Origin of the sequence: Pectobacterium sp. F1-1 (genome assembly GCF_025643735.1) — a bacterium.
GTDB lineage: Bacteria > Pseudomonadota > Gammaproteobacteria > Enterobacterales > Enterobacteriaceae > Pectobacterium > Pectobacterium colocasium.
Genome location: NZ_CP104733.1, coordinates 346,028 through 576,713 on the forward strand (window position 1 = coordinate 346,028; position 230,686 = coordinate 576,713).

192 protein-coding genes, 1 tRNA gene, 2 other RNA genes, 11 pseudogenes and 1 CRISPR repeat array (2 of these 207 cut by a window edge) are annotated in these 230,686 nt (G+C 53.3%); of the genes and pseudogenes, 109 read left to right on the forward strand and 97 right to left on the reverse strand.

Features of this window, described 5'->3' with window-relative positions; all coding sequences use genetic code 11:
* The 4 genes in view from dolP to NAL19_RS01590 are tightly spaced (at most 40 nt apart) and all read right to left on the reverse strand, a layout consistent with a single transcriptional unit that may run on beyond the window.
* On the reverse strand, window positions 1–229 hold the 5' portion of the coding sequence (gene dolP / locus NAL19_RS01575) for a division/outer membrane stress-associated lipid-binding lipoprotein (protein ID WP_263058563.1). Its footprint begins 344 nt before the window's first position; the window shows 229 of its 573 coding nt (coding positions 1–229); the start codon lies at window positions 227–229; its stop codon lies beyond the left edge, outside the window.
* Window positions 230–240: 11 nt separating this feature from the next.
* Window positions 241–831, reverse strand: coding sequence for a DnaA initiator-associating protein DiaA (gene diaA / locus NAL19_RS01580; protein WP_012773024.1), 591 nt, complete (start codon window positions 829–831; stop codon window positions 241–243).
* A 40-nt stretch (window positions 832–871) separates the two neighbouring features.
* Window positions 872–1,228 carry a YraN family protein gene (locus NAL19_RS01585; RefSeq protein ID WP_225088074.1) on the reverse strand — a complete coding sequence of 119 codons (357 nt, stop codon included), beginning with the start codon at window positions 1,226–1,228 and terminating at the stop codon, window positions 872–874.
* Complete coding sequence (locus NAL19_RS01590; protein ID WP_263058564.1) at window positions 1,225–3,237, reverse strand: penicillin-binding protein activator; 2,013 nt, start codon at window positions 3,235–3,237, stop codon at window positions 1,225–1,227. Before NAL19_RS01590 ends, NAL19_RS01585 begins: the two co-directional genes overlap by 4 nt.
* 61 nt (window positions 3,238–3,298) lie before the next feature.
* On the opposite strand from NAL19_RS01590, the gene rsmI reads away from it, so the two are divergent.
* The 5 genes from rsmI to ygiD all read left to right on the forward strand — a co-directional run bounded on the left by rsmI (window position 3,299) and on the right by ygiD (window position 6,585).
* Complete coding sequence (rsmI, locus tag NAL19_RS01595; RefSeq protein ID WP_263058565.1) at window positions 3,299–4,186, forward strand: 16S rRNA (cytidine(1402)-2'-O)-methyltransferase; 888 nt, start codon at window positions 3,299–3,301, stop codon at window positions 4,184–4,186.
* A 25-nt stretch (window positions 4,187–4,211) separates the two neighbouring features.
* Window positions 4,212–4,590: RNase P RNA component class A (gene rnpB, locus NAL19_RS01600), an RNA gene on the forward strand.
* A 501-nt stretch (window positions 4,591–5,091) separates the two neighbouring features.
* Complete coding sequence (locus tag NAL19_RS01605) at window positions 5,092–5,346, forward strand: type II toxin-antitoxin system Phd/YefM family antitoxin (protein WP_180743904.1); 255 nt, start codon at window positions 5,092–5,094, stop codon at window positions 5,344–5,346.
* On the forward strand, window positions 5,336–5,572 hold the full coding sequence (locus NAL19_RS01610; protein WP_263058566.1) for a type II toxin-antitoxin system RelE family toxin: 237 nt from the start codon (window positions 5,336–5,338) through the stop codon (window positions 5,570–5,572). The genes NAL19_RS01605 and NAL19_RS01610 overlap by 11 nt, the downstream gene beginning before the upstream one ends.
* A 227-nt stretch (window positions 5,573–5,799) precedes the next feature.
* The gene (gene ygiD / locus NAL19_RS01615) at window positions 5,800–6,585 is read left to right on the forward strand and encodes a 4,5-DOPA dioxygenase extradiol (protein WP_263058567.1); all 786 of its coding nucleotides are present in this window, start codon (window positions 5,800–5,802) and stop codon (window positions 6,583–6,585) included.
* 69 nt (window positions 6,586–6,654) lie between these two features.
* Here the strand turns inward: ygiD and NAL19_RS01620 are convergent, their stop codons facing one another.
* From NAL19_RS01620 to tolC, 3 genes are all read right to left on the reverse strand, one after another.
* Window positions 6,655–7,815: a glutathionylspermidine synthase family protein gene (locus tag NAL19_RS01620; protein ID WP_263058568.1), complete on the reverse strand. Its 1,161-nt coding sequence runs from the start codon at window positions 7,813–7,815 to the stop codon at window positions 6,655–6,657.
* Window positions 7,816–7,825: 10 nt separating this feature from the next.
* On the reverse strand, window positions 7,826–8,500 hold the full coding sequence (locus NAL19_RS01625) for a DUF1190 family protein (RefSeq protein ID WP_263058569.1): 675 nt from the start codon (window positions 8,498–8,500) through the stop codon (window positions 7,826–7,828).
* 268 nt (window positions 8,501–8,768) lie between these two features.
* Window positions 8,769–10,160, reverse strand: coding sequence for an outer membrane channel protein TolC (gene tolC, locus NAL19_RS01630; protein ID WP_263058570.1), 1,392 nt, complete (start codon window positions 10,158–10,160; stop codon window positions 8,769–8,771).
* A 337-nt stretch (window positions 10,161–10,497) separates the two neighbouring features.
* On the opposite strand from tolC, the gene nudF reads away from it, so the two are divergent.
* The 5 genes from nudF (at window position 10,498) to parE (ending at window position 15,070) form a co-directional block, all read left to right on the forward strand.
* Entirely contained in the window at window positions 10,498–11,130 is a 633-nt protein-coding gene (gene nudF, locus NAL19_RS01635) for an ADP-ribose diphosphatase (protein ID WP_225086605.1), read from the forward strand.
* A gap of 4 nt (window positions 11,131–11,134) precedes the next feature.
* Window positions 11,135–11,566, forward strand: coding sequence for a DUF1249 family protein (locus NAL19_RS01640; RefSeq protein ID WP_010280219.1), 432 nt, complete (start codon window positions 11,135–11,137; stop codon window positions 11,564–11,566).
* A 107-nt stretch (window positions 11,567–11,673) separates the two neighbouring features.
* The gene (gene cpdA, locus NAL19_RS01645; RefSeq protein WP_263058571.1) at window positions 11,674–12,501 is read left to right on the forward strand and encodes a 3',5'-cyclic-AMP phosphodiesterase; all 828 of its coding nucleotides are present in this window, start codon (window positions 11,674–11,676) and stop codon (window positions 12,499–12,501) included.
* Window positions 12,501–13,082, forward strand: a complete 582-nt coding sequence (yqiA, locus tag NAL19_RS01650; RefSeq protein ID WP_225086607.1) for an esterase YqiA — start codon at window positions 12,501–12,503, stop codon at window positions 13,080–13,082. Before cpdA ends, yqiA begins: the two co-directional genes overlap by 1 nt.
* Before the next feature lie 92 nt (window positions 13,083–13,174).
* Window positions 13,175–15,070, forward strand: coding sequence for a DNA topoisomerase IV subunit B (gene parE, locus NAL19_RS01655; RefSeq protein ID WP_263058572.1), 1,896 nt, complete (start codon window positions 13,175–13,177; stop codon window positions 15,068–15,070).
* 165 nt (window positions 15,071–15,235) lie between these two features.
* Here parE and NAL19_RS01660 read toward each other — a convergent pair.
* Window positions 15,236–16,385, reverse strand: a pseudogene (locus NAL19_RS01660) (IS3 family transposase).
* A gap of 61 nt (window positions 16,386–16,446) precedes the next feature.
* Window positions 16,447–16,839 (reverse strand): annotated as a pseudogene (locus NAL19_RS01665) (S-type pyocin domain-containing protein); the annotation flags it as partial.
* A gap of 78 nt (window positions 16,840–16,917) precedes the next feature.
* Here NAL19_RS01665 and NAL19_RS01670 point away from each other — a divergent pair.
* From NAL19_RS01670 to NAL19_RS01695, 5 genes are all read left to right on the forward strand, one after another.
* The gene (locus NAL19_RS01670; protein ID WP_225086609.1) at window positions 16,918–17,250 is read left to right on the forward strand and encodes a hypothetical protein; all 333 of its coding nucleotides are present in this window, start codon (window positions 16,918–16,920) and stop codon (window positions 17,248–17,250) included.
* A 431-nt stretch (window positions 17,251–17,681) separates the two neighbouring features.
* Window positions 17,682–19,952, forward strand: a complete 2,271-nt coding sequence (gene parC, locus NAL19_RS01680) for a DNA topoisomerase IV subunit A (protein WP_263058573.1) — start codon at window positions 17,682–17,684, stop codon at window positions 19,950–19,952.
* Window positions 19,953–20,102: 150 nt separating this feature from the next.
* Window positions 20,103–20,840 (forward strand): 1-acylglycerol-3-phosphate O-acyltransferase, encoded by a 738-nt coding sequence (locus NAL19_RS01685; RefSeq protein ID WP_225086611.1) that lies wholly within the window; start codon window positions 20,103–20,105, stop codon window positions 20,838–20,840.
* A gap of 101 nt (window positions 20,841–20,941) precedes the next feature.
* On the forward strand, window positions 20,942–22,357 hold the full coding sequence (ftsP, locus tag NAL19_RS01690; protein WP_225086612.1) for a cell division protein FtsP: 1,416 nt from the start codon (window positions 20,942–20,944) through the stop codon (window positions 22,355–22,357).
* Window positions 22,358–22,700: 343 nt separating this feature from the next.
* Window positions 22,701–23,438, forward strand: coding sequence for a GntR family transcriptional regulator (locus NAL19_RS01695; protein ID WP_263058574.1), 738 nt, complete (start codon window positions 22,701–22,703; stop codon window positions 23,436–23,438).
* A 79-nt stretch (window positions 23,439–23,517) separates the two neighbouring features.
* Here the strand turns inward: NAL19_RS01695 and dkgA are convergent, their stop codons facing one another.
* The 3 genes from dkgA to NAL19_RS01710 all read right to left on the reverse strand — a co-directional run bounded on the left by dkgA (window position 23,518) and on the right by NAL19_RS01710 (window position 26,651).
* The gene (gene dkgA / locus NAL19_RS01700) at window positions 23,518–24,345 is read right to left on the reverse strand and encodes a 2,5-didehydrogluconate reductase DkgA (protein ID WP_225086614.1); all 828 of its coding nucleotides are present in this window, start codon (window positions 24,343–24,345) and stop codon (window positions 23,518–23,520) included.
* Between the two features lie 398 nt (window positions 24,346–24,743).
* Entirely contained in the window at window positions 24,744–25,907 is a 1,164-nt protein-coding gene (yqhD, locus tag NAL19_RS01705; RefSeq protein ID WP_263058575.1) for an alcohol dehydrogenase, read from the reverse strand.
* A 3-nt stretch (window positions 25,908–25,910) separates the two neighbouring features.
* Window positions 25,911–26,651: an NADPH-dependent oxidoreductase gene (locus NAL19_RS01710; RefSeq protein WP_263058576.1), complete on the reverse strand. Its 741-nt coding sequence runs from the start codon at window positions 26,649–26,651 to the stop codon at window positions 25,911–25,913.
* Between the two features lie 211 nt (window positions 26,652–26,862).
* Between NAL19_RS01710 and NAL19_RS01715 the strand changes: the two genes are divergently transcribed.
* Complete coding sequence (locus NAL19_RS01715; RefSeq protein ID WP_263058577.1) at window positions 26,863–27,870, forward strand: AraC family transcriptional regulator; 1,008 nt, start codon at window positions 26,863–26,865, stop codon at window positions 27,868–27,870.
* A 28-nt stretch (window positions 27,871–27,898) separates the two neighbouring features.
* On the opposite strand, the gene NAL19_RS01720 is transcribed toward NAL19_RS01715, so the two are convergent.
* From NAL19_RS01720 to NAL19_RS01740, 5 genes are all read right to left on the reverse strand, one after another.
* Window positions 27,899–28,558, reverse strand: a complete 660-nt coding sequence (locus tag NAL19_RS01720; protein WP_225086618.1) for a DedA family protein — start codon at window positions 28,556–28,558, stop codon at window positions 27,899–27,901.
* Between the two features lie 338 nt (window positions 28,559–28,896).
* The gene (metC, locus tag NAL19_RS01725) at window positions 28,897–30,087 is read right to left on the reverse strand and encodes a cystathionine beta-lyase (RefSeq protein WP_263058578.1); all 1,191 of its coding nucleotides are present in this window, start codon (window positions 30,085–30,087) and stop codon (window positions 28,897–28,899) included.
* 270 nt (window positions 30,088–30,357) lie between these two features.
* Window positions 30,358–31,650: a TRAP transporter large permease gene (locus tag NAL19_RS01730; protein WP_263058579.1), complete on the reverse strand. Its 1,293-nt coding sequence runs from the start codon at window positions 31,648–31,650 to the stop codon at window positions 30,358–30,360.
* Window positions 31,651–31,665: 15 nt separating this feature from the next.
* Window positions 31,666–32,172, reverse strand: a complete 507-nt coding sequence (locus NAL19_RS01735) for a TRAP transporter small permease (RefSeq protein ID WP_225086621.1) — start codon at window positions 32,170–32,172, stop codon at window positions 31,666–31,668.
* A gap of 196 nt (window positions 32,173–32,368) precedes the next feature.
* Window positions 32,369–33,346 carry a TRAP transporter substrate-binding protein gene (locus tag NAL19_RS01740; protein WP_263058580.1) on the reverse strand — a complete coding sequence of 326 codons (978 nt, stop codon included), beginning with the start codon at window positions 33,344–33,346 and terminating at the stop codon, window positions 32,369–32,371.
* Between the two features lie 717 nt (window positions 33,347–34,063).
* Here NAL19_RS01740 and exbB point away from each other — a divergent pair.
* Both exbB and exbD read left to right on the forward strand, forming a co-directional pair.
* A complete protein-coding gene (exbB, locus tag NAL19_RS01745; RefSeq protein WP_263058581.1) occupies window positions 34,064–35,068 on the forward strand; it encodes a tol-pal system-associated acyl-CoA thioesterase in 1,005 nt (334 codons plus the stop codon).
* Between the two features lie 3 nt (window positions 35,069–35,071).
* Window positions 35,072–35,494 (forward strand): TonB system transport protein ExbD, encoded by a 423-nt coding sequence (exbD, locus tag NAL19_RS01750; protein WP_225086624.1) that lies wholly within the window; start codon window positions 35,072–35,074, stop codon window positions 35,492–35,494.
* Between the two features lie 122 nt (window positions 35,495–35,616).
* On the opposite strand, the gene NAL19_RS01755 is transcribed toward exbD, so the two are convergent.
* The 5 genes and pseudogenes from NAL19_RS01755 to NAL19_RS01775 form a co-directional block, all read right to left on the reverse strand.
* Entirely contained in the window at window positions 35,617–36,636 is a 1,020-nt protein-coding gene (locus NAL19_RS01755) for a substrate-binding domain-containing protein (RefSeq protein ID WP_263058582.1), read from the reverse strand.
* A gap of 30 nt (window positions 36,637–36,666) precedes the next feature.
* Window positions 36,667–38,076: a glycoside hydrolase family 32 protein gene (locus NAL19_RS01760; RefSeq protein WP_263058583.1), complete on the reverse strand. Its 1,410-nt coding sequence runs from the start codon at window positions 38,074–38,076 to the stop codon at window positions 36,667–36,669.
* Window positions 38,076–39,446 carry a sucrose-specific PTS transporter subunit IIBC gene (locus NAL19_RS01765; RefSeq protein WP_225086627.1) on the reverse strand — a complete coding sequence of 457 codons (1,371 nt, stop codon included), beginning with the start codon at window positions 39,444–39,446 and terminating at the stop codon, window positions 38,076–38,078. Before NAL19_RS01765 ends, NAL19_RS01760 begins: the two co-directional genes overlap by 1 nt.
* Window positions 39,447–39,516: 70 nt before the next feature.
* Window positions 39,517–40,522, reverse strand: a pseudogene (locus tag NAL19_RS01770) (carbohydrate porin).
* Window positions 40,523–40,720: 198 nt separating this feature from the next.
* Window positions 40,721–41,644, reverse strand: a complete 924-nt coding sequence (locus tag NAL19_RS01775) for an aminoimidazole riboside kinase (RefSeq protein WP_263058584.1) — start codon at window positions 41,642–41,644, stop codon at window positions 40,721–40,723.
* A gap of 294 nt (window positions 41,645–41,938) precedes the next feature.
* Between NAL19_RS01775 and NAL19_RS01780 the strand changes: the two genes are divergently transcribed.
* The 11 genes from NAL19_RS01780 (at window position 41,939) to NAL19_RS01830 (ending at window position 56,471) form a co-directional block, all read left to right on the forward strand.
* A complete protein-coding gene (locus NAL19_RS01780; RefSeq protein WP_263058585.1) occupies window positions 41,939–42,178 on the forward strand; it encodes a hypothetical protein in 240 nt (79 codons plus the stop codon).
* 59 nt (window positions 42,179–42,237) lie between these two features.
* Window positions 42,238–42,669 (forward strand): polymer-forming cytoskeletal protein, encoded by a 432-nt coding sequence (locus tag NAL19_RS01785; RefSeq protein WP_263058586.1) that lies wholly within the window; start codon window positions 42,238–42,240, stop codon window positions 42,667–42,669.
* Window positions 42,670–42,705: 36 nt separating this feature from the next.
* A complete protein-coding gene (gene cas3, locus NAL19_RS01790) occupies window positions 42,706–45,423 on the forward strand; it encodes a CRISPR-associated helicase Cas3' (protein ID WP_263058587.1) in 2,718 nt (905 codons plus the stop codon).
* Window positions 45,424–46,416: 993 nt separating this feature from the next.
* Window positions 46,417–47,988 carry a type I-E CRISPR-associated protein Cse1/CasA gene (gene casA / locus NAL19_RS01795; RefSeq protein ID WP_263058588.1) on the forward strand — a complete coding sequence of 524 codons (1,572 nt, stop codon included), beginning with the start codon at window positions 46,417–46,419 and terminating at the stop codon, window positions 47,986–47,988.
* The gene (gene casB, locus NAL19_RS01800; RefSeq protein ID WP_263058589.1) at window positions 47,972–48,610 is read left to right on the forward strand and encodes a type I-E CRISPR-associated protein Cse2/CasB; all 639 of its coding nucleotides are present in this window, start codon (window positions 47,972–47,974) and stop codon (window positions 48,608–48,610) included. The genes casA and casB overlap by 17 nt, the downstream gene beginning before the upstream one ends.
* A 3-nt stretch (window positions 48,611–48,613) precedes the next feature.
* Window positions 48,614–49,681, forward strand: a complete 1,068-nt coding sequence (cas7e, locus tag NAL19_RS01805; RefSeq protein ID WP_263058590.1) for a type I-E CRISPR-associated protein Cas7/Cse4/CasC — start codon at window positions 48,614–48,616, stop codon at window positions 49,679–49,681.
* 9 nt (window positions 49,682–49,690) lie between these two features.
* Entirely contained in the window at window positions 49,691–50,425 is a 735-nt protein-coding gene (gene cas5e, locus NAL19_RS01810; protein ID WP_263058591.1) for a type I-E CRISPR-associated protein Cas5/CasD, read from the forward strand.
* The gene (gene cas6e / locus NAL19_RS01815; RefSeq protein ID WP_263059646.1) at window positions 50,425–51,072 is read left to right on the forward strand and encodes a type I-E CRISPR-associated protein Cas6/Cse3/CasE; all 648 of its coding nucleotides are present in this window, start codon (window positions 50,425–50,427) and stop codon (window positions 51,070–51,072) included. Before cas5e ends, cas6e begins: the two co-directional genes overlap by 1 nt.
* 27 nt (window positions 51,073–51,099) lie before the next feature.
* Entirely contained in the window at window positions 51,100–52,017 is a 918-nt protein-coding gene (gene cas1e, locus NAL19_RS01820; RefSeq protein ID WP_225086637.1) for a type I-E CRISPR-associated endonuclease Cas1e, read from the forward strand.
* The gene (cas2e, locus tag NAL19_RS01825) at window positions 52,018–52,311 is read left to right on the forward strand and encodes a type I-E CRISPR-associated endoribonuclease Cas2e (RefSeq protein WP_014698581.1); all 294 of its coding nucleotides are present in this window, start codon (window positions 52,018–52,020) and stop codon (window positions 52,309–52,311) included. It abuts the gene before it with no gap.
* A gap of 84 nt (window positions 52,312–52,395) precedes the next feature.
* A CRISPR array of direct repeats spans window positions 52,396–55,847; the repeat unit is 29 nt; unit sequence GTGTTCCCCGCGCCAGCGGGGATAAACCG.
* Window positions 55,848–56,012: 165 nt separating this feature from the next.
* Window positions 56,013–56,471, forward strand: a complete 459-nt coding sequence (locus NAL19_RS01830; protein ID WP_225086638.1) for a hypothetical protein — start codon at window positions 56,013–56,015, stop codon at window positions 56,469–56,471.
* 82 nt (window positions 56,472–56,553) lie between these two features.
* On the opposite strand, the gene NAL19_RS01835 is transcribed toward NAL19_RS01830, so the two are convergent.
* On the reverse strand, window positions 56,554–57,906 hold the full coding sequence (locus NAL19_RS01835) for a pyridoxal phosphate-dependent decarboxylase family protein (protein WP_263058592.1): 1,353 nt from the start codon (window positions 57,904–57,906) through the stop codon (window positions 56,554–56,556).
* Window positions 57,907–58,172: 266 nt separating this feature from the next.
* Between NAL19_RS01835 and NAL19_RS01840 the strand changes: the two genes are divergently transcribed.
* From NAL19_RS01840 to NAL19_RS01850, 3 genes are read left to right on the forward strand one after another with little or no spacing between them, the layout of a single operon-like run.
* Window positions 58,173–58,619, forward strand: a complete 447-nt coding sequence (locus NAL19_RS01840; protein ID WP_263058593.1) for a winged helix-turn-helix transcriptional regulator — start codon at window positions 58,173–58,175, stop codon at window positions 58,617–58,619.
* A gap of 9 nt (window positions 58,620–58,628) precedes the next feature.
* A complete protein-coding gene (locus tag NAL19_RS01845) occupies window positions 58,629–59,087 on the forward strand; it encodes a YhbP family protein (RefSeq protein ID WP_263058594.1) in 459 nt (152 codons plus the stop codon).
* Window positions 59,088–59,143: 56 nt separating this feature from the next.
* Window positions 59,144–59,797, forward strand: a complete 654-nt coding sequence (locus NAL19_RS01850; protein ID WP_263058595.1) for a hypothetical protein — start codon at window positions 59,144–59,146, stop codon at window positions 59,795–59,797.
* 11 nt (window positions 59,798–59,808) lie between these two features.
* Here NAL19_RS01850 and nrdG read toward each other — a convergent pair whose 3' ends face one another.
* The 10 genes from nrdG to NAL19_RS01900 form a co-directional block, all read right to left on the reverse strand.
* Window positions 59,809–60,273 carry an anaerobic ribonucleoside-triphosphate reductase-activating protein gene (gene nrdG, locus NAL19_RS01855; protein ID WP_263058596.1) on the reverse strand — a complete coding sequence of 155 codons (465 nt, stop codon included), beginning with the start codon at window positions 60,271–60,273 and terminating at the stop codon, window positions 59,809–59,811.
* An 81-nt stretch (window positions 60,274–60,354) separates the two neighbouring features.
* On the reverse strand, window positions 60,355–62,493 hold the full coding sequence (gene nrdD, locus NAL19_RS01860) for an anaerobic ribonucleoside-triphosphate reductase (RefSeq protein ID WP_263058597.1): 2,139 nt from the start codon (window positions 62,491–62,493) through the stop codon (window positions 60,355–60,357).
* 401 nt (window positions 62,494–62,894) lie between these two features.
* Window positions 62,895–63,632: a proteasome-type protease gene (locus tag NAL19_RS01865; protein ID WP_225086645.1), complete on the reverse strand. Its 738-nt coding sequence runs from the start codon at window positions 63,630–63,632 to the stop codon at window positions 62,895–62,897.
* Between the two features lie 23 nt (window positions 63,633–63,655).
* The gene (locus NAL19_RS01870) at window positions 63,656–64,477 is read right to left on the reverse strand and encodes a transglutaminase domain-containing protein (RefSeq protein WP_225086646.1); all 822 of its coding nucleotides are present in this window, start codon (window positions 64,475–64,477) and stop codon (window positions 63,656–63,658) included.
* Window positions 64,474–65,403, reverse strand: a complete 930-nt coding sequence (locus NAL19_RS01875; RefSeq protein WP_225086647.1) for an alpha-E domain-containing protein — start codon at window positions 65,401–65,403, stop codon at window positions 64,474–64,476. The genes NAL19_RS01870 and NAL19_RS01875 overlap by 4 nt, the downstream gene beginning before the upstream one ends.
* Complete coding sequence (locus tag NAL19_RS01880; protein WP_225086648.1) at window positions 65,397–66,836, reverse strand: circularly permuted type 2 ATP-grasp protein; 1,440 nt, start codon at window positions 66,834–66,836, stop codon at window positions 65,397–65,399. The genes NAL19_RS01875 and NAL19_RS01880 overlap by 7 nt, the downstream gene beginning before the upstream one ends.
* A 221-nt stretch (window positions 66,837–67,057) precedes the next feature.
* The gene (gene ridA, locus NAL19_RS01885) at window positions 67,058–67,444 is read right to left on the reverse strand and encodes a 2-iminobutanoate/2-iminopropanoate deaminase (protein ID WP_224556680.1); all 387 of its coding nucleotides are present in this window, start codon (window positions 67,442–67,444) and stop codon (window positions 67,058–67,060) included.
* 220 nt (window positions 67,445–67,664) lie between these two features.
* A complete protein-coding gene (gene pyrI / locus NAL19_RS01890; protein WP_225086649.1) occupies window positions 67,665–68,129 on the reverse strand; it encodes an aspartate carbamoyltransferase regulatory subunit in 465 nt (154 codons plus the stop codon).
* A 15-nt stretch (window positions 68,130–68,144) separates the two neighbouring features.
* A complete protein-coding gene (gene pyrB / locus NAL19_RS01895; protein ID WP_263058598.1) occupies window positions 68,145–69,080 on the reverse strand; it encodes an aspartate carbamoyltransferase in 936 nt (311 codons plus the stop codon).
* A 281-nt stretch (window positions 69,081–69,361) separates the two neighbouring features.
* Window positions 69,362–70,384 (reverse strand): IS110 family transposase, encoded by a 1,023-nt coding sequence (locus NAL19_RS01900; RefSeq protein ID WP_263058599.1) that lies wholly within the window; start codon window positions 70,382–70,384, stop codon window positions 69,362–69,364.
* Window positions 70,385–71,032: 648 nt separating this feature from the next.
* Between NAL19_RS01900 and NAL19_RS01905 the strand changes: the two genes are divergently transcribed.
* On the forward strand, window positions 71,033–71,500 hold the full coding sequence (locus tag NAL19_RS01905) for a YhcH/YjgK/YiaL family protein (RefSeq protein WP_225086651.1): 468 nt from the start codon (window positions 71,033–71,035) through the stop codon (window positions 71,498–71,500).
* Between the two features lie 187 nt (window positions 71,501–71,687).
* Here NAL19_RS01905 and NAL19_RS01910 read toward each other — a convergent pair.
* A pseudogene (locus tag NAL19_RS01910) lies at window positions 71,688–73,153 on the reverse strand (MFS transporter).
* Between the two features lie 117 nt (window positions 73,154–73,270).
* Between NAL19_RS01910 and NAL19_RS01915 the strand changes: the two are divergent.
* Window positions 73,271–74,315, forward strand: a pseudogene (locus tag NAL19_RS01915) (helix-turn-helix domain-containing protein).
* A 76-nt stretch (window positions 74,316–74,391) separates the two neighbouring features.
* Here NAL19_RS01915 and argF read toward each other — a convergent pair.
* A complete protein-coding gene (argF, locus tag NAL19_RS01920; RefSeq protein WP_263058600.1) occupies window positions 74,392–75,399 on the reverse strand; it encodes an ornithine carbamoyltransferase in 1,008 nt (335 codons plus the stop codon).
* The gene (gene argL, locus NAL19_RS21750; protein ID WP_411561413.1) at window positions 75,383–75,475 is read right to left on the reverse strand and encodes a putative translational regulatory protein ArgL; all 93 of its coding nucleotides are present in this window, start codon (window positions 75,473–75,475) and stop codon (window positions 75,383–75,385) included. The genes argF and argL overlap by 17 nt, the downstream gene beginning before the upstream one ends.
* Window positions 75,476–75,560: 85 nt before the next feature.
* On the opposite strand from argL, the gene rraB reads away from it, so the two are divergent.
* Window positions 75,561–75,986 (forward strand): ribonuclease E inhibitor RraB, encoded by a 426-nt coding sequence (gene rraB, locus NAL19_RS01925; RefSeq protein WP_263058601.1) that lies wholly within the window; start codon window positions 75,561–75,563, stop codon window positions 75,984–75,986.
* A gap of 108 nt (window positions 75,987–76,094) precedes the next feature.
* On the opposite strand, the gene NAL19_RS01930 is transcribed toward rraB, so the two are convergent.
* Window positions 76,095–76,598, reverse strand: a complete 504-nt coding sequence (locus tag NAL19_RS01930; RefSeq protein WP_263058602.1) for a GNAT family N-acetyltransferase — start codon at window positions 76,596–76,598, stop codon at window positions 76,095–76,097.
* A 421-nt stretch (window positions 76,599–77,019) separates the two neighbouring features.
* Here NAL19_RS01930 and NAL19_RS01935 point away from each other — a divergent pair, with 421 nt between their 5' ends.
* The 7 genes from NAL19_RS01935 to NAL19_RS01965 all read left to right on the forward strand — a co-directional run bounded on the left by NAL19_RS01935 (window position 77,020) and on the right by NAL19_RS01965 (window position 91,859).
* Window positions 77,020–78,201 carry a YjgN family protein gene (locus NAL19_RS01935; RefSeq protein WP_263058603.1) on the forward strand — a complete coding sequence of 394 codons (1,182 nt, stop codon included), beginning with the start codon at window positions 77,020–77,022 and terminating at the stop codon, window positions 78,199–78,201.
* Window positions 78,202–78,217: 16 nt separating this feature from the next.
* Window positions 78,218–79,255 carry a M48 family metallopeptidase gene (locus tag NAL19_RS01940; protein ID WP_263058604.1) on the forward strand — a complete coding sequence of 346 codons (1,038 nt, stop codon included), beginning with the start codon at window positions 78,218–78,220 and terminating at the stop codon, window positions 79,253–79,255.
* A gap of 342 nt (window positions 79,256–79,597) precedes the next feature.
* Entirely contained in the window at window positions 79,598–80,677 is a 1,080-nt protein-coding gene (locus NAL19_RS01945; protein WP_263058605.1) for an alpha/beta fold hydrolase, read from the forward strand.
* 201 nt (window positions 80,678–80,878) lie between these two features.
* Window positions 80,879–82,498: a methyl-accepting chemotaxis protein gene (locus tag NAL19_RS01950; RefSeq protein ID WP_263058606.1), complete on the forward strand. Its 1,620-nt coding sequence runs from the start codon at window positions 80,879–80,881 to the stop codon at window positions 82,496–82,498.
* Window positions 82,499–82,877: 379 nt separating this feature from the next.
* Entirely contained in the window at window positions 82,878–84,530 is a 1,653-nt protein-coding gene (locus tag NAL19_RS01955) for a ShlB/FhaC/HecB family hemolysin secretion/activation protein (RefSeq protein WP_263058607.1), read from the forward strand.
* A 71-nt stretch (window positions 84,531–84,601) separates the two neighbouring features.
* Window positions 84,602–91,585 carry a hemagglutinin repeat-containing protein gene (locus NAL19_RS01960; RefSeq protein ID WP_263058608.1) on the forward strand — a complete coding sequence of 2,328 codons (6,984 nt, stop codon included), beginning with the start codon at window positions 84,602–84,604 and terminating at the stop codon, window positions 91,583–91,585.
* A gap of 4 nt (window positions 91,586–91,589) precedes the next feature.
* Window positions 91,590–91,859 (forward strand): hypothetical protein, encoded by a 270-nt coding sequence (locus NAL19_RS01965; protein ID WP_225086662.1) that lies wholly within the window; start codon window positions 91,590–91,592, stop codon window positions 91,857–91,859.
* Window positions 91,860–91,918: 59 nt separating this feature from the next.
* Here NAL19_RS01965 and NAL19_RS01970 read toward each other — a convergent pair whose 3' ends face one another.
* Window positions 91,919–92,143, reverse strand: coding sequence for a type I toxin-antitoxin system SymE family toxin (locus NAL19_RS01970; RefSeq protein ID WP_263058609.1), 225 nt, complete (start codon window positions 92,141–92,143; stop codon window positions 91,919–91,921).
* Here NAL19_RS01970 and NAL19_RS01975 point away from each other — a divergent pair.
* Window positions 92,124–93,758, forward strand: coding sequence for a DNA/RNA non-specific endonuclease (locus NAL19_RS01975; RefSeq protein WP_263058610.1), 1,635 nt, complete (start codon window positions 92,124–92,126; stop codon window positions 93,756–93,758). The genes NAL19_RS01970 and NAL19_RS01975 overlap by 20 nt on opposite strands.
* On the forward strand, window positions 93,758–94,087 hold the full coding sequence (locus NAL19_RS01980) for a hypothetical protein (protein ID WP_263058611.1): 330 nt from the start codon (window positions 93,758–93,760) through the stop codon (window positions 94,085–94,087). Before NAL19_RS01975 ends, NAL19_RS01980 begins: the two co-directional genes overlap by 1 nt.
* Before the next feature lie 47 nt (window positions 94,088–94,134).
* Here the strand turns inward: NAL19_RS01980 and NAL19_RS01985 are convergent, their stop codons facing one another.
* Window positions 94,135–94,359, reverse strand: coding sequence for a type I toxin-antitoxin system SymE family toxin (locus tag NAL19_RS01985; protein WP_263058612.1), 225 nt, complete (start codon window positions 94,357–94,359; stop codon window positions 94,135–94,137).
* Window positions 94,360–94,438: 79 nt separating this feature from the next.
* Window positions 94,439–94,783, reverse strand: a complete 345-nt coding sequence (locus NAL19_RS01990; RefSeq protein WP_225084767.1) for a helix-turn-helix domain-containing protein — start codon at window positions 94,781–94,783, stop codon at window positions 94,439–94,441.
* Between the two features lie 133 nt (window positions 94,784–94,916).
* Between NAL19_RS01990 and NAL19_RS01995 the strand changes: the two are divergent.
* The 3 genes and pseudogenes from NAL19_RS01995 (at window position 94,917) to NAL19_RS02005 (ending at window position 100,892) form a co-directional block, all read left to right on the forward strand.
* Window positions 94,917–98,176: pseudogene (locus NAL19_RS01995) on the forward strand (CHC2 zinc finger domain-containing protein).
* Window positions 98,163–99,272 (forward strand): site-specific tyrosine recombinase XerC, encoded by a 1,110-nt coding sequence (xerC, locus tag NAL19_RS02000; RefSeq protein WP_263058613.1) that lies wholly within the window; start codon window positions 98,163–98,165, stop codon window positions 99,270–99,272. The pseudogene NAL19_RS01995 and the gene xerC (NAL19_RS02000) overlap by 14 nt, the downstream one beginning before the upstream one ends.
* A gap of 1,005 nt (window positions 99,273–100,277) precedes the next feature.
* A complete protein-coding gene (locus tag NAL19_RS02005; protein WP_263058614.1) occupies window positions 100,278–100,892 on the forward strand; it encodes a hypothetical protein in 615 nt (204 codons plus the stop codon).
* Window positions 100,893–101,172: 280 nt separating this feature from the next.
* On the opposite strand, the gene NAL19_RS21645 is transcribed toward NAL19_RS02005, so the two are convergent.
* Entirely contained in the window at window positions 101,173–101,307 is a 135-nt protein-coding gene (locus NAL19_RS21645; protein ID WP_317630317.1) for a SymE family type I addiction module toxin, read from the reverse strand.
* 61 nt (window positions 101,308–101,368) lie between these two features.
* Here NAL19_RS21645 and NAL19_RS02015 point away from each other — a divergent pair, with 61 nt between their 5' ends.
* Together NAL19_RS02015 and NAL19_RS02020 are read left to right on the forward strand one after the other, a co-directional pair.
* Window positions 101,369–102,763: a VENN motif pre-toxin domain-containing protein gene (locus NAL19_RS02015; RefSeq protein ID WP_263058615.1), complete on the forward strand. Its 1,395-nt coding sequence runs from the start codon at window positions 101,369–101,371 to the stop codon at window positions 102,761–102,763.
* Window positions 102,760–103,014, forward strand: a complete 255-nt coding sequence (locus tag NAL19_RS02020; RefSeq protein WP_263058616.1) for a hypothetical protein — start codon at window positions 102,760–102,762, stop codon at window positions 103,012–103,014. Before NAL19_RS02015 ends, NAL19_RS02020 begins: the two co-directional genes overlap by 4 nt.
* A gap of 41 nt (window positions 103,015–103,055) precedes the next feature.
* Here NAL19_RS02020 and NAL19_RS02025 read toward each other — a convergent pair whose 3' ends face one another.
* A complete protein-coding gene (locus NAL19_RS02025) occupies window positions 103,056–103,292 on the reverse strand; it encodes a type I toxin-antitoxin system SymE family toxin (RefSeq protein WP_263058617.1) in 237 nt (78 codons plus the stop codon).
* On the opposite strand from NAL19_RS02025, the gene NAL19_RS02030 reads away from it, so the two are divergent.
* Window positions 103,254–104,732, forward strand: coding sequence for a VENN motif pre-toxin domain-containing protein (locus NAL19_RS02030; protein ID WP_263058618.1), 1,479 nt, complete (start codon window positions 103,254–103,256; stop codon window positions 104,730–104,732). The genes NAL19_RS02025 and NAL19_RS02030 overlap by 39 nt on opposite strands.
* A 116-nt stretch (window positions 104,733–104,848) precedes the next feature.
* The gene (locus tag NAL19_RS02035) at window positions 104,849–105,142 is read left to right on the forward strand and encodes a hypothetical protein (protein WP_130621517.1); all 294 of its coding nucleotides are present in this window, start codon (window positions 104,849–104,851) and stop codon (window positions 105,140–105,142) included.
* 65 nt (window positions 105,143–105,207) lie between these two features.
* Here NAL19_RS02035 and NAL19_RS02040 read toward each other — a convergent pair whose 3' ends face one another.
* On the reverse strand, window positions 105,208–105,432 hold the full coding sequence (locus NAL19_RS02040; RefSeq protein WP_263058619.1) for a type I toxin-antitoxin system SymE family toxin: 225 nt from the start codon (window positions 105,430–105,432) through the stop codon (window positions 105,208–105,210).
* Between the two features lie 79 nt (window positions 105,433–105,511).
* On the reverse strand, window positions 105,512–105,856 hold the full coding sequence (locus NAL19_RS02045) for a helix-turn-helix domain-containing protein (RefSeq protein ID WP_225084767.1): 345 nt from the start codon (window positions 105,854–105,856) through the stop codon (window positions 105,512–105,514).
* A gap of 133 nt (window positions 105,857–105,989) precedes the next feature.
* Between NAL19_RS02045 and NAL19_RS02050 the strand changes: the two genes are divergently transcribed.
* From NAL19_RS02050 to NAL19_RS02065, 4 genes and pseudogenes are all read left to right on the forward strand, one after another.
* Window positions 105,990–109,250, forward strand: a complete 3,261-nt coding sequence (locus NAL19_RS02050; RefSeq protein WP_263058620.1) for a CHC2 zinc finger domain-containing protein — start codon at window positions 105,990–105,992, stop codon at window positions 109,248–109,250.
* A complete protein-coding gene (gene xerC, locus NAL19_RS02055; RefSeq protein WP_263058621.1) occupies window positions 109,237–110,346 on the forward strand; it encodes a site-specific tyrosine recombinase XerC in 1,110 nt (369 codons plus the stop codon). The genes NAL19_RS02050 and xerC (NAL19_RS02055) overlap by 14 nt, the downstream gene beginning before the upstream one ends.
* A gap of 915 nt (window positions 110,347–111,261) precedes the next feature.
* Window positions 111,262–112,191: pseudogene (locus tag NAL19_RS02060) on the forward strand (DUF6862 domain-containing protein); the annotation flags it as partial.
* On the forward strand, window positions 112,181–112,561 hold the full coding sequence (locus tag NAL19_RS02065; RefSeq protein WP_225086665.1) for a DUF6911 family protein: 381 nt from the start codon (window positions 112,181–112,183) through the stop codon (window positions 112,559–112,561). The pseudogene NAL19_RS02060 and the gene NAL19_RS02065, both read left to right, overlap by 11 nt.
* Window positions 112,562–112,605: 44 nt before the next feature.
* Here NAL19_RS02065 and NAL19_RS21650 read toward each other — a convergent pair whose 3' ends face one another.
* On the reverse strand, window positions 112,606–112,743 hold the full coding sequence (locus NAL19_RS21650; RefSeq protein ID WP_317630301.1) for a SymE family type I addiction module toxin: 138 nt from the start codon (window positions 112,741–112,743) through the stop codon (window positions 112,606–112,608).
* A 61-nt stretch (window positions 112,744–112,804) separates the two neighbouring features.
* Here NAL19_RS21650 and NAL19_RS02075 point away from each other — a divergent pair, with 61 nt between their 5' ends.
* The 5 genes from NAL19_RS02075 (at window position 112,805) to NAL19_RS02095 (ending at window position 115,147) form a co-directional block, all read left to right on the forward strand.
* On the forward strand, window positions 112,805–113,959 hold the full coding sequence (locus tag NAL19_RS02075) for a VENN motif pre-toxin domain-containing protein (RefSeq protein WP_263058624.1): 1,155 nt from the start codon (window positions 112,805–112,807) through the stop codon (window positions 113,957–113,959).
* Window positions 113,960–113,994: 35 nt separating this feature from the next.
* Window positions 113,995–114,192 carry a hemagglutinin gene (locus NAL19_RS02080; protein ID WP_263058625.1) on the forward strand — a complete coding sequence of 66 codons (198 nt, stop codon included), beginning with the start codon at window positions 113,995–113,997 and terminating at the stop codon, window positions 114,190–114,192.
* On the forward strand, window positions 114,179–114,451 hold the full coding sequence (locus NAL19_RS02085) for a hypothetical protein (protein ID WP_263058626.1): 273 nt from the start codon (window positions 114,179–114,181) through the stop codon (window positions 114,449–114,451). Before NAL19_RS02080 ends, NAL19_RS02085 begins: the two co-directional genes overlap by 14 nt.
* A 55-nt stretch (window positions 114,452–114,506) precedes the next feature.
* Window positions 114,507–114,653, forward strand: a complete 147-nt coding sequence (locus NAL19_RS02090) for a hypothetical protein (RefSeq protein ID WP_159440267.1) — start codon at window positions 114,507–114,509, stop codon at window positions 114,651–114,653.
* A gap of 257 nt (window positions 114,654–114,910) precedes the next feature.
* Window positions 114,911–115,147, forward strand: a complete 237-nt coding sequence (locus tag NAL19_RS02095; RefSeq protein WP_225086672.1) for an immunity protein — start codon at window positions 114,911–114,913, stop codon at window positions 115,145–115,147.
* A gap of 274 nt (window positions 115,148–115,421) precedes the next feature.
* On the opposite strand, the gene NAL19_RS02100 is transcribed toward NAL19_RS02095, so the two are convergent.
* The 5 genes from NAL19_RS02100 to pepA all read right to left on the reverse strand — a co-directional run bounded on the left by NAL19_RS02100 (window position 115,422) and on the right by pepA (window position 122,498).
* Window positions 115,422–116,630, reverse strand: coding sequence for an IS256 family transposase (locus tag NAL19_RS02100; RefSeq protein ID WP_263058627.1), 1,209 nt, complete (start codon window positions 116,628–116,630; stop codon window positions 115,422–115,424).
* A gap of 107 nt (window positions 116,631–116,737) precedes the next feature.
* Window positions 116,738–117,388: a DUF421 domain-containing protein gene (locus tag NAL19_RS02105; protein WP_225086673.1), complete on the reverse strand. Its 651-nt coding sequence runs from the start codon at window positions 117,386–117,388 to the stop codon at window positions 116,738–116,740.
* A 181-nt stretch (window positions 117,389–117,569) separates the two neighbouring features.
* Window positions 117,570–120,425 (reverse strand): valine--tRNA ligase, encoded by a 2,856-nt coding sequence (locus tag NAL19_RS02110; protein WP_263058628.1) that lies wholly within the window; start codon window positions 120,423–120,425, stop codon window positions 117,570–117,572.
* A gap of 12 nt (window positions 120,426–120,437) precedes the next feature.
* On the reverse strand, window positions 120,438–120,887 hold the full coding sequence (locus NAL19_RS02115; protein ID WP_225086675.1) for a DNA polymerase III subunit chi: 450 nt from the start codon (window positions 120,885–120,887) through the stop codon (window positions 120,438–120,440).
* A 99-nt stretch (window positions 120,888–120,986) separates the two neighbouring features.
* Complete coding sequence (gene pepA / locus NAL19_RS02120; protein ID WP_010284628.1) at window positions 120,987–122,498, reverse strand: leucyl aminopeptidase; 1,512 nt, start codon at window positions 122,496–122,498, stop codon at window positions 120,987–120,989.
* A 283-nt stretch (window positions 122,499–122,781) separates the two neighbouring features.
* On the opposite strand from pepA, the gene lptF reads away from it, so the two are divergent.
* The 12 genes and pseudogenes from lptF (at window position 122,782) to NAL19_RS02180 (ending at window position 134,159) form a co-directional block, all read left to right on the forward strand.
* Complete coding sequence (gene lptF / locus NAL19_RS02125; RefSeq protein WP_225086677.1) at window positions 122,782–123,897, forward strand: LPS export ABC transporter permease LptF; 1,116 nt, start codon at window positions 122,782–122,784, stop codon at window positions 123,895–123,897.
* Window positions 123,897–124,973 (forward strand): LPS export ABC transporter permease LptG, encoded by a 1,077-nt coding sequence (gene lptG, locus NAL19_RS02130; RefSeq protein ID WP_263058629.1) that lies wholly within the window; start codon window positions 123,897–123,899, stop codon window positions 124,971–124,973. The genes lptF and lptG overlap by 1 nt, the downstream gene beginning before the upstream one ends.
* Before the next feature lie 256 nt (window positions 124,974–125,229).
* Window positions 125,230–125,314, forward strand: a tRNA-Leu gene (locus NAL19_RS02135).
* A 220-nt stretch (window positions 125,315–125,534) separates the two neighbouring features.
* A pseudogene (locus tag NAL19_RS02140) lies at window positions 125,535–126,496 on the forward strand (tyrosine-type recombinase/integrase).
* Between the two features lie 18 nt (window positions 126,497–126,514).
* Window positions 126,515–126,676, forward strand: a complete 162-nt coding sequence (locus NAL19_RS02145; RefSeq protein ID WP_263058630.1) for a CopG family transcriptional regulator — start codon at window positions 126,515–126,517, stop codon at window positions 126,674–126,676.
* Window positions 126,677–126,983: 307 nt separating this feature from the next.
* Entirely contained in the window at window positions 126,984–127,289 is a 306-nt protein-coding gene (locus NAL19_RS02150) for a helix-turn-helix domain-containing protein (RefSeq protein WP_225086687.1), read from the forward strand.
* A 4-nt stretch (window positions 127,290–127,293) separates the two neighbouring features.
* The gene (locus NAL19_RS02155; RefSeq protein ID WP_263058631.1) at window positions 127,294–128,628 is read left to right on the forward strand and encodes a type II toxin-antitoxin system HipA family toxin; all 1,335 of its coding nucleotides are present in this window, start codon (window positions 127,294–127,296) and stop codon (window positions 128,626–128,628) included.
* A 215-nt stretch (window positions 128,629–128,843) separates the two neighbouring features.
* A protein-coding gene (locus NAL19_RS02160) for an IS5 family transposase (protein ID WP_263058632.1) occupies window positions 128,844–129,652 on the forward strand; the annotation gives its coding sequence in 2 pieces (ribosomal slippage) (window positions 128,844–129,194 and window positions 129,197–129,652; 807 coding nt in all).
* A gap of 592 nt (window positions 129,653–130,244) precedes the next feature.
* Window positions 130,245–130,877, forward strand: a complete 633-nt coding sequence (locus NAL19_RS02165) for a LysE family translocator (protein ID WP_225086695.1) — start codon at window positions 130,245–130,247, stop codon at window positions 130,875–130,877.
* Between the two features lie 239 nt (window positions 130,878–131,116).
* A complete protein-coding gene (locus tag NAL19_RS02170) occupies window positions 131,117–131,545 on the forward strand; it encodes a GNAT family N-acetyltransferase (RefSeq protein WP_225086696.1) in 429 nt (142 codons plus the stop codon).
* Window positions 131,546–131,635: 90 nt separating this feature from the next.
* Entirely contained in the window at window positions 131,636–132,757 is a 1,122-nt protein-coding gene (locus NAL19_RS02175; protein WP_263058633.1) for a cupin domain-containing protein, read from the forward strand.
* Window positions 132,758–133,022: 265 nt separating this feature from the next.
* Window positions 133,023–134,159 carry a lipase family protein gene (locus tag NAL19_RS02180; RefSeq protein ID WP_263058634.1) on the forward strand — a complete coding sequence of 379 codons (1,137 nt, stop codon included), beginning with the start codon at window positions 133,023–133,025 and terminating at the stop codon, window positions 134,157–134,159.
* A gap of 44 nt (window positions 134,160–134,203) precedes the next feature.
* Here the strand turns inward: NAL19_RS02180 and NAL19_RS02185 are convergent, their stop codons facing one another.
* The 11 genes from NAL19_RS02185 to rtcR all read right to left on the reverse strand — a co-directional run bounded on the left by NAL19_RS02185 (window position 134,204) and on the right by rtcR (window position 146,156).
* Window positions 134,204–135,397 carry an ABC transporter permease gene (locus NAL19_RS02185; protein WP_263058635.1) on the reverse strand — a complete coding sequence of 398 codons (1,194 nt, stop codon included), beginning with the start codon at window positions 135,395–135,397 and terminating at the stop codon, window positions 134,204–134,206.
* Entirely contained in the window at window positions 135,391–136,509 is a 1,119-nt protein-coding gene (locus tag NAL19_RS02190; protein WP_263058636.1) for an ABC transporter permease, read from the reverse strand. Before NAL19_RS02190 ends, NAL19_RS02185 begins: the two co-directional genes overlap by 7 nt.
* On the reverse strand, window positions 136,509–137,510 hold the full coding sequence (locus tag NAL19_RS02195) for an HlyD family secretion protein (RefSeq protein ID WP_263058637.1): 1,002 nt from the start codon (window positions 137,508–137,510) through the stop codon (window positions 136,509–136,511). Before NAL19_RS02195 ends, NAL19_RS02190 begins: the two co-directional genes overlap by 1 nt.
* Window positions 137,507–138,928, reverse strand: a complete 1,422-nt coding sequence (locus NAL19_RS02200; RefSeq protein ID WP_263058638.1) for a TolC family protein — start codon at window positions 138,926–138,928, stop codon at window positions 137,507–137,509. Before NAL19_RS02200 ends, NAL19_RS02195 begins: the two co-directional genes overlap by 4 nt.
* A 327-nt stretch (window positions 138,929–139,255) precedes the next feature.
* Window positions 139,256–140,695: an aspartate ammonia-lyase gene (gene aspA / locus NAL19_RS02205; protein WP_225086703.1), complete on the reverse strand. Its 1,440-nt coding sequence runs from the start codon at window positions 140,693–140,695 to the stop codon at window positions 139,256–139,258.
* A gap of 251 nt (window positions 140,696–140,946) precedes the next feature.
* Window positions 140,947–141,942: a LysR family transcriptional regulator gene (locus NAL19_RS02210; RefSeq protein WP_180743139.1), complete on the reverse strand. Its 996-nt coding sequence runs from the start codon at window positions 141,940–141,942 to the stop codon at window positions 140,947–140,949.
* A gap of 593 nt (window positions 141,943–142,535) precedes the next feature.
* The gene (locus tag NAL19_RS02215) at window positions 142,536–142,871 is read right to left on the reverse strand and encodes a hypothetical protein (RefSeq protein WP_263058639.1); all 336 of its coding nucleotides are present in this window, start codon (window positions 142,869–142,871) and stop codon (window positions 142,536–142,538) included.
* A 503-nt stretch (window positions 142,872–143,374) separates the two neighbouring features.
* Window positions 143,375–143,692, reverse strand: a complete 318-nt coding sequence (locus NAL19_RS02220; protein WP_005971176.1) for a helix-turn-helix domain-containing protein — start codon at window positions 143,690–143,692, stop codon at window positions 143,375–143,377.
* A 103-nt stretch (window positions 143,693–143,795) separates the two neighbouring features.
* On the reverse strand, window positions 143,796–144,140 hold the full coding sequence (locus tag NAL19_RS02225) for a type II toxin-antitoxin system RelE/ParE family toxin (protein WP_225086705.1): 345 nt from the start codon (window positions 144,138–144,140) through the stop codon (window positions 143,796–143,798).
* Between the two features lie 14 nt (window positions 144,141–144,154).
* Window positions 144,155–144,424 carry a hypothetical protein gene (locus NAL19_RS02230; protein WP_039462890.1) on the reverse strand — a complete coding sequence of 90 codons (270 nt, stop codon included), beginning with the start codon at window positions 144,422–144,424 and terminating at the stop codon, window positions 144,155–144,157.
* Between the two features lie 160 nt (window positions 144,425–144,584).
* Window positions 144,585–146,156, reverse strand: a complete 1,572-nt coding sequence (gene rtcR / locus NAL19_RS02235) for an RNA repair transcriptional activator RtcR (protein WP_263058640.1) — start codon at window positions 146,154–146,156, stop codon at window positions 144,585–144,587.
* A 190-nt stretch (window positions 146,157–146,346) separates the two neighbouring features.
* Here rtcR and NAL19_RS02240 point away from each other — a divergent pair, with 190 nt between their 5' ends.
* The 4 genes from NAL19_RS02240 (at window position 146,347) to NAL19_RS02255 (ending at window position 149,608) form a co-directional block, all read left to right on the forward strand.
* A complete protein-coding gene (locus NAL19_RS02240; RefSeq protein WP_411561414.1) occupies window positions 146,347–147,582 on the forward strand; it encodes an RtcB family protein in 1,236 nt (411 codons plus the stop codon).
* Window positions 147,583–147,598: 16 nt separating this feature from the next.
* Window positions 147,599–148,942, forward strand: a complete 1,344-nt coding sequence (locus tag NAL19_RS02245) for a HEAT repeat domain-containing protein (protein ID WP_263058641.1) — start codon at window positions 147,599–147,601, stop codon at window positions 148,940–148,942.
* Window positions 148,943–149,021: 79 nt separating this feature from the next.
* Window positions 149,022–149,306, forward strand: a complete 285-nt coding sequence (locus NAL19_RS02250) for a damage-inducible protein J (RefSeq protein ID WP_225086709.1) — start codon at window positions 149,022–149,024, stop codon at window positions 149,304–149,306.
* The gene (locus NAL19_RS02255; RefSeq protein ID WP_263058642.1) at window positions 149,303–149,608 is read left to right on the forward strand and encodes a type II toxin-antitoxin system RelE/ParE family toxin; all 306 of its coding nucleotides are present in this window, start codon (window positions 149,303–149,305) and stop codon (window positions 149,606–149,608) included. Before NAL19_RS02250 ends, NAL19_RS02255 begins: the two co-directional genes overlap by 4 nt.
* Before the next feature lie 134 nt (window positions 149,609–149,742).
* Here NAL19_RS02255 and NAL19_RS02260 read toward each other — a convergent pair.
* The 11 genes and pseudogenes from NAL19_RS02260 to rhaB all read right to left on the reverse strand — a co-directional run bounded on the left by NAL19_RS02260 (window position 149,743) and on the right by rhaB (window position 165,619).
* A pseudogene (locus NAL19_RS02260) lies at window positions 149,743–150,779 on the reverse strand (S66 peptidase family protein).
* A gap of 52 nt (window positions 150,780–150,831) precedes the next feature.
* Window positions 150,832–151,059, reverse strand: a complete 228-nt coding sequence (locus NAL19_RS21655; protein WP_317630302.1) for a hypothetical protein — start codon at window positions 151,057–151,059, stop codon at window positions 150,832–150,834.
* Entirely contained in the window at window positions 151,031–151,168 is a 138-nt protein-coding gene (locus NAL19_RS21660) for an HNH endonuclease (RefSeq protein WP_317630303.1), read from the reverse strand. Before NAL19_RS21660 ends, NAL19_RS21655 begins: the two co-directional genes overlap by 29 nt.
* A gap of 51 nt (window positions 151,169–151,219) precedes the next feature.
* Window positions 151,220–153,181, reverse strand: coding sequence for a methyl-accepting chemotaxis protein (locus NAL19_RS02270; protein WP_263058643.1), 1,962 nt, complete (start codon window positions 153,179–153,181; stop codon window positions 151,220–151,222).
* 373 nt (window positions 153,182–153,554) lie between these two features.
* Window positions 153,555–156,212 (reverse strand): fibronectin type III domain-containing protein, encoded by a 2,658-nt coding sequence (locus tag NAL19_RS02275; protein ID WP_263058644.1) that lies wholly within the window; start codon window positions 156,210–156,212, stop codon window positions 153,555–153,557.
* Between the two features lie 200 nt (window positions 156,213–156,412).
* The gene (gene mgtA / locus NAL19_RS02280) at window positions 156,413–159,124 is read right to left on the reverse strand and encodes a magnesium-translocating P-type ATPase (RefSeq protein WP_263058645.1); all 2,712 of its coding nucleotides are present in this window, start codon (window positions 159,122–159,124) and stop codon (window positions 156,413–156,415) included.
* A 478-nt stretch (window positions 159,125–159,602) separates the two neighbouring features.
* The gene (locus tag NAL19_RS02285; protein ID WP_225086715.1) at window positions 159,603–161,180 is read right to left on the reverse strand and encodes a methyl-accepting chemotaxis protein; all 1,578 of its coding nucleotides are present in this window, start codon (window positions 161,178–161,180) and stop codon (window positions 159,603–159,605) included.
* Window positions 161,181–161,621: 441 nt separating this feature from the next.
* Window positions 161,622–161,936 (reverse strand): L-rhamnose mutarotase, encoded by a 315-nt coding sequence (gene rhaM, locus NAL19_RS02290; RefSeq protein WP_263058646.1) that lies wholly within the window; start codon window positions 161,934–161,936, stop codon window positions 161,622–161,624.
* Window positions 161,937–162,040: 104 nt separating this feature from the next.
* On the reverse strand, window positions 162,041–162,865 hold the full coding sequence (gene rhaD / locus NAL19_RS02295) for a rhamnulose-1-phosphate aldolase (RefSeq protein WP_225086717.1): 825 nt from the start codon (window positions 162,863–162,865) through the stop codon (window positions 162,041–162,043).
* A 4-nt stretch (window positions 162,866–162,869) separates the two neighbouring features.
* The gene (locus tag NAL19_RS02300) at window positions 162,870–164,132 is read right to left on the reverse strand and encodes an L-rhamnose isomerase (protein ID WP_225086718.1); all 1,263 of its coding nucleotides are present in this window, start codon (window positions 164,130–164,132) and stop codon (window positions 162,870–162,872) included.
* Window positions 164,129–165,619, reverse strand: a complete 1,491-nt coding sequence (rhaB, locus tag NAL19_RS02305) for a rhamnulokinase (protein ID WP_263058647.1) — start codon at window positions 165,617–165,619, stop codon at window positions 164,129–164,131. The genes NAL19_RS02300 and rhaB overlap by 4 nt, the downstream gene beginning before the upstream one ends.
* Before the next feature lie 335 nt (window positions 165,620–165,954).
* Here rhaB and rhaS point away from each other — a divergent pair, with 335 nt between their 5' ends.
* Together rhaS and NAL19_RS02315 are read left to right on the forward strand one after the other, a co-directional pair.
* Window positions 165,955–166,794, forward strand: a complete 840-nt coding sequence (gene rhaS, locus NAL19_RS02310; protein ID WP_225086720.1) for an HTH-type transcriptional activator RhaS — start codon at window positions 165,955–165,957, stop codon at window positions 166,792–166,794.
* Window positions 166,795–166,818: 24 nt separating this feature from the next.
* A complete protein-coding gene (locus NAL19_RS02315; protein ID WP_225086721.1) occupies window positions 166,819–167,673 on the forward strand; it encodes a helix-turn-helix domain-containing protein in 855 nt (284 codons plus the stop codon).
* A gap of 41 nt (window positions 167,674–167,714) precedes the next feature.
* On the opposite strand, the gene NAL19_RS02320 is transcribed toward NAL19_RS02315, so the two are convergent.
* The 6 genes and pseudogenes from NAL19_RS02320 to NAL19_RS02345 all read right to left on the reverse strand — a co-directional run bounded on the left by NAL19_RS02320 (window position 167,715) and on the right by NAL19_RS02345 (window position 173,400).
* Entirely contained in the window at window positions 167,715–167,969 is a 255-nt protein-coding gene (locus tag NAL19_RS02320; protein WP_039282578.1) for a Txe/YoeB family addiction module toxin, read from the reverse strand.
* Complete coding sequence (gene yefM / locus NAL19_RS02325; RefSeq protein ID WP_039324900.1) at window positions 167,966–168,217, reverse strand: YoeB-YefM toxin-antitoxin system antitoxin YefM; 252 nt, start codon at window positions 168,215–168,217, stop codon at window positions 167,966–167,968. Before yefM ends, NAL19_RS02320 begins: the two co-directional genes overlap by 4 nt.
* A gap of 75 nt (window positions 168,218–168,292) precedes the next feature.
* Window positions 168,293–169,996, reverse strand: a complete 1,704-nt coding sequence (locus NAL19_RS02330) for a dipeptide ABC transporter ATP-binding protein (RefSeq protein WP_225086723.1) — start codon at window positions 169,994–169,996, stop codon at window positions 168,293–168,295.
* A pseudogene (locus tag NAL19_RS02335) lies at window positions 169,993–170,857 on the reverse strand (ABC transporter permease). The gene NAL19_RS02330 and the pseudogene NAL19_RS02335 overlap by 4 nt, the downstream one beginning before the upstream one ends.
* Complete coding sequence (locus NAL19_RS02340; RefSeq protein ID WP_012773138.1) at window positions 170,850–171,809, reverse strand: ABC transporter permease; 960 nt, start codon at window positions 171,807–171,809, stop codon at window positions 170,850–170,852. The pseudogene NAL19_RS02335 and the gene NAL19_RS02340 overlap by 8 nt, the downstream one beginning before the upstream one ends.
* A complete protein-coding gene (locus NAL19_RS02345) occupies window positions 171,787–173,400 on the reverse strand; it encodes an ABC transporter substrate-binding protein (protein WP_263058648.1) in 1,614 nt (537 codons plus the stop codon). The genes NAL19_RS02340 and NAL19_RS02345 overlap by 23 nt, the downstream gene beginning before the upstream one ends.
* A 273-nt stretch (window positions 173,401–173,673) precedes the next feature.
* On the opposite strand from NAL19_RS02345, the gene NAL19_RS02350 reads away from it, so the two are divergent.
* Both NAL19_RS02350 and NAL19_RS02355 read left to right on the forward strand, forming a co-directional pair.
* A complete protein-coding gene (locus NAL19_RS02350) occupies window positions 173,674–174,081 on the forward strand; it encodes an MEKHLA domain-containing protein (RefSeq protein ID WP_225086726.1) in 408 nt (135 codons plus the stop codon).
* Window positions 174,082–174,641: 560 nt separating this feature from the next.
* The gene (locus tag NAL19_RS02355) at window positions 174,642–175,199 is read left to right on the forward strand and encodes a YagU family protein (RefSeq protein ID WP_263059649.1); all 558 of its coding nucleotides are present in this window, start codon (window positions 174,642–174,644) and stop codon (window positions 175,197–175,199) included.
* Between the two features lie 125 nt (window positions 175,200–175,324).
* Here NAL19_RS02355 and NAL19_RS02360 read toward each other — a convergent pair whose 3' ends face one another.
* From NAL19_RS02360 to NAL19_RS02370, 3 genes are all read right to left on the reverse strand, one after another.
* Window positions 175,325–175,672 carry a hypothetical protein gene (locus NAL19_RS02360; protein ID WP_225086728.1) on the reverse strand — a complete coding sequence of 116 codons (348 nt, stop codon included), beginning with the start codon at window positions 175,670–175,672 and terminating at the stop codon, window positions 175,325–175,327.
* Window positions 175,673–175,752: 80 nt separating this feature from the next.
* The gene (locus NAL19_RS02365) at window positions 175,753–176,289 is read right to left on the reverse strand and encodes a DUF4265 domain-containing protein (RefSeq protein ID WP_225086729.1); all 537 of its coding nucleotides are present in this window, start codon (window positions 176,287–176,289) and stop codon (window positions 175,753–175,755) included.
* 42 nt (window positions 176,290–176,331) lie between these two features.
* The gene (locus NAL19_RS02370) at window positions 176,332–176,718 is read right to left on the reverse strand and encodes an Imm10 family immunity protein (RefSeq protein WP_225086730.1); all 387 of its coding nucleotides are present in this window, start codon (window positions 176,716–176,718) and stop codon (window positions 176,332–176,334) included.
* 187 nt (window positions 176,719–176,905) lie between these two features.
* Here NAL19_RS02370 and NAL19_RS02375 point away from each other — a divergent pair, with 187 nt between their 5' ends.
* Genes NAL19_RS02375 through NAL19_RS02385 form a run of 3 tightly spaced genes read left to right on the forward strand, consistent with a single transcriptional unit; the run spans window position 176,906 to window position 178,453 of the window.
* The gene (locus NAL19_RS02375) at window positions 176,906–177,337 is read left to right on the forward strand and encodes a hypothetical protein (RefSeq protein WP_263058649.1); all 432 of its coding nucleotides are present in this window, start codon (window positions 176,906–176,908) and stop codon (window positions 177,335–177,337) included.
* 48 nt (window positions 177,338–177,385) lie between these two features.
* Window positions 177,386–177,982: a hypothetical protein gene (locus NAL19_RS02380; protein WP_263058650.1), complete on the forward strand. Its 597-nt coding sequence runs from the start codon at window positions 177,386–177,388 to the stop codon at window positions 177,980–177,982.
* 42 nt (window positions 177,983–178,024) lie between these two features.
* A complete protein-coding gene (locus NAL19_RS02385; RefSeq protein WP_225086733.1) occupies window positions 178,025–178,453 on the forward strand; it encodes an SMI1/KNR4 family protein in 429 nt (142 codons plus the stop codon).
* Window positions 178,454–178,483: 30 nt separating this feature from the next.
* Here the strand turns inward: NAL19_RS02385 and NAL19_RS02390 are convergent, their stop codons facing one another.
* The 5 genes from NAL19_RS02390 to NAL19_RS02410 form a co-directional block, all read right to left on the reverse strand.
* A complete protein-coding gene (locus NAL19_RS02390) occupies window positions 178,484–178,813 on the reverse strand; it encodes a hypothetical protein (protein WP_263058651.1) in 330 nt (109 codons plus the stop codon).
* Window positions 178,814–178,902: 89 nt separating this feature from the next.
* Complete coding sequence (locus NAL19_RS02395; RefSeq protein WP_225086735.1) at window positions 178,903–179,304, reverse strand: hypothetical protein; 402 nt, start codon at window positions 179,302–179,304, stop codon at window positions 178,903–178,905.
* 443 nt (window positions 179,305–179,747) lie between these two features.
* Entirely contained in the window at window positions 179,748–180,389 is a 642-nt protein-coding gene (locus NAL19_RS02400; protein WP_263058652.1) for a hypothetical protein, read from the reverse strand.
* A gap of 2 nt (window positions 180,390–180,391) precedes the next feature.
* Entirely contained in the window at window positions 180,392–180,724 is a 333-nt protein-coding gene (locus tag NAL19_RS02405) for a hypothetical protein (protein ID WP_263058653.1), read from the reverse strand.
* A 15-nt stretch (window positions 180,725–180,739) separates the two neighbouring features.
* On the reverse strand, window positions 180,740–182,524 hold the full coding sequence (locus NAL19_RS02410) for a hypothetical protein (protein ID WP_263058654.1): 1,785 nt from the start codon (window positions 182,522–182,524) through the stop codon (window positions 180,740–180,742).
* 382 nt (window positions 182,525–182,906) lie between these two features.
* Between NAL19_RS02410 and NAL19_RS02415 the strand changes: the two genes are divergently transcribed.
* From NAL19_RS02415 to NAL19_RS02445, 7 genes and pseudogenes are all read left to right on the forward strand, one after another.
* Window positions 182,907–183,413: a TIGR00645 family protein gene (locus NAL19_RS02415; RefSeq protein WP_225086739.1), complete on the forward strand. Its 507-nt coding sequence runs from the start codon at window positions 182,907–182,909 to the stop codon at window positions 183,411–183,413.
* Between the two features lie 94 nt (window positions 183,414–183,507).
* Window positions 183,508–184,545: an NADP-dependent oxidoreductase gene (locus NAL19_RS02420; protein ID WP_225086740.1), complete on the forward strand. Its 1,038-nt coding sequence runs from the start codon at window positions 183,508–183,510 to the stop codon at window positions 184,543–184,545.
* Between the two features lie 74 nt (window positions 184,546–184,619).
* Entirely contained in the window at window positions 184,620–185,444 is an 825-nt protein-coding gene (locus NAL19_RS02425) for a helix-turn-helix domain-containing protein (RefSeq protein WP_263058655.1), read from the forward strand.
* A 231-nt stretch (window positions 185,445–185,675) separates the two neighbouring features.
* Window positions 185,676–187,046, forward strand: a complete 1,371-nt coding sequence (locus tag NAL19_RS02430; RefSeq protein WP_263058656.1) for an aspartate aminotransferase family protein — start codon at window positions 185,676–185,678, stop codon at window positions 187,044–187,046.
* A gap of 7 nt (window positions 187,047–187,053) precedes the next feature.
* Window positions 187,054–188,211, forward strand: coding sequence for an iron-containing alcohol dehydrogenase (locus NAL19_RS02435; protein WP_263058657.1), 1,158 nt, complete (start codon window positions 187,054–187,056; stop codon window positions 188,209–188,211).
* A gap of 86 nt (window positions 188,212–188,297) precedes the next feature.
* A complete protein-coding gene (locus NAL19_RS02440; RefSeq protein ID WP_263058658.1) occupies window positions 188,298–189,701 on the forward strand; it encodes an APC family permease in 1,404 nt (467 codons plus the stop codon).
* Between the two features lie 57 nt (window positions 189,702–189,758).
* Window positions 189,759–189,968: pseudogene (locus tag NAL19_RS02445) on the forward strand (IS5/IS1182 family transposase); the annotation flags it as partial.
* A 71-nt stretch (window positions 189,969–190,039) separates the two neighbouring features.
* Here the strand turns inward: NAL19_RS02445 and ubiI are convergent.
* The 4 genes from ubiI to NAL19_RS02465 form a co-directional block, all read right to left on the reverse strand.
* Entirely contained in the window at window positions 190,040–191,251 is a 1,212-nt protein-coding gene (ubiI, locus tag NAL19_RS02450) for an FAD-dependent 2-octaprenylphenol hydroxylase (RefSeq protein WP_225086745.1), read from the reverse strand.
* Between the two features lie 28 nt (window positions 191,252–191,279).
* A complete protein-coding gene (gene ubiH, locus NAL19_RS02455) occupies window positions 191,280–192,458 on the reverse strand; it encodes a 2-octaprenyl-6-methoxyphenyl hydroxylase (protein ID WP_263058659.1) in 1,179 nt (392 codons plus the stop codon).
* A gap of 79 nt (window positions 192,459–192,537) precedes the next feature.
* Window positions 192,538–193,866: a Xaa-Pro aminopeptidase gene (gene pepP, locus NAL19_RS02460; protein ID WP_263059650.1), complete on the reverse strand. Its 1,329-nt coding sequence runs from the start codon at window positions 193,864–193,866 to the stop codon at window positions 192,538–192,540.
* A gap of 86 nt (window positions 193,867–193,952) precedes the next feature.
* Entirely contained in the window at window positions 193,953–194,540 is a 588-nt protein-coding gene (locus NAL19_RS02465) for a YecA family protein (protein WP_263058660.1), read from the reverse strand.
* Between the two features lie 192 nt (window positions 194,541–194,732).
* Here NAL19_RS02465 and zapA point away from each other — a divergent pair, with 192 nt between their 5' ends.
* The 3 genes from zapA to NAL19_RS02480 all read left to right on the forward strand — a co-directional run bounded on the left by zapA (window position 194,733) and on the right by NAL19_RS02480 (window position 196,001).
* The gene (gene zapA, locus NAL19_RS02470; protein WP_012773157.1) at window positions 194,733–195,062 is read left to right on the forward strand and encodes a cell division protein ZapA; all 330 of its coding nucleotides are present in this window, start codon (window positions 194,733–194,735) and stop codon (window positions 195,060–195,062) included.
* Window positions 195,063–195,136: 74 nt separating this feature from the next.
* A non-coding RNA gene (gene ssrS, locus NAL19_RS02475) (6S RNA) lies at window positions 195,137–195,320 on the forward strand.
* A 39-nt stretch (window positions 195,321–195,359) separates the two neighbouring features.
* A complete protein-coding gene (locus tag NAL19_RS02480) occupies window positions 195,360–196,001 on the forward strand; it encodes a 5-formyltetrahydrofolate cyclo-ligase (protein ID WP_263058661.1) in 642 nt (213 codons plus the stop codon).
* Here the strand turns inward: NAL19_RS02480 and nadR are convergent.
* The 3 genes from nadR to serB form a co-directional block, all read right to left on the reverse strand.
* Complete coding sequence (gene nadR / locus NAL19_RS02485; RefSeq protein ID WP_263058662.1) at window positions 195,998–197,251, reverse strand: multifunctional transcriptional regulator/nicotinamide-nucleotide adenylyltransferase/ribosylnicotinamide kinase NadR; 1,254 nt, start codon at window positions 197,249–197,251, stop codon at window positions 195,998–196,000. The genes NAL19_RS02480 and nadR overlap by 4 nt on opposite strands.
* A gap of 130 nt (window positions 197,252–197,381) precedes the next feature.
* On the reverse strand, window positions 197,382–198,764 hold the full coding sequence (radA, locus tag NAL19_RS02490) for a DNA repair protein RadA (protein WP_225086750.1): 1,383 nt from the start codon (window positions 198,762–198,764) through the stop codon (window positions 197,382–197,384).
* Window positions 198,765–198,781: 17 nt separating this feature from the next.
* On the reverse strand, window positions 198,782–199,759 hold the full coding sequence (gene serB / locus NAL19_RS02495; RefSeq protein WP_225086751.1) for a phosphoserine phosphatase: 978 nt from the start codon (window positions 199,757–199,759) through the stop codon (window positions 198,782–198,784).
* Between the two features lie 156 nt (window positions 199,760–199,915).
* Here serB and NAL19_RS02500 point away from each other — a divergent pair, with 156 nt between their 5' ends.
* Window positions 199,916–200,599 (forward strand): YtjB family periplasmic protein, encoded by a 684-nt coding sequence (locus NAL19_RS02500; protein WP_225086752.1) that lies wholly within the window; start codon window positions 199,916–199,918, stop codon window positions 200,597–200,599.
* 66 nt (window positions 200,600–200,665) lie between these two features.
* Here the strand turns inward: NAL19_RS02500 and NAL19_RS02505 are convergent, their stop codons facing one another.
* Window positions 200,666–201,589 (reverse strand): hypothetical protein, encoded by a 924-nt coding sequence (locus NAL19_RS02505; RefSeq protein ID WP_263058663.1) that lies wholly within the window; start codon window positions 201,587–201,589, stop codon window positions 200,666–200,668.
* Between the two features lie 291 nt (window positions 201,590–201,880).
* On the opposite strand from NAL19_RS02505, the gene prfC reads away from it, so the two are divergent.
* From prfC to NAL19_RS02545, 8 genes are all read left to right on the forward strand, one after another.
* On the forward strand, window positions 201,881–203,470 hold the full coding sequence (gene prfC, locus NAL19_RS02510; RefSeq protein WP_225086754.1) for a peptide chain release factor 3: 1,590 nt from the start codon (window positions 201,881–201,883) through the stop codon (window positions 203,468–203,470).
* A 568-nt stretch (window positions 203,471–204,038) separates the two neighbouring features.
* Window positions 204,039–204,647 (forward strand): molecular chaperone OsmY, encoded by a 609-nt coding sequence (gene osmY / locus NAL19_RS02515; protein WP_225086755.1) that lies wholly within the window; start codon window positions 204,039–204,041, stop codon window positions 204,645–204,647.
* 184 nt (window positions 204,648–204,831) lie between these two features.
* A complete protein-coding gene (locus NAL19_RS02520) occupies window positions 204,832–204,993 on the forward strand; it encodes a DUF1328 domain-containing protein (RefSeq protein ID WP_012773166.1) in 162 nt (53 codons plus the stop codon).
* 163 nt (window positions 204,994–205,156) lie between these two features.
* Window positions 205,157–206,001, forward strand: a protein-coding gene (locus NAL19_RS02525; RefSeq protein ID WP_263058664.1) for an IS5 family transposase whose coding sequence is annotated in 2 segments (ribosomal slippage) — window positions 205,157–205,502 and window positions 205,502–206,001 — 846 coding nt in all. Because the reading frame shifts where the segments join, the coding sequence is not laid out codon by codon here.
* Between the two features lie 102 nt (window positions 206,002–206,103).
* Window positions 206,104–206,292, forward strand: a complete 189-nt coding sequence (locus NAL19_RS02530) for a CsbD family protein (protein WP_225088084.1) — start codon at window positions 206,104–206,106, stop codon at window positions 206,290–206,292.
* A 114-nt stretch (window positions 206,293–206,406) separates the two neighbouring features.
* Entirely contained in the window at window positions 206,407–207,204 is a 798-nt protein-coding gene (locus tag NAL19_RS02535; RefSeq protein WP_263058665.1) for a TatD family hydrolase, read from the forward strand.
* A gap of 315 nt (window positions 207,205–207,519) precedes the next feature.
* Complete coding sequence (locus tag NAL19_RS02540; RefSeq protein ID WP_225086757.1) at window positions 207,520–208,797, forward strand: NupC/NupG family nucleoside CNT transporter; 1,278 nt, start codon at window positions 207,520–207,522, stop codon at window positions 208,795–208,797.
* A gap of 181 nt (window positions 208,798–208,978) precedes the next feature.
* Window positions 208,979–209,695: a 4'-phosphopantetheinyl transferase gene (locus NAL19_RS02545; RefSeq protein ID WP_225086758.1), complete on the forward strand. Its 717-nt coding sequence runs from the start codon at window positions 208,979–208,981 to the stop codon at window positions 209,693–209,695.
* Between the two features lie 51 nt (window positions 209,696–209,746).
* Here NAL19_RS02545 and NAL19_RS02550 read toward each other — a convergent pair whose 3' ends face one another.
* Window positions 209,747–211,693 (reverse strand): TonB-dependent receptor domain-containing protein, encoded by a 1,947-nt coding sequence (locus NAL19_RS02550; RefSeq protein ID WP_263058666.1) that lies wholly within the window; start codon window positions 211,691–211,693, stop codon window positions 209,747–209,749.
* Window positions 211,694–211,781: 88 nt separating this feature from the next.
* The gene (locus NAL19_RS02555) at window positions 211,782–213,044 is read right to left on the reverse strand and encodes an MFS transporter (RefSeq protein ID WP_263058667.1); all 1,263 of its coding nucleotides are present in this window, start codon (window positions 213,042–213,044) and stop codon (window positions 211,782–211,784) included.
* 331 nt (window positions 213,045–213,375) lie between these two features.
* Between NAL19_RS02555 and NAL19_RS02560 the strand changes: the two genes are divergently transcribed.
* The 7 genes from NAL19_RS02560 to NAL19_RS02590 are packed head-to-tail and all read left to right on the forward strand — an operon-like array spanning window position 213,376 to window position 229,502.
* The gene (locus NAL19_RS02560) at window positions 213,376–214,572 is read left to right on the forward strand and encodes an isochorismate synthase MenF (protein ID WP_263058668.1); all 1,197 of its coding nucleotides are present in this window, start codon (window positions 213,376–213,378) and stop codon (window positions 214,570–214,572) included.
* A complete protein-coding gene (locus NAL19_RS02565) occupies window positions 214,569–216,197 on the forward strand; it encodes a (2,3-dihydroxybenzoyl)adenylate synthase (RefSeq protein WP_263058669.1) in 1,629 nt (542 codons plus the stop codon). The genes NAL19_RS02560 and NAL19_RS02565 overlap by 4 nt, the downstream gene beginning before the upstream one ends.
* Before the next feature lie 26 nt (window positions 216,198–216,223).
* A complete protein-coding gene (locus NAL19_RS02570; protein ID WP_263058670.1) occupies window positions 216,224–217,099 on the forward strand; it encodes an isochorismatase in 876 nt (291 codons plus the stop codon).
* Complete coding sequence (locus NAL19_RS02575; RefSeq protein ID WP_263058671.1) at window positions 217,096–220,239, forward strand: amino acid adenylation domain-containing protein; 3,144 nt, start codon at window positions 217,096–217,098, stop codon at window positions 220,237–220,239. The genes NAL19_RS02570 and NAL19_RS02575 overlap by 4 nt, the downstream gene beginning before the upstream one ends.
* Window positions 220,240–220,244: 5 nt before the next feature.
* Window positions 220,245–221,015, forward strand: coding sequence for a 2,3-dihydro-2,3-dihydroxybenzoate dehydrogenase (gene dhbA, locus NAL19_RS02580; protein WP_263058672.1), 771 nt, complete (start codon window positions 220,245–220,247; stop codon window positions 221,013–221,015).
* Window positions 221,016–221,037: 22 nt separating this feature from the next.
* The gene (locus NAL19_RS02585; protein WP_263058673.1) at window positions 221,038–227,391 is read left to right on the forward strand and encodes a non-ribosomal peptide synthetase; all 6,354 of its coding nucleotides are present in this window, start codon (window positions 221,038–221,040) and stop codon (window positions 227,389–227,391) included.
* Window positions 227,388–229,502 carry an amino acid adenylation domain-containing protein gene (locus tag NAL19_RS02590; protein ID WP_263058674.1) on the forward strand — a complete coding sequence of 705 codons (2,115 nt, stop codon included), beginning with the start codon at window positions 227,388–227,390 and terminating at the stop codon, window positions 229,500–229,502. The genes NAL19_RS02585 and NAL19_RS02590 overlap by 4 nt, the downstream gene beginning before the upstream one ends.
* Before the next feature lie 75 nt (window positions 229,503–229,577).
* On the opposite strand, the gene NAL19_RS02595 is transcribed toward NAL19_RS02590, so the two are convergent.
* Window positions 229,578–230,686, reverse strand: partial view of a TolC family protein gene (locus NAL19_RS02595; protein WP_263058675.1) — the 3' portion only. The gene runs 400 nt beyond the window's last position; the window shows 1,109 of its 1,509 coding nt (coding positions 401–1,509); the start codon falls outside the window, past its right edge — the gene reads right to left on this strand; the stop codon is at window positions 229,578–229,580.

Consider the following 230,686-nt stretch of genomic DNA (forward strand, 5'->3'; position numbering starts at 1 on the left):
TCCCCTGATAAGCCGTCGCAATGATACGGGCTTCTTTTTTCAGCTGCTCGTCTTTGCTGATTGCATTCGTCACGCGGACTTCCAGTGTGCCATCGTCAACCTGCGTGCCAACAGTGCGCGGGTCTGTGGCTGTTTTGGTCGCCACGGCACTGCCAACCGCAACAACCCCGACACAGCCTTGTAGCAGCAGGGCGATAGACAGCACGGCAAATGCAGAACTTATCCTCATGTAGTGCTCCTTCAATCGTTCTGGTGTGGAAAAAGTGTGTTATCAATCAAATCGCACAGGCAATTTACTGTCAGCATGTGCATTTCCTGAATACGGGCGCTGCGGTGTGACGGGATGCGAATCTCCACATCCTGTGGCCCGAGCAGCCCAGCCAGTTCGCCGCCATCGTAGCCAGTCAGGGCGACAATCGTCATGTCGCGAGTAACAGCAGACTCTACGGCTTTAACAATATCGCGACTATTGCCACGGGTTGATATCGCCAGTAATACGTCGCCTGCCTGACCTAATGCTCTGACTTGTTTGGCATAGACTTCTTCATGCAAGCGGTCATTTGCTATCGCAGTTAAGACCACATTATCCGCATTAAGTGCGATGGCCGGTAAGCTAGGGCGTTCCGCCTCAAAGCGGTTAATCATGCTGGCGGCAAAATGCTGCGCATTGGCTGCCGATGTTCCGTTGCCACAGCACAGAATCTTGTTGCCGTTCAGCAGAGACTGCACCATCGCAATCGCGCCGCGGGAAATGGCGTCAGGCAAGGCTTCTGCCGCTGCAATCTGCGTTTGAATACTCTCGGTAAAACAAACTTTTATTCTATCCAGCACGTTGAGTTAACCTACGTAAATTAAAATTCATAAGGATGAATTATCCCTGAGCGGCAAAGGCGTTCGGTAACCAGTCGAACTGGTCGCCCGTAATGGCCAGCACGTCAAAACGGCAGTCTACCGTGTCAAAACTGGCACCTCGCTGTGCCAACCACACGGCGGCGGCATGCAGCAACCGCTGCTGTTTGCGTCGGGTGATGCTGGCTGCCGCATCGCCAAACTGGGCGTTGCGCCGATAGCGCACTTCAACAAACACCCAGATATGACGGTCACGCATGATTAAGTCCAGCTCACCGCCGCGTAGCGTAACATTTGCGGCGGCGAAGGTCAGACCCGCGCGTTCAAGATAACGACGGGCCTGTTGTTCATAAACTGCGCCAGCGGCCCGCTGATTCAGAGAACCGGTACCAACTGACCCTGGCGATATTGCTGCCAGGTTAACTGCCGATTTATCGTGCAATCCGGCCCTGAGCTTAACATCCCTGTCGCGCCGGGAATCTGGTGACCCGGAATCTGACGCATTTCACCAAAGTGGCTGGCGAGCGTCCAGGCATCCATCCCCATGGCATACAGGCGGACTAGCGAGTAATCGTTTTTAAACTGGCTGCTGACCTGCTGCATCAGTGCCGGGTTCGCTCCTGCTAACAGCGGGATATCGCTGAACTGCAACCCTTCCATTTCGAGACGGAAGTCAGGGCCTAATCCGGCCTGGAAGCTACGTGAGCTGGCATAAAGCGCTGGACGTGCGCGTGAGGTGGTACGCATGTCGATCATCGGTTTAATCAGCGCCAACTCGTCTGGCGTTGCGATGATGTAGACCGCATCGATATTGCCACTAACGGATGAACTGACCGTCGGTTGAACCTGTGACGGAATGGCTAAGCCCCCGATGGTGGTGCCTGGCTGCGTCTGCTGCTGTGACACGCTAACTGGTTGGCCGCTCAGGCTTAAGCCTGCGCCGCTATTGATGGCCTGTTTTAACTCCGCGGTGTTGCCAAAACGCTGTTGCAGAGGGCTGGTGCCGCTTTGCTGGTTCCAGGTCTGAGCAAATGCGTTGACGATACGGTCACCCAGTGCACCGCGAGGAGCCAAGACCAGCGGCTGCTGTTTACCCTGCTGATGGATGAATTTTGCGGCGTCTCTGGCTTCATCTTCCGGAGAGAGCGCGAAATAGCAGATGTTAGGGCTATTTTCGACGTGTTCCGGCTGGTTCAATGCCAAAATATTCAGCGGTGATTGGCTGTTTGCCAACTGATCCACTTCATTTTTCAGTAGCGGACCGATGACCAGCGATGCACCATCTTGTTGTGCCTGTGTGAGAATATTCGCCAGCGGCTGTGAAGAGGTGTCATACACTTTGACCGGAAGCGAGCTGGACAGCCCCGCGCTTGTCGCCTGCGCTTCCGCTGCTGGTGTCGGAGAAGTTACCGCCTGGTCGCTGTATGACGCAGGCGCCTGAATGCTTTGACCGTCGGATGATGGGGCTACCTGTCCGTCTTGTGCGGCATCCGTTGACGGTGCGGCAGAGACGGCTGCAGTGGCTATCTGGCCGTTCTTGGCTGCATTAAAACCTTGCTGGATGGCATTGGCGAAAACCTGCGCCTGACCATTGAGTGGCAACAGCAATGCGATGCTGTTCACCGATGACTGCTGGTAGTTAATGACCTGATTCAACTGCGTAGGCAGCGTTTTTGCAGCAGGATGGTGCGGATAGCGGGTTTGCCAATCCTGAATCGCGCTCTTTAACTGGTCGGGAGAAGTACGGTTATCCTGATAGTTATTGAGTAAATCGACCCAGCCTTGCAGCACATTTTCATTTGCATTAATCAGCAGCGAGCTGGACTCCTGCGGTGACATTTGCGTCAACGTCAGCCAGGTCTGATCGAGATTGACCTGATGCTCGTCGCCTTTTAACAGCGGTTCCTGAGCGATGTAGGCGCGCAGCAGCTCAATGGAAGGACGCCCTTGTGCGGTTTTGATCTGCGCCTGATAGTAACGCTGTTTCTGCTGATCGGAAAGCGCACCCACATCAAGCTGGCTCAGTGCTGCCTTGGCCGCATCCATCGTGTTTTGGGCGATGGACAGTTCCGCGCTGAGGAGTTGCTGTTCTTGTTTTTGCGCCGCGCTCAACTTTTCTGGCAGCGCGTTGAACTGCTGGCTTGCCTGAGGGGCTTTCCCTTCCTGCAACAGGGAACGAATAGCAAGTAATTGCCAGTCAGCCTTGTTATTATCGCTACTTTGCTGCATCTGTTGCAGATAATAATCGGATGATGCGTCGGCTTTGCCCTGAACCTCGGGTGGTGGGCTCTGCGGGGCGTGACTTGGACAGCCTGCGAGAAACAGTGCCGCTAACAAAACAGGGATAACACGCCCTGCCTGGGTACGGACGAAATGAAAGGGAAGCATACTGTATCCAGTGATTTTTTTTAAAGATGCTCAATATTAAATCGGCAACCCGGATGAAACAATGAATCAAGACCAACAAGCAGACATTTCTGCATCTACCCTCTACATTGTCCCCACGCCAATCGGTAATCTGGGCGACATCACGCAGCGTGCGCTGGCGGTATTGGCGAGCGTTGATCTGATCGCCGCAGAGGATACCCGCCATACCGGTCTGCTGTTACAACATTTTGCGATTAATGCGCGACTGTTCGCATTACACGATCACAATGAACAACAAAAAGCGGATGTGTTACTGGCTAAATTGCAGTCAGGGCAAAGCATCGCGCTGGTTTCAGATGCGGGTACGCCGCTGATTAACGACCCTGGTTACCATTTGGTTCGACGCTGCCGTGAGGCAGGCGTTCGTGTGGTGCCGCTGCCGGGCGCGTGCGCGGCGATAACGGCGCTCTCCGCCTCCGGTCTGGCATCCGATCGCTTTTGCTATGAAGGTTTTCTGCCTGCCAAGACCAAGGCGCGTAAAGATACGCTACGCGATCTGGGGGAAGAACCTCGTACGCTGATTTTCTACGAATCCACCCATCGCCTTTTGGATAGCCTACAGGACATCAGCGAAGTGTTGGGGGCCGAGCGCTATGTGGTGCTCGCGCGTGAAATCACCAAAACCTGGGAGTCGATTCACGGCGCGCCCGTGGGCGAATTGCTGGACTGGGTGAAAGAAGATGAGAATCGGCGCAAAGGGGAAATGGTGCTGCTTGTGGAAGGTCATCAGGTTGATGACAGCGCGCTGTCGGCAGAAGCGCTGCGCACGCTGGCGCTATTGCGTGCCGAGCTGCCGCTGAAGAAGGCGGCTGCGTTGGCGGCTGAAATTCACGGCGTGAAGAAAAACGCGCTTTATCGCTATGGGCTGGAGCAAGAAGGCGATAGCGGTGAATCGGAGGATGACAAGTAGGGCAATTTGCCCTATTATCCGCGCCGGAGTTGACCAGACAGTCGCCGCTTCACTGCCGTCCCTTTCGGGGGAGACAGGTGGGGGGGAGGAAAGTCCGGGCTCCATAGGGCAGGGTGCCAGGTAACGCCTGGGAGGCGCAAGCCTACGACTAGTGCAACAGAGAGCAAACCGCCGATGGCCCACGCAAGTGGGATCAGGTAAGGGTGAAAGGGTGCGGTAAGAGCGCACCGCGCGACTGGTAACAGTTCGTGGCACGGTAAACTCCACCCGGAGCAAGGCCAAATAGGGGTTCACATGGTACGGCCCGTACTGAACCCGGGTAGGCTGCTTGAGCCAGTGAGCGATTGCTGGCCTAGATGAATGACTGTCCACGACAGAACCCGGCTTAACGGTCAACTCCCTTCATCATGAAACCCCGCTTCGGCGGGGTTTTGCTTTATGGGGCAGGCGAGATGAATGACTATCCACGACGCTTTTTATGAAAGAAAGCGGCTTAACGGTCAACTCCCTTCATCATGAAACCCCGCTTCGGCGGGGTTTTGCTTTATGGGGCAGGCGAGATGAATGACTGTCCACGACGCTTTTTATGAAAGGAAGCGGCTTAACGGTCAACTCCCTTCATCATGAAACCCCGCTTCGGCGGGGTTTTGCTTTATGGGGCAGGCGAGATGAATGACTGTCCACGACGCTTTTTATGAAAGAAAGCGGCTTAACGGTCAACGCCCTTCATCATAAAACCCCGCTTCGGCGTACCCGATCGCCCCAACTCGGTTTTTTACGTGAAGAAGGAGGAAAGCGTGCGAGCAGGAAATAATGACGATAAGACACTACAGATAGCACTTTTAAAAGTGCTATTATTAGAGGGTTTAGCCGTCTTTAACTAATCTGATTGAGTGATCGAAATTATGGCTTTCAACATCCTAACTAACACAGCCGCCAGTATTACTGAGTTGAAACGTGACCCGATGGGGACAGTGCGGTCTGCTGAAGGTGAAACTATCGCTATACTGAACCGGAATGAGCCTGCGTTTTATTGTGTGCCTCCTGCCATGTTCGCTTATTTAATGGAATTGGCTGAAGATGCAGAACTGGGGCGTACTGTTGATGATCGTATGTCAGAGTTAGCTGACGCGGAAGAGATTTCGCTCGATGACCTATAAGTTAAAATTTGTGCCTTCTGCAATGAAGGAATGGAAAAAATTAGGGCATCCTGTCAGGGAACAATTCAAGAAAAAGCTAGCTGAGCGTTTAGAAAATCCTCGTGTTCCTTCAGCCCAGCTTCATGGTCGTAAAGATCAGTATAAAATTAAACTGAAGTCTGCGGGTTACAGGCTGGTGTATTTGGTCCAGGATGAAACCATTACGGTGATGGTCATGGGAGTTTGAAAGCGCGAAGGTAGCCAGATTTATTCTGATACTAAAGGTCGCTCTGATTAATCTGGTCTTTTGCGAGTCCTATCCCTTGTCGGTGGTTTTTCTTACCGTGTAATACCTTTCAAATTAATTGATGTTCTCCATCACATAACTCTGACTTTTTCTGTGTCATAAAGCGCGTAAAGTAAGGCCATCGCGTGCGGCTGCACGCTCGCTGACATCTTTCAGAGGATATGATTATGAACAACCCTTCCCGGATGCCTGCACTGTTCCTCGGCCACGGTAGCCCGATGAACGTGTTGGAAAATAATGTGTATACGCAGGCGTGGCAAACGCTGGGTGAGACGCTGCCGCGTCCGAAGGCGATTATTGCGGTTTCTGCCCACTGGTATACCCGGGGTACAGCTGTAACAGCGATGGAAAACCCGCGCACCATCCATGATTTTGGCGGTTTCCCGCAGGCGCTTTTTGATACCCAGTATCCTGCGCCCGGTTCGCCTGAATTGGCGGCGAGAATCCAGCAGGTGCTGGCGCCCTATCCCGTGACCGCCGATAAAAGCCAATGGGGTTTGGATCATGGTTCCTGGGGCGTACTGATCAAGATGTATCCCGATGCGGATATTCCCGTTGTGCAACTGAGCGTGGATGGCACGCAGCCCGCCGCGTATCACTACGAATTAGGGCGCAAGCTGGCGGCACTGCGTGATGAAGGGTTCATGATCGTAGCCAGTGGCAACGTTGTGCATAACCTGCGGATGATGCAACGGGATGGTGACGCGGATCCGTATCCGTGGGCCATTTCATTCAATCAATTTGTGCGTGACAACCTGACTTATCAGGGCGACAACCATCCGCTGGTTAATTTCATGCAGCATGAAGGTGCCGCATTATCTAACCCGACGCCCGATCACTATTTCCCGCTACTCTATGTGCTGGGAAGCTGGGACGGTAAAGAGCCAGTGAGTATTCCTGTTGATGGGCTCGAAATGGGGTCGTTGAGTATGCTGTCGGTGCAGGTGGGGTAATCCGCTTTTTGCTTCAGTAATAAATAAGGCACGGTGAAAACCGTGCCTTATTAGTTTCAATGTTGCGGCTTAATCCAGAATGGTATGTGGATAGAAACGCGAGAGATCCTGAGTGATCAGGTCGCGATCTTCGCGTACGCCTATACCACAAGGCTGATCGTTCACCAGCCAGCTCCCAATCAGCGTGTAGCTATCGCCAAATTTCGGCAGTGGGTGATATTGCTGGACGATCATGCCTTCTTCGCCATAAGGGCCGTCGGCTGAGGCAATCTCTTTCCCGTTCTCGATAATTTGAATGTTTGCCCCCTCGCGCGAAAACAGCGGCTTGGTGACGTAGCTGTCCAACTGGGGATGTTCATCTTCTGCGAAATAGGCAGGAAGTAGGTTGGGATGATTCGGGAACATTTCCCACAGCATCGGCAGCAGCGCTTTATTGGAAATGATGCTTTTCCAGGCCGGTTCCAGCCAGCGCACGCCAGCATCTTCCAGCTTGGTGGAAAACATTTCGCGCAGCATAAACTCCCACGGATACAGTTTGAACAGGTTACCAATCACCTGGTTTTCAGGATCGGTAAACTGGCCTTTCTCTCCGAGGCCGATTTCCTCAATGTACAGAAACTCGCTCGGCAGGCCCGCTTCCAGTGCGCAATCTTGTAGATATTGCACTGTGCCGCGGTCTTCTTCCGTATCCTGACAGCAGGCGAAATGCAGTAAGCCGAAGCCGTGATTGAGTTTCAGTTCTTCAAAGCGTTCGATCAGCTTTTCCTGAATGCTGTTGTACTGGTCAGAATTCTGCGGCAGATTCCCGGCGTTGATTTGATCTTCCAACCAGAGCCATTGGAAAAAAGCAGCTTCGTACAACGACGTTGGCGTATCCGCATTATTCTCCAGCAGCTTGGCTGGGGATTTGCCGTCATACGCCAAATCGAGGCGTGAATACAGCGAGGGCTGATTGGTACGCCATGAGTGTCTCACGAATTCCCAGGTGTGCTTGGGAATACGGAATTTAGCGAGCAGCGCGTCGCTATTGATGACTTTTTCCACCACCTGCAGGCACATCTGGTGCAACTCCGCCGTGGTTTCTTCCAGTTCTTCGATCTGAGCAAGGGTGAACTGGTAGTAAGCCTCTTCGCTCCAGTAGGGCTCGCCGTACATGGTGTGGAAACGAAAACCAAACTCGGTTGCTTTTTCCTGCCAGTCAGGACGCGCTGTAATATCTATCCGCTTCATTTAATACGCCTCAGCCGCCCATACTGCGGGAAGCGCTGGAACTTGAGCTGGCGCTGCTGCGCTGCATGCTGTTTTGCTTCGCGACGGTTTCACCAAAACCACCACGCGTGATGGTTGAGGTCGTTGCAGGTTTTGGTGCCAGTGCGGTTTTAGGCACGGTCATTGAGCGACCTGTCGTTGCGTTGCCGTAATTTTTACCTGCAGCATCAACGAACTGACCATTGGCCGGGCTGGCCGGTGTTTTTGGACTGAACAGCGGCTGTTGCGCGAAACCGGCACCGCCACCCATCATGCGACCCATCATGTAGCCAGCCATCAATGGCATCCAGGACATCCCGCCGCCCTGCTGAGATTCTGCTGCCATACCGGCCTGTGCTGGCGCAGGCGTTTGGGTACACTGTGCTTCGCCGAATTCTGCTACGCAATCTTCTTTCGTTGCGTATTTTGGTGCCGTTTTTTCTGCTTCTTTTAACGCATTATTGTACGCGGTGGTGCATTGTGCACTCATGGAAGGGTTGGCCGCTGAACAGTCATCCGCATTCTGATAGAGAGAGACGGTTTCATCGGTTTGTTCACAGCCCGCGAGGAAAAATACGGCACTGACGGCCAACGCGACAGGTGCCAAACGGTGCGTTCGCCATTCCTTGCGGAACATTTCCTGATTAATATTTTTTGTACGTTTCATCGTGTTTATCCCAGAGCAAAGCATCACGGCCAATAACCAATAAGTGTGCCTAAGAATAGGGGAAGGCTGCCTGAATTTAAAGCGGCAATAGGCGTAACAGAAGGGGTCTTTACGTTGCTATACATTCTGTTGTGCAACGTTTCGCTTAATACAAAGTGAACAAGTCTCTTGCAATGTGATGACGTTGCGTGGTTCTGCAAAAACATCGACATAAAAAGGGGGAACCGTGGTTCCCCTGTATTAGATGCGTGTAAACGCGGCTAGCTGATTAACGCTGTGCCGAGGCGGTGGTTGCCTGCGGGGCAGTGTTGTCCGTTACGGTCGGCGTGGTAGAAACCGGCTGACCCAGTGAGGCATTCAGCGTCTGTAGATCATTTTCATTCAACGAACCCTGCGCGGATTTAATGTTTAACTGATTGATCAGATAATCATAACGTGCGCTGGAGAGCTGTTGTTTGGCGTTATACAGCGTGGTGGTGGCATCCAGTACGTCAACAATAGTACGTGTGCCAACCTGATAACCGGCTTCCATCGCATCCAGAGAGCTTTGTGCGGACACTTCAGCCTGTTTGTAAGCGTTGATGCTGCTGATGGACGCAGAAATGTTGTTAAACGATGAACGCACGGTTTGGATAACAGAACGGTGGGCGCTTTCCAGCAGTTCGCTGGCGCTGACGTAGCTGTGCTGCGCCTGTTTCACCTGAGAGTTGGTCGCGCCGCCGCTATAAAGTGGCAGAGTGAAGTTAATACCGACTCTGTGCTGCCCTGCGTCGGTGTCGTTGAAGCTGCTGCTATTTGTGCGGGAACCGGAATAGCGAGTATCACTCACACCTGTAGACGCGGTGAGATCCAGCGTTGGCATATAGCCAGTTTCGGCGGAGCGAATCTGCTCACGCGCCAAATCCTGGCTCAAACGCGCGGACAACAGGTTCAGGTTGCGGTTTTCCGCTTCTTTCAGCAGGTTGTTAACGGCCTCAGGCTTCTGCGTAGAGAAACGCTCGATATTCAGGCCGGCCAACTGCGGGTAGAAATTACCGGTAATCTGGCGCAGTGATTCCAACGCGTTATCCAGCGTATTACGCGTCAACACTTCATTAGCCAACACGCTGTCGTATTGGGCGCGGGCGTTCTGGACGTCGGTAATCGCGACCAGGCCGACGTTGAAGCGCTGTGTCGTTTGATCCAACTGACGATAAATCGCCTGCTTCTGCGCATTGATGTAGGACAGCGAATCAATTGCTCGCAGGACGTTGAAATAGGCGGTCGCCGTGTTCAGCATCAGGTTTTGCTGGGCAGTCTGGTAGGTGACGTCTTCAATACCCGCTTGTTTTTCCTGCAATGTTAGCGCACGCCACTTGGACATGTCGAACAGCGTCTGGGTTAACTGCAATGTTGCGCTTTTTTCGTTGCTGTTGACGCCATTGCTGTCACGGTAACCTTTGTTATAGGTATAACCGGCGTTGATTCCCAACTGCGGCAGTAACGGGCTACGTGATTCGTTAATCTTTTCAAACGCGGCGTCGCGGGTTGCCGCAGCGCTGCGTAAATCAGGGTTGGTGCTTTTTGCCTGCTGGTAGACCTGTAACAGGTTTTCCGCCTGACTCATGGCGCTAAAACCGCCCAGGCTCAGACCAATCAGAAGAGGGAGCAATTTCTTCATTTGCATTCCTTGTTGTGCAGCAATCTCGCTATGGTAGCGCTGTCTGTAGACGAATAATTGTCGATTCTATCAGAATCTGCCAATAGGATAAGGTAGCTGAATGTGCCATCTTTCAGCGGAATATGTCCAAATGGTCAGGTAAATTGACCCGTTGGATGATTCAGTGCGACGTTTTACTGTTCAGTAAGGTACCGAAAAGTGATGCGATGGACGGGTACTCCCCTCACTTCGCCGACGTCACGCTCAATAAACGGTCAAAAACAATGATGAGTATAATGACAGCGGATTCCGCCATACAATACCGGATTCCATTAATACTTGTTACAGGAGTGCAGCCATGTCGTCTTCCGAATCCGGCCCGGTTACTTTCACCAAAGATGATGTAGAAATTATTGCACGCGAAACGCTGTACGACGGTTTTTTTTCGCTGGAGTGTTACCGCTTCCGCCATCGCCTGTTTAATGGCGGCATGAGCGGTGAAGTCCGCCGTGAGATTCTGGAGCGCGGCCATGCTGTCGTGCTGTTGCCTTACGATCCGGTGCGTGATGAAGTGGTATTAATTGAACAGATTCGCATTGCCGCCTATGACACCAGCGCGTCCCCCTGGCTGTTTGAGCTGGTGGCTGGCATGATTGAACCAGGAGAAAGCCACGAAGAGGTGGCACGGCGCGAAGCGCACGAAGAAGCCGGATTAAGGGTTGGTCGTTGTCGACCGATAATCAACTATCTTGCCAGCCCCGGTGGCACCAGTGAACGTCTGGCGGTGATGGTAGGCGAAGTAGATACGCGAACGGCGAAAGGCATTCATGGCCTGACGGAAGAGAATGAAGATATTCGCGTACATGTGGTGAGCCGTGAACAAAGTTATCAATGGGTTGAAGAAGGCATCGTTGATAACGCTGCGTCTGTCATTGCCCTGCAATGGTTGGCGTTGCACCATGAAGAACTGAAACGCGCGTGGGTGGATTGAATTTATGAAACGTTATACTCCGGATTTCCCCGCCATGATGAGGCTATGTGAAACCAACTTTATGCAATTACGGCGTTTGCTGCCGAAAATTGATGAAGTCGGTGAAATCGCGGTTTATCACGTCAATAATGCGGTCTATCAACTGACGATACTTGAGTCTACCCGCTATACCTCATTGGTCGAAATTAAGCAGACAGCGCCCACTGTCAGCTACTGGAGCCTGCCAATGATGAGCGTTAGGCTGTATCATGATGCGTTGGTTGCGGAAGTGTGTGCTAGCCAGCAGATCTTTCGTTTCAAAGCACGTTATGATTATCCTAATAAGAAGTTACACCAGCGTGACGAAAAGCATCAAATTAATCAGTTTCTTGCTGATTGGCTAAAATATTGTTTGGCGTATGGTTCGATGTCGATACCGGTTTTTGATACCCAATAGATTTCAAGGCGCAGGACGGCGACAGTCGTGCCATCAAGGGAAGCTAGCGTATTCTGCAAGTTGAGAGATGACGGGTAGAGACAGATTTACGTAACCAAGGACACCATTTGGAAAGCCTGTTGACACTGCCTGTGGCGAGTGGCGCCAGAGTCAGGATTTTACAAATAACGGATACCCACCTTTTTGCGGGCGAGCATGAAACCTTGCTGGGTATCAACACCTATCGTAGCTATCACGCAGTGCTGAATGCCATCAAGGCTCGGCAGGATGCGTTTGATTTAATCGTGGCGACAGGCGATTTGGCGCAGGATCACACGCTGGAGGCCTATCATCATTTCTCGCGCGGTATTGCGCAGATCCCCGCACCTTGCGTATGGCTTCCGGGTAACCATGATTTCCAGCCGGCGATGGTTGATGCGCTGGCGGAGGCTGGCATTGCGCCATCCAAGCATGTGCTGTTGGGCGACAAGTGGCAGATTATTCTGTTGGATAGCCAAGTGTTCGGTGTCCCGCATGGCGAACTGAGCGAATACCAGCTTGAATGGCTGGAGCGTAGCCTGAAAAGTCAGCCTGACCGCTTTACGCTGCTACTGCTGCATCATCACCCGCATCCTTCCGGTTGTACCTGGCTCGATCAGCACAGCTTGCGTAATGCACATAGCCTGTCTGCGGTGCTGGATCGTTATCCTCAGGTGAATACCGTGTTGTGTGGGCATATTCATCAAGAGATGGATTTTGACTGGCATGGCCGCCGTTTGCTGGCGACGCCGTCGACCTGCGTGCAGTTTAAACCGCACTGTACTAACTTCACGATTGATGAGGTCGCGCCGGGTTGGCGCTATCTGGATCTGCTGCCGGATGGTCTCCTGGAAACTGAGGTCTATCGTCTGTCGGGTAGCGAATTCCTGCCTGACATGGATTCGGACGGTTACTAATGCCAACGCTTCTTTATCTACACGGTTTCAACAGTACGCCGCAGTCGGCGAAAGCGACAGCGTTGAAGACGTGGCTGGCGGAGCAGCACCCTGAAATTGACATGGTGATTCCACAGCTTCCGCCTTATCCGGCGGAGGCCGCCGAGATGATGGAATCGTTGATTATGGCGCGTGCGGGTCGTCCGGTGGGCATTGTTGGTTCTTCCCTCGGTGGTTATTATGCCACCTGGTTATCCCAGTGTTTTATGCTGCCTGCCGTGGTGGTGAATCCTGCGGTGAGGCCGTTTGAGTTATTGCTGGACCATCTGGGCGAATACCAGAACCCCTACACCGGTGAACAATATGTGCTAGAGTCTCGGCACGTTTACGATCTGAAGGTCATGCAGGTTGACCGACTGGAATCGCCGGATTTGCTCTGGCTGCTGTTGCAGACGGGGGATGAGGTTCTGGATTATCGTCAGGCAGTCGCGTATTACACGGCCTGCCGTCAAACTGTGGAGTCAGGGGGCAACCATGCCTTTGTCGGATTTGAGCACTTTTTCACGCCGATTGTGAATTTCTTAGGGCTCACGACAGACTGAATCGCCACCTATGCATTATGGATTGAAAAACGACTCGCGAAGGCGCGGCTCGTTAAACCCCATTTACTGAACTCAAAGAATTAACGCAAACTATGGCTCAATCAAGTTATAACGCTGATGCGATTGAAGTACTCAGCGGACTGGAACCGGTGCGCCGTCGTCCGGGAATGTACACCGATACCACGCGTCCTAACCATCTGGGGCAAGAGGTCATAGATAACAGCGTTGATGAGGCGCTGGCGGGTCATGCGCGTCGTATTGATGTGATTCTGCACGCCGATCAGTCGCTGGAAGTGATTGATGACGGTCGTGGGATGCCGGTGGATATTCACCCGGAAGAGGGGGTGCCTGCCGTTGAGCTGATTTTGTGCCGTCTGCACGCAGGTGGGAAATTTTCCGGTAAAAACTACCAGTTCTCGGGCGGCTTGCACGGCGTAGGGATTTCTGTGGTTAACGCCCTGTCTACGCGGGTTGAAGTCACCGTTAAGCGCGACGGTCAGGTGTATGACATCGCGTTTGCAAACGGCGATAAAGTGCAGGATCTCACCGTAACGGGCACCTGTGGCCGTCGTAATACCGGCACGCGTGTGCACTTTTGGCCGGACGAGAAATTCTTCGATAGCGCTCGCTTTTCCGTCTCCCGTTTGACGCACCTGCTGAAGGCCAAAGCGGTCTTATGCCCCGGTGTGGAAATCATCTTTAAAGACAAAGTTAACAACACCGAGCAGCGCTGGTGCTATCAGGATGGCCTGAATGACTACCTGTGCGAGTCGGTGAACGGCCTGATTACGCTGCCGGAAAAACCGTTTCTGGGGTCGATTACTGGCGATACCGAAGCGGTCGACTGGGCGCTGCTCTGGCTGCCGGAAGGCGGTGAGCTACTGACGGAAAGCTACGTTAACCTGATTCCGACGCCAATGGGCGGGACGCACGTTAACGGCTTGCGTCAGGGGCTACTGGATGCGATGCGTGAATTCTGCGAATTCCGCAATATTCTGCCGCGCGGCGTGAAGCTGAGCGCAGACGATATCTGGGAACGTTGTGCTTATGTGCTGTCGGTTAAAATGCAGGAACCGCAGTTTGCCGGGCAGACCAAAGAACGCCTCTCTTCTCGTCAGTGCGCCGCGTTTGTGTCCGGCGTGGTGAAAGACGCGTTCAGCCTGTGGTTGAACCAAAACGTGCAGGCTGCGGAGCAACTGGCCGAGTTGGCGATTTCCAGCGCGCAGCGCCGTATGCGCGCTGCCAAGAAAGTGGTGCGTAAAAAGCTGACCAGCGGGCCTGCGTTACCGGGCAAACTGGCTGATTGTACCTCGCAGGATCTCAGCCGAACCGAGCTGTTTCTGGTGGAAGGGGACTCGGCGGGCGGCTCGGCGAAGCAGGCGCGCGAGCGTGAATTCCAGGCGATCATGCCGCTGAAAGGAAAGATCCTGAATACCTGGGAAGTGTCCTCCGATGAAGTGCTGGCTTCGCAGGAAGTGCACGATATTTCGGTGGCGATCGGCATCGATCCTGACAGCGACGATCTCAGTCAGCTGCGTTACGGTAAGATCTGTATTCTGGCGGATGCGGATTCCGATGGCCTGCACATAGCGACGCTGCTGTGCGCGCTGTTTGTTCGCCATTTCCGGGCGCTGGTTCAGGGTGGGCACGTTTATGTCGCGATGCCGCCGCTGTATCGCATCGATCTGGGCAAAGAGGTGTACTACGCGCTGGACGAAGAGGAAAAAGCGGGCGTGCTGGAACAGCTTAAACGCAAGAAAGGCAAGCCAAACGTTCAGCGTTTTAAAGGGTTGGGTGAAATGAACCCGCTACAGCTACGTGAAACCACGCTGGATCCGAATACGCGCCGTCTGGTGCAGTTGACGATCAAAGAAGACGACATCGATCAGACGATGGCGATGATGGATATGCTGCTGGCGAAGAAACGCTCGGAAGATCGCCGCAACTGGCTGCAAGAGAAAGGCGATAAGGCGGAGATTGAAGTCTGACGCTAACAAGCGCCGAGTTTGATGAATGACGTGAACAAAAGATAAACATTAACCGTCTTTTAAGCTGGGGAGCTTTTGGGACGGTTTATTATGTTTATCCCGGTTCCTAAAATGAAATGCTTAAATGGTAAAAACGGATCCTACCCACGTAATGTGGACACAGCCCTAAGCGAGGTTCTGGTTTTCAAACTGTTCGGGGCTGAGACCGCCACAGGTACTGTGGCGACGCCACCCATTGTAATTACACTCGATATAATTAAACACCGCTGTTCGCATTATTTCCCTACTGGCAAAGCGCTCTCCGTGGAGACATTCCACTTTCAGCGAGTGGAAAAAGCTTTCCATGCTGGCGTTATCTTAGCAACAACCCTTTGCACTCAAGCTGCCATGCCGATTATGCCGTTTCAGCAGAGTCTGGTAACTCGCTAAACAGTACTGCCGCCACGGTCAGCATGGACAATAATGTTTTTCGGTCGCTTACGACGCCAGAGTGCCATTTGTAACGCATCGCAGGCCAGTTGCGCCGTCATTCGTGATGACATCGACCAGCTAATAATGGCCCGTGACCACAGGTCAATGACCACCGCCAGATACAGCCAACCCTCGTCCGTGCGAAGATACGTGATATCGCCTGCCCACTTCTGGTTCGGGCCGCTGGCGATGAAGCCCTGCTTCAGCAGGTTTTCAGACACGGGCAGGCCGTGCTCCCGGTAGCTGACCGGACTGAACTTTCGCGCGGCTTTTGCCCGCAGCCCCTGACGGCGCAGACTGGCAGCAATGGTTTTCACGTTATAGTCCGGTAGCTCATCAGCCAGTCGTGGGGCTCCGTACCACTGTCTGGCATGATTGAATGCCTTGCTGACGGCAGCATCGCAGACAAGTCGGAACCGCTGACGCGAGTTGACCTGATGACGGCGAGACCGCCAGACATACCAACCGCTGCGCGCGACTCTGACCACCCGACACATGGCTTTGACGCTAAACTCAGCCCGATGCTTTTCGATAAAGACATACTTCATTTCAGGCGCTTTGCAAAGTATGTCGCGGCCTTTTGGAGAATGGCCAGCTCCTCGTCCCGCTCCGCCAGTTGGCGCTTGAGGCGGGCATTTTCAGCGGCCAGTTCGCTTTCACGTTCTGAAGATGTCATTTGCTGCAGTTGTTTACTGCGCCATGCATAAAGTTGTGATTCATAAAGGCTGAGTTCACGGGTAGCGGCAGCGACACCGATGCGTTCTGCAAGCTTCAGGGCTTCGTTGCGAAATTCAGGCGTATGTTGCTTACGTGGTTTTTTACTGGTTGATACGGCTTTTGTCATGTGAGCTACCTCTGGTAGAGAGTTTACTCACTTAGTCGCGTGTCCACTATTGGCGGGTAGGATCATGCTCATCTGGCACAGGAAACGGTGGCGTTGTAGTTTCCGTTTCATCTTCAGGGATAGGATAGATCAGGATGGTAGGCTGATCGATGGGGTTGACCGGACTTCCTGTATGCGCAACAGGCTCTGACCCCTCTGGCTTTTCTGGTGCCCATGTGATAGTCGGGCCATCCAGACCGGGCGCAGGCGTGAAAGTATAGCTCTGAATTTTCGCATCCCACACCATGTTGGCAACACGAACGCTTTCATATGGTGTTCCCTCCCCCGTATGAACTCCATAGACCTGCATTTTTCCATGAATATCAGGATGCCAGAAAAAACGAACACGCGTCGTTGCCGTTTCCTCTGCCCAACCTTTACGTCGCAATTCATCTTCCAGCCAATGCTTGTCACGTAATTGGCATTTATGGAAAGGATGCATAGCTGCATCGCTATCCGGGCGCGGTTCTGAAGGCTGATAAGGGACATGTCGATGAAGATGACTGCACTGAGGTCGAAAGCTCGGCGTAACGCACTTGACGTTGAGCATATTCTTGCGGCTGCGAAAGTGGGTTTGTCGGGGTTTCGCGATGAACTTAATCGGCTATCCGCTGAATTTAGCTGGTCTCACTCACCCTATTTGCCCGACGGCACGCACGTTGTACCGCTAGCGAAATGGGCTGACGTTGCAGGCGTTTATGCTGACGAAGGGATTGCGACGCAGGGGAAGCGTGTGCCAGTGGCGACATTATTTTTGGCGACAATGAAGATTTGCAGGACGATGACACGCTGCTGGAGTGGCAAGGTATTCTGGCTACGACGCTGATTTTGATCGGCGAGACCCATCACTCGCACGGCGCGCTGCTTATGGATATGACTGGCGCCTGTTACGGAATGAGTTTTATACATGATGCGTTCTGGTTTGAAGGAGCGTCTTTCGGTGCTGCCGTTGAGGGTATTCTACTTGGTCTTAGGGGAAAGCCTATGCTGCGACCCGATCAGCCATCAATATCCGTATATGGCGAGACGATGACCGCCGATCATCCGAACGTCTATCGCTACCGCTAACCTTCTTTTCTCGCCGCGGCCGGATTCACATCAGTCATGAACGGCGTGAAGCCGCGACACGGTGCTCTGCGAGATTGTTCTCTGTGACATCACCTCATCAGATAAGGTACTATTCCCGCTAAACATACCGCCGCTATGGCGTGCCGGAAAGCGTAACCATCGCGCCGCGATGTGAGGGAAATGAGAGAAATGAGTGAGATGACTCATGACGGCGCAGAAAGCCTTGCGCTGCGCACGTTTACCGAAAATGCATACCTGAATTATTCCATGTACGTCATCATGGACAGGGCATTGCCGTTCATTGGCGATGGCCTGAAGCCTGTGCAGCGTCGCATTGTGTATGCGATGTCCGAACTGGGGCTGAATGCCAGCGCCAAATTTAAAAAATCCGCCCGTACCGTGGGTGACGTGCTGGGTAAATACCACCCGCACGGCGACAGCGCCTGCTATGAAGCGATGGTGTTGATGGCGCAGCCGTTCTCGTACCGCTATCCGCTGGTGGATGGGCAGGGGAACTGGGGGGCGCCGGACGATCCGAAATCCTTCGCCGCCATGCGTTATACCGAATCGCGGTTGTCCAAATACGCTGAAATCCTACTGTCGGAGTTAGGGCAGGGCACGGTTGATTACATCCCGAACTTTGACGGGACGATGCAGGAGCCGAAAATGCTGCCTGCGCGTCTGCCGAATATTCTGCTGAACGGCACCACCGGTATCGCCGTTGGTATGGCCACGGACATACCGCCGCACAACGTGCGTGAAGTCGCTGCCGCTGCGGTGATGCTGCTGGAAAAACCGAACGCCTCGCTGGACGACTTATTGCAGCACGTGCAGGGGCCGGATTTCCCGACGGAAGCCGAAATCATTACGCCGCGCGAGGAAGTGCGCAAGCTTTACCAGAATGGCCGCGGCTCGGTGCGTATGCGTGCCGTCTGGAAAAAAGAAGACGGCGAAGTGGTGATTACCGCGCTGCCGCATCAGGTTTCCGGCGCCAAAGTGTTGGAGCAGATTGCCAGCCAGATGCGTGCGAAGAAGCTGCCGATGATCGACGATCTGCGCGATGAATCCGATCACGAGAACCCAACCCGTCTGGTGCTGGTGCCGCGTTCGAACCGCATCGATCTGGATCAGGTGATGAACCACCTGTTCGCCACTACCGATCTGGAAAAGAGCTATCGCGTTAACATGAATATGATCGGTCTGGATGGTCGTCCTAGCGTGAAAGGGCTGGTCGAGATCCTGAGCGAATGGCTGGTATTCCGTCGCGACACCGTGTGCCGCCGACTGAACTACCGTCTGGAAAAAGTGCTCAAGCGCCTGCATATCCTTGAAGGTTTGCTGATTGCGTTCCTGAATATTGATGAAGTTATCCATATCATCCGCACGGAGGATGAGCCGAAGCCGGTACTGATGCGCCAGTTCAGCCTGAGTGAGACACAGGCTGAAGCGATCCTGGAGCTGAAATTACGTCATTTGGCCAAGCTGGAAGAGATGAAAATCCGCGGTGAGCAGGACGATCTGGCAAAAGAGCGCGATCGGCTTCAGGAACTGCTGGCGTCAGATCGTAAGCTCAGCAATCTGATTAAGAAAGAAATTCAGGCGGATGCGCAAACCTATGGCGACGATCGTCGTTCGCCGCTGCATGAACGCAGCGAAGCGAAAGCGATGAGCGAACATGATTTTGTGCCGTCCGAACCAGTCACCATCGTACTGTCGGAAATGGGCTGGGTGCGCAGCGCCAAAGGGCATGACATCGATCCTGCCGGACTGAGTTACAAAGCGGGCGATAGCTTCCGCGCCGCCGCGAAAGGTAAGAGCAATCAGCCTGTGGTGTTTATTGACTCCACCGGCCGCAGCTACGCGCTGGACCCTATCACGCTGCCTTCCGCACGCGGTCAGGGCGAGCCGCTAACGGGCAAACTCACGCCGCCGCCGGGCGCAACGATTGAGCAGGTGCTGATGGCCGCAGACGATCAGCCGCTGCTGATGGCATCGGATGCAGGCTACGGCTTCGTGTGTACCTTCAACGATCTGGTGGCGCGCAACCGCGCGGGCAAAGCGATTATTACGCTGCCGGATAATGCGAAAGCGCTAGCTCCGATTGAGATCCACGGTGACGATAACCTGCTGATGGCGATCACCGCCGCTGGCAGAATGTTGTTGTTCCCTGTCTCCGATCTGCCACAGCTGTCAAAAGGCAAAGGCAACAAGATTGTGTCCATCTCTTCGGCAGATTTTGCTGAAGGTAAAGACCGTCTGACCTGGTTGTATCTGCTGCCTCCACAGGCTTCCGTCACGCTCTATTTCGGTAAGCGTAAGCTGGTGTTGCGTCCGAACGAACTTCAGAAATATCAGGGTGAGCGCGGACGGAAAGGCACGTTGCTGCGTGGGCTACAGCGCATCGACCGGATTGAGGTGGATGCACCGCAGCAGATTAGCACCGGCAGCAGCGAAGAATAACCCCTCCGTATTGTCCTGTGCATGTTGAGAAAGGCGGCGTAATACCGCCTTTCTTTAGTTTCCGGTTGCCATCTTGCAGCAAATTGAATCACCGTGTGTTTTAGCGCGAAATCGCTATACTAGCGGCGGCTGTTGGCTAATGAGGTTGCTATGTTATCCATTTTGCGTTTTTTTATTGTCGTTATATTTTCGATTTTGGTCTGTGTTTTTGGCTTGTTTTACTGCCTGTTCAGCCCTAGAAATCCCCGTCATGTGGCGACCTTCGGCCATCTTTTTGGGCGTTTGTCCACGGTGTTTGGCCTGAAAGTAGAAATGCGGATACCGGAAGAAGCCGCGCGTTACGGCAACTGTATCTATATCGCGAATCATCAGAATAATTACGATATGGTCACGGTATCCAAAGCCGTCCAGCCTCGTACGGTTACCGTGGGTAAGAAAAGCCTGCTGTGGATCCCGTTCTTTGGGCCGCTCTACTGGTTGACGGGTAATTTGCTGATTGATCGCGAAAACCGCGCGAAAGCGCATGGCACCATCGCTCAGGTGGTGAAGCACATTAAAGAACGAAACACGTCTATCTGGATGTTCCCCGAAGGTACGCGCAGCCGTGGACGCGGTCTGCTGCCATTCAAAACCGGTGCTTTTCATGCCGCGATTAGCGCAGGAGTGCCGATTGTGCCGATTTGCGTGTCTACGACCAGCAATAAAGTGAAATTGAACCGCTGGAATAACGGCCTCGTTATCGTAGAAATGTTGCCGCCCATTGATACCCGTGCGTATACCAAAGATCAGGTTCGTGAGCTGGCGATACACAGCCATGATGTGATGGCGGCCAAGATTGCCGAGCTGGATGCAGAAGTGGCGGCACGCGAAGCGGCAGACAAAAAATAAACTTATCCCATCGGGTTACGCGATTATTTCTTCCGATTGTCTATTCAAGAACGAATCGGAAGTTAAACTTTGCTTACGGTTAATGGATTTACGGAGTCATTATGTCACTCAGCCGACGTCAGTTTATTCAGGCATCGGGCCTTGCGTTATGTGCGGGTATGACGCCACTGACGGCTAAAGCCAGTGGGAATTCCGCCGCATTGCCGATACCGCCATTACTGGAGTCGCGTCGAGGCCAGCCGCTTTTTCTGACCATGCAGCGTGCCCATTGGGCATTTTCCGGCGATCGTAAGACAGCCATTTGGGGCATCAACGGCCACTATTTGGGGCCAACGGTGCGGGTGTATGACGGCGATGACGTTAAGCTGATTTACAGTAACCGGTTAAACGAGCCTGTCGCGATGACGATCGGCGGGTTGCAGGTGCCGGGGCCGCTAATGGGCGGAGCCGCCCGTATCATCTCTCCAGGAACCGACTGGTCGCCGGTGTTGCCCATTCGTCAGCCGTCGGCGACCTGCTGGTATCATGCGAATACGCCGAACCGCATGGCACCTCATATCTACAACGGGCTGGCTGGACTATGGCTAGTGGAAGACCGAGGCAGTAAAGCCCTGCCGCTGCCCAATCACTACGGTGTTGATGATTTCCCATTGATTATTCAGGATAAACGACTGGATAACTTTGGTGTCCCTATTTATAACCCGCCTTCTAGCGGTGGCTTCGTGGGGGATTCGCTGTTAGTTAACGGTATCCAAAACCCCTTTGTTGAAGTGTCGCGTGGCTGGGTGCGTCTGAGGTTGCTGAATGCGTCGAACTCCCGGCGTTATGTGATGCGGCTGAGCGATGGCCGGGCGATGCATGTGATTGCCAGCGATCAAGGGCTGTTGCCCGCGCCGATGGCGGTGAACCAGCTTTCTCTTGCACCCGGCGAACGGCGCGAGATTCTGATCGATATGTCGCAGGGCGAAGAAGTCACGCTAACGGCAGGGGAATCGGCTGGGATAATGGATCGCCTGCGCGGCTTATTTGAGCCTTCCAGCATCCTGATTTCTACTCAAATACTCACGCTTAAGCCGACGGGTCTGCTGCCATTGGTGACGGATAACCTGCCGATGCGCCTGCTGGCCGACAATATCATTGAAGGCAGCATCAGCCGCACGCGTGAATTCCGTTTGGGCGACAGTTTGCCTGGTATCAACGGCGCGATGTGGGACATGACGCGTGCCGATGTACAAACTCAGCTTGGCCGCTGTGAGCGCTGGATTATTCACGCCGACACGCCGCAGGCTTTCCATATTCAGGGTGTGAAATTTCTCGTCCGCAGCGCGAATGGTGGCCCTCCGGCGGTGGAAGACAGCGGCTGGAAAGATACGGTGTGGGTGGATAACGACGTCGAGCTGCTGGTTTATTTCATGCAGCCTTCCTCAATGGCATTCCCCTTCCTGTATTACAGCCAAACGCTGGAATTGGCCGACCGTGGTTCAACGGGACAGCTCGTCGTCCAGTCGGCGATGTAAACCGCCTGCCATCCGCCATCCGCCTTATTCCTCTGCCGTGACACGTGTGACGGCAGAGTTTCTGGTATCCACCTGTTTCTTAATGTGATCCACCTCTATTCAGACAAACCGAAATTAAAGATGCGAAGACGTGTGGACGATACCTTATAGATTAATGTTGTGATGAATTAAGGGTGAATCGCGTTTTGAATCGCATGCGGTTCTGGGTCTGATAGGTGCTAAAAAACACGTTTTATTACAACAATTTCAGAGTCAGAGCGTTTCGTTTCGCGATGAAATCAGGTTCACTCCCTGTTTTAACCTGCACGCAGCCAGAATGCTGCGTCACTAAAAAGGCTGCACTATGCGGGAATTACTGCTTTGGGTCAGGGATCAACTGGCTGAGGCGTCGTCGGCGCCTCGCTATATGCAGCTCGCGTCGTTGCTTGAATCAGAAATCGACCGTCGGAAGGCGTTAGCAGGCCAGTTCTTACCTGCGGAAAGATTGATTGCGCAACAGCTGGGATTATCGCGCGTAACGGTCTCTCGTTCCCTGTCGCTGCTGGAAGATAAAGGGTTGATTGTTCGCCAGCAAGGGGTGGGAACTCGCGTAGCGCAACGGCTTCACTACGCATTGAGTGCTGAGGATGAAGGATTCACCGCGCTGGTGCTGAAACAGGGCGGCGTGGCTGGGAGCCTGTGGTTAGAGAAAACGATACAGGTTCCACCTGCTGCTATCGCGGAAAAAATGTCGCTGCCGGAAGGCGAGGCCGTTACCTATCTGCGACGCGTGCGGCTGAGCAATGGCGAGCCTGTTTCGCTGGAAGCGACCTGGATTCCGCAAAAATTCCTGCCTGACCCGGAAGCGCTTGAACAGTCTCTCTACCAGCATTGGATGACGGGTGGGATCACGCCGGACAAAAAGCGCTATCGCTTCAAAGCGATAGCCTGTGCGGCAGAGGTCGCCACACTGCTTGGTATCGCGGTGGAAGCACCGATACTGTATTGCCAACTGCATGTTTATAACGATCGGGGTGAACTGTTGGAATACAGCGAGGCACATTGCCGTAGCGATGTGTATGAGATTCAGTTTGCCGATTAGAAGAAAAATGCCAGCACGGTAAATGCTGGCATTACAGGTGGCTTAGAGACTATCCCAGTAGCCGTAATGGGATTAGCTCCTAGTCGTTTCTCGGTTCATCTGGGTCCGATCCTAGTCGCTTCCCGCTATCCAGCTTGGCAATTTCACCTAGCTCGTCTTTATCCAGACGGAAATCGAACACTTCGAAGTTTTCTTTGATGCGGGAAGGCGTCACCGATTTAGGAATCACCACCAGCCCGCTGTCCAGATGCCAGCGAATCACAATCTGTGCCGGCGTTTTCCCGTATTTTGTCGCCAGTTTACGAATAACCGGATGGTCAAAAACGCCCTCACCGCCCTGTGCCAGCGGGCTCCAGGACTCGGTTTGGATATGATGCGTCGCATTCCAGGCGTGGAGCTGTCTTTGCTGGAGAAGAGGGTGTAGTTCGACCTGATCGATAACTGGCAATACGCCCGTTTCTTCTTTTAACCGCTGTAAGTGGTGAATGTGGAAATTGCTAACGCCGATGCTTTTCGCCAGACCCTGTTCCTGGAGTTTGATGAGTCCGCGCCAGGCATCCACAAAGGTGTTCTGTTGCGGGAGCGGCCAGTGAATAAGGTAGAGATCGATATAATCTAACCGAAGTTTTCTCAGGCTTTCTTCCAGCGCCTTCTGGGGGGCGGTGTGATCGCCATTCCAGAGCTTGGTGGTGATGAAGACTTCTTCACGCGGCAGATTCGCGGAGCTCAGCGCCTGACCGACGGCTTCCTCGTTCTTATAAATAGCGGCGGTATCGATCGCCCGATAACCGATGGACAATGCTTCAGTCACGGCGATTACCGTGTCTTCACGGCTTGCTCGCCAGACACCAAGGCCCAACTGGGGCATGATATTGCCGTCCGCCAGCTTAACTTTCGGTTGCGTCATCTCATTCTCCTTTTATATCCGTTAATCTATAAAAATATCATAGAGTTAACTGGATGGGCGACCTGTTCATATCACGAAAATAGCGCAACGTGATCCCTAGCAGGAACAGGCATATGATTTCATTCTAGTAGAAAAATGCAGCGGTTATGGATTGTCCGATGATAAAGGGAGCCGATTGGCTCATTCCGATCGTTTAAGCATCGAGATACACGGGGCGACCACAGGGGTGAGGCCTCCCTGCGGGAACCTCCCCCTGTGTTTCCCCTAATAGCGGGCTTAAGTGACCAGTATTAGCCGATTGGCTCCCCTTAACAGACACAGCATTGAGGTGAGGGTATTCGTGTTGTTTAAATGATCGCGTTTTCTCCTATCATTCGAAGGGGTAAGAACGGAGGGGCTTAGCGCGCCGCTTCGTAAATCTTCTGGCTTTCTTCCAGCGTAATGTCGCGGTGCTCGCCCAGCGCGGTCAGGCCATGCTCGTTGAGTTTGGCGACCAGTGTCGGAATGGAGCTGCCATCCAACTGGTAGTCAGACATGCGGGTCGGTACGCCCATTTTCTCGAAGAAGTCGCGCGTAGCGGCAATCGCGCCGTCGATGCGCTGGTCTTCGCTACCGTCGCGCAGGTTCCAGACGCGCTCGGCGTATTGCAGCAGTTTGTCGCGCTTCTGTGCTTTTCTCGCTGCCAGCATGGCAGGCAGGACGATAGCCAGCGTTTGGGCATGATCGAGACCGTGCAGCGCCGTTAATTCGTGCCCCAGCATGTGGGTTGACCAATCCTGCGGCACGCCTGCGCCAATCAGGCCGTTCAACGCCATCGTGGCGCTCCACATCACATTGGCCCTGACCTTGTAGTTTTCCGGTTCTGCCAGTGCGCGCGGGCCTTCTTCAACCAGCGTCAACAGCAAGCCTTCCGCAAAACGATCCTGTACTTTGGCATCGACGGAATACGTCAGGTACTGCTCGACGGTATGAACGAAGGCATCAACCACGCCGTTCGCAATTTGGCGAGCGGGCAGGGTATACGTTACGACGGGATCGAGCACGGCGAAAAGCGGCTGGGTGTAGCGTGAGCGGAAAGCGAGCTTATCGTTGGTCGATTTACGGGTGATGACCGCGCCGTTATTGGATTCCGAACCGGTCGCTGGCAGAGTGAGCACGGCTGCCATCGCGACGCCGCGATCGATTTCTGCGCCGCCGGTTTGCAGGATGTGCCACGGGTCCTGCGCGGCCTGATAATCTGCGGCAGCAGCGATAAATTTCGTACCATCGACGACAGACCCCCCGCCAACGGCCAGCAGGAAATCAATCTTCTCTGCACGAACGACCTCGACGGCTTTCATCAGCGTTTCGTAAGTCGGGTTTGGTTCAATGCCGGAAAACTCGCGTACGTTACGGCCTTCTAATGCGCGATAGACCTGATCCAGCACGCCATTGTGCTTCACGCTGCCGCCGCCGTAGGTGATGAGGATACGAGCATCGGCAGGGATTTCTTTGCCTAATTCAGCAATCTGGCCTTCGCCAAACAAAATCTTGGTAGGGGTATGAAGTGTGAAATTGAGCATAGGTTATTTGTCCAGTTTAAAGCCCTGTTGGAGGATCGCGGGTAAGACTTTCGGGAAATAAATGTGCTGATAGTAGCTGGCGGTGTTGTCACCCCAGTTGTCGCCGTCTGTGCGACCGGTTTGCTGCCAGTGTGTCACCAGCGTGTGGTTATATTGCTCGATCGCCGCAGGCAGAACGTCCTGATGATAGGTTTCATCATGACGGAAGGAATTCAGCGGCAGGCGCGGTTTCTGATGCGCAGGCGTGTCCACGTAACCGATAGCGACGCCGGCGACGGGGAACGTCAGTTCAGGCAGTTCCAGAAAATCGATCATCGCCTGCGGGTCGCGACGAATACCGCCAATCGGGACGATACCCAGCCCAAATGAGCGTGCGGCGGCCATTATCGTGCCGAGCGCGATACCAACATCCGTTGTGCCGGCGATCAGGCTTTCTATGCTTTCATGCGCGTGCTGTTGCTTGTCGCTCATGGCAATCCCGACTTGTGTTTTATGCATATCCAGCACCACGGTAATGAAAACGGGTGCTTTGGCAATCCACTGCTGACCGCCGGCCAATTCGGCGATGCGCGCCCTGCGTGCCGGATCGCGAGTGACGATGAGCGAAACCTGCTGAGAGTTTACGGACGTGGGTGCCAGATGGGCGGACTGAATAATGGCATCCAGCACGTCATCGGGAATCGCTTTATCAAGATAGCTACGTTCACTGCGGTGTGAGGTGAACAGTTCGATCGTTTTATTCATGTCTTTTCCCGTGAGATGAGGGGACGAATGTATGCTTCGTATTGTCATCAACCCACGAAAGACGTTCAATGCACATTTCTGTTTGCTTATTGCCTATTTCTACAAAATGCAGGAGAAAAGGGTGATAATAATTCGCAGGTATGTCATTTTGTTTCTTCTGTCAGGAGAGAGGCTTCGGGCAGGAAAAGTGAACCCGTAGCGAGATAACATCATGGTGACGCACATTCAAAGCATGTTGACGGAAAGCCAATCTGAGCCGCTTGTTCAAAAACCATCCGTTCAGGCACGACTCGCTCAGAAAGAGCCAGAGCAGCAGACGGTGCGGCAACGTATCGTGCAGCAGGCAATACGCTGTTCAACCAAAAGCTGGACTACGCCTTCGCTCGTGCCACAGGTCAAGATTCTGTATACAGAACAGCACCATCCGCGTGTGCCGGTTATGTATGAGCCGACGATTGTCATCATTTTTCAGGGACAGAAGGTTGGTTATCTGGGCGGGAAAACGTTCCAGTACGACCCGGAAAACTACCTGTTGATGACCGTGCCGCTGCCGTTCGAATGTGAAACGATAGCCAGCGTTGAACACCCTTTGGTGGGGATGGCTATCCGTATTGATATCCAGATGCTTCAGGACTTGTTGATCGACATTGGTGATGACGACAGCGCGATTCGCCCCTGTTCCTGCACATGTGGCGTGAACAGTGCGCCGCTGACTGATGAAATTCTGTGTGCTGTGGAACGGCTGCTGGATGCGATGGATAACCCGCGTGATGCCCGTGTGCTGGGCCCGACGATTGTGCGCGAGATTATCTATCATATGCTCTGCGGTGAACGCGGTGCGGCATTACAGGCGCTGGTCAATCGGCACACGCACTTCAGCCAGATTGCCAAGTCTCTGCGACGAATCGAAAATCACTACGCCGATAGCCTGAATGTGGAACAGCTGGCGGCGGAAGTGAACATGAGCGTCTCGGCGTTTCACCATAATTTCAAAGCAGTCACCAACACCTCGCCGTTGCAGTACCTGAAATCCTACCGCTTACACAAAGCACGCGTGATGATGATCAACGAAGGGCTGAGAGCGGGCGTCGCGGCCGCTCGCGTAGGATATGAAAGCGTGTCGCAGTTTAGCCGGGAATTTAAGCGCTATTTCGGCGCGACGCCGAGCGATGAAGCTGCGAGATTAAAGGCCGGCAATATGGCGGTTGAGGAAAGCTGAGGGCGTTAAGCAAGCGTGCGGTTACCGATTAGGCGACGGCACGTTTTTTACGCCACACGACAACAGCCATGCCAACCAGGCCGCTAACCAGCAAAATAATCGGGAGCAGGATCAGCGCGGTCATCACCTGATCTTCATAGCGTTTGACCAGTGGAATGTGGCTGAGCGCATAGCCGAGCGTGACAATTCCCCCAACCCACAGCAGCCCGCTGAGCCAGTTGAAAATTTGGAAGCGCGTATTATTTAACCCAGAAATGCCTGCCATTGTTGGCAGTAGCGTGCGGATAAACGCTAAAAAGCGGCCAACCAGCAGCGCCATCAGGCCGTGGCGGTGGAACAGGTGATGGGCACGCTGGTGGTAATGCGCAGGAAGCTGCAATAGCCAACCTTTTACCAGACGCGTATCGCTCAGCCAGCGCCCCTGGAGGTAGCTGAGCCAGCAGCCGAGGCTGGCAGCGATGGTGAGCAGAATCATCGTAGGGAAAAAGCTCATCACGCCTTTGGCAATCATGGCACCCGTGAGCAACAGCAGGCTGTCGCCTGGCAGAAAAGAGGCAGGTAGCAGGCCGTTCTCCAGAAACAGCGTCGTGAACAGAATGCCGTAAACCACCCAAATGACGTGGGGATCGGCCAGTGCACTAAAATCCTGCTGCCAGAGCGCCTGAATAATGTCGTGAACCACACTCATATTACATCCCGCCAGTGACGATATTCACTATCTCTCAGGCTGCGGCGATGGAACGCTGAATTACCTGAAATCTACTGTCTATCAAGCCCTAAAATCGATGGGGCAAAACGCCTTGCCGCATTGTGAGAATACGACAGGGCTTAATGCTTAATTTTGGTTAAGGTAACGCGGTTTTTGGTAAGCGTTGACTCATAATTATGATAACGCATTCCCCAGCGCGCCGCAGGGGAAATCAAGATGTGGCGGCTTTATGGCCGTCACATTTTCTATATTTTATGTCTGCTGATATTTTGTTTCCTGCCGTTTGGCAGCGATGAGCCTGCTGACGCCTTGCCAGACTAAGCACTCAGCCTGCTGAAACCCGCGGCCAGATCGTCGATCAGATCGTCACTGTCTTCAAGTCCAATATGTAACCGAATAAGTGTGCCGGTAAAGTCCACGCCGCTCACCGGGCGGAGAGCCGCAAGTTCTTCCGGCTGATTTGCCAGAATCAGAGACTCAAAGCCCCCCCAGGAATACGCCATGCTGAAGTGCTCAAAATGATCCAGATAGTTCGCCAGCGCCTCTTTGCTTAATTTCTCTTTCAGCACAAAGGAGAACAAGCCGTTGCAGCCGTTAAAATCGCGTACGTAGAATTCATGCCCTTTACATCCCGGCAGCGCAGGGTGATTAACGACGGCGACTTCTGGCCGTTCTGCCAGCCACTGTGCAATGCGGATGCTGCTTTCCTGATGCTGCTTGAGCCTGATGCCCAGCGTGCGCAGGCCACGGCTGGCGACATAAGCAGTATCAGCATCTACCATTTGGCCCATCAGGTAAGACTGTTCGCGCAACTGCGCCCAGCAGCGTTCATTAGCGACAGCGGTGCCAATCATGGCATCGGAGTGACCAACAATATATTTGGTAGCCGCCTGAATAGAAATATCAATATCGAAGTCGAGCGCTTTGAATAAAATGCCTGCTGCCCAGGTATTATCAATCATGATAACGATGTCGGGATTGATGCGGCGCACGGCTTGTACGATCGCCGGCACATCATGGACTTCCATCGTGATGGAACCCGGTGATTCGAGAAAGACGACTTTGGTATTGGGCTGGATCAGTTCGGCAATGCCAGCACCGATGAGTGGATCGAAATAGGTGGTGCTGACGTTCATTTTTTTGAGCACTTTGGTGCAAAAATCCTGTGTGGGTTCGTAGGCCGACTCCGTCACCAGAATATGATCGCCTGCCGCGACGAAAGAGATAATCGCGTTAGAGATAGCCGCTGCACCGCATGGATACAACACACAGCCTGCACCGCCTTCCAGTTCCACCATCGCTTCCTGAAGCGAAAAGTGGGTCAGTGTGCCACGGCGACCGTAGAATAGCGCACCCTTGGCACGGTTAATGGTGGCGTGTTTCTTATCCTGCACGGTATCGAATACCAGCGAGGAAGCGCGCTGAATAACGGGGTTTACGGAACCGTGGGTGAATTTCTTGCTGCGTCCTGCGGCGACTAACGCTGTTGCCGTTTTTTTGCTTGTCATAATCACTATTACCTTTTCTATTCAATCCTGCCGGATGACCCAATACGCCAGATATTCCTGATAGCGAAAGTGTGAGGAAACAAGGAGGCGTTATTCGATGTATTAGCCCTACGTTATCACGGCTGGGGCGGCGTGTGGGCTTGAGTAAGATAAGATTAGAGGTAGGTGAAAATATTTCAGGTAGGGAAATGATCAAATAGGGAAATGAAAGGTAAGGAAAGCGCCATGTCTTCTGTATTGCTGTTCATCAACATGGCGCAATGTAATGTGCTAACCCGTATGCACGCCGAAGAATTTGGGCAGCCAGAGTGAGATCTCTGGAATATAGGTGACCAGCATCAGCACAAAGAACAGCCCGCAGTAGAAGGGCAGCATCGCTTTAACGACCTGTTCTATCTTCTGCTTACTCACCGCACTGGCGACGAAAAGCACGGACCCCACCGGCGGCGTGATCAGGCCGATCCCGAGATTCACCAGCATGATCATGCCGAAATGCACCGGATCGATACCGAGCGAGAGGGCGACGGGCAGCAGGACGGGCGTCAGGATCAGGATCAGCGGTGCCATGTCCATCAGCGTGCCGATCAGCAGCAGCATGATGTTAATCCACATCAGGATGACGTACTTGTTATCCGAAATGGAGGTGAAAAACTCGGTAATGCGGGCAGGCAGCTGCATGTAGGTCATGATGGCGCCGAATGCGGCGGCGAAGCCGATCAGGATCATCACGATCGTCACGGTTTTGACCGTGCGGTACATCAGCTTGGGCAGTTCCGACCACTTGTAATCTTTATAGATAAACATGGTCACGAAGAAGGACCACAGACAGGCAATAGCCGCAGACTCGGTCGCGGTAAAAATACCGGACAGAATCCCGCCCATGATGATGACGACCGTCATCAATCCCCATAAGGTATCGACAAAGATTTTCAGCGCCTGACGGAACGGTACACGTTCACCTTTTGGATAACCGCGTCGATGGGCAAAACCGACGCACATCACCATCATGGTCAGACTGAGCAACAGGCCGGGCAGGATCCCTGCGATAAACAGCGAAGCAATAGAAACCGTACCGCCGGTAGCCAGCGAATAGATCACGGAGTTGTGGCTCGGCGGTGTCAAAATCGCCTGCACGGATCCGCTGGCGGTGACGGCGGCGGAGAAGTCGCGCGGGTAACCCTTTTTCTCCATTTCTGGGATCATCACCGAACCGATTGAAGCCGTATCTGCGACAGAAGAACCAGATATTGCGCCGAAGAACGTTGAAGCGACGATGTTAACCAGCGATAAACCGCCGCGAATAAAGCCGACAAAGATGTAAGCGAAGCTGACCAGCCGACGGGCGATGCCACCTTCGGCCATGATTGCTCCGGCCAGAATAAAGAAAGGAATCGCCAGCAGCGAAAATTTGTTCACGCCGTTGGTAACCTGGATCATGACTGCTTCAAGCGGCAGATCGATCCAGAATGCGCCAACAATGGCGCTCAACCCTACTGCGTAGGCAACGGGAACACCGACCGCCAGCAGCACGGCCAATGTAGCAACAAGAATAAATGCATCCATGGTATTGGCTCCGAATTAAGAACTGCCAAGCATTACCACAGGGCGTTTATCCTGCGGGCCGAAAAACATCTTTTCGATGATGAACAGCACGGTGATTAACGAACCGATAGGCAACGGTAAATAACTTTCACCTGCGGTTAATAAGGGAAACTCCGCCACGGGCTGCTCCCATAATTCCAGGCAAAGTAATGTGCTGTAATAAAGAATAAACAGACTAATTAAGAGCATCAGAAGGTTCGACAGATGAACGCAAATCTTCTTACCGGATTCTGGCAATCTGTCGGTCAACATACTGACGGCAATATGTGAGTTGGAACGGTAACTGACGGCGGCACCGACAAAAGTAAACGTCACCATACAAATGATTGAAATGGGTTCTGGCCAGGATAATGCGGCATTTAATACATAGCGTGCGAATATTCCGACTGGAATCACGAGCGTCATAATTAATAACGCCAGACCAGAAACCCACATGGCAATACGATAGAGTACATCCATACTGGAAAGATAAGACTGTGCCATTGTGCCACCTATATTCGCTAAGCAATAAGCGAAGGGGAATTGTTGATATCAGGGGCGAATAAATAGAGCGCTATCTATGACGTTGCCGATAAATCCGTGGTGTGGTGATAATGGAAATCTATCCACTATCACCGTTTTCATTGCGTTAATCCGTTCGTCAAGAGTCTGCTATTTATCCGCTCAGGTGAGAGATTGATTATTGGACGTCGGCGACGGCTTTAATCAGATCCTGATATTTGGCACCAAACTGATCGCGTACGGGCTGAGTGGCTTTGAAATAATACTCGGTATCAATGTCATGGAATTGAACGCCACCCGCTTTCATTTTATCCAGAGATTGCTGAGTATACTCACTCCACAGCACGCGCTGTTCTTGCTGTGCTTCTTTCGCGAGCTTCAGGATAAGATCCTGATCTTCTTTAGAAAGCTTATCCCATTTGGTTTTGGAATACAGAAACAGTTCAGGAATAATGAAGTGGCGACTCCAGGTGTAGTTTTTCACGACAGGCAGGTAGTTATGTGCGACAAACGTCGGCGGGTTATTTTCAGTGCCGTCAATCACACCAGTTTGCATGCCGCTGAAGACTTCACTGACGCCCATCGCGATTGAGTTGGCACCCATCGCTTTTAGCGTTGCCAGCGCGACCGGGCTACCCTGGACGCGAATTTTCATGCCCTTAAGGTCTTCTGGTTTTACCACTGGTTGTTTGGTGATTAAGTTACGCGTTCCTGCGTCCATCCAGCCCAGAAAAACCAGTTTGGATTTGCTGTTGTTAGTAATTTTGTCTCCAATTTCCTGACCGATTTTTCCATCCAGCACTTTGTGCATATGATCTTCATCACGGAAGATATAGGGCAGCGTGAAGACTTCTATTTCTGGTAAAATAGCGGCAACGGGCGTCATTGATACACGAATAATATCAATCGCACCAAGCTGTGCCTGCTCAATCATTTGTTTTTCATCACCTAAGACGCCACCGGGAAAGGTTTTAATTTCCAGTCGGCCATTTGTGGCGGCTTTTAATTTCTCTCCCATTTTCTGAACGGCAACGACATTAGGGTAACCTTCTGGGTGAACATCAGAGGCTTTAATTTGTTGTGCCTGAATCGCTTGGCTCATCAGGAGTACGGTAGATCCCAGACAAACGCCGATCAATGTTTTTGACAGCTTCATTGAATTATCTCCAGAGGTGGGGTGACATTATCGATAATCAAATGGTGATTTAAAAATATAACTCTATGAAAAATAGTGTAATGAACAGTAGGTTTACTGCTGAGAAAACGGCAGCCGGATTAAGTTATTCTTGTGGCATGCATCGGTATTCTCTGTGAGTTAAGCTAACCTATTATACAACTTTGTAGAATGACTCGTGTCACAAAAGAAAAAGCTAATATGAAATACTGTTTTATATGGATTTTATTCCTATTTACCTCACGAACTTATACGTAACATTGTGTTTTTATTTATCTTATTATACTTAATTGTATCCTATTATTTCGTGAAACTTGTCGCCAGCCATCATGAAATGGTGTGATAACTTAATGTCGATCACAAAAAGCCGATCGTAAAAATTCGATTATAAAATCTGGGATATCACGCCGCGTTTAGGGGCGTTTTGCCTGAGATATGCCGGAATACGCCTCTTCTTTCTCGTTTTTATGCTTTTTCTGCCGATATGCCGGCAATACCCCCAAAAACCCTGTTAGAACGCAAGAAAAGTGCATTATCTTGTGTAAATAATAATGAGAACGACTATCAATTCGTTCAGGGTTTGGTATCATTTCAGGCTGCGTTATTGCGGCATTATACCTGCGGGTATGTGCGGATATTGTACAGAACAGATGACTGTACAGAACAGATGATGTACAGAATGAATGGTGGAGGCACAGCGTGAAGACGGCTGTCAGTAATACAACTCAACAGGTGTTATCAACCTGGCAAAAAAAACGTGGCGCGTTCAGCGCATTTTCCCGTAGCGTGCTGGTTATCCTGCTGTGTACGGCGGGACTAAGTGGAAATGCGTTTGCGGCTCCTGCAACGACGCCGTTATCGACAGAGAATGCAGCGCCTGCCACTCAGCCTGCTGCGGCATCTCCTTCAGCCCCTGTGACAACCGATGCTCCGGCGTCAGCCCTCTCGCTGCCAGCGAGTGCGGCACCGGGCACCAATAACCTGATGAAAACCGATTTGTCCGTTTGGGGCATGTACCAGCACGCTGATGCCGTGGTGAAAACGGTGATGATTGGCCTGCTGCTGGCTTCCGTGATTACCTGGGCGATCTTCTTCAGTAAAAGCGTTGAGATGTCTGGTGCGAAACGCCGTCTGCGCCGTGAATATCTGGCGTTGGAGCAGGCGAAAACGCTGGACGACGCGCTGGAAACCGCGGACGCGTTCAAAGCAGGCAGCGTTGCACAGCAACTGCTGGTCGATGCGCAGAACGAACTGGAGCTTTCCGCACGTTCTGATGACAACAACGGAATTAAAGAGCGCACCGCGTTTCGTCTGGAACGTCGCGTGGCGGCTACCGGGCGTCACATGGGGCGTGGTAACGGTTATCTGGCGACGGTCGGCGCGGTTGCCCCGTTCGTGGGGCTGTTCGGTACGGTATGGGGCATCATGAACAGCTTCATCGGTATCGCACAGACGCAAACCACTAACCTGGCGGTAGTTGCCCCCGGGATTGCAGAAGCCCTGCTGGCGACGGCGATTGGTCTGGTTGCGGCGATTCCTGCGGTTGTCATCTATAACGTCTTTGCTCGCTCGATTGCCAGCTACAAAGCGATGGTCGGCGATGTGGCTGCACAAGTGCTGCTGTTGCAAAGTCGCGATCTCGACGTGGCTGCCAGCAACGATAACCGGGCGTCTTCAGCAGCGCATAAACTGCGGGTGGGTTAAGTCATGGCGATGCATTTGAAGGAGGACGTGAGTGATGACGGTGAAATGCATGACATTAACGTCACGCCGTTCATTGACGTCATGCTGGTTCTGCTGATTATCTTCATGGTAGCGGCACCGTTGGCAACGGTGGATATTCGTGTCGATCTGCCAGCGTCATCGGCAGCACCGCAACCGCGCCCGGAAAAACCGCTTTATCTGACGGTAAAAGCGGATAAGCAAATGTTCCTGGGGGAAGAGGTGGTTAGTGAGCAATCTCTGGCTCAGGTTCTGGACGCGAAAACCAGCGCTAACAAAGAAACGACCATCTTCTTTCAGGCAGATAAAAGCGTCGATTATGAAACCATCATGAGCGTGATGGATTCACTGCGTAAAGCGGGCTACCTCAAAGTTGGGCTGGTCGGTGCGGAAACCGCGGCTAAATAGCGGCTGAGGGTGTTTTAAGAAGGAATGCGGCGTGAATGTTCAAACCGCGTTCCTTTTTTTATGCCTGTCTTTTGTGTGTATCGCTCGCTGTGTATCGGCTGACAGGAAACGTTGGTGCAGATCTACGCCCGCGAGTCGGGATGACGCCAGTGAATCCGCGTCGGGATATAGCGCCGATCTTCTTCAAGCGGCTGTTGTGCAATCAGGCTGGTTACCATCTCAAAGCTACTGCGCGCCAGATTTTCACAATCCTGCGCCACGGTATCGATCTTCAGCGGTAAACAATCAAACAGATAGTGATCGTCAAAGCAGCACAGCCGGATGCCGCTTTCCATCAGGTTATGCTGGTTCATATAACGCAGTACGCCTTCCATCAGGCCACAGGCGGCAACAAACAGCGCTTTTGGCGGACGACCCAGCGTGGCACACAGCTGGGCAAACATTTCATAGCCCGCACTGGGGTGATAGCTGCCGTGAATAATCCACTCCGGCTTGCAGTCGATGCCTGCGCGTGCCAGCCCGAGCTGGAAGCCTTCCAGACGGTGGCGAGTCGGGGAAATTCTCGGCTGGCCGCCAAGGAAATAGAACTCATCATGATGCTGGCGAGCGATGCGTTCGACCATTTCCGCCGTGGATTCTACTGCTTCGGAGATCACCATCGGCAGCGTGGAATCACCAATCACCCGGTCAAATTGTATAACGGGCAACTGCTGATTAATTTTTTGATACTCGGTATCGCTCAACAGGCTGGAGGCGACAATCAGACCATCGACCTGACGCTGCACCAGACTGTTGACCGCCATCATCTCCTGACTGGCGTTTTCGTCGGTGCAGGCAATCAGCAACTGTAACCCTGCTTCACGGCACAGCATTTCCAGCTCGCGGGAAATGACGGCAAAGCCGTAGTTGGTCATTTCCGGTACCACCAGCCCCAGCGTGTTGCTGCGTGAGGAACGCAGCGAACGGGCGTGAATGCTGGGCTGATAACGCTGCTCATGCGCGACGGCTAAGATACGATCGCGGGTTTCATCAGAAACGCGAAACTCTTTGCTGCGTCCGTTAAGTACCAGACTGGCGGTGGATTTTGATACACCGGCCAGCGCGGCGATGTCACTGATTGTTATGCGTTTAGTCGGTTTCACCGCGAGGTCTGCTATCAGAAAAAAGGAAAGTTATTCTATCACGCATGGCGCTAACAGCCAGTGTTGTAGCGTTAATCGACCAGAGCCGCTGAACGTCATGGTCGCGTCACTTTCCGGGAAATAGCGTGCAGACATCACGGCCTCGCCGTCGTTGATGAAAATTTCAACGCTGGAGCGATCGCACAGTATCTGCAATTGGCTCAGCTCACCGCGCCAGTAGCGATGTTCGGGTTCGCCAGTGCGGCGGTTGTGTCGGCTCAGCGTGACACGTTCCCCATCCCAACAGAGAACCAGTTGTGAGGCGAGGCTGAGCTGGAATTCGCCCTGAACGGTGATGAGAATTTCCGCGCTGCTGACATGCAGCGGAGACGCGTAGTCTGCGGCACCATGCCAGGAGTAATGCTGCCTGCGCAGCTGTTGCAGTTCACGTGCAGGGCGTTGATAAACGCGATCGCCACACAGTGTGAGTTCGCGCGGGCAGGTCATGGTGTGGATCCAGCCGTACTCGATCGTCGGTTCAAAAAATTCATTATCGTCGGGAATCGACATCCAGCCGAACAGCAGGCGTCGCCCGTCTTCACTCAGTGTGGTTTGCGGCGCGTAAAACTCGAAGCCAAGATCCAGTTCATGGAAACCCTGATGGGGATAAGCACCGTTGTCGTAGTTAAGCGAGCCGATGAAATAGCCCGCCTGGAAGGTATTCAGGTAGCGCTCTTCTTCGGCGGGAACCCCCTGTGGGCAGCAGATCAGCACGTCCTTTCCATCCAGTGGGAACAGATCCGGGCACTCCCACATGTAGCCAAAATCCCCTAGTCCGCCCAGACGGGAACCGGCGATCTCACCGATCTTCTCCCACGCCAGCAGATCGTCAGAACGGTAGAGCAGCACTTTCCCTTGCAGGTCGAGATCTTGTGCGCCGAGCACCATGTACCAGTGGTCATCATGGCGCCACACTTTCGGATCGCGAACGTGCCCGGTGTAGCCATCAGGGAGCGTCAGAACCGCGCCCAGTTTGTCATATTCACCGTTAGGATTTTCGCGGGCGAGGCATTGGAACGCGGTACGTGAGCCATCGTCGTATTTCACGTTACCCGTATACATCAGCATGATCGCGCCCTGATCGACTACGGCAGAGCCAGAATAGCAGCCGTGGCTTTCATAGCTTTCACTGGGCACCAGTGCGACGGGTTCATGCGTCCAGTTCACCAGATCGGCGGAGCTCCAGTGCCCCCAGAATTTTGCTCCGTGGGCACAGGATAAAGGATTCCACTGATAAAACAGATGGTAACGCCCGTTGTGATGAATAAATCCGTTCGGATCGTTGAGCAGACCCACGCACGGAGACAGATGCCATTCCGGGCGATACGGGTCTTCCTGTTTCCGTGAGTGGCCTGACATCAGGGCGTGCGCCATGCGCTTTAGTAAGTGGACTTCCTTCATTATTCGCTATCCGTTTTATATTTCAGCAGTAAGGAAATGACAAAGGCCGCGCCGAACGCAATCAACATCCCAATCAGGTAGTTAAGCATCGACCCGCTTTGCACAATGGCCAGCCCCGGAAAACCGGTCAGCCCGACGGCCGTCATATTGACGTGATTGAAGACAACCCACGCGCCACCAAGGGCACCGCCTGCCAGTGCGGCCAGGAACGGCTTAATAAAGCGCAGGTTGATACCAAATATCGCCGCTTCTGTGATGCCCAGCAGGCAAGAAAGCCCTGCGGGAACGGCAATCGCTCGGGTTTTGGCATCACGCGTTTTGAAGTATACCGCTAGACATGCGCCACCCTGCGCCACGTTCGCCATCGCCCAAATCGGCAGCAGGAAGTTGACGCCGATATTCGGGTTACCAAGCAGTCCGGCTTCAATGGCATGGAAGCTGTGATGAACGCCAGTGATCACGATAACGGAGTAGAGGCCGCCGAACAGTAAACCGGCTAACCAGCCAGCGTGAGCAATCAACGTGCTGAGTAAGAAAGAAATACCGTCGCCCAGCGCACGCCCCGCCGGCCCGATGAGCAGCATAGCAACGAAGCCGGAAATGATGACGGTGAGGAACGGCGTGACGATGATATCCAGCGCGTCAGGTACGATTTTACGCAGGCGCTTTTCTACGATGCTCATGAACCAGACGGCCAGCAGTACCGGAAACACGGTGCCCTGATAGCCAATCATGGCGATGTCCATGCCGAAGAAATGCATGGTCTGGAAGCCCCCCGCGACGCCCCAGGCGTTGGTCAGCGCCGGGTGGGTCAGAATGCCGCCCAGCGTCGCGCCGAGATAGGGGTTGCCGCCGAACTCGCGCGCGGCAGTAAAACCGATCAGGATAGGCAGAATAATAAAGGCAGCGGAGCTGAACATATCCAGCATCACGAAGATCGCGCTGCTGGCATCGACCCAGCCATAGGTCTTGATCATACCAAGCAGCCCCATCAACAGACCGGACGCGATAATCGCCGGCATGATAGGGACGAAGATGTTCGATAGCAGACGTGCCAGACGTTGCAGCGGGTTCAGCTTTTTCGCTGCGATGGAGGCCGCTTCGGATTTGCTCGATTCACTGATGCCAGCTGCTTTGATGAACTCGGCATACACCTTGTTGACCAGACCTGTGCCGAAAATGATCTGCATTTGTCCCGCGTTCTGGAAACAGCCTTTAACGCCGTCAACGTTCTCGATGGCTTTTTTGTCAGCCAGATTGTCATCATTGAGTACCAGACGCAGGCGAGTCGCGCAGTGGGCAGCACTGGCGATATTCTCTTTCCCGCCGAGAAGGGGGATGAGCGCGGCGGCAGTTTTGTTGATATCCATGTTATTCCTCTTTATATGTCGTCACTTTGGCGTCGATTAGTGCGTAATCGACGCCAAAGCCGGACAAGGGTTAGAACCAGGTTTCCATCTGGATACCGAAGTTCCATTCGCCGCCTGCTTTAAAGCCGGTGGAGCCAAACGTATCTTCACTGGAGTAGTTATCCAGTCGCTTATCCCAGTCCATGTAGCTGGCAAACACGCGCAGTTCAGGACGGCTAAAGAAGTTGCCGATATCGCCAACCTTGAATGTCGGTGCGAAGGTCAGCTTGTAGAAACCGCCGCTAACCTGATTCAGGCTGCGATAACCGCGCGGATCGAGGTCCATGTATTGATAGCTGCCTTCATAAGCCAGTGCAAAGTTTTCGGTGATTTCCTGAATCAGGCGCGCATTAAACGTCACCCATTCGTAGCTATCGCCGTTGACGTAACGGTCTTTGCTGGTTTGCGCCAGGATGGACGGAGCGAAGCTCCAGGTCTTGTTCAGCGCGGTTGTTCCGTAGGTCGCAAAGCGCCAGGTGTTGGCATCGTTGGTCAGGTTGCCGTCGGCACCGATGTTTTTCACTTCGCCGCCCAGTCCGTGACCGTAGAGGATCGCGGTTTTCGATGTCCCGTCACGCAAGCCGTAGAAGCTGTCGCCGTGGTAAGCCACCATCGCGTGGTAGCCTTTATCGCCTGCATTGGTGTTGGTGACGACGGTGTTATCACGGCTTGTACCGGTGTTTGCTTTTATCGGTCTTGGAACTGGTGGCGGAGTCATTGATCGACAGGCCGGAACGCGCGTAGCCGTGGAATTCAAATCCATCCGCAAAGGATTTTTGCTTAGCCAGCGCCGTCGTGCGCTGTTCCACCTGCTGGGTTTTCTGTTCGGTTTGTGTGGTGCGGGTGGCGAGCTGTTGGGTTTGCTTTTCAGCGGCGTCGGCTCTGGCCTCGGCGGTCTGGGCACGGGCTTCAGCCTGTTGCAAACGCTGCTCCATGGCGTTCAGGCGGGCTTCAATACTATCGGTGTTGGCGGCAGAAACATAAAGCGGGGAGGAGAGTAATAATCCTATCGTCACAGCAAGGTGGCTTGGTTTCATTTTTTCGTTCTCGTCGTGAAGGAGATTTATTGTTTTTGGATTTCTCATGTTTAGCTAAATTGCTAAACCGGTTTTTCATGAGGAAAATAAAAGCCAGCAGAAGGGTTAGCAAGAAATTTCACTCGCCCGATTCTGTAACTGTGATCCTGACTACAAAACCGGACGGTAACCGTATTAAACGAGGGGATTAGGGCTTAGCTAAGGGAGTGCGTGCAATTGCTGAGCGTAGGGGAGTGCGGTCATTGCACCTTTTGCCGTGGTGGCAAGTGCGCCGCACTGCTGTGCCTGCGCGATAATCGGCTCCCAGCTAAGCGGCTGTGACAGCTCGTTATATTGCGCCAGGCCATGCAGTAAACCAGCGACGAAGGCATCCCCCGCACCTGTCGTATCGACGGGGGTTACCGACTGCGCGGCAAAGTGCTGTAGCTGGTGGCGATCGTGCAGCCAGACGCCTTCGCTGCCCAGTGTCACCAGCAAGAGCCGGGTGGGGTAGCGCTGCATGAACTGCTGAATCCCCGCTTCAACGTCCGGTGTTGAACACAGAAAGGCGAGTTCCTCACGCGACAGTTTCACTACGTCGGCCAGCATCAGTGCCTGTGTCAGGCAGTCGCGCAGTTCCTGCTCGCTTTGCCAGAGATCGTCACGGATATTCGGGTCGAAGCTGACCCAGCCTCGCGCGGCTTTCACCTGCCGCATCGCTTCAAAGGCGGTACTACGCGAAGGTTCCTGTGAGAGTGCGATGGAGCAGAGGTGCAGCCATTCTCTCTGGTTGAATATCGGCAGGTCTTTCGGCTGTAAAAACAGGTCTGCGCTTGGGCGTACCATAAACGTGAAGGCACGTTCCCCTGCTTCATCGAGGCTAACGACCACGGTTGAGGTGCGGTGGAGTGTGTCGTGCGCCATGTGATGCGTATCGACGTTCTCCTGTTCCAGCACTGTTTTTAGAAAATGGCCAAAAACATCGTCACCGACGCGCCCGATAAAGGCGCTGTTTCCCCCCAGTCTGGCAATGCCGACTGCGACATTGGCCGGTGCGCCGCCGGGACATTTCAGATAGCGTTCCGTATCTTCCGGGATGAGATCGACAACCGCGTCGCCCATGACCCAAATTCTGTTTGCCATAACGTTACTCTTATCAACGATAATCAGACTGTTTGCTAAAATAGAAGAATCGGTTTAGCTAAGCAATACCCTTCATTGCAGAGACGCATCCACATCAATAAAACGCACTTTTCCACATCGCATTGGTGAAAATTTATGCGATAGTCATCACGTTGCTACGGTTATCGGACTAAATAAACGAGCCTGTCATCCGATAGTTATGAGGCGTGGCTCAATGAATCCGGGAATCAAGCCGCAAAAAAGGACGAATGGAGAAGGATATGTATCACCCTACCTCTTTCCGGGGTTACCCCGGTGCGTAATTACAACCTGCTTTGGGGAATATGGGCGCTATGGGCTTTGCTGGTCGTCGCCTGGCTTATTGATATTTATAGCGAATTCCCCCTTCGCTATTACGGTCAGGGAGTGGCTGCTGTGCTCGTCGCGAGTGCCGCGATCGCATTTTTCTATACTGTTAAAAGGAATAACACGATGTTTTCATTTGATAAAAACCAAAAAAAGATGCAAAAGAACCGCAAGAGCGCAGTGAAATAAACAGCTCTCCCGCTATCAGCCCATCGAACGAGTTGATTAATTCAGTGAACCCTGTGCGCGTGAAAAAAGACACCTTTATTTCTCAGGGCGCACGGATGACGGGCTCTCTGGCTGTGGATGGCAATATCACCGTGGAAGGCCGGGTAGAAGGTGACGTGCAGTGCGATAACACGATTAAAGTAGAACACACCGGTCAGGTAAACGGCGAAATGAAATCGCAGCAGATTGTCATCAACGGTCGTGTTGAAGGACGTATCGTCGCCAGCGTCGTAGCCATTCTGGCGCAGGGGAAAGTATTTGGCGATATTTTCACCGACGAACTCTCCATTGAAAAAGGCGGCATCTTCACCGGCCAGTCCCACCCGCTGACTCCGCCAGCGCAGCATCAGGAAAAACTGAGCTACGTGGAAAAGAAAAAAGAGAAAACCGGTAAAACCCCCACAGAGCAAGAGAATGTCGTCGCGCTAGCGAGCAATGTGCCAACGGCGTGAGGTCGTCGTGAAAGGTTATTCTGACAGATAAAGACTATGGATAAGGAAGACATCATCGACAGGAGCTATTTCCGGTATTGGGGAAAAGCCAAAAGATCGGCGGATGTGCAGGAGGGAGATGATTATCACCTGCTGCCTTATCACGGTTTGGATGTGGCAGCCTGTGGTTATTTCTTGTTAAAGAGAAACTATTTTCAGGCTAACCATGTGCTGCGTGAGTTGGCGTCCGAGGCGGATGTCACCGCATGGTTTGCGTATTTTCTAGCCTGGCACGATATCGGGAAATTTGCCCGTGGTTTTCAGGGGAAATATGTCAACCCTGACTCCCCGTTAGTCCAGCATTCGGGACAATCTGGGGGGGAAAGGCATGACGATCTGGGCTTCTGGCTATGGACAATGCGTGATGATATTACCAGCTTATTTCCTTTAGGGACGAAGAAGCTCACGTCGGTGGTGAAAAGTACGCTGGAGATTTGGCTGAATATCGTCACCGGGCATCACGGTAAACCCGCGGCGGAATGCAAAGGTAGTCTGGCCTTTCATCGTGATGATTATTTGGCGGTAGGACATTACCTGCATGATCTGGAAACGTGTTTTCCCGACGCCTCTACGTTCCCAGTCTGTTTTGCAGATAAAGGCTGGCGAAACCGGCTGAAGCAGCAAAGTTGGGCGCTGGCTGGCTTGACCGTGCTGGCAGATTGGCTGGGCTCGCGCCAGCAGGATTTCCGCTATTGCAGCACGCCGATGCCGCTTGAAACCTACTGGCGTGAACACGCTCTGCCGACGGCAGAAAAGGTCGTCGCGCGTTTGCCACGAACCCCGTCTACTGCCCCTTTCCATTCTATCCAACAGCTCTTTCCGTTTATCCAACGCCCAACGCCGCTGCAACAGCAGGCACAGGAAGCGGATATTTCCGCTGACGGGCCGCAGCTTTTCATTCTGGAAGACGTGACTGGCGCGGGGAAAACAGAAGCCGCGATGATATTGGCACATCGTCTGATGGCGCAGCAGAAAGCGTGCGGTATTTATATCGGCCTGCCGACGATGGCGACGGCGAATGCTATGTACCTGCGGCTTGCCGAAGCCTACCGCGCATTATATTCACCAGAGCATAACCCTTCGCTGATGCTGGCGCATGGGGCGCGGCATATGTCATCAGCCTTTGTGCAATCGCTGTGGGAAGGTGACAGTCAGGGGCAGGCGCAGTACGACAAGAAAGAAAACGCTGCCAGCAAGGACTGTAACATCTGGTTTGCGGACTCGCGTAAGAAAGCGCTGCTGGCGGATATCGGCGTAGGCACGCTCGATCAGGCGCTGATGGCAGTGATGCCATTTCGCCACCAGTCGCTACGGGTGCTGGGGCTACAAAACAAGCTGCTGATTCTGGATGAAGTGCACGCGTATGACGCCTACATGAGCAAGCTGATTGAGCTGTTGATTGGCTTTCATGCGCTGCAGGGCGGCAGCGTGATTATCCTCACCGCGACGTTGCCACTTACCCTGCGGGAAAAACTGACGTGGGCGTTTTCGTTGGGGATAGCCTGTGAGTCTGCCCAGCCTGACCCCAACGCGGCCTATCCGTGGTTGACGCAGTTAACGCGTGAAGGGCTGCGTGAAACGGCGCTGGAAACGCGGTCGGAAGTAAAGCGCGAGGTCAAGATTAGCTGGTTGACTGAACGGTTGGAGGGCATCGAATCCGTGAAGGCTAGCGTAGCGGCAGGGCAATCGATCTGTTGGATCAGGAATACGGTGGATGACGCCATTGCCGTTTATCGTCAGCTCATTGAGGAGGGTATGGCAGAGAAAGATATGCTGCTGTTCCACAGCCGTTTCGCCTTTTGCGATCGTATGGCGATTGAGGAACAGGCGCTGACGTGGTTTGGCAAAGACAGCACGCCGGATAAACGTGCTGGCAAAGTGCTGATTGCCACGCAGGTGGTTGAGCAATCGCTGGATATTGATGTCGATAACATGATTAGCGACCTTGCACCCATCGACTTGCTGATTCAGCGTGCAGGGCGATTACAGCGGCATATCCGGTTTCTCGACGGGCGTCGTAAAACAGAGTTGGATACGGCACCGCTAACGGATGAGCGCCCGGCGGCGGTGCTGCACATCATGGCTCCGGTTTGGCAACCGGAAGCGGAGGCTAACTGGCTGGGTGATGAACTGCGCAACAGCGGCTACGTTTATCCCGATCATGCCGCGCTGTGGCGCACGCAGGCTATCTTGCGTGAATGCGGTGCAATAAAAATGCCGGAAGCGGCGCGGCTGCTGATCAACAGCGTGTATGAAGAACAGATCGCGGTGCCCCTTGAACTGGAGGCTATAGCCAACAAGGTACTGGGTGAACGATACGGCCAGCGCTCCGTTGCCGGTCAGTCATCGCTGGCGTTGGTACACGGTTACTGTGCTCAATCCAGCGAGTCTGGCTGGAGCGATGCGGTGGATATTTCCACCCGTCTGGGAGAGGACACGCTGGATCTGTATTTGGCGTGGAAACCGGAAAATGATGGTGAACTTCCGCAGCCTTACGCCGCATCGGAAACTTTCGCCTGGGAGCAAAGCCGCGTGCAGGTGCGGTTAAGCTGGTGGCAGAAGCGTAAAACCGGATTACCGATATTAGAAGATGACGCGCTGGAGCGGTTTCGACAGCAATTACACCGCCCACAGGCTGAGGTTCTGCTGCTGAATCGGGGTGAAACGCATGCGTTTTATAGCGAGCAGGTGGGGCTGATGTTGTTGGATTCGTGATGTACTCAAATAATAAGGTTGTAGGCCGCGTTGTATTAATTGAGTTTTTGCGGGCGGTGCTGCAATTGGGGTGTTTATCGGTGAGTTATTTGCAAGGGAAGTGTTGGTTTCGTGCGCTAAGCCAGTTGTGTCTTTATGCTACTTCATAGCACGCGCCCGACTCAGGGCGCTCAATCGCCGCCGCCCTGAGAACCCAGGCTGTTGGCGAGAAATTTATGCCGCTTCGCGGTTCCCTCACCGGACGTGGCCTTCTAACGGACCACCTGTGACGCGTTCCCTACGCGACACAGGCTTTCGCCGCGTCCTGCGGCTCATCCTGAAGGCCTCGGCCAGTTCGGCAAAATTTACGCCAGAGGGTGTTCATCTGCTAAAGGGAAGATAGAAAGGCTTTTGCGAGAGTTACCGCATCCCTGCGATTTGTCCCCGCTGGCGCGGGGAAGATGGAAGACTGAAATTAACAGACTGTTTCCATTATTGGTTTATCCCTCTAATAGAGGGAACTGAGAAAGTTTAACTCATAATTGTTCAATTAGACGTTCTATTTATTAAAACAGCTTCTATTATCTTTATAAAGACCATATCTATTATCTTCTTGATTTTTTCATGTCGCTAGACTAAAAACAATACAGCACCTGATACTGCTAGCTGGAGTTGCCCAACTGAGCGGTGTTCAGGCGCAAGGCACGGAACACGCACTTAGTTGAGCGAGTGGCATCTTTCATCCTAGCGGCGTATTTCGTGGAAATCAAACCACACCAGAAGGAATATGAATATTGATCATTATTCCCGTTATCACTATCCCAGTGAATATCACTATTCACCAAACCAAAGTAGAGGCTTCGCCGCCAACGCATCCTGCCTATATTGCCCCTGCCCTCAGCCACAAACGTGAGCCATCTCTCTGGCGTCGCGGACTGAATGCGTTAAAAAAGAGGTCGCAGAACCAGCCATAATCTGGCCTGCCGCAGGGATGCGGCGCACACAGGAGGTACGATGTTTTCATTGATTGAAGAACCCTGGTTACCCGCCGTTTTTTCGGATGGTCGGATGGGTAACATTTCCCCGCAGCAACTCCCCAACGACACGATTATCGATCTCGCCTGGCCGCGTGCCGATTTGCAGGGCGCGGGCTATCAGCTCCTTATCGGCCTGCTGCAAACCGCCTATGCGCCCGCTGATAGCGATGACTGGAGTGAAATCTGGGAGGAAGGGCTGGGTGACGATTTCCCACAGGCGTTAGCTATTCTTGCACCAGCAATGCAGTTTGGCGCACAGAAGCCGGCGTTTATGCAGGATTTTGCCACGCTCGACAGCGACCCAACGCCGATTTCCGGCCTGCTGATCGATGCCCCCGGCGGCAATACGCTCAAGCTGAACAAAGATCACTTTATCAAGCGTGGTACGGTCAACGCGGTATGTCCGCATTGTGCGGCAATGGCGCTGTTCACGTTGCAAACCAATGCGCCATCCGGCGGGCAAGGGCACCGCACCGGGATGCGCGGCGGTGGGCCGATCACGACGTTGCTGATGCCGGAAGATACTGGGCTGCCGCTGTGGAAAAAACTCTGGATGAACGTGGTGACACAGGAAGTGATGCCAAAGGGTAAACCTGATGCCACGGTGTTCCCGTGGTTAGCGGCCACACCGACCAGCGAGGGCGCTCACCCACCCGTGACGCCGGAAAATGCGCATCGGCTGCAAGCCTATTGGGGCATGCCACGTCGTATTGAGCTGGATTTCACCACGCTAGAGGCGGGGGAATGCGATCTGTGTGGCAGGGAATCGACCACGTTGTTCACGCAGTATCGCACCAAAAACTACGGCATTCAGTACGACAGTTGGCAGCATCCGCTCACCCCTTATCGTCGGGCATTGAAGGGCGATGATGCCCCGCTTCTGTCGGTGAAAGGGCAGCCGGGCGGGCTGGCTTACCGTGACTGGCTGGGGCTGCTGGTTCAGGGGGAAGATAAGCTTAACCACACCTTTCCCGCCACCGTTGTGCAGCACAATGCCCGGCGGGATGAATTGCGCAGGCACTCTGGGCTGTGGTGTTTTGGCTACGATATGGACAACATGAAGGCGCGTTGTTGGTATGAACACCATGTCCCGCTGTTGTTCGCGTCTGCCCGTTTTCGTGATGATCCTCTGACGTTGATTGAATATAAAGACTATTTGCAACTGGCCGTTGAGCTGGCGCGAGATAGCGCTACGCTGCTGCGGCAGATGATTAAAGAAGCCTGGTTCTCACGTCCGAAAGACGCAAAAGGGGATTTCAGCGCTATTGATGTCGCGTTCTGGCAGGAAACACAGCCTGATTTTATACGGCTGTATCAGTCGTTAGCTCAGGATGAAGCCCCCGCTACGGCGCTGAAAACGTGGCAAAAGGCACTCTATCGTTATCTGTTGGGTACCTACGATGCCCGCGTGTTTAGCAACCCCGACGAACATCGCGATCTGGCTAAGGCGGCGGGAACGCGGAAAAAGCTGAGTGCGTTTTTCCATAAGCAGAAAGCGGCAGAATCCATTAAACAGATGCAGGAGGCAGTGGATGGCAAACACGGCTGATTTTAGGGTCATCGACAAGGATGACGCGAAAAAGATTAGTGACTGGTTCGAGGCGCTACAAAATCGCCACAGTGTTGCGGGTAATGGCCGAGCGCGTCGGGCAGAGTTGCGCCGCGCTGCGCCGCCTTTTGGCGTGTTGACTTGTCCGGGGTATCACGATCTGGCGGGGAAGCTGGCAGCAAGGCTGGAAAAGGAAAGCCGCATCATGGCGCTGGCGATTTTTGTTTCCGTTGCGGCACATGTGGCGAAAAACATGCTGAAAACCAGTTTCGCTGCGCAGTTAGGTGAAAAGCAGGGCGGCGATCGCCCTTTTCTTTCTCCTTTGCGCTTTGAACGGCTACAGCGGGCGCAAACGCCGGAAGAGTTGTATCGCCAGCTTTTCCGCGCGGTGCAAATACGCGGTGAGGCCGGTGTAAACCTCCCTTCACTAGCGGACGGTATTTTCCTCTGGGCGGACGAGTGGCAGGCACGACAGGAAAACCGTGCGCCAACGCTTCACCCTTTGCGACGCAACGCGGTGCGCTGGGCGTGCGAATATGCGCAGGCGTCACAAAACCTCACCGCCGATGAGCCAGACACGACAGCAACGACAACGACAACGACAGCTTCAGACAAGGAATAACTGATGACCACATTTATCCAGCTTCATTTTTTAACCGCTTATCCATCTTCTAACCTGAACCGTGATGACGCGGGGCGTCCGAAAACCGCCATCGTTGGCGGCGTTGAACGTTTGCGCGTGTCCTCACAAAGCCTGAAGCGTGCATGGCGCACCTCTGAGGTGTTTAAATCCGCGATGGACGGCCATATTGGCACCCGCAGTCGCCGCATTGGGCGTGATATCTACAATGCGCTGATTGCTGGCGGAATGAGTGAAAAGCTGGCCGATGAGGCGGCGAAGAGCATTGCTGAGCAGTTCGGTAAACTGAAAAAAGAAGAAAAAGGTAGTAAAGAGCCACTGGAAAAATACGATATCGAACAGCTTGCTCACTTCAGCGTGCAGGAAAGGGCGTTGATCGATCAACTGGTTGCGCGTCTGGTCGCGGAATCCCGTAAGCCGAATAGCGAGGAGCTAAAACTACTACGTAAGGATGCCACCAGTGTCGACATCGCGCTATTTGGTCGGATGTTGGCCTCCAGCCCGGAATTCGATATCGAAGCGGCCTGTCAGGTGGCGCACGCATTGGGCGTAAGTGCTGTTACCATCGAAGATGATTTCTTTACGGCGGTAGATGACCTGAACACGGCAGCGGATAACGGATCGGCGCACATGGGCGAGCAGGGCTTTGCCTCGGCGTTGTTCTATCACTATGTCTGCATTAACCGCGATCTGCTGCTGAAAAACCTGAATAACGACGACGCACTGGTGGCGAAAACCCTACGTGCGCTGACGGAAACGGTGCTGACCGTATCACCGGGCGGCAAGCAAAACAGCTTCGCCAGCCGTGCGCTGGCAACCTATGCGTTGGCAGAAAAGAGCACCGATCAACCGCGTACCCTGTCGGTCGCGTTTTTCAAACCCATCCGCAGTGATAATCAGGTCAATGACGCTATCGAGCTGTTGCGTAAGCAAAAAAACAAATTTGACCGGGTGTACGCCTCTTCCGGCAGTGTGCCTTCCTATGAACTGAACGTGGAAGCGGACAGTGAGGGTGGCTCGCTGCAAGGGTTACTGGATTTCATCAGCCAGTAGGAGCGCTCTATGGATAACTATCTGGTCTTCCAGATCTATGCCCCGCTGGTGTCGTGGGGGGAAGTGGCGGTCGGTGAGGTGCGCCACACCTCGACGGTACCCAGCCGTTCGGCGCTGCTGGGGCTGCTGGCAGCGGCGCTGGGGATCCGGCGCGACGATCGAGCCGCGCTGACGGTTTTTAATCAGCATTACCATGTGGCGGTGCGGCCGCTTTCCGATCGTGAAACCTGGCTGAATGACTACCACACGGTGCAAATGCCGAAAGAAAACCGCAAAGTAACGCGTTATACAAGGCGGGATGAACTGCGGCCAGAGGTGGGACAATCGCTCGAAACCATGCTGACTTCACGTGAATACCGCTGTGATGCCTATTATCACATCGCCATTAGTGCCACGCCGGATGCGCCTTACTCGTTAAGTGCGCTGCGGGATGCGCTGCTATCACCGGTGTTTACGCTCTATTTCGGACGTAAAAGTTGTCCGCCTGCGCTGCCGCTGGCACCACACTTGTTCTCTGGTACGTTGGCCGAGGTGTGGCAGTTAGCCAGGCGGACGCCTGCGCTGAACGATCTCGCGTTAGAGATGATCGCTCGTGCCGAGGGTGTGTGCTACTGGGAACAGGAAACCGATACGGGGCTAACGGCGCAATACCGTGTTTCACGGAACGATCAGCCCGCCGATCGACGGCGCTGGCAGTTCGCCTCTCGTGTGCAATATGTTGGCAGTGATAAGGGAGAGGAATGATGTATTTTTCCAGAATAACACTGCAACTCAATGCGTTGCCGCGTGTGATGGCCGAGAAGCGGCTGCACGCGGGGGGCTATGCCAGCCACCAATGGCTCTGGCAGCTTTTCCCTGAACAGCTTCAGCGTTCGTTCCTGTTCCGCGAAGAGGCGCATGAAACCAAAAGCCTGTTTTACCTGCTTTCTGAACAGGCACCGCAGGCGGATCACAATCTGTTTCAGGTGGAAACCAAACCCTATCAACCACAGTGGCATAACGGCATGGCGTTAGCCTTTTCGCTGCGTGCGAATCCAGTCGTTACGCGGGACGGCAAACGTAGCGATGTGTTGATGGATGCGCGTCATCAGGCGAAAGCGGCGGGGCTATCCGGCGTGGCGTTGTGGCAACACCAGCAACAGCGTGCGCGGGAATGGTTGGTGCGACAGGGGGAAAATGCGGGCTTTGCGGTATCGTCGTGTCGGGTTGATGGCTATCAACGCCATCGCCTGAACAAGCCCGGTCAGTCGGCAGCGATTATGTTCAGCAGCGTGGATTATGACGGGGTGCTTCACATTACGGATGCTGAACGCTTTGCGACGGTTGCCCGACAAGGGTTAGGAAAAAGCAAAGCACTGGGGTGTGGCCTGCTGCTATTGAAACGGGCGTAGCCTGCCCCGTTACAGGGAGAGTCAACGATGTATGTTCCGCTCAACCCGATCCCGCTTAAGGATCGCGTTTCACTCATCTTTCTGCAATACGGGCAGATTGATGTTATTGATGGGGCGTTTGTGCTGGTGGATAAAACCGGCGTCCGTACGCACATTCCCGTCGGCTCGGTTGCTTGCATCATGCTGGAACCGGGCACGCGGGTTTCTCATGCGGCGGTGCGACTGGCGGCAACGGTCGGGACGCTGCTGGTGTGGGTTGGCGAAGCGGGCGTGCGGCTGTATGCGTCTGGCCAGCCCGGCGGCGCGCGGTCGGACAAATTGCTCTATCAGGCTAAGCTGGCGTTAGACGAGGAATTGCGCCTGAAAGTGGTGCGCAAAATGTTCGAGCTGCGCTTTGGTGAACCGGCGCCGAGCCGCCGTTCGGTCGAGCAGCTTAGGGGAATTGAAGGTGCCCGCGTGCGCCAAACGTATACGCTGTTGGCGCAGCAATATGGCGTGAAATGGCATGGCCGACGTTACGATCCGAAAGATTGGGAACGAGGCGACAAGGTCAACCAGTGTATTAGTGCGGCGACGTCCTGCCTGTACGGCATTACTGAGGCGGCCGTGCTGGCGGCGGGGTATGCGCCAGCGATCGGGTTTGTCCACAGCGGCAAACCGCTTTCTTTTGTCTATGACATTGCCGATATCATCAAATTCGAGGGTGTGGTAGCGAAAGCCTTTGAAATTGCAGCCCGCAACCCTGCCGAGCCTGATCGTGAAGTGCGGCTTGCCTGCCGTGATATTTTCCGTAGCCAGAAAACGCTCAGTAAACTGATTCCTCTCATTGAGGACGTCTTATCTGCGGGTGGCATTACGCCGCCGCTTCCGCCGGACGATGCGCAGCCGCCGGCCATCCCAGAGCCGAAGCCGTTTGGTGACAGCGGTCACCGGGGACAAGGTTAAATGAGTATGCTTGTGGTGGTGACGGAAAATGTCCCGCCGCGTTTACGCGGCAGGTTAGCGGTATGGCTACTGGAAGTCCGTGCGGGTGTCTATGTTGGCGATACCTCACAGCGGGTGAGAGAAATGGTCTGGCAACAGATTATCGAACTGGCAGAGCAGGGCAACGTGGTGATGGCATGGTCGACGAATACGGAATCCGGTTTTGAGTTCCAAACCTGGGGAGAAAACCGCCGAATGCCGGTAGATCTGGATGGCCTGCGGTTAGTCTCTTTTTCACCTATTGAAAATCAATAAGTTAGCGATCTTTAACAACATGGAAAAATCGGTAGATTTTTTTATGCCGAAAAAAGTGTTATAAAACAACTCTCTACTTTTAGAGTGTTCCCCGCGCCAGCGGGGATAAACCGAATCAACGGCGCAGCAGTTGGCCCAATTAACGGTGTTCCCCGCGCCAGCGGGGATAAACCGTCAGCGCCTCTGCATTTTTCAAAGTATCGCGTGTGTTCCCCGCGCCAGCGGGGATAAACCGGCTCTTTTGAAAAAATAGAAGAGCTTTTATCTGTGTTCCCCGCGCCAGCGGGGATAAACCGCATACTAACTATAAAACTGAAGAGACGCATTACGTGTTCCCCGCGCCAGCGGGGATAAACCGTAGCAAAGCTCGCTACAATGTTATCAACGGCTGTGTTCCCCGCGCCAGCGGGGATAAACCGCGAACTCAATTGCTCCAGAGCTACTTGGATGAGTGTTCCCCGCGCCAGCGGGGATAAACCGATTCCGAGTCTGATAACGCATTCCGCGTTCGTGTGTTCCCCGCGCCAGCGGGGATAAACCGAGATATCGACCTGAGCGCTCACTGCCGACACTGTGTTCCCCGCGCCAGCGGGGATAAACCGTCAATCGGATCCCTAAGTTCGATAAAATTCGAGTGTTCCCCGCGCCAGCGGGGATAAACCGGAATTACGAGATAGTTTTGAAGAGGCGGCAAAGTGTTCCCCGCGCCAGCGGGGATAAACCGTAAAGTCCAAATTCGCCGACAACTGAAACAAAGTGTTCCCCGCGCCAGCGGGGATAAACCGCAGGCCCGGGACATGGATTACATTTATGCTGAGTGTTCCCCGCGCCAGCGGGGATAAACCGAGTGGATCAGTCGTCTCAGTTAGTGATTTTTGGTGTTCCCCGCGCCAGCGGGGATAAACCGCCCGCTGCTGTCATGAGCAGCAACGTTTACTGGTGTTCCCCGCGCCAGCGGGGATAAACCGACGAGTGATACCCGCGAACGCCGCGATACGGTGTGTTCCCCGCGCCAGCGGGGATAAACCGACATGGAGGTTGATTCACGTCTCAACCACATCGTGTTCCCCGCGCCAGCGGGGATAAACCGGAGTTGTGCATCAAAAACGGAAAAATGGTGCGGTGTTCCCCGCGCCAGCGGGGATAAACCGACGATGAAAAAACTACGTGCGTTGATTTGGCTGTGTTCCCCGCGCCAGCGGGGATAAACCGCTGTTCCCCCTCCGCGGTGTCGATATCCAGCATGTGTTCCCCGCGCCAGCGGGGATAAACCGAGTCGAATTATCACGAGGAGCTGGAAAGTCTGCGTGTTCCCCGCGCCAGCGGGGATAAACCGGCGCCGACGAATTCGCGGTCACGACATCAAAAGTGTTCCCCGCGCCAGCGGGGATAAACCGGCGTATGAGGGGCAGATTTCGACGACTGATGTGTGTTCCCCGCGCCAGCGGGGATAAACCGCGCCTTTTAATAGCCGAATTTAACAAAGCCTCGTGTTCCCCGCGCCAGCGGGGATAAACCGCGCCTTTTAATAGCCGAATTTAACAAAGCCTCGTGTTCCCCGCGCCAGCGGGGATAAACCGCGTGTTGAAGAACCCGGCACTTGCGCCGACGTGTGTTCCCCGCGCCAGCGGGGATAAACCGCTTGAAAAAAATGCTACTGGCGGCGGCGTAAGGTGTTCCCCGCGCCAGCGGGGATAAACCGCCTGTTGCCCTTCACATTTGTACCCTGCCCGTGTGTTCCCCGCGCCAGCGGGGATAAACCGCAGCTATTCAAAACATTGCATATGAGACAGCCAGTGTTCCCTGCGCCAGCGGGGATAAACCGCAAATCGATGAGGTGTTGATTCGCTCAACGCTGGTGTTCCCCGCGCCAGCGGGGATAAACCGCGCCGCCATCTCCCGACTTAGCGTGATCGGCTGTGTTCCCCGCGCCAGCGGGGATAAACCGGTGGTTGCAGACGTGGAAACCCCGACACTCTCGTGTTCCCCGCGCCAGCGGGGATAAACCGCCGTATCAGCCTATCAATTTATCCTATGATGTGTGTTCCCCGCGCCAGCGGGGATAAACCGGCGTCCTGTGGGCAAAAATTCAAAGCACCCCCGTGTTCCCCGCGCCAGCGGGGATAAACCGCCACCATGGCAATGATTAGAGCGGGAGGTAAAGTGTTCCCCGCGCCAGCGGGGATAAACCGCAAAACGCTATTAATTTTATTCGGCAGTTACCGTGTTCCCCGCGCCAGCGGGGATAAACCGAACGTACGCATGTACCCGCTGAGAGTGGCAGTGTGTTCCCCGCGCCAGCGGGGATAAACCGATGCCGAAATCTAATCAGGGAGATGCTTACAGGTGTTCCCCGCGCCAGCGGGGATAAACCGAATGCTTAAAGAAATTGCCTGTAACTCCTGTTGTGTTCCCCGCGCCAGCGGGGATAAACCGAGTACCGTCGATTAGTGACCGGAAAGGCGGTTGTGTTCCCCGCGCCAGCGGGGATAAACCAGCGCTTGGAAACAATGAATCCGCAGGACCTCCGTGTTCCCCGCGCCAGCGGGGATAAACCGAATACGCCGAATCCAGAAGTTGCGCCGGAAGGGTGTTCCCCGCGCCAGCGGGGATAAACCGAAGGATCACGTCGGATGTCCGATTCCTGATAGGTGTTCCCCGCGCCAGCGGGGATAAACCGCCACGTATATCGACGCGGAATCGAACGCCCAGGTGTTCCCCGCGCCAGCGGGGATAAACCGAACCCAAACGTGTTGTTTTGCCCGTTGTTGTAGTGTTCCCCGCGCCAGCGGGGATAAACCGCGCACTCAATTGCTCCAGAGCTACTTGGATGAGTGTTCCCCGCGCCAGCGGGGATAAACCGGACAAAGACACCGCCGCTGCGCTCGATAGCATGTGTTCCCCGCGCCAGCGGGGATAAACCGCAAACCGCGTTGCGAAAGGGAAAATTCCCGCGCGTGTTCCCCGCGCCAGCGGGGATAAACCGCGTTGGTTTGGCCGGAAACGGTCACAACGTACGTGTTCCCCGCGCCAGCGGGGATAAACCGCGCAATTGATAATGGTCGGCCAGAAAAATAGCGTGTTCCCCGCGCCAGCGGGGATAAACCGCCAGGACATGGCCGCATTATGGCTTATTCAGCGTGTTCCCCGCGCCAGCGGGGATAAACCGGATAACCCGCCTCGGTGGTTTTTCTCGCTTCCCGTGTTCCCCGCGCCAGCGGGGATAAACCGAAGTGAGTTACCGCCTCCTGATTTTCACTAACGTGTTCCCCGCGCCAGCGGGGATAAACCGGATTTTTACCTGAACTCAGGTCGAACCGTTCGGTGTTCCCCGCGCCAGCGGGGATAAACCGCGCCACCACCTGAATTAGCGGGAGGCAGGACTGTGTTCCCCGCGCCAGCGGGGATAAACCGCAGCAGATAGCGTATCTTGCCGTTAAATACTGGTGTTCCCCGCGCCAGCGGGGATAAACCGAAAGAAACGCCAGAGGTAGACGAGCACCCTCAGTGTTCCCCGCGCCAGCGGGGATAAACCGTGGGATGACTAAATTCAAGTATATGTCGGAGGGGATTTCCCCGCTTGGCTGGCGTGATGGGGGATTGCGTGTCAGTATTAAAACACGCCAGTTTTGCACCCACTGTCACAGTGAGGTGCTATGCCAATGATTTTTGTCTTCCATACGTTACCGTAAGGAGGTGATATGAAAGTTGAAGCCGCAGAGTCGTCCGTTTTTGCCAGCCAGCAGGTGATGGCGAAGCGTTCTACAGAACATGCAGAGAAAGCGGCGTTGTCCGAACAGCTTCAGTCTTATCAGGCGGGAAGCGGTGCCGTTCCTGCCGGTGAGACGACGCGATATGATTTCACCCGCATTAGCCCAGCCGATCTGTATGAAACGGTAGAAGGCCTTGTCAGCAGTGGGCGGTTGGGACGTGAAGAAGGCTCCGCGCTGCTGGGGCTTATTTCGTCGCCACGAGAGAATGTCGGCAGCGTGCCGCCTTCCAATGTGTTCCAGCCGATTAATGTTTTCGATACCATTCAGCAAGGTGTCGCGGGTGCCTCATCCCGCAGCGAAGTGCAAAATACCGAAAGCCTGCAACGTGCGGCAGAGGCGTTGAACCGCTTTCAGGGGCAGGTCTCCAGCATCAGCGTTTACGTCTAGCGCATGTCGACGCGCCGTAGTCCGGTGATGTTTCTCTCTCCCCGCGTTTGCGGGGAGCGTCGTTTTATACTTTGCGCTTCGTTCAGTGTGGGGTCTGCGCTTTGATTTTCGTCAGCAGCGCGATGAGCGCCTTTATGTTGTCGTCCTGCGTGCGCCAGGATGACACGCTGATGCGCAAGGCCGGACGCCCCTGCCAGACGGTGCCGCCAAACCATGCTTTACCCGAGGCCTGTAACGCTTCCCGTATCGCCGTGGTTTGGCTGTCGGTTTCTCCCCGCAGCAGAACTTGATTAAGCACAACCCGATTTAGTACCTCAAATCCCGCATGGCGCAGGCCGTCGGCGATGAATGTTGCCTGTCGGCAGTGTCGTTCGACCATCTCCGCCACGCCGTCACGCCCTAGCGTACGCAGTGCCGCCCACACGGGAATACCGCGCGGACGACGGGAGAATTCGAGCGTCAGATTCTTCTGTGCATCTCGCGCCGCACTGGAGTAAACCGCATCTGCGTTCATCGCTTCGGCCAGCGCGTCCGCATCGCGGCAAATCGCCATCGCACAGTCGTAGGGGGTGTTCAGCCATTTGTGTGCGTCCGTTGTCCAACTGTCGGCCAGCTCGATGCCCTCAGTGAGCGCCGCGTGGGACGAGGCTCTGGCCCATAGTCCGAAAGCACCATCAACGTGAACCCAAGCTCCCGCTGCTTTCGCGACGGGAATGATCTGTGCAAAGTCATCAAACTCGCCCGTATTGACCTCACCCGCCTGCAAACAAAGAATCGTGCTATCGTCCAACGGAGGAAGCTGCGCAGCATCAATCTGCCCACACGCATTAACGGGCGCGATGCGTAAATGGCGTAGCCCAAAGCCGAGTACGCGCAGCGCTTTCTTCACGGTGATGTGCGTCAGTTCCGAAATCACGACCTTGATTTCAGGTGCGCCGATCAGCCCATCGTTGTCAAAATCCCAGCCCTGTTTTGCCAATAAGGCACGACGCGCGGCGGCCAGACAGGAAAGCGTGCAGGCGGTGGCGCTGGTGCCGAAACCGACGGCGCTGTCTTTGGGTAAGCTCAGGGCATCGAGCACCCAGCGGCTGGCGAGGCGTTCCAGCGTGGCGGAGACCGGCGAATTATCAAAGGTGGACGCGCACTGATCCCAGGCAATCATCAATCGTTCGGACGCCGCGGCAACCGGCAATGAGGCACCGATAACAAAGCCGAAATAGTTTGGGCCATTGGACGCGGTGGTCGCCGGGGAGCCGACCTCATCCAACAGCGCCAGCGTGCTTTCGGGTGAGAAACCCTGTTGCGGCAGCGTTTCATCAAAACGCGTCAGTGCCGCGAGGGCGTCTGCATCGGGGAAAACCCGCCGCTGTGCATTCGCAGCCAGATAACGTCGGCCGCGCTCATCGGCATCAGCCAGTAACGTCAGTTCACTCATGCTTTTTCCCTTATCAAGAATCGTTGTGCCGTTATCAGGCTGTCAGTTGCGGCGCAGTGCTGTAAAGATCGCCTTCGGTGACGGATAACGTGGTATGAATAGGGCTTATTTTCATAATATTTGCTTTCACCGCCCATTTTTGGTTTCAAAATAAAACCACTTGAAGCATAAATACCCTGATTTTATTCTGCAACCAAAAAACGTACGGTCATTTTTTTAGTTTGTGGGTAAGGCAGGATGAACAGGAAAAAGGGGAGGAAATCGTCATGGTGAAGCGCAAAAGTCTGAAAGAGGATGCGTGTCCCGTCGCCCGTGCGCTGGGTGTGATTGGCGATCGCTGGGCGCTGCTGATTATCCGCGATGCTTTCGATAATCGCCGCCGTTTCAGCGATTTTCAGCGCAGTTTGGGCGTCGCGAAAAATATTCTTACCGACCGTCTGCGCACGTTGGTTGACGAAGGTATTTTGTCCGTTCAGCCCGTTTCCTACAGTTCGGCCTATCAGGAGTATGTTCTGACGCCAAAAGGCGAACAGCTATTTCCGCTCGTTGTGGCGCTACGCCAGTGGGGAGAGCAGCAACTGTTTGCTGAGGGGGAACCTCACTCCCTGCTATTGGATAAACACACCGGCCAGCCTCTGCAAGCCATGCTGCCGCATTCTGCGGAAGGCCAGCGAATGGTTGGGCAGGATACATTCGTTCAGAAAGTGGAGTGAGGTGTCGTAATGCAGACAGCATCGAGAGGAACGGGCGGCGATCTTGACGCTATCTCCCGCTACCTGAAAAAGCTGCACGTACTGACGTTATGCGTGGGTGAAAATTCGGAATTATGGTGTGCGAGTTGCTTCTATACTTATGACGATCAACAGATAGCCTTCTATCTGATGACAGAGTTGCAGACGCGCCACGGTGAAATAATGGCGAGGCTACCGCAGGTGGCGGGTACGGTCAGCGGCCAGCCGAAGAGTGTGATGCTGATTAAGGGTGTGCAGTTTCGCGGATTGGCGGTGCTGTTGGAGGGCGATGAGGCGCAGCAGGCCAGAGCGCGCTATAACACGCGTTTCCCTATTGCCCGGGCATCGCAAGCGCCGATCTGGCGACTCGATCTGACAGAAATCAAGATGACGGACAATACGTTGGGCTTTGGTAAGAAACGCCACTGGCAGCGGAATGAACACAAATAACAACAGCAACGTCAAAAGATGGGAACGTGAAAGACGCAGAGTAAGGGGGAAAACCGATGAGCCGGGTATTGTTATTAGGTGCAACGGGGTTAGTAGGTCACGAGTTGTTACAGCTGTTGAAAGCCAATAATCGGGTCGAGACGATCTATGCGCCGACCCGTAAGCCGCTGGTGCCTTCGGAGAAAGTGGTTAATCCGCACGATTACGATCTGTCTACCGCGCTGGCGCAATTGACTGACCCTGTCGACATCGCATTTTGCTGCCTGGGATCGACGCTCAAGACGGCAGGCAGTAAACAGGCATTCCGCTATGTGGATTACACGCTGGTGGTGGAAGGATCAAAAGTGGCGCTGGCGCTGGGCGCGACGCACCTGTTGGTCGTCAGTTCGCTGAGTGCGAATGCGACATCGCCTTTCTTCTATTCGCGAGTGAAGGGAGAAGCGGAAAGATCGCTGCGGCAGCAAGGCTGGCAACATCTGACCCTGGCACAGCCGTCGATGCTGCTAGGGGAAAGGGAAGACAGCCGCCCGTTAGAAAGCCTGGCCGCTCCGCTGTTCCGCCTGTTCCCGGCAAAGTGGCGAGCCATTGAAGGAAAAACAGTTGCACAGGCATTGCTGAATCAGGCGTTCTCGCCGGAACCCAAAGCGCGGGTTACCGTGCTGGAATCCGATCAATTACGGTCATTGGGCAAGCAGCCACCGCTTCAGTAGCCGCCTATCGATCACCGCAGGCGGTGGACAACCTGATTGCTGCTGCCGCGCCAAATCAGTGCGGGATCTTTCAGATCTTGCACAAATTTTCCATCGACTAAGACATTGATGAGATCGACCACCTGCTGTTGATCCGGTGTCAATTCGGCCAGCACATAGCCTGTCCAGACCCAGATATCTTTGCCTGGGCATTCTGCGCGTATGCGCTCCACCAGCCGCAGGATGTCAGGCACATTCTGTGGGTGCAGCGGATCGCCGCCAGACAGCGAAATACCCTGCCGTGGAATCACCGTATCCCGAAGGTCGGCGATGATCCTATCTTCCTGTTCCTGCGTAAACGGCTGGCCGGAGTTCAGTCGCCAGGTTCTTTTGTTGTAGCACCCCGCACACTCATGTACGCAGCCAGCGACAAACAGCGTGCAGCGGGTGCCGGGGCCGTTGACAACATCAACGGGATAATACTGGTGGTAATTCATACGGTAGAGCCCATGTTATGACGCGGGCGTGTGTTGACGGTGCCGCGAAAGACGGGCCGCATTGCCGCGGCCCGGAAGGGGTTACCCCAGTTGACCGTTGCCCAGGTGTTTAATCCGGCGCTTAACTTCTTCCTGTTTACCCGCGTTGAATGGACGTGCATCCGGGCTGCCGAGGTAGCCGCACACACGGCGCGTGACGGAAACGCGTGCCGAATCGTGGTTGCCGCATTTCGGGCAGGTGAAGCCTTTGCTGGTGCACTCGAATTCACCGGTGAAGCCACACTCGTAGCATTCGTCGATCGGCGTGTTGGTGCCGTAGTAAGGCACGCGGCTGTAGCTGTAATCCCACACGTCTTCCAGTGCCTTGAGGTTGTGTTGCAGGTTCGGATATTCGCCGTAGCAAATGAACCCCCCGTTAGCCAGCGGCGGATAGGGCAGCTCGAAGTCGATTTTCTGGTAAGGGTTCACCTTCTTCTCCACATCAAGATGGAAGCTGTTGGTGTAATACCCTTTGTCCGTCACGCCTTGCACCACGCCAAATTCGGCGGTATCCAGACGGCAGAAGCGGTCACACAGGTTTTCACTCGGCGTGCTGTACAGACTGAAGCCATAACCCGTTTCCTCTTTCCACTGCTCGGTCGCCTCTTTCAGACGAGCGATGATGGCTACGGCTTTGGCACGCAGCGCCTCGTCATCAAACACGTGAGTTTGGCTACCGAAGAGAGCATTAATCGTTTCATGCACGCCGATATAGCCCAGCGAAATGGAGGCGCGTCCGTTCTTGAAGATATCCGCAATGCTGTCGTCCGCTTTTAAACGTACGCCACAGGCACCTTCCATATAAAGGATGGGCGCAACGCGGGCTTTCACGTTTTCCAGCCGCGCAATGCGCGTCATCAGCGCTTTCTTCGCCAGTGCCAGACGCTGGTCGAGCAGTGTCCAGAAGCGATCTTCATTGCCTTCGGCCTCCAGCGCGATGCGCGGCAGGTTCAGGCTAATCACGCCCAGATTATTACGACCATCGTGAATCTGCTGGCCGTCTTCTTCATAGACGCCGAGGAAGCTGCGGCAACCCATCGGCGTTTTGAACGATCCGGTGACGCTCACGACCTGTTCGTAGTTCAGGATATCTGGGTACATGCGCTTGCTGGCGCACTCCAGCGCGAGCTGTTTGATATCGTAATTTGGATCGCCCGCTTTGTGGTTCAGGCCATCGCGAATCGCGAAGACCAGTTTCGGGAACACCGCCGTTTTGTGGTTTTTACCCAGCCCGGCAATGCGATTGCGCAGGATAGATTCCTGAATCAGACGAGATTCCCAACTGATGCCGAGCCCGAAACCAAAGGTCACGAACGGCGTCTGGCCGTTAGCGGTGTGGAGCGTGTTGACTTCATATTCCAGTGACTGGAAGGCGTCGTAGCACTCTTTTTCCGTGCGGGTTAAGGCATAATTTTCCGCATCAGGAATCTGCCACTCTTCTGCCACCGCTTTATGTTTCGCATGGCTGGCAGTGACGAACGGCGCCAGAATTTCATCAATACGGTTAATCGTGGTGCCGCCATAAATGTGGCTGGCGACCTGCGCGATAATCTGCGCGGTGACGGCAGTGGCCGTAGAGATCGACTTCGGCGGCTCAATCTCCGCATTACCCATTTTGAAGCCATTGGTCAGCATGCCGTTCAGGTCGATCAGCATGCAGTTAAACATCGGGAAAAAAGGCGAATAGTCGAGGTCGTGATAGTGAATCTCGCCACGTTCGTGCGCCAATACCACATCACGCGGCAGGATGTACTGTTTGGCGTAGTGCTTGGCGACAATACCGGCCAGCAGGTCGCGCTGGGTGGGAATGACTTTACTGTCTTTGTTGGCGTTCTCATTCAGCAGCGCCATGTTGCTCTGCTCGACCAGACCGCGAATTTCCTGATTCAGCCGGCCGTGGCGTTCACGCGCGATGTCTCTATCGTGGCGGTATTCGATGTAGGTACGCGCTAGTTGCTTGTAATTGCCGGACATCAGCAGGTTTTCGACCGCGTTCTGAATATCGCGGATATCTACGCGCGTTTTATCCTGCATTTGTTGAGCGACCGCACAGGCCACAGTTGCGCAGTAGTCTGCATCATTGACACCGGCTGCATGCGCCGCGCGTTCGACCGCCTCTTTGATACGCACTTCATCAAAAGGCACCTGGCAACCGTCCCGTTTAATCACTACTGGTTTCACGTTTTCTTCCTCTCGAAAGGTTATCCACAGGCGAAAGCCCTAGCCGACAGGGGTTACAGGGGGCTGTGGATGATACTGTGGATAAACACTATATGTAGGTCATGTTTACAGGATAGGCACTATATATTGAAATTGCGTAGGAGTGTTTGCGCTTTTATCGCTGCAAAATTGACGCAGAGCAAAGAAATTCCCAGCTAGTAGATAAATCGAGCTTGATCGAAATTTAATCAAATCGGATGTGGCATCCATGAAGGCTTGTGGGACGCGGTCTGGTGGCGTGGTTGGGGCGTTTTTATCGTCAGCGAGCGGGAAAAGACAGAAATATCTGAAATACTCATGCTGTCTTTCGACATCGGGAGTCAATCATGATACTGACTCCCGAATGCCAATTGGGGGACGGATTACGGTTTGCTGTCAGGGAAAGGGGGAAGCTGGCGGAACGTGTTTAGCAACCCTTCAGACCAGGCTTTACGGATAGTGGAAAAATACGCGTTGTTTTCAGTGATGCGTTGTTGTTCGCTGCTGTCAAAGCTATCGGTGCGGTACATCATGACGTCCAACGGCAAGCCGACCGACAAGTTGCTGCGCAGCGTAGAATCGATGGAAATCAGCGCACAGCACATGGCCTGTTCCAGCGGTGTATCCATGGTTAATACACGATCGATAATCGGTTTACCGTATTTGCTTTCGCCGATTTGGAAGTAGGGGGTATCCGGCGTCGCCTCAATGAAGTTACCTTCGGGATAAATATGAAATAGCCGATGTGTGTCACCACCGATTTGCCCGCCCAGCAGCAGGTTACAGCCGAAGTTGGTGTTACTGCCATTTTGCTGTGCGCTGCTATCACGGTGGATGACTTCCCGCACGGTTTCCCCAAGCAGCATGGCGGCATCATACATCGACCCCATCTGCATCAGGTTCGGCGTGTGTTGCGCATTGATTCGGGCACTGAGCAGGCTGATGATACTTTGCGTCGTTGCCAGGTTCCCCGCGCATTGGATCACGAAAACCCGTTCTGCGTCGTGTTGAAAAACATGCAGCTTTTTGAAAGTTGCAATGTGATCAACGCCAGCATTGGTGCGGGAGTCGGAAGCAAAAACCAGACCGTCAGACAGACACATGGCGACGCAGTACGTCATAAAGTACCTTTTCGTTAAAAATTCTACTGTTGCTGCTGTACCTGCTGTTGCCGCGCAAACAAACGTACTTCAGCTTCTGAAAACATCTCTTCGCATCCGCCTCCCAGTCGCGTTCCCCGTACCGGGCAAGCATCCAGATAATCCATCCCCACGGCTAGCCACAGATGCTGGTGGAGTTTACGGGTGCTGTTGGTAATGTCGAACCCCTGCCACGTCCCGTTCAGCCAGACTTCTGCCCAGGCATGCATGGCAACATGCTGGGTGTCCTGACTGTATACGTAGCCGCTGACATAGCGTGCAGGGATAGCCAGGCTGCGGCAGCAGGCCAGAAAAACATGCGTATGATCCTGACAAACGCCTTTTTGCAGGGCAAATGCGGCTGCTGCGGTATCCTGAACCTGCGTTGCGCCGGGAGTATACGGCATTTTCAACTGTAATTCCGCCATCAGCGTATTCAGGCTTTCTTCCGGCGCATCCTGACGATAATAACGCTGTGCAAACGCCCGAATAGCGTCGTCAGCTTCGGTGAGCGGCGTCATGCGTAAAAAAACCAGCGGTGACAGCGTGTCCTGTTCGTTTGGATTTACGCTTTCGCCGCTGTCGATGATATCAACGATGCCTTCTGCATGAATTGTAATGTCATGGTGTGGATGGTCGAGCGTCAGTACATGCAACACATTGCCATACGCATCGGTGGTTTGAACGGCGGGAACCGGCAATGTCAGTTTCCATTCCCGTATTCTCTGGTGCGCTGAATCTTGCGGTGTCAGGCGTAGATACTGGGTGCTGAATTTCACTTCTTCATCGTAGCGATAGTGCGTAAGGTGATTGATGGTTAGTTTCATAACGCCTCCAGATAGGTGTGGCGGATACTGTCAGCCAACTCGTTAATTTTGCCGATAAAGTGGCTGAGATAGGTGGGGAGATCCTGCGCCAGAATGTCGTCCAATGTGCTGAAGCGCAGCTCGACGTGCAGCAGATGGGCAAGCCGCTGCGGTACTCTGGCGCGCTGGCTGCCGATGGCTTCGAGTTGCAGAACCAGATCGCTGATGCAGGCGTGCAGAGAGCGTGGTATGTCCTCACGCAAGACGAGCAGTTCGGTCACGGTTTCCGGGTTGATCGGCTGGCGATAGAGGCTGTGATAGGCTTCGCGTGCGCTCACCGCTCGCAGCAGGGTATCCAGACGGTAATACTCGCGTACCGGGTCGGGGTCGTTATGAAGCTGTTGCTGTTTGACATTCAGCAGTTGTGCGGTTGCATAGGCGCGTTCAATCAGCGTACCAATCCGAATAAAGCACTGCGCATCGTTACGTAACAAGGTGCCGAACATCGCGCCACGAAACAGATGGGAGCGCTCTTTTACCCAGTCAAAAAACGCATCAATCCCGATGGTATCCACGCCCTGATGGCGCAGATTGCGAATGTCGATGCGGGTGGTGTTGATGCACTCCCACACCTCGGAAGAGAGGCTGCCACGCACCGCGTGTGCGTTGTTCCACGCCATCTCGATACAGTTGTAGATACTGCTCGGGTTCTGGTTGTCCAGCGCGAAGAAATTCAGCAGGTTATTCATCGAAAAATGGGCGTAACGCTGCTGGAATAAGTCATGCGTCATCGTCAGATTCAGCGGCAACGCCAGATCGTGTTGCTGTTGACTGTGGCTCGGCATCATCGAGAGTTTGTAGGTTACATCCAGCACGCGGGCGAGGCTTTCCGCTCGTTCCAGATAGCGAGCCATCCAATACAGTTCACTTGCGGTGCGGCTTAGCATGATTCGTCTCCTTCCATGACCCAGGTGTCCTTGGTGCCACCGCCTTGTGAGGAGTTGACGACCAGAGAGCCTTCGGTAAGGGCAACGCGTGTCAGGCCGCCGGGAATCAGACGGATTTCCTCGCCGGAGAGGGCAAAGGGGCGAAGATCGATATGACGAGGTGCTAAGCCATCATCGATAAACGTCGGACACGTAGAGAGCGCCAGTGTTTCCTGACCGATATAGTTGTGCGGGTGCGCCAGTAAACGCTGACGGAACGTTTCGATTTCCTGACGTGTCGCGCGTGGGCCGACCAACATGCCGTAGCCGCCTGCACCGTGGACTTCCTTCACTACCATGCTGTCCAGATGATCGAGCACATAGCGGAGATCTTTCGGATCGCGGCACTGCCAGGTGGGAATGTTGCTGAGGATCGGTTCTTCAGAAAGATAGAAGCGGATCATCTCCGGCACATAGGGATAAATGGATTTATCGTCGGCAACGCCAGTACCGACGGCGTTCGCTAACACCACGCCCCCTGCACGATAGACGGATAAGAGACCGGGTACACCGAGCATCGAATCAGCGCGAAAGGCTAACGGGTCAAGGAAGGCATCATCGACACGGCGATAAATCACATCCACCTGACAAGGCCCTTCTGTGGTGCGCATATAGACGGCACCCGCTTTGACGAACAAATCCGCACTTTCTACCAGTTCGACGCCCATTTGCTGTGCCAGAAAGCTGTGTTCAAAGTAGGCGCTGTTGAAACGGCCCGGTGTCAGCACGACCACGGTGGGATCGTCGACCTGCGTACTTTCACGCAGCGTTTGCAGCAGGTAGCTAGGGTAGCGCTCGACGGGGGCGATGTGCTGGCTGGCAAACAAATCCGGGTAGAGACGCATCATCATTTTGCGATTTTCCAGCATATAAGAGACGCCGGATGGGGTACGCAAATTGTCTTCCAGCACGTAATAATTCCCGTCGCTATTGCGCACCATATCAATCCCGGTGATATGGGCATAAATGTTGTTGTGCAGGTTTACTCCCTGCATACAGGGCTGATATTGCTCGTTGGCCAGCACCTGTTCACGGGGAATAATGCCCGCGTTGAGAATGTGCTGTTGATGATAAATGTCGTAGAGAAACGCGTTAAGCGCCTGTACTCGTTGACGAATACCGCGATCGAGTAACTGCCATTCATGAGCGGGAATAATGCGTGGTACGCTATCGAACGGAATGAGGCGCTCGGTGCCGCCTTCTTCGCCATAAACGTTAAAGGTAATACCGACGCGGTGAAACAGCAGTTCCGCCTGCTCTTTCTTCTGTTTAATGGCCTGTTGGTCAGTTTGCTGAAGCCATTGCCAATAGGAATTGTAATGTTGACGTTGTTGGCCTTGCGACGAAAGCATCTCGTCATAATAAGGCGCAGATGGAAGTTGCATTTTTATCATTGTCATCCCCAGGCAGCACGCTTAATAGCGATAATAGGACAATGCATAAAATGCGCCATTTTGAGAAAAGCGTGATGTAGTCAGAGGGGAAGACGATTTTTTCCTCTAATTGGTGCGTAGCAAGGAAAGTCTGCACTGAGGAGTGAGAATAAAGACGCTAAAAATCAGCAAGACGCAGCCATAATGGTGCGTCTTGAGAAGAGAACGATCAATGATGGTGCTTAGCGACGAACGGCGATCGCTTCGATTTCGATCTTCACGTCTTTTGGCAGACGTGCAACTTCAACGCAAGAGCGAGCTGGGAACGGGGCATCGTGCTCGTTGAAGAAGGCTTCATAGGCGGTATTCACCAGAGTGAAGTCGTGCAGGTCTTTCACGAATACCGTGGTTTTCACGATATCGGAAACTTTCAGGCCAGCGGCTTCCACAATCGCCTGTACGTTTTCCAGTGACTGGCGCGTCTGCGCGGTGATGTTATCTGCTACCAGACCGCTTTTCGGGTTCACCGGAATCTGGCCGGACGTGATGATCATGCTGCCGAGGTCAACGCCCTGAACATAGGGGCCGATGGCGGCAGGGGCGTGCTCAGTGCTGATAATGCGTGACATGGTATCTCCTTGATGGGGGCGTAAAAGGAACGCGGACGTAGAATGCCAGCCACTCAAGCATGGATTTAGGGGAAACACGGTGATGAGGTTCCCGTAGGGATGCCTCACGCCGTGGTCGCCCCAGTATCTCGATCCTTAAATGATCGGCATTACGCGGACGCAGCCATTATTCAAAAAAGCCCCGCCGCAGGCAACGTCCATCGCGGGGCAAAGCAGAAAACTAACGATCTTGCAGCACGGCCTGACGCTCAAACTCTTTTTCGCAGTACTTACACTTCAGGTGAACGTCGCCGTCACGCTGTTTAACGCTGAACGACGAGGAGACCGGTTCGCTACGGCTGATGCAATTGCTGTTCGGGCAGGTGAGCACGCCAGTAATATGCTCTGGCAGCGTCGGCACCAGCTTGCGCACGACGTCATAGTCATCAATCTGATTGACGGTCGCCTGTGGTGCGTAGATCGCCAGCTGATTCGCCTGCTGTTCGGTCAGGAAGACGTTTTCGATCTTGATCAGATCTTTGCGCCCAAGGTGGTTGGACGGCAAGTTCAGGCCGATGGTGATGCGCTGGTCTGTCGCGGTGAGTTTAAACAGCGTTAGCAGTTTAAAACCCACCTGCGCGGGAATGTGGTCGATCACCGTGCCACGTTTGATCGCTTCAACCTGTAATTTATTATCGTGTGTCATGATGGTTTCTTCCTCTTACAGAACCAGTTCGCGATTCAGGACCAGCGCCAGCAGCGCCTGACGGGCGTAAATACCGTTGCCTGCCTGCTGGAAATAATAGGCGTAGGGCGTGGCATCTACATCAATGGTGATCTCATCGACGCGCGGCAGCGGGTGCAGCACTTTCAAATTCGAGCGAGCGCTGTGCAGGTCGGCGGCGCGCAGGACAAACTGGGATTTGATGTTGATGTACTCGGACGGATCCAGACGCTCTTTCTGCACGCGCGTCATGTACAGGATATCCAGCTCGCCGACGACGTCGTCGATGCTGTTGTGCAGGCTGTAAGCAATATTTTTCTCTTTCAGCATACTCAGAATGTAGTCCGGCATCGCCAGTGCGTCCGGGGCGATGAAGTAGAAGCGGTTGCCTTCAAACTTCGCCAGCGCCTGCGTGAGTGAATGCACGGTGCGGCCGTATTTCAAATCACCGACCATCGCGATATTGATGTTGTTCAGTCGCCCCTGCGTTTCCTGAATGGTGAACAAATCGAGCAGCGTCTGCGTGGGGTGCTGGTTCGCGCCGTCGCCAGCGTTCAGTACCGGAATACCGTTGGAGAACTCGGTCGCAAGGCGGGAAGCGCCTTCCTGCGGGTGACGCATCACGATGGCATCCACGTATTGGCCGATCACGGAGATGGTATCGGCCAGCGTTTCGCCCTTTTTCCCCAGCGACGTGTTGTTGCTGTCGGCGAAACCGACGACGGAGGCGCCGAGGCGATGCATCGCGGTTTCAAAAGATAAACGCGTCCGGGTGGAGGCCTCGAAGAAACAGCTGGCAATCACTTTATGTTTTAACAGCTCAGGCTGAGGCTTGGCTTTCAGGCTGGCGGCGACACGCAGCGTCAGTTCCAAATCTTCCCGACTGAGGTCGTTAATCGAAATAATATGTTTTTGATAGAGCGGATTGACCATGGTGTCTTTCTATATGAACGCATCCCGTTTGCAAGGCTTCCGTTGTGTTGACGTTGACGGATAGGTCGCAGCTCTATATCCGGCCTTATTGCAGCCTGTGCCGCGGGCCTCGATGAGATTCGCCGACTTGCTCCTTATTCTCCTGGCGGGCTTTATGCCCGACACACCATTCAGGTTTAGCAAGTCCCGGTCTTACCTGTCGTTGTCATCACGCTGGCTGCCCTCGCAACCTTTCCGCATTCATCCTTTTGTTAAGGGTTAATGGTTTTCAGCATCCGCTGTTAATACGGCCTGATGCTGACGTAATCTTTCCGGTACTCCCGTTCGTGCGCCGCCACCGCCCACACCGTGCGCGCCAGTTTGTTGGCCATCGCGACTATCGCCACACTGGTCGGCCGCCGTTTCTTTAACTCCGTTATCCACGGTCCCGGCTCTTTCGCCAACAGGCTCGCTGCCCTCGCTCCATGGATAAACAGCGTACGCAGGTAGGTGTCACCGCGTTTGCTTATCCCCGGCAGGCGAACCTTGCCGCCAGTGCCGGTCTGTTTTGGGACGAGTCCGACATAGGCCGCGAACTCCCGTCCCGACCGGAACGCATGAGCCTCGCCCATCGTAGCCACCGCCGCCGTGGCTATCAGTGGCCCTACGCCGGGTATAGCCATCAGCCGTCGGCAGGTCTCGTTCTGTTTCGCCAGCGCCGTCAGTTGTTGCTCAATGCCGTTAATCTGAGCATCCAGCTCACTCAAGCGACGGTGCTGCTCTTCAATCTGGGCGATGAGGAACAGCGGCAGGCGGTTTTTCAGCCTCTCCAGCGCCACGGGCAGAGCCTTGTCCAGCGCGGTACGTCCTTTGCGTACTGTTTCACCAAATTCGAGCAGTAAGCCATGCAGGGCATTGGTCTGCGCGGTGCGGAACTTCACCCACTGGCGGCGCATGCGATGCAGTGCCAGAACGGCCTGCTGCTCTTCGCTCTTTACGGCAATCCCCCGTCCCGGTTGCTGGACCGCCATCCATATGGCGCGGGAGTCCATGACATCGTTCTTGTTGCCCATCAGGAAGGCTTTGACGAATTTCGCCTGAAGCAGGCGAACCTGATGACCAAGTTTCTTCAACTCCCGGGCCCAGTGCTGAGAGCCGCCACAGGCTTCCATACCAATCAGGCAGGGTTCACGGTTGCTGAAGAAGGTCAGAACATCCTGACGTCGCAGCTGTTTATCCACCACTTCGCCGCTATGTTTGTCGATGAAGTGAACCTGAATCAGGTGTTTTGCGATATCAACGCCAACAGGGGTATAGTTATTCATGTGTGGAGTCTCCAGTCAGGGGAACGATGAGTATCCCGTTATAGGCACGATGATGCCGGAAATCTGCGAGGCTCCACACCCCGTCTTTCAGCCTCTGTGCTACTCGTCAAATAGTTGGGATGCGTTCATCTCATTCTCCTAACGTGTACACAGGAAATGTCGTATCTGGCTGCCCGAGCTGTCGGCGAAAAAATGCCTGAACGCGTTTTGATGCCACAAAACGATGCCCTGAAAGGGCGCCGTCGTGGACGATAGGGCACAAAAAAAAGCCCCTCATTGAGGGGCTTTCTTAATGGAATGATTGAGCAACGGAAAGGAAAACGCTGGCTGGCTGCCGGATGGCAGTTGTGGTTGAGAACCAACATAAGCAGCGGATTTTTTGGTGTAACAGTGCATGACCCCTCCCGGCAAACTGTCGGGAATTATACGCGCCGACTAGGCTATTTCAAGCAGAAAACGTGGTTTTTTACGCATAGCAATCGGTTGCGGATAGGGTGTGGTATGCATAACGCTTGCAGGTGGAAGACGGTCGATGGGGAAGAGTGATGGGCAGTTCACTTTTTCGTATTAACGCGCTGGCGGGCGTCACATTTGGAGAGTATAAGGATTATAAAACAGAGTTTCATTTTTTCTATTAACGAGGTTTTTATGATTACTGGCAATGTCCACCACCTTGAACTGGTTCCTTATCTGCCTGCCAAACTGCGTGAAGCGATTGAATACGTGAAGCAAAATATTACGGCAGATACGCCGCTGGGCAAGCATGATATTGAGGGCAACAGCGTGTTTGTGCTGATCTCCAACGACAGCACCGATCTGCTGGAAAAACGCCGCGCTGAGTATCATGCCAAATATCTGGACATTCAGATTGTGCTGTCCGGTGTGGAAGGAATGACGTTCAGTAATCTGCCTGCGGGCAAGCCGGATACCGATTGGCTGGCGGATAAAGACATTGCCTTCCTGCCAGCGGGCGAGCAGGAAAAACAGTTTGTGATGCAGGAAGGGGATTTTGTCGTCTTCTTCCCAGGGGAAGTGCACAAACCGCTGTGTGCCGTTGGTGAACCCGCGCACGTGCGCAAAGCCGTGGTGAAAATCGACGCATCGCTGGTGAGGTAAAAGCGCCGGGAAGACGATTGGGTCTGCAAGGCTGAACCGATCTGAATGCATGGCAACGAAGGGTTTATCGTTGTGGCATGTCCCTCTAAAAACTGCGCCTTTTGAGTCATCAGGGCGCAGTTTTTATTGTTTATTTACAATTCGTTATTGTGCAAGGCGGGATGTAGCGGTGGCTAACGTTGCCACATTATTCTTCGCGCTTAACCCTGACGGCGAATTTGAAATTGAACAATAAGTGGCTCAGGAGCGCCAGCACCCAAACGCCTCCCGCACCGTATAACAGAATACTGCCGAATCCTTCTGCCAACGCTCTCGATGCCACCTCTGTGGTCAGCGTCATGACTTCCCCACCTCCGGCAATGCGTTCTGCGAGTGCATCAATATCCTCTGACACGACCCCCTTCAAGCCCTCGGCTACTCCCGCAACCAGTAAATTTCCCATCAATGCGATGTTTATCGAAAGCGTAATCAACCGTGCGCTGATATCAATGCCAGAAGCCATTCCTGCCCGATCGCCCGAGACGGAACCCGTCGTCGTGTTGGTCACTGGCGTATTGATTAGGCCGAGGGCTGCTCCCGCCAGCAGCGCGCCCGGAAGTAAGCTCAGATGATGTGCGGCGGCGAATGTCATCAGCATAAAACCGGTACCAATGGTGAATAGCCCTATCGGAATGACGCGCGCAGCACCAAAGCGCACCACCAGTTTTTCGCCGAGAGGCGGCATTATCAGGGTCGGTAAGGTATAAGCCAGCAACGCGAGCCCGGTCGCGAGGCTGCTGTATCCCAGCCCGCTCTGATAATAGACGGGGAGGTAAATCATCAGCGGCCAGAAGCTGAAATTCATCCCCATCGAGCCCATGAGCGCACCGGAAAAGGGGCGAATGCGGAATACAGAAAAATCAAACATGGGATACGGATGGCGTTTCTCCACCCAGATAAATAGCCCCGCGCTCAGTACCGTAAACAGCAGGATAATACGTGCGGCAAGGCTGTCCCACCCCAAACTGCTACCCTGTGTAATGAGGTAGGTTGCGCCCATGACCATGCTCGACAGCGTAACCATGCCACTGAGGTCGAGTTTTTTAACCGCGTTGTCACGAGATTCCACCACATTTTTCAACGTCAGAATCAGCGTCAGTAAGGCGATAAAACCGTGAACCAGAAACACCCACTGCCAGCTTAGCCAGGCAACCAATACACCGCCGATCATCGGCCCGAACCCCAGCCCAAATCCAAACGTAATCCCCCAAGGGCCGCAAAAGCACGACTACGTGGTGCCCCTTGTGGAAACTGGAACGAGAGAATGGCAATCAGGCAGGTCAGCATTGCCCCACCGCTCAATCCCTGAAGAGAGCGCCCGACGATCAGCCACTGCGGGCTTTCCGCTAGCCCACACATGACCGAGGTTAGCCCGAACGCGATGATGCTGATGATAAAGACACGTTTACGACCGTATCGATCCGCCAGCGTGCCGGTCGCCATCAGTACCGTCGTGCAGGCCAGCGTGTAGGCATTCATGATCCACTGCAATTCCCTGAAACTGGCGTGCATCTCTTTTTCCAGCATGGGTAAAATGACCGGCACGCTGGAAATCTCCAGCCCTGACATCAGTGCAGCCAGACAGACCGCCATCAGTGCCAACATGTTCTTCATACTCAATTCCTGCAAAACGTTAAGAGGTGGCTAGCATGGAAGATTGAGGTCATGGTGGAAATCCACTCTGATGCCATGTATCGTCAATATCGTGCCAAAACCAGCGGTAATTCTGTTATGAACATAACCCCCCAATATTTGCCTCCTGACCGTCCTCCTGCTCCGATAAACCGGCGCTTGGTGCTGTTGGCGTATGAATGCCTGTGTACATTTGAATTTGGAATTGCGGTCGAAGCATTCGGACGCACCGATGAGGTATTGGGTGAACCGCTGTATGACCTGTGTGTGGCATCAGTGGAAGAGGGGCCTTTTGGTGCACAAGGTGGTGTTCGGCTCGTGGTTGATGGCGGGCTGGAATTGCTTGACGGAGCGGGGACTATCGTCATTCCTTGGCTGGCGTAGCGTTCACGATACGGCATCAGAACGGCTCATTGCGGCGCTGCAAAAGGCGCATCGCAACGGTTCGCGTATTGTGTCCATTTGCGCAGGGAGCTTTGTGCTCGGCGCTGCGGGTTTATTGGATGGTAAACGTGCTACCGCGCATTGGAACAGCACGGATATTCTGGCGCAAAGGTTTCCTAACGTGCAGGTCGAGCACGGCATGATTTACGTCGATGAAGGTAGCGTGATTACCTCTGCGGGGGGCGCTGCGGGTGTTGATTTGTGTCTGCATCTGATCCGACGTGATTACGGAATCGATGTCGCCAATCGTACTGCACGCCGTATGGTCACACCGCCACTGCGTGAAGGCAATCAGGCGCAGCTTCTCCAACAGCCTGTCCCGTTACGTCGGGCGAAAACGCTCGCGCCGCTGCTCGACGATTTGCGCAGTCATCTGAAAATGCCATTGGTGATTGAGAAACTCGCTGCGCAGGTCGGTATGAGTCGCCGCACGTTCTTGCGCCGTTTCCACGATGCTACGGGCACAACGCCGGGCGAATGGATGCTGAGTGTGCGATTGGAGAAGGCCTGTGCGCTGTTGGAAAACGACAGGCTGAGCATCGATCGTGTGGCAGAACAAGCGGGTTTCGGCTCGCCCGAAACGCTGCGACATCATTTTCGACAACGGCTTAACACGACGCCGACGCGCTGGCGAAAAGCGTTTAGAGACCGAATGAACAGCACGCTACCCACCGGGGATGAGCATACTAAGAGCGATTAACGTCAGGGAAAGGAAAAGCACTCCCCGGACAGGCTCCGAGGAGTGGAGTAAAGGCACGAAGGATTGGCCGTGTGCGTTAATCCTGCACCAGCGTGGCGACCATCACCGCTTTGATGGTGTGCATGCGGTTTTCCGCCTGATCGAACACGATGCTGTGCGCGGATTCAAAGACCTCATCCGTGACTTCCATTCCACCGTGCAGACCATACTGTTCCGCCATTTGTTGGCCCATCGTCGTCTGATCGTCGTGGAAAGCGGGCAGGCAGTGCAGGAACTTCACCTGCGGATTACCCGTCGCGGCGATCATCACCATGTTTACCTGATAGGGTTTCAGCAGTGCGATACGCTCCTGCCAGGTTTCTTTCGGTTCCCCCATGGACACCCAGACATCGGTATAAATGAAATCTGCGCCCGCGACGCCAGCGGCGATATCTTCCGTCAGCGTGATGCTGCCGCCGGTTTGTTCTGCCGCAGCCTGACACTCCGCTACCAGGCCGGCATCCGGCCAGCAGGCTTTTGGCGCGACAAGGCGTAAATCCAGCCCCGTCAGCGCCGCCGCTTCCAGCATGGTGTTGCCCATATTGTTGCGCGCATCGCCCACGTAAACGAGCGTCATCTCTGACAGCGGTTTACCCGGCAAATGCTCCTGCATCGTCAGCAGATCCGCTAGTAGCTGCGTAGGGTGGAATTCGTTCGTCAGGCCGTTCCAGACCGGCACGCCAGCGTATTGCGCCAGCGTTTCGACAATCTGTTGACCGTAGCCGCGATATTGAATGCCGTCGTACATTCTTCCCAGTACGCGAGCCGTATCCTTGATGGATTCTTTATGGCCGATTTGGCTACCGCTTGGGCCGAGATAGGTCACTTGCGCGCCCTGATCGTATGCAGCAACTTCGAAAGAGCAGCGAGTACGAGTCGAATCTTTTTCGAAGATGAGTGCGATGTTTTTACCTTGCAGGCGGCGGACTTCTGTCCCGTTTTTTTTATCGGCTTTCAGTTTCGTTGACAGGGCTAAAAGATTGGCAATATCTGCGGGTGTAAAATCCATTAACCTTAAAAAATGACGCTTATAGAACGGTTGCATGATGTACATCTCCATGTGGCTCAACACCATCGGTTGAATTAAAATTCACTTTATATGTGTAATTATTCAAATTCAAGTGGTGATATCAAACTTTGTGGTGGAGCAAGCCGCAGGGCTGTGGGACAATAAGCACTATTACGTCGATTAATGAGGACTGAGGCATGGCAAGCCGCGAATTACTGGAAGAGCAACGGGAAGAGACACGCCTGATCATCGAAGAGCTGCTGGATGACGGCAGCGATCCTGACGCGCTCTATACCATTGAACACCATTTCTCTGCTGAGAAGTTTGAAGTGTTGGAAAAAGTCGCTGTAGAAGCCTTCAAACTGGGCTACGAAGTGACGGATGCGGAAGAGTTGGAAGTTGAAGATGGTGTGTTGCTGATGTGCTGTGATGCCATCAGCGAAGTTGCGCTAAATGCGGAACTGATCGACGCACAGGTAGAACAACTGCTGGCACTGGCGGAACGCCACGGCGTAAATTACGACGGTTGGGGCACCTACTTCGAAGATCCCGATGGTGAAGGCGAAGAAGACGGGGATGATGAAGATTTTTATGACGAAGACGATGACGGCAAACGTCATTAATTATTAAGTCATTAATCTCGAAGAACAGGCCTCACTGAATGCCGCAGGAACACCCTGCGGCGTTTTTTATTCGGCATCACAGCGCCGTATTACCGTACTTTCAGCTTTTTACAGCACCTTCAGCATCGTCACTTCACAATCGGTGTGGCCCGTGTTGCCCATTGCATGTGGAATCGACTCGAAACCCAGCGATTCATACAGCCGGATCGCGCTGGTTAGGTGGCCGGTTGTTTCCAGATAGCAGCGGCGAAAGCCGTGCTGACGTGCAAAATCAAGCGCCTGTATCGCTAACTGACGCGCCAATCCTTTGCCGCGCGCGACGGGCAGGAAATACATTTTCTGCAATTCACACACATCGTCTTCACCCGCGACCAATGGCGCAATGCCGCCGCCGCCAACCACGCGGCCTTCGTATTCAATCACCCAGTAGGCACTTTGCGGCTGACTATATAAGGCAAACAACGCGTCTAGATTAGGATCGGAAACGGTGTAGCCTTTATCGGCCGTCAAACCAAATTCGGCGGAAACCTGACGAATGACATGAGCGATAGCGGCATCGTCTCGCGCGGTGATGGGGCGTACCTGAAGATTGGCGGAGGTCGCGGTTGTCATAATACGTACTCTTGCTCTTACGGTTTACGAGGGGAATGTTCCTGATCGATTGTAATACCATTTCAGGCCACATTGATGCAACGTCTATACCCGTTCTTCCTGCTGTTCTTCGAGTGGTATCTATGGCGATGTTGATACCCTATCCATACTAACATACCAGTATTTTCTACTGTTAAAGCCATACCATGACATCCGAGAACTCGAATTATCTAAGATATAAGTAAAATTTCCTGTAATATCTCAGGATATAAATATTTAGCCGCACTATTTTCTTAGGGTTTATAAGACTATTCGGTTGTTTAATTACTGTTAACTTTTATTGTTGTCGTTAACAAGACGTGCTTAAATAAGCCGCTTTTTTGTATGCCAGTAACGCTTTTAAGCGCTTTATTAGGCTTATTTCTTTTAGGATGAAAGGTCTATGACTATCAATACTTCAGAAAATAACACGCAGCATCGCGTGAAATTTCATGGTAAGGCTGGGGAATATTTTGCAATTTGGTTGGTGAATGCGTTATTAACGGCCATCACTCTGGGTATTTATTCTGCCTGGGCTACCGTACGCCGCCGTCGTTATTTTTACGGTAACACGGAAATTAACGGTGACCGTTTTGATTACCACGCGCAACCCATTCAGATTCTCAAAGGACGTTTGCTGGTTATCGCCGGTATTATTCTGTTTTATATTGTGATGATGATGTCACCCGCGCTGGGTAGTATTATCGCGCTGGCATTTGCGGCACTGATTCCAGTTATTGTGATTCGCAATTGGCGTTATGACGCCATTATGTCCAGCTACCGCGGTATCCGTTTTAACTATCACTGCCAGACTGGCCGCGCGTATTGGGTGTTGCTGCTTTGTCCGATTCTGCTGCTGCTGGCTTTTTATGCCGTGTTGGCTGTAGCACTGCTGATTGGCTCGCAGAGCGATAGCCCGATTCTGATTGGATTCATTGTGCTGGCAGTGGCTATTCCGGGGTTTGCTGCGGTGAATGGCATCATGAAAATGATGCAGCTTGATTTCTATGTTAATAACCTGTTCTTCGGCAAAACCGCGTTTAAAGCGGAGTTGACGAAAGCGGCGTTTATTAAATTCGCCCTGATTAGCCTGCTGATTTTTGTTCCTTTCCTGATCGCATCGCTGTCATTCATGAGCTCCTTCTTTTTCACGCTGTTCCAAACGATTATGATGGGCGGCGGAAATGAAGATCTCGTATTGATGATGCTGCTGAGCAACGTCTTCAATATGGTCATGATGTTCGTCGTGGCGCTGCTGGGCGTGCTGGTTTCTAGCAGCTATCTGGTGGTCGCACAGCGTAATTATCTGTTTAGCCAGACGTCGCTGAATGGCGGTGTGAAACTGCACTCTTCCATGCAAACGCTGTCTTACATGGGTCTGCTGATAACAAATAGCCTGATCACTATTTTCTCTTTGGGCTGGGCAGCACCGGTGGCAGAGATTCGTCATGCACGCTATATCGCCAATGCGACGGCGGTGGAAGGCGATCTCGAATTGCTGCACGTTCAGGCACATCAGGACACAGCAAACAGCGCACTGGCTGAAGAAGCCGTGCAAGCGCTTGATTTGGGTGTTGGCCTGTAAGTTATAAGGCAGGAATATGAATATTGAGGGGCATTATCAATACCCCGGATTGGCGGCCCGCGTGGCCGCTTCTCTTCATTTAATGGACAACGGTTCGATGATGGTGTTGAACACCGGATCATCGAGCACGACATTTGCGCTGGAACAGGTCACGGTTTCCGATGCGCTGGGCTCCATCCCTCTGACACTCACGTTTCCTGACGGCGGCCGCTTTGTGCCTGCCGACGATCCTGCATTTCGCGCATGGTATTCCGCGCGCCGTCGCCCAGGGTTGGTTCACCGACTGGAACGCCATAAACGTGGCGTCATTCTCACGTTATTCGCCTCGATATTGATGGTGATAAACTATGTTTACGTGGTGTTGCCGTGGGCGAGCGCCGCGCTGGCGCTACGCATTCCAACTGCTATCGAACAGCAGTTGGGGCAAAATACGCTGAAACTGTTACGGCACAGTGATTTTGCGCCTTCCAAGCTGCCTATTGAGTGCCAGCAAGCGATGCAAATGCTGTTTCAGCAGGTTATGCCGCCTGATATGCGGGAAGATAAAACGCCGCTGCGTCTGGAGATCATGTCTGCGCCGATCGGGCCGAATGCCTTTATGCTGGCGGATGGCACACTGATTCTCAGTGACGATCTGGTGAGGCTGGCAAAAAATGACAACGAGCTGGCCGCGGTGATGTTGCATGAGATGGGGCATCACGCCTACCGCCACCCAATGCGTATGGTCGTGCGGTCATCGTTGGTATCGCTGACGTTCATGTGGATGACGGGAGATGTCAGTGGTGTGGGGGATACCTTGTTGCAGTCGGCCGCTTTCATCAACGAGATGCAATTCTCCCGTGATATGGAACGGGAAGCGGATGCGTGGGCAATCGCAGAAATGCAGCAGCAAGGGCGTTCGCTACAGTCGATGCAGGCGATGTATCAGGCTCTGGTCGCTAACGATCGCAGTCATGATGAAGTGGAATCGCTGGATTTGCCTGACTGGTTAAGCACGCATCCTGATATGGATGAGCGGCTGAAAACGATTGAAAGAGAGATGAATAAGCACTAAGTCGCCGTTTTCGACTCTCAACCCTGAACGGACTCCAGCCTTATGTCAATCGTGTGCGGTGCCACCGTGCACGATCCTTTCCTTGTGATCAATCCGAGCAAGCAATACGCGATGCCCTGTTTTTATGCGCATCTGTTTCAGTCTGAAAGCATGGTAAAACGCTTAGGCAGGAATGCGTTAAATATCATCCTATTAAAAACTTCATGTAGAATCTTTCGTAATAAATAAAAAATTCAGAGAATAATCTCTTTTTATTATTAGTCCGCTTATGTTTATTGGGATTTTTCCTAATAGACATTAGAATCGCTGCTTCGCGACTTCATGATTACCGAAGAGTTATTTATGATTAATCGAATACTATCAGGGGTGGTGGGCGCATTTCTGTTAATGCTGTCACCATTAACGCATGCACAGGCCAATTTCCCAGAGCCCAAAGAAGGCGACTGGATTGCGCCGGAATTTACCTTCAACAGTGGCGAAAAATTAAAAGATCTGCGTATTCACTATTACACGATCGGTGATAAAACCAAGCCCGCAGTCTTATTGCTACATGGAACGAACCAACCGATTAAAGCGCTGCTCGCCAATGGCTTTGGCGGAGAGCTGTTCGGGCCGGGTCAGGCGCTGGATAGCAGCAAATATTTTATTATCATGCCGGAGAGCATTGGTTCTGGAAAGTCGTCCAAACCGTCAGACGGTCTGCGGATGAAATTCCCGCAGTACGACTATAACGACATGGTGCAGGCACAGTATCGCTTGGTCAAAGAAGGCTTAGGTATTAACCACCTACGGCTGGTGATGGGATATTCCATGGGGGGCATGCAAACCTGGCTCTGGGGTGAAAAATACCCGGACATGATGGATGCGCTGGTGCCAATGGCGTCGCTGCCAAATGAACTGTCTGGTCGTAACTGGATGATGCGTCGTATTCTGATTGAATCCATCAAGAACGATCCGGCCTGGAATAATGGTGATTACACACAACAGCCGCCAACGCTGAAAACGGCCAGCATTATGTTTAGTATCGCCACCACCGGCGGCACGCTGGCATATCAGAGCAAGGCACCAACGCGTGCACAGGCGGATAAACTGGTTGAAGATCGCCTTGCTGCCCCTTCGAATAGCGATGCGAATGACTTTATTTATATCTGGGGTTCGTCTGCAAATTATAATGCGGCACCGGAACTAAATAAAATTAAGGCGCCTGTTTTGGTGATTAACTCTGCGGATGACGAGCGTAATCCTGTTGAAACAGGCATCCTGGAGAATGAGCTGAAGAAAATTAAGCAGGCGACATTGTTCCTTATTCCCGCCAGTAAAGATACCAGTGGGCATGGCACAATGATGTCAGCGAAGTTTTATAAAGATGAATTGCAACGTTTCTTAGAAAAGAATCCGTCTCAAAAAAATAATAAAAAATAAATCTTAATGACCGACAGAAAATTGACTTCTGTCGGTCATCGTCTTCTTTATACGTTTCTTTATTACGGTTTTATAACGTATTTATTTCAGCTCGTGGATTTAACACGTCTGGAAATATAACGACCATTACGTAAATAACTGAACGGCTCCGCTGTAGAGCTGGCGCTCACCCTCTCTTATTTCAGACCACAGGGACAATTTATGTTTCGTAAGATAAAGATCCGTACTGCACTCAGCATGATGGTGTTTTCGTTAGCGGCGTTACTGCTTTTTGTCGGCGTTCTGGGGCTGGTTGCCGTTCAGTCAGGAAACAAATCATTTGCTCGTGTCGATATGGAAGTGCTACCAGGGCTGGTCGCGCTGAATGACAGCTCTGAACTGCTGTTGCGTGGCCGATTGGATTTACGTCTGTACGAATCATTAATGGGGAAAGGGGATGTTGAGGCGGCTAAAGTAGCGCTGGGACGTGCCAGAACCAAAGTCGATGGCGCTAGCGAAAAATGGCAGGAATACCTGAAATATCCGCAGTCCGAAGAAGAGAAAGTGATTTCTGCGGATATGGCTGAGAAACGCAATACGCTGATGCAGGACTTTATCGATCCGGCATTTGCGGCGCTTAACGCGGGAAATCTGGATGAATATCGCCAGCGTGCCGGGAAATCAACGGTGCTGTATGCCGCGTTTGATAAATCTTCTAAAGCGCTGGTGGCCTTTAAGCTAAAGAGTATTGATGAAGCCTATGCGGATTCAAATGGGCGTGTGAATCTGATGGAAGGCATCCTGTATGCGGCGATCGCGTGTGCATTGCTGCTGGCGGTACTGGCCTGGTCTGTCATGACCAATATGATCGTGAAACCGCTGAATCAGGCTATTTCCGTCTTTGATCGCATTGCTGAAGGCGACCTGCGTGCGGAGATTGATAGCAGCGGAAAAAATGAGATCGCACATCTGTTTGCCGCGGTGCAACGTATGCGTGATGGGCTGGAAAACATGGTACGTGTGGTGCGTAACGGTACCGATGCGATCAGTGTCGGGGTTGAGGAAATCGCCTCCGGCAACATCGATCTCTCCAGCCGTACCGAGCAACAGGCGGCCTCACTGGATGAAACGGCTTCAAGTATGGAGCAGATCATGTCAACGGTGAAAAACAATGAAGACAACACGCGTAAAGCCAACGATCTGGCGCTGAAAGCCTCTAATTCTGCGTCTCGCGGCGGGAATGTCGTCTCTGAAGTGGTGGATACCATGCGTTCCATCAAGCAGAGCTCTGCCAAGATCTCCGATATTGTTGGCGTGATTGATGGTATCGCCTTCCAGACTAACCTGCTGGCGCTGAATGCCGCGGTGGAATCGGCGCGTGCGGGTCAATACGGTAAAGGCTTTGCGGTGGTAGCGTCTGAAGTACGGATGCTGGCGGCACGCAGCGCGACGGCAGCGAAAGAGATCGGCACCATGATTGATGATTCTCTCAGCCGTATTGAAAAGGGGGCGGGTCTGGTTGAAGTGGCCGGCAACACCATGGACGAAGTGCTGATGGATGTGAAAAAAGTGGTCGATATTATGGATGAGATCACGTTGGCCTCCAGCGAGCAGAGCCGCGGCATTTCGCAGATCAATATCGCCATCAATCAGATGGATGGGGTGACGCAGCAGAACGCATCATTGGTATCAGAAGTGGCAACCTCGGCGAATGCGCTTCAGGAGCAAGTGGTTAATCTGCAACAGTCCGTTTCCCGTTTCCAGATCGCAAGAGAAAACATGGAGATGGATAATGTGTTGCCGTGTCTGCGTCATAACATTGCACTGGCCGATGCCCGCTAATCGCTAACTGATATAAGAGTCTGTTTTCACTACCCTATTTCGGGAGTGAAAACAGACGGTAAATCCATAAAAACCGCACACCAACACGATTTACAGCCTGCTGCTGAAGCTCATTCGCACGCTTCACTCATCCGTTAATTTTCATGCTTCTCTGCGAATTTGCGCTAAGGTCGAATAAGACTGTTCCCATTCCTAATCTTTTTATCTGATATGAAAATGTAACTAATTATTTGCATATTCAGGTTTGTCCATCATGACAAGGAATGTTTGTTCTGTTTTTTTATCATTTAAAATCAATGAAATAAAAAAACACTCATTAAAAGATACGGCATTATTTCGTGCTCTACTCTTCACGTTGCCTTTACCTTTCTTTGCAGTCATGGCGAATGCCGCGACGCCAGCCGAGCTTCAACAACTGGAACAGCGGCAAATCAATCAGCAACAAATTAACCAGCAGGAACGGCAGCGGGCGCAAGAACGACAGTTAGCGCCTCAGGTGCCAGATGTGCGTCTGCAAGAACCTGGCGCGTTCCTGACAAAGTTACATTTTCCCGTGGAAATGACGCCCTGTTTCCCTATTAAAAAGGTTGAGTTACAGGGGACAGAAGATTTCCCCAGTTGGCTACCGTTGCAGCGTCTGGCCGATCAGGCGGTAAACCAGTGTGTGGGTGGGAAAGGCATTAATCTGTTGATGAGTGCGTTGCAAAATCGTCTGGTTAACCACGGTTATGTGACTGCCCGTGTATTAGCACCCTCACAAGATCTGAAAAGCGGTACGTTGAAGCTGGTGGTGATGGCGGGCAAAGTCGGCAACATTACGCTGTCGCCAGACAGCGATCGCTATATTCAACTTTATAGCGCATTACCTGTACGTGAGGGCAAACTGCTCGATTTACGTGATATTGAGCAGGGGCTGGAGAATTTGCAGCGCGTGCCGACAGCACAGGCTGATATGCAACTGGTACCGGGAGAGAAGCCAGGAGAAAGCGACATCGTCGTGAGTTATAAACAAGCGAAGCACTGGCGTCTCGGAGCATCAGTGGATGATTCCGGCACCAAAAGCACAGGGCGCTATCAAGGGGGCCTGACGCTTTTCCTCGATAACCCATTCTCACTGAGTGACACATTTTATCTCTACGGCGGACACGATCTACAAGGGCGTGGTAGCAAAGGCAGCAAGAGCTACGTCGCACATTATTCGGTGCCATTTGGTTACTGGCAGGCTGGCATGACCGCCAGCGGTTACGACTATCACCAGACGATCGCGGGATTAAACGAAAACTATACCTACAGTGGTGAAAGCGAGAGCCTCAACTTTCAGCTTAGCCGGGTATTGCACCGCAGCGGCAGTCAGAAAACGTCGGTCAGCTATGAAGTCATGACGCGCGAATCACGTAACTTCATTAATGATACTGAAATTGAGGTGCAACGTCGGAAAACGGCGGGATGGCGTCTGGGCTTACAGCACCGTCACTATATTTCTCAGGCCACGTTGGATGCCGCCGTCAGCTATCAGCGTGGCACCCGCTGGTTCGGTGCGCAGCCCATTCCTGAAGAAGCTAATGATGAAGGAACCGGGCTGTCAAAAATCATGCAGTTTTCCTCCGAGCTGGATGTGCCATTTGCGGTGTTTGATGAAGCGTTCCGCTACAACGTGCAATACCGCCGCCAGCTCGCTAACACTCGTCTGACAGCACAGGATCAGTTCTCCATCGGTAACCGCTGGACGGTACGCGGCTTTGACGGTGAGCTCACGCTCAGCGCCGATGATGGCTGGCTGGTGCGCAATGAGCTGGCCTGGCGCACGCCGCTCCAGAATCAGGAACTGTATCTGGGCGTAGATTACGGTGAGATCAGTAACAACAGTAAAGACACGCTAATTGGTAACCATCTGGCAGGTGGCGTAATTGGAGTACGTGGCAACGTACTGAATACGGGCTATGACTTGTTTGCTGGCATTCCGCTTTCCAAGCCTGATGGCTTTGAAACCAGCCCGGCAGTATTCGGCTTTAGCCTGAATTGGCAGTACTGACGCGTCCGTTGGATGCCCTGATCGTCACCCCTGTTTGTTGAAAAACTTCTTTCTTTGAATGGATAACGAGAATGAATAAGCACCTGTATCGCATCGTTTTTAACCGCGCTCGCGGCGTTTTGATGGTGGTTTCTGAATTGTGCCGCGGCTGCGTCAAAGATTCCGCCTCGTCTGGCCTTGGGCCAACGTTGAGCCAGATAACAGGGCGACTTTCCCCACTGACATTCCTATTGCTGGGTGTGATGGGGTTTGTCACGCTTGTGCCTGCGGTACAGGCGAACATTGTGGCGGATGGCAACGCACCTGGTAACCAGAAGCCCACGATATTACAAACGGCAAACGGGACACCGCAGGTTAATATTCAAACGCCAAGTGCAGGTGGTGTATCCCGTAATGTTTACAGCCAATTCGATGTGAATCAGAAGGGGGCCATTCTCAATAATTCGCGTAATCAGGTGCAGACACAGCAAGGAGGCTGGGTGGCTGGCAACCCGTGGCTGGCTAAAGGTGAAGCGAAGGTCATTCTGAACGAAGTTAATTCGCGCGATCCCAGTAAATTGAACGGTTATATAGAAGTTGCCGGGAAGAAAGCACAGGTGGTGATTGCGAACCCGTCGGGCATCACTTGTGATGGCTGTGGCTTTATCAATGCTAATCGCGCGACGCTGACGACCGGTCAGGCGATGATGGAAAATGGCCAACTGAAAGGCTATCAGGTTGAAAAAGGCCACATTCGTGTACAAGGCTCGGGGATGGATTCAAGCCGTCAGGACTACACCGACCTGATCGCGCAGAGTGTGGAAATCAACGCCGGACTATGGGCGAACGATTTGAAAGTGACGGCAGGACGAAACACGGTCGACGCTGAACAGCAGAAAATCGAAAAAGCATCGACGAGCTCCGGGTCAACGGAACGAACCCAGCCGACGCTGGCGGTCGATGTGGCACAGCTTGGCGGCATGTACGCGGGCAAAATTCAGCTTATTGGTACCGAGCAGGGCGTTGGGGTGCGCAACGCCGGTACGATTGGCGCACAGGCGGGCAGTGTGACGCTCTCTGCTGACGGCCGTATTGAGAACAGCGGTAGCATTAATGCCACACAGGATGTACGACTGGCGGGACGCGAACTGGAGAATAGCGGCAAAGTTTATGCACAGCGGGATGTGGCGGTCAGCACACAACAGCAAACGGCTAACCGTGGCGTGCTGGCTGCGCAACGCAATGCGACCGTGCAAGCGGCAAACATTAGCAACCAGAAAGGCGCAGTGCTAGGGGCGGGAATCAACAGCGATGGCTCGGTGGCACAAAACGGCAATCTGTCGTTAAACGCGAGCCAGCGGACGGATGCCAATGGTCAGCAACTGGCAGGCGGCTCATTGACGATTGCAGCAACCGAGGTGAACACAGACGGCAGCCAGACGCAGGCAACTGATGTTACGCTCAGCGCCACCAACGGTTCGGTTTCCAGCCGTAAGGCGAAAATCAGTGCGGATAACACTCTCAAGGTGACGGCGACGAAAGCCGTCAACAATACCGACGGCACGCTGATTGCAGGGAAAAAGCTGGATGTGCAGGCTGAGAGCCTGAGCGGTGATGGACAATTGTTGTCGCTGGGCGATATGTCATTGACTGCCACGCAGCCATTCGACAACCAGAGTGATGTGATCGCGAACGGCAAACTCGACCTTACGGTCGTGGGCGACGTTATCAATCGCCAAAAAATCCAATCTGGCAGCGAGCTGACGCTGACGGCGGCGCGCCTCGATAATCAGGCCAGCGGTGAAATTAGCAGTCAGAAGACCCTGTTGGCGCTCTCGGATTCAGTGACCAACCGTGGCCTGATCGATGCGAGTCGAACCCGTATTGATGCGGGCACGTTGAACAATATTGGCAGTGGTCGCGTCTATGGCGACTGGATTAGCCTGCAAGCACAGACGCTGAATAACCTCAATGAAGCGGGCTCTGGGGCAACGATCGCCGCCCGCCAACGTTTGGATCTGGGTGTCGGTACGCTCAATAATCGCCAGCACGGCCTGATTTACAGTGACGGTGTTATGGCATTGGGGCGTAATCTTGATGCAGAAGGCATGGCAATAGGTCAGGCTGAGGCGATCAATAACCACAGCGCTACCATTGAGTCCATCGGTGATATGGCATTATCCGCCAGCCAGATTAATAACATTAACGATAATCTGGTGACGGAAATCGTTACCAGCGCGACCCAAATCGATGAAGCCGTGCTGCGTGGACATACCACGCGCTACAACTGGAATGACATCCGTCGGACACGTAATAAGTACGGCGTGAACACCGCGCATATGCCGGATGGATACGCTGACGATAATTTCTATCGCTACACCTACACCCGTACTGTCAATGAAACGCGAGTGAAAGAGAGCGATCCGGGGCAGATTCTATCCGGTAGCAATTTGTATATTACTGCGGCGCGGATGACCAACAGCGATAGCCGGGTGATTGCGGCAGGCCTGTTGATTGACGGTGTGAAAGAACTGAGCAATCTGGCGACACCGGGCGAACGCACGACAACTGACCGTGGGCGTCAGGAGCGTTGGTATGCCAAGAAGAAAAAGAACTGGCGCGGCGTTACGCGAACGTCTCAGGGCATTGACGGTAATAGCTATGCACCCGCTGCTAACGTCGAAAAAATCGACTTGAACGTGCATGCCTGGCGTGAGCAGGCTTCGTTCAACGGGTCGGGCTATGCGGTGACGGCGCTGCGTGCAGGTGACGTCGGTCAGCATGTCGGTACGCCGACGGCAACGCTTCCGTCCAGTAGCTTGTTTACCCTACAACCTGCCGCAGAGAGCCGTTATCTGGTGGAAACGGATGCGCGTTTTACTAATCAGAAACAGTGGCTTAGCTCTGATTATATGCTGCAAGCCTTCAGTGCCGAAAGCCAGAATAAACGGCTGGGCGATGGCTTTTATGAACAGCGAGAAGTCAGTGAACAAATTGCGCAATTAACCGGACAACGCTATCTGGCGGGTTATAACAGTGATGAGGTGCAGTACAAGGCCTTGATGGATGCAGGTATCGCATTCGGACAGCAATTCTCACTGACGCCAGGTATCGCTCTGACGCAGGAACAGATGGCGCTACTCACCACCGACATGGTCTGGATGGTGAACAAATCGGTGACCCTACCAGACGGCTCTTCACAAACAGTGTTCGTCCCACAGGTTTACACCAAAGTTCGTTCAAACGAGCAAATCGGCGCGGGTAGCCTTCTGGCGGGGAATACGATCTCTGTTGGGTTGGCGGGTGGCATGCTGAACAGCGGGAGGATTGCCGCGCGGGATACCCTGTTTATCTCGTCGGATGCGTTGGACAATCAGGGTGGTTCGCTACTGGGTAAACAGGTACAGCTACAGGTTCGCAACGATCTGAATAACGTCGGTGGTGTCATTCAGGCCGAAGACAAACTGACCGCACTGGCGGGCGGTAATATCAACAGCACCAGCACGTTGAGCGGCGGGGAAGATAACCGCATTCTGGATCGCGTCGCGGGCATGTACGTCCAGAATGATAAGGGCAAACTGACGCTGGCGGCGGGTAAAGACATCAACCTGACCGGCAGTCAGGTGATTAACTCGGGAGCGGACAGCGCCACGCTGATCAGCGCGGGTAACAATCTGAATCTGGCGACGCTGACGACCACAGAAACGTTGAACAGCGACTGGGATAGCAATAATTATCGCCATTATCAGGCGCGTGAAGACATCGGTAGCGAGATTGCCGCCAATGGCCAAATAGCATTACGTGCGGGGCAAAACCTGAATGCGACGGCGGCATCCGTCACCGCGCAACAGGGGCTACAGGTTCAGGCGGGGAACGACATTAACCTGACCAGTGGCGAGTCATCTTATACGTTGACGGAGCACAGTAAGCAAAGCAACCGTGGATTGCTCTCCGCCCAGTCCAGCGAGCGTCATGACAGCATTCAGCATCAATCGGCGGTAGGGAGTTCGTTCAGCGGCGAGACGGTGGCGATCGCAGCAGGTCACAACGTGCAGATCGCAGGCAGCTCAGTGGCGGGGACGCAGGATGTCAGTATTACCGCCGGACGTGATATTACCGTGACCACGGCGCAAGAGAATCATCAGGAAACGCATCTAAAGGAAGAGAAGAAATCCGGTCTGATGGGCAGCGGTGGCATTGGATTTACCATTGGTCAGGCTAGTCAGAAAAGCACGACTGACACCGATGGTATGAGTGAAAAATCCAGCATTATTGGCAGTGAAAAGGGCAACACGACGCTACTGGCAGGTAATGGGCTGACCGTGAAAGGTAGTGACGTTGTCGCCGGACAGGATTTAACGCTGCAAGGTAAAACGGTAGACGTGCTGGCGGCGGAGAACAGCCAGACTCAGCGCCAGACCTATGAGCAGAAACAGAGTGGGCTGACGCTGGCGCTCAGCGGCACGGTAGGCGGTATGGTGAATTCGGCCGTACAAACGGCGCAGACGGCCAAAGCGACGGAAGACGAGCGTCTTCAGGCTTTACAGGGTGTGAAAGCGACGCTGAGCGGTGTACAGGCAGGGCAGGCAGCCTATCTGGCGGCGTTGCAGGGTAAAGACGACCCCAATAATAATAATGTGGTGGGCGTCAGTGTCTCGCTGGGAAGCCAGTCCTCGAAATCTGAACAGACGGTCGAACAACGTACCGCACAAGGTAGCAGCCTGAATGCCGGAAGGAATTTGTCTTTGAGAGCAACCGGTGACGATATTCGGGTTCAGGGAGGTGAGTTGCGCGCGGGCCAAGACGTGACGCTGGATGCCGCACGCGATATTCACCTGCTGTCCGCCCAGAACAGCCAGCACACGGAAGGGAGCAACAAGAGCAAAGGGGGCAGCATTGGCCTGAGTCTTGGCGCGGGCAGCGGCGGTTTTAGCCTGAGCGTGAATGCCAGTATGAATAAAGCGAAAGGGAGTGAGCTGGGCGAAGGACTGAGCCACACTGAAACACTGCTGGATGCCGGGCGTCAGGTACGTATAAACAGCGGCCGGGATACCACGTTGCAGGGTGCACAGGTCAGCGGGCAGCAGATTACGGCACGAGTGGGACGCGACTTGCTGTTACGCAGCGAGCAGGACAGCGATGTTTACGACAGCAAACAGCAGAGCATGAGTGCGGGCGTCAGCATCCCGATTTATGGGGCGGGAACCGCTTCAGCCAGCTTCAGTATGAGCAAGGACAAAATGCACAGCGACTACCGCAGTGTGCAGGAGCAGACGGGACTGTTTGCCGGACAGGGGGGCTACGATGTGCAGGTGGGCAACCATACACAGCTTGACGGCGCAGTGATAGGTTCTACGGCAGAGGCAGCGAAAAACCGACTGGAAACCGGGACGCTGGGCTTTAGCGATATTGAGAATAAAGCCGAATTTGATGTCTCGCACAGCGGCGTCGGTATCAGTACTGGCGGGCCGGTGGGTATGCAGATGCTCAGCAATCTGGCATCCAACTCCCTGATCAGCGGCAATAATGATGGCAATGCCGCGAGCACAACGCGCGCGGCGATCAGCGAGGGGCAGTTGGTCATCCGCGATGAGGCCAACCAGCGTCAGGATGTCGCACAGTTGAGCCGTGATGTTGAACACGCGAACCAGACGCTGAGTCCGATCTTTGACAAAGAGAAAGAACAGAAGCGTTTGCAACAGATGCAGGTGGTTGCAGAAATCAGCAATCAGGTCATCGATATTGCCGGTATGCACGGGGCAATTATTGCCACGAAAGCGGCGAAGGCAGAAGCGGAAGCGAAGGTGGCAGGTCTTTCTGCTGCTGATAGGCTGGCGGCTAGAGACGCCCTTGCGACAGGCGACAACTCGAATCGGACGCCGACAGAGGCAGATATTCAGAAATATGTTTATCAGACGTCGTATGACAACGCCTATACTCAGGCGTTGAACAGTTCCGGATTTGGCACCGGTGGCGCGATTCGTCAGGGCATCATGGCGGTCTCGGCGGCAGTACAGGGGCTGGCCGGTGGTAACGTTGCGCAGGCGATAGCGGGAGCGGCGGCACCGTACCTGGCGACAGAAATCAAGAAAGCCACGACGGACGCAAAAGGTAACGTAAATATCGCTGCCAATGCGGTAGCGCACGCGGTGCTGGGTGGTATTGTGGCAGAAGCCAGCGGCAACAGTGTGCTAGCAGGTGCGGCAGGTGCCGCGACAGGTGAGTTGGCGGCGCGCGTGATTGCTGACAGGCTGTATCCGGGTAAAGCCATCTCGGAAATGACGGAAAGTGAAAAGCAGACGGTCACCACGCTCTCGCTTCTGGCGGGCGGTCTGGCAGCGGGCACGGCAGGCGACTCGACGAGCAACGCGGTAGCGGGTGCGCAGGCAGGCCGAAATGCGGTGGAGAATAATCTTTTTGGTTTTGACTCAAAGAGTACGCCACAAGGGCTAAGAGATTTTGGGCAGTCGGCAACGTCGTTGTACACCAATACCAACCTGACGGATGAAAACGGTAATGTTCTTAATCCGATAACAGAAGAAGAACGGCAGTATGCGATGCACAGGTTAGTGACGGGTGTCATGCCGGAAGGGCAGGATATCTCGAAAGCCATCGTGAATGGATATACGAATGGTGTGTTGATTGCAGGTGCGTGGTATCTGGGGCCAGCGGCTGCGTTAGGAAAAGTGGTGGTCGGTTCTGCTCTGAGCGGCGGTGCGAATGCTGCCTATCAATGGTATGACCTGAGCCAGCCGAAAAATATAAATAAGACTTATGATTATTGGAGTACCACTGCTGCGTTAGTTACTGGTGGACTGGCTCCGGGGCGTGATATTTTACCGAACGTCGGTATAGCAATGGGAAGCGCGGTATTTACGGATGGACCGGATAAAGGTGCAGTTATTGGCGCAGGCGTAGGAGCATGGGGTTGGGGGGGCTTAGTGGGTAAATATGCGCCTGGTTTACTTAGACCTGTCCTTGGTCCTTCTGCGGGTTTCATTGGGGATACTACTGGTTCAGTTAGTGGAGAAATTATCGGTAACAAACTCAAAGATAAAGTGAATGAAAGGAAATAAAATAATGGCGAAAATTGAAAAACAGCCAAAAATAACCTTAGCTAAATTATTTCTAGGAGTTATTTATTTAACAGTCTGTACTTTCGTTTTTTTGTTAGCTGTTGGTGCTTTTATTGACATTATTTTTGATGGGAGCTTTAGTTTTACTTCTAAATGGATAATTGATGTTGGTGTAGGAAGCATTATCGCTGGTGTGGCATCGGGGCTGGGTTCATGGATCTTTGCAAAAATAGATGAACATAAAGTTCGTAAATCAAAGCATTTTGAACCATAAGCTCAAATTAATAAAACAAAAATCCCGGCTCCTAAAAAGGCCGGGATTTTTGTTATCTGTCATTCAGCCACAATACGCATCAACAGTTGACCGTGCTCAACGGTAACTGTCACCGCCGTATCCGTCTCAAATCCTGCGGCTTCGAGCCAGTTGCCGGTAAGGTGCAGGCTGGGGCTGCGGCTGTAATAGCGCGTCATATCATTGCGGCCGGCGTGGCGACGGCTGACATAGCCGACCTTCAGGTGTCGCCTGAAACAGATGCAGGTGGTTGCAGAAATCAGCAATCAGGTCATCGACATTGCCGGTATGCACGGGGCAATCATTGCCACGAAAGCGGCGAAGGCAGAAGCGGAAGCGAAGGTGGCAGGTCTTTCTGCTGCTGATAGGCTGGCGGCTAGAGACGCCCTTGCGACAGGCGACAACTCGAATCTGACGCCGACAGAGGCAGATATTCAGAAATATGTTTATCAGACGTCGTATGACAACGCCTATACTCAGGCGTTGAACCGTTCCGGATTTGGCACCGGTGGCGCGATTCGTCAGGGCATCATGGCGGTTTCGGCGGCAGTACAGGGGCTGGCCGGTGGTAACGTTGCGCAGGCGATAGCGGGAGCGGCGGCACCGTATCTGGCGACAGAAATCAAGAAAGCCACGACGGACGCAAAAGGTAACGTAAATATCGCTGCCAATGCGGTAGCGCACGCGGTGCTGGGTGGTATTGTGGCAGAAGCCAGCGGCAACAGTGTGCTAGCAGGTGCGGCAGGTGCCGCGACAGGTGAGTTGGCGGCGCGCGTGATTGCTGACAGGCTGTATCCGGGTAAAGCCATCTCGGAAATGACGGAAAGTGAAAAGCAGACGGTCACCACGCTCTCGCTTCTGGCGGGCGGTCTGGCGGCCGGCACAGCAGGCGACTCGACGAGCAACGCGGTAGCGGGTGCGCAGGCAGGCCGAAATGCGGTTGAGAATAACTATCTGAGTGCCGATCAGATAGAAGATTTTGCGGCGAGGGCTAAGGGTTGTGAAGCTCGCGGTGACTGCAAACAGATCGTGAAGGAAATGGAAGATCTGAGTCTGGAACAGCAGAAGGAAATTATTGCTGTATGTTCGACCAGCCCAGAGGCCTGTAAAGAAAAGTACGGCGATATCCCAGCAAACGGTATGTTGGTTCGTGAAGCGATAGATCGTGTGTTGGGTGATGATGTGCCATCGAAAATGAAGAATGACATGTCTTCGTTATTGGCACAGCAGATAGAAGCCGAAGGTGTTGTATCTAGTACGGAGTTTGCAAATAGACTCCAAAGTATTTACGGCATTGATAAACAACAGGCAGAAATTTTAGCTGGAGCTGCATTAGGTGCTATTACCGGTGGCATGGGTAAAGGCGCTAAACCAACGGCAGGGACAGCAGGCAAAAATGTTGTTGTTGTGGACTCAGGCAAGAAAGGTGGCTGGAACAAAACAATGAATAAACCAGAACCCAATACTGTCTATGAAGTTGACGGGAATAAGACTTATCACACGGATGAGTTGAGTCGAACTACCAATGTTAGTGCATCACTGAGTCTATCTAAAAATGATAGGAATACTTACCAGCAATGTAAGGCTGGTAAGTGTGGTAATACTGGTGATGAAGGCGGTCATCTTATTGCTAGTATTTTCAATGGGCCGGGTGAGAAACTAAATCTTGTTCCTATGGATGGGAATCTGAATAAAGGTGCTTGGAAACAGATGGAGAATACGTGGGCCAATGCATTGAAAGATGGTAAGGCGGTGGATGTTAATATTCAGCCGATGTATTCAGGAAATAATACAAGGCCAGATAGGGTGATTGTTCAATATTCAATTGACGGAGGCAGACCCGTTAATGTTGACTTTAAAAACTCTCCCGGAGGTAAATAATGCGGGATCAGGATTTTGAGCAGAGAATAGGCCAAATTCTGTATGGTTGTGGGCCTAAGAATGCCCACAAGATTATAGTAAGAGCAGAGGTTTTTCCTGAAAATGATGGTGGAAAGTATGAGTTTGATTATCTTGATGAAAATGGTGAACTAGACTGGTTCTCCCCAGATGGGCGAGCTGTTGCTGATTTAACGGATGCATTAGTTGCCTATAAAGCATTTTTTTTGGATAACAACTTAACTAGCGGGAAACCTATCTGGTCAAGATGTGAAATCACAGTTGATATACCAGAAGAAAAAATAAATATAAGCCTTCAGTACGACGACTAACAGCAATCCCGGCTTCTAAAACAAGCCGGGATTTTTGTTTTTACCTGTCAGAACCTTAACTCAGTCTCAATCACCAGTTTACCGCGCTCCACGGTGACGATAACAGGCTGTCCGGTGTTAAAACCGAGGTCTTCGAGCCACTTGCCGCTGAGCTTAAGCTGCGGGCTGGGCGGTTTTTTACCGCCATTGGGGGCGTAACCGACGGTGTAATGCCGTTGTGGCTCTTTTACTTCAGTTGCGCGTGGTTCTGACTTAGAATCGCGTTCAGCCATGATTAACTACCTCACTTAGTGGGTTATGGTGAGCGACCTGACAGTGTTCCCGCACTGGCGGGTCGCGCTAAAATTACGGTTAACTCGGTGTCTTACGTGTAAAACGGTTGGCATCGTGCTTGAGGATCAATGACTCCAGCAGCACTCTTGCCACTTCCTTCTCTTCAGGTGAGAACTGACTCACCGCCTCAAACTGCAAGCGCAGCTCATCGTCGGGGTTGCGTTCAGCCTTATCAAAAACAAGCGTATCTGCACTGACAGACAGCGCACAGGACAGCTTACGGATAATCTCCAGCGTGGGCTGAACTTCGTCAGACTCATAGCGGCGTATCATCGTCACGTGACAGCCCACCTTCTCAGCCAGAGCCGCTTGTGTCAGCTTACGGTCTTTACGCAGGGCAGCAAGACGTTTACCAAAGTCCATAGATATTACTCGCCAAGGAAACAATGCCAGCATCTTAACCCCCTGTATCGTAAGTGGTGCTTGTAATATACCATATATGCATGTATAAATAAACCATAAAGGCATATTGACAGGTTTTTACAGGAGCGACGGAATGGGACGAATGACACCGGCAGAACTGACGCGGCTCAAGCATGAGGTGTCATTGCTGACCGTGGCGCAACGTCAGGGTCATGTGCTGAAAAAGCAGGGCGATGACAGCGTAGTGTGCCTGTGTCCGTTCCATCGGGAGAAAACGCCGTCCTGCGTTATCACGCCATCAAAGAACCTGTATCACTGCTTCGGCTGCGGCGCGTCGGGGTCGGTGCTGGACTGGCTGCAACACACCGAGCGGCTGACCTATCCGCAGACGCTGGTACGGCTGCGTGAACTGGCCGGAACCCCGTCTTCTTTAGCCGCCGTCCCTGTACCGGCTTCGCCGCCAGTGGCGCGGACGCCGCTGTCTGACCTGGATGATGACGGTCAGGCGTTGCTGCATCAGGTTATCGACTTCTATCACCACAATCTGCTGACCAGCCCGGAGGCACAGCAGTGGCTGGTCAGTCGCGGGCTGAACCATCCTGAACTGGTAAGCCATTTTAAGTTGGGGTTCGCCGGGCATCACGGAATCAGCGGCAGCGCGGGGCTGTTGCCATCAACATCAAGCGGTGAGGGAAAGCGGCTGCGTGAGCGGCTGGCCGGGCTGGGGGTGCTGCGGTCTGCCACAAAACAGGACCACTTCCGGGGCTGCGTGGTGATGCCGGTCGTGGGCTGGAGCGAGTCGGCGAACGTGGCGCAGCGCGGGCGGGTGTTGCAGTTGTACGGTCGCCGGACCACGGCGGACTACGCGGTGAAGAAAGGGGCGGCGAAGCATCTTTATCTGCCGTCACCGTTAAGCGGGGTGTGGAATGAGGAAGCGCTGAAGGCGTCGTCAGAGGTCATCCTGTGTGAAGCGTTAATCGATGCGATGACCTTCTGGTGCGCGGGGTTCCGCCATGTGACCACGGCTTACGGGGCGAACGGTTTTACCGCTGAGCATCTGGCGGCGTTGCAGTACCACGGGGTCAAGCGGGTGTTAATCGCCTATGACCGGGATGAGGCAGGCGACCGGGGTGCGGTAGCCGTGGCCGCTGACCTGCTGGAAGGCGGTATCGGGGCGTGGCGGGTGCAGTTCCCTGCGGGGCTGGATGCGAATGCCTATGCGCTGAAAAGTGGTAATCCTGAAGCGGCGTTAGGGCTGGCGCTGGAGCAGGCACAATGGATGGGTAAAGGCATGGTTCCCGGTGTGGTGTTCTCGCATGAAACGCCGGTATCTGGCGTGAGTGAAACCCCTCCTTCTTTAGCTGCCCAGCCGAATGAACCAACAACACCACCGGTTCAGGCACTTATCCCGTGCGAACAAACGGATACGGGCGAGCTGCTGTTACGCGCCGGACCACGGGTGTGGCGGGTGCGGGGCTGGCAGAAGAACAGCGTTGCCGAGGTGATGAAAGTCAACGTGCAGGTGCGGGATGAGAGTACCGGTGCGTTCCATGTGGACTCACTGGATATGTACAGTTCACGTCATCGTCAGGGTTATATCAGCGCAGCGGCGGTTGAACTGGGCTGTGAGTCCTCGGTCATCAAACGTGAATGCGGTCGGGTGCTGCTGATGCTGGAGCAGAAGCAGGATGAAGCGCGGCAGTCGGCGGCGCAGGCGGACGCTACAGCGGCGGTGACGGTCAGCGCGGAAGACGAAGCGGCGGCGCTTGAACTGCTCAAATCCCCCGACCTTGCAGAACGGGTGGTGAATGACCTCGCGGCCTGCGGCGTGGTGGGGGAAAGCACTAATCTGCTGACCGGGTATCTGGCGGCGACGTCGCGCAAGCTGGATAAACCGCTTGCGGTGCTGATACAGAGCAGTTCGGCGGCGGGTAAATCCTCGCTGATGGACGCGGTGCTGGGGCTGATGCCAGAAGAAGAGCGTATCCAGTACAGCGCGATGACCGGGCAGAGCCTGTACTACCTTGGCGAGACCTCGCTACAGCACAAAATCCTCGCCATCGCCGAAGAAGAAGGGGTGAGACAGGCGGCGTATGCGCTGAAGCTGTTGCAGTCGGACGGGGAACTGAAAATCGCCTCGACCGGCAAGAACGAACAGAGCGGCGAACTGGTGACACGGGAGTATAAAGTGCAGGGACCGGTGATGCTGATGCTGACCACCACGGCCATCGACGTAGACGAAGAGCTGCTGAACCGCTGTCTGGTTCTGACGGTGAATGAATCCAGAGAGCAGACGCAGGCGATACACGCGATGCAGCGTCACGGCCAGACGCTGGAAGGGCTGCTTCAGTCCTCAGAAAAGCAGTATCTGACCCGGTTACACCAGAACGCGCAGCGGCTGCTGCGGCCGCTGAAGGTGGTGAACCCGTATGCTGACCGGCTGACGTTCCTGTCGGACAAGACAAGAACCCGGCGCGACCATATGAAGTACCTCACTTTAATCCAGTCCATCGCGCTGCTGCACCAGTACCAGCGAGCAGTGAAACGGGTCGAGCACCGGGGGCAGGTTATCGAGTATATCGAGGTGGCACAGAGTGATATCGCGTTAGCCAATCAACTGGCGCATGAGGTACTGGGGCGAACGCTGGACGAGATGCCGCCGCAGACGCGCAAACTGTTGCTGCTGATACAGGCGATGGTGAGCGACATGGCGCAGCGTCAGGGTTGCCAGTCGGGTGAGGTGCGGTTCACGCGGAGAGATATCCGGGGTTACACCAACTGGAGTGACAGCCAGCTCAAGAACCACTGTCTGCGGCTGAGTGAAATGGAATATCTGCTGCTGCACGGCGGCAGCCGGGGTCATCTGTTGCAGTATGAGCTGCTGTGGGATGGTGGCAACGGTGATGAAAGTCACCTGTGCGGTCTGCTTCATGTGGCTGAAAACGATGGCGGTGAGTGCAAGTCTGGTCAGGATGAAGACAGGTCTGGCTTAAGTCTGCCTCAAGTCGGGCTAAGTCTGATGCAAAAAATACCGGGTCAGCCCAGACGGTACAAGGCGTTGATGGCCTGCAAGTCTGCCCTGAGCCAGATGCAGTAATAAAGGGAAAACGAAAATCGCCCGCCGCCTCACTGCCTGCTGCCGAGGCTGATGACCTGCCATTACAGGGCAGCAAGCGCAAGTCTGGTAAAGATGAAGACAAGTCTGGTTCAAGTCTGCCTCAGGTTCGGGTCAAGTCTGGTGTGGAAAATGCCATGTCAGCCCAGACAGCACAAGGCGTTGATGGTCTGCAAGTCTGCTCTGAGCCAGATGCAGTAATAAAGGGAAAAAAGAAAGCGGGTAAAACCTTGCTGCCCGTGAGTGCGGCAACGGAGGTGCAGCATGGCCAACCGTAAACCGCGAGCGGGTGCGCTGCTGACGGTGGATGAGGTCTACCGTAAACCCATCGGTCCGGCCAGCGACCCGAAGAGCCTGTATGCGCTGCTGCTGCGGTTCGTGGTGTGGCGTCGGGAGCGCAACGGGTCGGAGGCGACGCTGAAGGTGCAGACACATCACCAGTACCGTTTTATCCTGTGGGCGGCAGAGCGGGGAGTGCATTACGCCCGTGACGTTACCCGTCCCATCCTTGAGCGTTACCAGCGTCATCTGTACCAGTACCGCAAAAGCAACGGCGAACCCCTGAGCACCCGGACCCAGCGCACGGCGTTACAGCCGTTGCAGGTGTGGTTCAGCTGGCTGACGAAACAGCATCTGATACTGGCGAACCCGGCGGCCGACCTGGCGCTGCCGAAGCTGGAGAAGCGACTGCCGCGCACGATACTGAGCGTGGAGGACGTGGAGCAGGTACTGGCCTTACCCGACCTGACGACGCTTCAGGGCATCCGTGACCGGGCGCTGATGGAGCTGCTGTGGTCAACGGGGCTGAGGCGGGGTGAGGTGGCAAAGCTGGACGTCTACAGCGTGGACGGGAGCCGTAAAACGGTAACGGTGAGGCAGGGCAAGGGCAGGAAAGACCGGGTTATCCCGATAGGAAACCGGGCGCTGCGCTGGCTGAGTCACTACCAGCAACAGGTGAGGCCGCAACTGCTGGTCAGTCAGGACATTACCGCGCTGTTCGTGGCGCTGGATGGAATCGCGGGACTGACGGCGAACGGCATCACCCACATGGTCGGCCACTACATCCGGGCATCGGGACTCGCGCCGTGGGGAAGCTGTCACCTGTTCCGGCATGCGATGGCGACGCAGATGCTGGAGAACGGCGCGGATATCCGGTGGATACAGGCGATGTTAGGTCATGCGAGCGTGGAGAGCACGCAAATCTATACGCAAGTCTCCATCAGGGCGTTATCCGCAGTCCATGCGAGTACGCACCCGGCAGAGCGTGAGGCTGAGGAAGACACCGGGCTGCTGGCCGACCTGATAGCGGACGAGGAGGCGGACACAGCGGAGCCGCACGACATACCTGTGTTGCCGGACAGTCACAAAAGTTAGCTCGTTCTCTTCAAGGCCGCAGGGTACGGCGTTGGGCAAACGCTGCGCCGTCCGTGGCGCAGCGCTTGCCTTGTTCAGGCTGGGCACTCCGGCGGTAAATGCCGCCCGGCCAGCGCCCACCTCAGTCACTCCCTTTATCTCACGTTGCTGGCCAGTCGTCATTCAACATAATGTGGCATTACGCGAAAGCCGCTGAACGCGGCCAACGCGTAACGAACATTATGTCGGCGCCGTCTACCGCAAGGGCGCGCTGCGGTCTGCTTCGGCATCGGTGAGCGGCTGGCCGCCGGGGTTCGGCTCTGTGGTGCGGTGTGGCGCACAGCTCGCAGGCTCGCTCTGCTATTAGCATCGCGTTCCTTCCCTGGCTTCCACGGTGTGGCCGCCGTCCCTGGCGGCGCAGGCTTCGGCGTCAATCCTCAGCAAACATCAACGTCAACATCAAAGCAGAAGCCGTTCCTGCGTCACGGCGCTGAAGGGCTTTACCTCGCCCCCGGCCCCCAACCCCGCTGCACTGGCTGCGCCCGGCTCGCAGTCGCCGGCTCCTTGCTCGTTCCCGTGCTCGCCATCTCCGCCCCGTGCGGCCCCCGCCGGGGGCCTCCCTGTTAAACCTCTTCTCTTGCGGGCTTCGCCAGCCCGCACCCGGCAGACGCTTCACCGTCCCACAGGCAAGCTGCGGAACGTCTCGCGCCGCGATAAACCCGGTTCAACAACAAAACGGGTAATGGCAGCGGCTGATGCCGCTGCTATGATGTGGCGGTTGCAGGCGGTAAGGTCACGGCGGGGCGGTAGCGTGCCGGGGGCTAAAAACGCGTATCGGGGCTTCGGAGTCGGGGCATCGAAACGCATCAGAAAAAACCAGCTGTAACTGGCTGACTGAACAGGGAAAAATGGTGTTCGCTGGCTGAGTTCGCACCGGAAAACGTTGTTGTTGAGAATAATCTTTTTGGTTTTGACTCAAAGAGTACGCCACAAGGGCTAAGAGATTTTGGGCAGTCGGCAACGTCGTTGTACACCAATACCAACCTGACGGATGAAAACGGTAATATTCTTAATCCGATAACAGAAGAAGAACGGCAGTATGCGATGCACAAGTTGATCACAGGTACGATACCTGAAGGGCAGGATCCTGTTCGAGGTCTTTTAATCGCGTGGGGAGCTGGAGCATCTGTGGTTGTCGCGCCGGTATTTTTACCCAGTATGTTGAGTGCTGGCACAATAATTGGCGGCGGAGCCATTAGTGGTACAGCAAATATTAGTAATCAGTTAATGGGAAATGGTTCATTTAGCTATACCGATGCGCTGATTGCGACGGGGGCTGGGGCAGTCACACAAGGCAGAGGATTCTGGTTTACAGAAGTTGTGAGTGTTGGCGGTGCTTACGCAGGAGCAAAATTGCAGAATAAAGATCCGTTGACGGCATCCATCGCGGCGGGGATTGGTACGGCGATTGGTGCTGCTGGCGGTAAACTAATCACCTATAGCAATAAGCTAAATCCTATTGTTTCAGATAGAGCTGCGGAGTCCGTAGGAGCGGTAGTCGGTGCTTTGAGTTCAGAAGCAGCGACTTCTGAGGCGGAGAACCAAGTAAAGGCAATCAGGAATAATCAAAATGGCAAATAAAATAGGAATTAAAACTCTTTTGATTCTAATCACGTCATTCACAGTGTTCATTGCTTTAACTGTGCTCCTGATTAGATTAGGTATCGCATCTGTATTCTTTTTTAAGGATGGTTTTTTTACTTTTCGTGGCAGAACGGAGTTATTGACTCTGCTAGAAAAGGTCTATCGGGGGGGATTCCCTTAGGGGTAGGAATCTGGATTATGTCCCGGCTCAAAGCGAATAAAGATAAATAAAATACATTTAAAGATCCCGGAACCACCGGGATCATCTTCGTGGTGATCAAAACCTTAGTTCAGTCTCAATGACCAGTCTGCTGTGTTCAACAGTGATAGTGACCCGCGTATCGGTCCCAAACCCCGCGGCTTCCAGCCAGTGGCCGGTAAGGTGCGGGCTGCTGCTGTAATAGCGCGTCATATCGTTGCGGTCTGTGTGGCGACGGCTGACATAGCCGACCTTCAGGTGTCGCCTGCAACAGATGCAGGTGGTTGCAGAAATCAGCAATCAGGTCATCGATATTGCCGGTATGCACGGGGCAATTATTGCCACGAAAGCGGCGAAGGCAGAAGCGGAAGCGAAGGTGGCAGGTCTTTCTGCTGCTGATAGGCTGGCGGCTAGAGACGCCCTTGCGACAGGCGACAACTCGAATCTGACGCCGACAGAGGCAGATATTCAGAAATATGTTTATCAGACGTCGTATGACAACGCCTATACTCAGGCGTTGAACCGTTCCGGATTTGGCACCGGTGGCGCGATTCGTCAGGGCATCATGGCGGTCTCGGCGGCAGTACAGGGGCTGGCCGGTAGTAACGTTGCGCAGGCGATAGCGGGAGCGGCGGCACCGTATCTGGCGACAGAAATCAAGAAAGCCACGACGGACGCAAAAGGTAACGTAAATATCGCTGCCAATGCGGTAGCGCACGCGGTGCTGGGTGGTATTGTGGCAGAAGCCAGCGGCAACAGTGTGCTAGCAGGTGCGGCAGGTGCCGCGACAGGTGAGTTGGCGGCGCGCGTGATTGCTGACAGGCTGTATCCGGGTAAAGCCATCTCGGAAATGACGGAAAGTGAAAAGCAGACGGTCACCACGCTCTCGCTTCTGGCGGGCGGTCTGGCAGCGGGCACGGCAGGCGACTCGACGAGCAACGCGGTAGCGGGTGCGCAGGCAGGCCGAAATGCGGTGGAGAATAATCTTTTTGGTTTTGACTCAAAGAGTACGCCACAAGGGCTAAGAGATTTTGGGCAGTCGGCAACGTCGTTGTACACCAATACCAACCTGACGGATGAAAACGGTAATGTTCTTAATCCGATAACAGAAGAAGAACGGCAGTATGCGATGCACAGGTTAGTGACGGGTGTCATGCCGGAAGGGCAGGATATCTCGAAAGCCATCGTGAATGGATATACGAATGGTGTGTTGATTGCAGGTGCGTGGTATCTGGGGCCAGCGGCTGCGTTAGGAAAAGTGGTGGTCGGTTCTGCTCTGAGCGGCGGTGCGAATGCTGCCTATCAATGGTATGACCTGAGCCAGCCGAAAAATATAAATAAGACTTATGATTATTGGAGTACCACTGCTGCGTTAGTTACTGGTGGACTGGCTCCGGGGCGTGATATTTTACCGAACGTCGGTATAGCAATGGGAAGCGCGGTATTTACGGATGGACCAAGCGTAGGGGCAATTGGCAGCGCAGCGGCAGGCTCTTGGGCTGGCGGAGCGTTTGGGAAATATGCGCCTGAAGTTGTAAAAAAAGCGATTGGCAGTGATCCTGTACCTGAATTTGTTTATGATTTTAGCGGTGGGGTAGCATCTGAGTTTACAAGTGGTTTTATCAAGGACATCAATAAGCCTGCGTCAGAAGGAGAGATGAATAAATGATTAAATCTCTTTATGGATACATTGCTCTTCTTCTTTATAGCTGCTTATTTTTTATATTAATGTTGTTATCTTTAGGATTTATTATTTCATCTGTGTATTATTTTTCATATGGGGTATTTAATTTTCCTAAATATCAAGTGGAAAGGGCGGTTGTATTTGGCTTGATTACGGGAGTTGCTGCATGGTTAGGTATTTTGATTTTTAAGCTCTTGGATAAGTTTAAAAAGAAACCTCCTTCTGATCCAAAATAAAAAATCCCGGCTCCTAAAAAGGCCGGGATTTTTGTTATCTGTCACTCAGCCACAATGCGCATCAACAGTTGACCGTGCTCAACGGTGACAATCACCGGCGTATCGGTCCCAAATCCCGTTGCTTTCATCCAGTAGCGCTGGGGCTGCGGCTGTAATTGCGGTCTGTGTGGCGACGGCTGACGTAGCCAGAGCAGTCGTACTGCTACGGCACGTTGTTGTTGCGGGACACGGCGAAGCAGGTGCAGGACATCGCCACGCTGAGCCGTGACGTTGAGCACGCGAACAACGCGCTCAGCCCGATCTTTAACAAAGAGAAAGAGCAGAAACGCCTGAAACAGGCGCAGCTGATAGGTGATATCGGCGCGCAGGTGATGGATATCGTGCGCACGGAAGGCGAGCTGAAGGCGCAGAAAGCCGCGGAGGCCAAGGGCGATGCCACTGTCAAACGTCCGCAGGACGGTGATTCGGCGCAGGAATGGGAAGTCTATAAAAAGGCGCTGACGGAGTCACCGACCTACAAGGCCGAGATGCAGAAATACGGCACGGGCAGCGACTTCCAGCGCGCGGCACAGGCGGCGACGGCGGCGATTCAGGCACTGGCGGGCGGGGATATCCAGAAAGCGATAGCCAGCGGGGCATCACCGTATCTGGCACAGCTGGTGAAGGACGTCACGCTACCGAAGGATGAAAGCAAAATCACGGCGTCGGATATCGCGGCCAACGCGATGGCGCACGCAGTGGTGGGGGCTGTAGTTGCCCAGTTGTCGGGTCAGGATGCAGCCGCGGGGGCCATCGGTGCCTCCAGCGGTGAACTGGCTGCCCGCGCCATCATGGCGGAGCAATACCCCGGCAAGACGGCGAGCGACCTGACGGAAGAAGAAAAGCAATCCGTCAGCGCGCTTTCCACGCTGGCCTCCGGGCTCTTGTCTGGTCTGGCGAGCAACAGCACGGCTTCCGCCGCCAGCGGCGCACAGTCCGGGCGTAATGCGGTGGAGAATAACTTCCTAAACAAAGGGAGGCCGGTTGAGTTTGCTGAAAAACTGAAAGCGTGTAGCGGTGAGCCATCCTGCGAGCAGGGCGTGCGCAAGGACATGGCGAAGGAGTCGGCAGAAAATATCCAGAAGCTGAAGTCTTGCTGGGAAGCAGGTGATAGCGCCTGTGTTGTAGCAATGCGCAGCCAGATAGAAACCGATGGAAAAGCTTACGCTCAACTTGGTGTACAGGATGCTCTGGCGGGACGTAGTTATGAAAACAGTGCGAACTGGTATGCTGATATCATCGAACAATGCGCAGGTAAATGTGGCTGGCTGGAGTCAGCGCTGGCGAAGACAGCCGCAGATGGCCTGACTAATGCTGTGTATGGGGCGTTAGGTACGGGTAGTTTGACGAAGCCTGGGCAGACGGTGGAGCCGACCAACCCGACAACCAATTCTCAAGGGGTCACTACGAGTAATGCTGCTACTTCATTAAAAGTCGGTGAAAGCAGAGTTATTGATGGGATAAATGTGACGAGGGTAGGTAGATGGATGTCCCCTGATGAACTAGCTCAAATGCAAAATAGTGGCAAAGTTATTCAAGGTGGTGGGGACAAACATTCATTTCCACTAATGGAGCCTCGGACTTTAAAGGTACTGCACCAGCAGGGTCAGTTTATGCTGAATTTGATGTTTCTACTAAAAGCTTGTTGCAAGGTGGGAAAGACGGTTGGTTTAAATTAATCGGTCCAGATGCAAGTAAGTCACAGCAATTTATGCTGAATAAGCAAGGAGGCACACAATTGCCTGATGTAAAAAATATTTCAATTATAGATAAAAAATAGATGGTTATTTAAATTATGGATATTAACTTTTTTAAGAAAAAAATAGAGCCAATTTTAGTGGGATATAGCTTTCAATACACTTCTTTTCTTGATGGTGATTTTGGCGATCTCGAACGAGTTGAATTCGAGGGGCACAATAAAGTCGGAACTGTTGATTTTTGGTCAAAAGGTTGGATAAGCATTGATATATATGACCTTATACTCGATGACCAAAGGCTCAATTTATTGTTAGGCCCTGATGAGGAGCAGTTGAAAGCCATAGAAACTTTAGTAAAGCTCTTGAATGGTATTGAAGAAAATGGCAATTAATTTGCCATTCTTCTATTCACATAACGGCCCCGGCTAAAACAGACCGGGATCGTTGTTTTTATCGGTCAGAACCTTAGCTCCGCCTCAATCACCAGTCGCCCGCGCTCGACGGTGACGATAACCGGCTGTCCGGTGTTAAAACCGAGGTCTTCGAGCCACTTGCCGCTGAGCTTAAGCTGCGGGCTGGGCGGTTTTTTACCGCCGTTGGGGGCGTAACCGACGGTGTAATGCCGTTGTGGCTCTTTTACTTCAGTTGCGCGGGGTTCTGACTTAGAATCGCGTTCAGCCATGATTAACTACCTCACTTAGTGGGTTATGGTGAGCGACCTGACAGTGTTCCCGCACTGGCGGGTCGCGCTAAAATTACGGTTAACTCGGTGTCTTACGTGTAAAACGGTTGGCATCGTGCTTGAGGATCAATGACTCCAGCAGCACTCTGGCCACTTCCTTCTCTTCAGGTGAGAACTGACTCACCGCCTCAAACTGCAAGCGCAGCTCATCGTCGGGGTTGCGTTCAGCCTTATCAAAAACAAGCGTATCTGCACTGACAGACAGCGCACAGGACAGCTTACGGATAATCTCCAGCGTGGGCTGAACTTCGTCAGACTCATAGCGGCGTATCATCGTCACGTGACAGCCCACCTTCTCAGCCAGAGCCGCTTGTGTCAGCTTACGGTCTTTACGCAGGGCAGCAAGACGTTTACCAAAGTCCATAGATATTACTCGCCAAGGAAACAATGCCAGCATCTTAACCCCCTGTATCGTAAGTGGCGCTTGTAATATACCATATATGCATGTATAAATAAACCATAAAGGCATATTGACAGGTTTTTACAGGAGCGACGGAATGGGACGACTGACACCGGCAGAACTGACGCGGCTCAAGCATGAGGTGTCATTGCTGACCGTGGCGCAACGTCAGGGTCATGTGCTGAAAAAGCAGGGCGATGACAGCGTAGTGTGCCTGTGTCCGTTCCATCGGGAGAAAACGCCGTCCTGCGTTATCACGCCATCAAAGAACCTGTATCACTGCTTCGGCTGCGGCGCGTCGGGGTCGGTGCTGGACTGGCTGCAACACACCGAGCGGCTGACCTATCCGCAGACGCTGGTACGGCTGCGTGAACTGGCCGGAACCCCGTCTTCTTTAGCCGCCGTCCCTGTACCGGCTTCGCCGCCAGTGGCGCGGACGCGGCTGTCTGACCTGGATGATGACGGTCAGGCGTTGCTGCATCAGGTTATCGACTTCTATCACCACAATCTGCTGACCAGCCCGGAGGCACAGCAATGGCTGGTCAGTCGCGGGCTGAACCATCCTGAACTGGTAAGCCATTTTAAGTTGGGGTTCGCCGGGCATCACGGAATCAGCGGCAGCGCGGGGCTGTTGCCATCAACATCAAGCGGTGAGGGAAAGCGGCTGCGTGAGCGGCTGGCCGGGCTGGGGGTGCTGCGGTCTGCCACAAAACAGGACCACTTCCGGGGCTGCGTGGTGATGCCGGTCGTGGGCTGGAGCGAGTCGGCGAACGTGGCGCAGCGCGGGCGGGTGTTGCAGTTGTACGGTCGCCGGACCACGGCGGACTACGCGGTGAAGAAAGGGGCGGCGAAGCATCTTTATCTGCCGTCACCGTTAAGCGGGGTGTGGAATGAGGAAGCGCTGAAGGCGTCGTCAGAGGTCATCCTGTGTGAAGCGTTAATCGATGCGATGACCTTCTGGTGCGCGGGGTTCCGCAACGTGATAGCCGCGTATGGCTGCAACGGTTTTACCGCTGAGCATCTGGCGGCGTTGCAGTACCACGGGGTCAAGCGGGTGTTAATCGCCTATGACCGGGATGAGGCAGGCGACCGGGGTGCGGAAACCGTGGCCGCTGACCTGCTGGAAAGCGGTATCGGGGCGTGGCGGGTGCAGTTCCCTGCGGGGCTGGATGCGAATGCCTATGCGCTGAAAAGTGGTAATCCTGAAGCGGCGTTAGGGCTGGCGCTGGAGCAGGCACAATGGATGGGTAAAGGCATGGTTCCCGGTGTGGTGTTCTCGCATGAAACGCCGGTATCTGGCGTGAGTGAAACCCCTCCTTCTTTAGCTGCCCAGCCGAATGAACCAACAACACCACCGGTTCAGGCACTTATCCCGTGCGAACAAACGGATACGGGCGAGCTGCTGTTACGCGCCGGACCACGGGTGTGGCGGGTGCGGGGCTGGCAGAAGAACAGCGTTGCCGAGGTGATGAAAGTCAACGTGCAGGTGCGGGATGAGAGTACCGGTGCGTTCCATGTGGACTCACTGGATATGTACAGTTCACGTCATCGTCAGGGTTATATCAGCGCAGCGGCGGTTGAACTGGGCTGTGAGTCCTCGGTCATCAAACGTGAATGCGGTCGGGTGCTGCTGATGCTGGAGCAGAAGCAGGATGAAGCGCGGCAGTCGGCGGCGCAGGCGGACGCTACAGCGGCGGTGACGGTCAGCGCGGAAGACAAAGCGGCGGCGCTTGAACTGCTCAAATCCCCCGACCTTGCAGAACGGGTGGTGAATGACCTCGCGGCCTGCGGCGTGGTGGGGGAAAGCACTAATCTGCTGACGGGGTATCTGGCGGCGACGTCGCGCAAGCTGGATAAACCGCTTGCGGTGCTGATACAGAGCAGTTCGGCGGCGGGTAAATCCTCGCTGATGGACGCGGTGCTGGGGCTGATGCCAGAAGAAGAGCGTATCCAGTACTCGGCGATGACCGGGCAGAGCCTGTACTACCTTGGCGAGACCTCGCTACAGCACAAAATCCTCGCCATCGCCGAAGAAGAAGGGGTGAGACAGGCGGCGTATGCGCTGAAGCTGTTGCAGTCGGACGGGGAACTGAAAATCGCCTCGACCGGCAAGAACGAACAGAGCGGCGAACTGGTGACACGGGAGTATAAAGTGCAGGGACCGGTGATGCTGATGCTGACCACCACGGCCATCGACGTAGACGAAGAGCTGCTGAACCGCTGTCTGGTTCTGACGGTGAATGAATCCAGAGAGCAGACGCAGGCGATACACGCGATGCAGCGTCACGGCCAGACGCTGGAAGGGCTGCTTCAGTCCTCAGAAAAGCAGTATCTGACCCGGCTACACCAGAACGCGCAGCGGCTGTTGAGGCCGCTGAAGGTGGTGAACCCGTATGCCGACCGGCTGACGTTCCTGAGTGATAAAACCCGCACCCGGCGCGACCATATGAAATACCTGACCTTAATCCAGTCCATCGCGTTGTTACATCAGTACCAGCGGGAAGTGAAACGGGTCGAGCACCGGGGGCAGGTTATCGAGTATATCGAGGTGGCACAGAGTGATATCGCGTTAGCCAATCAACTGGCGCATGAGGTACTGGGGCGAACGCTGGACGAGATGCCGCCGCAGACGCGCAAACTGTTGCTGCTGATACAGGCGATGGTGAGCGACATGGCGCAGCGTCAGGGTTGCCAGTCGGGTGAGGTGCGGTTCACGCGGAGAGATATCCGGGGTTACACCAACTGGAGTGACAGCCAGCTCAAGAACCACTGTCTGCGGCTGAGTGAAATGGAATATCTGCTGCTGCACGGCGGCAGCCGGGGTCATCTGTTGCAGTATGAGCTGCTGTGGGATGGTGGCAACGGTGATGAAAGTCACCTGTGCGGTCTGCTTCATGTGGCTGAAAACGATGGCGGTGAGTGCAAGTCTGGTCAGGATGAAGACAGGTCTGGCTTAAGTCTGCCTCAAGTCGGGGCTAAGTCTGATGCAAAAAATACCGGGTCAGCCCAGACGGTACAAGGCGTTGATGGCCTGCAAGTCTGCCCTGAGCCAGATGCAGTAATAAAGGGAAAACGAAAATCGCCCGCCGCCTCACTGCCTGCTGCCGAGGCTGATGACCTGCCATTACAGGGCAGCAAGCGCAAGTCTGGTAAAGATGAAGACAAGTCTGGTTCAAGTCTGCCTCAGGTTCGGGTCAAGTCTGGTGTGGAAAATGCCATGTCAGCCCAGACAGCACAAGGCGTTGATGGTCTGCAAGTCTGCTCTGAGCCAGATGCAGTAATAAAGGGAAAAAAGAAAGCGGGTAAAACCTTGCTGCCCGTGAGTGCGGCAACGGAGGTGCAGCATGGCCAACCGTAAACCGCGAGCGGGTGCGCTGCTGACGGTGGATGAGGTCTACCGTAAACCCATCGGTCCGGCCAGCGACCCGAAGAGCCTGTATGCGCTGCTGCTGCGGTTCGTGGTGTGGCGTCGGGAGCGCAACGGGTCGGAGGCGACGCTGAAGGTGCAGACGCATCACCAGTACCGGTTCATCCTGTGGGCAGCAGAGCGGGGTGTGCATTACGCCCGTGACGTAACCCGCCCCATCCTTGAACGCTACCAGCGGCATCTGTACCAGTACCGCAAAAGCAACGGTGAACCCCTCTCCACCCGGACCCAGCGCACGGCGTTACAGCCGTTGCAGGTGTGGTTCAGCTGGCTGACGAAACAGCATCTGATACTGGCGAACCCGGCGGCTGACCTGGAGTTGCCGAAGCTGGAAAAGCGGCTACCGCGCACGATACTGAGCGTGGAGGATGTGGAGCAGGTGCTGGCGTTGCCCGACCTGACGACGCTTCAGGGGCAGCGTGACCGGGCGCTGATGGAGCTGCTGTGGTCAACGGGGCTGAGGCGGGGTGAGGTGGCAAAGCTGGACGTCTACAGCGTGGACGGGAGCCGTAAAACGGTGACGGTGAGGCAGGGCAAGGGAAGAAAAGACCGGGTTATCCCGATAGGAAACCGGGCGCTGCGCTGGCTGAGTCACTACCAGCAACAGGTGAGGCCGCAACTGCTGGTCAGTCAGGACATTACCGCGCTGTTCGTGGCGCTGGATGGAATCGCGGGACTGACGGCGAACGGCATCACCCACATGGTCGGCCACTACATCCGGGCATCGGGACTCGCGCCGTGGGGAAGCTGTCACCTGTTCCGGCATGCGATGGCGACGCAGATGCTGGAGAACGGCGCGGATATCCGGTGGATACAGGCGATGTTAGGTCATGCGAGCGTGGAGAGCACGCAAATCTATACGCAAGTCTCCATCAGGGCGTTATCCGCAGTCCATGCGAGTACGCACCCGGCAGAGCGTGAGGCTGAAGAAGAAACCGGGCTGCTGGCTGACCTGATAGCGGACGAGGAGGCGGACACAGCGGAGCCGCACGACATACCTGTGTTGCCGGACAGTCACAAAAGTTAGCTCGTTCTCTTCAAGGCCGCAGGGTACGGCGTCGGGCAAAAGCTGCGCCATCCGTGGCGCACCTATTGCCTTGTTCAGCTAAGCGCTCCGGCGGTAAATGTCGCCCGGCCAGCGTTAACCCAAGCCGTTCTCTGTCATTAACGTTGCTGGCCGTTCGTCATTCAACATAATGTGGCATTACGCGAAAGCCGCTGAACGCGGCCAACGCGTAACGAACATTATGTCGGCGCCGTCTACCGCAAGGGCGCGCTGCGGTCTGCTTCGGCATCGGTGAGCGGCTGGCCGCCGGGGTTCGGCTCTGTGGTGCGGTGTGGCGCACAGCTCGCCAGCTCGCTCTGCTACGAACCTCAGCGTGCTTCCCTGGCTCTGACGGTGTGGCCGCCCTCCCTGGCGGCGCAGGCTCCGGCGTCAGCCTTCAAAAAACGTCAACAGAACAAGGGTTGTCGGCCTGCTGCCTCCGCTGAAGGGCTTCACCTCGCCCCCGCCCCAACCCCGCTGCACTGGCTGTGCCCGGCTCGCAGTCGCAGGCTCCTTGCTCGTTGCCGTGCTCGCCATCTCCGCCCCGTGCGGCCCCCGCCGGGGGCCTCCCCGCTAACCCGTTCTCTTGCGGGCTTCGCCAGCCCGCACCCGGCAGACGCTTCACCGTCCCACAGGCAAGCTGCGGAACGGCTCGCGCCGCGATAAACCCGGTTCAACAACAAAACGGGTAATGGCATCGGCTGACGCCGCTGCTATGATGTGGCGGTTGCAGGCGGTAACGTCACGGCGGGGCGGTAGCGTGCCGGGATGAAAAAGTGCGTATCGGGGCTTCGGAGTCGGGGCATCGAAACGCATCAGAAAAAACCAGCTGTAACTGGCTGACGGCACAGGGAAAAGTGAAGTTCGCTGGCTGAGTCCGCAACGGAAGAAGTTGTTGTGGAGAATAACTATCTGAGTGTGTCTGAGAAATCAGAACTTGAGATAGCAAAGCAAAAACTCCGCAACAGCAAAGACCCGGCAGAGCGTGAGCAGGCCCAGCAGAAGTACGACGCACTGATGGAAAAAGATATCTCCAGCGACAAGGAAGTGATTGATGCGTGTGGCAATGGCAATGCTGGGAGCGCGGCCTGTGCGAGTGCAAGACTGAACGTTATTGCGACCAAGGGGGAATACGAAACTGGCCAGTACAATAATAAAGTCAGTGACATGTATCCTGATGCTTACGGTCAGATAATAAACCTGCTGAATATCACCAGCGTTGATGCACAGAGCCAGCAGCAGGTGAAGGATGCGATGGTGAACTATGCCATGGTCCAACTTGGTATAAAAGATAAGGCAGCGGCTGAAGCATACATTGAGACCTATGATGGGATGAAGATCGTTGCTGCTTCTGTTGCGCCAGTACTGGGGAAAGCGGCTGCAAAACAATGGAGTAAAATTGTTTACGCAAACTTGAAAGTTGTCGCAAAAGGTAATGTTGATGGTGTGAAATTCTCCGATACCAATCAAGGGGTAAGGCCTTCACAATTAGCAGATTTTAATAAACCAACGCTTATCAACGATGTCGTTCAGGCCAAGATAGACAAGCGCCCTGATAAAAATTACCCAAATGGAAATATGGGAACAGCCCATGCAGAAGTGGGAGTGATCCAACAGGCATATGAGAAAGGGATGACCAAAGGCAAAGACATGCTTATGTCCGTGAGCGGACAAGATGTTTGTTCTTTCTGTCTTACTGATGTAAAACTCATGGCTGAAAAGTCTGGGCTTAAGTCTTTAACGTTGTTTGAAGAAAGTACAGGCAGAACTTTATATTGGGAGTCTGGTACAAAAGGTTTCCGTATTAAGGGGGCTAATGATGAGTAAGTTGCATCTTTCATGGTCTTGCTTGCCAAAGGGTGGTAATAAGAAATCTGATTGTTGGGATGACATCAGTGATTTACTAAATAATCTTCAAGTATCTAGTGGTTGCGTTACAGTGGATAAATTAGATAACGAAGGCTATATAATCTCAGAAATTCAAGTAAGAATGGAAAGAGGTCTTTATTTGGTTACCTTTTTGAATGAAGACAATGAGGTTATGACACTTTCTGATCTAAATAAACCTGATGAAAAAATACTAATTTTGGGAGATTATTGGTCCGCAAAGCAGATCACAAAAGATTTTGATCTTGTCGTCAGGATCTTTAAAGAGTTCTTTGATACTGGAAATGTCTCAACGGATCTTCTGAATTAACAAAAAATCCCGGACCCTAAACAGGCCGGGATTTTTGTTGCCTGTCATTCAGCCACAATACGTATCAGCAACTGACCCTGCTCAACACTCACTGTTACCGCCGTATCTGTCCCAAATCCCGCGGCTTCCAGCCAGTTGCCGGTAAGGTGCAGACTGGGGCTGCGACTGTAATAGCGCGTCATATCATTGCGGCCGGCGTGGCGACGGCTGACATAGCCGACCTTCAGGTGTCGCCTGCAACAGATGCAGGTGGTTGCAGAAATCAGCAATCAGGTCATCGACATTGCCGGTATGCACGGGGCAATCATTGCCACGAAAGCGGCGAAGGCAGAAGCGGAAGCGAAGGTGGCAGGTCTTTCTGCTGCTGATAGGCTGGCGGCTAGAGACGCCCTTGCGACAGGCGACAACTCGAATCGGACGCCGACAGAGGCAGATATTCAGAAATATGTTTATCAGACGTCGTATGACAACGCCTATACTCAGGCGTTGAACCGTTCCGGATTTGGCACCGGTGGCGCGATTCGTCAGGGCATCATGGCGGTTTCGGCGGCAGTACAGGGGCTGGCCGGTGGTAACGTTGCGCAGGCGATAGCGGGAGCGGCGGCACCGTATCTGGCGACAGAAATCAAGAAAGCCACGACGGACGCAAAAGGTAACGTAAATATCGCTGCCAATGCGGTAGCGCACGCGGTGCTGGGTGGTATTGTGGCAGAAGCCAGCGGCAACAGTGTGCTAGCAGGTGCGGCAGGTGCCGCGACAGGTGAGTTGGCGGCGCGCGTGATTGCTGACAGGCTGTATCCGGATAAAGCCATCTCGGAAATGACGGAAAGTGAAAAGCAGACGGTCACCACGCTCTCGCTGCTGGCGGGCGGTCTGGCAGCGGGCACGGCAGGCGACTCGACGAGCAACGCGGTAGCGGGTGCGCAGGCAGGTCGAAATGCGGTGGAGAATAATCTCTTCTACCCCGGTTCTGTGCCGAAAGGCGTGAGCGATTATGGTCAGTCTGCGACATCATTGTATACCAACACCAATCTGACGGATGAGAAAGGCAATGTGCTTAATCCGACAACAGACGAGCAACGGCAATACGCGATGCATAAGCTAGTCACGGGGACGATGCCGGAAGGACAGGATCCTGTACGTGGCTTGTTAACAGCGTGGGGCGCGGGAGCTTCAGTGGTTGGTGGAACAATCGTTGCACCAGCGGCTGGTGTTTATGCTGTGTTTGGCGGCGGTTTACTCGGCGGTATTACAGATGCAACCAAACAGTTTTTAACTATGTCTCCGAATGACACATACAGCTATACCGATACATTGATTGCTGTAGGAACAGGAGCGCTGACTCAAGGTAAGGGAACGACTTTTAGCCTCTTTGTGAATACAGGGGAGCATATTTAGGAAGTAAGGCGAAAGGTGAAGATCCGAGTGCATCTATGGCAGGTAATGTGATTGGTACTGTTATTGGTAATAAAGTTGGGGGCAAGTTTACCCAGCAGATGCTCTCAAAGGGTTACTCTCCTGTGAGTTCAGAAGTTATCGGTTCAGTAGCAAGTGGAGTGACTAGCACAGGCTCTGGATATATGACTGAAAAAGTAATTAAGAATACGGGAGCTGAGAATGCAGAAGAATGAATCAAAATATTTTAGCCTGAAGAGATTCATCTTCTTCGTTCTTGGAACGATGGGAGTGATCATTTTCTGCTGTATGCTCAGTATACCTGTTGGATATATAGCTGCATTCATAAAAACAGGAAGTTTTAATTTTAATATAGAACCAGCCATTGATGGTATCAGGTTTAGTATAAAAGTTGGTGGGGGAGTTGGGGCTGTCTTAGGGATTGGACTTTACTTTTTTGAGTACTTCGGCGCACTAAAGAAGGGGGGAGAATAACAACTTCAATCTGAGAGCGATTGCACCGAAGGGATTGCAGGATGTAGGGGTATTGATGACATCATTTTACAGCAATACCAACATGGTGGATGAAAATGGCAATGTGCTGAACCCAATAACGGAAGAAGAACGGCAATACGCGATGCATAAGCTAGTCACGTGGACGATGCCGGAAGGACGGGATCCTGTACGCGTTTGTTAACAGCGTGGAGTGGCACGGCTAACATTAGTAACCAGTTAGTGGGGAACGATCTCTCAGTATACGTATGCTTCTATCGCTGCTGGAGTCGGTACGGCGGTTGGTGCTGGAGGTGGTAAGGCAATTGAAGTCGGGAATAAATATTTCTCTGTCGTTTCAGATAAAACAGCCAGTATGACAGGTGCTATTGGCGGTGCCGTAGCGAGTGAAGTGACAGGGAGTAAAGTTCAAGATAAGGTTGATAATGCGGGAGAATCTAAATGAGCCCCCTAAAATCACTATTAATTCTGCTTATAGGTTGTTCCATTACTATGATTATGGTCGTTTTTGCAGCGTGCTTGTGCGCTGCATTTTTAACCTATTTAAAAAATGGAGTATTAATTATTAGTTGGCAGGATGATGTAATTTTTTCGCTAAAAAGAGGAACTGTTGTTGGCGTAACAACAGGAATAGGAATCTGGATCATGTCGATGCTAAAGGCCAATAAAGAGAAATAAATACAGTCTACGTTCCCGGTATAACGCCGGGAGTTTTAGAGCGACAACATGCCTTCAATCACTTATGACGGTACGATGACTGTTTAATACTGGAGTTGAACTGCTACTGAGCTCTAGGCTTTAGTGGCGATATGAAGGGGAATGATGACCGCGTGTTATGCATAGCATGTCGGTTAATAATGAAAACGCTCTTAGGGATAAAAGAGACCTTGTACATGATTCTGTGTAAATGCCATTTCTGACCTTGTACATGATTCTGTGTAAATGCCATTTCTCAGAAGTGACCGTCCAGGCGGTCACCGAACTCGATAATAAAGCGGCTCATCGCCAGCCGCCAGTTTTGGAGCGGCATCGTCCATTTTTTTGATGCCGACTGTATTGCCAGCCACACCACTTTCCTTACTGAGTCATCTGTCGGGAACACCTTGCGTTTCTTTATGGCATGCCGGATGACGCTGTTCAGTGATTCAATGGCATTGGTCGTGTAAATCACCTTACGGATGTCACTCGGGTACGCGAAGAATGTTGACAGATTCGCCCAGTTTGCACGCCAGCTCCGGCTGATTTGCGGGTAGCGCTCATCCCAGACCCTGGCGAATGTTTCCAGCTCCTGCAACGCCGCTTCTTCCGTCGCGGCCCCATAAACCGCCTTCAGGTCGCGAGTGACGGCCTTATAGTCCTTCCATGAGACGAAGCGCAGGCTGTTGCGCACCATATGGACTATACACAACTGGATGCGGGTTTGCGGATAGACCGCATTGATAGCGTCAGGGAAGCCTTTCAGACCGTCAACGCAGGCGATGAGAATGTCGTTCAGACCTCTGTTTTTCAGCTCCGTCAGCACATTCAGCCAGAACTTCGCCCCTTCATTTTCCGCCAGCCACATACCCAGTAGTTCTTTCTGACCATCGATATTGATGCCCAAGGCCAGGAACACGGATTTGTTGATGACACGACTATCCTGACGGACCTTAAGGACAATACAGTCAAGATAAACAATGGGATAAAGGCTATCCAACGGCCGATTCTGCCATTCAACAACCTGCTCCATCACTGCGTCCGTGACCTTTGAAATCAGGGCCGGCGACACATCTGAGTCATACAGTTCCTTAAACGTCGCGACGATCTCTCGGGTAGTCATGCCTTTGGCGTATAACGACAGGATTTGGTTATCCATGCTGGTTATCCGGGTCTGATTTTTCTTCACCAGTTGAGGTTCGAATGTGGCATCACGATCTCGCGGAGTACGCAGTTCGAGCGGGCCATCGCCAGTAATGACCGTTTTTGTGGAATAACCGTTACGTGCGTTAAGACCCGCTTTGGGCTGGTTTTTCTCGTACCCGAGATGGTGGGACATTTCAGCATTAAGGGCGGCTTCAACACTGATTTTTTTCAGCAGGCGATCGAACTGGCTGAGATCATCAGGTGTTTTAAGATTTTTGGCCAGTTCGTTAGCCAGTGCCTGTAATTGTTTTTCGTCCATAAATTAACCTGCTTTTGATGTTGGATTGAACATATCAAAATCAGGCAATTACACAAATTTATGTACAGGCTCGTAGAGATCGTCTCATTGATTCTCGCTAAGTGCCGCTATTTGACGATGGTACCGTCATTTAATATGAACATGAGATTGCCTTTCCAGAATTCAGCCAAATAGATGTTATCTAACTCGATGCCATGTCGAGTAATTTCGGCAAGGAGCCACTCTTCATCTTTCTCTATTTCACACAAATCGTTTTTCCTCGGCTTACCATCTTTAATTACGATCACAGATGGCATCTCCATGCCTTCACAAATCACACTTAGCTGTCCGTTGGGTTCGATTTGAGCATAGTTTATCTTTTGGAAAGAGTTGATTCCTTGAGCATGCAGCTGTGAAGCTACGTTGATAATATCTATTTTATTCTTCTTTTGTAGAATGTTTTCCATCAGGAATTTCCCTTTCTTGATAATAGGGATTGGGTCACCAATACTGACGGAGCGAAAAAAATAAATATTCTTACTGATAGCGTTAAGAAGAGAAATCAGACTGACACCAATGAGTAATACAATAACATATTGGTAGAGTGGAATACTGTCACTATAAATTACGCCGCCAATAATACCACCTAATATAAAGTTACCAATAAAATCCACAGGAGTCATTTGCGATAGCTGTGTTTTACCAGAGAAATTTAAATGGGTAATAACAATAGTAAAGCCGATAATAAATTTTAATAACACGTATCCGTAATATTCCATTTTCTTCTCCGTTACTGTCCTGACGGTGTTTTCATCTTATTAGGGTATGACGCAGGTAGTGTGATAGATATCAATCTATTCACTATAGCAATACTACACGTAATGGGGAGTGTTGATTTTTTGCCGGATTTTGCAGAAAGAAGAAGGCCCTGACATGGTCGTCAGGGCCAGAAGGGAAGGATTACAGCGCAGCGATGACCGCTTGCTGTTCCAGCAGTTTGGCTTTCGCTACGGCGTAGCCGTCCAGTTTTTCACGCTCTTTGGCGACAACTGCTTCCGGTGCTCGCGCCACAAAGCCTTCGTTGGACAGCTTGCTTTCTATGCGGCCAATCTCGGCTTCGATTTTCGCCACTTCTTTCGCCAGACGATCCAACTCTGCCGCTTTGTCGATCAGACCCGCCATCGGGATTAACAGCTCAGCGCCATCAATGAGTTTGGTGACGGAAACCGGACCTTTATCGCCCGCAGGCAGCAGCGTAATGCTTTCCAGACGCGCCAGCGTTTGGATGAAGCTGCGGTTCTCTTCCACGCGACGCTGTGCTTCTGCCGTCGCGTCACGCAGTAATACTTCCAGCGGTTTACCCGGCGCGATGTTCATTTCCGCACGGATGTTACGCACGGCGATAATCGCCTGCTTAATCCACTCCAGATCGTTCAGCGCCAGCGTATCTTCCTGTGCAGCATCAAACTCAGGGAACGGTTGCAGCATGATCGTGTCGGCGCTAATGCCTTTCAGTGCTTTAACGCGTAGCCAGATGGTTTCGGTAATGAATGGAATAATCGGGTGTGCCAGACGCAGCAACGCTTCCAGTACGGTAACCAGCGTGTGGCGCGTACCGCGCAGTTCCGCTTCCGAGCCGCCATTCATCACTGGCTTCGTCAGTTCCAGATACCAGTCGCAGAACTGATTCCAGGTGAATTCGTACAGAATACCGGCCGCAATATCAAAGCGATAGCCGTCCAGCGCTTCGCGATAGGCTTTCACCGTACGGTTGAATTCTGCCAGAATCCAGCGATCAGCCAGCGACAGCACTTTCTCGCCTGCGCCAAAACCACAATCCTGATCTTCTGTGTTCATCAGCACAAAACGGCTGGCGTTCCACAGCTTGTTACAGAAGTTGCGGTAACCTTCCAGACGCTTCATATCCCAGTTGATGTCGCGACCAGTAGAAGCCAGTGCCGCCAGCGTAAAGCGCAGGGCGTCTGTACCGTGAGGCTCGATGCCGTTCGGGAACTGCTTCTCGGTACGCTTGCGGATTTTTTCCGCCAACTGAGGCTGCATCATGTTGCCGGTACGTTTTTCCAGCAGCGCTTCCAGTGAAATTCCGTCTACCATATCCAGCGGGTCGATAACGTTCCCTTTGGATTTGGACATCTTCTGGCCTTCCTCATCACGGATCAGGCCGGTCATGTAGACGGTGTGGAATGGCACCTGCGGTTTGCCGTCTTCATCTTTGATGAAATGCATGGTCAGCATGATCATGCGGGCAATCCAGAAGAAGATGATGTCGAAGCCGCTCACCATCACGCTGCTTGGGTGGAATGCTTTCAGATCCGGCGTTTGCTCCGGCCAGCCCAGCGTAGAGAACGTCCACAGGCCAGATGAGAACCAGGTGTCCAGTACGTCTTCGTCCTGATTCAGAACGACATCATCGGCGAGGTTGTTTTCACTGCGAACTTCCGCTTCGGTACGGCCCACATAAACATTGCCGTTAGCGTCGTACCAGGCCGGGATACGGTGACCCCACCACAGCTGACGGGAGATACACCAGTCCTGAATGTCGCGCATCCAACTGAAGTACATGTTTTCGTACTGTTTTGGCACGAACTGAATGCGACCGTCTTCCACCGCTTCTACCGCGGGTTTAGCCAGCACGGCAGCGCGCACGTACCATTGGTCGGTCAACATCGGTTCAATCACCACGCCGCCACGGTCGCCGTAAGGCACGGTCAGATCGTGCGCTTTAATTTCTTCCAGCAGGCCGAGTTCATCGAATGCGGCGACGAGTGCTTTACGTGCGGCAAAACGTTCCAGACCCTGGAAGGCTTCTGGAATCTCGCTGCTGTAAACCGTGCTGGCTTCGCCATTGGTATCAAACACTTCGGCGCTCTGACGGATATCGCCGTCGAACGTCAGAATATTGACCATCGGCAACTGATGACGTTTACCGACTTCGTAGTCGTTGAAGTCGTGTGCTGGTGTGATCTTCACGCAACCCGTGCCTTTTTCCATGTCGGCATGTTCGTCGCCAACGATCGGAATGCGACGGCCAATCAGCGGCAGGATCACCTCTTTGCCGATCAGATCTTTATAGCGTGGATCTTCCGGGTTAACGGCGATACCGGTATCACCCAGCATGGTTTCCGGACGGGTGGTAGCGACGACCAGATAGTCTTTCCCTTCGGCCGTTTTGACGCCATCGGCCAGCGGATAGCGCAGGTGCCACATCGACCCTTTCACTTCGCGGTTTTCTACTTCCAGATCGGAAATCGCAGTGCGTAGTTTTGGATCCCAGTTCACCAGACGCTTACCGCGGTAAATCAGGTCTTCTTTATACAGGCGGACGAACACTTCTTTCACCGCGTTGGACAGGCCTTCATCCATAGTGAAGCGTTCGCGCTCCCAGTCAACGGAGTTGCCCAGACGGCGCATTTGGCGGGTAATGTTGCCGCCGGATTCGCCTTTCCACTGCCAGATTTTGTCGATGAATGCTTCGCGGCCGTAATCGTGGCGGGTTTTGCCTTCTTCTGCGGCGATCTTGCGCTCAACGACCATCTGCGTGGCAATACCGGCGTGGTCAGTACCCGCCTGCCACAAAGTGTTTTTGCCCTGCATACGCTGATAGCGAATCAGCGTATCCATAATGGTTTGCTGGAAAGCATGACCCATATGCAAGCTGCCGGTGACGTTGGGCGGCGGGATCATGATGCTGAAGCTTTCTTTACTCGTGTCGCCGTGCGGCTTGAAGTAGCCTTGTTTTTCCCAGTGTTCGTAGAGCGGCTGCTCGATATCTTGCGGGTTATATTTCGTTTCCATTATGCTCAAAATTCAGTGAGTTGGCGGCGTAGCCGTGGTCAATTGGAAGCCGACGCTGCGATAGGTTTTATAGCGGTCGCGCGCCAACTGTTTCAAGGATTCTTCGTAAGGGACAAAGTCTATCACTTCATGGAAAGCGGTGGCAAAATCTGCGAACTGCGGCAATAGGCTAATCAGCAGATCCCGTGGCGCGTTGCCACGCCGCTGCGGCCAGGCCAGTTCGACGGGTGCCCCGTGACGCGGCCCTTCGCCTGCCAGATTATGCGGCACGAACGCATGAGGGTCGCGTTGCCATAGTGCCTCATCCAGTCTGATGGCCTGCTGCTCGTCTTCACAGGCAATCAGCACGCGCTTTCCTGCTCGCCAACGTTCTGCCGCCAGATCGCAGGCCAGCGCCTCATGGGCGCTGAGCTCACCGCTTTTGCTGTCGTGTTCGAGAAGATAGAACGTTGCGTTTTTCATTATTTACACGAATTTTTAGTGTTCACAGTATTGATAAGGGCCGGAATATCCGGCCCGATTATACTCGTCATACTTCACGTTGCATGTGCGTTAGCTACGCTATTCTACGTCGTTCTGCCCAGCACGGTTAAGCAGGAACTGTGATAACAGCGCGACCGGGCGACCTGTAGCCCCTTTGGCTTTGCCGGAACGCCAGGCGGTGCCCGCGATATCCAGATGCGCCCAGCTGTACTTACGCGTAAAGCGCGACAGGAAGCAGCCTGCGGTAATTGCTCCGCCCGGACGACCGCCAATGTTCGCCATATCGGCAAAATTGGACTCCAGCTGTTCCTGGAATTCGTCGGTCAGTGGCAGACGCCATGCGCGGTCGCCAGACTGCTCGGACGCGCTCAACAGCTCGTGCGCCAGCGGATTGTGGTTCGCCATCAAGCCGGTGATGTGGTGCCCCAGCGCAATCACGCACGCGCCAGTCAGCGTCGCGACGTCAATGACGACATCCGGCTCATAGCGCTCAACGTAGGTCAGCGTATCACACAGAACCAGACGACCCTCTGCATCGGTATTCAGCACTTCTACCGTTTGGCCGGACATCGTGGTCAGCACATCGCCCGGACGGTATGCACGGCCATCGACCATGTTTTCACAACCTGCCAGCACGCCGATGATGTTCAACGGCAACGCCAGTTCGGCCGCCATACGCATCACGCCGTAGACCGTGGCCGCGCCGCACATGTCGTACTTCATTTCGTCCATGCTGTCGGCAGGCTTGATGGATATGCCGCCGGAATCGAACGTCAGCCCTTTACCTACCAGCACAATCGGGCGGGTTTCCGGGTTCGGATCGCCTTTATATTCGATCACGGACATCAGCGATTCATTCTGCGAGCCCTGACCCACGGCCAGATAGGCATTCATGCCCAGCTCTTTCATCTGCTGTTCGCCAATCACGCGCGTGATGATGTTCTGGCTGTAGGTATCAGCCAGTTGGCGCGCCTGCGAAGCCAGATAGGCGGCATTACAGATATTTGGCGGCATGTTGCCGAGATCTTTCGCGGCTTTGATGCCCGCAGCAATCGCCAGACCGTGCTGAATCGCACGTTCACCGCTGGTCAGTTCACGGCGTGTTGGCACGTTGAACACCATTTTGCGCAGCGGACGGCGCAGCTCGACCTTATTGCTCTTAAGCTGATCGAAGGTATACAGCGTCTCTTTGGCAGTTTCGACCGCCTGACGCACTTTCCAGTACGTGTTACGGCCTTTCACGTGCAGTTCGGTCAGGAAGCAGACTGCTTCCATCGAGCCGGTTTCGTTCAGGGCGTTAATCGTTTTCTGAATCACCTGCTTGTACTGGCGTTCATCAAGCTCACGCTCTTTACCACAGCCAATCAGCAGGATGCGCTCGGAAAGAATGTTAGGTACATGGTGCAAGAGCAGTGATTGCCCCACTTTGCCTTCTAATTCACCACGGCGAAGCAACGCGCTGATATAGCCGTCGCTGATTTTATCGAGTTGTTCGGCAATAGGGGACAGACGACGCGGTTCAAACACGCCGACGACAATGCAGGCACTGCGTTGTTTTTCCGGGCTACCGCTTTTTACGCTGAACTCCATGTACTCTCCTGAATCTTAAAGACAAAGGCGGGGGCAACGGCTAGAATGTGACACTCCGTAATACTTTCCCGCCGTTGCGTTAACATAACCTGTGTTAATCTTAACGACGTAACGAACCTGTTTTAGTGACTAATAAGCAGGTTCTGATACAACAGCTCAAACGCAGTGTGTTGTAATACCGTTTTAGCTAAGAGGGCTGCCAAAAATGAGTATAAATGGCGCGTTAGCGAAGAAACTATCGATTTTCCTGCAAAAAGACAAGTTTTCACAGGCGTAATTAAGCGTGATCATCATTCGATATCTGGTACGGGAAACCTTTAAGAGCCAACTGGCCATCCTTTTCATTCTGTTACTGATTTTCTTTTGTCAGAAATTAGTGCGGATATTAGGTGCCGCTGTTGATGGTGAAATCCCGACAAATTTGGTTATCTCCCTGTTGGGATTGGGTGTGCCAGAAATGGTGCAGCTCATCCTGCCATTAAGCCTGTTTCTTGGTGTATTGATGACGTTTGGCCGCCTCTATGCGGAAAGCGAGATCACCGTTATGCACGCCTGCGGGCTGGGTAAACGTGTCTTGCTGAAAGCCGCATTGGCTCTGGCGGTGTTCACCGCCATCATCGCCACCATTAACGTCATGTGGCTTAGCCCGTGGTCGTCCCGGCATCAGGAAGAAGTGCTGGCGGAAGCGAAGGCGAACCCCGGCATGGCAGCGCTGGTCGAAGGGCAGTTCCAGTCTGCGCAGGGCGGCAACGCGGTGCTGTTTGTCGGTAATGTCAAAGGTTCGGAGTTTCAGCACGTCTTTCTGGCACAACTGCGCCCCAGCGGTAACGCGCGGCCTTCTGTTGTGGTTGCCGATCGCGGTCATATCAAACAAAACGAAGATGGTGCGCAGGTCGTGACGCTGGATAACGGTTCGCGTTACGAAGGCACGGCGCTTTTGCGTGATTTTCGTATCACCGATTTCACCAACTATCAGGCTGTGATCGGTCACCAGACCGTGACGCTGAATAATAGCGACGTGCAGCAAATGGATATGCAAGCGCTCTGGCATTCGGATGCGCACGATGCACGTGCAGAGTTCCATTGGCGGCTGACGTTGATTCTTTCGGTGCTAATCATGGCGCTGATGGTGGTGCCGCTGAGTGTGGTGAACCCACGTCAGGGCCGGGTGCTGAGCATGCTGCCTGCGATGCTGCTGTACCTGATCTTCTTCCTGCTGCAAAGCTCGCTGCGTTCTAACGCCAGTAAAGGAAAAATCGATCCGATGATATGGGTCTGGCTGACCAACCTGATGTACTTCGGCATCGCGCTGATGCTTAACCTGTGGGATACCGTGCCGATGCGCAAAGTGCGCGCCCGCTTTAAGCCTCGTACTCTTAGAACACAAGGAGCGGCCTGATGTTTGGTGTATTAGACCGCTATATCGGCAAAACGATTTTCACCACCATCATGACGACGCTGTTCATGCTGGTGTCGCTCTCCGGCATCATCAAGTTTGTCGACCAACTGCGTAAAGTTGGGCAGGGCGAGTATTCGGCGCTGGGCGCTGGGTTGTACACGTTGCTTAGCGTACCCAAAGATATTGAGATCTTCTTCCCGATGGCGGCGCTGCTCGGTGCGTTGCTCGGGCTGGGCCAGCTTGCGACCCGCAGCGAACTGGTGGTGATGCAGGCTTCCGGCTTTACCCGCTTGCAGATTGCGACGGCAGTAATGAAAACTGCGATTCCGCTGGTGCTGCTGACGATGGCGATTGGCGAATGGGTGTCTCCGCAAGGAGAACAGATGGCACGCAACTACCGTTCTCAGATGATCTCCGGTGGGTCGATGATCTCTACGCAGGGCGGACTGTGGGCAAAAGACGGCAATGACTTTATCTATATCGAACGAGTGACGGGCGATAAAGAGCTGTCTGGCGTCAACATCTACCACTTTGACGATAACAATAAATTGTTATCGGTACGTTATGCGGCCTCCGCTGAGTTTGAAGATGACAGGAATGTCTGGAGACTTTCGCAGGTTGATGAATCTGATTTGAGCGACGGCAAACAGATTGGTGGGAGCCAGACGCTTAGCGGTGAATGGAAAACCAATCTGACGCCCGATAAACTGGGTGTGGTGGCGCTGGAGCCTGATGCGCTGTCGATCCGCGGGCTGCATGATTACGCCAAGTACCTGAAGCAAAGTGGACAAGAGTCTAACCGCTACCAACTCAACATGTGGAGCAAAATCTTTGCACCGGTTTCCGTCGCGGTGATGATGCTCATGGCGGTCTCTTTCATTTTCGGCCCGCTGCGCAGCGTGTCGGCGGGGTCACGTATCGTGATTGGTATCAGTTTTGGCTTCCTCTTCTACCTGTTGAATGAGATTTTCCGCCCGCTCAGCCTGGTCTACGGCATTCCGCCGATTTTAGGCGCTATCTTGCCGAGCTCGGTGTTTCTGTTCATCAGCGTGGCGCTGCTGCTGAAACGCCGATAGCACCAACTAAACCAGAAAAAGCGCCGAGCGGATTGCCCTTGGCGCTTTTTTATTGTCAGAATGAAACCAACGCCCTATGGATGTGGATATTCATTGTTCACAGTAACCTTGATCACCATGCTCTAGCGAGGCGCAAGGGTCATAACACGTTGCTAAAGATGATTTTTTCAGCACTTAACCGAACGCGGAGTGGATTAACGTTGCGCATGGGCCGCCAAACGGTATAATGCACCCGTTTTCCGCATACTACTTCTGTGCCGAAGTGGCGAAATCGGTAGACGCAGTTGATTCAAAATCAACCGCCGCAAGGTGTGCCGGTTCGAGTCCGGCCTTCGGCACCAACGTATGAAAATCAAGTCACCTTAGGGTGGCTTTTTTTATGTCCAAAATCGTCCAGTAATGTCCATATCCACCTGTAAAATAACGATTTTAATTTAATTTCCCTCTCTGCGATTTTGTCTGTTTTATCCACAGTGGTCTTTCTTCGTCCATTGACATCCAGATGATTTGGGGGTCAAGGTGAGGGTAAATTCACTTCGATTATGAGTTGACCCCCAAATTATGGCGCTGACCGACGTTGTTGCCCGTACTGCTAAGCCTCGCGAGAAAGCCTATAAGCTCGCTGACGCGCACGGCCTGTATCTTTTGGTGAGTCCTAACGGCTCTAAGCGCTGGTATCTCAAATACCGCTTTGAAGGTAAGGAAAGCCGGATTGCGTTCGGTGCCTATCCGCTGATCTCGCTGGCGAAGGCCAGAGAGAAGCGTGATGAGATACGATTGCTGCTGTTGGAGGGTATCCACCCAACGGAAAAGCGTGAAGAAGAAAAAGAGCAGACGCAAGACCTCTCCGGGGCGATAGCCGCACCAAAAGCTACCCATCGGCCAGCCCTGAAACTGAATAAACTGCCGGATTTTCTGACAAGGATAGAACGCCACAAAGGGCGGGCGTTAACCAGACTGGCGTTAAAACTCACGCTGTGCGTTTTTATCCGCTCCAGCGAGCTACGGCCCGCTGGCCGGAAATCGACTTTAAACGCGCTATGTGGACGATACCGGCCGAACGAGAAGCAATCCCCGGCGTGAAACATTCGCAGCGCGGCGCAAAGATGTGCTCTGAACATCTGGTGCCGTTATCCCGACAGGCTTTAGCGCCGCTGGAACAGATTAAGGCCATCAGCGGTGCTCATGAACTGATTTTCCCCGGCGATCGTCGACCAACCAAACCGATGAGTGAAAACACCGTCAACAATGCATTGCGAACCATGGGCTACGACACCACTACCGAAGTGTGTGGACATGGCTTCCGCACCATGGCCTGTAGCGCACTGGTGGAGTCCGGCCAGTGGTCGCGGGATGCGGTAGAGCGGCAAATGAGCCATCAGGAACGCAACGGTGTTCGTGCTGCCTATATCCACAAAGCGGAACATCTGGATGAGCGCAGACTAATGTTGCAATGGTGGGCAGATTATCTGGATGCCAATAGGGAAGAGTATGTGGTGCCGTATGAGTTTAAAAATGTTTGATTCATTAGGGTCTTAGCGATGAAAAAAACGAAAAAACCAGCGGTAGCGCTCACTTCTCTGATTGAGGAGGCAGAACAGCGCCATCAGAGGGTCTTACAAGGACTTGCCGATGTTTATGCAGGACGTGTTGTGAATTACGCTGATATGCAGGCGTTCATCACCAGACTGAAGCAAGCATAATCGATACAAATACGGGGCGTATCCTGTATCTAAAGCCTATGCATTAAGCTCCGCACCAGCCCCTTTTTTGGGAGGGGCTGGTGCTCATTTTTCTTATGTGGATGATTTTTTCTGCTGCTCGTAGTTCCCAAGTATCATTTCCGCCAGATCGTCTTCCATCATTAGAATATTATCTTTATTACAATCTATAAGCTGTTTTATCACTTTACAGCTTATATGCTGTATTTTATTCTTACAGCTTATAGGGTGTATCATGCAAAAACAGCCTATAGTATGTATAAGTATCTAAAGTAAGGGTAAGTGCCTTATGAATACAGTCTATCCGTTGAAAACCTTGAATCAGTTGCGCCCATTGCTGGTTGGCTTTCGCAAAGCTAAGGGGCTGACGCAAAAAGACGTGTCTGAAAGGTTAGGTGTAACACAACAAACCTATGCCCGTTTGGAAGCAAACCCCGGAAGTGCCAGTATTGAGCGCTTGTTTAAAGTGCTCACCGTTCTGGGGGTTGAGGTGGTGCTGTCTTCTGGACCAAGAGTACATTTCTCTATGTCATCCTCAACAATGGAAGAGCCAGAAAAGTCAATAGGCTCACCCGCCAGACGGGAAAAATGGTGACACTATGCCTCGAACACAACAGCGTTTAGCAATATGGATGAATGGAATTCAAGTGGGATTCTGGGAAAAGACCCGAGGCGAAGATAAGTTGCAATATCTTCCCGAATGGATCGCTGATGAACAGGGAAGACCTTTATCGCTTTCTTTGCTTTTCACCCCCGGTAATCAGCTTTGGCGCGGCAATGTGGTACGCGACTATTTTGATAATTTATTGCCTGACAGCGAAGGTATACGCAGGCGTTTAGCAACGCGTTACCACGCTGATAGCCTTGAGCCTTTTGATCTGTTGGCTGAGCTGGGAAGAGACTGTGTTGGCGCAATACAGTTACTGAATGGTAATGAGGAGCCCACAGATCTATTTTCCGTAAATTATCGCCCACTTTGTGAAGCTGAGATCGCCACTATATTGCGTAATACAACAGCGGCATTGCTGCCAGGTCGGCAGGATGATACTGACGATTTACGTTTATCGATTGCCGGTGCGCAGGAAAAAACGGCTTTACTCTGGCATGAAAGGCAATGGTGTTTGCCAGAAGGGAGTACCCCTACGACGCATATTTTCAAGTTACCACTCGGGCTAGTGGGTAATATGCAAGCGGATATGAGTACGTCGGTTGAAAATGAATGGCTGTGTTCTTTGATCCTTAAGGAATATGGGATTCCTGTCGCAAAAACACAGATTGCACAGTTTGAAGAGCAGAAGGCACTGGTTGTTGAGCGTTTTGATAGAAGATGGTCAAGCGATCAGCAATGGATCATTCGCTTGCCACAAGAGGATATGTGTCAGGCTCTGGGTGTTTCCCCGCTACGAAAATACCAGTCTGATGGTGGGCCGGGGATTTCCGATATTATGACCATACTGAGTCATTCGGAACAGGCTGAGCAGGACAAAGCGCAGTTTTTCAGGGCGCAAATTATTTTCTGGCTGATAGCGGCTACTGATGGGCACGCCAAAAACTTCAGTATCGCTATTGAGCCACAAGGTCGCTATCACCTTACGCCGCTTTATGATGTTTTATCGGCATGGCCGGTCATTGGTCCGCGTAATAACCAGATTTCCTGGCAGAAGTGCAAGCTGGCAATGGCTGTTCGGGGTAGTAGTAATTATTACCATCTGTACAGAATTCAACGGCGGCATTGGGTCAATCATGGTGAATTAACTGGTCTGGGTAGACGACAGGTTGAAGCCATGATGGATGATATTATATCTAGGACACCTGAGGTTATTGAACGTGTATCTTCGTTGCTGCCTGAGTCATTCCCACCAGAGCTTGCGGAATGTGTTTTTGACGGTATGCGACAACAGTGTGGTCGGTTACAAGAATTGCACCGTAAATAGGATATTGAAGAACGTCTTGAAGCAATTCACCTTTCAGGCAGGGGTAGCCACAGAACGGTGAGTGACTAGGGAAAGCGATCATAAACATCCCCCACCTTGCCCCCACTTAGTCAGGGGTCACGGTTTCCCCCACCTGATTTTCATGGCTAGATTAAGATCCTATCCCAATAGGAATTGTTAGAATATAAGTAACTGAGAATTTTTGAGGACGTAGCATGACTGGCAGCACGTGGCGGATTAGTGATGAACTCTGGGAAAAAATAGCGCCGCTTATTCCTGAACATAAAACTAACCATCCACTGGGAACGCACCGAAAACGGGTTGATGACCGAGTGGCTATGGACGCCATTTTCTTTGTTCTTCGCACCGGATGCCAATGGAACGCACTAAATGAAACAGGGATATGTTCATCAAGTTCTGCACACCGCCGCTTTCAGGAATGGCGCGCAGAGGGGGTTTTTGAGCGTTTCTGGCAGAGCGGATTGATGACCAGCGAGCAACTGAAAGCCATCGACTGGTCATGGTTGTCGATGGACGGCTGTATGACAAAATCCCCGCTGGCAGGCTCAAAAAAACAGGCCGGAACCCCACGGACCGGGGGAAACAGGGGGTAAAGCGTAGCCTGATGACCGATGCGAACGGGCTGCCGCTCTCAGTGGTTGTCGCAGGGGCAAATACTCACGATATCAGGTTAGTCACAGAGCCCCTTGATGCGCTTCAGACGGGGAGGCCGGGCAGAAGGCTGAATATCTGTCTGGATAAGGGGTATGACGCGGAATGGCTGGAACGTGAACTGAAAAATCGGCGTTATGAACCGCATATCCAGTCGCGTAAAGAAGAATCCGATGCGAGCAAAGAGAATATGAATGACAAAGCCCGTCGGTGGGTTGTTGAGAGAACGCACAGTTGGATGAACCGCTTCCGTCGGCTTCTGACTCGTTGGGAGAAAAAAGTCGAAAACGATGAGGCGATGCTGCATTTTTCCTGCGGCATTATTGTCTGGAATAAAATCCTATTGGGATAGGCTCTTAGCTAATATCACTGTGGTTGCTGGTTGAGTTAGTATTGTTTAAAGCACATAGGGGTCAATTTGGTGGTCAAATTTGATAAATATCCATTTATATTTATTTAAAATCATATAAATATAAAGTGTTTCGAGTCCGGCCTTTGCACCATAGTATGAAAATCAAGTCACCTCAGGGTGGCTTTTTTTATGTCCAAAATCGTCCATATATATCTGTAAAATAATAATTTTACCCTTCCTCCCACATTGAATGCTCTCGTGAACGTCGTGCAAATAGATGCCGACATATCAGCCAAAACCATTGATCGGGAACGCATGCCTGACTGGCACCCTAAGCATCCTGTTGAAACCTCGCCAAGCCATTATTGTGATGATTCAGAGATGTTGCGTGGCAGCAAAGCAGTAAGGGAAAAGAGATAAGGTGGGGTAAGCAATGATATCCAATATCATTGAAACAGCTTGATTTTGTAGAGCCTGACGATCATTCTCAATGAATAGTCATTGAAATCACGCCTGAACAGGCAATTTTCAGGTACTGAGGTCAGTCGCTTCGAATTAATCGGGTATGGGTTTGTCGTTAACCGGAGGGAATATGCCAGAAATAAATAGCCTTTTTGCATTCTCGCTAATCGCGCTTGGGATGGTGCTTACGCCAGGCCCCAATATGATATACCTTATTTCACGTTCTATTTGTCAGGGACGTGCTGCTGGACTGATTTCGCTCGGCGGTGTCGCTCTGGGTTTTGTTTTTTACATGATCTGTGCAGCGTTTGGTATAACAGCATTAGTGATGGCTGTTCCTTATGCTTACGATGCGATCCGAATCGCTGGTGCTATTTATCTACTATGGCTGGCATGGCAGGCAATACGTCCGAACGGAAGATCACCCTTTCAGGTTAACGATTTGCCCAAGGATAGCGCGCGTAAACTGTTCATGATGGGGTTCCTAACCAATTTATTAAATCCAAAGATTGCTGTGATGTATTTATCGTTATTGCCACAGTTTATCAATCCCGCTCATGGTAGCGTTTTAACACAGTCGTTAGCCCTCGGTATGACACAAATCATCATTAGCGTCTCAGTTAACGCCGTAATCGCGATCTCTGCCGGAACCATCGCGCATTTTCTCACGAAACGGCCATCCTTTGCGCTAATCCAACGCTGGATTATGGGCGGCGTTCTGACAACCCTCGCCGTCAAAATATTAAGTGAGTCTCGCCGTTGAGGGTAACTCCCCACTTTTCTTTCATTTCACGCCTATATCTGTGTGATATGGGGATAACGGATAGGGTGACGTATTATCCGTTATCCCCTGCTTAATTCCCCCATTTCGTTGTGATAGCCTCTCTGCCTCAAAGGCGATCGGTTCATCCTTCACTGATAAGAACAGCGCTGAAACGGTATGTTTGCTGGACGTTATTTGTATCACTATGCCTTTTTAATAAACGTGAGCTGGGAGGACGAGTGGAATTAATCGTGACGCACGATATTACCGAGAGCGATCGGGAGGAACTTTTTGCAGGCCTGAGAAGCTACAACCATCGGTTTATTAATCCTGCCTCCTTTGGGCAAATCGGGATTTTTCACCGAAATAGTGCCGGGACTCTGCTTGGTGGGTTGATCGCAATGCGTAAAGGGTTATGGCTGTGTATTGATTATTTGTGGGTGAGCGAAGAATCCAGAGGCCTGAAGCTCGGTAGCGCGTTGGTGAAAGCTGCGGAACAGGAGGCGATACGTCTTGGGTGCCGCCATGCGCTTGTGGATACCTTTAGCTTTCAGGCGCTTCCTTTCTATGAAAAGCAAGGCTATCAACGGCAAATGTCGTTACCCGATTTTCCTGAAGAAGGCATGTTAAGGCACTATCTAATAAAGAAGAATATGCAGGCCGTATGATAGTTATCCGCCCATTGACCCATGACAAAGTAGATAAGGCGTGGCCTTCTTTATAATCAGGCCCGTTTCTCTTCTCACTGGTGTGGACGCATGGCTTACCAACTTAATCTTAACTGGCCAGAATTCTTAGAAAAATACTGGCAAAAACAGCCTGTTGTATTAAAGAACGCTTTCCCGAATTTTATTGACCCGATTACGCCGGATGAACTGGCGGGGTTGGCGATGGAGGCGGAGGTCGATAGCCGTCTGGTCAGTCATAAAAATGGTCAGTGGCAGGCCAGCAACGGGCCGTTTGAGCATTTTGATAATCTGGGGGAAACCGGCTGGTCGCTGTTGGCTCAGGCGGTGAATCACTGGCATGCGCCGTCTGCTGAACTCGTGCGTCCGTTCCGCGTGTTGCCGGATTGGCGTTTGGACGATCTGATGATCTCCTTTTCTGTGCCGGGTGGCGGTGTTGGCCCGCATATCGATCAGTACGATGTTTTTATCATTCAGGGGATGGGTAGTCGCCGCTGGCGCGTAGGGGATAAGCTGCCGATGCGCCAGTTCTGCCCGCACCCTGCGCTGCTGCATGTTGATCCTTTCCCGCCGATCATTGATGAAGATCTTGAGCCGGGCGACATTCTCTATATTCCACCGGGTTTCCCGCACGATGGCTTTACGCACGAAACCGCGCTCAACTACTCCGTGGGGTTCCGTGGGCCGAACGGCAGAGATTTAATCAGCAGCTTTGCTGACTACGTGTTGGAGAACGATCTCGGCGGTGAACACTATAGCGACCCGGATTTGACCTGTCGGGAGCATCCAGGCCTGGTTGAAGACTATGAGTTTGATCGTCTGCGCGAGATGATGATCGATGTAATTAATCAGCCGGAAGCGCTTAAAGAGTGGTTTGGCCGCTTTGTGACGACGCCACGCCATGAGCTGGATATCGCACCGGCAGAACCGCCGTATGAGCAGGACGAGATTGTGGGGGCGCTGATGGATGGTGATGTGCTGACGCGTCTGAGCGGTTTACGAGTGCTGGAAGTCGGCGGTAGCTACTTCATTAATAGCGAACGGCTGGATACGGTCGATCCGAAAGCGGCCGATGCGCTGTGTCGTTACACCGTTCTTGGTAAAAAAGAGCTGGGCGAGGCGCTGGATAATCCGGCATTCGTGGCTGAGCTAACCGGTCTGGTTAATCAAGGCTACTGGTTCTTCGACGAGTAATATGCTTCTCTTTAGCGGCTTCCGAACACGTATTATATGGCGGGCTTCGGGAGCCACTGTTGTTATTTGGTGGATTCTTCCTGTTAATAGCTGACTATCAACCTGACCTCGTTAATATCCATATCGCCACAAGATTAATCTTCTTTGGCTAAGAGTTAGTTATCTATTGAATTTATTAATAAAAAATAACTTTATCCCGTCAAGGAATGCAGAATTGGACTATCTTTTAGAGCGATGCGTAATTAAATAACTCTGGAGAGATGTCATGTTTCCTTTGCCTAAAATAAAACAATACCCCTTAGCGTTATGCCTCATTATATCAGCCAGTGTGGTGGCACCGTTTTCTTTCGCAGACACGAAGGCGCCTGGCACACTATTAAAAAAAGTGCCGTTGGGTGAGGAGTATGGCCTCATGGAGGCCGCTGAGCAGTATCTGATCCAGTATCATTCTCGAAGTGGTGTGGATGGCAAAAGCCCACGTGACGATACCGGTGCTGTTTTCATCCCCAAAGGTGAGGCGCCAGAAGGCGGTTGGCCTGTCGTCGTGTGGACGCATGGAACGATAGGTGTGGCGAGCTCTTGCGCGCCGTCTCTCAATCCACGTTCAGCACGGGATGCGCAGTATTTAAATACCTGGTTATCGTTGGGGTTTGCCATTGTGGCACCAGATTATGCGGGGCTGGGATCGGATGGGCTGCATCACTATCTCAATTCACGCGGTGAGGCATGGAGCGTGTTGGATAGCGTAAAAGCGTCTCTGAGTACATTCCCGCTACGTAATCAGTTAACGCTTGTCGGCCAGTCACAGGGGGCGCATGCGGCCTTTGCGACAGCAGGCTACCAACCGGATTATGCGCCGAGTTTGCATATCGCCTCGACCGTATTGACTGGTACACCCTATTTTGACGACAAAACCTCTGCGGCAGAGCTTTTTGCTGGGGAAAGCGGAGAGGGCGGCGATCCGAAAATCCCTTATGTGATGTATATCTATCTCTCGGCGGCCGATATCAATAAAGAGCTTAAGGTTGATGATTATTTCACACCGAAAGCTGCGGCCGTTGTCGCTGACGCACGTAAGATGTGTATCGGTGAACTGACGCAGAAGGTAATGGCCGAGGGGCTGAATGCGAAGAATAGCCTGAAGCCTGCGATACAAGGATTACTGGACAGCCAAACCGCGAATTTGCGCTACAACACACTCAAGGTTAACCAACCGGTCTTCATTGGGATTGGGACTAGCGACATTAACGTACCGACGAAGATGCAGCGTCACTTTGCGGAAGATGTCATTAGTGCAGGGACGTCAGCAGAAGTGCATGAATATAAGGGCATGAACCACAGCGAAACGGTTAATGTTTCGCTGCGTAATTCGGTTCCTTTTGTGTGGTCAGCAAAACAGTAAGCCTCTGGTCCCGGCGAATCTGTCGGGGCATTTGTTTTTAATGTTCAATTATGTGCCAGCCAGCGACGCGCGGCCTGATGTTCTCTGCGATATTGCCGTTGTCGATACCCTAACATCCCCCAGGCCAGCAGGCCGTATAGGGCAGCCAACAGCCATAAATGCCACCAGAATGCGCCGATCTGGGCAAAGTCGGCACCCATCTGATTAAGACGCAGTATTCCCTGGATCGTGAAAACGGCTGGTATCCACTGCGCGAGCCAGTTCAGCGGTGCGGGAATCATTTCCACAGGCCAAATAAAGCCGGAGAGAAAGACAATCGGAATGGAGGAGAGCAGCACTGCCTGGCTGGGGAGATCTTTGCGCGTAAAGGCAGCACCGAGCACCACACCGAGCCATAGCGTTGAGAGCAGAAAGGGCAGCGCAAACAGCAGCAATTTGCCCATGCTAGCTTCACGCGCGATGCCGTAGGCATCGAGACAAAAACCGAGCATGTAAAGCAGCGAGAGCAGGTAAGCGCCGCCCACGACCAATGTGCGCGCCAGCAGCAAGCGCCACGGTGTCGCATATTGCCAGTAGTGAACGATTCCTGACTGTGTTTGCTGGTTTTGTCCTGCACCGAGCAGGCCGCATCCCATCAGCAAAATCTGGTGCAGTATCAACATGAAAACGCCAGGAACCACGTAATCGACATAGCCCATGGTGGGGTTAAATACCGGCACGGCATTCAGCGAGGTTGCCTGCCACTGTGAGCTTGCCGCGGGTATGCCTTCTCCCTGAGCCAGTAGTCGTGCGATTTTAACCTGTGCGCCAACGGTACCGCCGACCGTCGCCAGAGACTGTGCGATCGCGCCGTAGATCAGGAAGTAGCTGGCATCTGCTGAATAACTTACCGTGACGCTTTTTCCCTGCATGATATCGCGGTAGAAGTGGCGCGGAATGTAGAGAATCCCTTTCGCTTCGCCATGCAGAAGCAGCGCCTTGGCCTCATCCAGCGTATTGCGCTGTGCCACCAGCCTTACCTCCGGCGTGGCGTTAGCCATAAACGCCAGACGGCGTGAGAGCTGAGTGCCATCTTCATCGACCAGCACTACCGGCAGTTCGCGTGGCGTCTGGGCGAGGTAAGGTCGCGGATAAAGAAAGGAATAGAGCAGAATCCCGCCGAACAGCGTGAGCAAGATGGTCGGATCGCGCAGTAAGCTGCGCAGCTCAAACCGGATGAGGGTGGCGAAGGTCAGCATGCTACCTCCTTGTCACGGGGTCGATAGCGCCAGAGAGTCAGCGGTAGCAACAGCCAGAATAGGGCGAGCGCTGTCAATGCAGGCGCGATCTGAACGACCCCTGCGCCGTAGCTGGTGATGGCAATCGCGATATCGCCATAGTGAGCGACGGGCAGCAACTGTCGCCAGAATGTGGCGAATGTCTCCATTGCTGCCGCCGGAAAGGTGATACCCATAAATGCCAGTCCAGGTGCCATTAACGCCCCAACAATAGAAACGGCGCGTGCCGGGTCGCGAATCAGCGCATAGAAGGCCATACCCAGTGCGACGCAGGCACCAGCCGTCACGCCGATCGCGACGAAGAGCAGCAGCGCTGAGCCGCTGAGTGGGTAATCAAGCAGGCTATACAGCCCGTAGCTCCATAAGCCGCCCCACGTCCAGCCTATCAGCCAGTGCGTCAGGAATTTAGCACCGATGGCCGCAGTGTGGTTCTCCGGCACCCAGAGTGCTCCGTGCCGATCTTCCCGAGCCAGCGTATTCAGGCCGTAGAGCGCGAGTAGAATCGACCAGATCGAGGGAATAATCGCGTTCAGCAAAAACTGGGCGTAGTTGGCGTTTTGGTTAAACAGCGCGGTAATCTGTCCGCCGATCGGCACCGCCAGTCCTTTGGCTTCAGGAACGGCTGCCCCCTGAGCCAGTGCCTGCATCACGGCGATCTGTCCGTTGAATGTTCCTGCTACCAGCGCCAGCGAGCTGTTGATGACTTTCGCAACCAAAACGAATTGCCCGTTATTCCAGGCGATGATGGTCGGTGATGTTCCCTGCCGGATATCACGCTCAAAGTGGCGTGGGATGACCACCAGCGCATAGATCTTGCCGCCACGCAATGAGGCTGAGCCTTCTGCCACTGACGGGAACTGATGGTTCAGGTTGAAAGAGGGGGATGCATGCAGTTCTCTGGCAAATTGGCGCGACATCGTGCTGTTGTCCAGATCAACCAGACCGATGGGGAGTTCGCGGACAATCGCGCCGGATAGCGTCCACCAGGTCATCAGCATGGTGATAAGCGGCAGCCAGAGCGCTAACGCCATCCCCCAGCGATCGCGCCACAGCGCCCTCCATTCGCGCATCATCACATTTCTACCAGTGCGCTCATGCCGACGCGTAGCCCGTTAATCGGTTGAATCGGACGCGCTTCTACTTCGAATGTTCGCATATCAAACCCTTGTCGGGTATCCGTTGCACGCCACGTGGCGAAATCCCCCATGACGGAGATGTAGGACACCTTAAACCGGAATGTCTGGTTGTTCAGCGCCGGAATACGTGCCTCAAACTCGGTGCCCATCGCAAAGCGCTCAAGGAGATCCTCGCGTACCGCCAGTTGGATCCAGATGTCGCTCATGTCCAGTAGCGTAACCACAGGAAAGCCCTGTGGCGCAATTTCGCCGCTGCGCAGCAACACATTGCTGACCTCTCCCGTGTGTGGGCTAACAACGCGCGCCTCTGCCAGATAGGCTTCCACCTCGGCCACGGAACCGGCGGCCATTCGGGCTTTTTCCTCTGCGGCTACCTGGGTTTCTTTCCGTGTGCCTTCCTGCGCCATTTGATATTCCTGCCACGCCATCCCTTCGGTATAGCGTGCGGCATCCCAGGAGGCTTTGGCTTCATCCCGCTTTTGCAGCGGCAGTACGCCTTCCTGATAGAGATTCTGCACGCGCAGGTAGGTCTTATGGCTTAGCTCGGAACCGGCTTTGGCTTTTTGCCACTGATCTTTGGCAGCGGCGATTTGCTGCTCACGTGCGCCTTTCTTGGCCTCTAGCGCCACCGCGCCCGCCGCGGCTTCGCCAGCTTTTGCCTGCTCCAGCTTTGCGTCCAGTTCCGGTGTCAGGAGCGTGAAGACGAGATCGCCCACGTCAAGCTGTTGGCCTTTTTGTACTGGCACGTCTGCGATACGGCCAGCCACTTTTGACGACACGGAATACTGCTGTGCTTCGATTTGCCCCTGTAAGCGTATCGGTTCGGGCTGGTAGGCGAGCCAGAAGCGATAGGCTATCCAGACAACCACAATCAGCAGGACGGCCTGAAGAAGCCATTTGCGTGTTGAACGTGAAGCGGGCTGGTGGGGTTGGGTCATGGTGTCACCTGTATGGCGTAATGGGTCTGGTAGTCAGCGAAGCGGTTTATCTGGCCGGAAATGGCCATTAATCTGGCGATGGAAACCACGTAACGATAGGCTGCGGAGGCGCGTTGTGTCTTGGCACCGGCCAGTTGGTTTAGCGCATCCACCACGTCTAGCGAGGTAGACATCCCCTGCGTAAATGCCTTGTTGCGCAACCGGACGTTCTCTTCGGCCAGCTTTTCTGTCGAAGACAGGGAGTTGAATTCTTCCAGCGCCAGTCGGGCTTCTCGCCATGTACTCTCGACCATGATTTCAAGATTTTGCCGCATATCGGCTTCCAGATAGTTAACTTGCATTTCTGCGCTTTTCGCAGCGGCAATATTGTCGGAACGGCCTTCACGGCTGATGAGCGGGACGGAAACGCCGACGCCCACCATCCAGTCTGGTGTGGTTCTGGCGGCCAGCGTGTCCTGTTCATAGAGCTGATAATTGCCGAATAAGAACACGTCAGGTGCGTATTTGGCACGCTCAATACGGATAAGATCTTTGGCCTGATCGCGCTTGGCAGAAAGCACCTTGAGACCGGGGTGGGTGTTGAGCGTTTGTTTCACCAACGCAGGCAGTTCGGGCAGCGTTTTATTTATGAACAGCGAAGAAGAGGGGGTGGCACCTTCTGTCTTGATCAACTTCGCGAAGACCATTTCGGTGGTCTCCATATTTCGCCGCGCTTTTTGTGTTTCTATGCGCGCCATGTCATAAGCGGATTGGGCGGACAGCACCTCGACCCGGGCGATCTGCCCCTGCGCTTCCAGCTTACGGGCGTGATCATAGTGTTGCGCCATACCTTTCTCGATATCCTGACGCGTCTTCATCACCTGATGTGCCATCACCACGCCGTAGTAAGTCTGTGCCAGCGCCTCAAACTGCGCCAGCGTGCGGACAATCAGCATCTGCTCTGCCTCATTCACCTGCGCGGCCCGAATTGACTGCGCGGCATCAATTCGGCCTCCGGTGAATAACGGCCAGACGACCTGAACGGAGCTGGTGACCACATTTTGTTCTGTGAAGCGGGTGACGAAGGGATTGCCGCTGATATTAATCAACTGATTGAGTGCGGCAAAGATGTCCCGGTGATTCGACAGCGGGTTTAAGTCGCGCGCATCCAGCTCAACAGGTTTATCGAGGCGCGTATAGCTTGCGCCCACGTTGACCTGCGGCCAATAGAGACCTTTGGCAGACTCTTTCAGGGACTGAGCGCGATCGACTCCGGCGTGCTCAGCGGCAATGCCATCATCGCTTTGCAGCAGGCGTACCCAGGCCTGATTAAATGAGAGGGGCTGCCCAAATGCCGTGGGCGACCAGCACTGCAATAGCAATAGCGCAGCGGGGAAATAAGCCAGAAATCGTTTTTTGCTGTGTGTTACTCGTGGCATGCCTGATGAAATCATCCTTTTACCCAAATGCCGCCAAAGTGGTAGGAGTAAGCCTGCTAAAAAGCGAAGCCTGTGTAGGATAAAGAAATAGATCTCGCGCTGAAGTAAACAAGCCGCGTGATTTCTATTATTTCCGGAGATGATTTAGTTTTGGTCTAAATTCTCAATTATTCAAATAATATAAGAGGTTAAATTGGAAAAAAGCGTGAAAGGGAAATAATGCCAGTGGAATAGGGGCGTTATGAGAATAACGATGATTATTTTTCAATGAATAATTAGCAGGAAAAGGCCCGGATATCCTCCGGGCCAGCGTGACGCAAAACAAAATTACACGGCTTCGTTTTCGTCGGTGTAGCGTTTGGCTTTATAGGCTGGGTGCATCAGGTTCTGGATGGAGAAAATATCATCCAGCTGTTCTTCGGTCAGCAGACCACGCTCCAGCACCACTTCGCGTACGCTCTTACCGGTTTCGGCACAGATTTTCCCGACGATATCGCCGTTGTGGTGACCAATGAACGGGTTCAGGTAAGTCACGATACCGATAGAGTTGAAGACGTAAGCTTCACACACGTCTTTGTTCGCGGTGATGCCGTCAACGCATTTTTCCAGCAGGTTGTAGCAGGCGCTGGACAGAATCTGGATGGATTCGAACATGGCTTGTCCGATAACGGGTTCCATCACGTTCAACTGTAGCTGACCGGCTTCTGCCGCCATGGTGACGCAGGTATCGTTGCCGATGACTTTGAAGCACACCTGATTCACGACTTCCGGTACCACAGGGTTAACTTTGGCTGGCATGATGGACGAGCCCGCCTGCAATTCCGGCAGGTTGATTTCGTTCAGGCCAGTGCGCGGGCCGGAAGACAGCAGGCGCAGGTCGTTACAGATCTTCGACAGTTTTACCGCCACACGTTTCAGGGCGCTGTGCATCATTACGTACGCACCGCAGTCGGAAGTGGCTTCGATCAGGTCTTCCGCTGGTACGCAAGGCAGGCCGCTGACTTTTGCCAGATGTTGAACGGCCAGTTTCTGGTACTCATCCGGGGTGTTCAGACGTGTACCGATGGCGGTCGCGCCCAGGTTCACTTCCAGCAGCAGTTCGGCCGTGCGCAGCAGGTTGCGGTTTTCTTCTTTCAGCAGCACGTTGAACGCGTGAAATTCCTGGCCGAGAGTCATCGGTACGGCATCTTGCAACTGGGTACGACCCATTTTCAGGATGTTTTCAAACTCTTTTGCTTTGCGCTCAAAGCCATCGCTCAGTTGAGTAATTGCTTCGACCAGTTTCAGGATGGAGGTGTACACTGCGATGCGGAAGCCGGTCGGGTAGGCATCGTTGGTAGACTGGCATTTGTTCAGGTGGTCGTTCGGGTTCAGGTATTGGTATTCACCTTTCTGGTGACCCATCAGTTCCAGACCGATATTCGCCAGCACTTCGTTGGTGTTCATGTTGACTGATGTGCCTGCGCCGCCCTGATAGACATCGACAGGGAACTGATCCAGACATTTACCATTATTCAGCACTTCATCACAGGCTTGCAGAATCGTGTTGGCAATGTTACGCGGGATGGTTTGCAGTTCTTTATTCGCCAGCGCGGCCGCTTTTTTTACCATCACCATGGCGCGGACGAATTCTGGAATATCGCTGATGGTGCTATTGCTAATATAAAAGTTCTCAATCGCGCGCAGCGTATGGATACCATAATAGGCATCGGCAGGGACTTCGCGGGTACCTAACAGGTCTTCTTCAATACGGATATTCGTTGACATGGATCTTCTTCCTTTTTTCTTGTTCGATGTACATAGCATCGTTTTCAATATTAAGACTATGATTTTTAGGGTTTGTCTTTCCTGCTTTTTGGTTCTCAGGTAACACGAACCCCGCACGATTTGTATAAAATCATGACTAAAAAGCGTTCTCAGGGAGACGAACATGGAATTAGCATCGTTAAATAGCTAGTGGTGGATATATTCCTCCATTTATGTTTTGTCTCCCAATCGTGAATAGTTATACCTAGCTGTTATTCCATATTATCCGGGTTGATCTCAACCAGCTTTTCTATTCCACGGTTCAGCGTTTTCAATTTCGGAATAAATACGGTTTTGATAATGTCATGTGTGACATCACACGCTTCTTCAAAGAACGCGCTGTATTCATCACGGTGCCCGACAATATACAGCGAGCGCTTGATATTCAGTTGTTCCGGCATATGCGTTAGCACTTCGCGGGAGTGCGCAACGGATTGCAGGAAACTCAGCGGGGTGGTTACCGCCCACCCGATGCCTGCCGCTACCATCGACGTTAAGGTATCCGCGTTATCAAATTCGAGCATGTTCGGTACGCGGACATCGATGCGGCGCAGGTAGCGCTCAATCTGCATCCCAATCTGCGAGTTCCGGTTAAAGCGCACCAGCGGCAGTGCGGCGGAAAGCTCGCGGATGTCCTCAACCGTTTTGATGCGTTTGCGGTAATCCGGCGGCGTGATAATGAAATAGCCTTCGGAAAACAGCTGGTGACGCACCACGCTATCGCTGTCGATCAATGGGTCGCTGGTGACGATCATATCCAGCTCGCGGCGCATTAGCGCTTCACCCTGCTGCGGACTGAGTCCGGTACGAATCAACAACTGCGACGAACTCTTCATCAAACTCTTGGTAAACACTGAACCGCACGTGATCGCGAATGAATCCACCAGGCCGATACGCAAGTCGGGTTTAATCCCTTTTCCTGCTTCCAGCACCTGTGCCTTCAGGTTTGCGATCTCCTCCGTCAGGATTTCTCCTCGGTTTTTCAACGCAATGCCGTAGGGCGTCAGGACAAAGGGGCGACGAGCCCGGTTAACCAATTTGACGCCGAAATCTTCTTCCAATAACCGAATCGTCTGCGAAATGGCAGAGGGTGTCAGGCCTAGCCGCGCGGCGGCTGCCGTCATGCTTCCTGCTTCCGCCATCGTCACAAAGACATAGACGGCGTACATATCGATCGATTTATTGGCGGACACTGTGCGTTTAACCATGTGAGTTTGCCTACGCTGCAAGGTGGATGTCGTCGAAATATGAAGCGTTAGTCTATCTCATCTCGCTGACTACGACCTCGCTAACTGATGTCAGAATAGTCGGCTAACTTCAGAAAAAATACAGGTTGTATCACTGATTAATTTTTTCTTATTTCTAGCTTTAGCGGATCTGAAGGTGAAATGAATGACATGATGTGATGGCTAGTGCGTCGGTTGTATTCCTCCCTCTTGTTCGTGATGTTTTTATACATAAATACAGGATGATTGCGGGTTTTGCTGTTATCCGGCGTAAAAAATTATGCTGAGGAGATAGCTGGCTTCGGATGAGCCGCAGGACGCGGCGAAAGCTTGCGCCACGTAGGGAACGTGTCGCAAGCGGTCCGCTAAGTCAGATACCGACGAAGGTACCGCGTCAGCGGCATAATTTCCGCCGAAAGCCTGGGGTCACGGGGCGAGCGGCGTGTGAGCCGTCCCGTGTCGGGCGCGTGCTACGAAGTCGCATGAAAATGACGTCATTATCGCGCACGAAACTGCCTCAGTAGCAGCATAAAAGTTTGGCTAAGGCCAATCTTTCCAGTTATAACGTATTGTTTTTACTGCGTAGTGAGACGCGAATCACCCACTAGTGTTGCTGTACGAACGTGGCGTTCAGCCTGTTCACACATTTCCAGCAGTGCCGGAATGAGGTGTGCGGTGGCGTTGAGGCAAGCGCCGAGCTGGCTGAGGCTTTCCTGTGGCAGTTCAACGTCATTTTGCAGCGTATCGCCGAGGTAGTTCAGGCCGAGGCACAGGCCCTCAACAGATTCGGCGGCAATCGCGCCGAGGTCGCAGAGCTGAACGTCATCTAACTGCGCGAAAGGCAGGCTGGCGATCAAATCGCGGAAAATGGTAATGGTGCTGTCAGCGGGTGTGGCGTGAGTGTCCGTCATGATTAAATCTTCCATAGCTAGATAATTATTTCATCACGCCTTCAGGTTCCAAACTAAAGGTGTGACCCAGGCAGGGTTGGAACACCGGATCTAGCGACCGGCCAACCTTGCGGTTGCCCTGCCTGAGCCACGGATTAGAGTGTGCACGTAGCCCCTGAAAAAACAAAGCGTTTTCAGTTCTAGATAGTCGGGGTTCCAAGCCCGGCTGCGGATGTTGCCGCAGCACAGAGACTGTATTCCAACGGCGAAAAACGTGGAATAGGGTGGATGGATTTACAGTGGAATTACAGCAGGTTTTGGAATGAAGTTCGCAGAAATGGGCTGAAAGCCTCGTCGCTGGCAAACCGCGATACACGGGGCGACCACAGGGGTGAGGCCTCCCTGCGGGAACCTCCCCCTGTGTTTCCCCTAAAATGAGGCGACTACGCTGCCTGTGGGCGCTGATAAGATGACTCTTACAAGAATGTGGAAACGCATTGAAGGGAACAATCATGCAAAAAACGTTAGCCTGCTGATTCGATTTCAGTTATCGCGATTGATGCCTGATGTAGGCTTGGCATCGACATCTTCGCGCGGAAACCGAGTGCATCCAGCATGTCGAACATGGCGTCAATAGTGAAAAGCTCAATCTTGGCATTTTTCAGTTCTGAAACGCGCGACTGGCTGATACCCAGTTTTTCCGCTGCTTCTTTTTGTGTCCAGCCTTTCTCTTTGATTAAATTGGTGATCATGATCGATAAATCCATTTTCATTGCCATCTTGCTGGCAATCTCAGCGTCATGCGTTACATGAAACGGACTTTCGTAGAATTTTAACGCCATAATACTTATCTCTCCTTATCTCAGTAAATAATATATCTAATATTTTAGATATTTCGTCAAGTTTACTGGATAGAAAGTGTTCTGTTTACTGATTCGGAATTAGTCAGCTCAACACATGATAGCGATAAAGCATTTTCTCAAGGTCCTGTTTCATGCTGACAAAAAGCAGGATCTCTATGACGCGATGCTCTTCATCAACATCATATAAACAGCGAAAATCATCTTCTATCGAGAGGCGTTCACGGAGTGCGATTCCCTTATCGGATAATATTGCGTTATGTCTGTAGCGGGTAGGATCTTGAGAAATAGCCTGTATGGATGTTAAGAACAGGGATTCAGACCACGTAGCGGCTTGTTCAATGCCAATATAGTGAGATTTATAAGACTCAGCATCCTGCAAAGACCAGACAGCCGCAGGCGCGACTTTAATGGTGTACGAACTGGCCAAGTTGACTCCTTGTTTTACGTTCGCGCTTCACGTAATTTTTGTAGGGCTTCCTCTGCGGACATTCCCTGACCGTTTTTAATTTCTTTCTTGGCCGTCATCACCAGCTTCAAGAGTGCGTTAGATTGTCTTTCTCTTTCTCTCTCCAGCAGTTCTGCTTCCCGTTCCGCCGCTGTTTGCACGAAGAGTTCTGCGGAGCCGTTTTTCGTTACATAAACGCCCCCCTGGAACAGTTCAGGGTTGCCAAGGCCTTCACGGGCCGACTTCTGAGACATTGTGGTTTTCATATCATCTGCCTTAATTAAAACAATTGCTTATGTTGAATATGGCTATAAGCGGTAGACTTCTGCTATTGGGTGATAGCGAATACTTTCCTCTTGCCGTTCCTGAGGGTAACAGAGTAATTATATCGTAGCCTGCACGTTAAGGTATAAATTTATGATGAATTTATACCCGCTTCACCCCCTCCCAGTTCAGCCCAAAACGTGCCAGATATTTACGCAGCCGATCGGCGTCGTTGGGCTTTTGTTTTTGCTGGCGTGAGACGGCGAACAGGCGGCGGCCAGCTTCGGAGAGCGAATTGGCGGTACGGCAGATGTCGAGCACGGTTTCAAGCTGGCGCTGTTCGAAGAGGTCGATGTTGGCGAGTTCTGGCGGTAGTGCTGGGGAATCGCTCTGCCAGTTGGATCGCAGGCGAGTGATTTCCTCTTCTACCAGTTCGGTTGTGATGCGACCTTGTTCCGCCAGCGTCGCCATACGGGCGATGGACGAACCAAGTTCGCGGAAGTTGCCGCGCCACGCGGCCTGTGGTGAGCAGGCGAAGGCGAGGTAGCGCTGTCGCGCGTCTTTATCGAAGCGGATCTGCGTTTGGTTATCTCGTGTGAAGCGGTGGAGTTCGTAGTCAATGTTCGGTTCGATATCTTCCCGACGCTCCGCCAGCCCCGGCAGAGGAAACGTCCACATGTTGATACGGGCGTAGAGATCTTCACGGAATTTGCCCTGAGCGATCCACTCGCGCAGGTTGCGGTGCGTGCCAGCAATCAGTTGGAAATCGCTGCTGACTTCTTTATCCGAACCAAACGGTAAAAAGCGTTTTTCTTCAATAGCTTTAAGCAGCATGGCCTGTTCATCCAGCCCCAGTTCGGCGATTTCATCCAAAAACAGCATGCCGCCGTCTGCTTCACGTAACAGCCCGGTTCTTGCCTGTAACGCACCGGTAAATGCGCCCTTTACGTGGCCGAATAATGTCGACATCGCATTGTCGCCGCGCAGCGTGGCGCAGTTAACTGCAACAAACCGCCCGCTAACCAGATGGCGTGACTGACGTAGCTGGTAAATACGCTGTGCCAGAAAGGATTTCCCCGCACCAGTCGGGCCGGTCAGGAGCATCGGTGCCGTTGAGCGTAGCGCGACACGTTCAATCTGGTCGATCAGTGTGTTGAATGTCGTGTTACGTGTCTCGATACCGGATTTCAGGAACGAGACGGAGCGCGCTTGCTCATGCTGGAAGCGGCTGGTGAGGGTTGCGTAGCGGCTAAGATCCAGATCGATAACGGAGTAGATGCCCTGCGGTGCCGGACGATCCGCTTTCTCCCCCGGTGCGGTTTGCAGCAGCTTGGCGGGCAGATAGCGGGCTTCGGTCAGCAGGAACCAGCAAATCTGCACGACGTGGGTGCCGGTGGTGATGTGAACGAAATACTCCTCGTTCTCGGTATCGAACGGGTAGCGGCTCGCAAAGTCCAGAAAGGCGCTGTAGACCTCTTCCAGATTCCACGGGTCGCGCAACTCAACGGCCTGAAGCGTAACCTGAGTCGCGGGTGACACCACGGCGATATCCTCCGCCACCTGCTGTGCCATCCCCTCGTTGCGTGCCTGGTGCAGCAGTTCCAGACGATCGACGGGGAAATCTGGCTGCTGGCATAAGCCGACAGTAGGCCGCCATTTTGTCCAGCGATTCTCCCGTTTCCCTCGTTTGTCCAGCGTGGTGCCCAGCACACCAATGACGACGCGACGCTTCATGCTATACCTTGTTATAAATTATTATCCTATAGGATAAATTTACTGTTTATTTTTCTTCGTTACCACTTTCTATGTAATTTTTTTTATTCTTTTATTATCAATGCATTATATTTTTGTTTTGTGCTTTTAATAAATCTGGCATGCCTTTGGCAATATCTATAGCGAACAACGACAAACAAAGAGAATGAAAATGGAAGAGATGAAAACGCAGGATTACGACATGATGTCGCCCGTGAATAGCGCGCCAGTAAAAATGTGGACGCAGGGCGTGCCTGTGGAACCGGAAGCCCGCGACCAACTGCTGAATACGGCCAAAATGCCGTTTATTTTTAAACATCTGGCGGTGATGCCGGATGTGCATCTGGGAAAAGGATCGACGATTGGTAGCGTGATCCCCACGCGTGGCGCGATTATCCCCGCCGCAGTGGGAGTAGATATCGGCTGTGGGATGATTGCAGTGCGTACGTCACTGGTTGCCAGCGACCTGCCGGATAACCTGATGGGGTTGCGTAGCGCGATTGAGCAGTCGGTGCCGCACGGACGTAGCGTGACGCGTTCCAAACGTGATGTCGGTTCCTGGCAGAACCCGCCGCAGACGGTGGATGCGCACTGGTCGCTGCTGGAACCGCGTTTTAAACGTTTGACGGATAAATATCCGCAGTTGCTGAAAACCAACAACTATCAGCATTTGGGAACGCTAGGAACGGGTAACCACTTTATTGAAATCTGTCTGGATGAAGTGGATCGCGTCTGGGTGATGTTGCACAGCGGGTCGCGTGGCGTAGGGAATGCGATTGGGTCGCTGTTCATCAAGCTGGCACAGGACGATATGCAGCAGCACATTGCGAACCTGCCGGACCGTAACTTGGCGTATTTCGAGGAAGGCAGTCTGCACTTTGACGATTACATCGAAGCGGTGGAATGGGCGCAGGATTTTGCCCGTCATAACCGTGAAGTGATGATGTCGCATACGCTGGCGGCGCTGTCTCGTATTGTGACGAAGCCGTTTACCACGCAGCAGGAAGGCGTGAACTGCCACCATAACTACGTGCAGCGCGAAACACACTTTGGTGAATCGGTGCTGATCACCCGTAAAGGGGCGGTGTCGGCGCAGAAAGGCCAGATGGGGATCATTCCAGGATCGATGGGCGCGAAGAGCTTTATCGTGCGTGGGCTGGGGAACGAAGAGAGCTTCTGTTCCTGTAGCCACGGCGCGGGGAGAACCATGAGCCGTACTGCGGCGAAGAAACGCTTCACCGTGGAAGATCAGATCCGTGCAACCGCGCACGTCGAGTGCAGAAAAGACAGCGACGTTATCGATGAAATCCCGATGGCGTACAAAGATATCGATAAGGTGATGGCGGCACAGTCATCGCTGGTGGAAATTGTACATACGCTGCGTCAGGTGGTGTGTGTGAAAGGATAAGAAGAGGGCAGGGAATATGGCATCGTACAATTTACTACTGCAACAGTTGGAAAAACTGGTGGCTTCGCCAGACAATTACTATCGGCCCGCGCAGGCTGATGCTCTGGGTTCTGCATCACGCCTGATAGTGCTCACGCGCCACTATAACGGGCATATTCGGCAGCGTGCGGCGCTGTGTCTGGGTTTTATGGGCGAGGTCTCGGCATTACCCGCGTTGATTGAACGAGTAAACGATTGGGCAGAACCGGTGCGCCGGGCAGCTAAACAGAGCGTGAGGCTGCTGTTAACGCCGAATAACACCGCGTCTTTTGTCGCCAATTTGCCTGCCATTTTCTGGCTGTTGCAGTGCCAGCGAGAAGATCATCAGCCGCTGGTGGGTGAGATCGTGAGCTTTCTTGCTGAGGAGGCGCATGCGTCGTCGCTACTGGCGGGGTTGTCTGCGGAAGACAAAACCGTCGCCAGATTATCACTGGATATTCTGGTTGAACGTAAGTTATTTCCGTTGAAGCAAATCTTTAGCCAGACGATGCGGCATCGCGATCCATTAGTCAGAGCGAACGCGGCGCGGTATTTGCTGAGTGCTGACAAGGATGTCGATCATGACGTGATGACCATTCTGTTGAAGGACACGTTCGCACCCATCAAGCAGGTAGCGTTGCAGTATGTGATAGACACGGGGTTTCCTGTGTCTGCGTCGCTGTTGATTGATCTGTTGTTTTATAAGAACGCATTGGTGCGTCAACGAGCCTCAGCGCTGCTGCGCGAACGAAACGACGATCCGGTTGCGCATTATCTTGTGGCACTGGATCGGGCGAGTACCGTCACAGTGCGAAAAATCACGCTCTGGGGGCTAGATGAGCATCGCTATGAAGGCATTGTGGCACTGGCGGAGCGCAATCTGGACGAGCGCTATCCCAGCCTTTATTACAGCGCTCTGCGCATTCTTATTCTGCGTACGGGTGACGATGCGCGTGAGCAACTGTTGGCCGCTCTACTGCATCCCTCGCTAGCTATTGTGAAGGTCGCGTGTAAGCTGTTTTACCAGCAGAAAATACCGCTATCGCTGCCGGAACTTCAGCACTGTATGGAAAGTGCATCTTCCAGAGAACATGTTGAGGTGTATTACTTTTTAGCGCACAAGCTCAACAAATGGGATTGGCTCGTGTTCCTGCTGGAAAACGTTAAACCAGATAATGTGGCGTTAACGCAGGCTGGCATTGCGTACTGGATACAGCGGTTTAACCGTTCGGGCATAATGCCGAGTACCCGACAGCAGGCGCGTTTACGGATGTTGTTGGACGAACATCCACACGTCATCTCGCGTGACAGTCCCTATATTGCCTTGTTTTTGTACGGCTGATTTTCGTATGAAAAAAGTACAGGAAAAAGTGGAGAGGATCGCGTAAATTGACAACACAATTGACACCACGGGGGCGGAAATGAGTACCATCCATTTCAGAATCGATGCAGAAACCAAGCAACTCGCGATGCAGGCTGCTGATCGTCATCAAGTGAGCCTGACGGAGTTGATGCGACAGCGTGCAGAGGAATTGGCAGAAGAAGAGCGTCAGTATCAGCGCAACGCAGGTGATGAATGGCTTGAAGCGCAGATTCAGGAGGCGTTTTCTCGTTATGATGCGGGTGAAGGTGAGCTCGTCAGTAATGAGGACGCCAGCCAGAGAATGGAGGCATTGAAAGCGCGAGCGGCGCGGGGTGAGCTGTGATATTTAAGGTCCGGTGGGAGAAGCAGGCACTGGCAGATCGCGAAGGAATATACCGCTATCTGTATAAAGAGGCGGGGTTGGATGTTGCGAATGCGGCGGATGAAAAATTTATCTCATCGGTATCGTTGCTCGAAGCCACGCCAGAAGCCGGTCTTGATATCGGAAAATCGGGGGAACGGCGAAAATTGGTCCTGACGCGATTCCCCTTCATCATTATTTATGCACTCAAGCGAGAGATAAACGAAGTGCATATCCTGCGTATATTACATACCTCCCGCAAGCTATCGGCATCTTACCGATAACCTCTTTACCCCAAAAAATACGCTCGTGACGATACGCCATCTTCGCCAGATCGGGTGGGTAGGCATCTGGCAGATGGATTTGTTTGCCTTCATACTGTGCAACGTCGTTGCTATGACGATGCCCATCTTTTCACTTACAGTAACTGAGTGATGGAGCCGCTATTTTCAGTGAATACTACGTCCGCTTTTGCACCGTTGACGAGTGACATTTGAGGGGGAATATGGCCAATGTCCACATCATACAGCACAGGAATAGTGAGATCCCCGAGAGCAGAACGTAAAGCGTCTAAATAATGTTGTTGTGTGGGGTCACTTACGTCGGGTGCTGCACTTCTGCCTATCAGAACACCTTTCAAGTCATTGAACCAACCCTGTAAGCGTAAACTAAATAATGCTCGCGTTAGCTCACAGGGTTCATTTCCACGTTTTCAAAATACAGAATGACCCCTTCGTCGTGATGCTGTGCCCTAAACAAAGATAGGTTACCGAATGGGGTACCCGCTAACCTTGATATGATGTCCAGGCATCCACCAATCAGGCGTCCCTGAAAATGGGCAGAAGAAGTGGTGCCATCAAGGTGCTTCCACCTTGTCTTTTGCGTCAGATTAAAACCTGCATCGTCTGTGTTAACCCATTGATTTTCATCAATTTGAAACGCAGTTGATGCGTATTGTTTAACTACTGTTCCCCGGTCGCTCTCCAAAATATCCCATATGGCTTGTGTGGTGAGATCTAACTCTTTGGCACCAAGATCCATGAGATTAGGTCCATGTACCGTTGACCAACCAGAAAGTGTAGTCAATGGGAAATGAAATGTACTGAGATCTGAAAAGCCAACAAACCATTTAGGCTCGGTTTTCGCTAACAGATTGAAATCTAAGAGATCAAGTAATTCGATGGCCAGATCACCTCCCCATGGTGGCATAACAGCCTTGACTTCTGGGTCGGTTAGATAACACATCAGCTCCTTCGCCCGTGATGTTTTACTGGCACTTTTATTTTTATGCTGGGTGCGTAAGCACTCCCCTTCACGGACTCTAAATCCTTTTTCCTTCAGGTTTTTTATGGCAAGTTCCAGTCGAGGATGCAAATGCTGAGGGACCCCAGATGATGGCGCAGTTATAGCAATCAGATCTCCTGGAACCAGTTTGGGTGGGAAGCGGATACGCATGTATTTAAATCCTTATTTTCAAAGCAATTCATAGTCCATAAATTAAACTTAACTACCCGATTTCGTTAGTAATATAGCGTATTGACCCCCTGCCCCAAAAAATATGCTCACGACGATACGTCATCTGTGCCAGATCGGGTGGGTAGGCGTCTGGCAGATGGATTTGTTTGCCTTCATACTGAGCAAAGTTAACATCGCTGGTGGTGCTTTTCAGCTTTTTGATTCGTGGAGAAAGCAGCATTTCCAGCGAATCATTGAAGCTGATGAGTACCCATATCAAAGGCTTTGTCATGCTGGTTGGGCAAGCAAAGGCCGTTGCTGGGATTGAGGAGATGTTCTGCCTCTGTTTTCCACGGGCGATGTGGCTGGCGGCCAGCAGCGCGTTTCACCTGCGCGAGGCATTCACCGCCGTGATAGCCATGAATTTCGCTCTCGTTTCCCTACCTTGATAACCGCGCTTGCGGTAAAGGTTGTTGTAACGTCTGCTGTGGTGCGCTGTCATCAACCTTGAAGCGGCTGACCAGCGATTCCATTTCAATCGCCTGCTCATCCAGCAGTTGGCTGGCAACGGAAGCCTGAGAAACCAGCGTCGCATTCTGCTGCGTGACCATCTCCAGTTGGCTGAGCGCTTCGTTAATTTGTGCGATACCCAGTGACTGTTCATCGGCGGCGACGGCGATTTCATTCACCAGATCGCGCACTTTACGCGTGCCGACGACGATATCGTTAATCCCCCGGTTCGATTGGTTCACCAGTTTTGTTCCTTCGCTGACGCTGGCAATACTGTCGGCGATGAGCGCGCGGATTTTGCCTGCTTCATCTGCACTGCGTTGTGACAGTTGACGAACTTCCGCCGCAACGACGGAGAACCCACGGCCATGTTGGCCTGCTCGCGCGGCCTCGACCGCTGCGTTCAGCGCCAGCAGGTTGGTCTGAAAGGCAATGGCATCAATGGCGGTAACGACGGCGTTCACGCGCTGGCTGGCGTCCTGAATTTTTTCCATCGCGCCGCTGGCAGATTCGGTAATGGTTCCGACGCGGCGAGCCTGATCGTCCACCTCTGTCGTTAACTGACGCGCTTGTCCGGCAAAGTCAGCGGTTTGTTTTACCGTAACGGTAATCTCTTCCATGCTGCTGGCGGTTTGCACCAGCGATGCGGACTGCTCTTCCGTGCGCTGCGCCAGATCCTGATTACCGTTAGCGATCTCGCTACTGGCACGTCCGATGGTCTGCGAGCTGTGCTTAATACTCACCACCATATCGGCGATGTTTTCCAACGAGGCGTTATACGCCTGATTCAGTTGAGAAAGCTCGTCGTTGCCCGGCACGCGTAGACGGCGTGTAAGATCCCCACCCATTTCACGAATGGTGGTCAGCGTTTGCTGAAGTTGTTCGTTGATGCTGCGCATAATCATGGAGGCAAGACCGAGCGCCATGAGCAGAGAAATCAGCGCACCAGCTAGATAACTAATCCAGGAGCGGCGGGCATCGGCGGCTAAGGCATTAACCTGAGTAGTAAGGTCTTGGGTGGCGAGCTGCTCAACTTTTTTCAGTTCATCGATTTTTACCGTTTGCTGATTAAACCACTGGCCGGCATCAATGCCAAAGTTGCCGCCGGGGGAGGCTAACGCCTTGTTGCGCATCTGGAGCGTGTTCTGGGCAGCAGGGTTGTTGAGAGCCTGTTCAAAAGCGCTGCGTAGGTCGGCATTGGCGAACATGTTATAGGCGGTGGTGTAGGCATCTCCCCGGCCGACCATTTGGTTCAGTCGCTCGAACATACCCGCGGCAAAGCTGTTAGCGGAAAAGGTGTTGGAGAGCACGGCGCGTTCGAGCCCTGCCTGCTCTTTCACATTCAGCAGGTTGTAATAGGCCGCCAGGCGTTGTGCGATACCGCCGTCACTGACCAGATGGGTCATATCCCCGACAATATTTAGCAGATAGCCGACGGATTCGGAATAGTAGCCGAGCGCCTGAGTGACGGATATCGATATGCTGTCGACATTGCGGCGATGTTCGCCGATCTGTTGCACTTTCTGCGCAATTTTGCCGAGCTCCTCGCTGACTGCCGCCCCTAATTCATCCTGACTCAGGTTAGCGGTGGTTTGCTCTAGCATCTGCTGTGCCCGATCGGTGGCCTGTCTCTGAGTTGCGAGCTCTGGACCAAAATTTTTCCCCTGACTGCCAAAATAACCTGCGCTCAAGCCGCGTTCACGCTGTAGCTGGTGGGCGAACTCGCCTGCATCGCGTGCCAGCGCAATGAGTTTCTCCATCCGGATCATTTCATTTTCGGTGCTGCGGCGTTCCATCACGCCGGAAAAGCTGAACCACAGCAGGGCAAGGATAGGAGGAAGAAGGGCAAGAATGAACTTACTACGGATCGAGATGTGATGAAGGGATTTCATAGGTGTGCTCCATAACCTGCAAGTCGTCCGTTCCTGACATGTGCAGTGTGCAAAAGTAGACAGGGGTTTATTTTAGTTTCGGCGATATGAAGCAATGATTTAGCATTGATGAGACGTCATCCATAAAAAAGTGTGTCTACTCTGGTTGAACTTCTTTCACAAGAAGATTTCACTATTAGGCTATGGTACTACCTCGTTATCTCACTCTTTAATAACTCAATATGGGTATTTGCGTGACGAATACAGGATGTGGCGAGCGGTGACTGGGTGATTCTGATTGGATCTGAATACGAGCGGAGTAACGGATAGCCGAAAGGTTCATGCGGCATAGCCCCAAAGAATCAGGGCTATGCGCATGCAGATAGAAAAACTATCAGGGGTGAGCTGACATTGAAGGAGTACTTTCTCCATTGCTGTTGGTGGCCACGATCCGGTAATAGTAACGACCAGACGCACCGCCAGAGCGATCGCTATAGCTGTTATCCGTGACGGTGGCAATTGCCTTATAAGTCCCGTTCTCGCTGGTGGATCGCATCACTTTATAGTTCTGGCTGCCTGATGATGGTGTCCAGAATAATGCGTTTACACCGTTGGTATTCTGTGACCCCAGATGCAGTGGCGTGCTGGGTACGGCCTTGGCATCACGGGTGTCATTCAGGTAGAGCACAACGGTAGAGCGTGGATCGACGGTCACGTTACCGGACAGCGTTCGCTGTGATACCAGATCTTCCGCGCCCTTAAAGCCGACTGGTGTTTTCAGGGCGTAGCGGTTGTCGGCGCTGGCATTAATACCAATGAGATAGTGGCCGAAACGTGCGGCATAGAAATCGGCCTTGCCTCGGAAAGGTTCATCGTTGGATGCCTCTTCAGGTTTAATGCCGAGCGGCAGGATTTCACCAGCATAGGCGTTAGTCGGCGGATTGGGTGGCGTATAGGGTGTTTTCTCCGGCATGTCGATGCGGTTAGGGCGTGTATAGCTCGCCGTTGAACGAAAGATCGGGGTGGTTTCCAGTACACCATACTGATCATAGCCCGGAGTGCTGAAATGGAAACGCGCCAGCCCGTTGATGCCGGTTCCTGCTTTGGCCTGCCAATATGTCGTCAGCCACAGGCGCTCATTACCTTTTTTGACGGCTACGATGGCGTTCTCTTCGTCCGCCCAGGCAAAATCCGGCTGGCCTTCGCTCATTGGCAGACGCGCACCACTGTTGCTTGCGGCTTTGATCGTCTGATAATCGGCAAAAACATCCAGCGCTTCAAAGGCAGACTCTGCGCCGTCTAGGTTGGCAAAGAACTGATTGTCCTCCAGCATCTGTTTAGCATACCCAATCAGTGTTGCATCTTTGCTGGCAGCAGCAACGCGCAGTCCTTTGGCGCGTTCATTGGTATTGAGGGTATCGACGTAAGCGAGATAGCCCGCGAAATTACCGTCACTCTCGTGTGCGCCGCGCCAGGCTAGCAGGCCGATGGCTTCCACCGAACGGTAATTGGCGCCGTTACTTATTTCAATCGCTGGGCGACGGAAAGGCGCACGCGCATTAGCCATTTTGATCATCTGTTTACGAAAATCTTCATTGCCTGTCACGCGATAATACTCGGCAAGGTACGATTGAACTTCACCATAGCCTGCACCGAGATAGCCCCATTCGCGCGTCTGACCTTTGTTGGTCACCTGATAATAATGGCTTCCGTATGGTTTTTGTCCGCCTTCTTCCGGTCCGTTAAGATCATTCCCTGTCCAGGGCAACATGCCTGCAGCTTCTTTGATATAACGCTGCGCAATGTTCTCTGCAAAGGCGCGTGAATCGCCTAATGTCAGCATCCCTTTATTCGCGAAATAAATATTGGTGCTGGCGATCAGTGATTGGTTCGTCAAGGTTCTGCGATCTTTCTGGCGGCCAAATTCACGACTGGCGAACAGCATGTCTGCCCAGGCGAGACGGCGCGATTTATTACCCACACTGCCGTAGTTGACGGCAGCATTAAGCTGCGCAGATGTGAAAGCATCGTTAAGGTAGTAGATCGCCTGCCCTAAATCGCCGTAATTACCGCCCCAGTTTTTTGTCGCCAGATTGGGGTCGGCATAATACTGCGTCGCGTAGGCATCAAGTGTCGCGACGACTTTTTCAACGACAGCCGAATTTTTATAACCCGCGAGTTCGGGAACAGACCAGGCGCGCGCCAGATAGCGTAAATCTCCCCCAGATAATGCATCGGTAGTTGCTGATTTATTGAGAAGCGCCTTAATCCGGTTATTCACCGCAGTACGAAACCGACCGTTTGTGCCGAGAATGTCATCGCCTGGTGAAGGGCGTGTCGTTACGGTTGGCTCACTGCCCTGTTTTTCTCCCGCGACGTTAAGAAAGGGGTCGACATGCGTGTAGGCGCGATAAATACCTCGGCTTGGCTGGTTCATCGCATACTGATAAGGGCTGGTAGATTCAGGCCCGCCGGAACCGAAGGGGTAAAGCCGTCCAGTGGAGACGATTTTCAGCGTGACGGACGTGCTGCCTCTGGTCATAGCATAAGGCAGTAGCGTCGTAGAGTAGAAAAAACGCCCCGGTAGCGGCTTATGCCAGTGAGCGACGCTGAGCGGAGCATAGTCGCCTTCATGGCGATAGCCTATTTGATATTCGACACCGTCTTTGATCATATAAAGGTAGAGACGGCCCGTATTAATGTTGCCGTCGTCTTCCCCCCACAGTTTGACAGAAACATAATTGCGACGCAGTGGATCGACCTGCATGGTAAATGTCAGGCTGCCGCCGTAGATACCTGTTTGCTGGAAAGGGAGTAATTTACGGGCTGATTCGCCCAGTGCGCCTGAGAGGATTTGGCTGTTTTCTCCATTGAGGCCGTGACCGCTTTCTGACGCCGTATCACCAAAGGTAATGCTATCAACGAGGCCCGTCGCCTCTACACTCGCTGCTGAAGCTGAGTTTGCTATGGCGCTCACTGCGTTGAAGGTGGCCGCGTAGGCCAAAGCCAGGGTGAGTAATAAGGCTTTCCTTAGTCGTGCGGGTATCATCATTGAACTCCTTTTACCGATTTTCTATTGTCCGTAGTGTGAAATATCAAATGATCGTGACAGATCGAATGCTCCTCTATCATGCCTGATTGTGTACGGCATCAAACGATGGTTTTGGTATGTAATATGCCTTTATCATCAGCCTTTGTTTGAGTACGTACGGCGGGCGACAGCGCACCCGCCGTGAAAACGTCAAGAAGGGATCAGAACCATTGGCCAAAGCGGCGGATGTAGGCGCGTTTGACCAACTGAGCGACGGTGCAGTAGCCAATCAGCGTGGCGACCAGCCAGGGGAAGTATTCCCACGGTAGCGGCTGTAACCCGACCAGCGGCCCTAGTGGTGAGAACGGTAGATAGATGCCCATCGCTATCACCAATCCTGTCATCAACATCACTGGCAGCGCCGCTGTACTCTGAATAAACGGGATCTTCTGGGTACGCAGCATATGCACCACCAGCGTTTGTGACAGTAATCCCTCAACGAACCAGCCTGACTGGAACAGTGCCTGATGTTCTACGCTGTTAGCGGCAAACACGAACCACATCAACGCGTAGGTGGTGATGTCAAAAATCGATGACGTCGGCCCGATACACAGCATGAAGCGACCGATATTTTTAGCATCCCATTTGCGTGGTTTACGCAGGAACTCTTTATCCATTTTGTCCCACGGCAGCGACAGTTGGGAGATGTCATACATCAGGTTTTGAATCAGCAGATGGATCGCCAGCATCGGCAGGAACGGAATAAAGGCACTGGCGACCAGCACCGAAAACACGTTGCCGAAGTTAGAACTGGCGGTCATGTTCAGGTATTTGATGATATTCCCGAACGTCTCACGCCCTTTGATAACGCCTTCCTCCAGCACCATCAGATTCTTTTCCAGCAGAATGATATCAGCCGATTCCTTGGCGATATCCGTGCCGGTATCGACAGAAATCCCGATATCGGCATCGCGCAGGGCGGGCGCATCGTTGATACCGTCACCTAAAAAGCCGACCGTATGATCATTGCCTTGCAGCGCCTTCAGTACGCGAGATTTTTGCAGCGGCGTCAGCCGGGCAAAAATGGTGCGCTGTTCCACCAGCACGCCAAGCTGCTCATCGCTGAGCGCATCGATCGCATTCCCCTCCAGTACGTCGCCCGGTTCCAGCCCGACATCGCGGCAGATCTTGCTGGTAATGATCGCGTTATCGCCCGTCAGGACTTTAACCGTCACACCGTTTTCATGCAGGGCACGAAGGGCGGCAGAGGCACTTTCTTTCGGCGGATCGAGGAACGTCAGCAGGCCGCAGAGGGTCAGGCCGCGTTCATCCTCGGCGCTGAGTGGCAGCGTGCTGCCCACCGGACTCAGCTCACGGGTGCCGATCATCAACACGCGAAACCCTTGCTGATTGTAGCTTTCCGCCAGCGTTTTCAGCGTATTACGGCGTTCATCGTCCAGTTCATACCGCTGTCCGTTTTCATTCACGTGTGTGGCGACAGACAGCATTTCTTCTACCGCGCCTTTGCAAATCAGGCGTTGCTGGTTGTGTTCATCAGCAACGATGATGGAGAGGCGGCGGCGAATAAAATCAAACGGCAGCTCATCGATTTTGCGATAGCGGCCCAGCGCGGCGATGGCGGGGTTATGGCGGCCAAACTGCATGATCGCCTGATCCATCAGGTTTTTCATGCCGCTCTGATGCGCGCTGTTGAGCCAGGCGAGTTGCAGCACGCTCTCATCGGCCTGACCCTGCGTATTCAGGTGATGTTCAAGGATGATGCGATCCTGCGTTAACGTACCGGTTTTATCGGTGCACAATACATCCATCGCGCCAAAATTCTGAATCGCGTTCAGGCGTTTGACCACGACTTTACGCCGTGCCATGGCAATCGCGCCTTTTGCCAGATTGGACGAGACGATCATCGGCAGCATTTCCGGTGTCAGGCCAACCGCGACTGCCAGCGCAAACAGACTGGCGTCCATCCAGTCGCCTTTGGTGAAGCCGTTGATCAGCAGCACGACGGGCACCATCACGACCATAAAGCGGATCAGCAGCCAGCTTACGCTGTTGACGCCGCGATCGAAGGCAGTTTGGGAACGGGTGCCGACGATGGATTTCGCCAGCGAGCCAAAGTAAGTATGGCTACCGGTCGCCACGACGATGGCCGTTGCCGTGCCGCTGGAAATGTTGGTTCCCATCAGGCAGATGTTGGATAACGACAGCAGATCGCTTTCGCCGCCACAGCTTGTGGGCTGGCAGCCTTTGGCACTGATATCGCTGAACACGTCGTATTTTTCGATCGGCAGTGATTCACCGGTTAGTACCGCCTGACTGACGAACAGATCGCGTGATTCCACCAGCCGGACATCCGCAGGCACCATATCGCCAGCGGAAAGCAGCAGAATATCGCCTGGCACCAGCTGCTGAAGCGGGATTTCCTGCATGACGGCGTTGGCGCTGGCGTGAGGACGGCGCAGTACGGTGGCCGTTGTCCGCACCATGGATTTCAGTGCTTCTGCGGCTTTATTGGTGCGAAATTCCTGCCAGAAGCGCAGCAGGCCGCTCAGGCTCACCATCACCAGAATGATGATCACGCCAGTGAGTGATGTCTCTTCGTTATGACGCAGCGGCAGCCAGTAATCGGTGAAAAAACTGATAGCGGCCAGCGCGGTCAGCACGTAAATAAACGGGTTATTAAACGCGGCGGCTAACTGTACCAGCGCGTGTGGTGCTTTCTCATGGGCGACGCGGTTTTCGCCATAGGTTTGCTGACGTTCAATGACGTCATCATGGCTTAAGCCGTGCAGATGGGTATTCAGGTTAGCCAGCGTTTGATCGAGGCTGTTTTGCGCCTCGCGGGCAATCGCAAAAGTGGCCGTGGGGGTTTTACGGGCGCGGCGATACCCCGTTTGCGTGATCATATCGGTCATGATGCTGCTCTCTTAATGTTGCCTGTCCGCCACGCACGAGCGCGCATCCCGAATAAAGGGACGTAAAGCGGAGAAAAATAAAGGTATTAAGGGAGGTAAACGGCGCAGGCGGAGAGAACAGAGAGGTCGGGGAAGAAGACGATCCTTATTCTAGCGGATGCGGTTTACCGGGCCATCTAGGGTGTTCGTCCATGTTGTCTCCTTATCGCCGTGCGGCGAGATAGCAAAATAGTCGTCAGTTGACGATGCAGGATACGTAGAGTACGTAGAAACCGTGACGTAAAAACAGCATACGTAGTTTAGTGGTGCAACAATAACTCCTTTTGCCTAAACCGAACGTCAACGTTTGTTCATGAGACAAATTGAGTGTGTTTGCCGACGAACAGCGGGTATCGCGCTGTTCGTCGGTGCGAAGTGTGAAAAGGCGGGCGCTGAAAGCATGTGTGCCCCGCCGGGTAGCCAGCGGGGCAGAGGGGAATTAATGAATTCTCAGCATAGCGTCTTGATTCACTTTAAAGAAACGAACCGCATCGCGCAGTTGTTCGCCCTGTTCCGTCATGGCGTGCGCCGCCGTGGCGGATTCTTCAACCAGCGCCGCGTTCTGCTGGGTGACGCGGTCCATTTGTTCTACCGCTACGCTAATCTCTTTAATGCCGATATGCTGCTCGTTGGAGGCTTGAGAAATCTCCGCCACGATATCGGTGACCTTTTTCACTGACAGCACAATCTCCGACATCGCCTGGCTGGCTTTGTCTGCTCGCGCAGAGCCATCGGTAATTTTCTCGACGGTGCCTTCGATCAACGTTTTGATCTCTTTGGCGGCGTTGGCACTCTTCTGTGCCAGTGTCCGAACTTCGCCCGCGACGACGGCAAAACCTTTTCCTTCGCTGCCCGCTCTGGCGGCTTCCACTGCGGCGTTCAGAGCAAGGATATTGGTCTGGAAAGCGATCCCTTCGATCACGGCGATAATATCGACGATCTTCTGTGAACTGTCGGAGATCTCATGCATCCGTTTGAGCATATCGTCCACGATAAGCCCACCCTGAGAAGCGGTTTCCGAGGTTTGCTGTGCCAACTGGCTAGCTTCCTTGGCGTTATCCGCATTCTGGCGCACGGTGTGCGTTAGCTGCTGCATATTCGCCGATGCCTGAATCAGCGAGGCTGCCTGCTCTTCGGTACGCTGCGACAGGTCGCTGTTGCCCTGAGCAATCTCGCTGGATGCCAGCGAGATGGATTCACTGCCGCTCATGATGGTATGCACGATGCCCATCAACTGTTGGTTCATGTAGTTGATGGAAGCCAGCAGGCTGCTGTTATCCCCTTGGCGCAGTTTGATTTCCGTTGTGAGATTACCGGAGGCAATCTCGGTCATGATTTCTTGTGCGTAATTCGGGTCGCCGCCGAGCTGGCGTGAAATATTGCGTGAGATAATGGTGGCGATAACGGCGGTCGTCAGCAGAGCGAGCAGCAGCAATCCCCAAACATAGTACTGCGACGTCCGGTACGTCGAATCGGCGCTGGCGACGATATCTTTTGCCGTCGCCACTTCCATATCCACCAGCTTGGCCAGATCTTTCATTAATTGACTACGATACTTAGAGGAGCTTGCGCCGCTGATTTTGCTCGCTTCAGCCAGATCGCCCCGGTTCACGGTATCAATTAGCGTGGCGTTGACCGAGTTAAAACCGGAGAAATTATCGCCAATCACTTTAATCAGCGCTTTTTTATCCTCGCTATTCGCAACGGTTTGGTAGTTCTTCAGTGCAGCCAGGAAGGCATCGGCGTTTTGCAGTAATTCTTTGCGATGGCCTTCGCGCTCTTCAGGGGTTTTGGAGTCGATATACTGTATTTGCTGCAAACGCGTTTCAGACAATGTGCCACGCATTTCCAAACTATATCGCACGCCAGGCAGGCTGTTGCTGCTTAATTCAACAATACGGCTGTTATTAACGCTAAGCTGGAGTAGTGAGACCACACCTAATAGCAGCATCATGGCTACCAGGACGGAAAACCCGAGTAATAACTTGGAGAACACTGTGAGTTGAGAGAATTTCATCGCTATTCTTATTGATTATTAGAGAGAAGGTAATAGTGATAACGGCAAATAAAATAAGATCTTTATAATACGTAATTCGATAAAGAGAGTGGAGTGATGAAACGGGGTTTAATAATAAAAAATTGCATTTTATCGAGACTAAATCCTGATTGTTTTTTAATTTTTTAACTATTTTATTTTAAATTGAGCGAGTAGTTGTTAAACATTGTTTTAATAAATATTCTTATTTTTAATGTGAGAAGTAAAGCATTCACAAATAGGGGGAATAAAATGTGACTGCCATCAATAATCAATAAATATTTATGTGCTTACTAAAGCTAATAACTATATGTAACGAAAACCATTAATTAAATGACAAATTATTTCTTTTTGATCTCTTCTATCATAACGACACAGCGGTAATATCATTACCGCTGTACGATGAGGCTCACAAAGTATGCCTTAGTCCAGATAAAACACCGGTTCCAGCGCATCGCTAACCGGGCTGTTATCGGTATTGGATGGCATCACGTCACTCATATGTTGCCACCAGCGCTGGCAAATTTCCGTTTGTGCAATGGCTTCCCAGCGCGCGTCGGATTCGACTTCCACATAGCCGAACAGCAGGTTGCGCTGCTTATCCAGAAAAATACTGTAGTGGTGTGCCCCGTGGTTTTTCAGCACTTCGGCCAGCTCCGGCCAGATAGGGTTATGGCGACGCTGGTATTCATTGTGGCAATCAGGAAAAACCGACATCACAAAAGCCTTACGCAACATGGATGAGTCCCCGTAATCGTTAGCAGAACGCCACGGCGTGAGGCCGTGGCGGTTTGAGGCTGAAGATCATTTTATGATGAAAATAATTTTATGCCGAAAACCTGCTACACGCGCAGCGCGGCTTCCATGGGGGTGACGCCAAAACGTTTACCCAGTGCGATCAGCTCTTCGGTCGAGATCGTCTGCTTCTTACCGCCCATCGATCTGACTTTCACCATGACTTCGGCGGATTTTTCTGCGGTATCGATCAGGCCGAAGGCGTCGTCCAGCGTCGGACCTGTGCCGAAAATGCCGTGGAAGGGCCACAGCACCAGCGAATGACGCTTCATTTGCTCAGAGGTAGCATCGCCAATGGCATCGGTGCCCGGCACCATCCACGGCACAATGCCCACGCCGTCCGGGAAGACGACCAGACACTCCGTGCTGCCCTCCCACAGTTCACGGGTAAACGTCGCGGTATCCAGCTCCAGCACATAGCTCAGGGCGATCAGATTGGTCGCATGGCAGTGCATGATGACGCGGTCGTGCCCGTGGGTCACGCCCATGCGTACAATGTGCGACTGGAAATGCGAGGCCAGTTCAGAGGTCGGCAGGCCACCGTTGGTGAGCCCCCAGAAAATACGGTAGCCTTTGCCGTCGCTATCAACCTGCAATACCACCAGTGAATCCGCCGGGTCGAGTTGAACGTTGCGGAAAAATTTGCCGGAACCCGTGACGATAAACCAGCAATCAGCCAGTTCTGGCATCGGTTGTGATAGCGCCTCATGGCGCGGCTGCGGGTAGAAGTCGCTTTCATAAGGTGTCACATCCTCAGCCGTCAGGCGCAGGCTGACGTTACCGCCGTTACGTTCGTCCCAGCCTTTGAGCCACATGTCGCTGGTGGCTTTAATCATTCCCTGTACAAACCAGGAAGAGAGAATTGCTTGCATAATCTTACCCTTGACGTTGAGTGAGGATGGTTTCTTCATACTGACGCACCTGTTGCAGCCATTCGCTGCCCGGAAGTACGTCATGACGCTGGCAGTAGTGTTCCCACACGGCCTGCCACGGCAGTGATTTCTGCTCTTCCAGCAGCGCCAGACGCGCGGTGTAATCGCCGTTTTGTTCCAGTGTGCGCAGCGTTTCTGTCGGTTCCAGCAGCGCGCGCAGCAGGGCTTTCTTCATATTGCGGGTGCCGATGACCCAGGCGGCGATGCGGTTGATTGAGGCATCAAAGAAATCGAGCCCGATATGCACGCGGTTAAGCAGCTTATGGCGCACGATTTCGTGGGCGATGGCCTGCGTTTCGTCGTCCAGCAGCACCACATGATCGCTGTCCCAGCGTACCGGGCGGCTGACGTGCAGCAGCAGGCGGGGGACGTACAGAATGGCACTGGAGATCTTGTCGGAAATCACTTCGGTGGGGTGGAAGTGTCCGGCATCCAGGCAGAGCGCGGTGCCGCGACTGGCCGCGTAGCCGAGGTAGAATTCATTGGAGCCGACGGTAAAGCTTTCTGCGCCGATTCCGAACAGCTTACTTTCCACCGCGTCGATATGGTGTGCCGGATCGAGCGGCTCAGCGATGATCTCATCCAGTGCGCTGAGTAGCCGTTGGCGGAACGCCAGACGATCGATGGTTAAATCTTTCATGCCGTCCGGCACCCAGATGTTCATGACTGACGGCGTACCGAGTTCGCGACCGAAGTAGGCAGAAATCCGGCGGCTGGCCTGACAGTGTTCAATCCAGAAGCGACGTACTTTTTCGTCCGGGTGCGACAGGGTAAAACCGTCTGCGCTCAGCGGATGCGAAAAGCAGGTCGGGTTAAAATCCAGCCCGAGCTGGTGGCGTTTAGCCCACTCAACCCAGGTGCGGAAATGCTCGGGGGCAATCTTGTTACGGGCGACGGGCTGTGCGGATTCCAGATAGATGGCGTGCAGGTTCAGCCGTTTGGGGCCAGGGATCAGCGCAAAGGCCTGTTCCAGATCGGCACGCAGTTCATCTGGCGTGCTCGCTTTGCCGGGGTAGTTGCCGGTGGCCTGAATGCCACCGGTCAGCGGCCCACCGGTGTTTTCGAATCCGGCCACATCGTCACCTTGCCAGCAGTGCATTGATACCGGAATCTGATCGAGCTGTTCCAGCGCGGCCTCTACGTCAATATTCAGGCTGGCATAACGCGCTTTTGCCAACTGCCAGGCGGTTTCAATCGGTGTGCTCATTGCGTGGTCTCCTTTTTGCCCTTTGGGGCGGTTTCTGGCTGGCTGAGCGCCTGAAAACGACGCCAGTGCCCGGCAAAATCACTCTCCGCACGCGGGATATAGCGATGCAGAGGGAAGTTATGAGTCAGCATGTGCCGGAAAGCGGCAAGGTCGGCGACGGCGCCCAGCGCCATCAGTTGGCAGCCGATATTGCCAAGCGTCGAGGCTTCGACCGGCCCGGCCAGAACCGGAATCTGGCACACATCGGCGCACAGTTGGTTCAGGAAAGCGTTCTGGCTGCCGCCGCCGACAATGTGCAATTGGCGGATTGGTGCGTGCCGCAGTTCGCCCAGTTCCAGCACCACCTGGCGGTAGAGCAGCGCGAGGCTGTCGAAGATACAGCGTGCCAACTCGGCATCGCTTTGGGGTTCGGGCTGGCCGTGCTCACGGCAATAGTCGCGGATTGCCTGATGCATAGACGGCGGATTGATAAAGCACTCGTCATTCGGGTTAATCAGGTTGGCGAAGGCAGGCAGAGCGGCGGCGGACTGAATCAGCACGCCTAAATCCTTGATGTCACGTTCCTGGCAGACCCGCTGTAACAGCCACAGGCCCATGATGTTTTTCAGCACCCGATAGGTGCCATTCACGCCGCCTTCGTTGGTGATATTGGCGGCCAGCGCCTGTGGACTGTTAAACGGTGTGTCGCTCTCAATGCCCATCAGTGACCAGGTGCCGGAGCTGAGATAAGCGCTGTCGCGGCTTTGCAACGGCGCGCCGACCACCGCGCTGGCGGTATCATGCGTGGCGACGGCGGTGACGGGAATCTGTCGTCCGCTCGGTGCTACCCAATTTCCTACGACGTGCCCCGGCTGCACGGGGTCGCTCAACCAGCGGCGTGGTACGCCCAGATAATCCAGCAGCGTGCCGTCCCAGGTTTTCCTTTCCAGATTAAGTAGTTGGGTTGTGCTGGCGTTGGTGTATTCGCAAACCAGATTCCCCGTGAGGCGATAATGAAAATAGTCGGGGATCATCAACAGGTGTGCCACCTGATTCAGATTCTCAGACGGCGCATTGCACAGGGCTTTAAGCTGGTACAGCGTATTAAACGGCAGGAATTGAATGCCGGTACGCTGATAGATCGCCTCACGCCCCAGCTCGGCAGTGACGGTAGCCATCACGCCGTCGGTGCGGTGGTCGCGATAGGAATAGGGGAGGTCAACACGTTGCCCGTCCTTATCGAGTAGCACATAGTCCACGCCCCAACTGTCGATTCCAATGCTATCAGGCGCGATACCCATAGCATCGATTTGGTGTAATCCCATGAGGATATCGCGTTCCAGTGCGGCGAGATCCCACTGGTGGTGGTTGTCCTGAAACACCAGCGTATTGCTGAAACGGTGAATTTCTTTCAGCGTCAGATGCTGCGTTGCGGTATGCAAGGTTGCCAGCATGACCCGACCACTGGATGCCCCTAAATCCACCGCCACGATATTCTTCACCGCCATAGCCGCACTCCTTATTGTTGGATGTGTTGCAGTGTAAAGAGCGGTCACCGCAGCCACCTTCCGATGAGTGCCATCAACAACAGGCGGCTGGCAAAATGACAAAGCTGACCGTGAAAGGGCTCACAATCTGGGAAATTATTCAGGGAATAACCACGGAAAAATCAGGGGGAAAGCGGTGTGATCCTTACCACACTTCAATCAATTGGGCGGTGAGATCTTAAAAAAAGAGCAGTCAGATGGCGTGTGAGTGACGGTAATTTAAGGTCGGTTCTGTGGCTTCTGGCTACCCTTTTTCAAAGGCCGCATTTTTGCCAGAGGCCGAATGGAGAACTGAAATGACGTTACTTCGTGGTGATGATTTTTTTACTTCGCGTGCCGTAACGGTTGCGGTAGAACCACGCACCCCGCAAACGGCTTTTCCTGAGCATTACCATGATTTCTGGGAAATTGTGCTGGTGGAACAGGGCGCTGGCGTCCATGTGTTTAACGATCAGCCTTATGCGCTGTGCAGCGGTTCGGTGTTCTTTGTTCGCGATAACGACAGGCATCTGTTTGAAGACGTGGAAGGGTTGTGCCTGACTAATATGCTGTACCGTTCGCCGCGCGGGTTTCGTTTCCTTTCCGATATCGCCGCCTTCTTGCCGTATGGCCCGAACGGCGAGTGGCAGGGGCAGTGGCAAGTGAATGCGGCGGGGATGCAGCAGTTGAAGCAGTCGTTGAACAGCCTGGCTGAATTAGCGCAGAGCGATGCGCCGGAGGCGATTGCCGCCAGCGAGAGCCTGTTTCTGCATATTCTGGTGCAGTTGCGTCAGCAGTGTTTCCAGACCCAGAGCAATGGATCTGAACGTCAGGGAGTACAGGCGCTGCTGGGCTGGTTGCAAAACAACTACAGTGAAGAGGTGAACTGGGGCAGCCTGGCCGATCAGTTCTCACTGCCGCTGCGCACGCTGCATCGCCAGCTCAAACAACACACAGGTATGACGCCACAACGCTATCTGAATCGGTTAAGATTACTGGAGGCGCGTCGGCGGTTGCAGCAGAGTGATGACTCGATCACTACCATTGCGCACGCCTGTGGATTTAGCGACAGCAATCACTTCTCGACGCAATTCCGCAAGGCATTCTCGCAGGCGCCTAAGTCACTACGCCATCAGGCGTTTTCTCGTGAAGAGTAGGTAACGGCAACGGCGGGTGAGGGAATGGCGACAGCAGTACGGGGTTTGAAATTACAGACTGAAGACTATTTCCTCACCGACAAGAATGCCGTGATGGTGGCCGAGCGGCATCCGCAGCCGGTGTTTCCGCTGCATCATCATGATTTTGACGAACTGGTGATTGTCTGGCGTGGCAATGGCCTGCACCTCTGGAACGATGTGCCTTACCGCATTACCCGTGGCGATATGTTCTATGTTTCCGCACACGATCGTCACAGCTATGAATCCGTCCACGAGCTTGAGCTGGACAACATCCTCTATATCCGCAATCGCCTGACGCTATCTGCTGATTGGCAGATGCTGCTGCCGAGTGGGGAACGCCCACAAAGCCAGCGTCACTGGTGCTTAGGCTCGGAAGGCATGGATACCCTTCGTGAGAAGGTGGATGCGCTGAGGCAGGAGTGTATGAAGTCTGATGCGCTGTCGCTGCAACTGAGTGAAGCGCTGCTGTTGCAGATTGCGCTGCTGGCGGCGCGCTATCGCCACACGCCGGATAATCCACAACTGGCTGATGCGCACCAGTTGGATATGTTGATGAATGCGTTGCGTGCCAGCATTGCGACGCCGTTTCGCTTTGAAGCCTTCTGCGAACAGCACCACTTCAGCGCTCGCAGTTTACGTTCACGCTTTAAAGAACAAACCGGCATGAGCGTGCCACACTACCTGCGCCAGTTACGGCTCTGTAAGGCGATGGAGTTGCTGCGTTATGACCTGCAAACCATTGGCGACGTTGCCGCGCTGTGCGGCTTTGAAGACAGCAACTACTTCTCTGTGGTGTTCCATCAGGCGTTTGGCGTTTCTCCCAGTGCCTATCGTCAGCGCTTCCTGAATGTGGAGTGACGGCGCTTTTTAGCTATTGGGTGCGATGAATCAATGGCGGGTTAATAGTGGTAGCGGCAGGCAGCGATCATCATGGCGTCATCGGTGATGGCATAAACCAAACGATGTTCTTCGGTGATACGGCGCGACCAGAAACCAGCAAGGTTATGTTTAAGTGGCTCTGGTTTTCCTTTTCCCTCAAAAGGTGTTCTGCGCGTTTCTTTTATTAATTCATTGATCTTTTTGACCATCCGCTTATCGATGTCCTGCCAGTACAGGTAGTCTTCCCATGCTTCTTCTGACCAGATTAGCTTCACTCAATGATATCTCTTTCTTCGCCATTGCCAGCCTTAAGGCTCTCGATTGAGTTCATCAGTCTTTTGGCATTGGCTGGTGAACGCAGTAAATACGCGGTTTCTTCTAGAGAGTTATACTCTTCCAAAGACATCAGCACGCAGGCTTCACCATTCTGTCGAGTGATAAGAATAGGAGCACGGTCTTCGACCGTTTTCATCATGGTCGCCGATAGATTTTGTCGGGCTTCACTGTAGCTAATTGTACGCATTTGTCCCTCCTGATATGTACTTATCATTGTACAATGTCGCCGCGTTTTTAACCACCCAATCTTTCTTCAACAGCGCTACTCCGCCACCGTTGAAAGCAACAGGCGCGTGTAAGGGTGCAGCGGTTGATTGAAGATCTGCTCGACCGGCCCCGTTTCTACGATATCCCCGTCTTTCATCACCGCGATGCGGTGGCTCATGTGCTGTACCACGCCCAGATCGTGAGAAATAAACAACATTGTCAGCCCCAGTTGGCGTTGCAACGCGACGAGTAAGTCCAGTACCTGTGCTTGTGTTGTGACGTCCAGCGCTGATACCGGTTCGTCGCAGATCAGTATCTCAGGTTCTGAAGCCAGCGCCTGTGCGATGGAAACGCGCTGGCGTTGCCCGCCGGACAGCGCTCTTGGGCGGCGGCTCAGCAGGTCGGGCGTCAGGCCAACGTATTCCAGTAGCGTCAGAATGCGGCGCTGTTTCTCGTCGTCGCTCAGATCGCGGCGCAGGCGCAGCGGCTGGTTCAAAATCTGGGCGACGGTAAATTGCGGATCGAACGAGCTAAGCGGATCCTGTGTGATCGTCTGAATGCGTGCGCGTAGCGGTCGGCGCTCGCGCTCTGTTAACGCGCTCCAGGCATGGTCCGCCAGTCGGACTTCGCCGCTGTCTGGTTTTTGCAGCGCCAGAATGACTTTGCCCAGCGTGGTTTTACCCGAGCCGGATTCCCCGACGATACCCAGCGTTTCACCGCGTTTGATCTGGAGAGACACCTGATTGACGGCCTGCATCCTGCTGCCGTCCGGCCGTTTGAACGACACTGCAATGCGATCCGCCGTCAGGGCGATGGTATCGTCAGTGTGCGTTGTCGCCAGAGACGCGGCTGAGGGAGCAATGCCATTCTGTAAGGGATCGACGCCAGCCAGCCACTTTCCACGCGTAGAAGCCGTTGGGATCGCTGCCAGCAATTTGCGGGTGTAGGGATGCGTCGGTGCTGACAGGATTTGTCGTGCCTCACCGCCTTCAACCAACGATCCGTTCTGCATCACGATGACGCGATCCGCAACGTCTGCGACGACAGCAAGATCGTGGGTGATCAGTAACACGCCGTGTCCTGCCTGCGCCAAGGCGGTGAAGACTTTCAGCACCTGCTTTTGCACTGTGGCATCCAGCGCGGTAGTGGGTTCATCGGCAATCAGCAACTGTGGGCCGGCTGCCAACGCGGAAGCAATAAGCGCTCGCTGGCGCAGGCCGCCGGATAGCTCATGCGGATACTGGGCGGCGCGGTTCTCTGGGTCGGGAATACCTGCTTTTGTCAGGAGTTCGGCGACGCGCGCGGGAACCTGCTGGCGGGGCAGCAGGCGGTGGGTCAGAATCGGTTCGGCGACTTCCTGCCCTATCTTGCGCAGCGGGTCGAGAGACACCAGCGCATCCTGTAAAACAAAGCCGATTTCACGGCCACGAATCGCCCGCCAGTCGCGGTCGGTCAGATAGCGTAAATCACACAGACTGCCGTCATGGCGCGTGAGTTCAATCGCGTTTGCCTGTATGTCAACGACTTCACCGGCCAGACCCACGAGCGTGCGAGCGGTGACGGATTTCCCTGAACCCGATTCGCCGACCAGCGCCAGAATTTCTCCGGCATTGACCTGAAAAGAGAGGTTTTTAACCGAACGAATGGGGCCGAAAGGGCTGGGAAAGGTGACGCTCAGGCCGTCTACACGCAGCAGCGGCGTCTTTGCGGGGGCTTCTGAAGCGGCATGAGCGGGGTGAGGAAGTGTATTCAGGCTCATCGTGCCTCTCCTTTTGCCAAAATGGCCTGTAAACGACGCCCGAGCAGCGTGATAGAAATCACCGATAGCGCAACGACGCTGGCGGGCAGCAGGCTGACCCAGGGCGCGATATCAAGGAAGTTACGTCCGTCAGCCAGTAGCGCGCCCCATTCGGCAGTCGGTGGCACAACGCCCAAGCCCAGAAAACTCAGCGCCGAGGCGGACAGCACCGCGTGGCCAACGCCGATGGTAGCGACAATCAACAACGGGCGCAGCGTATTGGGAATGATATGGCGGAAAACGATATACAGCGGGTGCTCGCCCAGCGCAATCGCGTGCTCGACATAGCCGGATAGCCTGACTTGTAGCACCTGAGAACGAATTAAACGCGCATAGCCGGCAATCCCCGCCAGCCCAACGGCTAGCATGGTGTTTTCCGGGCCGCGTCCCAGTACGGCGATCACCAGTAACGCCAGCAGCAGATCGGGAAACGCCAGCATGATGTCCAACAGGCGCACCAGAACCTGACGGATACGCAGCGGCGCGAGCACCGATAGGGTGCCAAATAGCACGCCGCCGAAGCAGGCGATCAGCATTGCGCCGACGCCGATGCCCAGCGACAGGGAAGTGCCGTGAACGATGCGGGAAAAAATATCGCGTCCCAGCTGATCGGTGCCGAACCAATAGGTGGCGTTCGGTGGCTGAAATACCGCTCCCATATCCATTTCATCGGCGGTACGGCTGGTAAACAGCGAAGGAAAAGACCGCCAGCGCCAGCAGGAAAACGATAGCGGCAGGCAATAGCGTTGCGGTGCTCAGCCACGGGCTGCGATAGGTTTTTCTTGAGGGCGTCTGCGTAAAGGGCATCGGTTCACTACTCATGGGCGCTCGCCTTCTTGCGTAAGCGGGGATCGATGATGAGATACAGCGCATCCACCAGCAGGTTGATGACGACGAACAGGAACGCGGACAGCATCACGACGCCCAGCACCAGCGGCATGTCGCGGTTTTCAATCGCGCTCAACGTGACCTGCCCGATACCCGCGCGGCCAAAGACGGTTTCAGTCAACACGGAGCCGCCAAGTACGCTTGCCAGCAGCGTGCCAGTCAGCGTTGAGGCTGCCAGCGCCGCATGGCGTAGACCGTGGCGGAAACGCAGTCGGATTTCACTGACGCCGCGTGTGCGTACGGTTAACGAAAACGGTTGGGAGAGCGCCTCTTCCAGACCGTCACGCAGTACCTGACTCAGAATGGCGGCAATCGGCAGACTCAGCGTGATAACCGGCAACACCAGCGACATCACGCCGTCGTTGCCCGTGACCGGAAACCATTGCAGACGAAAGCTGAACAGGCTCAGCAGTACGATCCCAATCCAGTAGACCGGTGTGCTAAGCAGCGTCAGTTCCAGCCAGGAAACGGTGGTACGCAGCGCACCATAACGCCCTGCGGTCAGCAGTGCGCTGGTAATCGCAAGGAACAACGCCAGAATCAAGCCGCCGAGCGCCAGCGGCAGGGTTTCATGCATCGCATCGCTAATTACGCTGCCGACTGGCAGACGATAGAGATAGCTGACGCCAAAATCACCCTGTAGCGCCTGTCCGCAGTAGCGTAGATATTGTACCCACAGCGGTTGGTCGAGCCCGAATTGTTTGATGAGTACGGCGCGATAGGCTTCATCCACCACGTTATCGCCGCCGCTAAGAATGGCAACGGGATCGCCGGGGATCAGTTTGACGGCAATAAACGTCAATGTGGCTGCGCCCCAGAGCACAGCCAAAATGGTGAAGAGACGTTTACCTAACGCGTACAGATTAACGTTTAATCCAGACATCATAGAAGTTCGGTTTTGCGTTGGTAGCCCAGCTTATGCCCTGTACCTGTTTGGACAGGCCGAGTTGGTAGGCGGGAATGTACAATGGAACCACATACGCCTCATCGATGACCTCACGCTGTATTTCGCTATAGAGCTGTTTGCGTTCCGCTTCGCCTGCACCGATGGCTTTTCTCAGCTTGTCATCCAGCACGCTAATGCGCGTAAAGTTGTTGCCATTCGGTGGCGCATAGGCCGAATCGAAGACGGTACGCAGAATATCCGGCTCCGCACGCACGAAGAAGTTGGAGGCGATATCGTACTCATTGGCATTGGTGCGCGTAGTAAATTCACCCGCATCAACCGGTGTCAGTTTGACTTCAAAGCCGGCCTGCTTCACCTGATATTGCACCGCCTGGAACAGTGCGACATCCGCAGCTTCAACGTTGGTTGAAGCGTACACGAAGCTGACGCTCAGGCGCTTGCCATCTTTGGTTCGGAAGCCTTCGCCGTCTTTCTGTTTCCAGCCTGCGTTATCCAGCAGTTCATTGGCTTTTTTCACATCGAAGCCCCAGCGGGATGCGACGCTCGGATCGTAGTACAACGTGGCTGGGCCGAGAACGTTATCGGCGGCTTTCAGCGTACCAAAGAACGCAATTTTCACCGCTGCGTTGGTATCTACGGCGCTCTGGAATGCCTTACGCACCGCGACATCCTGGAAGGGGCCTTTGGTGGTATTGAGGTAGAGCACGCGGTTAACGCCCGGGTTCTCATAGGTGAGCACTTCCAGCTTCGGATTGCGCTTCACTGTCGGGAAATTGGCTGGCGGCACGGCGTCAATAGCCTGAATCTGGCCGCTGCTCAGTGCGCCAAGGCGAACCGACGCTTCCGGCAGATACTTGAACACCAGACCATCCAGATAAGCTGGGCCTGTGTGTTTGGCATAACCCGGTCCCCAGTTGTAATCAGGGCGTTTCGTCAGCTTGCTGCCGCTGCCTTTTACAAAGGAGTCGAGAATAAACGGCCCGGAACCCACCACTGTATTACTGGTATTTGGCGTGTTCTTCAGGTAAGTCGGTGATTGAATGCCCAGATACGGCAGGCTCAGCCCCTGCAACAGTGCCGCAAACGGTGAGCTGTAGTGGAGCACAATCGTGTAGTCATCCGGCGTTGAGATCTTGTCGATAGGGCCTAACAGCGATTTCGCGTAGCTGGAGGTGGTTTTCGGATCGAGAATACGCTCGATGTTGTATTTCACCGCTGCGGCATCCAGCTTGGTGCCATCGCTGAACGTCACATCCTTACGCAGATGGAAAGTGTATTCGGTGTTGTTGTCGTTAATTTTCCAGCTTTCCGCCAACCAGGGCGTAAAGCGGTTATCTTCCGCCTGTCCAACCAGTGAATCCACCACGTTACGCGCAATCAGCGCCGTTACGCCGTAGGCCGTAATGTGCGGGTCGATAATCGGCGTATCGCTGCCCAGCCCGACATTCAGGATACCGCCAGACACCGGTTTTTCACCGCTTTGTGCAGCATAAGCGCCAGGATTGAGTGCAAAAAGTAACGAGAGTAACCCTGCAGCGAGAGTCGTAACTTGCGGATGATTTTTTTCCATTCCTTGTGTCCTTTACCAATGACATGAAGCCATACTCGGCGGTCTTTTCGCTACTCTAGAGGGCGGCCTTATGCATGTAAAAGAATAAAAGTAGATTTTCAATTCCATAAAAATATATATGTGAAAGGCTTTTAGCTGCGCTGATGATGACGGGTTTTCTTTGGAATCTTGGTGGTGGTATCGGTTTTTATTACTACCCTTGATCGATGTGCTGGTTGATGCGCATCAACGGCTGGGCGCCATTCATGACGAAGAAACCGTTAAGGAGAAGCGATGTTGCTTACATTACTTGAGAAGATTGATTCATGTTATCTGGCATTGAACGGTACTTCACTGCCTTCCCCTACTGGTTTGGCCGACCGTTATCGATGGCTGCATGAACAAGCTCCTTATAGTCTGCTAGCACAAGGAACAGGGGATGAACCTCGCTTTATCTATGCCAATCACTTTGCGCTCGATTGTTTTGGCTACACAGAAACGGAAATGCTGGCGTTGCCTTCCCGACTGAGTGCTGAGGCCGATTTGCAGCCAGCCCGACAGCAGTTTCTTGAAAATGTGTCTCAGCAGGGGATTGCCCATCATTATACTGGAATCCGCATCAAGAAAAATGGCCAGACATTTCCGATTTACGGTGGCGTGGTCTGCAATTACGCCATCAGGATGGAACGCCCTGGGGAATAGCCGCACTATTCTGGCGTGAGGCGCATCAGCGCCCAGATTGGCTCAGACCAGAATAAGGAATCAGCCTGGATGAGGTTTTTGGCGTGCCTCATTTCGTCGCACTATAGCAATGGAATATCTGTTTTCGCGGATATGAGTGAAAAATCCGGATAGAGCTTTTGTGTGATGCTGTGTGAAAGAATACGTTATTAAACTGTTATGCTTTCACAAAAAAATAACCAGTCTATTTCTTATTGGTAATATTATCGGTGAGTTATTATTCATTTTTCTATTTTGTCTGGGTATTTTTGATGCGTTAAAGAATCTGGTTTTTAAATTATTGAGTAAAAATTTCACAAAAAACCAACGCATGGTGTCTTCTTTTTATTTTTATAAAATTTAAAACCGCGTTCCTAATAACAAAATATACTAGAGAGATTACCCGATAGACCAATTAACCTCTTTATCAGTCCATAATACCTATGTAAGAATATAACCTTTAATGGTTAGATTGGTAAAAAAAATGAACTTTTTTTGAACAAACATCTCCATCCCGGAGACACTATGGATTAGCCGCTTTTATTGGTTTGATTGCTGGTATTGTTTCATCTTTTGTTAAGTGGGGCGCTGAAAATCCGCTTCCTCCACGTAGCCCTACGGATATGTTTAGTAGTGCTTGCGTACCTGAATCACTGATTAGAGCTGCCGATCACATTGACTGCTCTCGTAATTTTCTTAACCCACCCTACATTTTTTTACGCGATTGGCTTGGCGTCGTTGACCCTAATGCAGCGGTTTATACCTTTGCTGGCCACGTATTCAATTGGGTTGGTGTGACGCATATTATTTTCTCTATTGTTTTTGCTGTAGGTTACTGCGTTGTTGCAGAAGTATTTCCTAAAATAAAATTATGGCAAGGCTTGCTGGCGGGCGCGCTGGCTCAATTATTTGTCCACATGATCTCATTCCCATTGATGGGGCTTACGCCATCTCTGTTTGTTCTCCCTTGGTATGAACATGTGTCTGAGATTGTAGGTCACCTCATTTGGTTCTGGTCCATTGAAATTATTCGTCGTGATTTACGTAATCGTATGACTCACGAACCGGATCCTGAAATTCCGTTGAATGCTGCACGATAGGCTGTGATTTTATTTTAGATAATGTGAAATATTGCGATGCTTATTATTTTAGTGTCGCACTATAACTTAACAGTAAATATCTCCGTCTATGCTAAAACGCCTTGAGAGGCTTTCAGGGCGTTTTTCTATTCTGCCTCGTTCGTCCAAACGTCCTCATACCCGTCCCGGTCGATAATGAATTTCGTCCCTTCGGATAAAAATAGATAAGGCACAACTTCAGGCAACATTTCCTCTAAGTGACTGGTGTGAAGGGGCTGGTAAAAACCACTCTTGGCTGAATGTTCGCCGCAGTGGATAAACCAGCTTATTGTGCCGTTTTCTGGCAAGGGAATTCGGGTTCCGTAAATGGGGGAGTTTTGTAAGGTGTTTAAGGCAATAGCGACCATTTCCTCTGGGGAATGCGGTGGCAATTGGTACTTATCGCAGATCTGCTGCTGTCGTGTGCCGGGTAGGGGGCGAGCCGCTTTTTGCATGGTTCAATCCGCTGTGATGTTCTATGCATTCCGAGATTCCGAAACACGTTATGCCGTCTGAGACGTTGGCTGATGGGCGCTTAGCTATCTAGCCACCAGTTTAAAAGTGTCTCATCTTCGTCGTCGTCAATGTTCTTATAAATATTCGCAAAGTACCACTGCACACCTGTTTTTTCGCGAAAGGCATCGAAAACGTCGGCAATCTTATCCATCCCATTTCTGGCAGGCACTGCCAATGATAAGTTGCCCTGATATACGCCGTCTAATGTTCCATTGAGCTGGCTACCCACCTCCTTTTCTAAACTGGCGATATCTTCAGGGGGAAGATAATCAGCATAGATATGAATGCAAAAATTACCGCCCCTGCGCAGCACTTCTGGATGGGCATGTTTATCGTTAATTCGGAAGATATCCCCGCGTGCTAAATTTAACGCAAGGCCGGGAGAAGACAGCAATTCGTAAGTGTCTTTCTCGATTTCTCTGACGGGTAGCACTTCAAAAGTTGGTCCATCGTTATCTGCTACATAGACACGAATTAACATAGGTGAGTGGTTACCACTATTTGAGTCGGTGAAGTGAAATAATGTCCCGATGTTAGCCCAAAAAGAGGCTCGCATGTCTTTTTTCCGTAAGCACGTTTCACGAGCAGTAGACTTCGGCTATGACCGAGAGACGCGTGTTGATGTATCAATAAATATTTCCCGAAGCGAGGCTTCAATTTCGCCAGGGGTTCCCAATTGTGGCTCGATTCCTATCTCAATGGTTTTTATCTTTTGGCACCAGTTCGTTGTACTTGAGCACGTAAAAATGATGTTGTTTGTCGTAACCAAAACAGCATCAATACCGCCATATCCCGCTACGTTTGGGTTGCCTATCTCAACATAATAGGTGTCTTGACCCAGTTCTTCGTCTTGCTCATCAGGTTCTTCCGCTCGTTGCAAAATGAGAAAATGCTGTGGATCATCTGCACTGTCTGCGAACCCAATCGTCGAAACGCTCTCTTCAGAGGACGAATCATAATAGGTTGCTGGAAATATCACGTTCATGGGTTTCTCCTACCGTCTTCCCTGTGAGGATGAGAAGTTTATCTTTCATCCACATTGCGTTTGGCGAGTCTGGTGACACTTTCATCCGTATTCGACAGCAGTCTTTCCAGAATTTCAACGGGTGTTTCCCTGTTTGTGGTGCTGCGCGCTGACAGTCGCCGAGGTGATGAAAAGGAAATATGCCAATGTGGATGAAGCACGCTGGCTAGGGAAATATTGTTCTGGTTTCTCGGGTGGCCGCCACGTTATTACGATTTCTCCCGTGCAGAAGGGCGTTCAAGCGATTCAGGCCACGCTATATAACCGCACTGGCGATATGTTAGAGATCACGACTCTTGGCTTTAAGGGAATGGATAGCCCAGAAAGCGGAAAATCAAATTTGCTTGGCCTGGGGCGAATGCTACAACTTGATGATAACGCGAGGATTTATATCGGCGTTGGCATGAGAGAGGCTTTTGCCGTATTTCGTTACCAGTATTCCCCTTCTGGCCGCGTGCTGTCCGGCAGAGCCTTCTCCAAAGGGTGGCCTTGCGAAGATGCATGGTTCTGTCACTACGACAATGACGGGCAACTTATTGAAATAACGTCGGATGATGCGCCTGTCTGGCAGAAGAAGTGAGCGATGTAAATAGCCTGCTGCTCTTAATAATGGATACGAGAAATACTGATGTACGATGAACTGATTTTTACCCATGAACCGAATGCGTCGCATGATGCCTATGTCGGCGGCGGGGCTTATTTACCCAGTGAAATGTCCTGGCCACACTCTGCTGATGGAATCCCCCTTACCCATCTGGTCTCTTTTCCCGGAGCGTGGTATTCACCGTCATTCGTACCGAAGCACTATTGGGTATCTGTATTTATCCCCTACTTGTCGGGGGAAGTTTTTCATTACCGCAAGCTGCGTGCGATTGAGAGTAATTCTGAGGCGATCGTATTGGGATATATTCGCTCTGAAGTTGAGCGCAACGAAGTCGCTAATCCAATTATCGATCGCGGAAGCATCCATATATCAAGAAGTGCGGATTCAGATGATGAAGAAAATTTAGCCTCTAAGTTAGGTGGCATTGATGCCTGGCTGCAAGGGGTTATCACATCAAATATAGGGCAGAGAAGAGTGTCTATTTATGGGGGCGATCTCGATGCTGCGCTGCCGCGTCATAAAGGAATACTCTCAGATGGCATGGGCTATCTCTTTTTAGATGAGCGTTTCTGGGATAAAACAGCAAATACATGTGGCCGATTTTTTCTACAACTTGGCTAACGCTCTGATCTAAATATGAGAAGTATCAATAAGCGAGGAACGATGGCTAGAATACGTGTCATTGGCACATCGATAGAGTCGATTCAAGCCGCAGAACGTGAGCTAGGCCGTAAGCTACCCCTCTCTTTTTCGGACTGGCTTCTGGTGAATAATGGAAGAGCGCTTGGCGCATTAACGATATTCCCGGTATTTGATTCTCGCGACCCGAGAAAAACATGGGAATCAATCGTTCGTCATTTTCAAGAAGGCTGGCAGGCATGGCTGAACAATTTTTCCGATACGACACAGGATTTCTCGACCCTTTTGCCTTTTGCGGAATGTGGTACGGGAGATTATTACTGTTTTGATTACGCCGTATTAGGGAAAGCAGGGGAGCCGATTATTGTTTTATGGTCACATGAAACGGGAGAATCAACCCAGCAGGCGGATAATTTTGGCGTATTCCTGACGATGTCAGAGCGGATTGAGTAATGTGTTGAGGTGAGCGTTTTATAAGGCTGGTCACCGGTTGGGCTTCAGGCGGAAAGCCTCGTTGAGTTCTACTTCATCCTCCGCATCCCCATCTTCAAAGCATTTGAAAGCTTTCCCGCGTAGTGTTTCCCGCACGAGCGTGTACAGATCGACAGAGTTAACGTTAACCTGAAGCCACAGCGAGCCATCGCCTTCATCGATCAGGCGGACGTCATAATCAGCGTGATTGCTTAGGGATTTGTCTTTCAAATAGATATCACCATTTTCGGCACGAATGCAGGCCTTACTGCGTTTAATCATGCTCATGACATGTTGAGCCGCCGAGGCATCATCAAAGACTAATTTGTACTCATAGCTCATATTTTGAGTATCCGCTGTTAGTTTTCACTATCTTCATCAGAGCCCTGCCTCAATATTCTTCCCATTCTGGATACGACATGTATTTTTACCTAAATCTCAGGCAGGTCGATATTATTGTGGGAAAGGATCATGGCTATTTTTCCTACAAACTCAACCGGAAGCGTTGTTGGTGTTCCATATATATCCACAATGCCGACCTCTACCGCGATATCAACAAGATAAGAGAATGCTTCAATATCCTGCGGTGACATCGACAGGGTAAGATCTTGCGGTATATCATCTCCCCGGCCATTTAGCGGCAGTAACGCACCTTTCCTTTCCCATTCAACCAGACTGCCATTTTCAGGGTAACAATTAAGGTGAGTTATCAGCGTGTCGATTGCGGGGTGTTGAATCAATTTTGCGCGGCAATAGGCCTGCAAACAATCGGAGGCATAGTGTTGCAACTCTCTTGGGGAAAATCTGGCTATTTTGTTAAAAACGTCTGACATCGTCATTTCCGATTGGATATTTTCACAACATCCAAAGTAAACGTTTCTGGCGATAAATTGCAAACTGAACGGTGTGAGGTTTATTTCGTGGGGATCCAGGCTATTTCTTCATGAGGGTAGTATGGTTTAAAAGAGTATATTAATTAAAAAGATATGCCTTTATACTCGTCATACTTCAAGTTGCATGTGCGTTGGCTACGTTCACTCACCCGAATCACTTACTTGAGTAAGCTCATCGGGATTCCTTCGCTTGCCGCGTTACAAGGCTTATAAATAAGCCTTGCCCTAGCTGGCCAACGCTTTGCGTTGTTCAAAAACGCCTCGTCGTTTTTGTCCTGAAGCTCGAATTATTTAGAGTATATAGCTGATTATCGGATGGCTGGGAAATAGCAACTTTTGATGATTAACCCGTCACTATTTCCCAGTGATTTAATCGCCGTCAATTAGGCAAGTATCAGCGCCTCATTTGCAGCAATGGTTTGTTGTATTTGGGGGGTGTTCAGCAGGCTATCTAATCGTGCCAGTGCGGTCCTTAATGGCACAAGCTCCACTCCGGATGCATCGATATCAACAATTCGGGGTTGGTCATCGTTCAAATCGTCAATAATATCCAGAATCCAGGTTATATTCTCACTGACGTTTTCACAAATAACTTTCAATTTTCCATAGAAGCCAGAAATTTGAGTGATTGAGGCCAGTTTCGTACGCGTGTTCTTTTCCTCCTGATGCAACTCTTCTACTTGTTTTTCCAGCGCGGTTACACTTCCCTCGTCGTGCTTTTGCTGGTCACGTAGTGTGACTTGCAGATTTCTGGCAACTTTCAGTTTGTTTTCGTCTTCTTTCAACGCATTTTGATAGTTGTTTATTTCATCGCGCAGAATACTGATGCGTGCGGCGTCTTGATCGACCAGCGACTTGATGCCCAGAAAAGCGCGATCGAGGCCAAGACTAAAAATCGATGCGAAGATGCTGCCAACTGAACTATCATTGAGACGATCAAGCTGCCGTTGATGTTCGTTCCGTTCTCGTTCCGAGTTACTTAGGTTATGTGACAGCGCCTCCAAATGCTGTTGGAGTTCTTGCATATTCACATCCCCTTTTTTATCTCAATCTCCAGATCCGAAATCTGTGTTTGAATTTTCATCATCTCTGCATTTAATTTACCGCTCTGAAGAATGATCGCTGCAACGGCTTCCGTTACCTTTCTTTGCTCTGTTTTGTAAAGCTGTTCCCCTTGTATTGTCTGGGTGTGTAGATACGTCACGTCATCGGTCATTCTGGTGACAACAGCGATAGCCTCCTCCTTGCGCTGATGATCCAGATAAGTAGCAGCTTCAGTTAACCCTGCGACAACCGTTTTGAGTGCTTCTGAAGTTGGTTGCAATTCGTTTTTCGCATAGAACTGTATTTGATTACCCATCTCGATGACTCCTTGTTATTGCGCAATGAGGATGGCACGTTGCTGTTCCAGCTCGATGCTTTGGTTACGGGACGCAAGCAGGTTGTTTTGCACAATGAGGGCAAGATTTTTGGCTAGCTCTGGTGCTTTGCGTATGGCTTCCTGGATTGTCGGAGATTCACTCAAATATTGGACGGCTTTTTTCTGCGCATCGGCGGCTGCCAGAAGGTAATCTCCCGACAAGCCATTTACCGCCACCCATTGGCATAGATAGAGGAAGAACGATCGCATAAAATGCGGATCCTGATATTCTTCCAGACGGGTTTCGAGATCCATTTCCTTGAGATCTTCCAGATCGCGCTGAAATCCGCTGCTGGTCATCCGGTCGCAATATTGTGACATTTGGTCCCAGAACAGGCTGGCGTTGGTCAGCGTGCCGATAACTTTGCCCAAAGCATCTATCGCGCTGTGCAGAGAATTCACTGAGAGTGTGGAATTACCTTGTTCGACTTTGAGGTTCTTCAGGCTTTCTGCATATTCAGCCAGGGCAACCAGTGAGGCTCGTTTTTCTTTCTGTAGTTCAAGCTGTTTGTTGAGTAGATTGATTCTTTCTTCACGGACTGAGTTTTCAGTTGACGCTGCCGTTTCAGCCATCTTGCTGGTTGATGCTGCAAGATTGGTCAGTGCCGTTCCCGCCGCAGCATAGGCTTTACTGCTGTCTTTCGCTTCCTTCTCCAGCGATTTGGCGGTTTTGGTCAACTCAGGCAGTTTTGCTGCTGCAACGCTATGCGCCGTTTCTTTGTCGCTGCGTTTTACCCGCAGCGCAGCAATGTCTTCCGGTTTGGCGGCGCTGTCTTTTTCCAGATTGGTCAGCGCGGTGTTTAGCACATCAAGTTCGTCTTTCAGGCTATTCACAATACTCTGCTGAGCCGACAGTTGATCGGCAGCCTCAGTATATTTTTTCTGAGCCTTATCGAATTCTTGTTTTGCACTGTCCATACTAGACTGTGCGGCTTTGATTTGTGCATTATCGTCAATGGATGAGCCAGCCTTGCTCATTATTGCCGCTACCGGATTTTTGGCGGCAGAATAGGCTCCCAGCCCCGCGCCGATTGCGTTGGTAACAGCGCTGACGATGCCCAACACCAGGGCTTTGGTTGATTCTTCCGCCTCTCGATTTTTGGCGTCTTCATACAACGCCTGAGTGGTGGCAATATCTTCTAATAATGCTTGCTGATTGGCTTCTTGCGCTTTCTGTTTGGCGATTGTTTCTCGTTCGGCTTTCTGTGCGGCGAGCAGTCGATCATTTTCACTGGCTTCTTCCAAAATGGTGTTTGATTTGGCTTTGGTGGAGTCAACCTGTAATGCTTTGAACTGTTCGGCCAGCAATATGGCTTTTACTGACATAGCACTTGAAGATTCCTTACAGTGCGCCAGTTTTTTGAACGCCAGCTTTTCCTGTCCTTTCGTCAACCAACGGTAACATTGTTGCAGTAATTCAATAATATTCTGCGTTTCGCTCTGGAACGTTGTCATGGTGGTAATGCATTCATTACATAACATCGCCAGTCGGCTTTGCAGTCTGGCGATTTCTGCCTGCAACGAACCGCCTTTTGCACCTGCAACACCATGATAAGCGACATAAAACAGTTCGACGGAAAGGTCCAGATTCTGGGTAATGTCGTTAAGACTTAATTGCCCGAGTACTGATTTTTTCTCTCGTTGAACAAGGGGGTCATTAAAAGGAGGGACTTTGGCAAGGTCATACTGTTTTTCTTCGATAACAACGATGTATCCGGTGTCGTTTCCTGAGTTACTCATATCTTGTTTCTCCTTGTTATCATGAAGGGAATGAAGTGCTGTGCTGTAGACATAGAGAGAACATGACTATTTCAACCTGCTCCCCAGTGTCTATTTACGATTCGGCGGTAGCTTCTGCTCAGAAAGGGCGGCCAAACGACCGTCGACAGCGATAATAAAAGGGTGTGTCGCTATGCACTATTGTCTCAATGGCATAGGCCATCGCGGTTGTGCCGTCTGGATTCCCCGCAATGCCATTCTTTTACCTGTTACTGGTGCAACATAAATGCGCGTGGATAGACTGCGCCCTTTCGTCAATGGGCAATCTGTTCAAGAATTGATTAACACCACCGCAGGACTTTTCGCTATGATTTGCCTCTTTTCCACCTGCATATAGTGAGTTATGGAACGTTTTATTGAGAATCTGATGTACTCATCGCGCTGGCTGCTTGCCCCGGTTTATCTTGGGCTGTCGCTGGGTTTACTGGCGCTGGCGATCAAGTTTTTCCAGGAGGTGTTCCACGTCCTGCCTAATATTCTGGATATCGCTGAAGCGGATTTAGTGCTGGTGCTGCTGTCATTGATCGATATGACACTGGTTGGCGGCTTGCTGGTGATGGTGATGCTGTCCGGTTACGAGAACTTTGTTTCGGCGCTGGATATCTCCCAAGGCAAAGAAAAGCTGAACTGGCTCGGTAAGATGGACTCCGGCTCGCTGAAAAACAAAGTCGCTGCCTCGATTGTCGCTATCTCGTCTATCCATCTGCTGCGTGTGTTTATGGATGCCCGTAACATCCCGGATAATAAACTGATGTGGTACGTGATTATCCATCTGACGTTTGTGCTGTCTGCACTTGTCATGGGGTATCTGGATCGCATGTCGCGTTACGAAAAAAGCAAAACGGCATAATGAACGCCGCACGGTTTGCGTAGCCAGAAGAAAGAAGCGATCCTATTGTTAACGAAGTGATTTTATCAACACGCTTTGTTTAACGGAGGAGACTATGTCGCAAACCCATCAAATTAACCGCCGTGTGGTTCTGGCCCAGCGCCCGCACGGCGCGCCAACACAAGAGACATTCCGTCTGGAACAACAGCCTGTTCCACAGACCGCTGCGGGGCAGATCCTGCTGCGTACGGTCTACCTCTCTCTTGACCCCTATATGCGTGGCCGCATGAGCGACGCCCCCTCTTATGCCAAACCCGTCGAACTGGATGACGTGATGGTGGGCGGAACCATCAGCCGCGTGGTTGAGTCCAAACACCCTGACTATCAGACGGGCGATTGGGTGCTGTCCTTCAGCGGTTGGCAGGACTATGCGCTTTCCGACGGTAAAGGCTTAACGAATTTGGGGCAGTCGCCCACCAATCCTTCCTACGCATTGGGCGTGCTGGGTATGCCAGGCTTCACCGCGTATATGGGGCTGACGGATATCGGCCAGCCTAAAGCGGGGGAAACGCTGGTGGTGGCTGCTGCGACCGGCCCGGTCGGGGCGACGGTCGGTCAGATTGGGAAACTGAAAGGCTGCCGGGTGGTTGGTGTCGCGGGCGGAGCGGAGAAGTGTCGCTACGCGGTTGACGTTCTGGGATTCGATGTTTGCCTCGACCATCGGGCGGATGATTTTGCAGAACAGTTGAAACAAGCCTGCCCGCAGGGCATTGATATTTACTTTGAAAACGTCGGTGGGAAAGTTTTTGATGCCGTGCTGCCGTTGCTGAATACCTCAGCGCGTATTCCTGTGTGTGGGTTAGTCTCCGGTTACAATGCAACAGGGCTGCCTGATGGCCCCGATCGTTTAGCGCTGTTAGCGGGCACGATTCTGAAGAAACGCATTCGGATGCAGGGGTTCATCATCTTTGATGATTACGGGCACCGCTTCGATGAGTTCTGGAAGGATGTGGCGCCGTGGGTGGCCGAAGGTAAGATTAAATACCGGGAAGAGATTGTCGACGGGTTGGAAAACGCCCCCGAAGCCTTTATCGGCCTGCTGCAGGGCCGCAATTTTGGCAAATTAGTGGTTAGGGTCGGGCCGGATGCCTGACAGGCGCTGACGAAAAAAGAGTTGGCGCAAAAATTGCCTGATCTCCCCTGTTATCGTTGCGGGGGAGAAGGTCAATGCATCCTGATTCAGCATCGTTTCGCGTGCGGCCGTTGCAGCCGTGGTTTGTCATTAATGCGGCGGAAGACTACCTGAAGAAAAGCATCAGCCAGTCTCCCATTGCCCATTTTTACAGCTTCACGGTCGATCGCGCCGAACCGATGACGCTGGCCGTACCGGATGGCAGCGTTGATTTGTTGCTGCACTGCTGTCGTGACGCGCCAGGTGGGCGTGTTTGCGGCAGCACGGCATCGGCGCAGATTACCCGACTGATGCCCGGTGAGCGCTATTTTGGCGTACGTTTTATGCCGGGGATCATGCCTGCTTTTCTCGATCTTTCTCCGATGGAACTGGCGGGGCAAGAAATCCCTTTCGACGAAGTGGCTCCTGATGTGCCGCGTTTACTGGGGCGGCTGGTAAACAGTCAGGATTTCAACGAACAGGTCGGCATGTTTCTGCACTATTTTTCCTACTGGACTAACCGCTCGGCACCGCCGCTGTTATTGCAGATTATCGACCTGATTATGGCGCATGACGGCAAAATCCGGGTGGATGAGCTGGAGCGGAAAACGCTCTATTCTGCACGCTATATTCACCGCTTGTTTCATGATAACTGCGGCATGTCGCCCAAAACATTCTGCCGCACGATCCGCTTCCAGAGAGCGCTCGCGCTACTCAATCAGGGAAATATCGACAGCCTGACTATGTTGGCGCAGCGTCTTGAATACGCCGACCAGTCGCATTTTTTCCGTGAATTCAAAGCGTTCTCTTCCTGCTCACCACAACACTATCTGGCACGGCTACAGGCTGTGCGCTATCAGAACCGTATTCGCCAGTGCTGAAGTAGCGCCGCCATCTCACCGCGACGTTGGAGGTGATCCTGTGCTGCGTTTTTGGTGCTCTGTTCTATTTTTTGGCGCAGTGTGCACCAAAAAGACGCTATCACTGCACCGTGGCGTGTGCCGATTTATTCTATTTTCCCCACCCTGGCCATTGCTATAAACGCTCCACACCGTGCGCTATTGCACATTTCTCTTGTGAAGCTGTCCCTTGTGAATATTGTGAGGTTGTTTATGGCACAGGCAAAAGACGTTGTACCGGGTTTTTACACCATTGATGACGCGATCGCACTGGATGGTGACACCACGCGCGCGCTGCAACTGACCCACCTGAACCGCATGCGTTCTCTGGACGGCCATGCCAAATACTTTGTTCGGGCTGAGGGCTGCACCTTCATCGACGATAAAGGCGAAAAGCATCTGGATATGATTGGTGCCGTCGGGGTGGTGACTGTCGGCAATAACAATGAATTCGTGTGGTCCTGCTTGCAGAAGTGTTTCGACAACCGCTTGTTCATGATGGGCGCGATTTCCTATCACAACGTGACGGCGGCGCTGGCACATAACATGGCGCTGCTCTCGCCGCAGGGCAAATTGACCAAAATGGGCACCGCGACCGGGGGCGCGGAGGCGATTGAAGGGATGATCAAGCTGGTTAAGCTCGGCACTCGCCATAAAGCGCATAAAACTCATCTGCTGGCGACGCTGGGTGCGTTTCACGGCAAGACATCCGGCGCGGTCTCACTCGGCGGTAAGGATAAATGGCGTGCGGGGCAGCAGCCCACACTGGGCAATATCGATCATGTGGCCTACGGTTCTGTCTCGGAGCTGGAAAGTGCGCTGGCGACCGGAAAATACAAAGCGTTTGTCGTGGAGCCGATTCAGGGGGAAGGCGGCATTATTGTGCCACCAGTTGGCTATCTGAAGGCCGCGCGTGAACTGTGTGACCGCTATGACACGCTGCTGGTGCTGGATGAAATTCAGTGTGGTGCGGCGCGTACCGGTAAGTTCTGGTGCTGCGAACACGACGACGTGGTGCCGGATTGTATTGTCTTTGCCAAAGGGCTGTCAGGCGGGCTGGTGCCGTTTGGTGGCTATCTCTGTACGGAAGCCTTATATGAAGCCGCATATGGCACTATCGAAACCTGCTATCACCATACCGCCACCTATCAGGAAAACACGCTGAGCGCCGCGGCGGCACTGGGCGCATTACAGTTCATCATCGAACACGATCTCTGCGGCATGGCGGAGCGCAAAGGCGTGCTGATGATGCAGCGGTTGCGTGATATTCAGGCGCGTCATCCACAGGTGATTAAAGACGTTCGCGGTAAAGGCCTGATGATTGGTCTTGAGTTCGGGCGTTTACCGGAGGCACTGCACGCCAGCATGGGGGAATACTACTCGGCGGCGATTGCCGGGCTGCTGGTGGAAAAATGGCGTATCCAGGTGAACTTCACCATCAATAATCTGGCGGTGTTCCGCTTCCTGCCGCCGCTCACGATCAGTGAAGAAGAGTTGGATTATGCGCTGAATGCGTTTGAATCTGCGCTGAACAGTGTCGTCGAGCAGGTCGAGTACGCCAGTGCCTCTGCGGCGACGGTGTGAGGAGAGGATGATGGCATTTACCTATTCACAACCGGTCAGGCTTTGTCTTGGACGGGGAGAGATCGCCCGCGTTGGTGATGAAGTCGCGCAGTGGGGGACATGTGTGCTGCTGGTAACGGGAAAAACCAGCTGCCGTCAAACGGGGCTGCTTGCACGACTGACCGATTTGTTAACCCAAAGCGGTGTACGCTTGGTGCTCTTCGACAGCGTTGAGGCAAACCCGCTTACCACCACCGTAGATGATGGTGCCGCGCTGGCGCGTGAGCAACAGTGTGATGTGGTGCTTGGCGTCGGCGGTGGCAGCGTGATGGACGCGGCGAAAGGCATCGCGTTTATGGCATGTCATACGGGCAATCTGGTGGATTATCTGTTTCAGCCGCCAACCAGCAATGAAGCACTGCCTCTGGTGCTGGTGACCACGACAGCGGGAACGGGCAGCGAAGGCAACTGCGTCGCCGTTTTTACGAATCCTGAAACCCATGATAAGCCGGTGTTTTTCTCGCCTGCGCTGTACGCGAAAACCGCCATTATTGACCCGACGCTCATGGTCACGCAGTCATCCCGTATGGTGGCGTCAACGGGCTTTGACGCGCTCAGTCATAACATTGAAGCGCGGGTGGGCAAGTTCTGCAATCCGATGACGGAAATCATGACCGAGCGCGCCATTCGGCTGCTGACCACCTATTTACCGCGTGTCTGCCGGGATGTGACCGATCTGGATGCCTGGGATCAGGTCTGTTGGGCGAATACATTGGGCGGAATGGCGATCGGGATGTCGGCCTGCGGTCTGCCGCATGCGATGGAACACCCGCTGAGCGGGTTGTACAACATCACCCACGGTGAAGGGCTTGCTGCGTTGTATCCCGAACTGATGCGTTTTTCCTGTGATGACAATATTGCGGGGTTCGCTGCCGTTACCGGTGCGATGAGCGATAGCGTAACGCATCTTGATGATGCCGAACGGGCAAGGCATAGCGTCTACCTGGTACAGCGCTTGCTGGAAAATATCGGACTGACATTTACGCTCCGCGATCTGGGCGTACGCGAACAGGATATTTCCTGGCTGGCGGATAACTGTGTGCAGACGATGGGCGTGAGTTTGGAACAGAATCCGCGTTCAGCGTCGCGTCAGGACATCGAATCGCTGTATCGCGCCTGCCTGTAAGGTGGCATGACGGCAAGGGATTTATCACCGGCCCGATTGCACGGCATGACGCTATCGGGTCCGTTTTGTGTATCCGGGGGGGCAAGATGAATACGCATCAATTGAAGAAAAACACTCTGGGACTGTGGTCGTTGGTCTTTTTTGTGGTCGCTGCTGCTTCACCGTTGACCGGCGTGGTCGGCGGTCTGCCCGTCGCCATCTCCGCAGGCAACGGCGCGGGGATCCCTGCGGTTTATCTGATGGCTGGCGGCATACTACTGATTTTCTCTTTTGGCTATATCGCCATGAGCCGCTATGTAACCAACGCTGGCGCCTTTTACAGCTATATCACGCTGGGCATGGGACGTCGTGCGGGGTTTAGTGCCTTATCCGTCGCGCTGCTGGCTTATTTCGCCATTCAGATCGCAGTCGTCGCGATGTTCGGTTTTTTCAGCAGCATGTATCTACAGGAGCATTTGGGCATCTCACTGCCGTGGTGGATCTACAGCGTCATGATGCTGCTGCTGATGTGTCTGTTAGGGATAGAAAGTGTGGAAGTGGGGGGACGCGTATTGGGCGTGCTGATGCTGATGGAAGTGGGCATCATGCTAGTGGTGGATATCGCGGTTCTGCTATCGCACGATACCGCGCCGATGACGCTGGCGGCATTTTCACCCAGCGTGATTAATCAAGGGAGCATTGGTATTGCGTTAATTTTCAGTATCGCTGCTTTTATCGGCTTTGAATCAACGGCGATCTATGGTGAAGAATGCCGCAACCCTGAAAAAACCATTCCCCGTGCGACGCTGGCCGCCGTGATCTTGATTATGCTGTTCTTTGCCTTCACCAGTTGGATGATGGTGCAGGCCTACGGGGTCGATCAGGTTAGGCAGCAGGCGATTAACGACCCTGGACGTTTTATTCTTAATGTGTCGACTGCGCTGGTTGGCAAATGGTCTGAGCAGATGATATCGCTGTTGTTGATCACCAGCCTGTTCGCGGCTGCACAGGCGTTTCACAACAACATCTCACGCTACCTGTTTAGCATTGGGCGTGATGGTGTGCTGTCTTCCAGGCTGGCGATGGTCAGCAAAAATAAAGGGACGCCTTACGTGGCGAGCATGGTACAGACGGTCTTTGTGCTAGCCGTGCTGTGTGCGATGGTGGTGGCGGGTCTTGATCCGATGATGCAGATCTTTGCGTTAGGATCGGCGATTGCGACGATGGCGATTCTGTTGCTTCAGGTGGGGGTTTCACTGGCAGTTATTTGTTTTTTCCAGCGAGAGACACACCTTCCGGTATCGACCTGGAGCCGCTTATGGGCACCGCTGATCTCCACGGTGGCTATGCTTCTGGCGCTGATTATGGTGGTCAGAAACGTTGATGTGCTGAGTGGTTCATCGTCTCAGATCGTTTCGCTACTGCCTTGGGGCGTGTTCGGTATTGCCATCGTGGGTTACCTGTCCGCCAATCGGGTTCGCATCCCCTCGCCGCAGGAAAATATGCCGTAACTCTCCATCATCAACTGGGCTTATTATGGCGAGATAAGCCTGGTTTATGGGGCAATGCCGATCATTCAGTCACGTAAGCAAGAATCCGATGCCAGCAAAAATAATGGGGATGACAAAGACTGTTGGTGGGTACTGGAAAGAACGCACAGTTGGATAAACCGCAAGCGTCGGCTTTTGACGCTCTGGGAGAAGAAGGCCGAGAACGATGGGGGTATGTGGTATTTTGCCTGCGGTATTATTGTCTGGAATAAAATCCTATTGGTATGAGCGCTAAACCAATGAGCGATTAATACCTCTCGCCGCTGACACGGCGAGAGGTATTGTTTATTTCGGTTTTACTATTTTCCGGCACTAAGCCAGTCTGGCAGATCGTGTAATCCCATTGCCTGACGTACCAGCGTAGGTTTAATGCCGGGCAGTTTATCCGCCAGTACCAGACCGACATCACGCAGCAGTTTTTTTGCTGGATTGTCGCCGTTAAATAGTCCACGGAATCCCTGCATGCTGGCGAGCATCACGGCGGCGCTGTGTTTGCGGCGGCGCTCATAGCGTCGCAGGTAAAGATGTTGCCCGATATCTTTGCCCTGTGTCTGTAAGCGCTTCAGTTCCGCAATCAGTTCGGCGACATCCATGAAGCCCAGATTAACCCCTTGTCCTGCCAGAGGATGAATGGTGTGCGCCGCGTCGCCGACCAGCACCAGTCGATGTGCCGCAAAACTGCGGGCGTAGCGCCCGGTTAGCGGGAAAGTCTGGCGCTCACTTTCCAGTTCACACAGCCCCAGTCGCATATCAAATGCCATCGCGACCTGACGATTGAATGCTTCTACAGGCAGGTTCTGCATCGCCTGAGCCTGTTCCGGTGACAGCGACCAGACAATCGAACAGAGGTGCGGATCGTCCAGTGGCAGAAAGGCCAGAATCCCATCACCGTGAAACGCCTGACGTGCCACAGACTGATGCGGATGTTCGGTACGAATGTTGGCGACCAGCGCATGGTGCCCATAATCCCAAAAGGTCAGCGGAATATCCGCATGCTGGCGCAACCAAGAGTGCGCGCCGTCCGCCCCAACGACCAGTCGGGCGGTCAACATGCTGTCGTCCTGCAAGGTAATAAAGGCTTCATTCTCGCCCCAGGCGACCTGTTTTAGCGACGCGGGGCAAAGCAGGGTGATGTCGCTTAACTGAGCGGCGCGTTGCCACAATACCTGCTGAATCACCGGGTTTTCAATAATGTGCCCAAGATGGGAAAAGCCGAATTCTTCGCCGCTAAAACTGATTTTGCCGAAGCTGTCTTTGTCCCATACCTGCATGTCGTTGTACGGGCTGACGCGTTGTGCCACGAGATTTTCCCAGACGCCGAGATGGCGCAGGAGACATTCACTGGCGGCATTGATGGCGGAGACGCGTAGGGCATGATCTTTCCCGATCGGCTGAGGTTCAGCCGCCTGTTTTTCCAGCACAGCGATACGCAGGCCACTACCTTGTAAGCCGCAGGCTAGCGCCAGGCCGACCATACCGCCACCGGCAATAACCACGTCGAATGATTGCATTTCCGTCTTTTCCTGTTGGCGAGCTTAGTTAACGTTCTACCCAGCCCAGCGTGCGACGGGCAAAGGCGTCGCGCACCAGCGGCAGGTTATTCATGGCGATGAGGCCGAGGTTACGGCCAACGGCCAACGCGGTATAGCGATTGGCAAACAGTCTGACCAGCCCATCGGTGATCGCCACCGTGGTATTTTGATCGGGCGTACGCCGCTGCTGATAGCGGTCAAGCACCGTGTACTGGCCGATATCCTGCTGATTTTTCGCCGCCTCGACGAGCGTTTCTGCCAACGACATCACATCGCGAATGCCCAGATTAAAGCCTTGTCCGGCAATCGGGTGCAGCGTTTGCGCGGCGTTGCCCACCAGCGCTAGCCGGTGGCTGATGTGCTGGCTGGCTGTCAGTAAGCGCAGCGGATAGCTATGGCGTTCGCCGATGTGGGTGAACTGCCCCAGACGCCAGCCGAAAGCCTGCTGTAACTGTTGGCGAAATGCAGCTTCACTCCAGCCATCGACCTCATGTTGATGGTGTTTATCATGACACCAGACGAGCGAAGAACGGCCGTTGCTCATGGGTAGCAGCGCCAGCGGGCCGTGCGGCGTGAACCGCTCGAACGCGCGCCCACGATGGGGTTCGGCCGTCGTCACATTCGCGATCACGGCGATCTGATCATAATCATGCTGTTGCCACTGGATCCCGCAAGCGTGCGAGAGCATAGAGCGAGAACCATCGGCGGCAACCATCAATTGGCCCGTTAGTTCGGTACCGTTGTCCAGCGTTAGCATCGCGTTCTCTTGCGTCCGCGTGACGGCAACCACTTTGGCTGGGCAGTGCAGGCGCACGCCCGGCGCTTGTTGCAACAGGGCAAACAGACGTTGTCCGACGTCGTGTAGTTCAATCACATGGCCCAATGCCTGAACGTGATAGTCTGAGGCTTTCAGGTTCACTACGCTGGCGTGCCCGCGTTCGCTGACGTGAATGTCGGTTATCGCGGTCGTATGGCTGGACAGCGACGGCCAGATGCCCAGCGCGGCTAACTGCTGGCGTGTGCCGTCAGACAGGGCGATGGCGCGTGCGTCAAAACCTGGGTGTTCCTTGTCGAGCGGCGAATGTGCCTCGATAAGATCGACCGGGATTGTGCCCTGTGAAAGCAGAGAGATCGCCAGCGCCAGCGTCGCGCCTGCCATTCCGCCACCGACAATCATGACTGCCATGCTGTTGTCCTTTGCAATGATGCCCTTGTTCTTTGAAAGTAATTGTTCTTTGAAAGTAATTGTTCTTTGAAAGTGCGGCTTAGTGCTGCTGCTTGTCATGCCATTGCGCCATCAGCGCTTCAATGTCATCGGCGTTTTTAACTACGCCAGCCGTCAGGTTTTCGTTGCCGTTTTCGGTGATCACGATGTTATCTTCGATACGCACGCCGATTCCCCGGTATTGCTGCGGCACTTTGGCATCGGGCGCGATGTAAAGACCAGGCTCAATGGTCAGAACCATTCCTGGCTCAAGCGGACGGCCTCGATCGGTCGTGCCGTAATCTCCCACGTCATGCACGTCCAGACCCAGCCAATGGCTGAGGCCATGCATGAAGAACTGGCGATGTGCCTGTTCGGCAATTAGCTCTTCCACGTCGCCTTTCATCACGCCGAGTTTGATGAGCCCGCTGACCATAATGCGCACCACTTCTTCGTTTACTTCGCGGATACTGCGACCCGGACCAAACAGCTCCAGCGCGCGCAGCTGCGAACGCAGCACGAGGTCGTAAATGGCGCGCTGTGGCGCGGTAAACTTGCCGTTGACGGGGAAAGTACGGGTAATATCGCCGGCATAGCTTTTGTATTCACAACCTGCGTCAATCAGCACCAGATCGCCGTCGCGCATTTGCGTTTCGTTCTCGGTGTAATGCAGGATACAGGCGTTCTCACCGCTGCCGACGATGGTGTTGTAAGAAGGGTAGCGTGCGCCGTGGCGGGTAAACTCGTGGTGAATTTCGCCTTCCAACTGATATTCATACATGCCGGGACGGCATTTTTGCATGGCGCGCGTGTGAGCCAGTGCCGTAATTTCACAGGCGCGGCGCATCACGCTGATTTCCGCAGGCGATTTGAACAGGCGCATCTCATGCACCCACGGTCGCCAGTCGGTCAGCGTGGCGGGTGCGGCAAACCCCTGACGGGTGCCGTTGCGCAAAGTGTCCAACGCGGAGAAGACCAGCTTGTCGGCATAATCGTACTGCCCTTGCGCGTGATACACCACGTCCAGGCCATTCAATAATAGGTGCAGTTGTGCGCCGATTTCGCCAAACGGCAGGGCGCGATCAACGCCGAGTTTGGCAGGTGCTGCTTCCTGACCGAGACGGCGACCAAACCAGATTTCGGCCGTCAGATCGCGTATGCGGTTGAAGATCACGCTGTGATGATGCTTGGCATCGCTTTTTACCAGCAGCAGCACGGCTTCTGGTTCATTGAAGCCGGTGAAATACCAGAAATCGCTATTTTGACGATAAGGATAGTCACTGTCGGCATTGCGCTGCGCTTCCGGCGCAGAAAAAATAATTGCCGCGCTGCCCGGTGCCATTTTTTCCAACAGACCCTGACGACGACGAAGAAATTCTTGTGGGTTCATCACCTGCTCCTGAAAGTAGTCCGTGCGGTTATCCGTCCCTTCCGCTCTCACTAAGGCATGTCCTGCATGAGGTTGCCCTGAAGATATTAATGCAGCGTGGGTTTTTGCTGCTCGGGTGCCGTTACCGCGCGTTGGCTGATAAATTCGTTATGGCATAAAATGGCAGAAACGCGAACATACTCAATCACTTCTTCCAGCGATTGCTCCAGCTCTTCCTGATCTTCATCTTCGTCGTAGCCAAGCTGCGCAATGTTACGTAAATCTTCGATAGCTTCTTTTAGCTCGCCTTTAGCCTTGTTCAACTGCGGCTGAACCACGCCCAGCCCAAGCAGGAAGTGGTTGACCCAACCTGCCAGCGCGTCGGCACGATCGAAGACGCTCACCTCATCCTGTGAGTCGTCAGGCAGGAAAAGCTGGAACAGAAAGCCATCATCTTCCAATGCTTCGCGCGTGGCCTGATACAGGTCCTGAAGCGGTTGCGACAGCGTCTGGGTAAACGCCATACCTTCATTAGTCAGTTCAAAAACCAGCGTTCTCCAACTGTTGTCATGGTTTCCACCACACAGCATCCCACTGATCAAACCGTGCATTTCTGCCGCGGTCAGCGCGACTTGCTGTTGGTGAAGCAGTTGGTCAAGGCCCTCATAGGCGGGAAACGTATTCTCTATAGACATGCGGATTCGTCATCGTTGGCTGGATTGGTTCGTGCTATGCTACCACCAAGCTCCCTTTCGATACCAGAAAGGGCTTGTATCTTAGATCTCGGCTATATATAGTGGCGCCCGCTTTAACGAACCCGATGTAACGGGTAATGCTCATGCTATGCGGCACGCGGGCGCAAGAACGACAAAAGGCAGGAAGGTGGTATGTCTGCACAACCAGTAGATATTCAAATTTTTGGCCGTTCGTTAAGAGTGAATTGTCCGCCAGAACAACAGGATGCGTTGAATCAGGCTGCGGAAGATCTTAACCAGCGGTTGCAAGATCTTAAAGTTCGCACTAGAGTCACGAACACAGAGCAACTGGTGTTTATTGCCGCGCTGAATGTGTGCCATGAACTGGCGCAGGAACGGGGTAAAACCCGTGATTATGCGTCGAATATGGAACAGCGTATTCGTATGTTGCAGCAGACCATTGAACAGGCGTTGCTGGAACAAGGGCGGATCACAGAACGCCAGGGTGCGCAATTTGAATAACGTCGTATTTTGACAAAAGTACGGTGTTTTTACGCGATAAGACGTGCTAAGGTTTATCGCGAGTAACGAATAAAATTTCTCTGAGATGTTTGTCAGCGGGCCAGTCCCCTGAGCCGATATTTCATACCAACAGAATGTAATGCTCTGCGGTTGGTGAGCACGCTCGGTTCGTCCGAGAAGCCTTAAGACTGCGACGTTATGTTCACCTTGAACCAAGGGTTCAAGGGTTACAGCCTGCGGCGGCATCTCGGAGATTCCCTTTCTTTTATCACTCTTGACCCGTGGCGAATGCAGCCCATGTCATCTTCTGATTCATCAATATCCCCTGATTCTTCACGCTCTTCTACGGCATCATCGCGTCAGCAGATACGTCAGGCTGTGCGGCAAAGTCGGCGTTTACTGACGCCAGATCAGCAGGCGTTATTTGCACAACAGGCGTGTGAACGCATCATCGCGCACCCGAGAATCATCGGGGCAGAGAGCGTGGCGGTATTTTTGTCATTTGATGGCGAGCTGGATACCTCTCCGTTGATTCAACAACTGTGGCAGCAGGGAAAGCGTGTTTATTTGCCGGTTCTGCATCCGTTTCGTGCTGGGCATTTGCTGTTCTTGCACTATGCGCCGGACACCGAGTTGGTACGCAATCGTCTGAAGATTATGGAACCGCGTCTGGATGTGCGTCAGGTGTTGCCGTTACCGCAACTGGACATCTTGCTGACGCCGCTGGTGGCGTTTGATCGGCATGGGCAGCGGCTTGGCATGGGCGGTGGTTTTTACGACCGGACGTTGCAGTATCGTAATCAGATGTCTCGTGGGCCTTACCCGATTGGCCTGGCCCATGATTGTCAGCAGGTTGACGCACTGCCCGTGGAAAGCTGGGATATCCCGCTGCCGGAAATTATTACCCCCTCCCGCCATTGGCAGTGGAGCACGCGTTAGCTTTTGATCGATTCAGGCGAACGATCGTGGCCCAACATCTGCTGTACCAACTCTACACAGTGCAGGAAGCGCGAGTCGTAGTCCGACTCTTTGATGTAAACGTACGGGATATTATTGTTAGCCAGCATCGTTTTCAGCAGGTTCTGGAACTCCGAACGGGCGGTGGTGCTGCCTAAACTGCGCAGTCCGTCGGCCACCCACGGCGTGTTGTTTTCCAGCAAAATCACCAGATCAAAGCGATATTCGTCGATCAGCGCCTGAACGAACGGGTGTTCACGTCCCTCATATTTCTTGCAGAACGCCTGCGTAGTGACGAAATCGGTGTCGATAAAGGCCACTTTATTGGCGTATTTGACGGCAAAATCAATGTACTGTGCCTGACCCAACGCGATCTTGTCGTAGTCGGAGTATTGCAGCGCCATCTCGTCGCCCCCCAGATGAGAGAACACGTAATCGCGGCCATATTCCCAGGCGCTGGTGGTGTTGAAGATATTGGCGAGTTTATTGACTAGCGTGGATTTGCCGCTGGATTCACCGCCAAGAATGGCAACCGTGCGCACAAAGAACGGTTTCACCTCGGTCGGGATATAGTCCCAATAGCGGAAGGGATCGTGACGAATCTGCGAACCGCTGATGTTCATAAAGGAGCGCTGCGGGTCGATCAGGACGGCCTCAATGCCCAGATGCTCGCGGTATTGCGCGGCATCCTGCTCTTCGCTGGTGTAGACGAAATTGGGCGTGATGCTTTTTTTCTGCATGAACGCCTGAATGCCTTTACTCCAGACATCCCAACCGTGCGGGTACGGTTCCATCCCTTGCTCATTGAAGGCATGAATATGAATGTTTTTCTGATACTTAAAGGTCTGTAAGAGCCAACGCAGGCGGTCGCTGACGGTGGGCTGCTGCGACATCGAGCTGTTCTCAAACAGCAGGCGGTCACGCGGTTCGTCGTAACCTAAAATCACATGCAGTTCATCGACCTGACTGCAGGCGCGCTGAATCAGATAAATATGGCCAGTGTGTAGCGGATAGAACTTGCCGAAGACGACGCCAATACTCTTTTCGTAACGCGGGAATTCCAGTTCAAGAAAGCGATGCAGCGCTTCCAGTTTCTGCGCGCTAGGGCTTTTTATCTTGGCATTAAGTAATTGACTGAGATAGCCTTTGGTCATATCGGTTGCGTCGGCAACCTGCTGTAGGGTGCAACCCTTCTGCCGGATGGCGGATTTCAGGTAATCAAATGATGACATCGTGCGGCACTCTTGTTTAGCTTACTAAACAAAATACCATAAAACACGGTAACCTCCGCTACTCTTTCACACCGCTGTTTAGCTCTGGGTGAACAGGGGAAAGGGTAGCAGAGGGCTGTCTGAGGTTCGTTTAGAGATCGTCGAGGATTGCCAGCGCGTCGGCCAGCTTTTTCACGCCGAACACCTGCATACTGGCTGGGGCTTTCTTCGGCATATTGGCATGAGGAACGATGGCGCGTTTGAAGCCGTGCTTGGCGGCTTCGGTGATCCGCTCTTGTCCGCTGGGAACCGGACGAATTTCGCCCGCCAGACCGACTTCACCGAAGATGACGAGATCCTGCGGCAGCGGGCGATCGCGGAAACTGGAGACGAGCGATAACAGCAGTGCCAGATCGGCACTGGTTTCGGTGACTTTGACGCCGCCGACGACATTCACAAACACATCCTGATCCGACATCTGCAAGCCGCCGTGGCGATGCAGCACTGCCAACAGAATGGCTAAGCGGTTTTGCTCCAGCCCGACCGCTACGCGGCGCGGGTTGGACATCATCGATTGATCCACCAGCGCCTGAATTTCGACCAGCAGCGGGCGCGTGCCTTCCCACACCACCATCACGGAGCTACCGGACGTCACTTCGTCGCCGCGACTAAGGAAAATCGCCGATGGATTGCTGACCTCGCGTAGCCCTTGTTCCGTCATCGCGAACACGCCCAGCTCGTTAACGGCACCGAAACGGTTTTTATGGCTGCGCAGGGTGCGGAAACGGGAATCGGCATCGCCGTCCAGCAAGACGGAACAGTCGATGCAGTGTTCCAATACTTTCGGCCCGGCGAGCGAGCCATCTTTGGTGACGTGGCCGACCATCACGATAGCGACGCCGCGCGTTTTGGCGAAGCGTGTCAGATAGGCGGCGGTTTCACGCACCTGCGCCACGCTGCCGGGAGACGATTGAATATCGGCGAGATGCATGACCTGAATGGAGTCGATCACCATCAGCTTCGGCTGTTCCTGCTCGGCGATCAGACAAATCTGTTCGATGCTGGTTTCCGACAGCATGTTGAGATTCTGGGTCGGCAGATTAAGGCGGTGTGCCCGCATCGCCACCTGCTGCAAGGATTCTTCCCCAGTAACGTACAGGGTTTTCATGTTCTCTGACAGCTTGCAGAGCGTTTGCAGCAGTAAGGTACTTTTACCCGCGCCGGGGTTGCCGCCGATCAGAATCGCGCTGCCGGGAACGACACCGCCGCCCAGAACACGGTCAAATTCCTGAAAACCGGTAGAAAAACGGGGCAGGGCTTCAAGACTGATTTCCGAAAGTTTTTGTACCCGGCTGACGCCAGCACTCTCGCCCGCATAGCCGGTGAGACGGTCGGAACGTGATACGGATGCCGAGGCCAGGCGAACTTCGGTAATGGTGTTCCAGGCATGACAGGCGCTGCACTGCCCTTGCCAGCGCGGGTAGTCAGCCCCGCACTCATTACATACAAACGCCCGTTTGACGGCTTTTGCCACGTCTTACCTCCCACTGATTAACGCTTTTCGTGTCTCATACTGCCGCTGAGAATGCACAGCACTCCGGTCAGATCGGCATGACGGATGGTCACCGCAGATTGTTCATTGACCTTGGGTTTGGCGTGATAGGCAATGCCTAAGCTGGCTGCCTTGATCATCGGCAGATCGTTCGCGCCGTCACCAATCGCCACGGTCTGATGCATTGGGATTTCCAGCTTTTCCGCCAACTGTTGCAGTGTAGTCGCTTTATGTTTTGCATCGACAATCTGACCTATGACATCGCCAGTCAGCTTACCGTCTTGCATGCCTAATTCGTTGGCAACGGCGGCCACCAGGCCTAGCTCATCACGCAAATAATCGGCAAAGTAGGTAAATCCGCCCGATGCAATGGCAACGTGCCAGCCTGCTTCCTGAAGCTGGCTAACCATATTACGCAGGCCTGGCATCAGTGGCAGTGTCTTAAGTACCGTTTTTAAAATATTGGCGTCGGCACCTTTTAATGTCCCCACGCGCTGACGCAGACTGGCAGCGAAATCCAACTCGCCGCGCATCGCGCGTTCGGTGACTTCAGCGACCAGTTCGCCTGTGCCTGCCAGCTTGGCGATTTCATCAATACATTCGATCTGAATCGCGGTGGAATCCATGTCCATGACCAGTAAACCCGGCGCACGCAGCGTCGGTGCGTTACGCATGGCCGCGACATCAATACCTAGCTCGTGTGCCAGCTTGGTAGCGCGTGGCGTCAGCGTGCCAGCTAAACGCACAACCTGATAATCGCCCACGTTCCAGGCGCTCACGATAACCATTGCGCTGCCCAGTTTACGCTGGTAGCGGGAAATCAGGTTTTTATCGAGGACGTCGCTATAAATAAGCCAGCCAGTGTCGCCAGCGCGGTAGTCAAGCGGCATCACTTCATCACCGCTCAGTGATAATGGCAGTCCCGGCCAACAGTTGATCTCATCAGGAAGATCACGATAGGTCAGACTATTCGACATGGGGTAAATCCTCTGCTGGCAGTAATGCGATAAAGTCGTGCGATAAAGAGGGATGTGGCGTCGACCAAACATATCCCTCCAAAAACTGGGCAACAAGCTATCCTATCGTCGGCGCTTCTGGCAACATGAAAGTATCCAAAACGTGTAAGGATTATCATGGTTCGCGCCCGGGTGAAATTTCGTCTACACCGCACGGCAATTGTGCTGATTTGCCTCGCCCTGCTGGTGGTATTAATGCAAGGTGCGTCCTATTTCAGTTTGAGCCACCAGATGGCGCGATCTGAACAGGTTGAAGATCTGGCGCGTACGCTCTCCAGACAGGTGGCTTACAGCCTTTCTCCGTTGATGGGGAGCGTGGATGATAATAGCCAAAAGATTAATACCATCCTCAAACAGCTTACCGACCACAGCCGTATTTTGGATGCCGGCGTGTATCAGCAGGACGGCTCGCTGGTGGCGCATGTTGGTGAACAGGTGCAACTGCGAGATCGACTGGCGTTGGACGGCAATCGGGTCGGTAGCTACTTTAACCATCAACTGGTGCAGCCGATTGAGGGGAAAGAAGGGCCTATCGGCTTCCTGCGTATCACCTTAGATACCCATGTGCTGGCGACCGAAGCCAGACAGGTGGATAACACGACCAATATCCTACGTTTGATGATTTTGCTTTCGCTGGCTATCGGCATCATTCTGACCCGCACGCTGTTGCAGAATCGTCGTACCCGCTGGCAACAATCGCCTTACTTTCTTACGGCGAGTACGCCAGTGAAAGAAGAAGGGGACGACGCTGAGAGCGATACGCGGACGAACGATAGCGCGGCTGTGAGAAAGGATGAATAAGAGGAACGCCTCTGATGCGTTGACGACACACCGTAAAAACGATCTGCTTCTACGGGGTCTACGCGGCTATTTCAGGCCTTCCTGGAAAGTTATCCAGTGTTTATAGAATGCGCTGACAATCGAGTTGTACTCGCTTTTGGTATAGCGATCGAAGTTTGAAGAGGCAATGTAGTCGCGAAAGTTACCGAACCAGGAAGACACATCGGTTGAGGCTGCTAGCGAGAAAATCTGCTGGCGCTGAAGTTGGGTGGCAGAGGTACCTTCTGCATTCTTTTGCAGTTCCAGAAATGTGGTATTCGCCTTATCGGTGTCTCCCGCGTCGACGCTGCGCTGATATTCATCTTGCAGGAGATTTTTTTCCAGATTACTCAGCGCATCAGATTTGAATTGTATAACGCCCTGAATATCCCGATCTGCCTGATGCTGGTAATCGCTGTCAACATAGCGATTTTTCAATGTCTCTAGTTTACTGGCAGTAATGGCGATCTCCATACTATCTGTGGTGTAGCTCCACAGACTGACATCCGGCGGGGAAGATAAGGCTGTTTTAACGAGGCCGAGAAATTCCTCTTTACTGATACCGCTATCCTCTTTGAGATGGTTTGACCACAATCCGATGGTCATCTCGTGCGTGCCGATATTATCAGCAGAGACATTGATATATCCGGGAGGAAGGCTGGCAGCATTGCTTTGCCGTTCAAGCTCACGAGCTCTCGCCGTTTTCATCGCTTCTAGCGCTTTTTCTTCATCTTCGCGGCCCAAAATCGGTGCATCAGCAAACTCTTCCCTCATACGCGCGAGGGCTTCCTCTGAGATTTCTACGCCTTTAGGTAAGATGAAGGTTTTGCCGGTAATAGGGTCGACGATTTTTGCAGAATCTGTTGTGGTCGTTGTTGAAGGCGCTGCAGCGGACAGGGTGGTCGTTGATGATCGTGCGGTGCTTTGGGCTTGAGAATTGCTATAACCCGTATTATTTACAGACAAGCTCATACTCTCTCCTTAAGTGCGATCAAGTGGTTAAATATTAACCTGAATAGTATCGGCAAAGAGGGATGGTAACTTTATAAATAATTTATTCCGGTATTATTGCCTGTGGAAGGCTGAGGTGTGTCGGGTAAAGGCAGCGGCTTTGCGGTTTATGCCATCACCGATTGTGTCTGCACGTTAAATCAGGGAAAATGCTCGGCTACCGTTTATTTCTGCTTTGCCTGACGATCTGCCATCGGTGTGTTGTTGACTTGATGCTGACGCCGGGTGGCTAACAAAAGAAACCTGAAAATCATGTCTCCAAGTGAATACGCCCGCGAAGTCTCCAAAAGAAGAACGTTCGCTATTATTTCTCACCCCGATGCCGGTAAAACCACGATTACCGAAAAGGTGCTGCTGTTCGGACAGGCGATCCAGACTGCCGGTACGGTAAAAGGACGTGGTTCGAACCAGCATGCAAAATCTGACTGGATGGAGATGGAAAAGCAGCGTGGTATCTCCATCACCACGTCCGTGATGCAGTTTCCTTACCGTGATTGTCTGGTTAATCTGCTCGATACCCCAGGGCACGAAGACTTCTCCGAAGATACCTATCGTACGCTGACGGCGGTGGACTGCTGCCTGATGGTGATCGACGCTGCAAAAGGGGTCGAAGATCGTACGCGCAAGCTGATGGAAGTCACGCGTCTGCGCGATACCCCGATTCTGACGTTCATGAACAAACTTGACCGTGACATCCGCGATCCGATGGAAGTGCTGGATGAAGTCGAGAGCGAGCTTAAAATTGCCTGTGCGCCGATTACCTGGCCGATTGGCTGCGGCAAACTGTTCAAAGGCGTGTACCACCTTTATAAAGATGAAACCTATCTGTACCAGACGGGTAAAGGCCATACGATTCAGGAAGTACGCATCGTTAAAGGGCTGGATAACCCAGAGCTGGATACCGCTGTTGGTGAAGAACTGGCTGCACAGCTGCGTGAAGAGCTGGAACTGGTGAAAGGGGCATCGCACGAATTTGAGCTGGACGCGTTTCTGGCCGGTGAACTGACGCCGGTGTTCTTTGGTACGGCGTTGGGTAACTTTGGCGTTGACCACATGCTGGACGGCCTGGTTGCCTGGGCACCTGCGCCGATGCCGCGTAAAACGGATACCCGTGAAGTTACGGCGGCGGAAGAGAAATTCACCGGCTTTGTGTTTAAGATTCAGGCCAATATGGATCCGAAACACCGTGACCGCGTGGCGTTTATGCGCGTGGTGTCCGGGAAATATGAAAAAAGCATGAAGCTGCGTCAGGTTCGTACGGGTAAAGACGTGGTGATTTCAGACGCGTTGACCTTTATGGCGGGTGACCGTTCCCACATTGAAGAAGCTTATCCGGGCGATATCATCGGGTTACACAACCACGGCACTATTCAGATTGGCGATACGTTTACGCAGGGTGAAGACATGAAATTCACCGGCATTCCTAACTTTGCGCCGGAACTGTTCCGTCGTATCCGCCTGCGCGATCCGCTCAAGCAGAAACAGCTGCTGAAAGGGCTGGTACAGCTGTCTGAAGAAGGTGCGGTGCAGGTCTTCCGTCCATTGACCAATAACGACCTTATCGTGGGTGCGGTCGGCGTGCTGCAGTTCGATGTGGTGGTTGCCCGTCTGAAAACGGAATATAACGTTGAGGCGATTTACGAGTCGGTGAACGTTTCTACGGCGCGTTGGGTTGAGTGCAGCGACGTGAAGAAATTCGAAGAGTTTAAGCGTAAGAACGAACTGCATCTGGCACTGGATGGTGGGGATAATCTGGCCTATGTGGCACCGACGATGGTGAACCTGAACCTGACACGGGAACGCTACCCAGAAGTGACGTTCCATCAAACACGCGAGCATTAATTTTTATCGCAACATTAATTTTTATCACGACACGCAGGTTTATAACGGGATCGGTTCACAACGAGATGGATTGATATGCCGCGGTTTCACGGCAATCATCGTGGCTGCGTCGTCTAAATAGTGACCACGTTGTTAACATAATCATTACCCGGCTATGTTTGGTTTTAGACCAAAAACAGCCGGGTTTTTTATTTTTAAATGCATTAAAAAACAATGTATTACATGTCTATTCTGCAAGTTATACCTTTTCATTCTGGTGCCACAGACAAATCTGAATTGCTGTGCATTTTCCCTCGTTCCTCTGTGATTTTTCATTCTGTGGGCTATAGTTAACAGCGTGTTAACTTATTTAGCGTGTTCAACTGTTAACGTAATTTAAGTTGGTTCATTGTTTTGATTTGTTTCGCCTTTGCAATTCAATGCTCTGATTTTTTCATGCAAGAAGAGTGAATCATCGGAGCGTTGGACGCGCCATTATCACCTTGATTTGTTGATGGCTGTGCAGGCGTTAACGTGGCCCAAAATAGCGTATTTCGGGTTTATAGAGAGCATAAGAAGGAAGACATCGATGAAAAAGACCACACTGAAACAATCGCTGATCGTAGTTGCTCTGGGTTCTATTCTGGCTGGTGGTGCGATGGCCGAAGAAACGTTAGGGCAGAAAGTAGAACGTATCGCGGATACAACGGGTGCAAAAATCGATAGTTCCGCTAACAAAGCATCTGACTACATGAGCGACAGCGCGATCACGGCAAAAGTGAAGAGTGCGTTGCTGGAAGACAAATCGATTACCAGCAGCGATATTTCCGTCGAAACGTCCAAAGGTGTCGTTACGTTGAGCGGGTTTGTAAGCAGTCAGGCACTCAGCACTCGCGCGGTGGAAATTGCCACGCAGGTTGAGGGCGTCGAGTCCGTCAGCGACAAATTGCAGGTGAAAGATAACCCATCACAGTCGGTTGGCGCGTATGCCGATGATGCAGTGGTGACCAGCACGATTAAGGCCAAACTGTTGGCGGATGACATTGTCCCATCGCGTAAAGTGAAAGTTGAAACGCAGGAAGGCGTTGTATTACTGAGCGGTGAAGTGGACAACAAAGCACAGTCCGACCGTGCCGAAAGTATTGCGAAGGCCGTTGACGGTGTGAAAAGCGTCAAGAACGACCTGACCGTTAAATAATCCTCGTTATTTCAAACATAGCTATTATTAAAAATAGCGGTTTCACACAAGGTTATCCGTGATAGCGGATAACCTTACCTAATCCGCATAATAAAACACGATCTGTGGATACGCAGTCAGGACGCAGTACCGCGTCAGGATGACCACCATGATTATTTTTCATTTTGTCTGGTAAGGAGAGCGTATGTTTCGTTGGGGCATTATATTTTTAGTTATCGCACTGATCGCGGCAGCACTGGGTTTCGGTGGGCTGGCCGGTACCGCAGCTGGCGCGGCGAAAATTGTCTTTGTGGTCGGTATTATTCTGTTTCTGCTTAGCTTGTTCACGGGTCGAAAACGGCCGTAGCACAAAGTATTCTTCATTCTTTCTATGAAAGAAATGTCATACAGAGCACACAGCCGCGCCATGCGGCTGTCACATTTTACCGGCACACTATTTTCTAGGCTGTGTCCCGTAACTATTTTTTGTACAATACGAAGCATAGTTTAACCACAAAAAGTCCTTCAATTTGGCTCGTTACGATTTCCCTGATGATGCATGGTTTCTGATTGCACCGATGCTGCCACCTGAGAGAGGTTCTGCTAAAGGGGGGCGGCCTTATCTTGCGCACAGGCATGTCATGAATGGAATATTTTGGGTTCTTTGTTCTGGAGCGCCGTGGAGGGATTTACCCGAACGCTATGGTCACTGGAAAACGATTTATAACCGCTTTAACCGGTGGTCAAAAACCGGAATAATGAACAGCCTTTTCAATAAGCTACTTCAAATTCTGGATGAAAAATCACTGATTGACTGGGATGTCATTGCGCTTGATGGCAGCAATATTCGAGCCCTGAAAGCCGCTGCAGGAGCTAAAAAAAACATCCCGATGAACTCGACGATCATGGGCTGGGTCGCTCTCGCGGCGGCTTTGGCACCAAGATCCATCTGGCGACAGATGGCACCGGATTGCCATTAAGTTTCTGTCTGAGCGGTGGGCAAGCCCACGAAAGCCAGTATGCAAAAGACCTGCTCAACCGAGTTGGTGTTATTCGTAAAAGTGGGTGCCTGAAATCGCGTCCAAAAGCTGTACTGGCGGATAAGGGATACTCAGGGAAAAGTCTTCGTATTTATTTGAAGGTTAAGGGAATAAAGTCAGTCATCCCTTTTAAACGGAATGAGAAAGCCAGTCAGGATAGACGCAGAAAACTCAATAGCCGGTTGTACAAAAAACGCAATGTTGTGGAGCGCTGCTTTGCGGGATTAAAGGAAAATCGTCGCATCGCTACACGCTCAGAAAAAACAGCAAGAAATTATCTGAGTATGCTTAAACTGGGGGCGATCCGGTTATTTTTGAAACGACTGTTAAGTTAAGGGACACAGCCTAGTGACGCACTATCTTCTACTGGCAGACTATCTTTTACTGATACGCCCCGCGTATTTGCTGCATTTCGACAGTTTATCAGGAGGTTTATGATGAATAGCGATATCGTTGTTGGCAAATGGAAACAGTGGAAAGGGAATTTTCTGGCGCTGTGGGCCGATTGGTTTGACAGCGACTGTGCCTGGCTGGAAGGGAGCAACGATTACTTGTCCGGTGTCGTGCAAGAGGGTTACGGAAAAGCGCACGAAGAGGTATGCTCAGAGAAAACCACGTTACACTGAGGCGTTGCCGCGACGACACGTTCTGTTCTGCCATGAGGCTTTGGCAGGGTATGGCTTGCTCGTAGATTAGGTCGCCTCATCTTGACGGGCCTAATCTTGACGGAGAGAAGCGACGTGCCTTCTGAACGATACCGTTTTATCGACACCCACTGTCATTTCGATTTCCCCCTTTTTTACGATGCCGCACCGGAAAGTTTACGTCTGGCGCAAGACGCCGGGGTTGAACGCATCATTATTCCTGCTGTGGCTTCTCAGCATTTTGAGCGCGTGTTGACGCTTGCTCGCACTTATTCACCGCTTTACGCTGCACTTGGTCTGCACCCACTTTATATCGCCGAACATCAGGAGAGCGACTTGCTTCGTCTGGAAGACGAACTGCGCCAGTTCTCCTCCAGACTGGTGGCGGTGGGGGAGATTGGATTGGATCTCTATATGCCGGAACCGCAGTTCGAGCGGCAGCTTACCTTCCTTGAGGCTCAGCTTCGGCTGGCGAAAAAATACGATCTCCCGACCATCCTGCATTCGCGGCGTAGCCATGATAGGTTGGCGCAATTACTCCGCCGGATTGACGTGCCACGTACCGGTGTGGTCCACGGGTTTGCCGGGAGTCTGGCGCAGGCGCAAGCCTTTATCCGGCTCGGTTATTATATCGGCGTCGGAGGAACCATTACCTATGACAGGGCGAATAAAACGCGCCAGGCGATTGCGCAACTGCCGTTAGATCGGCTGCTGCTGGAAACCGATGCACCCGATATGCCGATGAGTGGCTATCAGGGGCAGCCAAACCGACCCGAGCACATTTCGTGTGCGTTTCACTCGCTGTGTGAGCTACGCGCAGAGCCACCTGAAGAGATTGCGGAGGCGCTCTGGCAGAATTCGCATCGGTTTTTTGGACGGCTCATGTTGGCCTAACACGGCTACCGTTACGATACTCGCTATTCCGCAACGATGCTTTCCTTACGCGGAGAGCGGTTTGCTTCCGTTTTTCTCTTATTTCTGTGTAACAACTGGCAAAACAGTCATTCTGATTTCATATACTAACCATAAAATTGTGATTAAGATCACCTTTTGGTGTTTTTGACTGTTCGATGTTGTATGTATTTGTGACATAAGTTAGCGACCTTCACGAGCCTGTCTTTATAATCAGCTCGCCAGAGCGTGCTTACCGTTCTGGCGATATGATTTTTTATGCTCTCACTTTTTTTCACGCGTTATAGGGAACTGCACATGCAACTCGTTATGAGTCTCATCGGCATGATTGTTCTGATACTGTGCGCGGTTATGTTGTCCAATAACCGTAAAGCTATCAGATTGCGCACCGTCGTTGGTGCTTTCATTCTTCAGATCGGTATTGGTGCTTTGGTGCTGTATGTCCCCATCGGGCGCAAGATTCTGGAGGGCATGACGGGCGGTGTAGCAAACGTTATCGCCTACGGAAATCAAGGTGTTTCGTTCATGTTTGGCGGTCTGGTCTCCGACAAAATGTTCGAAGTATTTGGCGGCGGTGGATTCGTTTTCGCACTGCGCGTATTGCCGATTATCGTCTTTTTCTCTTCCCTTATCGCCGTGCTTTACTACATGGGTATCATGCAGTTGGTCATCAAGGTACTGGGTGGCGGATTGCAGAAACTGTTGGGAACCTCCCGGACTGAATCGCTCTCGGCAACGGCTAACATCTTTGTCGGCCAAACGGAAGCGCCACTGGTGGTGCGCCCGTATATCGCCAACATGACGCAGTCAGAGCTGTTTGCGGTGATGTGTGGCGGGTTGGCCTCGATTGCGGGGGCGGTGATGGCGGGTTATGCCCAGATGGGGGTACCGCTGGAATACCTGATAGCGGCATCCTTCATGGCGGCGCCTGGCGGGCTGCTGTTTGCCAAGCTGATGGTGCCGGAAACGGAAAAAACGCACGACCATGACAAGATGGTTGGGTTTGTTGATGAAGACGATCGCCCGGCGAACGTTATTGATGCGGCGGCAAGCGGCGCGGCTTCCGGTATGCAGCTGGCACTGAATGTAGGTGCGATGCTGTTGGCGTTTATCGCCTTGATCGCTGTGTTGAACGGCATTCTGGGTGGAATCGGCGGCTGGTTTGACTACCCGCAGCTGTCGCTGGAACTGATCCTCGGCTGGTGTTTCGCCCCTGTTGCGTTCCTGATAGGGATTCCGTGGAATGAAGCCACCGTTGCGGGGTCGTTTATTGGGCAAAAACTGATTGTTAATGAATTCGTGGCTTACATGAATTTCAGTCAGTATCTGAAAGCGGATGACGTGGTTGCTGCTGCGGGTTTGCAGGTTCTGTCGGATCATACCAAAGCTGTGATTTCGTTCGCGCTCTGTGGCTTTGCTAACCTTTCGTCTATTGCTATCCTTATTGGAGGTTTGGGCAGTATGGCACCGACTCGGCGTCAGGATATTGCCCGCTTTGGTTTGAAAGCGGTCGCGGCAGGTACGCTTTCTAACCTGATGAGCGCCTGCATCGCAGGGTTCTTTTTGGCTCTGTAGTCCTTGTGACTACGTTGTTTCCGGGCCCTGTCATGTAACCAGACATTCTTGCCGTAGCGAGATGATGGGCGGCGAAAGTCGCCCATTGTTCGTTTATATCCCTGAAATAATCAGGGATTAAACGTGGCCTACGCAGTGTTTACCGAATGCGGGTGCGATATGCTTGCCTGAGTGGAGTGACATGCTTTCTGCTTTTATTGATGATGTTGAATGGATTACTTTTCCACGGGCAACGGACGGTGCCACCTACCCAGGTATTACTGCTCGCTGCCATTTCCATTTGTCTGCCTATGACGACGCGCTGTTTGCTGCGTCGAATATCCCTTTACCTGACGCGCTAGCGCGCGCTGTGCCGAAACGGCGCGCCGAGTTTCTGGCCGGGCGTTATCTTGCCAGACAGGTATTGAATAAACTGGGTCACCCTGAATTTGTGCTGTGCAGTGGGGAAGATCGTTCACCGCAGTGGCCGGAAAATATTGCTGGGTCGCTGAGCCATAATAAAGACAGTGTACTCTGTGCTGCCCATTTGCGTAGCGATACGCTATCGTGCGTGGGGGTTGATATCGAAGGATTCATGTCCGATGAACGTGCGCAATCGCTGTGGCCCGGCATCATCGGTGATGAGGAATACCAGTGGTTTCAGGAACGTGATGAATCGTTCTGCTGTTTGCTGACGGTAAGCTTCTCGGCGAAAGAAAGCCTGTTTAAGGCGCTTTACCCGCAGGTGCGGCACTACTTTGATTTTCTGGATGCCAGGCTGGTGGCGCTGGATATCACCAAACGCGAGTTTGAACTGGAACTGCTGACCGATCTGACGCCGACGTTTTATGCCGGACGCCGCTTTAAAGGCGCGTATCTGCTGAGAGAGTACGACGTCACCACGTTTATCTGTTGCTAAAAAAGCCCGCGAATTCGCGGGCTCAGCATTATTGATTAGCACGTATCGGCATCAGAACTTATAGCTCACGCCGCCGTATACCGTACGTCCAGACAGGAAGTAGTCGTTGTTGGTGGCAACGTAGTCCCGTTTTTCGTTGGTCAGGTTCGTGAGGCCCAGTTTCAGATCCACGTTTTTAACCGGCGTATAGGTGGCACCGATATCCACGGTATTAAAGCCTCTGGTTCTAAGTACTTCTTTATCACGCAGATATTGGTTGCCCGTGTACTGATAGGATATGTAGGTTGAGAGATTATCCAGCGCCTGCCAGTTCAACTGCGTGTTAACCGTATTTTTCGGCGTTTGTTTCAGACGCTTTCTGGTGGTGCGGTCTTCGGCATCGATGATGGTCCAGTTGGTGGTCCAGTTCAGATCCTCTGTCAGATCGATCCAGAATGAGGTTTCAATCCCCTGAATTCGTGCTTTATTCACGTTTTCATAGGTTCGTGTTAGCGAATTGGTTTGAATCATATCCTTGATGTCATTATCAAATAATGTGACTCCTGCGCCAAATCGCTCAGCCTCGTAGGCGGTACCTAACTCATAACTTATGGCTGTCTCTGGCTTAAGGTCAGGGTTCCCAAGGATAAAGCATGTTCCCTGACAGGAGGCTAAAGCATAACCTTTGACCGACTGCGAAAGTGTTGGGGCTTTATAGGCTTTGCTGACACCGCCTTTTATCACCCAGTTATCGGTCAAACTATACGTTGCATAGGCACGAGGGCTAAATTCTGTTCCGTAGACTTCATGCTGGTCGACACGACCTCCGAAGGTTAATGCCAGATCGCCAAGTTTAAATTCGTCTTGTAAGAAAAGTGCGCCTTGGCTGACATCGATCCCACCATTTTGTAGGTACATGCTATGTTTTAATGATGTCAGCAGGTATTCACCACCGCCAGTCAGCAGATGATCGCCCAGATAGCCAGAAACCTGGCCGTCTATAGTGTGGTTATCCTGACTGATATCTGCTCTGCCACCTTTCAGCTCAGAGTTATCCATCAGATTGACATTTTCATAGTAGTAACGCAGTCGCGTATCGACATTTTCCCAACTGCCGTTGTGCGTCAAGCCAAGTCCTAAACGATCCAGTTTCTGTATATTACGTCTTGCTACGTTACGCACATTCCAATATACGTCACGATCGTCTTTGACATAGGTAGCATCAAAATCCAGACTCTGCTGTTCATCAATCAGCCAGGTCAAGCTACCTAATAGATTGGTATTTTTACGCTCTTCTCGCGCATCGGTGTTGGGGTTTTTCGAGAGCTCTGTACGCCAGGCATCACGTTTGCCACCATCAATAATCAGACTGCCCAGCAGCGTATTGTCTATCAATGGGCCGCTGACGTAGCCGTTTAGGCGGTTATGGTCGCCGCCGGAACCTTCGGTCGGTGCTTCAAAGTTATAGCCGATCTCACCCGTTGCTTTCTCCCCCGGTTGGCGCAGAATTACGTTTACTACACCGCCCAGCGCGTCGGCTCCGTACAGGGATGACATGGGGCCACGGATCACCTCAATACGATCGATGGCGGATACGGGGAGTGAAGTAAGATCAAAATCGTTGGCGTAGTCGCTGGTTAACGCCTCACGCGAGTTAACTCGACGACCATTCACCAGCAGTAGCGTGTAGTCTGCCCGCATGCCACGGATCTTGATCTCGTTACGGCCATAGGTTGATGACGGATTGATGTTAATGCCCGGCAGCTTTTTCACCGCGTCGGAAACGTTATTCACCGACATCTTTTCCAGCTCGGAACGAGTGATGACAGAAACGCTGGCGGGGGCGCTCAGCGTGGTGTGTTTCGTCTGTGTTGCTGTCACGACGATTTTTTCATCTGCCGCGTTTTCTGCCTGTGTAAGTGCAGGCAGTGCCAGTAATCCGGTCATCAGCAGGGCGTGATACACCTTGCTGTGTGGGAAATGATGATGTGAAAAACGACTTTCCGGTTTTAGCTGCATGTCAAAGACCCCATCAAAGAGTGGAAAAAACATCCCCATAAATAAATTGCGTGCTGTGTTGCATGTATTACCGACCACATCGATCGGTTTATTGCCCTATTGTCTGGGCAGGCTGCTGTGAAGCCATCTCCCGGCTGCGTTCAGCCAGCAGTGGAATCAGGCGCATCGTTAGCAGCATGGCGGCCAGCGCAAATACGGCGCTGGCGACGGCGAGCTGTGAGACCCCATCAATTTTTCCTTCAACGGAGGTGCTCAGATAAGCGGCAGAGGCAACGCTGGCAAGCCCTGATGCCACGTTGGCCGCGGTGCCCTGATAGGACATAAACGCGGCGCGCTGATGCGGCAGCGGAATGCCTGCGGTGATCGCCAGCGTGCTGCTGGAGCGGGCTGCGCTGAGCGCCATGAACAGGGTGAACACCAGATACAGGGAAAGCGAAAAGGGCAAAACGAAACCACAGAGGATCACAACGGCCAGCAGCAGCGTCGTCACCACGATCGTCCGGCTGGCATACCCTCGATCCAGCAGGTTGCCGCACAACTGCATGGTTACCATGCTTGCCAGCCCGCCGCAGAGATAAAGCAGGGAAATATCATCCCGCGGGAACGCCAGATTGAACTGAAAGTAGTTGGAAAAATGGGGAATCAGCAGGAAATGGCCGAACATTTGTAGCGAAACCACCGTCAGCCCCAACAGGAAAAGCGGGGAGGCTAGCAGATCGTGCAATACGGAAGTGGGTACTGTGCTGGGAGATGCGCTTGGTTGAGATCGGTGCGTCGGCGGCATGGAAGGAAAGAGCCACAGCACTAACAGCGCCAGCAGCAGGCCGCCGAGGCCGAAAATATAAAACGGCGCTTGCCAGTTAATACGGTGAGCTAACTCCAGCGACAGCGGCATGATGATAATGGCCGCGAGTGAAAAACTCATACCGACGTAGGCCAACTGCTTTCCGCGCTCGTTGGCCGGCACGATATCGACAACCGCCGCCATCAACACGCCAGAGGCCGGCCCGGCCACACAGCCTGCCAGAATAAACAGCACTAAAAGATGGGTTTGGCTGGTGGCAAACATGCAGGCCGCCGTCAGGCTGAAGCGCAGCGTCAGCAGAACGATCAGAGCATGTTTACGGTTAAATCTGTCCAGATAAGGGGCGGCGAGGAAACCGACAATGGCGGAGGCAAACGTTGCGCCACCGCTAATGTAGCCGATGTTCTTGGCATCCATAGACAGGGCGCTGATGAAATCGGGACCTAACGGCATCACCATCATCAGGCTGCCGAGGGAAAGCATGTTGATGAGCAGCGCCAGATGCACAACGGGTCGGGTGTGCTTGCGGTACATGCTTTCATCCATGACGGGCTCACATTTAGACACAGTTAGTAAAATATTCGCGCAGTCTAGCGCAGCTTAATTTTCCTGACAATGAATGATAAGTATTTTCATTATCATCTGTGATGTGGGTTTTATAATCAATACATTCCTATTGCTAACCATTAACCGTTATGAAAGATGCCCAAAAAAATTGATTAACATCAATATAACCCCTATTTAGTGGGCGTGAATAAGCCTTCTGTGGAAGGATTGACCGAACGCGTTACTTCAGTGTAATTTAACTGCGCTTGATATAAATGATAATGATTTTAATAATCATTGGTATTTAATTTGCGAGCGCAGGAGCTGCCTTGTGGATACACTGATTACAGAAGCTGAAACATTTAGCGGGCTAACTTATTCGGAACAGACCGCTTTTTTATATGCATCGGAACACCGTAGCCTTTCGACTTCCGGCTTATTTGAACGTATTTCGTCCCCTGTTTGCGTTCCAGATTCGCACAATGATGGGCTGAGTTCTGCAATCGCGCAGGCGTTCCAGCGGGCGCGTCAGGCAGGGCAGCCGCTGCCTATTGTGGTGGGGGCGATTCCTTTTGATACCACACAACCCTCTAGTCTCTATATCCCTGATAATTATACCGTTACGACGAAATCTGAACTCGTCAGTCGTGCTCGTAAGCAGACGGCGGCAGCACCTGCTGCTCTCACGCTGAACAGCGTTCCAGATGAAGGTCAGTTCAAGTCTATCGTGGCGGAGGCCGTTGAGCGCTTCCGCTGCGGTGAACTGAGCAAAGCGGTACTGTCACGCATTCTGGACATTGAGCTGACGGGTCCGGTTAAGGCGCAAACGATCCTCAACAACCTGATGGTGCAGAACGCGGGTGGCTATCACTTCTCGCTGCCGCTGCCTGATGGTTCCATCTTACTGGGTGCTAGCCCGGAACTGCTGCTGCGTAAGCAGGGCAACGTCATTGTTTCCAACCCGTTGGCGGGATCGGCACGACGGATGAACGATGAACATCTGGATTACCTGAATAGCCAGCGCTTGCTGAATTCCAGCAAAGACAAGCACGAGCACAAGCTGGTGGTGGATGACATTCGTCAACGTCTGATGCCGCTGTGCGCGTCGTTAACGATTCCATCGGCGCCTGCGCTGATGCACACCGCCTCCATGTGGCACTTATCTACCGCCATTAGCGGTGAACTGGTGAACCCAGAGATGACAGCGCTTCAGGTGGCCTGCCAACTGCATCCTACCCCCGCGCTGTGCGGCTTCCCCACGCAGGACGCGCGCCAGTTGATCGCCGAACTGGAACCGCACGATCGCGGCGTATTCAGCGGCATTGTCGGCTGGTGTGATGCCAACGGTGATGGCGAATGGGCGATAGCGATTCGCTGCGGCACCATCAAAAACAATCACGTCCGCCTGTTTGCCGGTGCGGGCATTGTTGAGGCGTCAGTTCCCGAGGATGAATGGGCTGAAACCGCCGCCAAATTAAACACGATGCTGAATGCGTTTGGGCTTAACTCTGGTGTGGATGGACTATGAGCATTGAATTTACGCCCTGGCCAGAGGAACTGGCGCAGCGTTACCGCGAAAAGGGGTACTGGGTCGGTCTGCCGTTGACGGATGCCTGGGAACGCCATTTGACGACGCAACCTGACGCCGTTGCGGTGGTGTGCGGCGAGCGCCAGTGGAGCTATCGGGAGCTGGATCGGCAGGCTTCCGCGCTGGCATCGCGTCTGACGGAAAGCGGCCTGCGCTGTGGTGACACGGCATTGGTGCAGTTGCCGAACGTGGCTGAATTTTACCTGACCTTTTTCGCGTTGCTGAAAATGGGCGTCGCGCCAGTTAACGCGCTGTTCAGCCACAACAAGCTGGAATTGCTGTCATACGCCACGCAGATCGAACCGCGCTTACTGATCGCCTCGGCCGAGCACCCGCTGTTTGGCAACGGCGAGTTTCTGGATCGGCTCCAAACACAGGTTCCCCGCCTGCAAACGGTGGTGATGCTCGGCGACAGTCCGCTGGGGCACAGTCTGTCAGACTGGTTGCAACCGCGCACTTCAGCCAGCCAGTATCAGCCTTCCGCGTCGGGGCAGGTTGCCTTCTTCCAGCTTTCTGGCGGCAGTACCGGTACGCCGAAGCTGATTCCCCGCACCCACGATGATTACTACTACAGCGTGCGCCGCAGCGTGGAAATCTGTGAGCTGACGCCACAAACCCGCTACCTGTGCGCCTTGCCCGCACCGCATAACTTCCCGTTAAGTTCACCCGGTTCGCTCGGCGTGTTTTATGCCGGTGGACGTGTCGTGCTGGCGCCCGATCCAGGGGCGATGACCTGTTTCCCGCTGATCGAACGCCACCAGATCGATATTACCTCGCTGGTGCCGCCCGCTGCCGCATTGTGGATCCAGGCGGCCGAGCAGTTTGGTGGGGCGCTGCATAGCCTGAAGATCTTGCAGGTGGGCGGCGCGAAGCTGAGTGAAGCTGTTGCCCGCCGTATTCCGGCGGTATTGGGCTGCCAGCTACAGCAGGTGCTCGGCATGGCGGAAGGGCTGGTGAACTACACCCGACTGGACGACAGCGACGAGCATATCTTCACCACGCAAGGTTACCCGATGAGCCCGGACGATGAAGTGAAGGTGCTGGATATTGACGGCAATCCGGTGCCGCGAGGCGAAGCCGGGCTGCTGGCGACGCGTGGCCCGTATACCTTCCGTGGCTATTACCGCAGCCCGGAGCATAACGCTCGCGCCTTCGACAGTGAAGGGTTTTACCACTCTGGCGATGTAGTGCAGATGACCGAGGATGGCTACTTGCGCGTGGTCGGGCGAGAGAAAGATCAGATTAACCGCGGTGGTGAAAAGATTGCCGCTGAAGAGATTGAAAACCTGCTGCTCAAGCATGACGGGATTCTTCATGCTGCGCTGGTATCCATGCCCGATCCGATTATGGGCGAAAAGAGCTGCGCTTTTCTGGTAGTCAGCGATCCCACGCTGAAAGCCATTACGTTGAGAAAATATCTTCGCAATCAGGGTATTGCTGAATTCAAACTGCCGGACCGCTTCGAGATGATCGACACCTTGCCCGTTACGCCGGTCGGCAAGATTGATAAGAAATCACTCCGTCAGCGCATCCAGACCCAACTTAGCACTCAAAACCGAACGTAGTATTCAAAACCAATAAGGATTTTGTGATGGCAATCCCTTCTATTGCTTCTTATCCCCTGCCGCGCGCACAGGATTTCCCGGACAACAAGGTTTCCTGGGCGTTTGAGCCTGAGCGCGCGGTGCTGCTGATTCATGACATGCAGGACTATTTCGTGAATTTCTATGGTGCGGACAGCCCGCTGGCGCAGCAGTTGATTGAGAACATTGTGGCGTTGCGAACCTACTGCAAAGCACAGGGAATTCCGGTGGTGTATACCGCGCAGCCGAATGCACAAAGCGCGGCAGACCGGGCGCTGCTGAACGACATGTGGGGCGCAGGGTTGAATAATCACCCTGACAAGCAACGTGTTGTGAGTGCGCTGGCACCGGATGAGCATGACACCGTGCTGGTGAAGTGGCGCTACAGCGCTTTTCACCGTTCGCCGCTGGAACCGATGATGAAGGAGATGGGTAAAGATCAGCTGATTATCTGCGGCGTTTACGGGCATATCGGCTGCATGATTACCGCGACGGATGCCTTCATGCGCGACATCAAGCCATTCATGGTCGGTGATGCGGTGGCGGATTTCTCACTTCAAGAGCACCAGATGGCGCTGAAATATGTGGCGACGCGCGCCGGACGGGTGGTTAGCACGGCGGAACTTACAGGAGCAAAAATGGCACAGGCACTGACAAAACAAGCACTGAGAGCGCACCTGCTGACCTTGATCGACGAAGATGAAGATCAATTCGATGAAGATGAGAACCTGATCGACTACGGTCTGGATTCGGTGCGCATGATGGCGCTGCTGACCGAATGGCGTAATCAGGGCGTCACGCTGAGCTTTGTCGATCTGGCGCGTAACCCCAGCCTGAATGCCTGGTGGGCGCTGATCGAAAAACAGCAGGGAGCCGCATCATGAAGCCGTTGAGCGTTGCGCAGCGTGGGCTGTGGTTAGGCCATGCCCTGAACGATGATAAGGCGACGTTCAACACGGCGGAGTGCATCGCGTTTGATGGCAAAGTCGATATCGAAGCCATGCTAAGCGCGATCCGTCAGGCTGTCATGGAGTGCGAGTGCCTGTACTGCCAATTTGTTGAGGTTGCGGGTGAACAGGCCGACCAGCCGGAGATCGGCTTTGTGGCTTCACAGTTGCCAGTGCCCATCGGCGTGCTGCCGATTAGTGAACTGTTGCCTGTGCCGATGACGGATGAAGAGCAGACAATACGCCAGTGGGCGCGTGAGGAAATTGCCCAGCCGCTGGATTTGCTGAACGGATTACCCTGCCGCTTTGCGCTACTGTGCGGTGAAAAGCGTGATTTTCTTTACAGCTGCGTTCACCACATTGCGCTGGACGGCTTTGGCACCACCATGCTGTTTCAACGCATCGCCCAGATCTATACCGCACTGACGGCGGGGCAACCCGCGCCAGTGGCCGAATTCGGCCCGTTCAGCGAGGTGTTGGAAGAGGAACAGCAGCGTGATGCCTGCGGGCAGACGGCGCAGGCGCGTGATTTCTGGCTGGAAACGCTGAACGCGATGCCGGAACCGGCCAGCTTCAGCGAAAAGAAAGCACCTATCGCGGCGCGGTTTTTACGCCAGAGCAGCGTGTTGCCAGCGGATATCTGGCAGCCGCTGACGGCACTGTGTGAAGGCAACAAAATCAGCTGGCCGGATCTATTTCTGGCGATGCTGGCGACGCACCTCAAGCTGGTGTCCGGCAGCGACAGGCTGACGTTCGGCATGATGGTGATGAACCGTATCGGCTCCGCCTCGCTGACGGTGCCGAGCATGCAGATGAATATCGTGCCGCTGTGCATTCAGGTGGATGAGCAGGCGGACTTTGTCACACTGGCGCAGCAGGTTGCTCGCACCAAACGCACGCTGCGTCGTCATCAGCATTATCGCTATGAGCATTTACGGCGCGATCTGAACCGCGTCGGCGGCGAACAGCGCCTCTTTGGTCCGCTGATCAATATCATGCCGTTCGATCATCCGCTCAATTACGGATCGCTGTCATCCAGCACCCTGAATCTCAGTGCCGGGCCAGTAGAAGATCTGACGATCGAGATCCATTTCAAACCGGATGGTACTCCGGTATTGGATTTTGATGCTAATCCAGCTTGTTACAGCGCGGAAGCGCTTGCCAGCCTGCAAGAAACCCTGTTCACGCTGCTTCAACGCTGGCTGGCACAGCCGCAGCAAACCAGTGGCGAGCTGCTGGGACGCTGGCTGCGTGAAGAACGCGAACTGGCGCTAATCACCAGCCGCGAGCCTGAACCGTTTGCCGAACCGGTTCTGACGGCGATCGCCAAACAGGCGCGTAAAAACCCGAACCATCCGGCGCTGACGCAGCGCGATCGGCAGTATAGCTACCAGCAGTTGCTGGATCTGAGCGGTCAGGCTGCCGCGGCGCTGCATGAGTGCGGCGTTCAGCCCGGCGAACGCATCGGCATTATGCTGAACCGTAGCCCGGAAACCATCATTTGCCTGCTCGCTGTGATGCAGTGCGGCGCAGTATATGTGCCGCTCGATCCTGAACAGCCGCGTGAACGTCAGCAGCACATCATCCAGATTGCCGATCTGCATACGATCGTCACGCAGGCGGACTACCAGCATCGGCTGGCGTCGGTCTTTTCCGGCGAGATCGTTCTGGCGGGGCATCTTCTGTCATCCAACGCGCAAGCCGCCGCGCTGCCGCCTGTTGAAGCGAGAGACGGACAGATTGCTTATGTCATGTTCACCTCGGGATCGACCGGATTGCCGAAAGGCGTGGAGATCGGCGCCAGCGCGTTGGATCACTTCACGGCGGCGGCACGTCAGCGCTACGGCCTGCGTGCGGCGGATCGCGTGCTGCAATTTGCCCCGTTCAATTTTGATGCCAGCATCGAAGAAATTTTTGCCACGCTGACCAGCGGTGCGACGCTGGTGCTGCGCACCGATGAGATGCTGGAATCGATTCCGACCTTTGTCGAACAGGTCGAAGAGCAGGCGATTACGCTGCTCGATCTGCCAACGGCATTCTGGAATGAATGGGTGGTGGGGCTGAAAACCGGCACGCTGACCATGGCTTCCGCACTGCGCGCCATCATCATCGGCGGTGAAGCTGTGTACCCCGAACAGCTGGCGCAGTGGCAGAGTCATGCGCCGAATACGCTGCGCTTAATTAATACCTATGGCCCCACCGAAACCACGGTAGTCGCGACCAGTTGCGATCTGCAAACGCAGTCTGCCGATGTGGTGCAGCTTCCTATTGGTCTGCCGTTGGCGGGCATCAACGCGCTGATTTTGGCGGCGGGCGATCGCCCTGCGGCGGAAGGGGAACTGGTGCTGCTGGGGCCAACGCTGGCGGCGGGTTATATCGGTACAGAACACACGGCGTTTACGCAAATAGCGGTGGGCGATCAGGATCTTCCGGCTTACCGCACCGGCGACAGAGTTCGTCTGGAAAAAGGACAGCTGCTGTACCTCGGGCGTATGGATAACGAGTTTAAAATCAGTGGCTACCGGATCCAGCCTGGGGAAGTCGAAGCCCATCTGCTGGCGCAGCCGGACGTCGATGAAGCCTGTGTACAGGGCATTGTTTACCCCAATGGCTTGCGGCGTCTGGTGGCGTTTGTCGCCACGAAAGCCGGTGAGATCAACGCTCGTGCGCTGAAACAGCGTCTGGGCAGCGTGCTGCCGCCAGCGATGATCCCCACCGATTACCGTGCCTTCCGTCAGTTGCCAAAAACCGGCTCCAACAAGGTCGATCGCAAGCGTCTGCTGGCGGAATACCACGACGAGGCTCCAGCGCAGACGTTAGCCAGCGAAACTGAAAATCGGGTCAGCGCCATCTGGCAGCAGATCCTCGGTGTGTCGGGGATCCAATCGCGGGATAACTTCTTCGAGCTGGGTGGACAGTCATTGCAGACCATCCAGATCGTCAACCGTCTGGCCGCCGAGTTTTCCGTCAGCATCAAGGTGTCTGATGTGTTCGATCATCCTCAGCTCAGCGACTTCTGCCGCTATCTGGACGACAGGCTGTCACAGGATGAAAACAGCGTGGAAATGGTGTGGTAGGGAAAATGATGAACAAGGCACAACCTCTTCAGTTTGATTTCAGCGGCAAGAGCGTCTGGGTAACCGGTGCGGCGAGCGGTATTGGCGAAAGCATTGCCCGCCAGTTCGTTGCGCTGGGCGCGAACGTGGTCGGTTTCGACCGCGCATTCCGACATGACGATCATCCGTTTAGCTGTGTGACGCTGGATATCAGCGAACCGGACAGTGTGGCGGCGGTCTGTCGCCAGCAGTTGGCGGAAACCGGGCTAGACGTTCTGGTCAACGCCGCTGGGATTCTGCGTTTGGGCGATATCGACGCGCTGAGCGTGGACGACTGGCACCAGTGCATCAACGTCAACGCCTCTGGCGCGTTTTACCTGTTAAACGCACTGGTCCCGCATTTCAAGCAGCAGCGCCGCGGTGCGATTGTTTGCGTTGGTTCCAATGCCGCTCATGTTCCCCGCATGCAAATGGCGGCGTACTGTGCCTCGAAAGCGGCGCTCACCAGCCTGTCTCACTGTGCGGGTCTGGAGTTAGCGCCTTACGGCGTGCGCTGCAATCTGGTGTCGCCGGGATCGACGGACACGCCGATGCAGCGCGGCATGTGGCACAGCGCCGGTGCTGAGCAGCGCACTATCGCGGGCTTTCCTGACCAGTACAAACTGGGGATTCCGCTGGGCAAGATCGCTCAGCCGGAAGAGATCGCCAATACCGTGGTTTTTCTGGCTTCCGATCTCGCCAGCCACATCACCATGCAGGATGTGGTGGTGGACGGCGGGGCAACGCTGACGGCCTGATTTGCTGAGAGAGTGACAAGTTATGAAAGATATCGTAACGCTGTTAAAGCAGCTGGAGCGTCAGGGCGTCCGTCTGGCGTTAAATGCGCAGGGGCAGTTGATTTCGCAGTCCAGCAAAGACGCGATCACGCCAGAGATTGGGCGCACGATTAAGGAAAACAAAGACGCCATTGTGCGTTGCCTGACGGCGCAGCAGGCGTTTGAACGCCCCATCACGCCGCAGAATGCGACGTCCGGCCCGCTGTCGTCATCACAGAGCGGACTGTGGTTTATCGAGCAGTACGAAGAGCAATCACACCTCTACAATATGCCGGTCTATTTTCGTCTGACCGGCACGCTGGATGTGGCGGCGCTGGAGTTTGCCTTTGACGCACTGGCGCAGCGTCATGCCAGCCTGCGTACCCGTTTTGTGGTCAACGAACACGGCAAGGGCGAACAGCGTATCGATGCCTATCAACCGTTTGTGATACAGCATGATGATTTCTCATCACTGCCGGAAGACGAACGGGAAGGACGCTTACAGCAGCAGGTGAAAGCGGAAATCAGCCGCCCGTTCGATCTCACGGCGGGCGATCTCACTCGTGTGCGGCTGGTGAAAATGAGCGAACGGGTGCACGTTCTGATGATCACCCAGCACCATATTATTTCCGATGGTTGGTCGGTGAAGAATATGTTTGCGGATTTCAAACCGGCTTTTCTGGCCTGTCAAAATCGCCAGCCTTACCCCGTCGAGCCGACCCAGCTTAACTATATCGATTACGCACACTGGTTCAATTCCGCCTCGTTTCTGGATTACCACAACGAATTCAAACCGTTCTGGGTTGAGCGACTGACGGGGATCCCCGAAGTTCACAGCCTACCGTTGGATAAACCACGTCCGGCGCACCAGAATAGCGGCGGTGAGGTGATTTTCTCCGCGATCAACAACGATCTGTGGGATAAATTCAAGCGCCTGTGCCAGCGCTACAATACCTCTAACTTTATCGGCCTGCATGCGGTGTTCTCTCTGCTGTTGGCGCGCATCAGCGGTGAAAAAGACATCGTCATTGGTTCGCCGCTGGCCTACCGCGAACGACCGGATATCGAAGATGTCGTCGGCTTCTTCGTCAACACCATCGTGCTGCGTACTCAGTTGCAGGACAGCCAGCGTTTCGTCGATTACCTGCAATATTGCCGCGAGCAGGATCTGTCGGCCTTCGATCATCAGCTTTATCGTTTTGAAGCGCTGAGCGAGGCGATCGGTTCCGATCGCACCACCGCGATCAACCCGATCTTCCAGGTAATGCTGGTGTATCAGGCTAAAGTGGATTTCAACGATCTGATTCCCGGTTGCGATGCGGAGGAAGAGACTTCACCCGTGCTGCCCGCCAAGACGGACATTTCGGTTAAGGTGACGGAGCTGATGGGCGAGGTGCGGCTGGACTGGCTGTTTGCCACAGCATTGTTTGAACGCCAGACGATCCAGTATTATGCCGATCGCTTTATCCGGCTGATTGAGGCCGTGGTTGAGGCTCCGGAAACCGACGTCTGGCATCTGCCGCTGATGGAAGCGGATCGCTTTGCTGCCGTGTTGGCGGAAAGTCAGCAACTGCCGCGTAGCTATCCGCAGCCACAGCTGACGGTAACCGACGTGATTGAAGCCATCGCCCAGCGCGATCCTCAGCAACTGGCGATAGCCTTTGATGGCGAACAGCGCACGGATACGCTGACGTATGCCGAACTGAACAGGCAGTCGAATCAACTGGCGCACTGGCTGCACCGTCAGGGGCTGGGTGAACAATCGCTGGTTGGCGTGCTGGCGAAACGCGATCGTTATTTTGTCATTGCGCTGCTGGCCGTCTGGAAAGCAGGAGCCGCCTATGTGCCGCTGGATCCCGATTATCCGCCGGAGCGGCTGCGCCACATCATTACCGATGCCAATCTTGCCGTGATTCTCGGCGGCGATGGGCAACAGCTGGCGCAGTGGTCCGCGGAGCAGTGTATCGATCTGACCGATCCGGCCATTGTTGCGCAGTGGCACGATCTATCAGGTGATGAACCACCGGCCATTCCGCGCCACGCGCAGCAACTGGCGCAGGTGATCTACACCTCGGGATCGACTGGCTTGCCGAAGGGCGTCATGATCGAACACGGCTCGCTGATCAATCTGCTGGACGATCATCGCGATCGCATTGCGTTCACGTCGCAAAGCACGATGTTCAACTGCATGTCGCTCTCGTTTGACGCCGGTAACATGACGACGCTGCTGCCGCTGAGCAGCGGCGGCACGCTGGCGTTTGGCGAACCTAACGATCGGGCGATTGTGCATGCCGAACAGGCGGGCGCGACGCACCTGATCCTGCCGACGGCGCTAATGTCGATTCTCGATCCGAAGCAGGTTAACGGTATTCAAGCCATTGGTATGGGCGGTGAAGCCTGTCCGAACGCCGTGGTGGAAAACTGGGCCGACAAGGTCGCGCTGTACAACATGTACGGGCCGACGGAATGTACCGTCACCGCGTTGAGCACCCGCTTGCGTAAAGGTCAGCCCGTCACCATCGGTCAGCCCATCGCTCATATTCAGGCGCTGATTTTGGACGCTGCCGGGCAACTGTGTCCGGCGGGCGTGCCGGGCGAGCTGTGCCTTGCGGGGCTTGGGCTGGCGCGTGGCTACCTCAACCAACCGCAGATGACGGCCAGCCGCTTTGAACACATTACGCTGAACGATGTGAACCATACCGGACAAGGTACAGCGACGCTGCGCATTTATCGCACGGGTGATAAGGCCAGGCTGTTGAACAACGGTGACTATGAATACTGTGGCCGTATTGATGAGCAGATCAAACTACGCGGTTACCGCATTGAGCCGGGTGAGATCGAGGCACAGCTGGCGGCGGTCTGTCCGTCTTTGAAACAGGTTAAAGTCATCGTGGCGCAGGTGGGGAACCGTCCGGCGCTGGTTGCCTATGGCACGGTGAAAGCCGACAGCAGCACGCCGGAACCTGCCGCTGTCCTGATTGATGTCGCGAAGCACCTGCCGGAATACATGGTGCCGTTCCGGCTGATTTTGCTGGAAGTCATGCCGCTGACGCCAAACGGCAAGCTCGATATGAAACAGCTGCCGCCAGTGCTGGAAGCCAGCGAAGGCGACGGGGAAGCCGATAACCCGCTGGAAGCGGACGTGCTGGCGATTTGGCGCAGCGTGCTGAATACGCCGCTGGGCGTGGAGGATGATTTCTTCCGCTTAGGCGGCGATTCGATCCTCAGTATTCAACTGACGACGCGCCTGCGCAGCGCGGGCTACGCCTGCACGGTGAAGGATGTTTTCGAGGCGAAAAGCGTGCGGCGTCTGTGCCGCGTGCTGGCGCAGAACAACCGCGACACGGGTATTGTGGCGGAGCAGGGCATGCTGGAAGGTGAGTTCGCGCTGCTGCCGATTCAGCGCTGGTTTATGAAACAACCGCTGGCACGTCCTGAACACTGGAATCAGGCGGCGATGATTCAACTGCCTGACGTGGATACCGAACGCCTGACCACGATGTTGCAGGCGCTGATGGCACAACATGACGCGTTGCGTCTGGCCTGTGATGCCGATGGGCAGCGCTATCTGACGGAAGTGTCTTTCCCTGCGGTGTCGATGCTGGATTATCGCCAGCTTGGCGACGACGGCCTGCAACAGGCGTTTACCGCGTTGCAGCGTGAATTCGACCCTGCGCAGGGAAGAACGATGGCCTGTGCGCTGGTGCGTCATCATCCGCAGGCGGACACTGCCTTGTTCCTTGCTTTCCACCATCTGGTGATTGATGCCGTGTCCTGGCGCATTCTGGTTGATGACCTGGAACGGCTGTACCTCGGTGAACCGCTGTCGCCGAAAACGTCGAGCTATCGCCAGTGGGGCACGGCGCTGCACCACTACGCTACGCAACATGCAGAACAGTTAGCGTACTGGCAGGCGCAGGAAGACGGGGGTGATCAGACGGCGCTACTGGCGGCGAAAGATCCGCAAGGCCATGCCAGTGCGGCGATGCTGACGCTGGATGCCGAAACCACAGGCCAACTGGTGAGCGAGGCGAATCGTGCCTTTAATACCGAAGTCAGTGATTTGCTGCTGGCGGCGCTGACCCGCACGTTAAACGAGCTTGGCTGGGGTGACAACGCACGCATCATGCTGGAAGGGCATGGTCGCGAAGCGATTGATCCGACGCTGGATGTTAGTCGTACGGTCGGGTGGTTTACCAGCACCTATCCGGTGTGCCTGCAAGATAAACCTGACTGGGCTTCCCTGATTAAATCCAGCAAGGAACAGCTGCGTCAGGTGCCGGATAAAGGCGTCGGATTTAACCCGCTGCGCGACTACCATCCGCAAGGCAGCTCGCTGACGTTGTCGCCGATTGTGTTCAACTATCTTGGACTGTCCGTTCAGGCGGCTGGTGTGTGGCGTCCGGTGGATGTCGCACCGGGCTGCTGTGTCTCACCAGAGAATAAACCTGAGGAGATAATCAGCCTCCACGGTGGTATTGCGGGCGGGCAACTCACGCTGCGTCAGGTCGGTTGCCTCAATCAGCATGACAGTGACCGCCTGATGGTGCGGCTGACGGAAAATATCCGTGCGCTGACGGCAGCTTGTCTGGCACAGCTACGCCACGGCACCGTCTTTACCCCTAGCGATTTCCCTGCGGTTATGCTGAGTCAGACACCGCTCGATAGCCTGTCGCAGCGTTATGACATCGACACGCTGTTGCCGCTGTCATCGCTCCAGCAGTCGATGCTGTATCACCGCCTGCGCTGTCCGCAGGACGATGCCTATCATCTGCAAACGCCGGTTCGCTATGCACAGGCGCTGGACGTGGAAGGCTATCGTCAGGCCTGGCAGCGTCAGATTCAGCGGTTCCCGGCACTGCGTGCCGCGCTGGAAAGCGAACAGGCCAGCGTACAGGTGATTGTGAAGCAGGCAGAGCTGCCTTTCTACTATCAGGATGTCGCGCAGGAGGCCGATCCACAGGCGGTCATTGAACGCTATCGCCAGCAGGATTTACGCACCGGATTTGATTTGTCACAGCCGCCGCTGTTGCGCATTGCCTGTTTCCGCGTGGGTGAACAGGATTATCGGGTACTGCTGAGCTGTCACCACAGCATCATTGATGGCTGGAGCGGCCCACAGCTGCTGGGCGCGGTACACCGTGACTATCAACTGCTGATGAACGGGCAAGCATTAATACACGGTGAAGCGCCAGCGATTCAGGTGGATCGCGCCTATGTGGATTATGCACTGCATGCCGTGGCGCAGCAGCCTGCCGTCGATGCCTTCTGGCAGCAGCGTCAGCCGCTGCTGGCGCAGACGAACGACGTGGCGATGCTGTTTGCGGCGACGGGGAAACGCGCCGATCTCAGCCAGCATCTGACGCAGGTTGAACCGCAGGTCACCGGTGTGAGCCTGAATGAACAGGATCAGGCGACGCTAACCGCCTTTGCCCGTGAAGTGGGCGTTACGCACAGCATTATCGCGCAATATGCCTGGCACCGGCTGCTGGCGCGCTCGACTGGCGATGCAGTCAGCATTGTCGGCAACGTGCTGTCAGGCAGGGAAAGTCCGGTGGAGGGCGTGGCGAGCAGCGTGGGTCTGTATATCAACAGCCTGCCGCTGGCGCTGAGCTGGCAGCAGCCGGTATCGCTACAACAGCATCTGGTGCAGTTGCAGAATGAGCTGATGGCGATGAATCAGCATGCCACGCAGTCGCTGATTGCCCTGACAGCCGGACGTCCGCGTCTGTTTAATAGCCTGTTCGTTTATGAAAACTACCCTGTTAATGAAAATCGGCCCGGAGCAAAGGAGGAGCAAGGTGAACGTGCTGACGACCCGCATCGGCTATCTCCCGAGTTTTCAGCCGCCTATGAAAAAGTCGAGATGCCGCTGAATCTGGTGGTGCGTGAGCAGGCGGGCTGCATGCTGCTGCGCTTCGAGTTTGACGCCGATGTGCTGGACAGTGCGCAGGCGCGTCGGGTGCTGATGCGCTGGCATGACGAAGTGGTGGCGCTGGTGAATAGCTCACCGCAGCAGCCAACTGAGATCGTTGGACATAATAAGGTGGCAGATGCAGCGATGAGGCAGGTTGCCATGCAGGATAGCCGCGCTGGTTCGCCTGACACACCGTCAGCCCAGTCGTTGTTACGCGTGTGGGCGCAGACGCTGAAACGCAGTGAATCCGGCCTCTGGTCGCAGACGCTGTGTGAAAGCGGTGTTGATTCGCTCCAGCGTATTGCGCTGGCACAGGCATTGAGCCGCGCATTAGCGCAGCCGGTGAGTGTGGCGCTCTTGCAGCGTTACCCGTCACCGCAGGCACTGAGCGGATATCTGGCACAGTCGAAGGTGACCGCCAATGAGGGAACGCTGTCATGACAGGGAATGATGAAGCAGTGGAGAACCCGCTGGCGGATATCCAACAGCCCACGGCCTTCGGGCAGCGGGTAGGTGCCGCGCATGGTGAACAGTGCCACAGCAGTGAACTGCCCCGACAATATCCTACGTCGCTGGTGAGTGCGGCATGGAGCTGGCTGCTGTACAAATACAGCGGTGAAGAGCAGGTGTGTGCTGCGCTCGTCAAGTGCGATCTTCCTGACCACGTAAGACCGCTGATCGCGCATTTTCACCAGCGCGATCGTCTTGTGAGCGAGTGGATCGCAGCAGTGGGATCGTTGTGCGATCCGTTGTCTGCGCCAGAGATTCCGGCAGCCGACACGCAGCATGCGCTGTTTAGCAGCCTGCTGATCGTGGGGGAAATGGCATCGTTACCTGTGGTTGTACAAAAAGCGGCGCAAAGCGTGGCGCTGATCGTACAGGTTCAGAACGATCGATTGATTCTGACGGCACCTGACGGGCAGTTTGATAACCATCAGCTACAGCGCATTGCCCGCCATCTTATTCAGCTACTCGATGGACTGCTGGCACCGCGTTGGGAGCATCTGGCACAGATTCGCCTCAGTCCGCGGGTGGTGCCGCTACCGCACAGGGCGACGACGCCTGCTCTGCACGATGAGCTGTTGGCGCATCTTACTCAGGAAGAACGTCAGGAGCGTGTGGCCATTCGCTTTCAGGAACGTGAAATCAGCTATCGGGAACTGTTGCAACGCGTTGCGCTGATTCAACAGGTGCTGGCTGCGCAGGGTATCACGGCTGGTCAGCGCGTGGGGCTGCATCTGAGCCGTCAGCCTGACACCGTGGCGGCGCTGCTGGCCTGCCTGTTTTCTCAGGTGGCGTTTGTGCCGCTGGAGCCGGATTTTCCGGGGGAACGCCTACAGGCGATTCAGCAGGAAGCGGCACTAGCCGCAGTCTTGCAGGACAGTTACACCGGCGGTTCGCTGGCGTTTGACTGCCCGATCCTGAACCTCGGCGATTTACCGTATGCCGCCAGCGATGCCGCCGCGAGCGTACAGTTGGCACGGACGGAGGGCGCGGAAACGGCGGCCTACATGATGTTTACTTCCGGTTCGACGGGGAAACCAAAAGGCGTCGTGATTGGTCAGCGGGCACTGCAAACCTTTATTCATGCCAGCACCGCGCGGCTGGATTTAACGCATCAAGCCAACTGGCTGCTGATTACTACGCTGGCGTTCGATATCTCCATGTTGGAAGTGTTTGCGCCGCTGTGGGTCGGCGGCGTGTTGCACCTGACCACGCATGAGGAATACAAAGATCCACAGGCGGTCGCGGCGTATTTGCAGGCTCGACCGAACATCAATGTCTTGCAGGCCACGCCCGCGTTTTGGCGCATGATGTTTAAAGCCGGTTGGCAGGGTAAACCCGATCTGGTGGCGCTGTGCGGCGGTGAAGCGCTGGATCTGCGGCTGGCGCAGCGTCTGGTCAGCCGTTGCAGGACGCTATGGAATTGCTATGGGCCAACCGAAGCGACGATCTGGTCGCAGATGGCACAGATCGATAGCACAGCGTTAGAGAATCAGCATACGGTTGCACTGGGTAACACGCTGGCGGGCTATCAGCATCTGGTGATCGATGACGATCGCCATCCACTGGTGGAAGGAATGGTCGGCGAACTGTGCATTCTCGGTGAGGCGCTGAGCGGCGGGTATTGGCAGCGTGACGATCTGACGCAGGATCGTTTTATTCAGCAGGTGGAATCCGGGCAGCGAATGTATCGCACCGGCGATAAAGTCCGGCTGCTGGCGGACGATCGTTATCAGTATCTTGGTCGCTTCGACGATCAGGTAAAATTACGGGGATTTCGCATCGAGTTAGGGGAGATCGAGGCGCAGTTGAAACAGATCGAGCAGGTGCAGGATGCGGCCGTCAAACTTCAGGGAGAGGGAGATGAGGCGGTGCTGGTCGGCTACGTGGAGTATAAACCCAGCTCAGAGATGACCAAACTGGCGCTGCGCAAACAGCTGCATCAGTTCTTACCGGCGTACATGGTGCCGGGGCGTATTGTGGTGCTTGATAAGCTGCCGAAAACCGGCAGCGGTAAAGTCGATCGTAAACGCCTGACGGACGTCTGAAAAGTGAGAGGGCAGCGCCGCTGCCCTCTCACTATCGTGTAACAATGGCATTCTCAGGTACGGCAATGTTATGTATCAGAAAGATTGCAACGTATTGATTTTTCCCTGTTGCCAGTTGCCTTCAGCCTGGCGTAGAGACTGACTAATATCCGCAAGATTACTGGACGGCAGCGTTTTTGGCAGCAAATCCAGTCCGATCGTCGAGAGGATTTGTCCGTAGGTATTACGTAGCTCTGCATAGGCCAGGTCCTGACGCAAACTGGCGTTGAGGGCATTGAGTTCACCTTGAATCAACTGCAATTCACCAATGCTGTTGGCCTTGTAGCGGTTTCTCAGTTGTTCGACGATTTGGGTGTCGAGATCGCGCAATTCCGCACTGGTCTTGTACTGCCGCTGCGCCTCATTGAAGTTGGCTCGGGCGATGTACAACTGCGCCATAATCGCCAGTGACATCGCCTGACGCTGTACTTCCGATACGGATTCATTAGCCTGCGCCGTTTTGTATGCTGCCGGCCCCGAGATAAGGTTAAAAAGATTCCAGGTCACCTTCACCCCAACATCTGCCCAACTCTGATTCGTGATGAAGGAGTTGCTGTCGTAGTGACCTCCTGCGCTAATTTCTAGCCCTGGCAGCATACGCAGTAGTGATTTGCGCGTTTCTGCTGCACGGATGCGTGTTTGGTAATCCTGTTCTCTCAGCTCGGGACGGTTGAGCAGTGCACTCTGTTCTAGCGTTTTGATATCCACATTCAACTGTGGCACCGCCATATCATGACTATCTGGTAATGCCAGCGTATACGCGGTGTCTAATGGCAGATTCATCAGGGTCGCCAGTTCAGTTTTCGCTAACGACAAGGCACGTCGTTGCTCTTCTAGCTGACGGGTGGCATCAATAAGTGCACGACGGTAGCTGAGTACCTCAATAGGATCGCCAATCTGTTGCGTGCTCATGCTTTCGCTGGCCACACGTGCCTGATTGACGCGATCTATCAGGCTATCAATGCGGCCAAGTAAACGTTCTGCCGTGACAGCGCGCCAATATGCTGAGCGCACATCCTGAAGGATGGTGTGAACGACCTTGCGCTTACGTTCGTCGGCTATCCAGCGCTGGTCGGCCTTTTGTTTGGCACCGACGTAGCTGACGCCAAAATCGAGAACGTTCCATACCATCGTCAGGTCGGCGA

Bases quoted from the DNA above. Each gene is read 5' to 3' on its own strand.
- cas7e (WP_263058590.1), top strand. From the start codon at position 48,614: ATGACCACATTTATCCAGCTTCATTTTTTAACCGCTTATCCATCTTCT.
- pepP (WP_263059650.1), bottom strand. From the start codon at position 193,866: ATGAACCCACAAGAATTTCTTCGTCGTCGTCAGGGTCTGTTGGAAAAA.
- mgtA (WP_263058645.1), bottom strand. From the start codon at position 159,124: ATGACCGATATGATCACGCAAACGGGGTATCGCCGCGCCCGTAAAACC.
- NAL19_RS02285 (WP_225086715.1), bottom strand. From the start codon at position 161,180: ATGAAATTCTCTCAACTCACAGTGTTCTCCAAGTTATTACTCGGGTTT.
- NAL19_RS01760 (WP_263058583.1), bottom strand. From the start codon at position 38,076: ATGAAGGAAGTCCACTTACTAAAGCGCATGGCGCACGCCCTGATGTCA.
- NAL19_RS02430 (WP_263058656.1), top strand. From the start codon at position 185,676: ATGGCACAGGCAAAAGACGTTGTACCGGGTTTTTACACCATTGATGAC.
- NAL19_RS02015 (WP_263058615.1), top strand. From the start codon at position 101,369: ATGCAGGTGGTTGCAGAAATCAGCAATCAGGTCATCGATATTGCCGGT.
- NAL19_RS01965 (WP_225086662.1), top strand. From the start codon at position 91,590: ATGGCGAAAATTGAAAAACAGCCAAAAATAACCTTAGCTAAATTATTT.
- NAL19_RS01715 (WP_263058577.1), top strand. From the start codon at position 26,863: ATGGTGACGCACATTCAAAGCATGTTGACGGAAAGCCAATCTGAGCCG.
- NAL19_RS01765 (WP_225086627.1), bottom strand. From the start codon at position 39,446: ATGGATATCAACAAAACTGCCGCCGCGCTCATCCCCCTTCTCGGCGGG.
- NAL19_RS02090 (WP_159440267.1), top strand. From the start codon at position 114,507: ATGACATCATTTTACAGCAATACCAACATGGTGGATGAAAATGGCAAT.
- NAL19_RS02195 (WP_263058637.1), bottom strand. From the start codon at position 137,510: ATGACCCAACCCCACCAGCCCGCTTCACGTTCAACACGCAAATGGCTT.
- NAL19_RS01605 (WP_180743904.1), top strand. From the start codon at position 5,092: ATGGCTTTCAACATCCTAACTAACACAGCCGCCAGTATTACTGAGTTG.
- NAL19_RS01610 (WP_263058566.1), top strand. From the start codon at position 5,336: ATGACCTATAAGTTAAAATTTGTGCCTTCTGCAATGAAGGAATGGAAA.
- NAL19_RS02020 (WP_263058616.1), top strand. From the start codon at position 102,760: ATGATTAAATCTCTTTATGGATACATTGCTCTTCTTCTTTATAGCTGC.
- NAL19_RS02080 (WP_263058625.1), top strand. From the start codon at position 113,995: ATGGCAGGTAATGTGATTGGTACTGTTATTGGTAATAAAGTTGGGGGC.
- parC (WP_263058573.1), top strand. From the start codon at position 17,682: ATGAGTGAGATGACTCATGACGGCGCAGAAAGCCTTGCGCTGCGCACG.
- xerC (WP_263058613.1), top strand. From the start codon at position 98,163: ATGGCCAACCGTAAACCGCGAGCGGGTGCGCTGCTGACGGTGGATGAG.
- NAL19_RS02175 (WP_263058633.1), top strand. From the start codon at position 131,636: ATGGCTTACCAACTTAATCTTAACTGGCCAGAATTCTTAGAAAAATAC.
- yqhD (WP_263058575.1), bottom strand. From the start codon at position 25,907: ATGCTCAATTTCACACTTCATACCCCTACCAAGATTTTGTTTGGCGAA.
- pyrB (WP_263058598.1), bottom strand. From the start codon at position 69,080: ATGGTCAATCCGCTCTATCAAAAACATATTATTTCGATTAACGACCTC.
- NAL19_RS02410 (WP_263058654.1), bottom strand. From the start codon at position 182,524: ATGAGTAACTCAGGAAACGACACCGGATACATCGTTGTTATCGAAGAA.
- NAL19_RS02065 (WP_225086665.1), top strand. From the start codon at position 112,181: ATGATGAGTAAGTTGCATCTTTCATGGTCTTGCTTGCCAAAGGGTGGT.
- NAL19_RS01985 (WP_263058612.1), bottom strand. From the start codon at position 94,359: ATGGCTGAACGCGATTCTAAGTCAGAACCACGCGCAACTGAAGTAAAA.
- NAL19_RS01590 (WP_263058564.1), bottom strand. From the start codon at position 3,237: ATGCTTCCCTTTCATTTCGTCCGTACCCAGGCAGGGCGTGTTATCCCT.
- NAL19_RS02230 (WP_039462890.1), bottom strand. From the start codon at position 144,424: ATGAAAACCACAATGTCTCAGAAGTCGGCCCGTGAAGGCCTTGGCAAC.
- NAL19_RS02380 (WP_263058650.1), top strand. From the start codon at position 177,386: ATGTACGATGAACTGATTTTTACCCATGAACCGAATGCGTCGCATGAT.
- NAL19_RS01960 (WP_263058608.1), top strand. From the start codon at position 84,602: ATGAATAAGCACCTGTATCGCATCGTTTTTAACCGCGCTCGCGGCGTT.
- NAL19_RS02500 (WP_225086752.1), top strand. From the start codon at position 199,916: ATGGTTCGCGCCCGGGTGAAATTTCGTCTACACCGCACGGCAATTGTG.
- NAL19_RS01830 (WP_225086638.1), top strand. From the start codon at position 56,013: ATGAAAGTTGAAGCCGCAGAGTCGTCCGTTTTTGCCAGCCAGCAGGTG.
- NAL19_RS01935 (WP_263058603.1), top strand. From the start codon at position 77,020: ATGACTATCAATACTTCAGAAAATAACACGCAGCATCGCGTGAAATTT.
- NAL19_RS02085 (WP_263058626.1), top strand. From the start codon at position 114,179: ATGCAGAAGAATGAATCAAAATATTTTAGCCTGAAGAGATTCATCTTC.
- NAL19_RS02350 (WP_225086726.1), top strand. From the start codon at position 173,674: ATGTTGCTTACATTACTTGAGAAGATTGATTCATGTTATCTGGCATTG.
- NAL19_RS02565 (WP_263058669.1), top strand. From the start codon at position 214,569: ATGAGCATTGAATTTACGCCCTGGCCAGAGGAACTGGCGCAGCGTTAC.
- NAL19_RS02365 (WP_225086729.1), bottom strand. From the start codon at position 176,289: ATGCGAGCCTCTTTTTGGGCTAACATCGGGACATTATTTCACTTCACC.
- rsmI (WP_263058565.1), top strand. From the start codon at position 3,299: ATGAATCAAGACCAACAAGCAGACATTTCTGCATCTACCCTCTACATT.
- NAL19_RS01940 (WP_263058604.1), top strand. From the start codon at position 78,218: ATGAATATTGAGGGGCATTATCAATACCCCGGATTGGCGGCCCGCGTG.
- yefM (WP_039324900.1), bottom strand. From the start codon at position 168,217: ATGCGTACAATTAGCTACAGTGAAGCCCGACAAAATCTATCGGCGACC.
- NAL19_RS21650 (WP_317630301.1), bottom strand. From the start codon at position 112,743: ATGACGCGCTATTACAGTCGCAGCCCCAGTCTGCACCTTACCGGCAAC.
- rhaB (WP_263058647.1), bottom strand. From the start codon at position 165,619: ATGGCGGTGAAGAATATCGTGGCGGTGGATTTAGGGGCATCCAGTGGT.
- NAL19_RS02155 (WP_263058631.1), top strand. From the start codon at position 127,294: ATGCCTCGAACACAACAGCGTTTAGCAATATGGATGAATGGAATTCAA.
- NAL19_RS02545 (WP_225086758.1), top strand. From the start codon at position 208,979: ATGCTTTCTGCTTTTATTGATGATGTTGAATGGATTACTTTTCCACGG.
- NAL19_RS02185 (WP_263058635.1), bottom strand. From the start codon at position 135,397: ATGCTGACCTTCGCCACCCTCATCCGGTTTGAGCTGCGCAGCTTACTG.
- NAL19_RS01865 (WP_225086645.1), bottom strand. From the start codon at position 63,632: ATGACGTACTGCGTCGCCATGTGTCTGTCTGACGGTCTGGTTTTTGCT.
- casB (WP_263058589.1), top strand. From the start codon at position 47,972: ATGGCAAACACGGCTGATTTTAGGGTCATCGACAAGGATGACGCGAAA.
- rhaS (WP_225086720.1), top strand. From the start codon at position 165,955: ATGACGTTACTTCGTGGTGATGATTTTTTTACTTCGCGTGCCGTAACG.
- NAL19_RS01620 (WP_263058568.1), bottom strand. From the start codon at position 7,815: ATGAAGCGGATAGATATTACAGCGCGTCCTGACTGGCAGGAAAAAGCA.
- NAL19_RS01945 (WP_263058605.1), top strand. From the start codon at position 79,598: ATGATTAATCGAATACTATCAGGGGTGGTGGGCGCATTTCTGTTAATG.
- NAL19_RS02045 (WP_225084767.1), bottom strand. From the start codon at position 105,856: ATGGACTTTGGTAAACGTCTTGCTGCCCTGCGTAAAGACCGTAAGCTG.
- nudF (WP_225086605.1), top strand. From the start codon at position 10,498: ATGTCGTCTTCCGAATCCGGCCCGGTTACTTTCACCAAAGATGATGTA.
- NAL19_RS01905 (WP_225086651.1), top strand. From the start codon at position 71,033: ATGATTACTGGCAATGTCCACCACCTTGAACTGGTTCCTTATCTGCCT.
- NAL19_RS02180 (WP_263058634.1), top strand. From the start codon at position 133,023: ATGTTTCCTTTGCCTAAAATAAAACAATACCCCTTAGCGTTATGCCTC.
- rhaD (WP_225086717.1), bottom strand. From the start codon at position 162,865: ATGCAAGCAATTCTCTCTTCCTGGTTTGTACAGGGAATGATTAAAGCC.
- NAL19_RS01880 (WP_225086648.1), bottom strand. From the start codon at position 66,836: ATGATAAAAATGCAACTTCCATCTGCGCCTTATTATGACGAGATGCTT.
- NAL19_RS02145 (WP_263058630.1), top strand. From the start codon at position 126,515: ATGAAAAAAACGAAAAAACCAGCGGTAGCGCTCACTTCTCTGATTGAG.
- NAL19_RS02505 (WP_263058663.1), bottom strand. From the start codon at position 201,589: ATGAGCTTGTCTGTAAATAATACGGGTTATAGCAATTCTCAAGCCCAA.
- NAL19_RS02110 (WP_263058628.1), bottom strand. From the start codon at position 120,425: ATGGAAACGAAATATAACCCGCAAGATATCGAGCAGCCGCTCTACGAA.
- NAL19_RS01740 (WP_263058580.1), bottom strand. From the start codon at position 33,346: ATGAAGCTGTCAAAAACATTGATCGGCGTTTGTCTGGGATCTACCGTA.
- NAL19_RS01870 (WP_225086646.1), bottom strand. From the start codon at position 64,477: ATGAAACTAACCATCAATCACCTTACGCACTATCGCTACGATGAAGAA.
- xerC (WP_263058621.1), top strand. From the start codon at position 109,237: ATGGCCAACCGTAAACCGCGAGCGGGTGCGCTGCTGACGGTGGATGAG.
- NAL19_RS02190 (WP_263058636.1), bottom strand. From the start codon at position 136,509: ATGATGCGCGAATGGAGGGCGCTGTGGCGCGATCGCTGGGGGATGGCG.
- NAL19_RS02425 (WP_263058655.1), top strand. From the start codon at position 184,620: ATGCATCCTGATTCAGCATCGTTTCGCGTGCGGCCGTTGCAGCCGTGG.
- NAL19_RS01625 (WP_263058569.1), bottom strand. From the start codon at position 8,500: ATGAAACGTACAAAAAATATTAATCAGGAAATGTTCCGCAAGGAATGG.
- NAL19_RS02300 (WP_225086718.1), bottom strand. From the start codon at position 164,132: ATGAGCACACCGATTGAAACCGCCTGGCAGTTGGCAAAAGCGCGTTAT.
- NAL19_RS02040 (WP_263058619.1), bottom strand. From the start codon at position 105,432: ATGGCTGAACGCGATTCTAAGTCAGAACCCCGCGCAACTGAAGTAAAA.
- pepA (WP_010284628.1), bottom strand. From the start codon at position 122,498: ATGGAGTTCAGCGTAAAAAGCGGTAGCCCGGAAAAACAACGCAGTGCC.
- NAL19_RS01670 (WP_225086609.1), top strand. From the start codon at position 16,918: ATGAAGATGACTGCACTGAGGTCGAAAGCTCGGCGTAACGCACTTGAC.
- casA (WP_263058588.1), top strand. From the start codon at position 46,417: ATGTTTTCATTGATTGAAGAACCCTGGTTACCCGCCGTTTTTTCGGAT.
- NAL19_RS01990 (WP_225084767.1), bottom strand. From the start codon at position 94,783: ATGGACTTTGGTAAACGTCTTGCTGCCCTGCGTAAAGACCGTAAGCTG.
- NAL19_RS02315 (WP_225086721.1), top strand. From the start codon at position 166,819: ATGGCGACAGCAGTACGGGGTTTGAAATTACAGACTGAAGACTATTTC.
- osmY (WP_225086755.1), top strand. From the start codon at position 204,039: ATGAAAAAGACCACACTGAAACAATCGCTGATCGTAGTTGCTCTGGGT.
- NAL19_RS02585 (WP_263058673.1), top strand. From the start codon at position 221,038: ATGAAAGATATCGTAACGCTGTTAAAGCAGCTGGAGCGTCAGGGCGTC.
- NAL19_RS02440 (WP_263058658.1), top strand. From the start codon at position 188,298: ATGAATACGCATCAATTGAAGAAAAACACTCTGGGACTGTGGTCGTTG.
- NAL19_RS02095 (WP_225086672.1), top strand. From the start codon at position 114,911: ATGAGCCCCCTAAAATCACTATTAATTCTGCTTATAGGTTGTTCCATT.
- NAL19_RS02465 (WP_263058660.1), bottom strand. From the start codon at position 194,540: ATGTCTATAGAGAATACGTTTCCCGCCTATGAGGGCCTTGACCAACTG.
- NAL19_RS01720 (WP_225086618.1), bottom strand. From the start codon at position 28,558: ATGAGTGTGGTTCACGACATTATTCAGGCGCTCTGGCAGCAGGATTTT.
- NAL19_RS02405 (WP_263058653.1), bottom strand. From the start codon at position 180,724: ATGGGTAATCAAATACAGTTCTATGCGAAAAACGAATTGCAACCAACT.
- NAL19_RS02105 (WP_225086673.1), bottom strand. From the start codon at position 117,388: ATGGAATATTACGGATACGTGTTATTAAAATTTATTATCGGCTTTACT.
- ridA (WP_224556680.1), bottom strand. From the start codon at position 67,444: ATGTCACGCATTATCAGCACTGAGCACGCCCCTGCCGCCATCGGCCCC.
- NAL19_RS01955 (WP_263058607.1), top strand. From the start codon at position 82,878: ATGGCGAATGCCGCGACGCCAGCCGAGCTTCAACAACTGGAACAGCGG.
- NAL19_RS01685 (WP_225086611.1), top strand. From the start codon at position 20,103: ATGTTATCCATTTTGCGTTTTTTTATTGTCGTTATATTTTCGATTTTG.
- NAL19_RS02520 (WP_012773166.1), top strand. From the start codon at position 204,832: ATGTTTCGTTGGGGCATTATATTTTTAGTTATCGCACTGATCGCGGCA.
- NAL19_RS02590 (WP_263058674.1), top strand. From the start codon at position 227,388: ATGACAGGGAATGATGAAGCAGTGGAGAACCCGCTGGCGGATATCCAA.
- NAL19_RS01840 (WP_263058593.1), top strand. From the start codon at position 58,173: ATGGTGAAGCGCAAAAGTCTGAAAGAGGATGCGTGTCCCGTCGCCCGT.
- NAL19_RS02165 (WP_225086695.1), top strand. From the start codon at position 130,245: ATGCCAGAAATAAATAGCCTTTTTGCATTCTCGCTAATCGCGCTTGGG.
- NAL19_RS02570 (WP_263058670.1), top strand. From the start codon at position 216,224: ATGGCAATCCCTTCTATTGCTTCTTATCCCCTGCCGCGCGCACAGGAT.
- NAL19_RS02200 (WP_263058638.1), bottom strand. From the start codon at position 138,928: ATGCCACGAGTAACACACAGCAAAAAACGATTTCTGGCTTATTTCCCC.
- NAL19_RS02115 (WP_225086675.1), bottom strand. From the start codon at position 120,887: ATGAAAAACGCAACGTTCTATCTTCTCGAACACGACAGCAAAAGCGGT.
- nadR (WP_263058662.1), bottom strand. From the start codon at position 197,251: ATGTCATCATTTGATTACCTGAAATCCGCCATCCGGCAGAAGGGTTGC.
- cas5e (WP_263058591.1), top strand. From the start codon at position 49,691: ATGGATAACTATCTGGTCTTCCAGATCTATGCCCCGCTGGTGTCGTGG.
- NAL19_RS21645 (WP_317630317.1), bottom strand. From the start codon at position 101,307: ATGACGCGCTATTACAGCAGCAGCCCGCACCTTACCGGCCACTGGCTG.
- NAL19_RS01640 (WP_010280219.1), top strand. From the start codon at position 11,135: ATGAAACGTTATACTCCGGATTTCCCCGCCATGATGAGGCTATGTGAA.
- metC (WP_263058578.1), bottom strand. From the start codon at position 30,087: ATGACAAGCAAAAAAACGGCAACAGCGTTAGTCGCCGCAGGACGCAGC.
- NAL19_RS02035 (WP_130621517.1), top strand. From the start codon at position 104,849: ATGGATATTAACTTTTTTAAGAAAAAAATAGAGCCAATTTTAGTGGGA.
- NAL19_RS02275 (WP_263058644.1), bottom strand. From the start codon at position 156,212: ATGATGATACCCGCACGACTAAGGAAAGCCTTATTACTCACCCTGGCT.
- NAL19_RS01775 (WP_263058584.1), bottom strand. From the start codon at position 41,644: ATGGCAAACAGAATTTGGGTCATGGGCGACGCGGTTGTCGATCTCATC.
- cas1e (WP_225086637.1), top strand. From the start codon at position 51,100: ATGTATGTTCCGCTCAACCCGATCCCGCTTAAGGATCGCGTTTCACTC.
- NAL19_RS02370 (WP_225086730.1), bottom strand. From the start codon at position 176,718: ATGAACGTGATATTTCCAGCAACCTATTATGATTCGTCCTCTGAAGAG.
- NAL19_RS02250 (WP_225086709.1), top strand. From the start codon at position 149,022: ATGAGTACCATCCATTTCAGAATCGATGCAGAAACCAAGCAACTCGCG.
- serB (WP_225086751.1), bottom strand. From the start codon at position 199,759: ATGTCGAATAGTCTGACCTATCGTGATCTTCCTGATGAGATCAACTGT.
- NAL19_RS02555 (WP_263058667.1), bottom strand. From the start codon at position 213,044: ATGGATGAAAGCATGTACCGCAAGCACACCCGACCCGTTGTGCATCTG.
- NAL19_RS01875 (WP_225086647.1), bottom strand. From the start codon at position 65,403: ATGCTAAGCCGCACCGCAAGTGAACTGTATTGGATGGCTCGCTATCTG.
- NAL19_RS02400 (WP_263058652.1), bottom strand. From the start codon at position 180,389: ATGCAAGAACTCCAACAGCATTTGGAGGCGCTGTCACATAACCTAAGT.
- NAL19_RS01695 (WP_263058574.1), top strand. From the start codon at position 22,701: ATGCGGGAATTACTGCTTTGGGTCAGGGATCAACTGGCTGAGGCGTCG.
- NAL19_RS02575 (WP_263058671.1), top strand. From the start codon at position 217,096: ATGAAGCCGTTGAGCGTTGCGCAGCGTGGGCTGTGGTTAGGCCATGCC.
- NAL19_RS02100 (WP_263058627.1), bottom strand. From the start codon at position 116,630: ATGGACGAAAAACAATTACAGGCACTGGCTAACGAACTGGCCAAAAAT.
- tolC (WP_263058570.1), bottom strand. From the start codon at position 10,160: ATGAAGAAATTGCTCCCTCTTCTGATTGGTCTGAGCCTGGGCGGTTTT.
- NAL19_RS02390 (WP_263058651.1), bottom strand. From the start codon at position 178,813: ATGAGCTATGAGTACAAATTAGTCTTTGATGATGCCTCGGCGGCTCAA.
- NAL19_RS02540 (WP_225086757.1), top strand. From the start codon at position 207,520: ATGCAACTCGTTATGAGTCTCATCGGCATGATTGTTCTGATACTGTGC.
- NAL19_RS02215 (WP_263058639.1), bottom strand. From the start codon at position 142,871: ATGACGGACACTCACGCCACACCCGCTGACAGCACCATTACCATTTTC.
- NAL19_RS01930 (WP_263058602.1), bottom strand. From the start codon at position 76,598: ATGACAACCGCGACCTCCGCCAATCTTCAGGTACGCCCCATCACCGCG.
- parE (WP_263058572.1), top strand. From the start codon at position 13,175: ATGGCTCAATCAAGTTATAACGCTGATGCGATTGAAGTACTCAGCGGA.
- NAL19_RS02245 (WP_263058641.1), top strand. From the start codon at position 147,599: ATGGCATCGTACAATTTACTACTGCAACAGTTGGAAAAACTGGTGGCT.
- NAL19_RS02415 (WP_225086739.1), top strand. From the start codon at position 182,907: ATGGAACGTTTTATTGAGAATCTGATGTACTCATCGCGCTGGCTGCTT.
- ubiH (WP_263058659.1), bottom strand. From the start codon at position 192,458: ATGGCAGTCATGATTGTCGGTGGCGGAATGGCAGGCGCGACGCTGGCG.
- NAL19_RS02240 (WP_411561414.1), top strand. From the start codon at position 146,347: ATGGAAGAGATGAAAACGCAGGATTACGACATGATGTCGCCCGTGAAT.
- NAL19_RS01850 (WP_263058595.1), top strand. From the start codon at position 59,144: ATGAGCCGGGTATTGTTATTAGGTGCAACGGGGTTAGTAGGTCACGAG.
- ftsP (WP_225086612.1), top strand. From the start codon at position 20,942: ATGTCACTCAGCCGACGTCAGTTTATTCAGGCATCGGGCCTTGCGTTA.
- NAL19_RS01710 (WP_263058576.1), bottom strand. From the start codon at position 26,651: ATGAATAAAACGATCGAACTGTTCACCTCACACCGCAGTGAACGTAGC.
- yqiA (WP_225086607.1), top strand. From the start codon at position 12,501: ATGCCAACGCTTCTTTATCTACACGGTTTCAACAGTACGCCGCAGTCG.
- dhbA (WP_263058672.1), top strand. From the start codon at position 220,245: ATGATGAACAAGGCACAACCTCTTCAGTTTGATTTCAGCGGCAAGAGC.
- NAL19_RS01835 (WP_263058592.1), bottom strand. From the start codon at position 57,906: ATGAGTGAACTGACGTTACTGGCTGATGCCGATGAGCGCGGCCGACGT.
- cas6e (WP_263059646.1), top strand. From the start codon at position 50,425: ATGTATTTTTCCAGAATAACACTGCAACTCAATGCGTTGCCGCGTGTG.
- nrdG (WP_263058596.1), bottom strand. From the start codon at position 60,273: ATGAATTACCACCAGTATTATCCCGTTGATGTTGTCAACGGCCCCGGC.
- rhaM (WP_263058646.1), bottom strand. From the start codon at position 161,936: ATGTTGCGTAAGGCTTTTGTGATGTCGGTTTTTCCTGATTGCCACAAT.
- aspA (WP_225086703.1), bottom strand. From the start codon at position 140,695: ATGTCAACGAATATCCGTATTGAAGAAGACCTGTTAGGTACCCGCGAA.
- NAL19_RS02395 (WP_225086735.1), bottom strand. From the start codon at position 179,304: ATGTCAGACGTTTTTAACAAAATAGCCAGATTTTCCCCAAGAGAGTTG.
- NAL19_RS02550 (WP_263058666.1), bottom strand. From the start codon at position 211,693: ATGCAGCTAAAACCGGAAAGTCGTTTTTCACATCATCATTTCCCACAC.
- pyrI (WP_225086649.1), bottom strand. From the start codon at position 68,129: ATGACACACGATAATAAATTACAGGTTGAAGCGATCAAACGTGGCACG.
- lptG (WP_263058629.1), top strand. From the start codon at position 123,897: ATGTTTGGTGTATTAGACCGCTATATCGGCAAAACGATTTTCACCACC.
- NAL19_RS01980 (WP_263058611.1), top strand. From the start codon at position 93,758: ATGCGGGATCAGGATTTTGAGCAGAGAATAGGCCAAATTCTGTATGGT.
- NAL19_RS02530 (WP_225088084.1), top strand. From the start codon at position 206,104: ATGAATAGCGATATCGTTGTTGGCAAATGGAAACAGTGGAAAGGGAAT.
- exbD (WP_225086624.1), top strand. From the start codon at position 35,072: ATGGCGATGCATTTGAAGGAGGACGTGAGTGATGACGGTGAAATGCAT.
- NAL19_RS02050 (WP_263058620.1), top strand. From the start codon at position 105,990: ATGGGACGACTGACACCGGCAGAACTGACGCGGCTCAAGCATGAGGTG.
- prfC (WP_225086754.1), top strand. From the start codon at position 201,881: ATGTCTCCAAGTGAATACGCCCGCGAAGTCTCCAAAAGAAGAACGTTC.
- NAL19_RS01735 (WP_225086621.1), bottom strand. From the start codon at position 32,172: ATGGCACAGTCTTATCTTTCCAGTATGGATGTACTCTATCGTATTGCC.
- NAL19_RS02420 (WP_225086740.1), top strand. From the start codon at position 183,508: ATGTCGCAAACCCATCAAATTAACCGCCGTGTGGTTCTGGCCCAGCGC.
- ubiI (WP_225086745.1), bottom strand. From the start codon at position 191,251: ATGCAATCATTCGACGTGGTTATTGCCGGTGGCGGTATGGTCGGCCTG.
- NAL19_RS02075 (WP_263058624.1), top strand. From the start codon at position 112,805: ATGCAGGTGGTTGCAGAAATCAGCAATCAGGTCATCGACATTGCCGGT.
- zapA (WP_012773157.1), top strand. From the start codon at position 194,733: ATGTCTGCACAACCAGTAGATATTCAAATTTTTGGCCGTTCGTTAAGA.
- argF (WP_263058600.1), bottom strand. From the start codon at position 75,399: ATGCAACCGTTCTATAAGCGTCATTTTTTAAGGTTAATGGATTTTACA.
- rraB (WP_263058601.1), top strand. From the start codon at position 75,561: ATGGCAAGCCGCGAATTACTGGAAGAGCAACGGGAAGAGACACGCCTG.
- NAL19_RS01950 (WP_263058606.1), top strand. From the start codon at position 80,879: ATGTTTCGTAAGATAAAGATCCGTACTGCACTCAGCATGATGGTGTTT.
- NAL19_RS01730 (WP_263058579.1), bottom strand. From the start codon at position 31,650: ATGGATGCATTTATTCTTGTTGCTACATTGGCCGTGCTGCTGGCGGTC.
- NAL19_RS02345 (WP_263058648.1), bottom strand. From the start codon at position 173,400: ATGGAAAAAAATCATCCGCAAGTTACGACTCTCGCTGCAGGGTTACTC.
- ygiD (WP_263058567.1), top strand. From the start codon at position 5,800: ATGAACAACCCTTCCCGGATGCCTGCACTGTTCCTCGGCCACGGTAGC.
- NAL19_RS02150 (WP_225086687.1), top strand. From the start codon at position 126,984: ATGAATACAGTCTATCCGTTGAAAACCTTGAATCAGTTGCGCCCATTG.
- NAL19_RS02480 (WP_263058661.1), top strand. From the start codon at position 195,360: ATGTCATCTTCTGATTCATCAATATCCCCTGATTCTTCACGCTCTTCT.
- NAL19_RS02360 (WP_225086728.1), bottom strand. From the start codon at position 175,672: ATGCAAAAAGCGGCTCGCCCCCTACCCGGCACACGACAGCAGCAGATC.
- cas3 (WP_263058587.1), top strand. From the start codon at position 42,706: ATGGATAAGGAAGACATCATCGACAGGAGCTATTTCCGGTATTGGGGA.
- NAL19_RS02385 (WP_225086733.1), top strand. From the start codon at position 178,025: ATGGCTAGAATACGTGTCATTGGCACATCGATAGAGTCGATTCAAGCC.
- NAL19_RS01900 (WP_263058599.1), bottom strand. From the start codon at position 70,384: ATGAATAACTATACCCCTGTTGGCGTTGATATCGCAAAACACCTGATT.
- NAL19_RS02435 (WP_263058657.1), top strand. From the start codon at position 187,054: ATGATGGCATTTACCTATTCACAACCGGTCAGGCTTTGTCTTGGACGG.
- cas2e (WP_014698581.1), top strand. From the start codon at position 52,018: ATGAGTATGCTTGTGGTGGTGACGGAAAATGTCCCGCCGCGTTTACGC.
- NAL19_RS02220 (WP_005971176.1), bottom strand. From the start codon at position 143,692: ATGGCGTTAAAATTCTACGAAAGTCCGTTTCATGTAACGCATGACGCT.
- NAL19_RS01845 (WP_263058594.1), top strand. From the start codon at position 58,629: ATGCAGACAGCATCGAGAGGAACGGGCGGCGATCTTGACGCTATCTCC.
- NAL19_RS02330 (WP_225086723.1), bottom strand. From the start codon at position 169,996: ATGAGCCTGAATACACTTCCTCACCCCGCTCATGCCGCTTCAGAAGCC.
- NAL19_RS02270 (WP_263058643.1), bottom strand. From the start codon at position 153,181: ATGAAATCCCTTCATCACATCTCGATCCGTAGTAAGTTCATTCTTGCC.
- rtcR (WP_263058640.1), bottom strand. From the start codon at position 146,156: ATGAAGCGTCGCGTCGTCATTGGTGTGCTGGGCACCACGCTGGACAAA.
- dkgA (WP_225086614.1), bottom strand. From the start codon at position 24,345: ATGACGCAACCGAAAGTTAAGCTGGCGGACGGCAATATCATGCCCCAG.
- NAL19_RS02340 (WP_012773138.1), bottom strand. From the start codon at position 171,809: ATGATGTCTGGATTAAACGTTAATCTGTACGCGTTAGGTAAACGTCTC.
- NAL19_RS02210 (WP_180743139.1), bottom strand. From the start codon at position 141,942: ATGGTTAAACGCACAGTGTCCGCCAATAAATCGATCGATATGTACGCC.